This is a genomic window from Paenibacillus sp. GM1FR, assembly GCF_002803315.1.
GTDB classification, from domain to species: Bacteria; Bacillota; Bacilli; order Paenibacillales; family Paenibacillaceae; genus Paenibacillus; species Paenibacillus amylolyticus.
This window is the reverse complement of the sequence record NZ_MKZL01000001.1, coordinates 1-221,974: the sequence shown is the minus strand read 5'-3', so window position 1 is coordinate 221,974 and position 221,974 is coordinate 1. Positions and strand designations below refer to the sequence as shown.

The 221,974-nt window shown below is 43.9% G+C and carries 188 protein-coding genes and 1 pseudogene; 47 read left to right on the top strand and 142 right to left on the bottom strand.

The features are described from left to right. Nucleotides 1-480 precede the first annotated feature (480 nt). Nucleotides 481-1,053, bottom strand: coding sequence for a hypothetical protein (locus PAEAM_RS00950; RefSeq protein ID WP_100526300.1), 573 nt, complete (start codon nucleotides 1,051-1,053; stop codon nucleotides 481-483). A gap of 116 nt (nucleotides 1,054-1,169) precedes the next feature. Continuing rightward, a complete protein-coding gene (locus PAEAM_RS00945; protein WP_100526299.1) occupies nucleotides 1,170-2,084 on the bottom strand; it encodes a DsbA family oxidoreductase in 915 nt (304 codons plus the stop codon). Between the two features lie 134 nt (nucleotides 2,085-2,218). Between PAEAM_RS00945 and PAEAM_RS00940 the strand changes: the two genes are divergently transcribed. Beyond that, nucleotides 2,219-2,566: a winged helix-turn-helix transcriptional regulator gene (locus PAEAM_RS00940; protein WP_100526298.1), complete on the top strand. Its 348-nt coding sequence runs from the start codon at nucleotides 2,219-2,221 to the stop codon at nucleotides 2,564-2,566. Nucleotides 2,567-2,728: 162 nt separating this feature from the next. Here PAEAM_RS00940 and PAEAM_RS00935 read toward each other — a convergent pair whose 3' ends face one another. Together PAEAM_RS00935 and PAEAM_RS00930 are read right to left on the bottom strand one after the other, a co-directional pair. Beyond that, the gene (locus PAEAM_RS00935; protein ID WP_100526297.1) at nucleotides 2,729-3,193 is read right to left on the bottom strand and encodes an NUDIX domain-containing protein; all 465 of its coding nucleotides are present in this window, start codon (nucleotides 3,191-3,193) and stop codon (nucleotides 2,729-2,731) included. A 111-nt stretch (nucleotides 3,194-3,304) separates the two neighbouring features. Then, a complete protein-coding gene (locus PAEAM_RS00930; RefSeq protein ID WP_100526296.1) occupies nucleotides 3,305-4,189 on the bottom strand; it encodes a LysR family transcriptional regulator in 885 nt (294 codons plus the stop codon). 124 nt (nucleotides 4,190-4,313) lie between these two features. Here PAEAM_RS00930 and PAEAM_RS00925 point away from each other — a divergent pair, with 124 nt between their 5' ends. The 4 genes from PAEAM_RS00925 to PAEAM_RS00910 all read left to right on the top strand — a co-directional run bounded on the left by PAEAM_RS00925 (nucleotide 4,314) and on the right by PAEAM_RS00910 (nucleotide 9,005). Next, the gene (locus PAEAM_RS00925) at nucleotides 4,314-5,324 is read left to right on the top strand and encodes an alpha/beta fold hydrolase (RefSeq protein ID WP_100526295.1); all 1,011 of its coding nucleotides are present in this window, start codon (nucleotides 4,314-4,316) and stop codon (nucleotides 5,322-5,324) included. A 186-nt stretch (nucleotides 5,325-5,510) separates the two neighbouring features. Further along, nucleotides 5,511-7,115 (top strand): type 2 periplasmic-binding domain-containing protein, encoded by a 1,605-nt coding sequence (locus PAEAM_RS00920; RefSeq protein ID WP_100526294.1) that lies wholly within the window; start codon nucleotides 5,511-5,513, stop codon nucleotides 7,113-7,115. Nucleotides 7,116-7,205: 90 nt separating this feature from the next. Then, complete coding sequence (locus PAEAM_RS00915; protein ID WP_036615758.1) at nucleotides 7,206-8,096, top strand: ABC transporter permease; 891 nt, start codon at nucleotides 7,206-7,208, stop codon at nucleotides 8,094-8,096. An 18-nt stretch (nucleotides 8,097-8,114) separates the two neighbouring features. Further along, complete coding sequence (locus PAEAM_RS00910; RefSeq protein WP_100526293.1) at nucleotides 8,115-9,005, top strand: carbohydrate ABC transporter permease; 891 nt, start codon at nucleotides 8,115-8,117, stop codon at nucleotides 9,003-9,005. Nucleotides 9,006-9,110: 105 nt separating this feature from the next. Here PAEAM_RS00910 and PAEAM_RS00905 read toward each other — a convergent pair whose 3' ends face one another. Both PAEAM_RS00905 and PAEAM_RS00900 read right to left on the bottom strand, forming a co-directional pair. Continuing rightward, entirely contained in the window at nucleotides 9,111-10,856 is a 1,746-nt protein-coding gene (locus tag PAEAM_RS00905) for a cache domain-containing sensor histidine kinase (protein WP_100526292.1), read from the bottom strand. Between the two features lie 28 nt (nucleotides 10,857-10,884). Further along, the gene (locus PAEAM_RS00900) at nucleotides 10,885-12,501 is read right to left on the bottom strand and encodes a helix-turn-helix domain-containing protein (RefSeq protein ID WP_165789792.1); all 1,617 of its coding nucleotides are present in this window, start codon (nucleotides 12,499-12,501) and stop codon (nucleotides 10,885-10,887) included. A gap of 187 nt (nucleotides 12,502-12,688) precedes the next feature. Here PAEAM_RS00900 and PAEAM_RS00895 point away from each other — a divergent pair, with 187 nt between their 5' ends. Next, nucleotides 12,689-12,964 carry a hypothetical protein gene (locus tag PAEAM_RS00895; protein ID WP_100526290.1) on the top strand — a complete coding sequence of 92 codons (276 nt, stop codon included), beginning with the start codon at nucleotides 12,689-12,691 and terminating at the stop codon, nucleotides 12,962-12,964. 221 nt (nucleotides 12,965-13,185) lie between these two features. On the opposite strand, the gene PAEAM_RS00890 is transcribed toward PAEAM_RS00895, so the two are convergent. From PAEAM_RS00890 to PAEAM_RS00865, 6 genes are all read right to left on the bottom strand, one after another. Further along, entirely contained in the window at nucleotides 13,186-13,809 is a 624-nt protein-coding gene (locus tag PAEAM_RS00890; RefSeq protein WP_100526289.1) for a hypothetical protein, read from the bottom strand. Between the two features lie 166 nt (nucleotides 13,810-13,975). After that, nucleotides 13,976-15,703, bottom strand: a complete 1,728-nt coding sequence (gene cydC / locus PAEAM_RS00885) for a thiol reductant ABC exporter subunit CydC (protein ID WP_100526288.1) — start codon at nucleotides 15,701-15,703, stop codon at nucleotides 13,976-13,978. Next, nucleotides 15,700-17,523, bottom strand: coding sequence for a thiol reductant ABC exporter subunit CydD (gene cydD / locus PAEAM_RS00880; protein ID WP_100526287.1), 1,824 nt, complete (start codon nucleotides 17,521-17,523; stop codon nucleotides 15,700-15,702). Before cydD ends, cydC begins: the two co-directional genes overlap by 4 nt. Nucleotides 17,524-17,537: 14 nt before the next feature. Continuing rightward, entirely contained in the window at nucleotides 17,538-18,551 is a 1,014-nt protein-coding gene (locus PAEAM_RS00875) for a cytochrome d ubiquinol oxidase subunit II (RefSeq protein ID WP_179086461.1), read from the bottom strand. Then, complete coding sequence (locus PAEAM_RS00870; protein WP_036615789.1) at nucleotides 18,551-19,915, bottom strand: cytochrome ubiquinol oxidase subunit I; 1,365 nt, start codon at nucleotides 19,913-19,915, stop codon at nucleotides 18,551-18,553. Before PAEAM_RS00870 ends, PAEAM_RS00875 begins: the two co-directional genes overlap by 1 nt. 394 nt (nucleotides 19,916-20,309) lie before the next feature. Beyond that, nucleotides 20,310-21,701 (bottom strand): MFS transporter, encoded by a 1,392-nt coding sequence (locus tag PAEAM_RS00865; protein WP_100526286.1) that lies wholly within the window; start codon nucleotides 21,699-21,701, stop codon nucleotides 20,310-20,312. Nucleotides 21,702-21,810: 109 nt separating this feature from the next. On the opposite strand from PAEAM_RS00865, the gene PAEAM_RS00860 reads away from it, so the two are divergent. Together PAEAM_RS00860 and PAEAM_RS00855 are read left to right on the top strand one after the other, a co-directional pair. Continuing rightward, entirely contained in the window at nucleotides 21,811-22,686 is an 876-nt protein-coding gene (locus tag PAEAM_RS00860) for a LysR family transcriptional regulator (protein ID WP_100526306.1), read from the top strand. Nucleotides 22,687-22,716: 30 nt separating this feature from the next. Then, nucleotides 22,717-23,283 carry a GNAT family N-acetyltransferase gene (locus tag PAEAM_RS00855; protein WP_100526285.1) on the top strand — a complete coding sequence of 189 codons (567 nt, stop codon included), beginning with the start codon at nucleotides 22,717-22,719 and terminating at the stop codon, nucleotides 23,281-23,283. 59 nt (nucleotides 23,284-23,342) lie between these two features. Here PAEAM_RS00855 and PAEAM_RS00850 read toward each other — a convergent pair whose 3' ends face one another. From PAEAM_RS00850 to PAEAM_RS00810, 10 genes are all read right to left on the bottom strand, one after another. After that, complete coding sequence (locus PAEAM_RS00850) at nucleotides 23,343-24,647, bottom strand: MFS transporter (RefSeq protein WP_207765545.1); 1,305 nt, start codon at nucleotides 24,645-24,647, stop codon at nucleotides 23,343-23,345. Nucleotides 24,648-24,665: 18 nt separating this feature from the next. Beyond that, the gene (locus PAEAM_RS00845; RefSeq protein WP_100526284.1) at nucleotides 24,666-26,090 is read right to left on the bottom strand and encodes a 6-phospho-beta-glucosidase; all 1,425 of its coding nucleotides are present in this window, start codon (nucleotides 26,088-26,090) and stop codon (nucleotides 24,666-24,668) included. A 28-nt stretch (nucleotides 26,091-26,118) separates the two neighbouring features. Next, the gene (locus tag PAEAM_RS00840) at nucleotides 26,119-28,008 is read right to left on the bottom strand and encodes a beta-glucoside-specific PTS transporter subunit IIABC (RefSeq protein WP_100526283.1); all 1,890 of its coding nucleotides are present in this window, start codon (nucleotides 28,006-28,008) and stop codon (nucleotides 26,119-26,121) included. 178 nt (nucleotides 28,009-28,186) lie between these two features. Next, the gene (locus PAEAM_RS00835) at nucleotides 28,187-29,068 is read right to left on the bottom strand and encodes a LysR family transcriptional regulator (protein ID WP_100526282.1); all 882 of its coding nucleotides are present in this window, start codon (nucleotides 29,066-29,068) and stop codon (nucleotides 28,187-28,189) included. A gap of 128 nt (nucleotides 29,069-29,196) precedes the next feature. Beyond that, nucleotides 29,197-29,952, bottom strand: a complete 756-nt coding sequence (locus PAEAM_RS00830; protein ID WP_100526281.1) for a carboxymuconolactone decarboxylase family protein — start codon at nucleotides 29,950-29,952, stop codon at nucleotides 29,197-29,199. Nucleotides 29,953-30,150: 198 nt separating this feature from the next. Next, nucleotides 30,151-31,125, bottom strand: a complete 975-nt coding sequence (locus PAEAM_RS00825) for a hypothetical protein (protein ID WP_100526280.1) — start codon at nucleotides 31,123-31,125, stop codon at nucleotides 30,151-30,153. Next, entirely contained in the window at nucleotides 31,125-31,424 is a 300-nt protein-coding gene (locus tag PAEAM_RS32155; RefSeq protein WP_243391225.1) for a sigma-70 family RNA polymerase sigma factor, read from the bottom strand. Before PAEAM_RS32155 ends, PAEAM_RS00825 begins: the two co-directional genes overlap by 1 nt. Continuing rightward, a complete protein-coding gene (locus PAEAM_RS32150; protein ID WP_243391224.1) occupies nucleotides 31,421-31,615 on the bottom strand; it encodes an RNA polymerase sigma factor in 195 nt (64 codons plus the stop codon). The genes PAEAM_RS32155 and PAEAM_RS32150 overlap by 4 nt, the downstream gene beginning before the upstream one ends. Before the next feature lie 185 nt (nucleotides 31,616-31,800). Then, entirely contained in the window at nucleotides 31,801-33,381 is a 1,581-nt protein-coding gene (locus PAEAM_RS00815; protein ID WP_100526279.1) for a histidine-type phosphatase, read from the bottom strand. Between the two features lie 239 nt (nucleotides 33,382-33,620). Then, nucleotides 33,621-34,043, bottom strand: coding sequence for a DUF3237 domain-containing protein (locus tag PAEAM_RS00810; RefSeq protein WP_100526278.1), 423 nt, complete (start codon nucleotides 34,041-34,043; stop codon nucleotides 33,621-33,623). 149 nt (nucleotides 34,044-34,192) lie between these two features. Between PAEAM_RS00810 and PAEAM_RS00805 the strand changes: the two genes are divergently transcribed. Both PAEAM_RS00805 and PAEAM_RS00800 read left to right on the top strand, forming a co-directional pair. Further along, complete coding sequence (locus PAEAM_RS00805; RefSeq protein ID WP_036615811.1) at nucleotides 34,193-35,395, top strand: MFS transporter; 1,203 nt, start codon at nucleotides 34,193-34,195, stop codon at nucleotides 35,393-35,395. Nucleotides 35,396-35,411: 16 nt separating this feature from the next. Further along, nucleotides 35,412-36,032 carry a TetR/AcrR family transcriptional regulator gene (locus PAEAM_RS00800; RefSeq protein ID WP_243391223.1) on the top strand — a complete coding sequence of 207 codons (621 nt, stop codon included), beginning with the start codon at nucleotides 35,412-35,414 and terminating at the stop codon, nucleotides 36,030-36,032. 91 nt (nucleotides 36,033-36,123) lie between these two features. Here the strand turns inward: PAEAM_RS00800 and PAEAM_RS00795 are convergent, their stop codons facing one another. From PAEAM_RS00795 to PAEAM_RS00760, 8 genes are all read right to left on the bottom strand, one after another. Then, entirely contained in the window at nucleotides 36,124-38,385 is a 2,262-nt protein-coding gene (locus PAEAM_RS00795) for a glycoside hydrolase family 3 N-terminal domain-containing protein (protein ID WP_100526277.1), read from the bottom strand. Between the two features lie 98 nt (nucleotides 38,386-38,483). After that, nucleotides 38,484-39,404, bottom strand: coding sequence for a carbohydrate ABC transporter permease (locus PAEAM_RS00790; protein WP_100526276.1), 921 nt, complete (start codon nucleotides 39,402-39,404; stop codon nucleotides 38,484-38,486). Nucleotides 39,405-39,419: 15 nt separating this feature from the next. Further along, nucleotides 39,420-40,361 (bottom strand): ABC transporter permease, encoded by a 942-nt coding sequence (locus PAEAM_RS00785; protein WP_047844314.1) that lies wholly within the window; start codon nucleotides 40,359-40,361, stop codon nucleotides 39,420-39,422. A gap of 321 nt (nucleotides 40,362-40,682) precedes the next feature. After that, entirely contained in the window at nucleotides 40,683-42,359 is a 1,677-nt protein-coding gene (locus tag PAEAM_RS00780) for an ABC transporter substrate-binding protein (protein ID WP_100526275.1), read from the bottom strand. 42 nt (nucleotides 42,360-42,401) lie between these two features. Further along, the gene (locus tag PAEAM_RS00775; protein WP_100526274.1) at nucleotides 42,402-44,063 is read right to left on the bottom strand and encodes an ABC transporter substrate-binding protein; all 1,662 of its coding nucleotides are present in this window, start codon (nucleotides 44,061-44,063) and stop codon (nucleotides 42,402-42,404) included. 121 nt (nucleotides 44,064-44,184) lie between these two features. Next, on the bottom strand, nucleotides 44,185-45,897 hold the full coding sequence (locus PAEAM_RS00770; RefSeq protein WP_243391222.1) for a sensor histidine kinase: 1,713 nt from the start codon (nucleotides 45,895-45,897) through the stop codon (nucleotides 44,185-44,187). Between the two features lie 5 nt (nucleotides 45,898-45,902). After that, entirely contained in the window at nucleotides 45,903-47,489 is a 1,587-nt protein-coding gene (locus PAEAM_RS00765) for a response regulator transcription factor (RefSeq protein ID WP_100526273.1), read from the bottom strand. A gap of 105 nt (nucleotides 47,490-47,594) precedes the next feature. Then, on the bottom strand, nucleotides 47,595-49,577 hold the full coding sequence (locus PAEAM_RS00760) for a hypothetical protein (protein WP_100526272.1): 1,983 nt from the start codon (nucleotides 49,575-49,577) through the stop codon (nucleotides 47,595-47,597). 159 nt (nucleotides 49,578-49,736) lie between these two features. On the opposite strand from PAEAM_RS00760, the gene PAEAM_RS00755 reads away from it, so the two are divergent. Beyond that, on the top strand, nucleotides 49,737-50,588 hold the full coding sequence (locus PAEAM_RS00755; RefSeq protein ID WP_100526271.1) for an AraC family transcriptional regulator: 852 nt from the start codon (nucleotides 49,737-49,739) through the stop codon (nucleotides 50,586-50,588). A 119-nt stretch (nucleotides 50,589-50,707) separates the two neighbouring features. Here PAEAM_RS00755 and PAEAM_RS00750 read toward each other — a convergent pair whose 3' ends face one another. Beyond that, a complete protein-coding gene (locus tag PAEAM_RS00750; RefSeq protein ID WP_100526270.1) occupies nucleotides 50,708-53,026 on the bottom strand; it encodes a glycoside hydrolase family 95 protein in 2,319 nt (772 codons plus the stop codon). Nucleotides 53,027-53,289: 263 nt separating this feature from the next. On the opposite strand from PAEAM_RS00750, the gene PAEAM_RS00745 reads away from it, so the two are divergent. The 3 genes from PAEAM_RS00745 to PAEAM_RS00735 all read left to right on the top strand — a co-directional run bounded on the left by PAEAM_RS00745 (nucleotide 53,290) and on the right by PAEAM_RS00735 (nucleotide 56,410). Further along, the gene (locus tag PAEAM_RS00745; RefSeq protein ID WP_100526269.1) at nucleotides 53,290-53,733 is read left to right on the top strand and encodes a MarR family winged helix-turn-helix transcriptional regulator; all 444 of its coding nucleotides are present in this window, start codon (nucleotides 53,290-53,292) and stop codon (nucleotides 53,731-53,733) included. A 320-nt stretch (nucleotides 53,734-54,053) separates the two neighbouring features. Continuing rightward, complete coding sequence (locus PAEAM_RS00740; RefSeq protein WP_100526268.1) at nucleotides 54,054-55,262, top strand: MFS transporter; 1,209 nt, start codon at nucleotides 54,054-54,056, stop codon at nucleotides 55,260-55,262. A 20-nt stretch (nucleotides 55,263-55,282) separates the two neighbouring features. Further along, nucleotides 55,283-56,410, top strand: coding sequence for an NtaA/DmoA family FMN-dependent monooxygenase (locus PAEAM_RS00735; protein ID WP_100526267.1), 1,128 nt, complete (start codon nucleotides 55,283-55,285; stop codon nucleotides 56,408-56,410). Between the two features lie 234 nt (nucleotides 56,411-56,644). Here PAEAM_RS00735 and PAEAM_RS00730 read toward each other — a convergent pair whose 3' ends face one another. The 4 genes and pseudogenes from PAEAM_RS00730 to PAEAM_RS00715 all read right to left on the bottom strand — a co-directional run bounded on the left by PAEAM_RS00730 (nucleotide 56,645) and on the right by PAEAM_RS00715 (nucleotide 58,517). Continuing rightward, nucleotides 56,645-56,866 carry an RNA chaperone Hfq gene (locus PAEAM_RS00730; RefSeq protein ID WP_165789791.1) on the bottom strand — a complete coding sequence of 74 codons (222 nt, stop codon included), beginning with the start codon at nucleotides 56,864-56,866 and terminating at the stop codon, nucleotides 56,645-56,647. A 4-nt stretch (nucleotides 56,867-56,870) separates the two neighbouring features. Beyond that, nucleotides 56,871-57,062 (bottom strand): annotated as a pseudogene (locus PAEAM_RS32145) (DUF896 domain-containing protein); the annotation flags it as partial. A gap of 151 nt (nucleotides 57,063-57,213) precedes the next feature. Then, nucleotides 57,214-57,639, bottom strand: coding sequence for a MarR family winged helix-turn-helix transcriptional regulator (locus PAEAM_RS00720; RefSeq protein ID WP_100526265.1), 426 nt, complete (start codon nucleotides 57,637-57,639; stop codon nucleotides 57,214-57,216). Between the two features lie 116 nt (nucleotides 57,640-57,755). After that, on the bottom strand, nucleotides 57,756-58,517 hold the full coding sequence (locus PAEAM_RS00715; protein ID WP_100526264.1) for an SDR family oxidoreductase: 762 nt from the start codon (nucleotides 58,515-58,517) through the stop codon (nucleotides 57,756-57,758). 244 nt (nucleotides 58,518-58,761) lie between these two features. Between PAEAM_RS00715 and PAEAM_RS00710 the strand changes: the two genes are divergently transcribed. Continuing rightward, nucleotides 58,762-59,307: a TetR/AcrR family transcriptional regulator gene (locus PAEAM_RS00710; RefSeq protein WP_100526263.1), complete on the top strand. Its 546-nt coding sequence runs from the start codon at nucleotides 58,762-58,764 to the stop codon at nucleotides 59,305-59,307. Between the two features lie 228 nt (nucleotides 59,308-59,535). Here PAEAM_RS00710 and nfsA read toward each other — a convergent pair whose 3' ends face one another. The 4 genes from nfsA to PAEAM_RS00690 all read right to left on the bottom strand — a co-directional run bounded on the left by nfsA (nucleotide 59,536) and on the right by PAEAM_RS00690 (nucleotide 63,684). Further along, entirely contained in the window at nucleotides 59,536-60,276 is a 741-nt protein-coding gene (nfsA, locus tag PAEAM_RS00705) for an oxygen-insensitive NADPH nitroreductase (protein WP_100526262.1), read from the bottom strand. 73 nt (nucleotides 60,277-60,349) lie between these two features. Further along, the gene (locus PAEAM_RS00700; RefSeq protein ID WP_100526261.1) at nucleotides 60,350-61,453 is read right to left on the bottom strand and encodes a Gfo/Idh/MocA family protein; all 1,104 of its coding nucleotides are present in this window, start codon (nucleotides 61,451-61,453) and stop codon (nucleotides 60,350-60,352) included. Between the two features lie 42 nt (nucleotides 61,454-61,495). Then, complete coding sequence (locus tag PAEAM_RS00695) at nucleotides 61,496-62,623, bottom strand: NtaA/DmoA family FMN-dependent monooxygenase (RefSeq protein ID WP_100526260.1); 1,128 nt, start codon at nucleotides 62,621-62,623, stop codon at nucleotides 61,496-61,498. A gap of 26 nt (nucleotides 62,624-62,649) precedes the next feature. Further along, nucleotides 62,650-63,684: an LLM class flavin-dependent oxidoreductase gene (locus PAEAM_RS00690; RefSeq protein ID WP_100526259.1), complete on the bottom strand. Its 1,035-nt coding sequence runs from the start codon at nucleotides 63,682-63,684 to the stop codon at nucleotides 62,650-62,652. Between the two features lie 247 nt (nucleotides 63,685-63,931). Here PAEAM_RS00690 and PAEAM_RS00685 point away from each other — a divergent pair, with 247 nt between their 5' ends. Continuing rightward, nucleotides 63,932-64,276, top strand: a complete 345-nt coding sequence (locus PAEAM_RS00685; protein ID WP_074095086.1) for a winged helix-turn-helix transcriptional regulator — start codon at nucleotides 63,932-63,934, stop codon at nucleotides 64,274-64,276. Nucleotides 64,277-64,349: 73 nt separating this feature from the next. Here the strand turns inward: PAEAM_RS00685 and PAEAM_RS00680 are convergent, their stop codons facing one another. The 14 genes from PAEAM_RS00680 to PAEAM_RS00605 all read right to left on the bottom strand — a co-directional run bounded on the left by PAEAM_RS00680 (nucleotide 64,350) and on the right by PAEAM_RS00605 (nucleotide 80,996). Then, a complete protein-coding gene (locus tag PAEAM_RS00680; RefSeq protein WP_036615847.1) occupies nucleotides 64,350-65,147 on the bottom strand; it encodes a hypothetical protein in 798 nt (265 codons plus the stop codon). 1,241 nt (nucleotides 65,148-66,388) lie between these two features. After that, nucleotides 66,389-67,351, bottom strand: coding sequence for a sensor domain-containing diguanylate cyclase (locus PAEAM_RS00665; RefSeq protein WP_100526257.1), 963 nt, complete (start codon nucleotides 67,349-67,351; stop codon nucleotides 66,389-66,391). After that, entirely contained in the window at nucleotides 67,344-67,979 is a 636-nt protein-coding gene (locus PAEAM_RS00660) for a hypothetical protein (protein ID WP_017688455.1), read from the bottom strand. Before PAEAM_RS00660 ends, PAEAM_RS00665 begins: the two co-directional genes overlap by 8 nt. Beyond that, nucleotides 67,972-68,343, bottom strand: a complete 372-nt coding sequence (locus PAEAM_RS00655; RefSeq protein ID WP_100526256.1) for a response regulator transcription factor — start codon at nucleotides 68,341-68,343, stop codon at nucleotides 67,972-67,974. The genes PAEAM_RS00660 and PAEAM_RS00655 overlap by 8 nt, the downstream gene beginning before the upstream one ends. A 281-nt stretch (nucleotides 68,344-68,624) precedes the next feature. After that, nucleotides 68,625-69,527, bottom strand: coding sequence for a carbohydrate ABC transporter permease (locus PAEAM_RS00650; protein WP_017688457.1), 903 nt, complete (start codon nucleotides 69,525-69,527; stop codon nucleotides 68,625-68,627). A 12-nt stretch (nucleotides 69,528-69,539) separates the two neighbouring features. Continuing rightward, complete coding sequence (locus PAEAM_RS00645) at nucleotides 69,540-70,505, bottom strand: ABC transporter permease (RefSeq protein WP_100526255.1); 966 nt, start codon at nucleotides 70,503-70,505, stop codon at nucleotides 69,540-69,542. 112 nt (nucleotides 70,506-70,617) lie between these two features. Then, nucleotides 70,618-72,273, bottom strand: a complete 1,656-nt coding sequence (locus PAEAM_RS00640) for a type 2 periplasmic-binding domain-containing protein (RefSeq protein ID WP_036615864.1) — start codon at nucleotides 72,271-72,273, stop codon at nucleotides 70,618-70,620. Nucleotides 72,274-72,412: 139 nt separating this feature from the next. Further along, on the bottom strand, nucleotides 72,413-73,954 hold the full coding sequence (locus PAEAM_RS00635; protein ID WP_100526254.1) for a response regulator: 1,542 nt from the start codon (nucleotides 73,952-73,954) through the stop codon (nucleotides 72,413-72,415). Nucleotides 73,955-73,967: 13 nt separating this feature from the next. Next, nucleotides 73,968-75,749, bottom strand: a complete 1,782-nt coding sequence (locus tag PAEAM_RS00630; protein WP_076253048.1) for a sensor histidine kinase — start codon at nucleotides 75,747-75,749, stop codon at nucleotides 73,968-73,970. Between the two features lie 4 nt (nucleotides 75,750-75,753). Then, entirely contained in the window at nucleotides 75,754-76,869 is a 1,116-nt protein-coding gene (locus PAEAM_RS00625; protein ID WP_100526253.1) for a response regulator transcription factor, read from the bottom strand. A 348-nt stretch (nucleotides 76,870-77,217) separates the two neighbouring features. Next, on the bottom strand, nucleotides 77,218-78,057 hold the full coding sequence (locus PAEAM_RS00620) for a formylglycine-generating enzyme family protein (RefSeq protein WP_100526252.1): 840 nt from the start codon (nucleotides 78,055-78,057) through the stop codon (nucleotides 77,218-77,220). Nucleotides 78,058-78,190: 133 nt separating this feature from the next. Further along, nucleotides 78,191-78,826 (bottom strand): glycoside hydrolase family 11 protein, encoded by a 636-nt coding sequence (locus PAEAM_RS00615; RefSeq protein ID WP_100526251.1) that lies wholly within the window; start codon nucleotides 78,824-78,826, stop codon nucleotides 78,191-78,193. A 71-nt stretch (nucleotides 78,827-78,897) separates the two neighbouring features. Then, complete coding sequence (locus PAEAM_RS00610) at nucleotides 78,898-79,671, bottom strand: alpha/beta hydrolase (protein WP_074095076.1); 774 nt, start codon at nucleotides 79,669-79,671, stop codon at nucleotides 78,898-78,900. A 41-nt stretch (nucleotides 79,672-79,712) separates the two neighbouring features. After that, nucleotides 79,713-80,996 (bottom strand): SGNH/GDSL hydrolase family protein, encoded by a 1,284-nt coding sequence (locus tag PAEAM_RS00605; protein ID WP_100526250.1) that lies wholly within the window; start codon nucleotides 80,994-80,996, stop codon nucleotides 79,713-79,715. Between the two features lie 288 nt (nucleotides 80,997-81,284). Between PAEAM_RS00605 and PAEAM_RS00600 the strand changes: the two genes are divergently transcribed. Beyond that, on the top strand, nucleotides 81,285-82,427 hold the full coding sequence (locus tag PAEAM_RS00600; RefSeq protein WP_100526249.1) for a family 8 glycosyl hydrolase: 1,143 nt from the start codon (nucleotides 81,285-81,287) through the stop codon (nucleotides 82,425-82,427). 224 nt (nucleotides 82,428-82,651) lie between these two features. Here PAEAM_RS00600 and PAEAM_RS00595 read toward each other — a convergent pair whose 3' ends face one another. The 15 genes from PAEAM_RS00595 to PAEAM_RS00530 all read right to left on the bottom strand — a co-directional run bounded on the left by PAEAM_RS00595 (nucleotide 82,652) and on the right by PAEAM_RS00530 (nucleotide 103,810). Continuing rightward, nucleotides 82,652-84,310 carry an ABC transporter substrate-binding protein gene (locus PAEAM_RS00595; RefSeq protein ID WP_100526248.1) on the bottom strand — a complete coding sequence of 553 codons (1,659 nt, stop codon included), beginning with the start codon at nucleotides 84,308-84,310 and terminating at the stop codon, nucleotides 82,652-82,654. Between the two features lie 20 nt (nucleotides 84,311-84,330). Beyond that, nucleotides 84,331-85,260 carry a carbohydrate ABC transporter permease gene (locus PAEAM_RS00590; RefSeq protein WP_036615892.1) on the bottom strand — a complete coding sequence of 310 codons (930 nt, stop codon included), beginning with the start codon at nucleotides 85,258-85,260 and terminating at the stop codon, nucleotides 84,331-84,333. Between the two features lie 27 nt (nucleotides 85,261-85,287). Then, a complete protein-coding gene (locus PAEAM_RS00585; RefSeq protein WP_100526304.1) occupies nucleotides 85,288-86,142 on the bottom strand; it encodes an ABC transporter permease subunit in 855 nt (284 codons plus the stop codon). Between the two features lie 275 nt (nucleotides 86,143-86,417). Further along, nucleotides 86,418-88,769 (bottom strand): helix-turn-helix domain-containing protein, encoded by a 2,352-nt coding sequence (locus PAEAM_RS00580; protein ID WP_100526247.1) that lies wholly within the window; start codon nucleotides 88,767-88,769, stop codon nucleotides 86,418-86,420. A gap of 294 nt (nucleotides 88,770-89,063) precedes the next feature. After that, complete coding sequence (locus PAEAM_RS00575) at nucleotides 89,064-90,767, bottom strand: RICIN domain-containing protein (protein WP_100526246.1); 1,704 nt, start codon at nucleotides 90,765-90,767, stop codon at nucleotides 89,064-89,066. An 81-nt stretch (nucleotides 90,768-90,848) separates the two neighbouring features. Continuing rightward, entirely contained in the window at nucleotides 90,849-90,983 is a 135-nt protein-coding gene (locus PAEAM_RS32445; RefSeq protein ID WP_256704251.1) for a hypothetical protein, read from the bottom strand. A gap of 58 nt (nucleotides 90,984-91,041) precedes the next feature. Next, nucleotides 91,042-91,989: a carbohydrate ABC transporter permease gene (locus tag PAEAM_RS00570; RefSeq protein WP_036615897.1), complete on the bottom strand. Its 948-nt coding sequence runs from the start codon at nucleotides 91,987-91,989 to the stop codon at nucleotides 91,042-91,044. 17 nt (nucleotides 91,990-92,006) lie between these two features. Further along, nucleotides 92,007-92,852: a carbohydrate ABC transporter permease gene (locus PAEAM_RS00565; RefSeq protein WP_082219083.1), complete on the bottom strand. Its 846-nt coding sequence runs from the start codon at nucleotides 92,850-92,852 to the stop codon at nucleotides 92,007-92,009. A 53-nt stretch (nucleotides 92,853-92,905) separates the two neighbouring features. Then, the gene (locus tag PAEAM_RS00560; protein ID WP_100526245.1) at nucleotides 92,906-95,482 is read right to left on the bottom strand and encodes a DUF5696 domain-containing protein; all 2,577 of its coding nucleotides are present in this window, start codon (nucleotides 95,480-95,482) and stop codon (nucleotides 92,906-92,908) included. Between the two features lie 17 nt (nucleotides 95,483-95,499). Beyond that, a complete protein-coding gene (locus PAEAM_RS00555) occupies nucleotides 95,500-96,135 on the bottom strand; it encodes a YIP1 family protein (RefSeq protein WP_036670948.1) in 636 nt (211 codons plus the stop codon). Beyond that, entirely contained in the window at nucleotides 96,119-97,582 is a 1,464-nt protein-coding gene (locus PAEAM_RS00550; RefSeq protein WP_076317895.1) for an NHL repeat-containing protein, read from the bottom strand. The genes PAEAM_RS00555 and PAEAM_RS00550 overlap by 17 nt, the downstream gene beginning before the upstream one ends. Nucleotides 97,583-97,597: 15 nt before the next feature. Then, nucleotides 97,598-98,473: a carbohydrate ABC transporter permease gene (locus tag PAEAM_RS00545; RefSeq protein WP_026081082.1), complete on the bottom strand. Its 876-nt coding sequence runs from the start codon at nucleotides 98,471-98,473 to the stop codon at nucleotides 97,598-97,600. Nucleotides 98,474-98,475: 2 nt separating this feature from the next. Further along, complete coding sequence (locus PAEAM_RS00540; RefSeq protein WP_076317896.1) at nucleotides 98,476-99,432, bottom strand: carbohydrate ABC transporter permease; 957 nt, start codon at nucleotides 99,430-99,432, stop codon at nucleotides 98,476-98,478. A 19-nt stretch (nucleotides 99,433-99,451) separates the two neighbouring features. Continuing rightward, entirely contained in the window at nucleotides 99,452-102,349 is a 2,898-nt protein-coding gene (locus PAEAM_RS00535; protein WP_100526244.1) for an extracellular solute-binding protein, read from the bottom strand. A 105-nt stretch (nucleotides 102,350-102,454) separates the two neighbouring features. Continuing rightward, complete coding sequence (locus tag PAEAM_RS00530) at nucleotides 102,455-103,810, bottom strand: extracellular solute-binding protein (protein WP_036615912.1); 1,356 nt, start codon at nucleotides 103,808-103,810, stop codon at nucleotides 102,455-102,457. A 274-nt stretch (nucleotides 103,811-104,084) separates the two neighbouring features. Between PAEAM_RS00530 and PAEAM_RS00525 the strand changes: the two genes are divergently transcribed. Then, on the top strand, nucleotides 104,085-104,852 hold the full coding sequence (locus tag PAEAM_RS00525; protein ID WP_047842955.1) for a helix-turn-helix domain-containing protein: 768 nt from the start codon (nucleotides 104,085-104,087) through the stop codon (nucleotides 104,850-104,852). Nucleotides 104,853-104,976: 124 nt separating this feature from the next. Here the strand turns inward: PAEAM_RS00525 and PAEAM_RS00520 are convergent, their stop codons facing one another. From PAEAM_RS00520 to PAEAM_RS00500, 5 genes are all read right to left on the bottom strand, one after another. Beyond that, nucleotides 104,977-106,602 carry a response regulator gene (locus PAEAM_RS00520; RefSeq protein WP_100526243.1) on the bottom strand — a complete coding sequence of 542 codons (1,626 nt, stop codon included), beginning with the start codon at nucleotides 106,600-106,602 and terminating at the stop codon, nucleotides 104,977-104,979. Continuing rightward, nucleotides 106,587-108,353, bottom strand: a complete 1,767-nt coding sequence (locus PAEAM_RS00515; protein WP_481856101.1) for a sensor histidine kinase — start codon at nucleotides 108,351-108,353, stop codon at nucleotides 106,587-106,589. The genes PAEAM_RS00520 and PAEAM_RS00515 overlap by 16 nt, the downstream gene beginning before the upstream one ends. 48 nt (nucleotides 108,354-108,401) lie before the next feature. Further along, nucleotides 108,402-110,087, bottom strand: a complete 1,686-nt coding sequence (locus tag PAEAM_RS00510; RefSeq protein ID WP_100526241.1) for an extracellular solute-binding protein — start codon at nucleotides 110,085-110,087, stop codon at nucleotides 108,402-108,404. A gap of 125 nt (nucleotides 110,088-110,212) precedes the next feature. Then, a complete protein-coding gene (locus tag PAEAM_RS00505; protein ID WP_100526240.1) occupies nucleotides 110,213-111,763 on the bottom strand; it encodes a glycoside hydrolase family 43 protein in 1,551 nt (516 codons plus the stop codon). A gap of 7 nt (nucleotides 111,764-111,770) precedes the next feature. Then, nucleotides 111,771-113,288, bottom strand: a complete 1,518-nt coding sequence (locus tag PAEAM_RS00500) for a glycoside hydrolase family 43 protein (RefSeq protein ID WP_100526239.1) — start codon at nucleotides 113,286-113,288, stop codon at nucleotides 111,771-111,773. Between the two features lie 163 nt (nucleotides 113,289-113,451). On the opposite strand from PAEAM_RS00500, the gene PAEAM_RS00495 reads away from it, so the two are divergent. Next, a complete protein-coding gene (locus PAEAM_RS00495; protein WP_100526238.1) occupies nucleotides 113,452-114,321 on the top strand; it encodes an AraC family transcriptional regulator in 870 nt (289 codons plus the stop codon). A 118-nt stretch (nucleotides 114,322-114,439) separates the two neighbouring features. Here the strand turns inward: PAEAM_RS00495 and PAEAM_RS00490 are convergent, their stop codons facing one another. The 4 genes from PAEAM_RS00490 to PAEAM_RS00475 form a co-directional block, all read right to left on the bottom strand. After that, a complete protein-coding gene (locus PAEAM_RS00490) occupies nucleotides 114,440-116,134 on the bottom strand; it encodes an ABC transporter substrate-binding protein (RefSeq protein WP_100526237.1) in 1,695 nt (564 codons plus the stop codon). A gap of 275 nt (nucleotides 116,135-116,409) precedes the next feature. Continuing rightward, a complete protein-coding gene (locus tag PAEAM_RS00485; RefSeq protein ID WP_047842948.1) occupies nucleotides 116,410-116,685 on the bottom strand; it encodes a barstar family protein in 276 nt (91 codons plus the stop codon). 14 nt (nucleotides 116,686-116,699) lie between these two features. Beyond that, complete coding sequence (locus tag PAEAM_RS00480; RefSeq protein ID WP_036615937.1) at nucleotides 116,700-117,134, bottom strand: ribonuclease domain-containing protein; 435 nt, start codon at nucleotides 117,132-117,134, stop codon at nucleotides 116,700-116,702. A gap of 267 nt (nucleotides 117,135-117,401) precedes the next feature. Further along, nucleotides 117,402-118,163, bottom strand: a complete 762-nt coding sequence (locus tag PAEAM_RS00475) for an alpha/beta hydrolase (protein WP_100526236.1) — start codon at nucleotides 118,161-118,163, stop codon at nucleotides 117,402-117,404. Between the two features lie 138 nt (nucleotides 118,164-118,301). On the opposite strand from PAEAM_RS00475, the gene PAEAM_RS00470 reads away from it, so the two are divergent. From PAEAM_RS00470 to PAEAM_RS00460, 3 genes are all read left to right on the top strand, one after another. After that, the gene (locus tag PAEAM_RS00470) at nucleotides 118,302-118,913 is read left to right on the top strand and encodes a TetR/AcrR family transcriptional regulator (RefSeq protein WP_074095055.1); all 612 of its coding nucleotides are present in this window, start codon (nucleotides 118,302-118,304) and stop codon (nucleotides 118,911-118,913) included. Between the two features lie 27 nt (nucleotides 118,914-118,940). Then, nucleotides 118,941-119,822 carry an AraC family transcriptional regulator gene (locus PAEAM_RS00465; protein ID WP_100526235.1) on the top strand — a complete coding sequence of 294 codons (882 nt, stop codon included), beginning with the start codon at nucleotides 118,941-118,943 and terminating at the stop codon, nucleotides 119,820-119,822. Nucleotides 119,823-119,930: 108 nt separating this feature from the next. Beyond that, nucleotides 119,931-121,211 carry a glycoside hydrolase family 27 protein gene (locus PAEAM_RS00460; RefSeq protein ID WP_100526234.1) on the top strand — a complete coding sequence of 427 codons (1,281 nt, stop codon included), beginning with the start codon at nucleotides 119,931-119,933 and terminating at the stop codon, nucleotides 121,209-121,211. A 58-nt stretch (nucleotides 121,212-121,269) separates the two neighbouring features. On the opposite strand, the gene PAEAM_RS00455 is transcribed toward PAEAM_RS00460, so the two are convergent. The 3 genes from PAEAM_RS00455 to PAEAM_RS00445 form a co-directional block, all read right to left on the bottom strand. After that, the gene (locus PAEAM_RS00455) at nucleotides 121,270-121,626 is read right to left on the bottom strand and encodes a hypothetical protein (protein WP_100526233.1); all 357 of its coding nucleotides are present in this window, start codon (nucleotides 121,624-121,626) and stop codon (nucleotides 121,270-121,272) included. A 121-nt stretch (nucleotides 121,627-121,747) separates the two neighbouring features. Beyond that, nucleotides 121,748-122,476, bottom strand: a complete 729-nt coding sequence (locus PAEAM_RS00450) for an amino acid ABC transporter ATP-binding protein (RefSeq protein ID WP_100526232.1) — start codon at nucleotides 122,474-122,476, stop codon at nucleotides 121,748-121,750. Beyond that, the gene (locus PAEAM_RS00445) at nucleotides 122,469-123,914 is read right to left on the bottom strand and encodes an amino acid ABC transporter substrate-binding protein/permease (protein ID WP_100526231.1); all 1,446 of its coding nucleotides are present in this window, start codon (nucleotides 123,912-123,914) and stop codon (nucleotides 122,469-122,471) included. The genes PAEAM_RS00450 and PAEAM_RS00445 overlap by 8 nt, the downstream gene beginning before the upstream one ends. An 892-nt stretch (nucleotides 123,915-124,806) precedes the next feature. On the opposite strand from PAEAM_RS00445, the gene PAEAM_RS31650 reads away from it, so the two are divergent. After that, entirely contained in the window at nucleotides 124,807-125,187 is a 381-nt protein-coding gene (locus PAEAM_RS31650) for a hypothetical protein (RefSeq protein ID WP_100526230.1), read from the top strand. Nucleotides 125,188-125,626: 439 nt separating this feature from the next. On the opposite strand, the gene PAEAM_RS00435 is transcribed toward PAEAM_RS31650, so the two are convergent. Together PAEAM_RS00435 and PAEAM_RS00430 are read right to left on the bottom strand one after the other, a co-directional pair. Continuing rightward, nucleotides 125,627-126,427 carry a hypothetical protein gene (locus PAEAM_RS00435; RefSeq protein ID WP_100526229.1) on the bottom strand — a complete coding sequence of 267 codons (801 nt, stop codon included), beginning with the start codon at nucleotides 126,425-126,427 and terminating at the stop codon, nucleotides 125,627-125,629. 1,034 nt (nucleotides 126,428-127,461) lie between these two features. Continuing rightward, nucleotides 127,462-129,567 (bottom strand): serine hydrolase domain-containing protein, encoded by a 2,106-nt coding sequence (locus PAEAM_RS00430; protein ID WP_100526228.1) that lies wholly within the window; start codon nucleotides 129,565-129,567, stop codon nucleotides 127,462-127,464. 285 nt (nucleotides 129,568-129,852) lie between these two features. On the opposite strand from PAEAM_RS00430, the gene pdxR reads away from it, so the two are divergent. Together pdxR and PAEAM_RS00420 are read left to right on the top strand one after the other, a co-directional pair. Further along, nucleotides 129,853-131,283, top strand: coding sequence for a MocR-like pyridoxine biosynthesis transcription factor PdxR (gene pdxR / locus PAEAM_RS00425; protein WP_100526227.1), 1,431 nt, complete (start codon nucleotides 129,853-129,855; stop codon nucleotides 131,281-131,283). A 45-nt stretch (nucleotides 131,284-131,328) separates the two neighbouring features. Continuing rightward, a complete protein-coding gene (locus tag PAEAM_RS00420; RefSeq protein WP_100526226.1) occupies nucleotides 131,329-131,949 on the top strand; it encodes an NAD(P)-dependent oxidoreductase in 621 nt (206 codons plus the stop codon). 96 nt (nucleotides 131,950-132,045) lie between these two features. Here PAEAM_RS00420 and PAEAM_RS00415 read toward each other — a convergent pair whose 3' ends face one another. The 10 genes from PAEAM_RS00415 to PAEAM_RS00370 form a co-directional block, all read right to left on the bottom strand. Further along, nucleotides 132,046-133,290, bottom strand: coding sequence for a serine hydroxymethyltransferase (locus tag PAEAM_RS00415; protein ID WP_100526303.1), 1,245 nt, complete (start codon nucleotides 133,288-133,290; stop codon nucleotides 132,046-132,048). A 25-nt stretch (nucleotides 133,291-133,315) separates the two neighbouring features. After that, a complete protein-coding gene (locus PAEAM_RS00410) occupies nucleotides 133,316-134,521 on the bottom strand; it encodes a benzoate/H(+) symporter BenE family transporter (RefSeq protein WP_100526225.1) in 1,206 nt (401 codons plus the stop codon). Nucleotides 134,522-134,540: 19 nt separating this feature from the next. Next, nucleotides 134,541-135,284: a YggS family pyridoxal phosphate-dependent enzyme gene (locus PAEAM_RS00405; protein ID WP_100526224.1), complete on the bottom strand. Its 744-nt coding sequence runs from the start codon at nucleotides 135,282-135,284 to the stop codon at nucleotides 134,541-134,543. A gap of 324 nt (nucleotides 135,285-135,608) precedes the next feature. Beyond that, nucleotides 135,609-136,541: a ribose ABC transporter substrate-binding protein RbsB gene (gene rbsB / locus PAEAM_RS00400; RefSeq protein ID WP_036615972.1), complete on the bottom strand. Its 933-nt coding sequence runs from the start codon at nucleotides 136,539-136,541 to the stop codon at nucleotides 135,609-135,611. Nucleotides 136,542-136,555: 14 nt separating this feature from the next. After that, on the bottom strand, nucleotides 136,556-137,518 hold the full coding sequence (locus PAEAM_RS00395; RefSeq protein WP_370511443.1) for an ABC transporter permease subunit: 963 nt from the start codon (nucleotides 137,516-137,518) through the stop codon (nucleotides 136,556-136,558). Nucleotides 137,519-137,528: 10 nt separating this feature from the next. Further along, a complete protein-coding gene (locus PAEAM_RS00390) occupies nucleotides 137,529-139,010 on the bottom strand; it encodes a sugar ABC transporter ATP-binding protein (protein WP_036615975.1) in 1,482 nt (493 codons plus the stop codon). A gap of 14 nt (nucleotides 139,011-139,024) precedes the next feature. Continuing rightward, nucleotides 139,025-139,426 (bottom strand): D-ribose pyranase, encoded by a 402-nt coding sequence (gene rbsD, locus PAEAM_RS00385; RefSeq protein WP_017688515.1) that lies wholly within the window; start codon nucleotides 139,424-139,426, stop codon nucleotides 139,025-139,027. Further along, on the bottom strand, nucleotides 139,426-140,304 hold the full coding sequence (rbsK, locus tag PAEAM_RS00380; protein ID WP_074095043.1) for a ribokinase: 879 nt from the start codon (nucleotides 140,302-140,304) through the stop codon (nucleotides 139,426-139,428). Before rbsK ends, rbsD begins: the two co-directional genes overlap by 1 nt. Beyond that, on the bottom strand, nucleotides 140,297-141,286 hold the full coding sequence (locus PAEAM_RS00375) for a LacI family DNA-binding transcriptional regulator (protein ID WP_100526223.1): 990 nt from the start codon (nucleotides 141,284-141,286) through the stop codon (nucleotides 140,297-140,299). The genes rbsK and PAEAM_RS00375 overlap by 8 nt, the downstream gene beginning before the upstream one ends. Nucleotides 141,287-141,597: 311 nt before the next feature. Continuing rightward, nucleotides 141,598-142,005 (bottom strand): cupin domain-containing protein, encoded by a 408-nt coding sequence (locus PAEAM_RS00370; protein WP_100526222.1) that lies wholly within the window; start codon nucleotides 142,003-142,005, stop codon nucleotides 141,598-141,600. A 281-nt stretch (nucleotides 142,006-142,286) separates the two neighbouring features. Between PAEAM_RS00370 and PAEAM_RS00365 the strand changes: the two genes are divergently transcribed. Both PAEAM_RS00365 and PAEAM_RS00360 read left to right on the top strand, forming a co-directional pair. Next, nucleotides 142,287-142,766, top strand: a complete 480-nt coding sequence (locus PAEAM_RS00365) for a TetR/AcrR family transcriptional regulator (protein WP_477533951.1) — start codon at nucleotides 142,287-142,289, stop codon at nucleotides 142,764-142,766. Between the two features lie 159 nt (nucleotides 142,767-142,925). Further along, nucleotides 142,926-143,894 (top strand): DMT family transporter, encoded by a 969-nt coding sequence (locus PAEAM_RS00360; protein ID WP_100526220.1) that lies wholly within the window; start codon nucleotides 142,926-142,928, stop codon nucleotides 143,892-143,894. A gap of 104 nt (nucleotides 143,895-143,998) precedes the next feature. Here the strand turns inward: PAEAM_RS00360 and PAEAM_RS00355 are convergent, their stop codons facing one another. The 9 genes from PAEAM_RS00355 to PAEAM_RS00315 all read right to left on the bottom strand — a co-directional run bounded on the left by PAEAM_RS00355 (nucleotide 143,999) and on the right by PAEAM_RS00315 (nucleotide 152,233). After that, nucleotides 143,999-145,141, bottom strand: a complete 1,143-nt coding sequence (locus tag PAEAM_RS00355) for a DUF4309 domain-containing protein (protein WP_100526219.1) — start codon at nucleotides 145,139-145,141, stop codon at nucleotides 143,999-144,001. Between the two features lie 294 nt (nucleotides 145,142-145,435). Further along, a complete protein-coding gene (locus tag PAEAM_RS00350) occupies nucleotides 145,436-146,569 on the bottom strand; it encodes a serine hydrolase domain-containing protein (RefSeq protein ID WP_100526218.1) in 1,134 nt (377 codons plus the stop codon). Nucleotides 146,570-146,900: 331 nt separating this feature from the next. Further along, nucleotides 146,901-147,485 carry a nitroreductase family protein gene (locus PAEAM_RS00345; RefSeq protein ID WP_047842928.1) on the bottom strand — a complete coding sequence of 195 codons (585 nt, stop codon included), beginning with the start codon at nucleotides 147,483-147,485 and terminating at the stop codon, nucleotides 146,901-146,903. A gap of 31 nt (nucleotides 147,486-147,516) precedes the next feature. Continuing rightward, a complete protein-coding gene (locus tag PAEAM_RS00340; protein WP_100526217.1) occupies nucleotides 147,517-149,487 on the bottom strand; it encodes an AraC family transcriptional regulator in 1,971 nt (656 codons plus the stop codon). A 181-nt stretch (nucleotides 149,488-149,668) separates the two neighbouring features. Then, nucleotides 149,669-149,863, bottom strand: coding sequence for a hypothetical protein (locus PAEAM_RS00335; protein WP_017688524.1), 195 nt, complete (start codon nucleotides 149,861-149,863; stop codon nucleotides 149,669-149,671). Between the two features lie 138 nt (nucleotides 149,864-150,001). Continuing rightward, the gene (locus PAEAM_RS00330) at nucleotides 150,002-150,316 is read right to left on the bottom strand and encodes a DMT family transporter (protein WP_100526216.1); all 315 of its coding nucleotides are present in this window, start codon (nucleotides 150,314-150,316) and stop codon (nucleotides 150,002-150,004) included. A 3-nt stretch (nucleotides 150,317-150,319) separates the two neighbouring features. Next, nucleotides 150,320-150,661 (bottom strand): DMT family transporter, encoded by a 342-nt coding sequence (locus tag PAEAM_RS00325; protein WP_076327622.1) that lies wholly within the window; start codon nucleotides 150,659-150,661, stop codon nucleotides 150,320-150,322. A 252-nt stretch (nucleotides 150,662-150,913) separates the two neighbouring features. Continuing rightward, entirely contained in the window at nucleotides 150,914-151,786 is an 873-nt protein-coding gene (locus PAEAM_RS00320) for a YitT family protein (RefSeq protein ID WP_100526215.1), read from the bottom strand. A gap of 90 nt (nucleotides 151,787-151,876) precedes the next feature. After that, nucleotides 151,877-152,233: a MerR family transcriptional regulator gene (locus PAEAM_RS00315; RefSeq protein ID WP_076327623.1), complete on the bottom strand. Its 357-nt coding sequence runs from the start codon at nucleotides 152,231-152,233 to the stop codon at nucleotides 151,877-151,879. A 111-nt stretch (nucleotides 152,234-152,344) separates the two neighbouring features. On the opposite strand from PAEAM_RS00315, the gene PAEAM_RS00310 reads away from it, so the two are divergent. Further along, nucleotides 152,345-153,118, top strand: a complete 774-nt coding sequence (locus PAEAM_RS00310) for an SDR family NAD(P)-dependent oxidoreductase (protein WP_100526214.1) — start codon at nucleotides 152,345-152,347, stop codon at nucleotides 153,116-153,118. A gap of 185 nt (nucleotides 153,119-153,303) precedes the next feature. Here the strand turns inward: PAEAM_RS00310 and nspC are convergent, their stop codons facing one another. From nspC to PAEAM_RS00285, 4 genes are all read right to left on the bottom strand, one after another. Beyond that, nucleotides 153,304-154,431 carry a carboxynorspermidine decarboxylase gene (gene nspC / locus PAEAM_RS00305; protein WP_100526213.1) on the bottom strand — a complete coding sequence of 376 codons (1,128 nt, stop codon included), beginning with the start codon at nucleotides 154,429-154,431 and terminating at the stop codon, nucleotides 153,304-153,306. 1 nt (nucleotide 154,432) lies between these two features. Further along, complete coding sequence (locus PAEAM_RS00300; RefSeq protein ID WP_036616010.1) at nucleotides 154,433-155,671, bottom strand: saccharopine dehydrogenase family protein; 1,239 nt, start codon at nucleotides 155,669-155,671, stop codon at nucleotides 154,433-154,435. A gap of 855 nt (nucleotides 155,672-156,526) precedes the next feature. Continuing rightward, a complete protein-coding gene (locus PAEAM_RS00290; RefSeq protein ID WP_243391219.1) occupies nucleotides 156,527-157,780 on the bottom strand; it encodes a cytochrome P450 family protein in 1,254 nt (417 codons plus the stop codon). A 217-nt stretch (nucleotides 157,781-157,997) separates the two neighbouring features. After that, entirely contained in the window at nucleotides 157,998-158,891 is an 894-nt protein-coding gene (locus PAEAM_RS00285) for a TetR/AcrR family transcriptional regulator (protein ID WP_100526211.1), read from the bottom strand. Between the two features lie 260 nt (nucleotides 158,892-159,151). On the opposite strand from PAEAM_RS00285, the gene PAEAM_RS00280 reads away from it, so the two are divergent. Both PAEAM_RS00280 and PAEAM_RS00275 read left to right on the top strand, forming a co-directional pair. Continuing rightward, nucleotides 159,152-159,775, top strand: a complete 624-nt coding sequence (locus tag PAEAM_RS00280) for a TetR/AcrR family transcriptional regulator (RefSeq protein WP_243391218.1) — start codon at nucleotides 159,152-159,154, stop codon at nucleotides 159,773-159,775. Nucleotides 159,776-159,794: 19 nt separating this feature from the next. After that, on the top strand, nucleotides 159,795-162,119 hold the full coding sequence (locus PAEAM_RS00275) for an MMPL family transporter (protein WP_100526210.1): 2,325 nt from the start codon (nucleotides 159,795-159,797) through the stop codon (nucleotides 162,117-162,119). A 107-nt stretch (nucleotides 162,120-162,226) separates the two neighbouring features. Here the strand turns inward: PAEAM_RS00275 and PAEAM_RS00270 are convergent, their stop codons facing one another. Together PAEAM_RS00270 and PAEAM_RS00265 are read right to left on the bottom strand one after the other, a co-directional pair. After that, nucleotides 162,227-162,982, bottom strand: a complete 756-nt coding sequence (locus tag PAEAM_RS00270) for a gamma-glutamyl-gamma-aminobutyrate hydrolase family protein (protein ID WP_100526302.1) — start codon at nucleotides 162,980-162,982, stop codon at nucleotides 162,227-162,229. Nucleotides 162,983-163,198: 216 nt separating this feature from the next. Further along, complete coding sequence (locus tag PAEAM_RS00265) at nucleotides 163,199-164,398, bottom strand: MFS transporter (RefSeq protein ID WP_100526209.1); 1,200 nt, start codon at nucleotides 164,396-164,398, stop codon at nucleotides 163,199-163,201. Between the two features lie 244 nt (nucleotides 164,399-164,642). Here PAEAM_RS00265 and PAEAM_RS00260 point away from each other — a divergent pair, with 244 nt between their 5' ends. Further along, on the top strand, nucleotides 164,643-165,515 hold the full coding sequence (locus PAEAM_RS00260; RefSeq protein WP_100526208.1) for an AraC family transcriptional regulator: 873 nt from the start codon (nucleotides 164,643-164,645) through the stop codon (nucleotides 165,513-165,515). Between the two features lie 94 nt (nucleotides 165,516-165,609). On the opposite strand, the gene PAEAM_RS00255 is transcribed toward PAEAM_RS00260, so the two are convergent. The 3 genes from PAEAM_RS00255 to PAEAM_RS00245 form a co-directional block, all read right to left on the bottom strand. Continuing rightward, the gene (locus tag PAEAM_RS00255; protein WP_165789790.1) at nucleotides 165,610-167,595 is read right to left on the bottom strand and encodes a methyl-accepting chemotaxis protein; all 1,986 of its coding nucleotides are present in this window, start codon (nucleotides 167,593-167,595) and stop codon (nucleotides 165,610-165,612) included. Between the two features lie 243 nt (nucleotides 167,596-167,838). After that, nucleotides 167,839-169,365, bottom strand: a complete 1,527-nt coding sequence (locus PAEAM_RS00250) for a response regulator (protein WP_100526206.1) — start codon at nucleotides 169,363-169,365, stop codon at nucleotides 167,839-167,841. Between the two features lie 16 nt (nucleotides 169,366-169,381). Beyond that, on the bottom strand, nucleotides 169,382-171,145 hold the full coding sequence (locus PAEAM_RS00245) for a sensor histidine kinase (RefSeq protein WP_100526205.1): 1,764 nt from the start codon (nucleotides 171,143-171,145) through the stop codon (nucleotides 169,382-169,384). Between the two features lie 206 nt (nucleotides 171,146-171,351). On the opposite strand from PAEAM_RS00245, the gene PAEAM_RS00240 reads away from it, so the two are divergent. From PAEAM_RS00240 to PAEAM_RS00230, 3 genes are all read left to right on the top strand, one after another. Next, nucleotides 171,352-172,665 carry an ABC transporter substrate-binding protein gene (locus tag PAEAM_RS00240; RefSeq protein ID WP_076253011.1) on the top strand — a complete coding sequence of 438 codons (1,314 nt, stop codon included), beginning with the start codon at nucleotides 171,352-171,354 and terminating at the stop codon, nucleotides 172,663-172,665. Between the two features lie 68 nt (nucleotides 172,666-172,733). Further along, the gene (locus tag PAEAM_RS00235) at nucleotides 172,734-173,606 is read left to right on the top strand and encodes a carbohydrate ABC transporter permease (RefSeq protein ID WP_036670879.1); all 873 of its coding nucleotides are present in this window, start codon (nucleotides 172,734-172,736) and stop codon (nucleotides 173,604-173,606) included. A gap of 1 nt (nucleotide 173,607) precedes the next feature. Further along, complete coding sequence (locus PAEAM_RS00230; RefSeq protein ID WP_017688542.1) at nucleotides 173,608-174,438, top strand: carbohydrate ABC transporter permease; 831 nt, start codon at nucleotides 173,608-173,610, stop codon at nucleotides 174,436-174,438. Between the two features lie 116 nt (nucleotides 174,439-174,554). Here the strand turns inward: PAEAM_RS00230 and PAEAM_RS00225 are convergent, their stop codons facing one another. Both PAEAM_RS00225 and helD read right to left on the bottom strand, forming a co-directional pair. Next, a complete protein-coding gene (locus PAEAM_RS00225; RefSeq protein WP_047842912.1) occupies nucleotides 174,555-175,259 on the bottom strand; it encodes an SDR family oxidoreductase in 705 nt (234 codons plus the stop codon). A 220-nt stretch (nucleotides 175,260-175,479) separates the two neighbouring features. Continuing rightward, complete coding sequence (helD, locus tag PAEAM_RS00220; RefSeq protein ID WP_100526204.1) at nucleotides 175,480-177,894, bottom strand: RNA polymerase recycling motor HelD; 2,415 nt, start codon at nucleotides 177,892-177,894, stop codon at nucleotides 175,480-175,482. Nucleotides 177,895-178,263: 369 nt separating this feature from the next. On the opposite strand from helD, the gene PAEAM_RS00215 reads away from it, so the two are divergent. The 3 genes from PAEAM_RS00215 (at nucleotide 178,264) to PAEAM_RS00205 (ending at nucleotide 180,819) form a co-directional block, all read left to right on the top strand. Next, complete coding sequence (locus tag PAEAM_RS00215; RefSeq protein WP_017688544.1) at nucleotides 178,264-178,581, top strand: winged helix-turn-helix transcriptional regulator; 318 nt, start codon at nucleotides 178,264-178,266, stop codon at nucleotides 178,579-178,581. Nucleotides 178,582-178,727: 146 nt separating this feature from the next. Continuing rightward, nucleotides 178,728-179,606: an SDR family oxidoreductase gene (locus PAEAM_RS00210; protein ID WP_100526203.1), complete on the top strand. Its 879-nt coding sequence runs from the start codon at nucleotides 178,728-178,730 to the stop codon at nucleotides 179,604-179,606. 232 nt (nucleotides 179,607-179,838) lie between these two features. Further along, nucleotides 179,839-180,819 (top strand): aldo/keto reductase, encoded by a 981-nt coding sequence (locus tag PAEAM_RS00205; protein WP_076327636.1) that lies wholly within the window; start codon nucleotides 179,839-179,841, stop codon nucleotides 180,817-180,819. Between the two features lie 75 nt (nucleotides 180,820-180,894). Here PAEAM_RS00205 and PAEAM_RS00200 read toward each other — a convergent pair whose 3' ends face one another. The 3 genes from PAEAM_RS00200 to PAEAM_RS00190 all read right to left on the bottom strand — a co-directional run bounded on the left by PAEAM_RS00200 (nucleotide 180,895) and on the right by PAEAM_RS00190 (nucleotide 183,095). Further along, nucleotides 180,895-181,266 carry an iron chaperone gene (locus PAEAM_RS00200; protein ID WP_100526202.1) on the bottom strand — a complete coding sequence of 124 codons (372 nt, stop codon included), beginning with the start codon at nucleotides 181,264-181,266 and terminating at the stop codon, nucleotides 180,895-180,897. 128 nt (nucleotides 181,267-181,394) lie between these two features. Beyond that, on the bottom strand, nucleotides 181,395-181,868 hold the full coding sequence (locus PAEAM_RS00195) for an HIT family protein (protein ID WP_100526201.1): 474 nt from the start codon (nucleotides 181,866-181,868) through the stop codon (nucleotides 181,395-181,397). A 186-nt stretch (nucleotides 181,869-182,054) separates the two neighbouring features. Then, nucleotides 182,055-183,095 (bottom strand): NAD(P)-dependent alcohol dehydrogenase, encoded by a 1,041-nt coding sequence (locus PAEAM_RS00190; RefSeq protein ID WP_100526200.1) that lies wholly within the window; start codon nucleotides 183,093-183,095, stop codon nucleotides 182,055-182,057. Nucleotides 183,096-183,286: 191 nt separating this feature from the next. Here PAEAM_RS00190 and PAEAM_RS00185 point away from each other — a divergent pair, with 191 nt between their 5' ends. Further along, the gene (locus PAEAM_RS00185) at nucleotides 183,287-183,700 is read left to right on the top strand and encodes a MerR family transcriptional regulator (protein ID WP_100526199.1); all 414 of its coding nucleotides are present in this window, start codon (nucleotides 183,287-183,289) and stop codon (nucleotides 183,698-183,700) included. 99 nt (nucleotides 183,701-183,799) lie between these two features. Here the strand turns inward: PAEAM_RS00185 and PAEAM_RS00180 are convergent, their stop codons facing one another. Then, nucleotides 183,800-184,378: a TetR/AcrR family transcriptional regulator gene (locus PAEAM_RS00180; protein WP_100526198.1), complete on the bottom strand. Its 579-nt coding sequence runs from the start codon at nucleotides 184,376-184,378 to the stop codon at nucleotides 183,800-183,802. Between the two features lie 289 nt (nucleotides 184,379-184,667). On the opposite strand from PAEAM_RS00180, the gene PAEAM_RS00175 reads away from it, so the two are divergent. Further along, a complete protein-coding gene (locus PAEAM_RS00175) occupies nucleotides 184,668-185,591 on the top strand; it encodes an AraC family transcriptional regulator (RefSeq protein WP_100526197.1) in 924 nt (307 codons plus the stop codon). A 133-nt stretch (nucleotides 185,592-185,724) separates the two neighbouring features. Here the strand turns inward: PAEAM_RS00175 and PAEAM_RS00170 are convergent, their stop codons facing one another. From PAEAM_RS00170 to PAEAM_RS00150, 5 genes are all read right to left on the bottom strand, one after another. Next, complete coding sequence (locus tag PAEAM_RS00170) at nucleotides 185,725-186,747, bottom strand: NADH:flavin oxidoreductase/NADH oxidase (protein ID WP_100526196.1); 1,023 nt, start codon at nucleotides 186,745-186,747, stop codon at nucleotides 185,725-185,727. Between the two features lie 121 nt (nucleotides 186,748-186,868). Further along, on the bottom strand, nucleotides 186,869-187,213 hold the full coding sequence (locus PAEAM_RS00165) for a rhodanese-like domain-containing protein (RefSeq protein WP_100526195.1): 345 nt from the start codon (nucleotides 187,211-187,213) through the stop codon (nucleotides 186,869-186,871). A 51-nt stretch (nucleotides 187,214-187,264) separates the two neighbouring features. Further along, complete coding sequence (locus tag PAEAM_RS00160) at nucleotides 187,265-187,909, bottom strand: SDR family oxidoreductase (protein ID WP_100526194.1); 645 nt, start codon at nucleotides 187,907-187,909, stop codon at nucleotides 187,265-187,267. Nucleotides 187,910-188,046: 137 nt separating this feature from the next. Beyond that, nucleotides 188,047-188,472, bottom strand: coding sequence for a MarR family winged helix-turn-helix transcriptional regulator (locus PAEAM_RS00155; RefSeq protein ID WP_017688556.1), 426 nt, complete (start codon nucleotides 188,470-188,472; stop codon nucleotides 188,047-188,049). Between the two features lie 186 nt (nucleotides 188,473-188,658). Continuing rightward, nucleotides 188,659-189,687 (bottom strand): ABC transporter substrate-binding protein, encoded by a 1,029-nt coding sequence (locus tag PAEAM_RS00150; protein ID WP_100526193.1) that lies wholly within the window; start codon nucleotides 189,685-189,687, stop codon nucleotides 188,659-188,661. A 210-nt stretch (nucleotides 189,688-189,897) separates the two neighbouring features. Here PAEAM_RS00150 and PAEAM_RS00145 point away from each other — a divergent pair, with 210 nt between their 5' ends. Next, entirely contained in the window at nucleotides 189,898-190,710 is an 813-nt protein-coding gene (locus tag PAEAM_RS00145; protein WP_036608062.1) for an undecaprenyl-diphosphate phosphatase, read from the top strand. Nucleotides 190,711-190,797: 87 nt separating this feature from the next. On the opposite strand, the gene PAEAM_RS00140 is transcribed toward PAEAM_RS00145, so the two are convergent. Together PAEAM_RS00140 and PAEAM_RS00135 are read right to left on the bottom strand one after the other, a co-directional pair. After that, entirely contained in the window at nucleotides 190,798-191,976 is a 1,179-nt protein-coding gene (locus tag PAEAM_RS00140) for an MFS transporter (protein WP_100526192.1), read from the bottom strand. A 144-nt stretch (nucleotides 191,977-192,120) separates the two neighbouring features. Further along, on the bottom strand, nucleotides 192,121-192,978 hold the full coding sequence (locus tag PAEAM_RS00135; protein ID WP_100526191.1) for an arginase family protein: 858 nt from the start codon (nucleotides 192,976-192,978) through the stop codon (nucleotides 192,121-192,123). A gap of 105 nt (nucleotides 192,979-193,083) precedes the next feature. On the opposite strand from PAEAM_RS00135, the gene PAEAM_RS00130 reads away from it, so the two are divergent. Next, complete coding sequence (locus tag PAEAM_RS00130; protein WP_036608870.1) at nucleotides 193,084-193,449, top strand: winged helix-turn-helix transcriptional regulator; 366 nt, start codon at nucleotides 193,084-193,086, stop codon at nucleotides 193,447-193,449. 141 nt (nucleotides 193,450-193,590) lie between these two features. Here the strand turns inward: PAEAM_RS00130 and PAEAM_RS00125 are convergent, their stop codons facing one another. After that, a complete protein-coding gene (locus tag PAEAM_RS00125) occupies nucleotides 193,591-194,061 on the bottom strand; it encodes a GNAT family N-acetyltransferase (protein WP_100526190.1) in 471 nt (156 codons plus the stop codon). Between the two features lie 205 nt (nucleotides 194,062-194,266). Between PAEAM_RS00125 and PAEAM_RS00120 the strand changes: the two genes are divergently transcribed. Then, entirely contained in the window at nucleotides 194,267-194,932 is a 666-nt protein-coding gene (locus PAEAM_RS00120; RefSeq protein ID WP_100526189.1) for an MBL fold metallo-hydrolase, read from the top strand. Between the two features lie 151 nt (nucleotides 194,933-195,083). Here the strand turns inward: PAEAM_RS00120 and PAEAM_RS00115 are convergent, their stop codons facing one another. Further along, nucleotides 195,084-195,707: a hypothetical protein gene (locus PAEAM_RS00115; protein ID WP_100526188.1), complete on the bottom strand. Its 624-nt coding sequence runs from the start codon at nucleotides 195,705-195,707 to the stop codon at nucleotides 195,084-195,086. Nucleotides 195,708-195,931: 224 nt separating this feature from the next. On the opposite strand from PAEAM_RS00115, the gene metE reads away from it, so the two are divergent. Beyond that, nucleotides 195,932-198,226, top strand: a complete 2,295-nt coding sequence (metE, locus tag PAEAM_RS00110) for a 5-methyltetrahydropteroyltriglutamate--homocysteine S-methyltransferase (protein WP_100526187.1) — start codon at nucleotides 195,932-195,934, stop codon at nucleotides 198,224-198,226. 174 nt (nucleotides 198,227-198,400) lie between these two features. On the opposite strand, the gene PAEAM_RS00105 is transcribed toward metE, so the two are convergent. From PAEAM_RS00105 to PAEAM_RS00075, 7 genes are all read right to left on the bottom strand, one after another. After that, nucleotides 198,401-198,952, bottom strand: a complete 552-nt coding sequence (locus PAEAM_RS00105; protein ID WP_243391226.1) for a TlpA family protein disulfide reductase — start codon at nucleotides 198,950-198,952, stop codon at nucleotides 198,401-198,403. Nucleotides 198,953-198,954: 2 nt separating this feature from the next. Beyond that, on the bottom strand, nucleotides 198,955-199,668 hold the full coding sequence (locus PAEAM_RS00100; RefSeq protein WP_036608081.1) for an ABC transporter ATP-binding protein: 714 nt from the start codon (nucleotides 199,666-199,668) through the stop codon (nucleotides 198,955-198,957). Continuing rightward, complete coding sequence (locus PAEAM_RS00095) at nucleotides 199,661-200,482, bottom strand: ABC transporter permease (protein WP_036608083.1); 822 nt, start codon at nucleotides 200,480-200,482, stop codon at nucleotides 199,661-199,663. Before PAEAM_RS00095 ends, PAEAM_RS00100 begins: the two co-directional genes overlap by 8 nt. A 28-nt stretch (nucleotides 200,483-200,510) precedes the next feature. Further along, nucleotides 200,511-201,077 carry a nitrous oxide reductase accessory protein NosL gene (locus tag PAEAM_RS00090; protein WP_100526185.1) on the bottom strand — a complete coding sequence of 189 codons (567 nt, stop codon included), beginning with the start codon at nucleotides 201,075-201,077 and terminating at the stop codon, nucleotides 200,511-200,513. Continuing rightward, nucleotides 201,074-202,462, bottom strand: coding sequence for a right-handed parallel beta-helix repeat-containing protein (locus tag PAEAM_RS00085; RefSeq protein WP_243391217.1), 1,389 nt, complete (start codon nucleotides 202,460-202,462; stop codon nucleotides 201,074-201,076). The genes PAEAM_RS00090 and PAEAM_RS00085 overlap by 4 nt, the downstream gene beginning before the upstream one ends. A gap of 317 nt (nucleotides 202,463-202,779) precedes the next feature. Then, a complete protein-coding gene (bshB2, locus tag PAEAM_RS00080) occupies nucleotides 202,780-203,454 on the bottom strand; it encodes a bacillithiol biosynthesis deacetylase BshB2 (RefSeq protein WP_036670850.1) in 675 nt (224 codons plus the stop codon). Between the two features lie 23 nt (nucleotides 203,455-203,477). Beyond that, nucleotides 203,478-203,822 (bottom strand): YojF family protein, encoded by a 345-nt coding sequence (locus PAEAM_RS00075; RefSeq protein ID WP_017688572.1) that lies wholly within the window; start codon nucleotides 203,820-203,822, stop codon nucleotides 203,478-203,480. 266 nt (nucleotides 203,823-204,088) lie between these two features. On the opposite strand from PAEAM_RS00075, the gene PAEAM_RS00070 reads away from it, so the two are divergent. Next, nucleotides 204,089-204,874 (top strand): DUF817 domain-containing protein, encoded by a 786-nt coding sequence (locus tag PAEAM_RS00070; RefSeq protein ID WP_100526184.1) that lies wholly within the window; start codon nucleotides 204,089-204,091, stop codon nucleotides 204,872-204,874. 93 nt (nucleotides 204,875-204,967) lie between these two features. Here PAEAM_RS00070 and PAEAM_RS00065 read toward each other — a convergent pair whose 3' ends face one another. From PAEAM_RS00065 to PAEAM_RS00050, 4 genes are all read right to left on the bottom strand, one after another. Then, entirely contained in the window at nucleotides 204,968-205,576 is a 609-nt protein-coding gene (locus PAEAM_RS00065; protein WP_133120397.1) for a hypothetical protein, read from the bottom strand. Between the two features lie 230 nt (nucleotides 205,577-205,806). Then, on the bottom strand, nucleotides 205,807-206,715 hold the full coding sequence (gene murB / locus PAEAM_RS00060; protein ID WP_370511408.1) for a UDP-N-acetylmuramate dehydrogenase: 909 nt from the start codon (nucleotides 206,713-206,715) through the stop codon (nucleotides 205,807-205,809). Nucleotides 206,716-206,905: 190 nt separating this feature from the next. Continuing rightward, nucleotides 206,906-207,886, bottom strand: a complete 981-nt coding sequence (locus PAEAM_RS00055; protein ID WP_036670846.1) for an SDR family NAD(P)-dependent oxidoreductase — start codon at nucleotides 207,884-207,886, stop codon at nucleotides 206,906-206,908. 168 nt (nucleotides 207,887-208,054) lie between these two features. Further along, nucleotides 208,055-208,708 (bottom strand): hypothetical protein, encoded by a 654-nt coding sequence (locus PAEAM_RS00050; protein ID WP_084650171.1) that lies wholly within the window; start codon nucleotides 208,706-208,708, stop codon nucleotides 208,055-208,057. 161 nt (nucleotides 208,709-208,869) lie between these two features. Here PAEAM_RS00050 and PAEAM_RS00045 point away from each other — a divergent pair, with 161 nt between their 5' ends. Next, the gene (locus tag PAEAM_RS00045; RefSeq protein ID WP_243391216.1) at nucleotides 208,870-209,466 is read left to right on the top strand and encodes a class I SAM-dependent methyltransferase; all 597 of its coding nucleotides are present in this window, start codon (nucleotides 208,870-208,872) and stop codon (nucleotides 209,464-209,466) included. Between the two features lie 160 nt (nucleotides 209,467-209,626). On the opposite strand, the gene PAEAM_RS00040 is transcribed toward PAEAM_RS00045, so the two are convergent. The 5 genes from PAEAM_RS00040 to PAEAM_RS00020 form a co-directional block, all read right to left on the bottom strand. Further along, nucleotides 209,627-211,006: an outer membrane protein assembly factor BamB family protein gene (locus PAEAM_RS00040; RefSeq protein WP_243391215.1), complete on the bottom strand. Its 1,380-nt coding sequence runs from the start codon at nucleotides 211,004-211,006 to the stop codon at nucleotides 209,627-209,629. Between the two features lie 219 nt (nucleotides 211,007-211,225). Then, nucleotides 211,226-213,277 (bottom strand): serine hydrolase domain-containing protein, encoded by a 2,052-nt coding sequence (locus PAEAM_RS00035; RefSeq protein ID WP_100526181.1) that lies wholly within the window; start codon nucleotides 213,275-213,277, stop codon nucleotides 211,226-211,228. Nucleotides 213,278-213,387: 110 nt separating this feature from the next. Continuing rightward, on the bottom strand, nucleotides 213,388-214,686 hold the full coding sequence (locus PAEAM_RS00030) for a GHKL domain-containing protein (RefSeq protein ID WP_100526180.1): 1,299 nt from the start codon (nucleotides 214,684-214,686) through the stop codon (nucleotides 213,388-213,390). Nucleotide 214,687: 1 nt separating this feature from the next. Further along, the gene (locus tag PAEAM_RS00025; protein ID WP_091030735.1) at nucleotides 214,688-215,428 is read right to left on the bottom strand and encodes a LytR/AlgR family response regulator transcription factor; all 741 of its coding nucleotides are present in this window, start codon (nucleotides 215,426-215,428) and stop codon (nucleotides 214,688-214,690) included. A gap of 197 nt (nucleotides 215,429-215,625) precedes the next feature. After that, nucleotides 215,626-216,390 (bottom strand): YheC/YheD family protein, encoded by a 765-nt coding sequence (locus PAEAM_RS00020; RefSeq protein WP_076249384.1) that lies wholly within the window; start codon nucleotides 216,388-216,390, stop codon nucleotides 215,626-215,628. A gap of 202 nt (nucleotides 216,391-216,592) precedes the next feature. Between PAEAM_RS00020 and PAEAM_RS00015 the strand changes: the two genes are divergently transcribed. Further along, nucleotides 216,593-217,402, top strand: coding sequence for a DUF6492 family protein (locus PAEAM_RS00015; protein WP_047842887.1), 810 nt, complete (start codon nucleotides 216,593-216,595; stop codon nucleotides 217,400-217,402). 17 nt (nucleotides 217,403-217,419) lie between these two features. Continuing rightward, on the top strand, nucleotides 217,420-218,793 hold the full coding sequence (locus PAEAM_RS00010; RefSeq protein ID WP_100526179.1) for a sugar phosphate nucleotidyltransferase: 1,374 nt from the start codon (nucleotides 217,420-217,422) through the stop codon (nucleotides 218,791-218,793). Nucleotides 218,794-218,899: 106 nt separating this feature from the next. Here the strand turns inward: PAEAM_RS00010 and PAEAM_RS00005 are convergent, their stop codons facing one another. Next, the gene (locus PAEAM_RS00005) at nucleotides 218,900-221,719 is read right to left on the bottom strand and encodes a glycoside hydrolase family 2 TIM barrel-domain containing protein (RefSeq protein ID WP_100526178.1); all 2,820 of its coding nucleotides are present in this window, start codon (nucleotides 221,717-221,719) and stop codon (nucleotides 218,900-218,902) included. Between the last annotated feature and the right edge of the window lie 255 nt (nucleotides 221,720-221,974).

Genomic DNA, 221,974 nt, shown 5'->3' with positions numbered 1-221,974 from the left:
TGAATTTGACCGTTTGTTTCTTGAATTCTTCGTTATATCGTTGCCGCTGTTCTCCCATGTGGACACCTCCGTTAGTCTTATTATCCTTCCGTCCGTTAACGGGTGTCCACTTTTTATTCTAGCTCCAATGTTGCAGAATCAGCCCCCTTTTTCATACTATCTCCTACACTTTGCAGCAAATAGGGTTTGTCATATTCGTTAGAATTTTAATGGCTTGATATTGACCCGAATAAGGTTTCTGAGGTTCGTTAGCGCTGAGCAAGCATGCGAAATCGAGCTGGTTTGAACCTCATATACAGTATAAGCAAATAAGCCACCCTCCGTTTGACGTACGGAGAGCAGCTTGCAGTTAAGCATCTAGCGGGGAAGATAAGGCATAGAACAGATCAGAAAGAGATCAGATCACCCCACACACTAGCAATGCTTCCTTCCCAAATGCAACGAAGGTTGTGTTCTAATTCACGATTTTCATTTCAAGTATTATCCTTGTTGTGCTTCCTCTTCACCTTCGGTTTCAGCCTGAGCTGCTTGGCTTGCTGGAGTCATCAGCCCTTGAACTGCCCCCATAAATGGCTGAATCTGCTTAATCATGCCATACCCCATTTTGACCACAGGTGTAAACCGCTGGATCATGCCAAACAACCGCATACCCCCGCCTAACATACCTCCAATCGAGCCTGCACCGCCAAAGCCACCTAACAATGAGCCTAGCATAGGCATGAAAGAGGATACCTGGGCTTGCCTAGACGTTGAGCGAGACATCGACCGGGATCGTACTTTCGACTTACGTGTGCTGTTCACCCGTTTACGGTTTCGAGAGGATGTTGTTTTTCTCGTAGCCCCTGCTTTAGGTTTGGTTTTGCGAGCACTGCCTTCAGATGAGGGTGCTGTGATTGCCGCCTGTGTAAGCTTTCCGCCCCCGGTAAGCACTACGCCTTCGCTGTTAACGCCAGAGATGTACCCGACATACGTCTCGCCATTATGAAGAGTCACGCAGACTGGGCGATCCTTGAGCCGTTTCACCCGGACGTGTATTTCATTGGTTTTAGCCATGGAATTCACCTCACTTGACTTGATCTACTTCAGTCTACGCAATGGGTGGACGACTTGCCTGTGCGAATAACACATCCGTGTGCCAAAAGCAGGAAGATTCTGACATGGCTCCTGCCTCAGATATGCTCAATATACATCTCATTCAAAATATGACCCATACGATATGTGTGCTCTGCCAATTCAGATTTCACATATGATTCAATATCACTCTTTTCGATATCGTACAAGACCTCCATTTCTTTAGAAAAAAGAAGGTGTCCCTCATTGATTTTCTGCTCCAACGAGGTTATCTGTTTGGGTTTCAGATCACCACCAAGCACCTCCTGAAGTGCTTGCACATATGTTTCAAGAGAACGCGCTCCGACAATTTTCATACCCTGGTTCTCTTCATTCACAATGATAATGGATGGGAAACCTCTAACTCCCAAACTAGCCACACTCTCAAAGTCTTCCTCTAATAACTCTTGTGCAGATTGCTGTGCAGCCGCCTCAACCACTTCTTTACCATTTAAACCCAGTTGATTGACGATATCCGTCAGCACATCATCTTCTCCAATATTTCGATTAAATACAAATACGGCTTCACGCGCACGTCTTAAAAAGTCCTGCTCTTTCCCAGGGTGTGTACTCTGAATGACCTTAAATACGCGAGATGGCGGATAGGAAGAAAGTATTGGATTATCATGCCATAAGGAACCGTCGATGGGCATGCGTGAATGTTCACCCACTTCCTTCCAATGCGCTGCAACGTCCGAAGGTTTCTGAATCCCGTTAGCGCCATCCGAGAAACCATTCCAGTTAGCCAGTAGCCCACCCATTTTGATTTGTAGCGTAAAATAATGGCCGTATTCCTCAATAAACCGATGAAGCACAGGCTCAAGCGCCCAGCAGTGAGAGCAGATCGGATCTGTTGCGTAATATAGAGTTATCCTTTTCTCAACATGATTCAGATTGATTTCTTGCATCGCCTCTTCCTCATTCACACCACATACGCCTGTTTCCAGATCACACATCATTGATTCGTTACTCACGTTTATCCCGCCTTTATATTGTCTTATGAATTGATTTTCTTGTGTTAGTTTGATTATAATGTCTACAATCTTCTGAACAAGTACGATTCTTTTTCTGACTTAGTATCAAAAAGTATACTATTGGAGGGTATCAAGTGAAATACGACTTTAATTTCGATCAGTTATGTCCAGCGACTTATGCATTTCAGGTCATTGGAGGCAAGTGGAATCTTCCGATCCTGGCAATCCTCAGTGAAAATGACTGTATACGTTACAATGAATTAAAAAGAAGACTGCCTGGCATTACCGGAACGATGTTAACGAACTGTTTGAAGGATTTGATTCATTCCGGCATCGTGCATCGGGAGCAATATAACGAGGTGCCACCGAGAGTGGAGTATTCGCTCACAGAATCAGGCAAGGAATTGGTTCCTTTAATTGAATCCATGGTAATGTGGGGTCAGAAAAATATGACAGCAGGCGTGAAGCAACAAGAACTATAACTCCTGGCCTAGTGTAACCCCTTATCATAGATGTTCATTTTTGAATCGCTCTGTACACTTTGTTCAACGGCAAAAAGGCTATTTCACTGGACCATCATGTCCTTTGAAACAGCCTTTCCTTTATAAATACAAGACGGTCGCTTGTTTACGACGTGTACACATCTAACTATTCAGGTCGTCATCTTCCTCATTTCCTAAATACATAACCGTTTTTTCTCCATCAACCAATCTAATGATCTGCTTTCGTAATTTTGCAGGAAATAAAGGTAGTTCGTATATATTTTTAATTTCGAGCCATTCATATTCCACCTGATTTTCGTCATTTGGCAGAATAGAACTATCTTGGTCCATCAAACCTATGTACTCGCATAAAAAAACAAAATCTACACGATGAAGAGCCTCACCGTATACCCCTTCAATTACGAATTCCAGTGATAACGGTTCTACATCTATTCCGATTTCTTCCGCAACTTCACGCTTCACCGCATCCGTCAGGGTTTCACCTGCATTCTGGCTCCCACCAGGCAGAATGTAGATGACTTCATCATTATCATCCTGCTTCATTGCAAGCATTCTCCCGTCTTTAATGATCAATGCTTTTGCAGAATTTCTAATCTTTCTCTCCATTGCTAATCCCCCATATATATCTGTATCATGTTGTTAAAGGTTGATTCCATTTAACCTCACGATCTCCATGAAGAGTATTTTAACACATACATCTAAACAAATTCTGAACAATCAAATCAACTCACTCTTGGCGACCTCCATGAAAGCAGCCATGGACGGAGAGATCCATTTTTCCCGATGCCAGAGCATTTGCGCAGAAAAGGATATATCTGATAAATCCCACGGCAGAGCAACCACTTCCCCATCGCTCAACTCTTTCTTCAAAGCCATTTCAGGTAATAAAGCGATCCCTAGACCAGCCGCAACACATTGTTTAATGGCTTCTACACTATGAAACTCCAGCTCTGTCAGAGCATCTGCACCTTTCTTCGTTATGGATTGGTCAAAATAAGTGCGATACGAACAGTTCTTTTCGGTCAGCAAAAAATGCTGTTTGTGGAAGTCATCAATGACCAACTCGGAACGCGATGCTAACATATGATCGGGAGAAACCACCATTTGAAAGGTCTCATCCTTTAAAAACTCTGAATGAAGGTCTCTGGAATTAATAGGCTCATCCAATACAAAAACGACATCGGCATGCCCTTCTCTCAGACTTGTTTTAAGCTCTTGCCCAGACAAGGGGCGGAACAATAACCGCACACCAGGATAGTCTGCTCGGAAGCGTTTGAACAAGGCTGGAAGAAGATATGCACACAGCACTTCGTCTGCTCCGATCACAACCGTTCCCGCCAATTCTCCGTGCTGACTGGATATACACTTTGCTTCCTCTACATCGTTTAATATCTTAGTGGCGTACGGCAGAAACTGTTGGCCAGCATCTGTTAACACAACCTTTTTGCCTAATCGATCCAGCAATTTCACCCCGAGCTCTTCTTCCAGCGATTTGATTTGCATGGTTATGGTAGACGGTACATAGCTCAATAATTCAGCAGTTTGACTAAAGCTGCAGGTCGATGCAAGTGTCCAAAAGGTTTTTAGCTGGCGTATTTCCATGAGTCAGGCACCTCCTAAGTTCAAAATAAATGAATGATATGTTCGATAACGTTTCGTTGAATTGATAATAGACGTAATGTAGAGTGAAATCAAGTTATTACTATTTTATAAGGAGAATCAATCTATGAACAATTATGAAACATATAACCTAGGAGATACATTACTTCAATCGGGGCAACAGCTCCCTCAAGCCTTTATCGCTTACAAGACCTATGGAAACTTAAACGCGGCAAAGGACAATGTTATTGTTGTCCCAACATGGTTTGCTGGAATTCACACAGATAATGAATGGTTAATTGGAACGGACAAAGCGCTGGACCCCAGTCGTTATTTTATCGTTGTGCCCAATATGTTAGGTAACGGGTTATCGTCTTCTCCAAGTAATACCCCTGCCCCATATGATAAGAACAACTTCCCTATGATCTCCATGTATGACAATGTACATGCCCAACATCAACTCATCACTCAAAAATTCGGTATCTCCAAAATCAAACTTGTTGTGGGCTGGTCTCTGGGAGCCATGCAGGTTTATCAATGGGGAACCAGTTATCCTGAGATGGTTGAGCGTATTGCCCCCTTTGGCGGAACGGCAAAGAGCAGACCCCATACACAGTTGGTATTCGAAGCAATGATCGCGGCATTACAGGCAGATTCGAATTATAAAAATGGTAGATATGAGCGCCCTCCGGTTGCCGGTCTCGCAGCGATGGGAAGAGCTTATGCTCCATGGGGGTTCTCGCAGGCATACTATTTGGAGAAATTGTACCAATCTGAGGGGTACGACTCCTTAAAATCTTATGTAGAAGATTACTGGGATCAGGTATTTCTTCCCTTCGATGCTAACGACTTGATTACCATGCTACGTACAGGAATCTATGGAGACATTAGCGATAATCCCGTAGATGACGGCAACTTCGAACAGGCGTTAAGCAAGATCACTGCTCCTGCACTCGTTATGCCAGGATCAAGTGACTTGTTTTTCACGCCAGAAGACAGTTCGTATGATGCTCAGCATATGCCAAACGCGGTGTATCAACCTGTAGAGTCCAAGTGGGGACACTGCTTTGGAATCGGAGCAAACGAAGAGGATTCACTCGTTATCGATCGTCATCTAAAGCAATTTTTGGAGACATGAGTAAAAAAAGAAGGAGCACAAAGTAAAAAAAGTGCACAAAGCTCATTATTCTTTTCTCCGCTACAACTCAAAAGTAAAAAAAGATACCAGTTCTCGTCAATAACCTTTATATCACGTTCCCCCTTTCTCGTTTAGAATATTTTCAAGTAAGCGTTATTGAAATATGACTGATAAGGGGGAAAAGAAATGAACAAGAAAACGAAAGCCTTAGTCTTGTCTGTGTGCATGTCAGCCTTATTACTCGCAGCCTGTAGCAATGGAAGCGGTGCTGATAAAGGTTCAACGACGGACACGGATTCCAACGAGGCTGGAACGACAACCATTCATACCGTAACCTCAGAATACACTTCAGCAAAATATCCAAAGGGCGACGATATCACCAACAATGTATGGATTAAGCGATACAAAGAGAAGTTTAATATCAATGTCAAAACAGACTGGGTCAGCGATGAGTACGATACAAAACTCAATTTGGCTATCGCATCGAACGATCTTCCTGACGTATTCAGAGTTAATCCATCACAACTGAGACAGTTAGTCGAAGCAGATATGGTCATGGACCTTTCCGAGGTCTTTGATCAATACGCTTCAGATCGTCTCAAAGGTTACATGGAAGCAGATGCAGACAGTTACGAATCTGGAAAGAAGGACGGTAAGCTATACGGGATACCACAGATGCACTGGGGATTAATTGAACAACCAGACTTCATCTGGATCCGGAACGACTGGAAAGAAGAATTGGGTGTCCAAGATCCGAAATCTGTGGAAGACATCAAAAATATCGCACTCAAATTCATGGAAAAGCACGGTGGTTATGGTATAGCGGTAGACCAATCGTTGGATTACCTCAACCTGCTGGCCATTGCATGGAATGCGCATCCGGATATGTGGATGGAGGATAGCACTGGAAAACTTGTGTACGGCTCCGTGCAGCCTGAGATGAAAAATGCGCTGGCTGAGTGGTCAGAATGGTACAAGCGAGGCATCATTGATCCGGAATTTGCAATCAAAGACTTTAATGCGATGAACGCGGATATCGTAGCCGGCAAAGTGGGAATGCAACCTTATTACCAATGGTGGGGTTATAATCCGGGTGTCGACACAGTATCCAATCTGGGTAAGGACGCTATCTTCTACCCTTATATCATCCCTACCGTTGATGGAAAAGAAGCCAAACAATCCATTTTCTTCGCCAACAACAATTATATCGTTATGAAAAAGGGATTTAAGAGCCCAGAAGAAGTGATCAAAATTTTGAACGACTACGCTTATATTGTGGACGAAGGCAATGGCAAGGAATCCACAGAAACGTTATCCGCCTTGCTGGACAACGATATTGCCCATGTTGTTGGAGCGTTCCGTGTACTTAATCCGAATTCCGATTACGAGCAATTTGAGGCGGTCTCCGCTGCCCTTCAATCCAAGGATACCAGTGGACTCACAACTTCGGGGATGTGGCAAAAATATAACAACAGTGTGGAATTCATCGAGAATGCAACCCCAGGAGCAGTTGGTGATTATTTGCAACAAGGGGCTCCAAAGAATGCGTATGGTCTTGCCAAGAAAGTACTGGACAGCGAGAACTATACAAAGACGGCCTTATGGGGTGTTACGCCAGAAATACTTTCAAGCTACGGAACAACCTTGGATGATATCCTGACCGAAGGCTTCACCAAGATCATTATGGGTAGCGAAAGTATCGATTATTTCGATGTTATTGTCCAGAATTGGCGTGCAGCCGGGGGCGATGACGCAACTCAGGCAGTTAATGAAGCCTACGGGAAGAAATAATCTCGTTTGTCACAAAGAGGGGATGAGGGTCATCCCTCCCCTTTATTTGATAGCGATTACATTTGGCGTACGATGAACGGAGGAATATGAATGTTGAGAAAATGGAAGCAGCAGAGTCCTTACCATCTCATGTTGATTCCAAGCCTGGTCTTGGTCTTCATCTTTTGTTACATCCCTTTCTATGGACTTATTATTGCGTTTCAGAAGTACAATCCGGGCCTCGGCTTCAACTCGCCATGGGTAGGATGGGATAATTTTACCCACATATTTAATCAGCCGAACTTTGTAAGAACGATCTGGAATACATTGTACATGTCTGTCTTTAAGATTATCGGTGGTATAATCGTACCCGTAATTTTTGCATTACTGCTTAATGAGGTACTACACAGTGGAATTAAACGTACATTTCAAACCCTTGTCTACATTCCGAACTTCCTCTCTTGGGTCATTATGGCTGGTATCATGCTGGATATCCTTAGCTCCGACGGCATTATCAATACATTTCTAAGTGTATTTGGGATTGCACCGATCTCCTTTCTTGGCACACCTTCTATTTTTCCTTGGACGATGATTGTGAGTGACATATGGAAAGGTTTCGGGTTTGGCACGGTTGTTTATTTGGCAGCCCTGACCAGTATTGATCCGGGACTTTACGAAGCCGCGGTGATCGACGGAGCGAAACGGTGGAAACAAACCATCTACATTACGTTGCCTCTACTCATGCCAACCATTGTTTTAATGACCGTACTTTCACTTGGAAACGTACTCAATGCTGGCTTTGACCAAATCTATAATCTCTACTCCCCTGTTGTCTATCAGACGGGTGATATTATTGATACCTATGTCTACCGTTTAGGAATTCAACAAGCACAGTATTCAATTGGTACCGCCGTCGGGTTATTCAAATCGATCATTTCCAGTGTTCTCGTTGCTGTATCGTACATCCTGGCTTACAGAGTGGCTGGCTATCGTATCTTCTAAGAAGGAGGAACTTACATTATGATCTATGATAAAAGTATGAGCAGACGTGTATTTCTTATCATAAACTACACCATATTGCTTCTAATCTCTCTCCTATGTATCCTGCCGTTTATCAACCTGCTGGCTGTTTCATTCAGCAGCAGCGCGGCTGTATCTGCGGGGAGTGTTACGTTCTGGCCTGTGGAATTTACGACAAAAGCCTATGAATTTGCATTAACTGGAGGATCATTTTTCTCCTCTCTCTGGGTAGCCATTCAACGAACCGTTATCGGAACGGTGGTGAATCTGGTTCTGATCGTACTCACGGCTTATCCCCTCTCCAAATCCAAACAAAAATTAATGGGGCGTAATATCTATATGGGATTTTTCATAATAACCATGTTATTCAGCGGAGGACTAATTCCAACCTATCTCGTGGTTGTCAAAATGGGACTAATCGATTCCATCTGGTCTCTGATCCTGCCTGGGGCCCTCCCCGTATTCAGTATGATTATCCTCATGAATTTCATTCGGGGGCTGCCCGAGGAGATTGAAGAATCAGCCATTATCGATGGTGCTGGGCCTGTACAGGTATTGCTTCGTATTCTACTCCCACTTCTCAAGCCCGCTCTCGCTACGGTTGGTTTGTTCAGTATCGTTGCCCACTGGAATTCGTGGTTCGATGGCATTATCTATATGAACAATCCAGACAATTATCCATTACAAAGCTACCTGCAGACCCTTCTGCAAAGTTTTGAGCAAATCATGTTAAAATCTGGGTCAGATTATACGCAGCTGTTGTCCATGATGAACGCCAGAACGGGGCGCGCCGCTCAGATGTTCCTGGGTGCGATTCCGATTTTACTCGTGTACCCATTCTTGCAGAAATATTTCACCAAAGGTTTGGTGCTAGGTAGCGTCAAAGGGTGAACAAAAGGGCTCGCAGTTCATACTGCGAGCCCTTTGTTTATATCTAAACTTATGTTTATGATCGCTGTACCGCATTATGAGATGCATAAATGAAAGCATGTATGACTATTTGGTTTCTAGGATGGCAGGCAGCAGAATGGAGAAAATGGTACCTTCACCTATTTTACTCTCCACCTGTATTCCATAGGGTTTCCCAAAATGAAGTTGAATCCGCCGCTGCACATTATGCAATCCAATCCCATTCGTTCCCGTACTTGCACCGGACTTTTCTTCCAATAGATTCTGCATCGTATGATGATCCATACCGACGCCATTATCGCAGACTTGGATCACAACTTCATCCAGCTGTGATTGAATACGAATGGTGATGATTCCGTCTTCTTCCAGTTCGGCCAGACCATGAAAAATCGCATTCTCCACAATCGGCTGCAGGATCATTTTAGGCATGCGATAATTTAGCAGTCTATCCTCAATCTCATATCTCATCTGAATACAATCGTAGTACCTGACATTCTGGATCGTTACGTAATTCGTTATATTATCAAGTTCCTCACGAATGGTTACGAGGGTTCCATCGGATTTTGTTGCATAGCGGAGCATCGAGATTAGTGCATCGGTCATTTCCACGATTTTATCAGCCTGCTGCATTGAGGCAATCCATTTCACCGACCCAAGGGTATTATACAGAAAATGAGGCTTGATCTGTTCATGGAGCGCACGCATCTCGGCCTTGGCTTTCTCTATTTCTTCCTGCTGCATCCGTTCGACCAACCGCTTCAATTCGTGTGACATTCTGTTAAATCGAATGGATAAATGACCAATCTCGTCTCTTGAGCCAATAGGTTCAACTTGTTCAAACTGACCTTTTTCGACCAGAGCGATATTCCGGAGCAGCGTCTTAATCGGAGTTGTGATGACATGAGATAGAAAGATGGATATGACGGCAGCAAAAAGAACAATGACTATGGCAAGCGTCACCAGATTACGGCCCAATATTTTGCCATCAGCAGTCAGCTCATCCAAAGGCATATATAAGTAAGTTGTCCATTTTTGCTGACTAAGGGGACTGGTCACCACGACATTTAGTGCTTCGGGCGGGCGAACGTTGTCCCGGAACAGTGTCCCGATTAATCGTTCGTTCACGTTATATACGATCTTGTCATCCTCATCAACGATCATGAATCTGGAGCGCAGCCCTTCCTGCAAGTTGCGGTTGACGATTTCAATGAATTTGATATCAATGCTGACAACAATCACGCCAAGCAGTTTTCCACTAGTCACATCATGAATTTTGCGAGCGTGTGACACAGCCAGTATTTTATTCTCCAATTGCTCGTCGATTCGTGTTGTGAGTGTAATGGTTCGATCCTTATCATGCATGAACTTTTTAAACCATAATTCGTTCGCTACTTTGAAGTTTGAATCAATGGGTTGATGTGGACTGACAAAAAGGTCTTGCCCCCCGTTCATATTGTAGAGGTAAATGGAGAATACGCGATCTTTCATCATGATATAATTCATCAGAATATTGTATGCGGCAATCTCATGTTGTTTATCACCCTCTCGCAGGAAATCCTGGATCGGAAAACTCCCTTCATGAGTCGCAGACAGATTGTCACTAAGCCCATTGCTGGCTAGCAGCGAAATTTTCTCAATCTCCTTGAGGAACTCATCAATGCGAATATTCGTCTGTTTGGCCAGATCGTTTAGCAACGTTGTATAGTTCTGTGCCAACAACCGCTCTGAGGAGTAATACGAATTGATTGTCATCACCAATACCGGAAGGATAATGACCGTCATACAGATCACCATAATTTTGTACTTGATTCGGAAGGGCCGAACATGCTTCATATGCTGCACCTCTATTCACCGATTACATTCATCCCTGCTGTAATTCTCGATATTCCTCAGGAGTGACCCCTACCGATTTTTTGAAAATCTTACTGAAGTACGTGTAATTATGGTAGCCCACCTTTTCTGCGATTTCATACACTCTCATTCCTCTGCTCAATAGATACGCCTTGGCATGTTCAATTCGAACTCGGGTCAAATACGTAATAAAGTTCTCTCCTCGTTCCTGTTTGAACACACGGCTGAGATACGACGGATTCACACTAATTTGGCTAGCGATACTTTGCAGTGAGATATCTTCCGCATAATACTTGTCGATCAATTCAGTGGCGAGATCGGTGTAAGTGCTTTCCTGTTTGATTTGGGAATCGGTTTGGAAGTAATATGCAATGTGAGCAAGCATTTCTTGGTGGATATCCTCCCAATACTCCCCCTTTAGAACGATTTCATAGGGTGATTTTTCTGTTAAAGAAGGTGCACCTCTTTCCGTAGCTCGGGATAGATGGGAATGTATCGTTTCCATTACCATGATATATTGCTTGCGAATGCTATTCTCATCCGCTCGTAGCTGTTCCAGATTGAATCGGATTCCTTCAAGGAACTTTTCCGCCTTTTGGTTGTCTTTGCTTACCCACAACTTCAACAAATCTCGTTCTTGTTGCGGGCTTAAAGCCCCCTTAACTTCATGTCGATCTGGGGATTGAACCATATCATCGTAATACAACACCTGGTTGCTTCCTGTGAAGAAACTCTGTTGTAGAGCCGTTTCTGCCTCTTGGCAGGCCTTCCTGATGTGAAGGAAACCGGAAGTCATTCTACTTACCCCAGCCGTGAGCGATAGATTCATAAAATCCTTGATTGAAGACAGCAATTTATTACATAGTTTATTCAAGTCGGCGTGTACAGATTGGCTCTCAGGAAGTACATTGACGATCACCCAATATTCTGAGGAACTTTCAACAAAAATCTCTTTCTCCCACTTCGATGGAATGATCTCTTCCATAATATTAAGAATCGAAAATCGGAGCAGCTTTTCCCCTTTCTCTACATATTTCCGCTTTGCATCCTCGTAATAGTTCACGATGAACTTCATGACAACCAACTGGTCCGAACGTATACGAAAATGTAGTTCTTCCGCTTTGGTGACGATATCCTCCTCACTAATGAATCCGCTTACAATATCTTGGAAGAAACTATCCTTTAGATATCTTAGGCTCTTGGAATAGTCCTGTGTTATAGAGGGTGTGTTGGTTGGGTGAACATGTTCACTTTGCAGTTTCTGTCCAACAGTGCTCAGGAGGTCAATAAGGGAGGATTCGGTGATCTCACTTTTAATCAAGTAATCTGAAGCGCCAAGTTTTAGCGCCTCTTTCACATAATGAAATTCGTCAAAATTACTCAGGATGACATACTTACAGGTTTTCAGTACGCAGGAGGCCTCTTGTATAAGCTGTAGCCCATCCATAATCGGCATCTTAATATCTGTAATAATTAGATCAGGCATCACTTCAAGCGCAAGGCTTAATGCCTCTTTTCCATTTCCCGCCTCACCAACAACATAGAAATTGTACTCTTCCCAATTCAGCATGGAACGAATTCCAACCCGCATGAGCAATTCATCATCTACGATCATCAGTTTATACATGCGTATCCCCCAACATGAACCATTTTTAGATATTTTACCATTAAACGAACCGTTGCAAAGATGTCTAGCGAACCTTATTGAATTGCGGGTATCATAAATAACACTTTTACAGAACATACGTTCCTGTTATAATCAGATTATCGTATTTGGTGTAACATAACATGCCCGTCTGGAAAGGATACATATCATGAATTTATACAAGTTTGAATTAACGGTGAACGGATATCTACTACGTGTTCATTTCAGTGCATCTGAAGAAAGTGGATTGAAATGGTGCAAACGAGTTGCTTCTGAATTCCAGAATAACGTTGCCAATCTGGAGATCAAGGTTGATATACATAAAAAGCAGAAACAAAAGCATGCACGGGATTATCACGGAAAACCGTATCTGTATGATAGGACACTAAGGAAAAAGCCGCTTGCGAAGAAAAATAAAACGGCTGAATCATCTGCTGTTATGTAAAAGCGTTTAAAAGACTTTAAGATTTTCCTCATATAGGCTAACTGGTTGGAAAGCATTTTAATTCGGGTGTTCTCCGCTATGCCGAACATTTTAGCGCCTCAGTATACTCTTGTCCTTCCTGTCCTTCCTTTAAGACAAAAGATAAAAGCTTGCTCCTATGTGGAACAAGCTTTTATCCGTGTCAGTTGTACTATATGCCAAGAAAGATTGTTGTTCACCGTTTAGTATCTCTCTGATTCCTTAAATATCATATAACGATGGACACCTCTGACAGCCTGCATTGCTTCCTGTAATAGCTGAATCGCAGTTTCGCGTTGTCCCGCTTTTAGTTCGATCGCTGCAAGAAGCGAAGATCTCATCCAGACCTTGTTAATGGATTTCAAGTGTTCCCTCGCCTGCTCACTTCTTCCTTCTTCCATAAGCAAATACGTTTCATAATATGTACGATAATCCGATCTACGCATATTCTGCACCGCAGTACGAACAGCTACCAAGTCGTTGCGATAGGAGCCGTAAGCTGCATTATATACTGCTTGTGTCCTTTTATTGGTGTCCTCATTTCTGATGCGCTCTATTGTGTGTTCCAATTCATCATCAAGTCTGTTTGCAAGAGCGTAATAGATATAAATCTTTGGGTTATTCTCCTGTCTGCGTAGAAAAGCCTCCACGCGCTCCATGCGTGTTTCCCAACCCAGAGGATAAAAAATACGAATGGTAAACATGATCAGAGTAGCGGTGAGAACAACTCCAAGTATCCAAAACAGAGATTGGTCATTCATCTTCATGTACACAACAAATAAAAATACGGCCAAATAAAAAACAATATCCCACTTATATTTTCCCATCTTCCATCTCCTTTATAGACATAAAAAAACTATTATATCAAAACAAACCCCAAGGAGTATATCCACCGCATCCTTTGGGGTTTAGTTAAATTTATAAAAATTGATTTATTGAAGTTTTCTTCATTAACGACAATCGACAGTATTGTCTACTCAATAGACTAGATTCTTACGCCCGGGCGTCTCCAATCATTTGTCGTTCAATTTGTTTCATTTCATAAAAATAGCCTTTTTGCTCCATCAGCTCGGAGAAAGAACCTGATTCTACAATCTTGCCTTGGTCCATGACCACAATCCGATCCATCTCTTCCAATCCCGTCAGCCGATGGCAGATCAGGAGAAGTGTATCTTCGGCAGCTTGTGCAAGAAGATGCTGCAATACACGTTGTTCTGTGACGTAATCCAGTGAAGACGTCGGTTCGTCCAGAAGCCATAACCGTCCTTTGCGCAGCATGGCCCGTGCGAGAGCCAGCCGCTGCTTCTCACCATCCGACAGGTTCTCCCCTTTTTCATAGACCATGTCGGTCAACAACTTATTCGGCAGTTGGACTTTATCCAGCACAGCCGACAGTTGTTCATCCGAATGTTCTTCTCCATTCAGCAACAGGTTGTCCCGGATGGTTCCCCGGAAGAAGTGGCTTTGCTGCAACACGACATTCGTCCCTTGCCAAATGCTCTCTTCATTCAGTTCCTTCACCGAAACATCGTTTAATCGTATATCGCCAGACGTTGGTGCGCGCAACTTGAGTAACAAATCAATAATCGTTGACTTGCCTGACCCGCTCGGCCCGACAATCGCTGTTTTGGAGCCTGCTGCAAGTTGTAGAGATAGCTCCCTCAGCGCCGGTCTCCATTCCCCTTCATATTGGAAGTTAACACCGGATAGGTCAATCGAAACCGCCTGATCGGCTGAAATTTCACCGCTTGGCTGTACAGGTTGCACATCGGAGGTTGGCACCGTTTCCGCCAGTCGCTGAGCGGCGTGTTCGCTGTCCTGCTTATATAGAGGCAATATAGCCATTGCGGCAGCTTCTTCGAACACGGTCTGCGTGGCCAGGATCAGCATGGCGAGGAATACACCTGCAAACGCTCCATTCACAATTAAAAAGGCGCTCAGTGCCAGCACTCCCCATGTAACAAGATACGTCACAAAAACGTGCATAGACTGCCCGCGCAACAGGTGCGAAGCGGCTTGTTTCTGCTCCGTTGCCAATGCAGCGGAAGCCTGCTGAAGCTGTTGCTCACGCTGTTCCAATTGGCCGTATACTTTCAAATCCCTGAAACCATACAACACTTCGGTCACTTCCGTGGACAGCAAGGCCCGTTGCTGGCGGACACGTCCGTGTATTTTTCGCTGACCTAACAAGACAATACCTGGTACAACAAATGCCGTAATCAGCATACCTAGTACTAACAAACACGCAATCCAGATCGAAAAGGCCGAAGTGAACAGCATGGTAGCCAAAAACACCATAACGACCATGATGGGTGGATACGCGACCCGCAAAAAGTAATTTTGCAAGCTTTCCACATCACCCACGATCCGCGCAAGCAGATCCCCGCTTCGGTTTTTGTTCAATATACCTGGCGTTACCGGGATCAGTTTGGCAAAAAAGGACGTCCGCAAACGGCTCAGCATGGAGAATGTTGCCCTGTGCGAATACAAGCGTTCCCCGTAGCGACTTGCCGCTCGAAGGAAACCAAGCAGTTTGACCATGGAAGTGAGTACAATTAAGGTGTACAGCGGTGGCGCAAATACCGTTTGCGATATCATATAACCACTCGCGGAAAAGAGAGCTACCCCTGCTATGCCGGCGATAAATCCGCCCAATATCGAAAGCAAGATATCCTTGCGCTCCTGAATCATCGCTTTTGACAGAATCGTCAGCTCATTCATGCTAACCCTCCTTTCCGTTGTACATCAACCATCTCCGCATATTGAGGCAGACGCGCCAGAAGTGCTTCATGGTGTCCTGAATCCACCAATACCCCACTATCCATAAACAAAATGTTGTCCGCATGTTGAATTGTATATAAACGGTGTGCCACCGTAATCATCGTTGCCGTTTTCGCTAATGCCGCAATGGATTGTTGCAATACCCGCTCGGTGTGTAGATCCAGTCCTACGGTGGGTTCATCGAACAAAATAACAGCTGGTCGCTTCAGAAAAGCACGTGCCAAAGCAAGTCGCTGCTTTTCCCCACCAGACAGCCCCCGGCCACCTTCACCAACAAATGTGTCCAAGCCCTGCTCCAATTGAGCAACAACGCCAGCAAGTCCTGCTTCCTCTGCCGCCTGCTCAATTTCAGCTCTGGAGACGTTCCGACCCGCGCCAATCGCTATATTTTCGGCAAATGTACCTGCAAAAATATACGGATGCTGTGTAATATAGCTAACACGTTCAAACCATGCAGCCTCATCATGTTGCGAAAGCTGGCTTCCGTTAACCAGAACCGCTCCCGAATCTGGTTTCAGTAAACCGGCAATGAGATGAAGCAACGTGGTTTTACCTGAGCCGCTTTTGCCTACAATAGCAATCTGTTCTCCCGGTCCAATCGAGATCTGTCCTGTCTCAAGTCCAAAGGAATCAGGTGTGTACTGGAATCGGACATCGTTCAGTTCAATGGTTGGTGGCATTGTTATCAACTCGGCACGAGCTGTACGAAGCTCTTCCGTCTTTGTAATTGCATCGACATCGGTTAATTCGCTTTGATCCGGTCCTTCTTCAGGCTTCGTTTGTGTGCTCTTGACACTAGTGTCCGCGAGCATCTGTTCCACCTTGCGAATGGCCCCCATACTGGTTCGCCCGCTGTGAAAAGCCGTTCCTGTATTCTTCAACAGACTGTAAAACTCGGGAACGAGTAACAACACAAGAAAGGCCGTGTGGAAGCTCATCGATTTGAAAACCAGTAATTGAATAGCCAGTTCAAGCGCGACAATACCAATGCTTAACATCACGATCGATTCCAGCATAAACGTATTTGTAAATGCAATTTTCAAAATGCCCATGGTGGCATCACGATATCCCAGACTGCTACGTTCAATTTCCTGCTGCTGACGTTTAGCCCGTCCGAATATTTTTAACGTAACCAGCCCTTGAAGCGAATCCAGAAACGTACCGGAAAACTCAGCCAGTTGCGCGTATTTTTCTTCTGATTTGTTCTTTGTCTTGAGCCCAACCAAGATCATGAACAGCGGGATAAACGGTGCCGTAAACAGCATAATCCAGCCTGTGTTAGAGTGCTGCGTAAACGTAACAACCAGAATCAGAATCGGGATCATCGCAGCTTCCATCATACGCGGCATGTACTGACTGAAATAACTGTCGGCCTCATCCACAGCATCCAAAGCAACACTGACCTTTCCTCCCGTCTGTCCACTCAGGGTTGAAGGCATGGAAGCGCGGGTCAGGTTCTGCAACACAGATGCTCGCATATTTGTCTTGGCGCGTGCTGCCATATGCAAGCCCACTTTCCCATTACCATACGACAACAGTGAACGTGCGGCCATAACAGCCAATAATAGGACAAGTAACAGGATCACTGATGAAAAGGAAGCTTTCTCTACAAAGATTCGCTGGACTGCTTCAGCCACCAAGGTGGCCTGGCTTATAATAGCTACACCAAGGGCCAGCGAAATGATGGCAAGGAGAAGTCTGTTTTTTCGTTGTAAAGACATTTGCTGCGAGATCAGATTGGACTTGCCTCTCCTCTTCATTGAACGCTCCTCCTTTATTTTTTCCCTTTCACATAATCCGCATCAAACAGGAACAGTTTGAAGACCAGGATTAGAGAAGGAATTAACAAGCACAGACCACCGATAAACACAACGACGAGTGCAAAGCCCATTGCAGGTGATGTGGCGCTACTCTGAATGGTGATGTATGGATCGAGAATGTAAGGATATTGCCCAATCCCGTAAGCGAAAAAGGCTGTGAGAAATTGCAGCATGATGCATATAAAAGCTAAACCATAACGCCGTCCGTTATATAACAGCCACATGGCAATCATGAAAAACGCAACAGAAAGCGCCAGCAGCCACCATAAATCCATCATATTTTGAAAATGACGCTCATTGTGTTGACCCAAATATATAAATGCAGTCAGCGCGAGAATAATGGTCGGTGTGCTCCAGAACAAAGCATAGTTCCGCATGAGCTTCAATGCCGAATGATCCTCTGCCCGAGAAGCGTAAAATGTGAGAAATGACCCGCTAATGAACAATACCGACACGATGGCCAGTCCAACGATGCTCCACGATAATGGATTCGTAAATAGTGCCCAGTAATCCAGGGAAACGGTATCTCCCTGCTTCAAAATAAAGCCACCTTCAGAAAGGGTCAGTGCCACTGACAATGACGCTGGAATAAGCAACCCTGTAGCTCCATATAAGAACAAATACACGATACTTTTTTTGGAACCATAATTTTCGAAAGCATAGAACGACCCACGAATGGCAAGTAAAATGACGGCAATACTTCCTGGAACAAGCAGCGCTGAGCCATAATAATAGGCCGTGTCCGGGAAAAATCCAACGATGCCAATATAGAAAAAGACAAAGAATACATTGGTGATCTCCCAGACAGGTGATAGATAACGGGAGATCAGACGATTAATCAGATGATCCTGCTTTGTCAGGCGTGCATAAAAGGCAAAGAAACCTGCTCCAAAATCAATGGAAGCTACAATAAGATAGCCGTACAAGAACAGCCAGAGTACCGAAATACCAATTAATTCATAACTCATCAGGCCTGATCCCCTTTCTTGGCTGATTGATCATGCTTCTCCTTCAACCATTTCTCCATCTCGAGTTCAGCAGGATTGTTATTGAACAACCGTCTCAGTACGACGACACACATAACGCCTAGCAGGATGTAGAGAAGCAAGAAGACGAAAAATAAAATTCTCACACTTGGTGAAGAAGTAGCGGCCTCTTCTACCCGCATATAACCTCGGATGATCCATGGTTGCCGCCCGATCTCTGCATAGAACCAACCCATCTCAACGGCCAGAAAAGCAAGCGGTGCACTCAGTGCAACCATACGAAGCATCCACTTGTTAAACTGATTACGTTTCTTCCAGAATACAAACAGGAAGTACAGACTTGATATAGCAAGCAGAGCGAATCCAATACCAGCCATTAGATCAAACAAATAATGCACAAGTAAGGGCGGGTGTTCATCTGGTGGAAATTCGTTCAGCCCGGTTACCTCGGCGTTAAAGTCTCCAAAGGCAAGGAAACTGAGCAGTTTCGGCAAATGAAGAGCGCCTATAATTTCATGTTCTGCATTCAGCCATCCCAAAAAAATCAAATCCGCGCCGCTTTCCGTCTCGAAATGCCACTCGGCAGCTGCGAGCTTCTCCGGCTGATGCTCAGCCAAAAACTTGGCAGACACATCTCCAGCTAAAGAATTTAACAAACTGAATACCAGCACAACGGCCATCATGAGATTCAAGCCTTTTTTGTGGTAGGCCGACACTCCTTTTCTCAGCATCGCAAAGGCTGCTATTCCTGCTAACAGAGCAGCTCCTGTCAGATAAGCCGAGCTTAATACATGGAACACTTTGGAGAACGTCGCTGTATTCAGCATCGCTTGCACGGGGTTCACTGCCATGAATTGACCTGCTTCCATGACAAAACCTTCAGGCTGGTTCATGAATCCGTTCACTGTTGTAATAAAAACAGCAGACATGCCTGCCCCGGCGACAATCGGAATAGTCAGCAACCAGTGGATATACGGATTTTTGAACCGATCCCACGTGTACAGATAAATGCCCAGGAATATTGCTTCAAAAAAGAATGCAAATACTTCCATAAATAGTGGCAGTGCAATGACATTCCCGGCCAGCTTCATAAAATTCGGCCATACCAGGGCCAACTGCAGTGATATCGCTGTACCTGTCACAACACCAACAGCCACAGAAATGACAAACCCTCTGGACCACCTCTTTGCCATAAGTATGTAATGGTGATCCTTCTTCCGAATGCCGATGAACTCTGCAATAGCAATCATCAAAGGTACGCCGACACCAAGCGTTGCAAAAATCACGTGGAACCCGAGCGTCAAACCAGTCACTAGCCTGCTCCATAAAACCGTATCAATAGCCATTCTTTGTGTTGCCTCCTTTCAAACTCTGTTCAATTTAGAAACATTCAATATCAGATTTGGCCAAGCTCAATGCAGAGTTGCGAAAAATTTCACAAAGTTAGGTATGACGATATCTTGCCACACCTATAATGCGTTTACTCCTGTAGGCCCCCGATAATAACAAGCATTGGATGCCTATTAAAATCTGATATTAATGCACTTAAAGTACTAACCAAGCCTATTAATCAAAATTATTATATCTTTATTTTTACCTAATTCAATCAAAGACACGTGTTCTACCCTAAACGTTCAAGAAAGGATCAACTCTTTCTGACAACTTGGTGAAAATCAAAAAATACACCCAATGGAGCTATTGATTCATTGGGTGTAAACGTGTTATTGCACAGAAGATTCTCTATTTTACTTTCTCCGGACTCACCGCACCTGCCTCGCGACGTACGCTCATGATGATCAGTGATGCAGCTAATACCGTAAGGATGATTCCAAGCTTCTGAAATCCTGTCACATTGAATGTATCCCCCATAACAATTCCAATCAATAACGACGATAAAATGGTCCCCAGGTAGCGTGATGTATTAAAAATACCCGATGCCACTCCGATCATTTCTTTCGGTGTGCTTTTAAACAGTGCTGCTTGCATGCCGACCGCGTTTAAGCCATTACTTATTCCAAATAAAGCTAAAGCAACAATGATTATGAAGATTGGAGAAGTTTCATTCATAACAACGATCAATATAGATCCAAATGTCATTAAAGAAGCGGATACGATCAGAGCTGGCCGTGATCCTGATCTGTCAATCCAGCGTCCTGCGATCGGAGCAATAATGACTGAACATAACCCCAAAGCTAGCATGCTCATTCCTGTATGAACTTCGTTGAGATGACGTACCTGCTTCAAATACGTAGGAACTCCAAAAAAAAGTGCGTAAAACAGGATGTTCACCAGCATGTATTGCACATTCACCCAAGTCATCTCCGGATATGAGGCAAACGTTCGCAGAGGGATAAAAGGCGTGGCTGCTTTTAATTCATGTCGGAAGAACATGACGAGTGCGATTAACCCGATCCCCCCTGTCAGCAGATGCCATGTTGAAATATCTCCTCTGGAATTTACTGAAAGTAAACCGATGAGCAGAGTCACCAAAGCTACCGTAAACATCAGGATACCTGGTGCGTCAATTAACGCAAGCCATTGCCGAATGGACATGTGACCAGAGATAGACGGAGATTGCTCGTCCTTCGGGATTGTTTTCCAGGCGAACCAAAAACTCGCCAAGACAAACGGAATATTAACGAAGAATATGCTGTGCCAGTCCCACCAATGAATCAATACTCCACCAATAAAAGGTCCAATTGCAGCCGCTCCAGAAAGGAATATAGCCAAGGTGGACAAGGCGGAGGCTTGTTTTTCAGTCACGTTCATTCTGACAATCGCCATTCCGACGGCCACCATCATGCTTGTGCCAATTGATTGAACAATCCGGAATACGATGAGCCACGAAAAACTGGGAGACCACGGAGCTAACATGGACGATACAAAAACAATAACAAGACCCATGAGGAAGATCTTCCTGCGGCCAAACAAATCACTACACTTGCCCATGACGGGTTGAGCGACTGCACTGGCAATGTAAAATGATAAAATAATCCACGAAACGGCTGTAAAATTAAGTTGATACACTTGTTGTAGCCTGGAGATTGCCACCGAAATCATGGAGGAATTCAACGGATTCAACATAATTCCGAGTCCAACAGCTAACATCAATCCTTTATTTCGAACGTTCATTGGTGCACCTCTCTCTCTTCTGCTGTTATCTTACTTGAACGTATTCATTTATTCCAACGCATTATATGTTATGATTTGATGAACTAGAAGGAATGAAGGGATGGTGCAAATGGAGCTTCTTCAACTAAAATATTTCCTGACGGTGGCCCGATGCGAACATGTTACGGAAGCTGCGGGAAAGCTGCATGTCACGCAATCCTCCCTGAGCAAAACGATACAACGATTAGAGGACGACCTTGGAGTCCCTTTATTTGATCGAATCGGGAGAAAGCTGCGACTAAACGACTTTGGAAGAACATTTCTTCAGCGAACTGAAAAAGCCTTATTTGAATTGGAACAAGGAAAGCGGGAAATCGCTGACCTCTCCAACCCGGATCAGGGTACACTGCAATTGGCGGTGACTACGGCGAGCACATTGCCAGGTATACTGCGGGAATTCCGGAAAAACAAGCCGGATATTCAGTTCCATGTGCAAATGGTCTCGTTAGAAAACATGTCCAGACTTCTGCATCGGGGCGAGGTGGACTTTTGTCTCTCCTCCCCTCCGATTGAAGGTGACGATATCAAATGTCAGATACTATATGACGATCCGATTGTAGTCGCTGTTCCTATGGGTCATCGATATGCAGACCGAAGCAGCATTCAATTAACAGAGCTTAAGGACGAGTGGTTTGTTGGGGTGAAGCAAGGGTATGGGGTTCGTGATATGGTAGATTCCGTATGTCAATCCGCTGGTTTCCTACCGAAGTATGTATATGAAGGTGATGAGCCTGCAAGATTAACCGCCCTTGTGGAGGCGGAGATCGGTCTCGCGTTTATACCTAGCACAGCCAGAAACCCGCATGAGCGCATTAGATATCTTCAGGTAGAGGAACACCAGCTCGTTCGGGAAATCGCTCTACTTTCGCATAAAAACAGGTATATTTCCAAAGCCGCTTTAGAGTTTCGCAGCGTGGTTATGGACTATTTCAGTGCTATGCCATGAGCATAAATTCAATCCAAAGGAGATGTCATTTTGATATTAAAACCAGAAAAATTTGATCATACTTCAGAGACAGAACGGCTAGTCATCCGACCATTACAGAAAGACGACTATGAAAATTGGTTATATGAGTTTGAAAACCGCCATCCCTCCCAACACCGCCATGATAAAGGGAAAATGGATATGAGTGAATGTACACTGGATTGGTTTCATGATCTGGTAGATCGACACCAGGAGTTAGCGCGTACAGATGCGGTTTATGTTTTTGGAGTATTTAGAAAGCAAGATGGTACACATCTGGGTATGATTGATATTGCTACCTTGGCAAGGGATCATTTTCAATGGGGAAGTTTCGGATACACGATCCATAATCAGTATTGGCGAAAAGGTTATGGGAAAGAAGCAGTGAACGGAGCTCTTCATATTGCATTCGAACATCTGAAATTTCACCGCATAGAAGCTCATATTAATGTGGATAACACCCCTTCCATGAAACTGGCAAAGAGTGTTGGTATGGAATTTGAATGTCTACGTAAAGGGTTTATACACGAAAATAATGAATGGACCGATCACTTGGTGTATTACAAAAATTATAATTAAACGGTTCATACAACTCATTCTAAAACAAGGGAACTCCATATCAAGAAGTTCCCTGTTTTCTATGTTTGTTGAATATTCTTCTTTTTGCGATGAAGGGTTACTACTCCCAAACTAACTGCCGAAATCCATAATAGAATCATTGCATTACTTGAGACTAATGATTGCACTGTATCTAGTTGTAATAATTGCGTAATTAACCTTCCTTCATACGGTGAAAGTGTGGCTCCCAAGTTATACGCGATCAGAACAATGGTCGTACCCAGCTTTGCCATTTTGGCTATTTGTTGTGCAAAAGTATGCAATAAATAGGGCATTACACAGCGGAATGAAAACCCGATGATCATTGAGCAAATGGTAGTAAGCATGATACTTTGAGAGATGGTCGTAACGAACATGGCTCCGCCAAGTAACAGAATCGATAATGGAACGATATAGTTACCGAGTGTTTTGTATACTTTCCCAAAAGAAAAGCCGGCAACAAAAGCTCCCAAACCTATAAATGCAATCATGTTGCTTCCATTTGTCACAGTTCCGATATTTTTTTCCAAAATCAAAGGAGTAATCTGTAAATTATAATTGATGAAAATAGCTACTATTACAAATAATAAGAGACCATAGCCAATCATGACTTGAAGGGCTTTTTTATTATTTGTGTGGCTTGGATTCGTGGTGACCTCTTCTCTTCTATTAAGCTCTTTTTTATCAGAAGGAACGAAAATCAGGAATGCAATGAAAATAGGAAGTGCCAGGGCGTAGACATAAAATGATGTGTGCCAGCCCATTTTCAATAGTTGACCAACGAGTAGTGTCAGACAAATGCCTCCTAATCCCTCAAAGGCACTTTCTAAGCCAATTACGGTTGCTTGTTTACCTTGATTTTTATGATACATATCACTGATCATCTGAATGATGAGCCGGTTAAATAAACCTACACCTAACCCAAACAAACAGCGAGAAATGAACAGCAACGAAAAAAGGTCATGATACAATGCAGGGAATACTCCCGCAATGAGAACAAGTCCTAATCCAGTTAGTATAGTTGCTTTCTTCCCAATAAGAAGTTCAAGTCGATTAGCAATTAACACACCAAGAATGACAAATAATGAAGGTATGGTCGTTAATAATCCTACATGTGTTACCGATATCTCTGGAAAATCATTGGCTATCGCAGGAATGTTAGCGGCAATCACTGGACCTGAAGAAATTAATAACGCAACGGACAATAACGAATATGTTCTAAGCTGCTCAATGGATATTATAAAAAACCAACTCCTAACTGTTTGTTTTTGCTCCATATGGCCAGTAGTTAGCCTTGATGTTGCGATAAATGGATAAAGCAGTAACGCATAAGTCGATGACTTCATACGTTACTGCTCAGTCGATTAGAGTTCTTTGCCGTTACTTTGAATAACTTTTTTGAACCATTCAAAGGATTTTTTCTTGCTGCGTTTCAACGTACCATTTCCAGCGTCATCTTTGTCGACATGTATGAAACCGTATCGTTTACTCATCTCTCCAGAACTTGAGCTTACTAGATCAATGCAACCCCAGGACGTGTAACCCAACAACTCTACGCCATCTTCTTCCACTGCTGTTATGAAAGCTTGGATGTGTTGACGCAGATACTCGATTCTATAATCATCAGCAACATATCCCGTCTCATCAGGAGTATCTATCGCTCCTAAACCATTTTCAACGATGAATAGTGGCTTTTGATATCGGTCATACAAGGAGTTCATTGTAATTCTGAGACCTTCAGGATCGATTTGCCATCCCCATTCACTTGTTTTCAAATGAGGATTGCGCAGTGTCGGAAACAGGTTAGCTGCCGTTTGTGTGTTTACTTCCGGGTCTGCACTGGTTAATCGTGAACCATAATAACTGAACGAAACGAAATCAACCGTATTATTTTTCAAACATTCCTCGTCCCCGTCTTCCATGGCTAAATGAATATTCATTCGTTCTAACATTTTCTTGGCATAGTTTGGGTATTCTCCTCGGGATTGTACATCGACGAAGAAGTAGTGCTCGCGATCCCTTGTCATGGCTTTCCAGACATCATCTGGTGCACATGTATACGGGTAAGTGTTGGCACCTGCTAACATACAGCCAATCTTAATTTCCGGGTTAATTCTACGCGCAATTTCAGTTGCTTTTGCACTTGCGATCAATTGATGATGAGCCGCCTGATACTTCACAGCATCCTCATTCTCACCTTCTTCAAACACTAGGCCTGAGCTACCAAAAGGTAGATGCAACAGCATGTTAATTTCATTAAAGGTAAGCCAATACTTCACTTTATCTTTATAACGGGTGAAGATCGTTTCACACAGTCTCTCATAATAATCCACCATTTTTCGACTTCTCCACGATCCAATAGTTTTCACCAAATGAATAGGGACATCAAAATGGGTAATGGTGACTAACGGCTCAATGCCATACTTCAAACATTCATCAAATACATTTTCATAGAATTTCAAACCCTCTTCGTTGGGTAACTCGTCATCTCCATTAGGGTAGATCCGAGTCCATGCCAAAGATAAACGGAAACACGTAAAGCCCATTTCTGCAAATAAAGCAATGTCTTGTTTATACCGATGATAAAAATCAATAGCCTCATGACTCGGATAAAAATGTTCTTGATCACACTCCAACATTTTTAACTGTCCTCGCATGACAGGAACACGATCTTTCCCTGCCGGGATTACATCAACTGTGGATAGTCCCTTGTTGCCTTCGGCATATCCACCTTCACATTGGTTAGCAGCAACTGCCCCACCCCACAAAAAGTCTTTTCTTAAAGTCATTAAAACACACTCCTAACCTGTAGTTTTGTTAAGCTTTGACAACCAACAATGTATTGTTAAAATCAATATTTTGGGGACTAGTCTCTGCGATCACATCCGAGTAACTATACGAATTGGTTACAATAACGGGCGTTTGAGTGACATATCCTTCTTGTCTGATTTTGTCCAGATCAAAAGTCAGCAAGGTCTGTCCTTTTGTGATTCTCTGACCTTCTTCCACGAAAGCCTCAAAATATTTTCCGTTCAACTTTACCGTATTTAAGCCGACATGAATAAGAATTTCGACTCCTTCATCGGATAATAGTCCAATAGCATGTTTCTTAGGAAATAGGGACACAATCATGCCATCAAATGGAGCAATGACTTTCCCCTCGCTAGGTTCAATAGCAATTCCTTTACCCATTGCCTCTGAGGCAAACGCTGCATCTTGTACATCCTGAAGTTGAATAAGCTGACCTTTAAGCGGAGTTGCAATAACAGAATCTTTAATTGTAATGACTTCATCCGCAACCCCACTCCCTTCGTTCGCATTTGAAACAGTGTTCTGTGAAGGTGCATCTTTTTCATATTTCAAACTGAGCAAATAGGTAAGTACAGCAGTTACGACAGTTGTTATAACAAGTGCGATCAAAATGTTATATAGATTCCAGATATTTTCACCAATGTACAGAGGAATCGCCGGGATTCCTGAAGCGCCTGTTGCGTAACGAGAAACATCCATTAGCCCTGCAAAGAGTCCCCCACTAGCAGCTCCAATCATACCCGCGACAAGTGGGTATCTCTTCGGTAAATTTACGCCGTAAAGAGCTGGTTCCGTGATTCCCATCAACGCGGTGATCCCACTGGAAGCAGAAATTTGTTTTAATGCTTTATCCTTGGTTCTCATCCCTACAACTAATGCCGCAACACCTTGACCTATACAATTGATCATCGCTCCAGGACCGAGGATATTCTCATAACCTGATGTGGTGATTTGAGCAATGGATAGAGGAACAATATTATGGTGCAGCCCAAACATAACCAGTATTGGCCAGAAGGTTGCAACCAGGAAAATAACCAGCCAGCTACCATGTGCGGCCAAGAAGTCAAAGCCCATCGCTAAATACGTTCCGAAAAATGACCCCAGTGGTCCCAATACGGTTAAGGCCAAAATTCCCGTTACTAAAATAGTGCACATGGGAACAAAAATAACTTTCACTGCATTCGAAATGATCCTTTTAAACAACGATTCAATATATGATTGTGACCAAACGATTAAGAGAATTGGAACTACAGAAGAACTATAAGATACAAGAGTTAGCGGGATTCCAAAAACACTTACGTCAGTCCCATCCAAACGCAATTGTGTCAAGTTGGGATGGAGTAAAACACCGGCTAAAACGAGCGCTAAGACGGGACTACATTTTAGTTTGTTTGCAGCTGAGAACGCTAACAAGAATGGTAAAAAGTAGAAAATAGCATCTGACATAAGACTTACGACATAGTAGGTTTGTGAATCTTTTGAAATCCAGTTGAACAAAATAAGTAGAGCGAGTAATGCCTTGATCATACCAGCCCCAGCTATAGCAGGAACAATCGGACTAAATGTCCCCGAGACGAAATCGATTAATTTCCCCAAAATACTAACTTTCCTAGCTTGAGTTGGTTCACCCGATGAACTCGCGTTAGGTTGAAGATACTTGATCACTTCTTTGTAAACGTCTTCAACATGTGTGCCGATGACGACTTGAAATTGTCCGCCGCTCTCAACCGCATCAATAACACCGTCCAACGATTTAAGCGCTTTTTGATCTGCTTTATTAGTATCATTCAGTGCAAATCTAAGCCTAGTCATACAGTGAGTCAGAGTGGATACATTCTCACTACCGCCCACTTTCTCTACAATATCTTGAGCCAACTTCTCGTATTTCTTGCTCATCCAATAATGCCCCCTCTTGTTGTTGCCATCTAAATGAATGAGACCAAAAGCGCTCTAAATAACTTCTCTTTGCAATAAAAAAAGCTATTTATCTGAAATACATAAAGGCTGCATTCATTACACCTTTAAAATATCATCTGATAAACAGCTATAGCCAATACCTATAATTCATACTTTATTATGCCTGAAAGGCATGCCTGATATGTTCCAAAAAACGTACCTCCGTTTGACTGAATACCTTATGTTTTTTCCAGACAATCACTGTTGGAAACTGAAGTTCCGGTTGAAAAGGTCTAAAGCATAATGTGTCAGACTGCTTCATTGCAAGCGCACCCTCAATACAGATGGCCGTCCCTAACCCCTCCTCTACGAGGTTAAGTATGTTAGATATTAAATTATAGGTCGCAACAAAGTTTAAATGTGCATACTCATCGGCAAACCAGCTTGCAATCTCATTCTGTACGACAGATCGGCTGGATATGAGCAGAGGCACTCCGGCTAAATCGGTTGAAGTGACATATTCTTTCTGGGCAAGAGGTGATGAGGTCTTCATAAGGACTCCCCAGCGTTCCTTCTGGGGCAGTCTGATGAAATCGTATTTCTCAATGTGAATGGGCTCTAACAAAATGCCCACATCGAGCAGTCCTTTATCGATTCGCTCCTTTATGTCATCCCCCGTTCCACTATAGATGTGATATTTAACCTGCGGATACTCTATATTGAAGTCTTTTAATAATTGTAAAATAACATTGGACGTTAATGATTCAACACTCCCGATCGATATGGTTCCTCCGACCAGATTGTTCTGATCTTTAAACTCTTTCTCTGTTTTATCCGCAAGAGTGAGAATTTCTTCTGCTCTTTGACGTAAAAGCATGCCTGCTTCTGTCAGTGTTATTTTACTTTTACCGCGTATAAACAATTGAGTTTCTAAATTTTTTTCCAGATCAGCCAACTGCCTGCTTAACGTTGGCTGTGTCACATGTAAGATCGTTGCAGCATGTGTGATATTTTCTACTCGAGCTACTGTCAAAAAATATCGAAGTACTCTTAACTCCATAATTCCTCCTGATTTACATTCATTTAAGTATCTACTGAATCATTCATTTCTTTACTATACCTTCCTGTTAACCAGAAGAAGACAGTTGATTGGGATAATCAACTGTCTGTTGTTTCAAATAAAGAAGATTATTTCTCTGGAATGATCTCATTAACGCAGGCTAAAGCATTTAGTGTTCTAGGAAATCCCATGTAGGGAAGGCAGTGAGTTAGAGCGGTGATCATGGTTTCTTTATTATTGCCAACATTGATGTTACCCTGAACGTGTGCTTTGACTTGACTATCCGCACCTCCGAGTGCACTTAGTATACAAAGGGTAAGAAGTTCTCGTGTTTTCAGATCCAGACCTCCGCGGGTATAGAAGTCACCAAAACAAAATGCTGAAAGATAGTCCTGTATATGCTTCTGATTTGACGGGGCATTTTCCCGGTTTTTCTCAATAATATCGCCAAAAATCTCTTTTTGAATACCAAGTCCTTTGTCAAAGCGATTATCTTCTTCAACCCGTTTTTGACTTTCAAGAGGCAGTGCAACATTTCGCTCTTTGAACACTTCATTCATTTCCGATATGGCATTTAAGGTTTTGGGGAATCCCAAATAAGGTGCGCATTGATAGATTGCTTCTTGGATCTCCGTTGGAGTCAACCCAACATTTAGCGCTGCACGAGTATGTGCTTTGAGCTGTGGCAACGTTTGATTAGTAGCCAGTACGACCAAAGTAATAAGCTCACGTTGCTTATCGTCAAGAGTACCTTGATCAAAAATTTCACCAAATATGAAGCGACTTAATATGTCCTGTAACTCAGGATCAGTAGCATATGCCGCTGGAACTCCCTCGCCGAATAGTCTTTTATATGTTTCCTGGCTCTTTTCGATTCGATTCATATTCATCTAACCTCCTGTTTCTTTTTAGTTAAAACTAGGTGTACCCATTTTACATTGAAAGAGGAAAGAATCCATATCCTATTCATATCATTTTATTGCCTAATCCTATCAAGTGATTGTTTGTTGATGAAAAAAGCGAACAAAGCACTTGCGTGCCCTGTTCGCTCTTCTTGGTGCAGCCATATTACTGTGTTCGCCTTACTCGCCCAAGCTGTCCCAGAATGATTGAAACGCACCTTTCTCCACTTCCAGGAATGCCGGAACATTACCATAACGAACCAGACCTTCTTCACCAAACAGAACCAGTGGGACCTGCGTTTTGTCTTCCAGCGTGAGATAGATGATCTTGCGATCTTCCTTGCCGTAGAGGTTCTCTTCCAACTCCGGGCTCGTTGCAATCGGTTTGGCAGCATTTAGCGATGAGATAAAGCTGTCCAGTGCTTCATCCGCTGCTAACGGTTGAAGCTGCTGCAATCCATTGTTCCAGCTATTAAACGTCTCCCATTGCGCCGAGGCGATGTTGCCTTCGAGATGAAGCTTGCCGATCAGGTCGGCACCAGTACCAATAGTGATCCCGTTGTTCTTGTCGAATAACTGAGCATACACCTGACCATCGATCTCGGTGTAAGACATGATGCGGAAGTCCTTATCGTAGCCATTAACAGCATAGATGTCAGCTTCGCCAATGTTGGAAGCAAGCTCCGTATATTTATCTTGGCCGCTCAGCTCATCAATGCCGCCAGTGGTGGTACCCAGTTTATCCCCCCGCAGGTTGAGTGCATTTGCGCCTTCAAGCAATGTTGGGGACTGCGTATATACGTTTCCTCCATAAACAACCAGTTGCATCATATCAGCCATCGCGCCTTTGCCCTGTGAACTCGGCAACTCCATCTTCGGAATCACGATCGGGTCAAACGACGCGCCTGGAGTCACCGCTGCCACCTGTGGTGTTGGTGTGGCTGGTCCATTGAATTGTTGCCATACACTTGGCGCAGCCAATCCAATGCTGGCAGCGATAACAACACTTGCTGCAATGTATAGTGGTTTACGTTGACGTTTTGGTCCCTGATGTTGCGTGTTTAAGGATTGCTCTACCCGTTTTTTCATTTGCTCGTTTGTTTTCATATGATCCACCGCTTTCTTGTAGTTTTGTTTGAATTGTTCTTCGTTCATTACAGTCCCTCTCCTTCCAGCTCCAGTTTTAATAGCTGTCTTCCTCGTTTTAATCTCATTTTCACTGCTGATTCGCTAATCTCCAGGATCTCGCTGATTTCTCGGATCGGATAATCTTCGTAATAATACAGATGAACCACCGATCTATACTTGACGGGCAGTGACAGCACAAGTTCGATCAGCGCGTGATCTTCAGGGTTGTCTGTTGTAAGAGGATCGACTCCCTCCAGCTTGACCTCCCGTTTGCGCCAGCCTCTGCCTAATAAGGATTTGCAATGATTGGTGATGACCCGAATCAACCATGCTTTTGATGCTCCGCATCGTTGAACGTAGGGGCTTTTTCTATTAGTTTGATGAAGGTATCCTGAGTGGCTTCCTCCGCGTCTTCTCGTCTGCCGAGGTGCACCATGGCAATCCGGAACAGCGTATCCGCGTATGTCTCATAGACTTTCATCACATGATCGCCCAGCTGGGGCACTGATCGCTGCATGGTTGTTATGCCCTCCTTTATACCTCTAACACTCTTACGGACGGCATTTGGTCACATTTTGTTTTAGGATTTTTTTATTGGTCCATTTCATTCAAAATGCAAAAAAAGAAAGCAGCCCCATGGAGAGGAGTTGCTTTCTTCATCTTCGTCTTTATTTTCATATAAAATGCATATCGTTTCACCGATTAGAATTTCTTCTGTAAAAGCTCAATGTTGTCTTCCAAACTGCTGTCCAAGCTTACGCCTACCTTCTGCAGTTTGTTTTGGTAATATGCTTTTACATCTTCCCATTTATAGTACGGATAGGTCTTTGTTTCGATCGGGAACGCGATCTCTTCTTCATTTCTAAGCATTTTCACGAGAACATCCTTACCATTGGAATACAGAATCCATTGAATATTTGCTCCCATTGGTGAGATAACCGAGCCATTCCAGTTTTGGGTCACGTCCTGCGGTTTGTCGATACTCACATTAGCTCCGGCGATATCCAGGAATGAAGATAGTGGAATGATGGTTTCTGCGTGAGCAAAACGAAATATACCAGCCGTGTCTTTTTGCTGAATCGACTGGTCGGTAGACACGATCAATTCTTTGACCAGAGGTGCAATGATATTCTGCGGCAAATCCGTTGACGTTAAAGATGGACCTTTTTCATAGAAATCATTGATATTGTCAATACTTTCGTACCATTTCAACTGATTAGCCGTGAAATACCGCCCGAATTCGAAGTCACCTTCTCCTTTTATATTCGAAGATATGATATAGAGTTCATATAGATTAGAAGCAGCCTCGGTTGGGTTGCTGAGCTTCACTTTTCCCTTCTCATCTTTCAGTTCAAACTCTCCAGCGTTCAGCCGTTGATAGAAGTCTTCAGAGAAAAATTGCAGAAGGACCTCTTTTGCATAACGCGTTCCAGTGCTCTGTGTGACATAATCCTCGTATAACTTAACCCAGTCTCCATCTTCTACATACTCGTTATACTTCGTAGCCAAGTCGTAGGGCCGTAGATAGGGGTCTTTCCCTTCTTCAAAAGCTGAAGCCAGAATGTCTACCTTGTTATCTCCCAAGCTTTCCTTTAACCCGTCAATAAACTGATCTCTGCTCTGCGGCGTTCGATCTTTGATGGTTGCTTGTGCAATCACTTTTTTATCCGATGTAAATAGTTCTTTGAAATTCTGCCCAACTCTGGCCCCTATTCCTTTCAATTCTTCTCCACCCGTAGTGGATAACAATCCATAATGATCTTTTTCAACCTTCATCAGATTGCCAATTTCCTTCTTCAGCTCTTTACCCAGATTAGTGATCTGCCCGTCCTTTTCAGCGATGTCGAGTAGTTCAAATAACGTCTTGTCGTACTTGGAACTGGATAGATGTCTGGAACCATGTCTCCCTATGTAGTTAATAAATATGGGTTCATATCCAATAGGAGCTTTTGTATAACTTGTTTCCTTAAAAGGATATGGCGTTTTGGTACCGCGGTATCCCTGCTGATCGTTAATTTTAGCTCCAACAAATACCGATTGGGTGTTGTTATCCCAGTCTACCTCTTGCCCCAAGGCTTCACCAATCGCTCTTGCAGGTACATAAGTAACCCCATTGTAGAGAAATGATTCGCCTTCCACCCTTTGACCGTTCACAACCACATTAGCCGATTGTTCAGAAACTTCGATCATGCGTTTGGAGCCTGCACCATATGCGTCAAATACACTTACAGACGTTAAGATGGCGAGTGATGCTACTGAAATCCCGATTTTTTTGATCATCATAATGAATAGTTTTCTCCTTATTCCGCCTGATATTGGTTTATTTTCGCTCATCATACTATAGGTGTGAAGTGTCTGCGCCGTATCCATCCTATGTTAATTAATTGTAAAAGAGTACATATAAATATTGACGTAAAGTCTCATACAACAAAAAGAGCCGCTCCTTAGCGACTCTGACTTTTCATTATAAAAAGCTATCTTCTCTGCCATACAATAAAAAGATAATTGCTATTTGCCCCGCATTACAGCGGTTTTCTATATATTTTTATATCAATCCCTGACTCCGTCGGATGACCTTCTCCAACAAGTGTCTCACGGTTCAAGAAGGATAAGGCTTTGCTGTCTGTAATCATTTTGGGGGAAGTACGAAATAAAGCAGTTTTCAGCGTTTTATCAATATTTCCGTTATTTTCGATATAAATTTTGCAGGAATGACCTGTGTTGTCGGTCCCTTGGAGCATGTATCTTGCCGATAGCGTATGCGGGTCACCATTCTTCCCTATGATCTGCGTATCCACTCCTCCACCCAGCACAATTCCCTCAAAGTACTTTCCGGTTACGCTGCCTGTAAAAGTAATCATGACAACCGAATCATCTTCGCTATTCTGTAAATCAAATGATTCTTCGATTTTCACATGTACTGTGAACAATTCTTCTAATTTCAAGTGTTCCCACCTCCATATGGGTTCAATTATAACTCTACTCACTAGACTGCTTCACTAAAAAAAGATTTACATATTTCCTTCAAATCATTTAAAATAGTTTACACAATGTAAAGGTTAACATGTTGTAAACGAAGGAGTTAATGACGTACATGAGTACATTACCAAAATCAGTTCGCTTTCCACTGTTCATTCTGATGTTAAATCTGTTTATCGCTTTATTGGGGCAAGGGATGATCATCCCCATATTGCCGGAGTATTTGAAGCTTTTTCATGCGGGAGGCACAGTAGCAGGATTTTTAGTTGCCGCCTTTGGTGCTGCTCAATTCTTCTTTTCACCTCTCGGGGGACAACTGTCTGATCGATTTGGACGCAAAAAGTTGATCATCGCAGGTATGTTTCTGTCTGTCATTTCAGATATCATATTTGCGCTGTCGACGTCATTGCCGTTCCTCTATGTCGCACGGTTTATCGGTGGAATCAGTCTTGGTTTAATGGTTCCTGCCAACCTCGCATATGTCGCCGATATTACAACGCCAGAGACACGTGCAAAAGGTATGGGCTATTTCGGCGCAGCTATGAATTTGGGGATGGTTCTCGGACCTGGTCTGGGCGGTCTCATCGCCGAGATGGGCATTCGCATGCCCTATTTCTTCGCAGCGGGTCTGGGACTGATTGCGGCCCTGATGACGCTGCTATTGCCTGAGACACTTCCCCCCGAGAAAAGAACGGTCTCCATCCGTCTTCAAAAAGGAGATCACTTGGGCAAGAAAATCTGGAGTTCTTTTAAAGTCCCCTATTTCAAATACTTGATTGTGTTGCTTGTCATGACCTTTGGTCTCATGAGTTATGAGACAGTATTCGCTCTTTTTGCAGAGCAAAAATACGGATTCGACGCTGCAACAATCTCCATCATTATTACTTTGGGCGCGATTATCGGTATCGTTGTGCAGATCTGGCTTTTGGATTGGTTCGTACAGAGAATCGGTGAAGTTAAGTTGATCCGTCTATCTTTAATAGTCACACCCATAGCTCTATTGTTAATGTTAATTAAGGTCAACCTTGTGTTTCTGTTGTTCGCTTCTGCGTTATTCTTTGCCTTTAATTCGTTTTTGCGACCTTCGGTCAGCACGTTAATATCCAAAAATGCAGGAGATCGGCAAGGTTATGCATCGGGTCTGAATACTACATTTTCCAGTCTCGGCACGGTGATTGGGCCGCTGATCGCAGGACTATTGTTTGACAAAAACATAAACTTCCCGTATATTTTTGGTGCAATTATGCTACTCGCTTCACTCGGACTGACCTTGAACGCATTTCGTTCGAAGAAAGGACAATTGTATACAAGTGAATGAAAACTGGCATCAACAATTGGGAAATAAACATCGTGATGATTTGATTGCAGCAGGTAAGGAGCTTTTTTTGAAATATGGATTGCTCCAGGTGAAGATTAAGGATGTATGTACGAAAGCTGAACTTAGTAGAGTGACCTTTTATAAACATTTCCAGTCAATGGATGAACTTCTTCTAGCCATTCAGATGCAACTGATCGAACATTTAACGGATGAGGTTAGCCGTGCTTCAACGAAGGACTTAAACGGGCGGGAACAACTCACGGTTATGTTGAATGCATGGGTTGTTTATGCCGAGAATCATCCAGACTACATCCGGTTTATTCAATTGTTTGATATCAACTATGAGATGTATGATTTTAGCCCTGAATTAAGAGAAGAGTATGATAAGTTCAACCAGAACGGGAAAGAAAATCATTTCCTGATGGACGCTTTATCCCAAGGTGTTGTTGACGGCAGTATTAAGAATCCGTCCCCTCCGCTGGATCTGGCTCAGTTTATCTTCACAACGATGATGGGCATGCTCCAGCGCATGGTAACTATTCGTGGTGCTCATGATAATTCATTGGATATGCGGATGACGGAGCAATTTGTGAAGATGCTGCTTCATTTTGTTTGTAGCGAAGAAATACCCGAGTGATGGCATGGTAGATGGATCGATAAAACAAAAGTTTGAAATAAAAAACGGATTCCGTATGCTGGAATCCGTTTTTTTCTTCATTAATTAAGCGTTAATCCGTTAACACGGGCAACTGTCCTCCAGCTTTTAGTTGACCAAGCAATACTTTGATCCCGGCAGACGTATTTGGCTCCTGCTTTCCATACACAGCAATTCCTGAGCGCACGTTTTGCAAATAGATCATCTCGTATGGGTTACCGAGTGAGAACACCGTGTATCGCTGATTACTCTCGTTCATCGCATTAATCAAGGTTTGATAATCACTCCACCCGAACTGGCTGGCCACATTGCGGAATTGGTAAGAAGCAAGAATCACATAATTGGCTTTGCTAATCGCCTGAAGTGTTTCATTCATGTTGCCTTGACCAACAAGTGATATTTCAGTCTTTAACGACAGGTTGTTAGCGGCTTGCAACAGTTGCTTTTCAAGCTGTTTCGCCTGTTCCTGCTCGGCTGCGACAATAACAACCCGGTCGCCTTGCTTCATTGGATCAGGAAGCACACCTTCGCGACTGCTGAGTACAGTGACCGCTCGCTCTGCGATTGTCTGCTCCACTGCTCGGTGCGCCTTCGATCCGATGATACCGTTAAGCTGAGTTAGCTTTTGCGCAAGAGTTTGACTGCGTTCAAATAAACCATATTTCGCTTTCATCTCCAAGATTCGTTTCACAGATGCATGTATGGTTTCATCCTTGATCGTTCCATTGTTCACCGCGTTTACCAGCGTTTGATGGGCCGCTACTGAATTTTTTGGCATAAGGATGATATCAACACCTGCGGAAACGGCGCGTTCTACCGATTGATTCTCCCCAAAATGTTCTGCAATTGCATTCATGGTAAAGGCATCAGACACAATGAGACCTTCGTATCCAAGCTCTCCGCGAAGAAGTCCTGTCAGTACCTTTTTCGATAAGGTGGCAGGAATCGGCACACGTTCACCGTCTTTGAGCGAAGTGACATGTTCGTTGTCTATGGCAGGGAAAGCAATATGTGCGGTCATAATCATCTCCACATCATTTTTGATTGCAGCCCGAAACGGTTTTAATTCTACCGCATCAAGCCGTTCTCGGTTATGGGCAAGCACAGGCATACCAAGATGGGAATCTACCGTTGTATCTCCATGTCCCGGAAAATGCTTAACTGCCGCCATCACCCCTGATTGCTGTAGCCCTTTTATCGTTGCCAGACCAAGCCGTGTCACCATATCCGCATCCGAGCCAAACGACCGTATACCAATGATGGGGTTATCTGGATTGCTGTTGATGTCCAGCACTGGCGCAAAATTAATCTGCAATCCCAGTGCCTTCAGCTCCTCTCCTGTCAGCTGACCAGCTGCTTCGGCTAGTGTTGCATCTCCAGTTGCCCCAAGCGCCATCTGACCGGGAAGGTTCGTACCTCCTGGTATTCGTTTAATAACGCCTCCTTCTTGGTCGATGCTAAGAAATAGAGGAATGTCACCTGCTTCTCTTTGTATATCATGTGTGAACGTTGTAAGCTGCGTCACGTCTACAATATTTTTGTCAAAAAGAATAAGTCCGCCCAAGTCCTGATCATGGATCGTGCGTTTCAGCCCCTCATTAACGGTCGTTGTCGCTTTACCATTCCATTGCCTAATGTCAGGCATAAGCATCTGACCAACTTGCTCGCTCACCGTCATATAGGATATCAGTTTGTCCCAATCTTGTGTCCGAATGGCCACTTCACGTTCGAAGCGAATTACTCTCGCCATAAATACGGCATATTCAGCGCGCGTGACAGCTTGATTCGGACGGAAGGTGGCATCTGAATAACCGCCGACCAAGCCATTTGAACTCATAATAAGAATGGGTGCTGCTGCCCAATGCCTGTCCGTGTCTGTCCATTTTGCGGCGTTCTTACCTTCCACGAGTGCATATGCCCGTGTAAGGAAGGCCGCAGTCTCTGCGCGGCTAAGTGGTGCATCCGGACGGAAAGTTCCGTTAGGAAAACCACTTGCAAGTCCATTTTTAGCAGCTATCATGATTTCTCGATGGAAAGGATGTGTAGTTGGAACATCGGAATAAGTTGTGCCTTCCACTGCTCTTTGAAGCTGATCTGGATAAAGCTCCCGCACCATAAAAGTGACAGCTTGTGCCCTTGTCACAAGTGCCTCTGGCTTGAAGATCCCATTGCCGTATCCGGCTACTGTTCCCCGTTTCGCCATATACGTGATGCCATCCTCTGCCCACTTTGAATACTTTAGATCAACAAACGTTTCTTCCGCAGCTGCCGTTCCCACCCCTATAAGCATAGAGCCAACAACGGCACCAATAATCGTCATCCATTTTACATGCATTTGTTTCACTCCTGTTGTATTCTATGGATGAATAGACGTTACTACGGTATAGTTTGTTGCGTTTTCATAAGTTCAATGAAATTATATTCAGGTCATGACTATCCCTTCACGCCACCAATCGTCATACCCTGGACAAAGTATTTCTGTAAGAACGGATACACCATCAGAATAGGAACACTTGCAATAATGGTCATGGTCGCTCGAATCGAGGTTGGTGTGACCGCCGTTGCATTGCTTTCGGCAGACTGATAAGCATCACTTGCTGATGAAGTCGCTGAGGTTGTCGAAGTTTGCAGAATCTTCATCAACTCATATTGCAATGTGCTTAATTCTTTATTGGAAGAGTTGTACAGGAATACATCGAACCAGGAATTCCATTGTCCCACAGCTACAAAGAGTGATACGGTTGCCATTGCGGGAATCGTTAGCGGCAGGACAACGCGGATAAATGTCGTGAACTCCCCTGCCCCGTCAGTACGGGCTGACTCCAGAATGCCTTCAGGAAGACCTTCAATAAATGAACGGATGACAATCATATTGAAGACACCAATTACACCCGGAATGATATATACCCAGAAGGAACCGATCAATCCAAGGTCTCGAATCAGCAGATAACCGGGGATCAACCCCCCGCTGAAATACATGGTGAATACAAAAAACATCGTAACAAACTTGCGTAGCACAAATTCCTGACGACTAACCGTATACGCGAGCATGGCTGTACAGAAGACGGACACCACGGTTCCAATGATCGTACGCAACGCCGAGATCAGAGTTGCGTGATAAATATCGGATTCGCCAAAAATGTATTTGTAGTTGTCCAGTGTCCATACACGAGGCCATAGATATATTCCACCCCGAATGGCATCATTTGCATTATTGAAAGATACGGCAATCATATTAACAAAGGGATAGATCGTCACAATCATCAGACATACCATGAAGATGATGTTAAAGGTGTCAAACGCTCGATCCCCGGTGCTGCTATTCCGCAAGCGGGATGTGTTTCCTTTACGCATGGCATAGGCCTCCTTTTAGAATAGTCTGCTCTCTCCCATTTTTTTCGCTATATAGTTCGCCGAGAAAAGGAAGATGAAGCTGACCACAGTTTTGAATATGCCAGCTGCTGTACCTAAGGAAAAGTTCCCCATCCCTAATCCATATTTCAGTACAAAGATGTCCAGATTCTCCGAATAGTCCATATTCATCCCGTTACCCAGCAGATATTGCGGTTCGAATCCGGATTCAAGAATACTTCCCATGTTCATGATCAACAAGATCACAATAACCGGTTTCAAGCCAGGCAGGGTGATATATAACATCCGTTTGAAGCGACTGGCTCCATCAATCTCGGCAGCCTCATATTGCGCCGGATCAATTGCCGTAATTGCTGCCAGATAGATAATGGTGTTCCAACCGACATCTTTCCAGACCTCAGTTGCCCCCAGAATACCCCAGAAGTATTCTCCTTTCCCCATCCATAGTACCGGACTGTCAATCAGGTGAAGCTTCATCAGCAGCAGATTGATAATTCCGTCTGGTGACAGGACTGTTAATACAATGCTGGAAGCAACAACCCACGAGATAAAGTGAGGCAGATAACTGACGGTTTGCACAAAACGTTTAAATATGACATTTTTCAGCTCATTCAACAAGAGAGCCAGCGTAATTGCTGTCACAAATCCCAACACCAGTTTAATGGAACTCATAACGAGTGTATTTCGCAGCACCCGGTAGAAGGTATTGTCTTCAAATAACGTACTAAAATGTTGCCAACCTACCCATTGCTGATCCGAGAAGGACCTTGCCGGTTTGAAATTCTGAAAAGCCATGGTCCATCCCCATAAAGGCAGGTACTTGAAGATAAAAGCCCAGATGACAAAAGGAATACACATCCAGGCAAGCGTTCGTTGCTGCACAAGTCGCTTAAAGAACGAGTGTGCTCTGGTTCCCTTCGGACTCGAGGCTGGAGGCATTGAGTTAAGGGAGACATTAGGTTTCTCCACGGTGAACCTGCTCCTTTCCTGTGCTGTTATTCATGCGAGGAGAAGCCGGAGTTTATGCTCTTTCGTCTTCTCCTGCGCATGTAACAGTTTGTTTTAAAGAGGTTGTTCAAAAAGTCCGCTTTTGATTACGAAAGACGCCTTGCGGCATCATCAGCATCGAATATGGAATTCAGCCGAAATGTCCGTTGCTCACGTAGTTTTCCCTACGCTCCGCTACTCCATTTCTAGCTTCATCCCATCTTCTTGGTACTGAAAACCGGTCTTATTGAACACGCACTTAAAGTGTTCGTATTACCATTTTCCTGCAACACGATCCTTCACAACTTTGGTAATGGTCGCTTCATAACCAGCTTTATCCAATTTGTTCAGTTCAGCCATGTAGGCATCCCACAATTTATCAAAATTCGATGGCGCTCCCAAGATCATCTCCGGCAAGTATTTACGTTGCAAATCATCCGATTTGGTCGTGAAGATCTGTTCAGGTGATCCTTGCTCCAATGCGATGGACCATGCCGGGAACCAAGGCCGCTCTTCCGGTTTGTTAAACAATTCACTAAAGGTTTGGATACCGTAGGCTTCAAGGAATTTCTTATCTCCCTCGGTGTAAGATGCAGCGGCCACTTCCGGCTGGTTGCCAGGGCTATAAGCGTTACCATCGGTTAGTGTAGATTCACCGCCATATTTCGGCCAGTCTGTCCCAAAGTAGGTGAACCCGAATTTACGGCTGAGCTCCAGATCATCATGAGCCTTGCGTTGATCTTCATTTGCATAATAGAATCGGCCCTTTTCATCCACACTGTACGTCTCATCCTTGATTCCCCATTGCACCAGAACCTGATTCTCTTCCTTCAGCAAATTATCGAAATATTTGATGATACGAACAGGGTCTTTGGCATTCACCGAGATACCTGTTGCATAGTTGTTGACAAAGCCCGGAGGATCAACATACTGATCCTTAATTCCTTCATCAAACACAATCGGAAGTGGTGCATAACGTTTCTCATCAATGCCTGCCGAGAGCAGGTTTTTCGACGCATCTCCAACCTGCCAGCCATAATTGAAGTATCCTAACACACGACCCGAAGTCAGCTTGGCCAAATACTGGTCTTTGTTCATCGTAAAGGATTCCGGATCAAGCATGCCTTGAGCATTGATTTCATTCAACTTCTGAATCCATTTTTTCTGAGCATCTGTTCCGGCGACAACTTTTGCCTCATGGGTAGTCATGTCCACCATGACACTGCCATCGTTCGGATAACCGGCAAGATGCATCGCTGGATTTTGCAGTGTGAAGAAGTTATTAGCCACACCCGCAAGTGACACAAATCCGATTGTGTCTGCACCGTCGACAGTTGGATGTTTTTCCTTATAATCCTGAATTAGATCAAAATATTCATCCAGTGTAGTGATCTTGGGATAATCAAACTCTTTGAGCACAGATCGTTGAATCCAGAAAGCTCCTCCGCCCACATTTGGACTACCTGAATACTCACCCTGATTAGCCGTATAAGGCAGGGCATAGATTTTACCGTCTTCGGCATTTTTCATTTTATCGAAATATGGTCCATACACCCTTTTGATATTAGGACCGTATTCCTCAATCAGATCATCCAGCGGAATATAGGCACCTGCATCCAGTAACTTGGACATCTCACCACTGGAGCTAATGACATCAGGATAGTCTCCACTGGCAATCATGACACCGGCTTTTGTAGCACTATCACCTACCAGATATTCCATCTTCCAGTCCACACCCGTCTGCTCTTGCAACGCTTTACCGATGGTAGTTTCGCTTGCCAGAACATCCTTCTTGCCTGGAGAGAACATGTAATACGAGAACGTGACTGGACTGTTCTCATCATCACCTGTGGCTGAAGGCGCTGATGACGAACTGTTTTGACTGCACCCAGCCAGCAAAGCTGTTAGTAATACAGCTAAACCCGCTGTTCTAAATTTTGGTTTTAACATGTGAATATTCCCCCGTTCCGTGTTTTCTCTCGTGGATTACACTCACCATTTGCCAGCTACACGATCCTTAACTGCCTGTGTTATCGTAGCTTCGTATGTTTTTTTGTCGAGTTGATTCAATTGACTCATATATTCATTCCATGTGTTCTCGAAAGTGGAAGGCGAATCCATAATCATTTTGGGTAAATATTTCTTCTGGAGGTCTTCTGCCTTGGTGATAAAAATCTGTTCAGGAGAGCCCTGCTCCAGTGCAATAGACCAAGCAGGAGACCAAGGACGCTCATCCGGTGTGCTGAATAGTTCTGTGAATGTCTCCACACCATATTTCTCTAACAACAGCTTGTCACCGTCCGTGTAACTAAAGGTAGCCACTTCTGGTTGGTTGCCCGGTCCATAGGCGTTGCCATCCTCCAGCACGGAGTTATTCCCGTAACGAGGCCAGCTGTAATTAAAATAGTCAAAGCCGAATTTACGACTTAATTCTGGATCTTCATGTGCCTTGCGTTGGTCATCATTTTCAAAGTAAAAGCGACCCTCATCATTCACACTATACGTCTCGTTCTCAACACCCCATTGAACCAGAATCTGGTTTTCTTCCTTGAGCAAATTATCAAAATATTTAATAATTCGCACGGGATCTTTAGCATTTACGGTAATTCCGACACCGTAGTTGTTCACAAAACCTGGCGGGTCCACATACTGGTCTTTGACACTGTCATCAAATACGATCGGGAGAGATACGTATCGTTTATCGTCAATACCAGCCTTCTTGAGGTTGTTCGTTGCGTCTCCAACCTGCCAGGAGTAACTGAAATATCCCAGCACCCGACCGGATGTCAACTTGGCGAGATACTGATCCTGGTTCATTGTGAAGGATTCTGGATCAAACATCCCCTGTGCGTTAACCTCGCTCAGCTTCTGAATCCATTGTTTTTGATAATCAGATCCGGCTACCAGTTTGGCTTCATGACTCTGCATATCCACCATCACACTGCCATCGTTTGGATAACCTGCCAGATGCATAGCTGGATTTAGCAGGGTGAAAAAGCTGCCCGATTCACCCGCAAGTGTAGCGAAGCCGATAGTTTCTTTTCCATCGATCTGCGGATGCTTTTGCTTGTATTGCTCAATCAAGTCAAAATATTCGTCCAGCGTTTTGATCTTGGGATAGTTAAACTCTTTTAACACAGCACGCTGAATATAAAAGCCGGTCTGAAAATTAGGCTCTGACACATAACCGATGTTGGCAGTGTATGGCAAGAAATAGATCTTTCCATCCTCCTGTCTGAATTTGTCCATATAAGACCCGTATACTCGCTTGATGTTAGGCCCGTATTGATCGATCAGTTCATCCAGCGAGATAAAAGATCCTGCATCCATCAATTTGGCCATTTCACCACTGGAGTCGATGATATCGGGGTAATCACCACTCGCAATCATTACACCTGCTTTGGTTGCACCGTCACCGACCAGATATTCCATCTTCCAGTCAACGCCTGTTTGTTCCTGTAGCTTCTTGCCAATGGTCGTGTTGCTTGCCAGAATGTCCTTCTTGCCACCGCCAAACGTGAAATATTTAAAGGTGACCGGGGTGTTGTCATTACTGTCAGGATAAGAGGCTTCCGGGCTGGCTTTATTACAACCTGCCAGGGTTACAGCCAGTAAAATGGCCAGACCTGTTATAATGTTTTTTTTTCTAAACATGTAGCAAATGCCCCCTTAACGTATTGTTTGTGTCTTTAAGCCTTCTCAATATATCAAGATAGCGCTTTCAAAGTTACCCATGAAAGTGTACCTCCTACTTTGAAAAGTATATCCCTCGTATTTAGTCGCCTGGCATGGCTGATGGATCAAGTGGAAGCTTAATTTGGATACGCGTACCTTCTCCTTCCCATGTCTGGATGTCGAATGTAAAGTGATTTTTATAACAAAGTTTTAAGCGACTATACGCATTTTTCATGCCAACATGCTCTCCCATATCGGTGTTTTGATCCAGGTAACTTAACAACTCTTCTAATTTTGCTTGTGACATCCCTATACCGTTATCCGTTAGTCTGATATGGAGCTGGTCATTTTCCATTGAAACAAAGAGTTGAATGATGCCTACACCCGGAGATGACTCAATTCCATGAATACTTGCATTCTCAACAAAGGGAAGGATAACCATCTTGGGGATTCGGTACATCAGTACCGCAGGATCTGCTTCAATGGTATATTGGAGTTTTTCTCCAAAGCGGTATTTCTGAATTTGCAAAAAACTCTCGATGAGTTCCAATTCTTCCTTCACTGTCACATCATTCTGATTCCAACTAATCGACTTGCGAAACATCTTGGCCATGTTATGCACGATTTTGGCAGTCTCTTTCTCACCTTTGATGAGGCTCCGCATACGTACCGACTCCAGCGTATTAAACAAAAAATGTGGGTTGATCTGACTATGGAGCGCATGAAGTTGTGCTTCCTGCTGCTTCAACTCCAGGTCTTTCTTTTGGATGTCGGCGAGATATACCTCATGAATCAGGTTATGGATCGTCTCGGTCATTCGATTAAATTCCATCGTGAGTTGACCTATTTCATCTCTTGCATCTTCAGGCGGAATCGTCTGGAAATTCTGTGTTTTTACTTTTTTCATATGTTTTAGAATACGCACCAGCCTGACATGGATGGATCTGGACATCGCCGCGATGATAATAGAAGGCAGGACAAAATTAATGCAAGCCAGCCATACGACGAAGGAACGGGACTTCCGCACCTCCTTCAACACAATTTCTTCATCCATCACTCCATGCAGGGACCACCCTTCCAGATAGTTAATACCTGTATACGTAATCTCAAAGGGAATCATTTTGTTTGGAAACTGGATCTCGCTGTAACGTTTCCCTATCTGAGCTTCTGCTGTAGGATCATTTGAAAATTGGATGTGTCCTCCCGGATCAAGAAGATACACTTTTCCATCAAATCCGCTGTTGTGGAAATACTGCTTGATCATATCCATATTCAGGTCAATTTTAAGTAACTGCTCTCTCCCCCCAGTGTCCAGATTGTCGAGCCTTTGAACCAGACTTAACATCTGATCCGATGAGATCAATGCCGGATAAGGGGCGGAGTATGCCTGAAATTGAACGTACCAGTCCGAGTTGCGGACATCGTCAGTTAAACGATCAATATAACCGGAAGATAAAATGGTAGAATTATCGGTATACACTTGATACCAGCGAATCCCCTGATTCATTTGCCCGGAGAATTGCCCTTTTAGATAGGAATTATAAGCGTCAATGTACTCAAAATGACTTTGAAATGAACGGGAGATGGTGTCGTTGAATACAGGGTCAGTATATAACGAATAAGAGAGGCCGACGCCCTGATCAATGGTTACCCGCAGGTCATTCTTCAGATTGTTCAGTGCCATGCCGGCATCACGAGTTTTCTGACTGCGAATATTGGCAGATGTGACATTGTAGAACACCACATTGGTAACAACGATGGGAATAAACACAGATAAGACATACATAAGCAGTAGCTTATCTCGAAGCTTCATGTAATTCAGATTCCATCTTGGCATTGTGCACCTCGCTGCTCATTTCCCATAAGGAGATTGCGATACTCTGTAGGTGATAACTTAACCAATTTCTCAAACTGAGTTACAAAATAATCCGCATTCTGAAATCCTACACGTGCAGCAACCTCGTACATTCTCAGATCCGTCTGGCGCAATAACTTCTTCGCTTCATGAATCCGCAGGTTGAGCAGATAGTCATTAAAGTATTGATTGTAACTTTTGCGGAATAATCGCCCAAGATAAACGGGGTTCATGTAGAAGAGCGCAGCAATGCTTTTGAGATTGATGTTCTCGGTATAATTTGCATCAATATATCGTTTGATCTTGCTGATATCACCTTTGGATCGCTCCATCCGCAGATGAGAGACATAATCCTCGGCTTCCTCCAACGCGATGAGAAAAGCATCTTTCAATAGTCGTAAATTCCAACCTTCATGACTTTGTTGTGCCAGCTCCTTCAGTTGTTGCAACCCTTCATCATTACCACCCATTTCGTGGACCACAGCGAGAATACCCGTTATATAACGCAAAAGAGAACCTGATACAGCCTGAGAAGAAAATCGATTCATATGAAACAATTTGAATTTCTCTTCTACAATCTCGTGATAAGCTGACCTATTCCCCTCTTCCAGGCTCAGAATTAATTGATCCACCTCGTCTTGGTATACATTAAAAACAAACAGCCGTTTGTCCTTGATCTCCGTATAACGTACGACACCACCAGTTTCAGCATATTTATGCTTGGCTGCTTCTTCAGCCGCCATAAGGGATTGTGGGACATCACCAATTTCTTTGACAAGTGTTCCTGCGTAAAGACCGATATCCAGGTTAAACCTTTTGCTCAGTGTTATATGAATATTATGCAGTTTATCCTGCAACGCCGGACCCCCTTGATGATGATCAGGCCACGACAGTAATAAAGCAAACGTGCCGCGTTGTTGCTCACTGATGAACATTTTACATAAATTACTCTCCAGAGAATGTACTGCTTCACGTAGCTGTTCAATGGTAATTTTAATTGCATCTAATCCGGTCTGAAGTTCAATCAAAGTCATGAGCAGACTGGAGTTACGATTGATCCCAAGCATCTCGGCATATCGATGTTCATCCTCCTTCTGTACATGGCCTTTGATCACATCCTCCAGCATGATGTTACTGGCCTGTCCCTCAGCCAAAAGAATATGTTTTCTTTTATTGCAAATCAGATTAGCTGACTTCTGCAACGTCGCCGTCAGTTCTTCATCATCAATAGGCTTCAGGATATAGTCATGAACACCGTACCTGATTGCCTGCTGTGCATATTTGAAGTCATGATAACCACTGATGATAATGAACACAGGTTCCAGATGTGGCATTTTCTCTACGGCACGTATCAGTTCCAGTCCATCCAGGATTGGCATGCGGATATCTGTTATAATCACGTCTGGTTGCAGGCTTTCAATCAGATTTAATGCCTCTGCACCGTTCTCTGCCTCTCCGATAATCTCCATGTTAAGATCCATCCAATTAATGAGTTCATACAGCCCTTTTCGTACATACATCTCGTCATCTACCAGTAATACTTTTAACATCCGTGTGTCCCCTTTCCTCCAACGAAAATAAACCGCCGGTAGCGTCTCTCCCTATCGGCGGAATGAATCTAATATGGTGACTGTTGTAGTTATTGCATAATACATTCATTCATGTCGTGCATAATCCCAATAGTCGCCAACGAGGCCTTCAATGATCGATCCACTGGCCCATGGCATCAGGCAAAACCAGGTGCTGGCTGGCGTACCATCCGCATATTTTTCAGTGACCAATCCTTCCGAATGACAGAAGCGTTCAGACATCCATCCTTTTTTGCCATAGCCGAATTCTTGATCATAGCGATTATAGGTCTGACACCCCCACCCGATGGTATCCATCATACGTTGGCGAATATAAATGTCTTCCCGTTGTCCAACATAATACAACAGCTCATCCACCAGATTGCTGGACATGGGGTGAATATGTGGATTAGCTACTGAAGTAACACTTCCCCCGGAACTGGACCAGCCTAATGTACTGAGTGGAGGAATCTTAATAGGTGAGTTGTAACAAAATTTGAAGCTGAATTCATAACTGATCGCATCTCTCATGTGATCTAGATACAGCTCGTCACCGGTCAACGCGTGCAGAAACCGAACAGCTTTGATGTAAGCCAGAATACCTTCCGAATCAACTGCCTTGTCCGCATCCAGCGGAGCGCCGTAACATTCCATGTGTTGCACATAGGTGTTGTAATAGTGGGCTTCACTTCGTCTGAGCTCTTCCAGAGAAGATTCATCATGGGTTAACCAACAGTGATATGCCTTGGCAGCAAGACACCAGACTCCACTAAAAGCATCATATTCAAGACCTGCTCCGGTCCGCTCTGACAAAATGGTGGGATATTCTCCATCCGTGTTTTTCGTGCACTCCAGACGATCAAGTACTTGCTTGACGTAAGCAAGCCAATCATCGTGTCTCACATTTCGAATGCGCTTCTCATAATCGTAGCTTTTCAGAATGTAGAACATCGCTTGAGCTACAAGGTAAGAGGAATGTCCAGGGGTGCGCATGCCGTCGAACCACCAGCCTTTAACACTCCAGATCCCATCCTGATAAGCATCATACGGAAGTCCGGATTCGGGATTCATGGCATTCTCGATAATATTGGTAATACAGGATAACGCCTGCTGTCGCATGGGCTCATTATTCTGGCGCAGTGCGGCCATAAGCATTGGTGCAGCGATGGTCATACCATTTGTCCAACTGATTGAGATAATTTTGTTGTATCGGTAGCCACCGGTTTCAGCAGCATCTTCATATACAAATGTAGAATAATGACGATCCTCCGGAAGCCAGGCATACTCATAGATGGCATTGGACAAATCCGTTACCGTTGTCTGAATGTCACTTCCTTCTCTTGGTTTTTCGCGATACCTCCTGTAGATTTTTTCCAGTGCTGGATTGATGCCCAGTTCTGATTCAGACTCGTAGTTATATAGTTCAAGAGTGAGCCCAACCGATTCACCTGCCGCAAGTTCAAAACAGTTTTCTCCAAGGGCAGCTCGCTCATGGACAAGTCTGGATTTGATAAATAGCAACGGAGCATTCTCATATCCCAACGTATATCCGACCGTACCCTTTTCAATAGAACATGTGAATCCACCATATTGCACAAACGTTCCTTCCATTCCTGGATACCATTGCTGCTTCTGGCTTCCAGTATTGATCCAGTAGGGACTTGCGCTTAGACCAAAAATCCGACCTTCATCGTAGATAAGTGCAGCCGGATGAGACAGACGATCACTTCGGACCATCCACCAGGGTGATGAAGGGCGAGAAGGACTGCCCTCCCTTAGTCTGGGGAACTCATTTGGGACATTCTGTGGTGCTTCGCCCCGGTTGCGGCCATACATAAATGCAGGCAAAAAAAACCTCGGATTCTTTTTGTCCAACGGCATTTCCACATGAATAACCCCTACCCAGGCATTCTGGCCCTCGTTGTAAATCTGAATGTCGGCTTGCCATGGGTCTTCTGCACTGCCGTTCCCGCTTGTTACTTTTACGTCAGCCTTGAGAGCATGCTTATTCAATGCCGTGTACTCTACGTTGTCCTGCGCTCTACTTCTAGCCGTGAAAATCAGATCCATCTTTTCCTCCAATCGCGTTGTACACACCTGAGTGGAAACGCTTGCAATTATGTATCCATCATGCTAGGATGGTTACATTTTATAGGTTCACGTCTGCAATTTCATTGCACAAACGGCTATATTTATTGCGCGAAACGACAAGGAGGTCATATATCTGATATGAATGAGACTTCAGAATACCTGTTTGATCCAATCCAGAATGAGCTGTTGTACCTTCATCGCACCACCACGTATAATATGGGAACGTTTTATCATCGACATAATGCATATGAACTCTACTTGTTTCTTCGTGGCAATGTGAATTTCTATATTGAGAACCGTTGTTACCATTTGCAACGTGGAGATCTGCTCGTTCTTAACCCGGAGGAGATGCACCGTTCCTTTGCCTTGGACAAAAACGAATATGAGAGAATTACCATAAATCTGAAAAAGTCATATCTGAACCGCTTGTCTACTTCAAGCACCAACTTATCCGCATGTTTCGACTACCGTCCCAAGGGTAAGGGTAACATCGTACATCTTGAAGAGGACGAACTTCAACGAGTGCTACAATTAGCTGACGAGCTTGAACAGTATCTCTCATCAAGTGACTATGGAGCGGATATTCTGGGGAATATTTTGATTACACAGTTACTCCTTCTAACAAATCTAACTTTTCAAAATACGGATTTTGTTGCAACGGATATTATGCCTGAACTAGTTCGAAACACGATGGATTACATTGAATGTAATCTGACGAGGCAACTGACGCTCGAACAATTGTCAGAGGCTATGTTCACGAATAGCAGCTATATTAGTCGGCAATTCAAAAAGCATACCGGACTCACGATTCGAGCATACATTCTTAGTCGCCGTATAGAGCTGTCGAAATCTTATTTAATCGAAGGTTTAAGTATTACAGAGGCCTGTTATCAATCCGGTTTTGGAGATTATGCCAATTTTATTCGCAGCTTCACCAAGCAGGTAGGCACTTCACCTGGTAAATTTGTTAAATATGGAAGTCTTCTTTAAACATTGCATTAAGCAAAACACGCCAACTCTTGCCTATATCTTATATTATCTCAGCCAAAAAAAAGAGCGAAGACCGGCAGTTTTGTCAGCCGGCATTCGCTCAGGTAATCAGTAAGTTCTTATTTGTTATTCCAGTCGTATCCTCTTAGTTCAATTATTGAATTGGGGCCAGGAAAGGTTAATTCTATCTTTTGGTCCAGATAGGATACGGTTACTCTTGATTCTGCAATAGAGCGAATTCTGGTATTGAATAGACGACCATTATTCCATTCCAGATCTATTTCAAATCCGCCACGAGCCCGAATACCACGAATATATCCTTTTGGCCAAGCTGATGGCAAAGCAGGTAACAATCTGATTACTTCGTTATGACTCTGAAGAAGCATCTCTGCTATCCCTGCAGTACCTCCAAAGTTCCCATCAATTTGAAATGGAGGATGGTCACAAAACAGATTGGGTAACGTGGAGGAACGTAGAAGTTCCACGATGTTATCGTGTGCAAGTTCCGACTCCTCTAATCGTGCCCACATGTTGAGAATCCACGCCCGGCTCCATCCTGTGTGTCCACCACCGTGTTCCAGTCTTCTGTCGAGTGTTACACGAGCTGCCTTGGCCAGGTCAGGTGTTGATTGCAACGTAATTTGCGTTCCAGGATGCAAAGCGAATAAATGGGAAATATGTCTGTGACCAGGTTCCAATTCATCATAATCGTTACTCCACTCTTGGATCTGGCCATGTTTGCCAATGGAGGTCTCCGGTATTTTGGTTAAAGCACCACGGAGTAATTCTCCAAATTCCTGATCCTCTTGCAATATTCGGGTACTTTCAATGCAACGCGTGAAGATTTCTCTAATAATCTGATTGTCCATTGAAGCACCAAAACATAAAGCCCCCGACTCTCCATTATCTAATATATAGCGATTTTCCGGTGAGGACGAAGGACATATCACCCAATTGCCGGTAGGATCCTCTATTAGATAATCCAGAATAAACATAGCCGCATCTTTCATCGTGGCGTAAACTTTTTTGAGAAATTGAACATCCTTATTGTATTCGTAGTGGTCCCATAGATGTAATGAAAGCCATGCTCCTCCCATAGTCCAAAAGGTCGATGTCATGCATACATCCTGCGGAGCAGCGTCTGCCCAGATATCCGAATTGTGATGAGCAACGAACCCTTTGCATCCATACATGGTTCTAGCGGTTTCCTTTCCCCGGACTTGCAGTCGATCTATAAAATCAAATAATGGAACGTGACATTCAGACAGATTGCAGCTTTCTGCAGGCCAGTAGTTCATCTGTGTATTAATATTAATCGTATATTTGCTATCCCATACAGGAAGCATGTCTTTATTCCATATCCCTTGAAGATTTGCCGGTAAAGAACCTGGACGACTACTTGAGATAAGCAGATAGCGACCAAATTGAAAGTATAGACTCAGCAGTTCCGGATCATGCTGACCAGCTCTAAGCCGCTCAAGGCGCTGATCGATTGGAAGTTCGGAACATATCACATCTTTATTTTCATCTTCGAGATGTATATCCATCTTTTCGAATAAGGTATGATAGTCCGAGACATGATCGGCGAGCAGTTCGCTATATGGCTTTGTTGAAGCGGCCTCAATTCTTCGGAGGCACTCCGCTTCAAGTTGTTCCTTAGGTACTCGGAAATCCGTGCAAGCCGTGATTAGAATAGTCGCTGAATTACCATCCTTCAGAGAAAGCTGGCCGCTTGAATAATGAACCTGCCCTCCTTCAGATATAAGGCGAATCGCACAACAAAATCGGATTCCGTCTTCTCCCCCACTTCTTCCCCGGATGATCAAGTCATTCGTTCCACGCTTCTCGATCCGGTCCAGATAGGATTGGAAACCAACAGGATGCTTAAGAATATCTGAATAGGATGTTGGTTGCAGAACGGTTCCCCTGCCAAAAATAGTGGAGAAAGATAACTTTCCAGGTACGCTAGATTTGAGATGAACAACGAGTACTTGATCCGGGTAGCTGGCAAAATAATCACGGCTGTAAATGGATTGATCTGCGGTATAATTCACGTTTACCTTGCCTTGTTCCAGATCGAGATGTCTTTGATATTCATTTGGTTCATGTTCACTGTGGTCCATAGCGATATAGAAGTCCCCTAATGGCTCATAATGCCTTTGCCCGTCAGGAACACCTACCAAAGTATCTGCTGCGAGTTCTTCTGCTTCCCTAATCTTACCGTCAAAAATCAGGCTTCTGATCTGAGATAAAGATTCAAGTGCTTGAGGATTATTCCGCTGCATCGGACCACCATACCACAGACTATCTTCATTAAGCTGAATTCTCTCGATCTGTGTTTTCCCAAAAATCATGCCACCAAGAGTTCCATTTCCGATAGGTAATGCCTCTTCCCATGTTCCAGCAGGTTGATTAAACCAGATATTTTTGGTCTTCACGTTAAAACCTCCAACGAATTATAATTCCTCACATTTTTCATGTTAAGTGTGTTCCGTTTGTATGTTCTTTCAGTGTACTGTAATCTCTTCAACATCTAAATGAACAAAATTAACTTGAATTATCACAATCTTATCCCAGCATTAGAGGTATAATCGTAAATTCGGAAACGGACAGTATAGGTAATACATTGATGATCCTGATGTGTACAAGGTTGACATTCAGTCCACGAAGTTTCAAAATAAAGTTTAGGGAGGTTAAATAAATGGATGATAAAATGAATGATCAAGGTGGTACCTTTTTTTCGATTAAGCGGATTTCTCGTGACTTAACCCATCTCACCAACCAAATGTGTGCTAAATTAGAAGACGGACTCTCTTCTGCTCAGATAGATGTATTACGCTGTTTATGGAAAACAGGAGATGGACTTACTCAAAAAGAGATATTGGAAAAGTTAAATATCCGTCCTGCATCATTATCAAATCTTATTGACTGCTTGGTTGCAGGGGGCTGGGTGACCCGAAAGGTTGATTCAAAAGATGCACGTGTAAAAAGAATATTTCTCACAGAGACAGGCAAAGCGCAAGAGGAAAAGAATTTGCATACAATTGATGTTATTGAACAGAAGATGCAAGAAGGATTTACAAATGAAGAAATATCCTTAATGCGAGTCTGGCTAAAACGAATGGAAAAAAATATAAAAAGATAAGCTATTGACAGAACTCTTAACTTCACTTTATTATTTAGTTTACCTAAATAAATATTATAAAGAGTGAGATTGAGGTGATAAGACTTTAAAAAATTGAAATACTTGATATGTTACACTGTTATATTATTTAGTTTACCTAAACAGTTATTTATGTAGTAGCACTTGGCAGTAAAGCTGTTACAAAGCGTCATTGTATTAACAACGCTCCCAATCATCTTGAAATAAGCATACTGCCCTTCTCGCTGGAGTATTCAAAGTTGTGTTTTATTGTCCAACATTTTCAGAATTACAAATTATCGATTACAAGGTGGAGTACTAAAATGAGTAAAACATGGAAACTACAAATATACTTGCTGACCCTGATCAGTCTTTTAGTTGGCACTTCGCAAAATGTCTTTGTGGGCATTTTGGACAAAGTTGCTGATTATGCTGGTGTAACCGTCTCTGCTGCGGGTCAGCTTGTTACCCTATTTGCATTAGCCAATGCAATAGGCACGCCTATCATTATATTAGCAACAGCAAAGTTAGACCAACGTAAACAGTTGATATTGGCTCTCGCATTAACTGTTCTCGGAAGTGCTATGACGGTCATTTTTTCTGGTTTCGGATTTTTGATGCTGTCACGCATTGTACTCGGAGTTGGAATGGGAGTCTTTATTGTCACTGCTTTTTCCCTCGCAGCAAAATTATCACCACGAGGTCATCAGGCGAGTGCCCTGGCTACTGTGACAATGGGATTTAGTGCTTCTCTTGTCATTGGAGTCCCCATAGGCCGTTTCATTGCTGCATCATTCGATTGGAAGATAATTTATTGGGGCATCGGTCTCTTATGTCTTCTAGCAATTTTTGCCGTCGCTAAAATGATTCCTGCAACAAAAAACGAAGCGCCAGTTCCTCTCGGCAAACAACTCGCACTTTTGAAGAATTCAAAGATTACTTTCTCTCTCTGCGTGACATTCTTTTTATTTATTGGATACGCAGTGTTTTATACGTATATTACGCCTTTCCTGAATACCGTCTCACCGATGAGCGAACGAGCATTAAGTCTTACTTTACTTGTTCTCGGGATTGCTACATTAATTGGCTCCAAGCTCGGTGGATTTATGACGGATCGTTTAGGCTTCGCCCGTACACTATTTTTCGGTATGTCTGTTAATGCTCTTGCTCTTATAATGCTCTCTACCATAGCAGGGTCGTATATTGTCACTTTTGTTTTGCTTATGGTTTGGGCAATTGCTGCTTGGACATCAGGGCCAACCCTGCAGTACAACCTCGTCTCAATTGCTCCAGAAGCGTCTGGAATTATACTTAGCTTAAACAGCTCCGTCCTGCAACTTGGGATGGCTACGGGCGCAGCTTTCGGAGGGCTGGTCACTGCTGGATTATCCATTCAATCAGTCAGTTTGGTAGCCGCTACTTCAGTTGTCGTTGCAATTAGTATTTTTGCAATTTCATTCGCTTTGTTCCGTTCCAATGCCAAGACCAGATTAACGGATAATACCCATGTTTCAACAAACGAAACAAGTTAAAATGAAAGGGGAAGATATACATGAAAGAGAAAAGACAACTTAAAATCGGTGGTACCATAGATGGAGTTGGCTGGAACTATATAGGTTGGCGTCACCCAGATATGCCCGCTAATGCTAGTGAGAGCATAGAATACTATGTACAAAAAGCTAAAAGATTAGAAGAAGGAAAGTTTGACACCATCTTTTTAACTGACGTCAGCCATATAGGACCGAATATGATCCCGCATTATCTAAGTATGTTCGAAGGTGTTACTATTCTCTCTGCATTAAGCATGGTGACTCATTCAATCGGGCTAACTGCAACAATTGCCACTTCCTATGCAGATCCATTTACCGTTGCCCGACAGATGGCTTCTTTAGATAAAATTAGTAATGGACGTGCAGGCTGGAATGCCATAACTTCAAATCCGGGTGGATTAGCAAATTATAGCCGGACCCATCTTTCAAAAGCAGATTTGTATCCTATGAAAAAAGAGTTCTTAGAGATTGTTGAAGGCCTGTGGGACTCCTATGAGGATGACGCTTTTATTCGGGATAAACAAAGAGGTATATTCTTTAATTCGAAAAAAATGCACGCTCTAAACTTTAAAGGGAATTATTTTTCAGTGGATGGTCCGTTAAATATTAGCCGTTCGAGACAAGGAAGACCCGTGATTTTCCAAGCTGGCTCCTCTTCAGATTTCATGAATATTGCTGCAAAGCATGCTGACGGAGTATTTCTCCCTTCTGATGACTTAGAAGATGCTAAAGCATTCAGTAATGAGGTAAAAAGAAGGGTCGCATTAGAAGGCCGATCGCCTGATGATTTCATAATTACACTCTCGCATAATCCGATTGTAGGACGCACAGAAACAGAAGCTGAAGAAAAATTTCAAGAATTAGAAAGTTTAATGCCTGGGTACAGAATACCTAAACCTAAATTTTTTGGTTCTGCAGAAAAAGTAGCGGATCAAATTCAACAATGGTATGAGGCAGGTGCGATGGACTTATTGAAGATCAGACAGGAGCATCCTTCAGGATTCGATGACTTCATCAAATTTGTTATTCCTATTTTGCAAGAAAAGGGAATTTTCCGTACGGAATACGAATCAAACACTTTACGTGGTAATTTAGGTTTGCCCTATCCAGAAAATAGATATTCAGTTTGAAAAAGAATAGTTGCAACTGATGTGAACTCGTTTATATCATGATTAATTACTAAATAATCAGTCGAAGCGTTTTTTGAAACCCGTTAATCTGTGATGTGATGATTAACGGTTTTTTTGTTGCGGAATATCAATAAGGATCTGTATTGAAGGATTGACCTGTCAAGTTCGAAAACTTCACGAAAAACATAGATTCTGGTGCAAGGATGGATACAAACTCATCCCCAGAAATACTTATCATTCTTCTGTAATAATGGTAGATATTGCTTTTTTACTCAACAAACTTTTTCTCCCTGCTGTTGAAATTATAATAATATCATACCTATCAAAACCTTCGATTATGCCTTTAAGATGAACACCATTAGTCGTTATAACAGTACACATCTTGCGGTAATTCTGGAAATTTTGCAATAGATTATCTTGTGTATTGTCTTCTAACTCAAATTGTTTATTAGACATTCCGTTATCCCTCTCTCTCACTGGTATTGGAATGGATTTTCTTTTCATCAACCAATCTGGATGGCGTGGAATCATTACCTTCAGGATCAACCACAGATACTGCAAGCATTGTAGTTAGAAGTCGTCCTCGGATCATTTTCAAGTAATTTTGCCGAAGTTCCAACTGTTCTGATTTCTCCTGGTCGGTCAGTTCACTATTCCTTTGTTTTCAGCTTAATTCATTAGTTCTGTCCAGATATGGGATCAGCATGTTCATACGATCCTCTATTTTTAGTTTGTGGAACCAAGCTTGACTACACTCGGGAATTATATTTAGCAAGCTAAGTATTTATCGAAAAAATAGAGAGTCACACTATATTCCTCTCCATTTGTTGCATGAATTGCCTCAATATCAGCCGATCTTCCGAAGAAATGGATTGAAGTAGTTTCTCTTGCTGCTCTCTCCATTTATGCTCAACCGGTTTTTCTAATTCTTTGCCCTTATCGGTTAGAAAGATACGCATGATCCTTGCATCCTGTACATCACGTTTGCGATATATAAATCCATTCTGCTCCAGTGATTTGACCATGTTTGTAACCGTTGGTGGTTCGCATTTCATATGTTCACTTAGTTGCATCTGTGTTACCCCATCACCCAACCACAGCCGATACAACAAATTATCTTGTCCTACATATAAATTAAGTTCCCGAAGAGATTCACTATAGTTTCGACGCATTTGGGAGGAAATTCGATCTAAAGACTGTCGAATTTCACAATCTACTATATTTGTCATGAACGATTCCTCCCTAACATCCGAATTATATTTAGCAGACTAAATGTATCATGGAGATATACAGGTGTCAATTCACCTCTGGTAACAATGAAACTAATAGTCTTGGAAGGATGAAATTAATGGTCTGTTGTTGCTTGGCTCGCAATATCGTTAAGTTGCGTTACAAAAGCTCCTTCATTCGGACCTTGATTATCACGAATCATTTTCGCTTGTTCCACGAGAACTTCTTCAGCATCCGTACCGAGTAATCTTATGGTTTCTTTAATGAATGCTTCAAGTGGCATCGCATGTGGATCGTCACTAAGATCTGCCATGAGTTCTGTTTGAACCCCAGGTGGTATAATTTCTAATACTTTTACTGTTGTATTTTTAAGCAAATAACGTTGTGATAAGGTATAAGAATGGAGCGCTGCTTTGGTCGCGGAATACACTGCAGTCGCTGCGTACGGAATAAACCCGATTGAAGAAGTCGTATTAATGATCACAGCTTCTTCTTTAGACTTCAAATGTTCAATTAATGAAGATGTCATTCGAATGGGTCCAAGCAAGTTTGTTGAGACCGTTGAAACCAGAACCTCTTCGTCAATCACACCTGCAGCCTCATCGAAAAGCATGATGCCGGCGTTATTAAATAAGACATTCAACTCAGGGAAGTCCCGAATAAGTTGCTTAGCCGTTGCCTCAATACTGGAAAGATCCTGTATGTCCAGTTCAACTGCAGACATTCCGGGATTAGCACTAAGTACTTCCTCCAGACGCTCTTTTCTTCTACCCGAGATGATTACTTTATTTCCAAGCTTGTGTAAAGCTTCTGCCAATGCACGTCCAATTCCTGAGCCGCCACCTGTAATGAAGATCGTGTTTCCTGTAAGTTTCATTTTAAAATCCCTCCAATATTTAGTTTTCTTAATCACTTTGTAGTTTTATTATTTACACTGTTAGATGAAATCGTTACTTACTATTAACCTTGCACTTTAAAGTTTCTGAATGGACTAACCACCTTCTTAGTATTATACTATTACAACAATAGTTGCTTTAGTAGTTCAATTGTATCCGGAATATCATTGAGGAACAACCAACAATGCGAGTCTTTTGTTGGTTTAAAAAAAGGGAGATAGATTCATGGGACTTAAAGTAAGAAATATTCGTACAACTCGAACAAGAGAATCCATTTTCGAGGCGCTTTTCGAACTGATGGAAGAAAAAGATTTTGATAAAATCACCATACAAAACTTAACGGAACGGGCCCAAATCAATAGGGCAACATTCTATGCTCATTTCCAGGATAAATATGAATTGTTGGATGAGATTATAAAAAAATCAGCAGAAGAACTTATTCAACAACATACTAATGGTGTGTGTGCATTTACCAAAGACAATATGATGCACTTGGTATTCGCAGCATTTGAGTATCATCAACAAGTCAAAAAGAAATGTCGAAGAAACTATAATAAAATTATTCCTCTTCTCTCTTCAAAATTAGTCATTGCACTTAAGCAGTATTTGGATCTTTGTATGCAGGACATAAACTCTGATGAACGTACTTTGTACGCACAAATCTATGCTAACATGATAAATGAAGCAGTTACTCTGCATACTGCGGAACAAACTAAACTAACAGAACGAAGTATAGCAGAGCATATTGTTCGAATGATGCACCAAAACTAAACGATAAAATGAGAGCAACATCAGTAGCCACTGTTACTAATGTTGCTCTCATTTTATCTCATAGTTTTGAAGAGGCATCAAACCAAGGAATTTTAGGTCTGCACGGTTTCAGCCTACAATAGCTTTTCGTCAAGTATTCACACTATAATTCTGACTCATATCGAGGAAAGCAGATCGAAAGAATGTGAACAACTCTAAAGTTCAGGAAGATTGGATTTATCGTTAAACTTATTTTTTGGCAAAACCTTGCTTGTTCAAATAGGCCATCATTTGCGGCTGAATACTTCTCTCGAGGTGATCCTGGATATGGTCACTCCATCCTTTTACTTTTTTCACAGTGAAAGGGGCTCTCGTCGGTCGATTTTCATAATACTTCAACATCGTTTCATCATAGATAGCTAATTTCTCTTGATCAAGAGATTGATACTGATTCTCAAGTAAAACCATGGATTGAGGCAGCCGAGGTTTAAGCTCAGGTTTATCTCCATCTGGATGACCGATGCACAGCCCCACTAAAGGAATCACATATTTCGGTAAACCTAATACATCAGATAGCTCGTTAATATTTGCTCTGACCGCACCAATATACACCCCGCCGAGCCCCATGGATTCGGCCGCGGTCAATGCATTTTGTGCCACCAGTCCTGCATCGAATGAACCGATTAGCAGAAATTCAATATATTCGATATCCACATCCGGAGCGATTTCATGATTTCGGTTGAAGTCTGCACAGAATATCCAAAATTCGGACGCTTCTTCAATATAAGGTTGATCAACACAGAGATGTCTGACTTTTTTTCGAAGCACTGGATCTGTGATTCGAATAATGGATACCGCCTGCAGAAGACTGAACGATGAAGTTTGATTCGCTGCCTGAAATATTGCATCTATTTGTTCCTCAGTTAGGGGTTGAGATGTGTAAGAACGAAACGATGTATGATTATGAAGCAATTCGAGTGTGTTATTCATTAAAAACCTCTCCTTTATTCTTTGATTCCATATTCTCTCGTAATATTTTCCTTCATATTCTTTTTGGTTAGGATTAGAAATATTGACGTTCACCTGTCTGTGCTGATTTTTCGACGGCATCCAGTAACTGATGAAGTTTCACCGCATCTGCAAAAGTAGGTGCTAAGGTCGTACCTTCCTGAATATCTTGGGCGAACTTACGATAAGCCTGAGCCATGTTCAGAACAAATCCGGAGTCGTTATATAGAGAATGTGGAGCCGAGTAATAGGCATCGGGAATGGTTAGTTCGCGAAGCTCGTTGTCCGTAGATCCTGCACCGCGTAATTGATGTGATCCGAATTGAATGGATGCAGGGGCGCTCAGAACAATCGTGCCGTTGTCTCCGAAGATTTCAAGTGTAAGTCCTGTCTGATGTTTAACTCCACCTTGAATATGGACACTGGCTGCTGCCCCATTAGTCAATTTCCCTGTAATCATGATCTGATCATCCGTTGTTTTCTTGATGACTTTCTGAATATCAACCAATTCAACTTCTGGAAACTGTTGAGCTGTGGTAGCAGACAATTCTGTAAAGTCCCCAAGCATGTAAGTGAAGGCATCCAGATTATGGCCCCCTACAATGGTCAGCAAGTTCCCTCCAACTTTTCGGTCATACAAATACGCAGTCGACTTGTCACCAACGCCACCCATGCCATCTATAGCGATCTTCAGGTTGGCAGATAACACTTTACCGATATAACCTTCTGTCAATAAATCTTTTACATATTGAATGGCCGGGGCTTGTCTAGCCTGTAATCCAATCGCATTTGGCAGTTGGGTAGATGATACCCATTCCTGCATTTCAAGCGCTTCCTCTGTATTCGAACCCAAAGGCCATTCACAATAGATTGGTTTGCCAGCAGGCACGACGGCTTTAACGGCGTTATAATGTTCCTTGACATTAATACTTACAACAACCATATCCACATCAGGGTGCTGAGCCAACTCCTCCATATTATCAAAGCCATGATCTGCCCGGAAAGCTTCTGCGCTTTTCTTCGCACTAGCCATATTGCTTGTCCCCACTGCTGTAAGCTCAAACTCATCCAAATGCTCAATAGCTGGAATGTGTGTACCACTCGCCCACCCATTATTAATGGAAGCCCCTATGATTCCTGTACGAATTTTCTTACTCAATGTATAACATCTCCTTTATTTTAAATAACAAATTTCTGATTGTTACTTCGTGTATTGATTTTCAGGGTAAGGTAGACCTAAATTCCCCCGAAGTGTGTCATCCTCATATTCCTTGCGGAATATGCCTTTATCTTGCAAGATGGGAACAACCAATTTAATAAAGTCTTTAAATCCTGCTGGATGATCTTGTCTAATGAGCAAGATATCCATGACGCCTGCTCTATACCAATGTTCGATTTGTTCGGCAACGTGCTCCGCCGATCCTATTAACCCAGGTTTCGGCATTCGATAACCTTGTGGCATCCATGATTCGATTTCCCTTAGCTTTTCGAGAGCCTCTTTCTCCGTTTTACCAACGATCGGGTTGTGAGAAGGCATCATCAACAGATCATGTGGTGAACGCCCTTGATTTTGAACTTTACGTGTCAGTTCAGCAGTGAATGCCTTGAGGTATTCCAGATCATGTCCAGGTGCCATGATGACTTCAGCATGCTGTGCAGCAATATCCATGAACTCCGGGGAAGTGCCGGCTTGAAAGACCACCGGTCTGCCTTGCTTCGATCGACTGATATTTAAAGGACCCTCCACGGAGAAGTAATTCCCGTTATAATGTAGAGGATGCATCTTACGCGGATCATAAAATACCCCACGTTCCTTATCACGTATAAAGGCATCGTCTTCATACGAATCCCAAAGGCCTTCAACAATTTCCAAAAACTCTTTTTTCATGGGATAAAGATCTGCTTTTCTTAAATGGGACCGACTGTAATTGGCTAACCCTCCCGGATTCGAGGTGATCGCATTCCACCCTGCTCTGCCCTTGCTAATCTTGTCGAGTGAGGCGATTTGCCTGGCAACTGTAAAGGGATCAGCATATGAAGTCGCTATGGTTGCAGCCAAGCCAATGGAATGTGTTACCATACTTAGTGCAGACAAAATGGATACGCCCTCAAACATACTTAGATAGTGTGGGATCATGCCAGGTCCAATATGACTTACGTCTGCCAAAAAGATGAGATCGAACTTTGCCTGTTCAAGTTGTATGGCTTTCTGTACGTAATACTCAATATTTTCACTGGCATCTGCTGGAATAGCGGGGTGTCTCCAACCCGTGTGATTCCAACCCACGCCATCAATAATTCCTCCTAATTTAAGCTTTCTTTCTTCCATAGTTGAATGATCTCCTTTTCACGAGTTCACTTATTCCCCTGTGATAAACCTAATTCTTTTGCCAATAATTCATGGCCTTTCTTGCGGCTCTCTTGATTCGGATAAAAGTCTGCAATCATAATTTCGTCCACTAAACTTGCTTTCGCAAGCTGCCAAAGGTGCTCCGCAACTTGTTCGACACTTCCAATCACAAAGCGATCTTTATTACGTTCCCTGGCCAGCTCTTCATGAGGCGTATAGGTGTGATTTTTGGCTTCTTCCGGTGTAGGGAAAGTAAGGTTTCTCGTCCCCGTACTCATCTGTGCCCACATTAACTCAGCTGGTCCTGCGATATATTTAGCCTCTTCTTCCGTTTCGGCTGTAATAACGATTGTCGCTAACATACTTTGAGGTTCCGTAAAATAAGACGAAGGCTTAAAATTCGCATGATAAGCTCTCAACACAGGAATAGCCAGTTGCGGTGCCAAATGTGCAGCAAATACAAACCCTAATCCTTTTTCCAAGGCAAAATGTAATCCACCCTCGCTAGATCCTAGCATAAACAGATCTGGAACCATGGAATGATCTCCCGGAGGATGGATGGAACTAAACGGGTGGTTTTCTTTGAAGTCACGGGCAAAGAAAGAAAGCAGGTTATCTAATTGCTCTGGAAAATCATTCACTTCCATTAATTCTTGAGACCTCAACAATGCCAACATGGTTCTGCCATCCGTGCCTGAAGCTCGTCCAATCCCGAGGTCAATCCGCCCTGGATATAATCCTTCGAGGAGCGTAAAGTTTTCCATCACTTTCAAGGCACTGTGATTCGGCAACATGATGCCACCTGAGCCTACTCGAATGCTTTTGGTATGAGCTGCCGCATGCAAGCTCAGTAAATCTGGTGAGGTACTCATCAAGTTTTTGGTGTTATGGTGTTCTGTAAACCAATATCTGTTAAACCCCCACTGTTCTGCGAATTGAACCATTTCTGTCACGTTCTGAAGGCTTTCTGAAGCCTCAGATCCTGCATAGATATGAACAAATTCCAAAATCGAAAGTTTTAGTCCATTTGCTGTATTCACATCGGATACACCTTTCTGAGTTATATTTATTATTTAGCTTGCTAACTATAGGATTAAAAAATATAATAATTACTTAGCCTACTAACTATAAAACCAAATGAGTTTATATTTTTACACTTTAGTCAAACTAAAATGGTTTTGTTTTGATTCTTGAACCAATCATAAGTGTATTCGTTTCGTTTGCAAAGAAGGCAATTTAAATGAACATAGTACATCTTTTTGTACCTTTGGATCAGGAGTGATATGAATGAGAGTTTGCAACGAAGGATTTGAACAAGAGTTTATAGATGGAAAAAGTGACATGTACGCCATAGCTTTTACTCAGAATGTCCTTTCTGGGCGTTGGAAATATTTTATCTTATGGTACCTAAAAGACGAAACACGGAGATATACGGATATCAAAAAATTCCTTGGAGATCTGTCTCAAGGCTCCCTTACAAAGCAGCTTAAAGAGTTGGAGAATGATGGTGTTATTCAACGTGATGTATATCCGGAAGTTCCTCCACGAGTTGAGTATTCGTTAACAGACAAGGGAATGAAGTTATTACCGATCCTTGAAAAGATGGAGGACTTCGGCAAAGAATACGGCTAGGCAACTTATTTGAAATGGATAGCTTAACCCAAAAAAGCCGCAAATTTAGCGGCTCTTTTACTCTGAAAAATTTCTATTCTACTTTATAATCAGTAACTACATCAAATTCTCCAATAATATTGTCTCCTTCTACATCATACAAATGAATCGTTCGAACAGTACCATTCACTTGTGTTTGTGCCAAGGCTTCTTCGATGGTAGTGATTTTAGGTGTAAGATCTTCAGCTTTTAGATAACCCTCGATTCCATTGGTGCCAATTGCAGCAATCAAATCGGGTTCAACCCCAATGATTGGTTCAGATAATGCTGAGCCATAGGTATCGCCCTGTGAATTGACATCATATTTAGTTTGAAGCAATAATTCGTGAATCGTTTCCGATGTTTCAGTGTTGTTTTCAAATAAAACATTTGATGAATTTACGTTCGATAACTTTAAGTTTGGCGATTTGTATCCAGTATACCGTGTGTATCCATTCCCATTATAGAATTCACCAACGTTCTGAGCATAATACGTCGTTTTAGTCGTTATTCTTGGAGAGTAGACAAAAAAACTAGAGGTTTTCGACGTATTATATGTCATGGAACTTGAAGCTGTTAAGCTTCCGCCAGATGTGTACAATCTAGCCATAGCTCCCATATATCCATTTGGAACACTTGCTGAAGCCTTCACTGATGCAACGGCTTCAGCAGTCGTACCTGTAGTGAAATTTCGAGTCCATACTTCAGATGTGAAAGTGTACGTGTGTCCCTTAATTTTGGGTGTACTATACGGTGAAGATGCAGTATTAGCCAGGACTGTTGAAGATGCCAAAAATAACGATAGAATACAAATCATTACCGTACTAACTTTCTTCGTTTTTCTCTTATTCATAGTTTATCCTCCTCATAATAAAAAATATTTGGATTATAGTTTCAATCTTTAATCCCTCTCTGTAAATATATTAAATTTATTGTAATAATTAGATTTATTTCCCTTTTATCATAGCACTGTTCCAGTTTTTTTGAAATAGATTCGCTAGTTTTCTTGCCTTAACATCAAAGACATACTTTTGACACCTTGCTCCGGAATTCACGAATCGCTCCTTTTCAGCTCTGCCATTCGATGTGGGTCTCTTCCTTATGGCTGGATGTCTTATGATATATTATATTAACAGGCATCGAGCACATCCATGTTTAGTAGCAGTTGTATCACCTCTCATATTGACTATTGTAGAGTGGATCGCCAAAGATTACTGAAAAGTGTGGTATTTTAATGGGAGGAACATCATCTGGTCTTATGCTTCGTATTTTAATCCCTATGGTGATGGCTTATGTATACAGTTTGATCTTCAACAAAATGTTCAAACCAGGTAACCCTTCATAAAGTATGTATTCTCAGCAAGCATAGGCAAATCAATAGATCAATAGGGTTCCATATTACTTATCTTTGTTAAAGGGTGGATGATATGTTTTTCTTCTTTTTCTTTCTGTTACTTGGAATGATTGGTTTATTCTTTGGAGTTAGAGCAATGAGACGACCCAATTCATGGCCTTTTAATCGTACGAAGGATGAACTTCATGAATACGATATGATGGGCATCAAGTTTAGAGGCGTTTTTCTCCTTGCTTTTGGTACTGTTCTGACTATCGCCTCTTTCAGACTTCTTCTTATTTAAAATCCAAAAAAGCCGCTAATATAGCGGCTCTCAATCGGGCCTTACTCTGGTCCCGCTCAATATCGTGGTATCAACCATTAATCTATGGTTTAATATTAGCTTGCTGACCATCAGGAGCCACCGACTTATCGTTCGTCTTCACACCCCTGCGCTTTTTGTACCCTTTAAATATGAAATACCCCACTATGATTAAGATAATCGGCATTCCGTACAGTAATAGAATATAGAAACTGAACAGCAAAAGTACGATTATCGACCCATCTATTACATTCAATATGCACACTCCTTTATAAGTATTACTGGCTGAATGATTACTACATTACTCAATAACTACTCTCTCATCTTCATATGTAAAAAAATATTATTCATAGAAAAAACATATTTTTTCTTATGTTAATTGTATAGACAAATAAAGTTGCTATTATAGCAACTTTATTAAATGACATTCTTAGATTTCTTAAGCATTTTCAGGTTCATAGATTCCATAACCATTCTTGCCATTCTTTTTAATCTTGTACATGGCTCCATCCGCATGTCTCAGAAGTTCGGAAGGCTCCTGTCCATGCTTGGGAAATAGGCTGATACCAATACTCATCGAAAGGTTGATATAGTTTCCGGCAATTTTGAAATGGGTACTGAATGCAGCTTCCAATCTTTTGGCGATGACTTCAGCATCGTGATCATCTTTCAGATGGCTTAAAATGATGAATTCGTCCCCGCCAAGCCGAGCTACAGTGTCCGCACCTGGAATTGTTTCGCTTAATCGCTTTGCCATTTCCAACAACACTTGATCGCCAACATGGTGTCCATATGTATCATTCACTTGTTTAAACCCATCAGCATCCACAAACATGACGGCTAGTTTGTTATGGTTTCTTTTGGCATTACTGATGGCCCAGGCAAGACGGTCATTATAAGCAAGACGATTAGGCAGACCGGTAAGTGGATCATGCAAAGACAAGTGCTTGCTGATTTTCTCGGAGATTTTGATTTTGGCGTACTCCGTCTCCAGTTCTTTGATCAGATTTTTAAGTTTATATACCCTGGTATTGGTGTGTGTCATGTCAGTAATCTGAATAAGGACATAACTCCGATCTTCATGATAGAGCGGTTCAACATGCATATTTTGTCTGAATAATTGTTCATCCTCTCCTTCAGTAGGAAGAATGAACGCCTTATGTAAAGCGCTTGAGCAAAACCTGCTCTGTCCATGATACAGCGCATTTTGCAAAATATTTAAATATATGTTCGACTTAAACCGTGGGCAGACCTCAAGCAGATTTAAGCCAACTACCTCTTCTACATTCTTGCCAGTAAAGCGCTCCAACCAGGCATTCCACACAACAATTTTTAAATGCCTGTCCACGATCATTATTCCCATATGGGCTTTGTTCAAAGCTTGTGAAATAAGATTATCCATTGTCCGCCTCCAACAAAGCGTCCATTTTGGCCAGCAGGCTCGATATGGAGTTCATACTCAGTGCTATGACAATGATACCTGTCACATCCGTATCGGCAAGTAAAAACGAGGTATGTAAAACCAGGACATAAACTTCATTCTGAAGCAATATTTGTTGATCGGAATTGGTGACATAGATCAGTTCAATATCAGGCAGGACGTATTCCAGTTTGATCTCCAGGAAGTTACCGAATTCTCCAATAATGGCGTTAAGCAGGACATTGCTAACTTCCTTCAAAACGTCCAAATCCGTGTCCATCAGGTTCGGATCGTTCGGTATAACGCTCTCACCCAGTTCTCCAAGACAGATGTTTGCCAATACTTTAGCCTGCTCAACAGGAAACATCAGAAATGCTTTTCCCTGAAATTCGTATCCAAACTGTAAGGATGACCTAAACAGGTGACCTTCACTAAAGAAAATGTTGTATCTTCGATCTCCAGGATCAACATCGGATATGGAGATTAGTTCCACTTCCGGAATATTCAAAACGATACGCTTGTCTACAATCTCTGACAACATGTTAGCCGCTTGTCCCACGTAAACGTTCACTAGTTCAGTAAGCAAATCCTTCTGTAAATCATTAAGCATGATAGGCCGCCTGAATCAGTTGAATCATAGTAGTTGCCTTCTCGGCGGTTAAAGGTTTATTCAAAAAACCAGAAATGCCTAACATTTCAACTTCATCCCTAGTTGTCTTCTGAATATCTGCAGATAAGATAATAATTTTGACATTGCTATCCGTTTCTCGAATCATTCGAAGCATTTCTTGTCCGTTCAAACCAGGCATCAGCAGGTCAGTGGTTATAAAATCAGGTTGAAATTCCTTAAATAGGTTGTATCCTTGCTCTCCATTGTTAGCAATCTGAATCTCGCATTCTGGAATATGATCAACAATCAGCTTTGTAAGCAATTTCTGTACGAAAATGGAGTCTTCCACGATTAATACTTTCATTTCTCTTCAGTCTCCTTGATAAAATGGTAAGAGCTCGGGATGGTCAGGCGCTGTGGACAGTTCTTGATATAGGGCTTTCGCGCGCAGTGGCACCCTGAAAAGAGACTGACTGGTGAATCAAGTAAATATAAATTATAGTAACTTTAATTTAATTGTCAACAACATTATTGAATAAGTTCGATTCGTGTGCAATTGACATACTAAGGTCTGCCGTTTAAAAAACATAAAAAAACGGTCACCTAGTGACCGTTTTTGATCGGTTATCTGGAACTGCATTAAGTTTACTCTTTTACCCCTCCAAGCTGCAAGCCATGAACGAAATACTTCTGCAAAAATGGATATACGACTAAGATGGGTAATGCCGCAACAATCGTAATCGCTGCCCGAATAGATACAGGTGTGACCATGTTACGCGCCGCACCAAGATCTGCACCATTGGCAACGGCTGCACTGCTGTTGGAATTCATAGAAGATGATAATAGTTTCATCAACTCATATTGCAACGTGCTTAGGTTTTGTTTGGAAGATGCATACAGAAACGTATCAAACCAAGAATTCCATTGACCGACTGCAATGAACAGTGCAACAGTAGCAAGAACCGGTTGGCACAGCGGTAGAATAATGGAAATGAATGTTCTGAAATCTCCAGCACCATCGATTTTGGCGGATTCGATCAATCCCTCGGGTAGTGTCTGGATATAAGTTCGAATAACAATCATATTAAAGGCACTGATCAGCCCAGGAATAATGTACACCAGGAAGTTGTTTAACAAATGCAAATCTTTCATTAGGAAGTAAGTTGGAATAAGACCTGCACTAAAATACATCGTAAGAACAACTGTAATGGTAATGGGCTTTCGTAATATATAATCTTTTCGGCTTAGTGTGTAAGCCAGCATGGAGGTTAAGAATAGACTTAAAACTGTCCCCAAAACCGTTCTCGCCACAGATATACCAAAGGCGCTGAAGATGGTCCCTCCTGCAAATACTGCTCTGTAGTTTTGATCTGTCCATACCCGAGGCCACAGATAAATCCCACCCCGGATGGTGTCATTACCGGCATTGAATGATACGGCGAGTGTATTCACAAACGGATACAGGGTAACAATCGCGATTGCGATCATCAGTATACCATTTAACGTATGGAAGACAATCGGTTCAAGCCGAGATTTATTGATTCCCATCTCTAGTCCCCCTTATATTAATCGGTCTTCCCCGAGCCGTTTGGAAATTGAATTCGCCGCAAAGATCAGCGTGATACTAACTACTGTTTTGAAGATACCTGCCGCAGTAGCCAAAGAATAATTCCCGATCTGTAGTCCGTACTTCAGGACAAATATATCTATCGTCTGTGACCAGTCGACAACCACACCATTACCTAACAGATACTGAACCTCGAATCCAGCTTCCAAAATCCAGCCCATATTCATGATCAGCAAAATGATAACAATGGATTTGATTCCGGGTAAGGTCACATACAGCATTTTCTTATATCGGTTCGCACCATCAATCTCTGCCGCTTCATAGAGGGAAGGATCGATAGACGTGATGGCCGCCAAATAAATAATGGCATTCCAGCCAACTTCTTTCCATACATGGGATGCGCCTACAATGCCCCAGAAGTATTCCGGAACGCTAAGCCACATGATAGGTTCTTGAATGATATGCAGCTTCATGAGTACCACATTCACAATCCCACCATCTACAGATAGTGAACTTGCTACGATACCTGTCACAATAATCCATGAGAGAAAGTGAGGTAAATACGATATTGTTTGAATGGTTCGTTTATATAACTTATGTTTGATCTCATTAAGTAAAATGGCAAATATAATTGCTGTCGCAAATCCGAGCACCATATTGATGACGCTCATCGCAATGGTATTACGAAGCACGTTAAGAAATGCATCGTCTGTTAGCAAAAACTTAAAGTGTTTGAGCCCGACCCATTCCTGCTGCGTGAAACTCTTCGCAGGACTGTAATTCTGAAAGGCCATAACCCAGCCCCAAATGGGATAATACGAGAATACGAGAATGTACGCAACGATGGGCAATGACATGAACATGAGTTGTCTTTGTCCGCGCAATCGTTTTAACAGTGGTGCTTTGGGAACGACTGTACCGGTGGTTTGCTCTGGTATGGCTCCAGGCGTGTTCGCCATCTTTCACTCCTCCTATTGGCTTGCAGCGACTTTAAGCATGATGTCCCCGGAAGGCACTCGCCTGAGTAATCCTTTGGTTGATACCTTCCGAGAGAATCATTGCCGCATTTTTTTATTTAACAGACCAGTTCTCGATTCTCCATTTCAGTTGATCATTAATTCGATCTTCATAGGATTTGACATCGATCTTCTTGTAAGCGTCTACATATTCAGTCCAAATGTTATCGAACTCATTCGGTTTTGACATGATTGCTTTAGGCAAGAATTTCAATGAAGTGTCTGTCATTTGTTTGTTCGCTACCGCAGCATCAGAGCCTTCTTTCAGATCGACCTGCCATGCTGGATAGTACACTGGATTTTCTGGTGCAGGAGAGAAGAAGTCACTCCACGTTTTGAAGCCGTATGCATCCAGAAGTTCTTTATCTTCCGGTTTGAGGTTGTCATAGAATTCCTCAGGTTGGTTGATCGCTCCAATTGCATTGCCATCTTCAAATGTTCCTTCAAGCTTCGGTGCAGCAGCGTAGAAACCTTCAGCTTTGTTAACCAATCTCCATGCTGGATCATCCTGCTCTGTCCGTTGCTCTGGTGTACGATAGAATCTTCCCTCTTCATTCACTTGATAGTCTACACCCTCTTCACCCCATGACAAGAGCTTCTGGTACTTCTCGTCCATAAGCTTATCGAGGAATTTGATGAGTGCGACAGGGTCTTCGGCATCTTTACTGATACCAAAACCATTGTTCAAGTTAATGACCGGACGATCCAGATAATGATCTGTGATACTTGTATCATAGACAAGCGGGAAGCCTACGTATGTCTGGCCAATTTTCCCCTGTGCTACGAGTGGGTCTTCGCCGGCTTGGAAATTCCAGTGCTGGTCGAACATACTAAGCACACGTCCCGAAGAAATTTTGGCCAGATATTGATCGTAGTTCTGAACAAAGGCTTCTTTATCCAGCAATCCCTCGTTGTACAGATTGTTTAGTTCCTTATAATACCGTTTGGAGATATCTTTGTCGGCAAAAACGGTTGCGACTCCACTATCATCTACGACTACGCCCCCGTCGTTGGGGTGACCCGTAAGATGTTCAGGTGGGTTAAGCAAAGGGAACGTCCGCCAGTCTGAAGCCAATGTAGTGAAACCAATCGTTGGTTGACCATCAATAGTTGGATTCTTGGCTGCATAATCACGGACCAACTTTGTGAAATCATCCAACGTTTTTGGAGTTGGGTACCCGGCATCCTTCAGTATGGACTTTTGGATCCAGAATGCAGGACCAGAATAATAGTTACTAATGAACTCTCCTGTATACACTCCATAGTTAGGCAACCAGTAAATATGTCCGTCACTGGAATCCTTCATCCGGTTCCAGTCTTTACCGAAATGTTTCTTCAGATTAGGTGCATGCTCTTCAATGAGATCTTCGAGCGCAATAACCGCACCCGCTGAGACCAACTTGGTGTCTGCTGTGATCAGATCCGGGAAATCGCCCCCGGCAATCATAACGCCCAACTTCTGTTGAAGATCACCTACTAGAAACTCCATCTCAAGATTAACGCCGAGTTCATCCTGAATCTTCTTGTAGATTCGGTTATCTTTAGCTGGCGCCTGATTTGGCGTTCCGATAAAGGCCGAGATGTTCAGTACCTCTTTCCCATCCTTTGTAGTCGCTTTCTCATTGTCACCGCTGCATCCTGCCAGTGCCAAACTCAAAGCCAGAACGAGTGATACGGAACCCCAAAGCTTCTTTTTCTTAAGTCCCCCCATGTACTTGCCCTCCTTGGAAGTGGTATGTCTTACTGTTTTTAGTATGAAGAAATGTATGCGGTTACAAAATATATACATTTAAGGTCTACCCCCCTGTAATTGTAGGTCTTATTCAGGAGGGATTCTTCTTTTTCATGGATCAATTCGCATACTTTTGCCTGTATTCTACTGGTTTCATGGCTGTTCGTTTTTCGAAGTGTCTGAGAAAATGCTGGTAACTGCGGTACCCTACTTGCTCCGCAATCGCACTGGATGTTTGATTCGTCTGCTGGAGCAGACGCTTCGCTTCCTCCATTCTTAAATCATGTACTACCTCGATTACACCCTTACCATACTTTCGCAAAAAGGATTGCCCTAAATGGACAGGATTCACGTAGAATCGTTCTGCGAGCTCCTGGATCGTAAATGTCTCCCTGTAATGCATCTGCACATATTCAGCAACCGTCGCCTGGATGCCACCCATTTGCCTCTCCCGGAAAATTGCCAGTGCTGACTTGCATTGCAAACAGAAATGTTCCAGATTGTTAGCAACCTCTTCTATATTTCGATGGCCCTTCTCCAGAATTCCACTCGCCAATTCGTTCATTAGAGAATTAGGTTCTCCTCCTAATTCTCTGCACAGGGACAATCCGCGGAATATAATATGGGTAGAGAAAATATGTACAATCTCTGGCGCAGCCTTCATCTGTACAAACAGTTCAAAAGCACTCCGAATCGCAGACGAGAGTTCCTCTACAGAACCGTTTTCAAGCAAATCGCAAATATGGTCCACCTCTGACAGCGTTTCTGGATCAAACTGCCAATTCTCCAGCTGAATATCTTCGGCAAACAAAAGACGCTCTTGATTAAAAAACAAATAACGCCCAACTTCCTGTGCGGAGCGGAAGGATTCAGATAAATGCTCCAGATTGTTGACCGTTAATCCAACCGCGATATGAATATCTCCGTAGCCGTTATGTTGCATATTGTTCATCAAACGCTGTGTAAAAGCTTTAATTGCTTCAAACGTCTCATTTCTATTATTCGTTTCCTCCCCCCATACAAGCCCCAATGAGTCTCTTGTTCTGTCTATCACATAACAGCAAGTTGTTTCTTCAGCCGTTTGTTCGACTACTGAACAGACTTCCTGAATATCTCCCTGAAAGGCTATCCGCAGGTATGCCCAATGGGACTTGTTTAAACGAGGACGTATCTCTGACATCTCCTCCTCCGATATATTTTGCTTATCCTTAATCAGTGCGGACAAAAACGCTTTGATCCTTTGCTCGTTTGCATGTTCCCTTATACGCTCCTGGGTTTCACGCTCCTGCAATTGCATACGGAGACGGACCAACATATCCTCTGCTTCTGTACTGTCAACCGGTTTGGTTAAATAGTTGGAGACACCTAATCGAATAGCTTGTCTGGCATAATTAAAGTCACTGTATCCACTCGTGATGACAAACAGCACAGACTCATGTTCCAATCGTCGTGCTTCTTCTACAAGTTCCAGCCCATTCATCACAGGCATACGAATGTCTGTCACCACGAGATCAGGTCGATCTTGTTCCATCATCCGAATGGCTTCCTCACCGTTGGCGCACACACCTCTGATTTCGAAACCATACTTTTCCCAATTGATCAGAAGCTGTAACCCTTCAATGGCATAAGGTTCATCATCGACTAACAATACTTTATACATGAGAGTTTACCTCCTATTTCCTCTGTTCCAGCTTGGAGATCGGTATACGGTACCCTGCAATGGTTTCCTTTCCAGGTACACTGCTTAGATCAAATATCGCATTTCCTTCATAAAAGAGTTCCAACCTGCGGTAGACATTGCGGAGTCCTACATGCTCGCCGTTCCTGGGTCTTTCAGAACGAATATCTCGCAGGAGCTCGGTTAATCTCCCTGCATCCATACCGATTCCATTATCGATCACCTGAATAACCAGTTCAGAAGCGTTTCGACTCGCCGTTATCTTGATCTGTCTTCCATTTTTTCGCGCCTGCAAGCCGTGTTTGCAGGCATTTTCGACGAGCGGTTGAATACTCATTCTGGGAATGAGCAACGAAGCTGCATCAGGATCAACCTCGAAGGTGTAATCAAACAGCTCTCCAAAGCGAAACTTCTCAATCTGGAGATAAAGATTCGTAAATTGCAGCTCTTCTTGCAAAGGAATCAGATTGTCAGAATGACTGAGCAACTGTCTCATCAGCTTGGACAGACTTTTAATAATCTCAATTACTTCCGTATATCCATTCTTTGTACTAACGACTAGCAAGGCATTCAATGTGTTAAATAAAAAATGGGGATTCATCTGACTCTGGAGCATGGACAATTCAGTCCTCACTTGATCCAGCTCCAGATCTTTTTGGCGGATTTCCAGTTTATATACGTCATTAATCAGCGTATGAATTTTACCAATCATGATGTTAAATGTACGAATAAGCCCGCCAATTTCGTCGCGGCCTTCGTGAATTTCAATCAGATCGAATCGTTCGTTACGAACCTTCTCCATATGTCTGGATAACTTGCGAATCCGATAGTGGTAGGAACGCAAAATAATGTAGATCAATACAGAGGGGACCACGATACTTAATGCGAGCAACCCCAGAATTGATTTAAAGGCTTCTTGCAAAAGGTGGTCAAGGTGACGCGTATCGGCAACTCCAATCAATTTCCAACCCTTTAGGTAGGCTAGATTCCCCAACGATTTTTCGAGCGTGTAAGCAGAATCTCCAGATTCCTTGAGCATTGATTCATTATCAAGGGGGGATAAGTCGGTTTCGCTGAACTCCCCACTTGAAACGACAGTTCGATTGTTGCTGTCCACCAGTCGCAGCTGAAGACTGTCTGATTCACGATTTAAAATGCTGTACACCCGGCTAAGTTCCAGATCAATCTTGGAATACTTGTTGTAATTAGCATAGGAAGTATAGGTATCCATTTTGCCAATCACACTGATTCTTCTTCCCGCGTTAAATCCGGATGGCTCAATATAATCAACGACAAGAATGCCTCCACTGGTGGATTTCAGCTGTTTCAATCCAGGGAGTACATTCTTGTCTTTCATCACGATATAATGACTACCCGTCTGAATGGTGTCGTTATCCGTATAGATACGCACCTCCAGAATATTCGCTGACATGTACCGTGTTAATTTATCTCGCAGGAATGCATGGTAGACGTTGTAATAATCCACGGGGGAGTGATAGGTCCGATCCAGTGCCTCATAGAGCGAATCGTCTGCTGCAATAATTCGGCTCAGGGCAACGCTCTCATCAATCATGCCTAGCAGTTCCCCCGCAGCCCTGTCGATGGATTTACGCAGATTTTCCTGTTCTCTAATCTTGATATCCGCAGAGGTTCGTTCATAAAAGAAGATATTAATCGTTATTACAGGAAGGAGAATACTAAGTACATAAATAAGCAGAAATTTGGATCGGAGAGGAATATCATTAACCTTACTGAACATCCAGAATTTATGACGCATATAATCACCCTTGGTTTTTGTTTTTATAGACTGACGGAAGCTCCCCTGTATGCGCTCTGAACTTTTGGGTGAAATATTCAGCATCATGATATCCTAGCCTGAATGCAATGTCAGTGATCTTCATATTGGTACGTCGCAGGAGTTTACGGGCCTCCTCAACACGAAGCTGGTGCACATAGTCACTGAAACTGACCCCCATCTCCCGCTTGAACTGTTGACCCAGGTAGGCAGAATTCACGTGAATACGATTAGCTACATCTTGTAATTTAACTTTACTTCGATAGTGCTGCTTCAATTCATTCACTGCTTCTGCAACAAGCCCTCCCGTACCCGTCTTTTGGTTCAATTCAGACTGGGAAAGTTGCTTGGACAGTCGAACACACAGGTCTTGCAATGTGCCGGAAGACCAACTCGCAGCCTCATGCCAATCTTTTTCACATAGTATTTCTCTGCAACCCTCTCTTTTTCCATATTTTCGTAGCAACTCCCCATGGATATATCGGATGACATGATGTATCCATTCCAACGAAACCTCTGCTTTCTCACTTTTCTCTAACAGTGCACTCACTGCAATATCGATGGAATACGTGTTTTCTGCTTCAATCAAGGCCAAGATCTCTTTGGAGATATTCATCATTTGCTCTAAATCATATTCTTCGTTTATTCGATATTCATTAAGATGATTTTCATAGGCTTCATCTGTAACTGTGACTCCATTTTTCTGTTTTTGCTCATTTCTGCGTTTGTCCAGAGGTTCAATCATTTCCATAAGGATTTGATGAATCTCCTCGGGAACAAGAGGTTTAAGCACGTACTGATCGACCTGATACCGTATGGCTTGCTTCGCGTAATTAAAATCGGAGTATCCTGTAACGATAACAATTTTAGAGGTATAGGCGAGATCTTCTCGCAAGGTGTGAATCAAACCAAGACCATCCATAACAGGCATTTGAATATCCGTGACGACAAGATCCGGTTCAACCGAGTTGAATAAAGCAAGTGCTTCCTCCCCATCTGTTGCCGTTCCGCAGAGTTCATATCCACAAGCTCGCCAGTCAATCATTGTTCTCCATCCTTCTAGCATAAACGGCTCATCATCCGCGACAATGACCTTGTACATTAGCTCACCTCACTTTTATCCTTGATCAGCTGCATGTATTTTATCTATATCAATAGGTAGATTCCAGTTGTTCTGAAAACGCTAAACAGCAGAACAACAGCAGGATTGTTGTCTGCTCGCACAACTTGGAGAACAAAATTTCTACCAGTCTCATCGTCATTAATCAATAACATAGAAATGGTTCCATCGGACCGTACTATAAGAACGCTCCGATTGTAGCGAAGCGCCGGGTTAACAATTCAAGTGTAACGCTTACATTTTGGTACAACAACCTGTTAAACTATAGGTTTTCACCCGACAAAGTATAGGTTTAGCTCAGAAGTAATCTATTGCCAGAAAAAAGAGTTTTCATTCTCCACGCACAATACGGAATCCTTGATCGGGACCAAAACCATTTGCATCAAATTTGCCTCGAAATGATATTTCATTGTTATTGACACCGCCGATCCAGCCTCCGCCTTTCACAACTCGCCAAGTTTGATTTGGACTCTCCGAATCGCTGTACCAGTCCCAGCACCATTCTCTCACATTCCCAGACATATCATAGATTCCTAACTCATTCGCCTTCTGAGTTCCGACTTTTTTGGTTTGATTACGATTGCTCTCAATAGCGGGCCAGCTCCAGTCACCCGTCAGAATGTTCTCGCCGGCATTTACCCAGTACCAAGCAACTTCATCAGGATTGTTACTTCCGCTGTATGTGTAATTTAAGCTCTTTTGACCTCCGCTTGCAGCGTATTCCCATTCTGCCTCTGTGGGTAAACGGTAACCGTTGGCGTCCTCGTTGATCGTTACATTCCATTTTATAGTGTCATTTTCATTGTGATTATTCGTGTCCTGGTTGTCTTTATCTATATTGTAATAAGGTTTCAGGTTTTCTTTTATACTTTTTTGAATACAGTATTCCACTGCGTCATACCAACTGACCATTTCAACAGGCAGGTCATCTCCCTTGAAGCCAGAAGGGTTTTCCCCCATAACCTCCATCCATTCTTTTTGAGTTACTTCGTATTTGCCAATATAGAAGGAATCCAGCGTTTCATTCCTATCGATCTGACTCGGCTTACTGCTCTTGAAGGCTCCTCCTTCGACGAATACCAAGTCATCGCTTAATTTCGTATTACTTGCTGAACAAGCACTTAGACTAACAACTATAGCGATTAAAGTTAACCATACCAGCTTCTTCATTCAATTATTCTCCTTTACTAGCTTAAATCCGGCAACGTCGAGGTCCGTTAGTCTGGAGAATAACGTTACTCAACGCTACCGGAAAATTGAATTTCAAATGCAGGTGCAGAAGTTGAACTGCATCACATCATTTTTACCAAACCGTCACGTTTGCGCTTCCGCTACTTTGATAACCTTCCGTTGCCATCACCTGATAGGACCAGCTGTTGCCTAAGTACATCCCTTTGCTCGCCCATGCATTCACATGATTACTGAACGTGATGGTAGAATTGACTCCGATTGGTTTCTTGGTCTGTCTAACACTCCAATACTGAGGGAAAGTCTGAGTACCATCAATGGAAGGTGCATTGTATCTCATCGTTGTATAGATGTCATATGTGCCGCCATCACTAGTCATCGAGCCCTTATACGTTCCGGTAGGACGATACGTTCCCCAGCTATCCACCACGTAATATTCAATTAGAGCGTTTCTAGTCCAACCATAGAAGGTGAGATAGCCGTTACCTGAAGGAGAGAATACGCCGGCATTATAATTGACCACTCGATTAGGCGTACCGTATGTCCACCCTTTCCCGACAACAAAGTTCCCGGTATTTTGCCAATTCACGCTGTAATTCCCGCCCGATCCATTCACGGCGTTGACCGTTCCTCCACCATCTGTCCAATTTTGCCAATAATCTGTTGCTGCGCTCGATGTGGCTGCGAAGACACCAAAACTCATGGAAGCTGCGAGAACAACGGTCATTAATTTTTTTCCGAATTTGAACATGGATGATACCTCCTGATATTTTAATAGATTTGGTTGATGCTACAATTCGATATGAATGTTCTTCAGCAAATTCACTTGAAAAGACGTTGCGAAAACAGATACAGATCGTTCTTCCACACGGGCCAATCATGTCCTCCACTTTCCTCATGCCAAATATGAGGTACTCCGTGTTGCGCCAAATATTGGTGAACCCCAAGACTAATCTCTATAAGATTGTCCTGTTCACCGCAAGAGATCCATAACAGCGAGAGTAATGAAGGCGCTTTCGAAAGATCAGGGACAAGCAGCTCCGGACTTCTGGTATTTGGGGCTGCGGAGAAAGCACCAATCCATGCAAAATGGTCTAGATTACTTAATCCGATATTTAAGGATTGACCTCCACCCATGGATAAACCAGCAATCGCCCTTTTATCCCGGCTTTTATGCAAAGGGTAGTTCGACTCCATGTAAGGTATCAAATCGTTGAGCAGATCGGATTCAAACCGTTTAAATGCTTTGATTTTCTCAGGTTCAAACAGGTCTCCTTCGGCTCGGTCATTCGACATTGCGCGACCGTTGGGGAAAACAATAACCATCGGCTCAAGCAAATTATCGTTGTACAGATTATCGAGAATAATTTGCGGAGAACCATGAGTATGCCATTCGGTTTCGTCTCCGCCAATACCATGCAAAAGAAAAAGTACAGGATACATCGTTGTCGAAGAAAATTCTGGTGGGGTGTACACCATCGCTTTACGGGAATTGCCAACCGTGGTGGAAGGATACTCTACCGTCTCCATGACTCCACGTGGTATATTCTCCCGATACTGGTCATATCCCGTTACTGCTGGTGAGATCAATTCCATTCTCTTTTCCTCCGAACATATGAGTGACTATCAGTCTTCAGTTAATCCACATAGCCAAAACCCAGAATGGTGAAGCATTTATGTTCATGACCTTCCGCCATTTCGATCTCGATGGAGTGCTCCCCCACATGCTCTTCGTTAAGCAGAAGTGTGGCATGGCAATGGGTCCAGTTCACTTGACGCGGATCGACTTTTTGGACAAATACCCCATCTACCTTGATATGTGCAGTTCCGAATTCATCGTTACCAGAATCCTTGAAGATCAGAATGAGGCGTTTGCACTGCAAACTTATCCGAAAGCTACTCTGATCCTCTTTTCCCTCTCCTGTACGCATCCAGTTGTTGGGGAACTGAGGTGTACCATAGTCATGAGCATCCATCTCAGCCATCTGCAGATCCGTGTCCGTTTTACAAAAAGAGCCTGCATCGATTCGGGCAATATGATTGCCGTTTTTCCGATCCAACAGCTTCACATTAACAAATTCATTTCCAATTAGCGGAGCTTTTTCAATATCATGATCTTTCTCATCCCACTCAGAACGATTCGTCACGTCGAACAAATATTCCAAACAATCGGCCATAATTCGATGCCCTATGTTAGTTGGATGATATATATCATGGAAAAATTGCTTTTTGGAAATAACGTTGCCTTCACCTTTTGTCTTGCTGAACTGATCTACGACAGCATCTTTCACACTTACCATTGGCAGATCATAATGCCAGCCTACCGGAGCGAGACGATCCTGTAGATTCCAGTCATTTTCGAATACACTGAATAACAAGATGACCGCTGGCTTGTTATCGGCAGTAAGTGCTTTGAGTACCAAACTCTCGTAACATTTACCTTGGGTTTCATCATCTGCGTCATTGACTGCGAATTCAATTATGACAATATCCGGCTGAACGGCACCTCCCCTCAGCACATCACGATCATAACGTACAATCCCCAGTTCTGAAGGAGTTCCACCCACACCTGCTTTAATCAGATGAATCGGACTATCTTTTGAAAGCGCAAACATAAACTTGAACGACTCATACGACCGATAAGCGTAACTTTGGAGATAGATAGGTACTGCACCAGCACCATGGGTAATGGAGCCTCCAATATAAGCGATAACGACAGGTTCGCCGTTTTTTGCCTTCTCAATGGCTCGTTTTAATCTGACATTATTTCCTTTGTTCAGAAGAGATCGGCCAATCATGTCGCGATATCTATGTGACTCAAAATCAATTGCGGGCTTGACTGCCGACGCTGTCACTCCAACTGGATCGCGCGGTGCAGTGAATTCCGTGTTTTCACCTGCATCTCCTGAATCCTGGAGCATAAATCATCATCACATCCTTCCGGTTTAGATTCTGACCATCCTCAAACAACTTTTAAAGAATCACAGCTTGTATTATTAGATCAGATGTGATCCTTCTCCCAAAGTGTATCCCTTACATAATTTTACAACAACCTGACAAAGTATAGGATTTTAACCAATATATCATTTTAATTTGAGTACAATGACATGCAGATATGAACACCTATAATTTTTCATGTAAACGCTTTAATTTGTATACTATTTCCATGTTATAATTTTGAAAAACCGCATTGATGAAGGAGGATACTCATGAATATCACGGGTCAAGGCGCGTGGGATACGGGTACATATACAAATCTGTTCTTGAAGCTAGGCTACGATGAGAATGAGATCACGAACAGATTGGAAGAAACATGGAACGAGCTGTTTTACGGCGATGATAATACTCGAATATATTACCCCATGGGTGAGGATAAGGGTTATTTGCTGGACACTGGTAATCTCGATGTTCGCTCCGAGGGCATGTCCTATGGCATGATGATGGCTGTTCAGATGGACAAAAAAGAGGAATTTGATCGACTCTGGAATTTCTCACACTCGTTTATGCAACATAAAGCGGGTCGTTATAAAGATTATTTTGCCTGGCATTGCAAGCCTGACGGAACCCGACTCTCGCAAGGTCCTGCTCCTGATGGTGAGGAGTTTTTTGCCATGGCGCTTTTTTTTGCCTCCAATCGCTGGGGCGATGGCGCTGAACCTTATGATTACAAGGCACAAGCCCGCAAAATCCTTCGTGCATGTATACATCAAGGCGAAGACGGCGAAGGCGAGCCCATGTGGGACCCGGAAACAAAACTGATCAAATTCATACCAGAAACACCGTTTAGCGACCCATCCTACCATCTGCCTCATTTTTATGAGCTATTCGCGAAATATGCGGATGAAGAAGATCAGCGCTTCTGGAAAGAAGCGGCGGCCGCTAGTAGAGCTTACCTTCATACAGCCTGCCATCCCGTAACCGGACTATCACCTGAATATGCGAACTATGACGGCTCTCCGGCTCCAATACAGCCGTATGGTGATTTCAGACATTTTTACAGTGATGCCTACCGTGTTGCTGCAAATATAGCGTTGGACTGGGAATGGTTCCGCAAGGATCACTGGCAGATCGAACAATCCAATCGGATTCAATCCTTCTTCAGTGATATTGAAATGTCCGATTATCGTCGTTATACAATAGAAGGTGAACCTTTCGACGAACCTTCACTGCATCCTGTAGGTTTGCTGGCTACCAATGCCATGGCTTCACTGGCTGCGGAAGGTCCACATGCTGACACATTCGTTCGCAAGTTCTGGAACACACCTTTGCGTCAGGGAGAGCGACGTTATTACGACAATTGCCTGTATTTTTTCAGCATGCTCGCTCTAAGCGGAAGATATCGCATGTACTAAACTAAGAGAATGTGCACGAGCCGTTGAACCTGCCCTGTGAACGTTTGGCTTGCAGGACAGGTCCAATCACTGAATTTTAAGAAGGATGCAATGATATTACGATTTAATCTATATCAATAAAAAACGTTCCCGGCTCGCATATGTTGACTGCGAACCGGGAACGCGTGTGGGTGTGCAAATACAGGCAGTAACTTTTCCCGCTCTGTATGATTCAGATACTTTAATTATTTGGAAACGGAAGAAGTATCATAGGAAGACTGCATAATCTCCAGATATCGATTAATGTTCAATCCCTCCAGGCCTTTCACATATTCATCCCAATCCTTATCCAGACTTTTGGCGCCAGTAATAAATTGCAGGGCGTTCTGATCGATGTAATCCTTGAGATTGGTCTGCATCATGCTGGCTTCATCAGCTTGGGACGGATCTACCCACAATGCCCAATGAGGGAAAATCTCTTTTGGTTCCTTGCCCTCCATTAACAATGTCGCCTCATAGAGACGTCGCTCACCACCATCATTGGCATAGATGTCTGTCCCCTGTACTTCGGAGTCCCGATATGCCTGATAATGATTGTACTGACTTAATGCAGCCCAACTGTCATTACGAGGTTCTTCTCCAGAAGGAAGCGGAATGGCTTTATATAACGGCTCAATCTGATCATTGAGCGCCACTTCTCCTTCTTGTGGTTTGCGCCAGCTTACGCCCTCTTCTCCGAGATATGATGCCATGGTTCCTTCCTGGGTATAGAGATAATCCAGCAGCTTTATGGCCGCGATCTGTGTTTCCTCACTGGCTTTGTTTGTCAGTACAAAAGACGCTCCGGGATCAATCGGATAGTTGTACGTAGCATAAGCAGCATGGGGTCCCTTCAATGGAGGGATGGGATTGTAATCATTCCCGTAAGGAGAACCTTCGGCAGTGGTTACGAATAATGATGGATGCATCGCTGCTCCCGCACCGAGAAGCTGTGCATCAGCGTTATCTCCAATTTTTTTGAAGGCCCCGACGTTTTGGGTAAATGCCCCTGGATCAATCAACCCTTCATCGTACAGGGATTTAATATAGGCAAGCCCTTCTTTCCACTCCGGTTTGTTCACTACGGTCTCCACTTTCCCCTGATTGACAATGAGATAATTCCGATCGTCGTCATAGATAAAACCGTTCATCAAGTACGGAATAATGTGCACACCGAAATTTTCAGTCGAACCGCTTAGCGGTACTTCGTCGGCTTTACCGTTCCCGTTCGGGTCTTTCGTTTTAAATGCCCGAAGCATTTCCTTAAATTCTTCTGTCGTCGTGGGTTCGGTCAGGCCCAGTTGTTCCATCCATTTGGTGTTGACCCACATCTTGTTTGGGTATGAACAGTGAAAACATTCATTCAGACCCGTCAGACCATAGATATTTCCGTCAGGAGCAGTGTTCATGGCCCGATAATAGTCATTGCTCTCAAGCACTTTTTTAATATTGGGAGCATGCTCCTCAATCAGATCATTCAGCGGCAAAATAACCCCCTGCTGACCAAACTTCAACAAGTCTGTCTGGGAGAAACGATCTACCCAAGGGATGAGCAGATACAAGTCCGGATAATCACCGGAAGCCAGTGAAATCTGTCTTTTCTCCGCTGCACCGTCGAATGGAACCGTAGTCCAGTTGAACTGAATATCAAACTTCTCTTCCATTTTCTTCGTGAATTTGTTAGTGGACAGGTTGGTATCCGAACCCTGGTGAGCAAACACATTAATGGCCGTCTTGCCTGACGGATCGCTGCCTTCGCCGTTCCCCTTATCAGAGCTTGAACATCCGGCAAGTACCAACGAGGTAAACAGCATACAGGCAAGAATGATGAATCCCGCTTTTTTCAATATAATCCTCTCCTTCATGAATAATAGAAAAAATGAACTTATCCTTTAACTGAGCCAATCAGCATACCTTGCACGAAATACCGTTGAACAAAAGGATAGATGATTAGCACCGGCAAGCTGGCCATCACAATTAACGAGTACTTCATGAGTTCAGCCATCTGCTGCTGTTTGATCATTTCCGATGCATCCATGCTCCCCGTACTGCTGTTCAGAATAAGAATGCTGCGTAATATCAGCTGTAGCGGATAGAGCGACTGTGATTTCAGATAGATGAGGGCGTCAAAGTATGCATTCCACTGACCGACAGCGTACATAAGTGACAACACGGCGATAATCGGTTTGGCGAGTGGCAGGATAATACTGAAGATAAACCGGATGTCACTGCAGCCATCGATGTCTGCTGCTTCGGACAATTCTTCCGGTATCGAATTCTGAAAAAAGGTACGGGCAATGATGACTTGCCATACCCAGACGGCATTGGGAATCAGCAACGCCCAGCGGGTATCTATCAGTCCCATGGTTTTGACCACCAGATAGGTAGGGATCAAACCGCCTGAGAACAACATGGTGAAGGTAATAAACATCATTAACGAGCTACGGCCAACAAACGTTTTTTTGGATAATGGATAAGCAATCATAATGGTCAGTGCCACGCTGATGAAGGTGCCGCAGGCTGTATAAAAAAGGGAATTGGCATAACCGGTAAGGACTTGATCATTCCGCAATACAGACTTGTAACCGTCAAACGTCAGGTCAATGGGCCACAACCAGACTTTTCCCGAGGAGACGGCAGCAGGGCTGCTGAGCGAAGAACTCACAATATATATCAAGGGATACAGCACGGCAATCAGCACCACTGTCAACATGAAGTAAACAACCGTTATAAATACGCGGTCTCCCCAGGATTCACGAATCGTACTGCTGCTCTTGATCCGCGAACGACCTGCATTTGTCTGTGTGTTAGGCATGGGTTGATTCTCCTCCTTTCGCTCCCGTTACCATAAACTTGTATTGGACAGTCGCTTGGCAACCGCGTTTACAATTAATAGCAGAATCAGGTTAATCACCGAGTTGAACAGGCCAACCGCAGTAGCGAAGCTATAATTGGCATTCAGCAATCCTATTTTATAGACATAGGTGGAGATAATCTCCGAAGCAGACAGGTTGAGCGGATTTTGCAGCAAATATATTTTTTCGAACCCAACAGCCATGATATTCCCTACACTCAGGATCAGAATGATGACGGCTGCCGGAAGTAGTCCAGGCAGATCAACATTGATGATTTTCTGTATTCGGTTGGCTCCGTCCACTTTGGCGGCTTCATACAGGGATGGATCAACACCTGCCAGAGCAGCCAGATATATCACAGCGGAGTACCCCATTCCCTGCCACACATCGGAGAATACGTAGATGGATCGAAACAGTCCAGGCTCACCGAGAAAATTCACCGCTCCGAAACCAAGGGCGCCTGCAATCGTGTTGACAATACCCAGCCTAGGAGACAGAAAGAGCATAATGATGGAGACCATAACAACGGTAGAGATGAAATATGGAGCATACGTCACCATTTGTACTGTTTTTTTGAATCGTATGTTTTTGATTTCGTTCAGCGCGAGCGCCAGTAATATAGGAATCGGGAAACCAACGATCAGGCTGTAAAACGAAATGTAGAGTGTGTTCTTGATCAGCATAACAAACGCCGGATTTTTAAAAAGTAATTCGAAATACTTGGTTCCGGCCCACGGACTGCCCCAGATCCCCTTGATGACGTTGTAATCTTTAAATGCCAGGATCGCATTCACCATAGGTACATACTTGAAAATAATAAAGTAAGCAATCGGTGGCAGGATCAGCAGATATAGCTGCCAATGTCGCCTCCAACTTCTGGATAATGCTTGCTTCAAGGCAAACGGTTTACTTGGTTTCTCCACGGACTTTGATTCACTGGTCATTGTGGTTCTCAGAATCATCCCCCCATTCTTGGCTTCCAATCGTGCTGAACTTCAGCTCAACTTGGTAGCGCTTACTTTTTGAGTAATCATAAGATTGCGCTGGGGATGCGTAAAGGTACAGTTACGCTGAGAAAGTACAAATAGCGAATATAGTTCCCGAGAAACAGCCTACATTAACCGCTATGAACGTCCATTTTCCGAAATACACTCGGAGAAATGCCGCGTACCCGCTTGAAAGCTCGGCGGAATGAATGTGCACTATTATACCCGGTGGCCTCCGCTATCTCGTCAATGGTCTGACCGGTGGAGTGCAACAAGTTCGAGGCAGCATCGATGCGTACCCGTTCTACATAATCGGAAAGATTCTCTCCCGTATGTTCTTTGAATAGTTGGGATATAAACTTCTCGGACTTGCTCATGTGCTCGGCAATCCGATAGATCGTCAAGTTTGCATCCCCATAATGTTGTTGGATAAAACAAATCATTTCGCTTACAGTATCCGCATGTGCTCCTGCTCTTCTTCTCTGGAAATCACCGCAGATGTCTTCCGTTAACCGTTTGAACTTTGCACGCAGCGAAGTAATCGTTTCTGTCATCTGAATGGATGTCACCCGGGTTTTATATTCCTCCAGCAGGGAGGCATCCAACTTGAATTTGGGTTCGTCCAGCTTCAGAAAAGTCCCCTTCAGCTCCATGATGAACTGCTGTGTCATCTCGTAGGACAGTTCCCGCTCTTCTAAATTACGAAGAAACAATTGCTCCAGAATACGTATCGCCTCTTCAGGCTCACCGACTTTGATTGTGTTCAGCAGGCGCTGTTCAGACTCAATCGGATAATAGAACATTTCATTTTCCTTCATCGTATCTTCAAATCTCACCAGATGATCTGTTCCCATATGAATGGCATAATCCAGAGCTTGTTTGGCTTCGTCAAAGGAACGCCCTGCATCATTCCAGACCTCGTAAGCTGCACCTGTGCCAATTGTTGTGGATATCCGATGCTCCCGGTAGATCACTTCCATCAAGGTGTTCAGCTCTTTTTCACATCTCCCTATAGCTTCATTCAGTGAGTTCTCATCCAATGGACAGGCAAAAGCGATCTGGTCTGTTCCCCAATCCGTGATCAGCAGCTGCGCATTCCACTCTGTAAGTACCTGTTTGATGAGCAGCCTTGCGACACCCAGTTCATGGATCGTTTCTTCACTGTCCGGATTGGCATATCCGTTTACCTTCACTAAGCCTGCCAAGCCCTTGCTGCTATGAAGAGAAATGTGCGCCTGGGATGAGATAACCTCCAACTCAAGTGAGGTATAGACTTCTCCCGTTAACAAACGTTTGATAAAACCGTCTCTCAATAACGGAATCTGCTCATTCATGGCGTTTTTAAGTGAGTCATTATTAGCAATGAGATTGTTAATATGGCTTGCCAAAAAATCATATTCATTGCCCCGTCTGCCTGGGGAATCGGTGATTTGTTCCCTAAAAGAGGCCAACAATCTGTAAACGGGTGCACTATTCCGATAGGCCAGAACCAGCCCGAATAACAGTCCCAAGGCAATGGTTGCCAAAGTAAAGACCAGCGTGACTTGTTTGATTTGGTCCGCTTTTGTCATGAGTGCTTTTTCCGGAATCCCTGCCATGTAATTCCATCCATTTTGACTGGACTGCATCGATATCAGCAGCCGACCATCATTTCCAGGCTGTACATTCTGCACGTTCAGCTCCGTTTCCGCAGCGTTATCTTCTCTCTGGCGACTCTGTGCCATTTGCTCGGCTTCGGCTTGTTCAATGCCATGGGAGAAAATGATCTGTCCTTCCGCATCAGTGACGAGAGTCCAGCCGCCATATTGATCCACAATATTTTGAGTAAGGCTGGCCATCTGATCCTGATCAATCATGACACCAATCGTCGCTTGCGGTTTGTTGAAGCTGTTCAAAGGCAGAGATTGCAGAAACGTAATGGCGGGAACGTCTGCAAGCACAGTGCCGAGTATTTCACGTTTATAGTTTCGAAGCGGTATGATTTCATTAAAGTGTGGTTGTTTAAGAATTTGGTCATGCCATTGTTCAAACGACATACCGTCCAGCTGATTGGCAGCATAATAATGCTCTGGACGATAATACACAGTTCTTGGTGTGATGATGGCATTGTAGTTCGGAATGTGAATGAAGAAATGGGACAAGTAATCATTGGTACTGCTGTACATGGAGAGGCTCCGCTGCATACGGTTCATACCGTAGACATTGTAGAGATCATGCGGCTTTGGCCCAGCAATTAAATTTTGCAAATCGGGATTGACGGCAAGCTGTCTGGTAAAAGCTTCGACTTGAAGAAGATTTCGCTCAATGATCTCTTTCCCGAGACTCAGCGACTTCAAGCTGTTTTCAATGGAACTGGAACGGGCCGCTTCAATAGAAGCTCGGTAAGAGGCATATCCCGCAATTTGAGGAATCATCAGAATGACAAGATACGAAATGAGGAATCGGCGGAACACGGGTGAAAATTTGGACCATAGGAGCTGCATATGTACCCTCCCTTTTTTTATCGAGCGCTTACATTTCTCTGTGTTAAGGTAGCTGTTCAATGATACACCGGGCATTTCTTCCTGGTGAAGGTACAACTTCTTCCTTATGGTACATTTACATACTGTAGCGTACAATGCTTGCATGAAAATAATTGTTGGTCTGCGGGTTAGCGCACAAATATAGTTGTATTTTACCTTCGCATGACATCCATCCCAAAGTATCAAAAATAAACGCAAAAAACCTCCCCAAGACATGGAATGACTTGGGGAGGTTTTTGTTTAACGTTGTGCTTATTAATTGCTAACGGCAACAAATTTCCATTGTTGGTTTGTAGCACCTGTGTAGGTGCTCTGCTGCAGCAAGGCTCCATCCGAAGTGGAAGCGTTTGCCACTTCAATCGCTTTATTGCTGTTCACGTTGATGATACTCCAGTACCCGTTACCAAGATCGTTGACCTTAAAATGCTGAGCGGTTGTGTTCAGATTGCTCATGAGTTGAACCGCTTCCCCATTGGTGAGGGTACCGTTGCGAATATCGATGACTTTGTCCGGTGAGTTCACACTTGTCAGTGTATAGTTGCCGCTACCGATCGAGGTCAGAACCCACTTCTGAGGGTTACCGCCCAGATCACTCCACTGCTGGAGCTGAAGATTATTTTCATTTTGACCACCAGGAACATCAACAACTTTGTTGGAATGCCGGGCTACGATTTTATAAGTTGCACCGGATACAAGACCCGTTGTCGGTCCACCTGTTCCACTGCCCGGGTAAGTCTGAGCACGTTCATGGTACCAGTTAAACAGGAATCGTCCCATGGCACTCCGTGAAGCATCACCGTCCCACTTCAGGCCTGCCGTAGGATCGGCAAAGGAGCTTCGTGGTCCTTCACTTAGAATGAATCCGTTCATATGAGCTGCAATGCTGACATTGCCTGATGCGTTGAAAATCGTTTTGGTATTGGTGCCAAAACCTTCATTGCTACCATTAAACAAGTTCCAATAGGCCGAATCGCCAGGTTTGTTTTTGAACCAGGTTACCTCGGTAATATTAATCGGATATTTGTCAGCAGCTGCCTTCACGTTGGTATTCCACTGGTCTTGCAGGATAGAGAAGTTGTCATATGCGCCATAACCAGGGTACCAGTGAACCGCATATCCATAGTTATTGAGCGGATCAGTCAATGGATGGCTTGCCGTCAAGCTGTAAAATTGGTTGTATCCCAGACCTGCCGCCCAGATGACGTTGTCCGCACCTTTGCTGCGAATTGTTGAAATCATGGAATTTTGGAAATTACGCAAGTCATTCCAGTGATCCACAAAGTCATTTTCCCCGTTGTATCCACCCCAATGTCCATTGGCATAGGATTTCACCGGTTCGTTGATCAGTTCGAAGTGAACGTTGTCTGCACTTTTGATCTCCGGGCGTGAAGCGAGATAACCCCAGATTTCGTTGAATTTTTGCAGGTTGGCAGGTGTTGTCGCCTGATCATCCTTCAATGTGAAGTCCAGTCCTAGGACAACATAGACACCTTTTGTTTTGGCATATTGAATATACGGAATAATTACATTTTGCGTAACGGTCTGCACACCGGCAAAGTTATATGTACCAGCAGCCACATCTCCCATGTCCTGACGATCGATGAACAGACGTACCTGATTCATATTCCAGCCATGATTGCTTCCGTACTTCGCGCTGGTGTCAGCAAAAGTATCGGTAATGTCTTTCAGATAAGCCAGTGTAGCTGCATGACGGTTATTGCCGTGCAAATTGAGGTAATAATTGCTGTCCTGATACGTCCAGTAGGCACCTGAGGGTTGATGCCAACCGTTCAGTAGCACAGGCTGGTTGTTGCTGTTCACCAGGTTTTTGCCGTTTACGTGCAGCTTGCCCATCGGCATGCCCACCCATGCTTCGGCACGGCTGCCTCCCCATGGAGCAATTGTGATCAATAAAGCCAGAATGAGTACAAGTTTACAAGATGTCATGAACTTCTTCACTTTAATTCCTCCTGATCTGATATATTGCCTTGCAATAACGCGAGTATGCTCCGTCAGAGTATCTCTGATCAAACAGATCGCTCAGGTCGGCGCCCGCTCCCGCAGCCCGTTCCACACCAGCAGGGGGATCCTGCGCAGGGAAGGATCGCGGTTCTGCTGTGAGCAGACGTTCATGAGATCGTTACATGCCCCCTTTTCACAGATGGAATGTTGCATGAAGTTCCTCCTCCCTCTTCCAGTCTGATCCCACTCCAAACGTACAGAAGAACTTAACTTAACCGACGATTCCCGTACGCTCTACACTCTCTACGAAATATCGTTGCACAAACAAATAGATGATGATCAAAGGCAGAATGGCAAGAAGAATTCCTGTATCCTGGATCATACTCAGATAGAACGGATCGGCTTGGGAAGCTGCACCGTCAGTAACCTGCTGGGCCAGATTATACGGAAGGGACGATAACTGAGTCGACATGACTTTACTTGAAGTCAGATAAGTCGTCGTATAAAAGCTGTCGTTCCACTGCCATACGAAGGAAAACAGCATGACTGTTACCATGGACGGAATGGCATTGGGCAGCATGATTCTTGAAAATGTTCGTCCGATGCCCGCGCCGTCCACATAGGCCGCCTCCTCCACTTCCTTCGGAATACCTCTGAAGAATTGCCGGAAGATAAAGATGTACAAACCGGCTTTAAGTGAATTGGCCGTAATCGCCGTCAGAATAAACGGCCAATAGGTATTAAGCAAATTAACAGGTTTGCCGGCTATAAGCGTCATAAGCCCCATCAGGTCAAAGCTTTTCAGATTCAGGTATACCGGAATGAGAATGGTCGTTGGCGGTACAAGAATCGTCAGAATTACACCGGCAAACAGCCAGTTGCTTCCCCTGAATTTCAGTCTGGCGAATCCGTATCCTGCAAGTGCACAAGATGCTGTAGTCAGCAGTGTAGTCGTTGCAGACAGGGCAAACGTATTAAACAGCGTTGCCCAGTAATCCATTACGCGTATCGCCTCTTTGAAATTGTCGATGGAGAAGTTCTGTGGAATCCACACCACCACTGCCGAATACAGATCACCTTTAGCTTTGATGGATGTGGAAACCTTCTGAAATATGGGAAACAGGATAACGAAGGAAAGCCCGGTAATCAGAACGAATCGGATCATGGCCCACAGCCAGCCTTTCCAATGCTCCAGCGATAATAATCGTGATGTTGTCACGTGGGACACCCTCCTTTCTAATCTTGATAGAAGACTCGCTTCGAGAAAATGATGTTTACGATAACCAGAATGATGGCAATGGCCAGAAAGTAGACCCATGCCATGGCAGAACTTAATCCAAAGTCAAATTTGACGAAGCCGGTATCCCGGATCAGTTCCGTCATGGCGTTATTGGCAAACGAATCAATGATTGTATAGATCGCATTGACAAAAATAAGCGGGCTGACCATTGGGAACGTAATTTTCCAAAAGGCTTCATAACCCGTTGCCCCTTCCATCTTCGAAGCCTCATACAGTTGAGGGGAAATCGTCTGGATCCCTGCCAAAAAGATCAAAATCTGTACACCGGATTGACTGACGATCTGATAGATCCGATCTACGGCGCTACTCAGATACGTGACGATCCAATCGCTCACTCCGGCGTTAACCATCAGATTTTCGAGTTCAAATGTCCCGAGTGAGCTTCCACCTGTGCTGCTCTGATTAACCGCTTCAATCAGGCTGGTACTCTCCAGTGTCATAATCACTCCCGATGCCAGAATAACGGGCAGGAAAAAGATCGACCGCGCTACAGCCCGGCCCCTGAACTTCTGATTCAGGATGACGGCAAGGAACAGACTGAATATAACGATAAGCGGTACGTTGATGAGCACGTCTGTGATCGCCTCAATTAACGCACGGTTAAAGCTTGTATTGACGGTCAGCGCCTGAATATAATTGGCAACACCGTTGAACTGAATTGCTATGCCTTCCGCGTTAGCCTGAATTGTACTCATGCTGTATCGCAGAGAGGCTAACAGCGGAATGAAGAAAAACAACACAAAACCAATGAGCCAGGGAAGCACGTAGATTACGCCCCACATGGCTTTCTGCTGAGCATACGTACGACTTCCCCATTTCCATTTCAGGAGCGTCTTCAGAGCTGCTCACCACCAGTCACATAGCTTTGGGCTTCCACTGTATCGTTGTCAACTTTTACAGGGAAGTCGTTATAATTGACGATTACGAACCCGCCACCTTCATATGTTGTCCGGAAGACGCCCTCCTCCAGGGATTCATGGGACATCATGGAACGTCCGGCAAACGGCTGGTTCACCTGGTTCACCTCGTTGTAGATCTCGGCAGCCAGATCGATCCATTGTTCATAATTCGCCGCGTAGAGATCATCATAATCCGTTTCTTTCACAACATGGTTTGGCGCATTGAACCATGCAAAGTAAGGACTGGCTCCATATTCAATCAGCTTCAGCACATATTGCCTTGCATTGGTATATGTGGAGAGATTGTATGGCGTCCCCGTATAACCGATGCTGCCGTGTACAACGAGCTGATAGAACGGAATCTCTTCATCCTCCAGCTTGAAACGACTGCTGGTCATCGGCGCATCTGTCAGACCAGTTACATACGGCAGGGCATAACCATTCCCGCCTTCAGCAACAAGCGAGCCAGCCTGCTGCCCGATCTGTTCAAGTACCTTCTTCACGGAGCCAAGCGCTTGTGTTCGGTCCACCAGCTTTTTCGGATTCATATCGCTGTTTAACTGAGCTGCCAGATCATTCAGGCTCAGCGACAGTCCATCCTTTTGAAGGGACCTCAGCTCATCTAACATGTCTGCCGTCACGTCCTCGAGCATGTTGGGCGAAAGCACATAGGATGGTGAACGATCCCGGTCCCGCCGCTGGATGGCCTGGTTCATCGGATATAAGACCGCCGGTTCCTGAGTTAATGTGCGTGAAGCTTCTTTGGACGGTTTAAACCCTTTTTTGGATTGCACATTCAGCAGAGCGATATCGGGATAGAAACCGATGCCCGCTTCTTGTGTGTATGCGCTGAAATCCCGCAATCCCTTTTTCCCGCCTACCGCGCCGTCTACTTGGATGGAATCCGGCAGTCGATGATGAAGCCCGCCGTTAAGCCATCCTGCATAGCGCACCTGAATATTGGATACCTTCTTCTCCGTCAAGGCGGAGAGAATTTTTTTGGCTTCATCAAACGTGGTCAAAGCCTCCGTTGAATCATACGGTATGCCCAGCATATGCTGTCTTGTTGTCATGCCACCGAACAGTTGCAGATAAAAGGGAACGTTACTCTGCTCCTTGCTGGCGTTCAACTCGGGAAGTCCGCCGTTTTGCATCAGATAATCCCGATAGAGTGATGCAAGCCCTGAGTACGAGGCCTTATCCGCCCCCACAAAAGCATATCGAACGACGAAATCAGACACAGTCGGTTTCTTCTGGAATTTCGGAAGTGTACGAACCATATCACTTGCCTGAAGTGTCACATCGCTCTTGTTCACCACATAGAAGCTGGGATATACGTTGTTGTAGCTGTTCAGTTTGCCGCTGATATCGGCATTCACAACGGCAACGGCATCCCCTTGTTCAATAATGCCGAGGAAAGCCCCCTCTTTTCGAATCAGTCCAAATACCGGCAACCTGGCTCTGGCTTCATTCGAACTTGCTTCGCGCAGTTTCATGGTCATATCCGGTCCGTATATATCTTGTTGGTAGGCAGGATACTGCAGCTTGCCATTGTTAAAATGGATCAGCGCTCCCGAACCGTCCGGCACCAGTATGGAGCCCTCTTCTTCTGAACCCCCGGCCCCGAAATAATCCATTACAGATATGCTGTTGATCGGATATTCCTCCGGAAAATGAATGCCTGAGGACGGAACACGTACAAGCAGATCCTCTCCATCCAGCTCATATTCCATCGTAAGCATAAACAGCCGTGGTCCACTTCGTTCCTCTTCAATGCCAAACTCGGCATGATCCTGAGCCAGATCCTCCGATGTGTAACCGGCTGTGTCAAAAGCCTTCAAGGCCCGGGACAATTGCAATCCTTGCATCGCCTTATCAATCCGGACGTAAGCGCCTTCATCCTTGTCTTCCGCATAGCCGACCTTCAAGGCCCGTTGCCCGGCCTTGTCTAGCTGTGCAAGCAGCCTTTGTTCGAATCGCTCCTTGCTGATCTTCATCGGCAAGTCTTCTATGGATCGCTCAGTGCTTCCAAACTGGTAGTGGACCCGCACGCCGCTTGGCAGCACCTCGTAGCTTATCTGCTTGTGTGCAACACTATCCGTGAAGGAATTCACGGTGCTGCTCTGTCCGAGGCTGTTGAAGAAGCTGAGCTTCGTTTGTGATGACAATAGGTCTTTATTTATCCCGGCTGCAACCCCATCCTGCTCACGATCTGCAGGATTGCTGCGCCAGATCTGGCCGCTCTGCGTGTGAATCACTGCAATCTCGGCAGTCTCTTCGTTAATGAACAATTGCAGCACAGCATTCTGCGCAATGCCTACCATGCCGGGAAGGCGGACATCGCTGAACGATGATTTCAGTTTCTCTCCGGGAGGCAGGGAGGGAAAGTCCGTCGAATCTGCGGCAGTCACTGTCTCGTGAGCGAGCGGTGTTGGCGAGAATTGACAACCGCCCAGAAGCAGACTGCCCGCGAGCAGCATTCCTGTTATTTTTTTGGCTACGGTATAATTCATAACAAATTCCTCCTCCCTTAGCCCCGAAGCACTAATTCCTGATAGATGGTTACGACAAACGATACAATCTGCTGTACAAGACTGAAGAATAACAGGCACAGAAATGCCATAAACGCCATCGCTACAAGTGTCAGCAGCATCGTGAGCACCGTTTTGGCTGGTGTGTACTGATGAACCGTCATATTCCCCACAAATAACAGATATACCGTCCACGCAACGGCGAGTGCATTGGAGAAATAATAAAAGGCAGTTTCCTGCGCAGAGATCACAAGACTCAGCCAGATCCATGGAAAATGAATGAGTAACAACGGTACCAGTGCAAAGCACGTTGACATGAAAATCTCGGAGAACTTGCCTTCCCCGTCCATCAATGTGGTTAACGACCAGTTAGCCACACACCAAAACAGTACCGGTATAATGACATATAACATTTCGAGCAGACTGTTCAGGTACTTTGGATTACTGAGATTAATGAGAAAACCGCTGTACTGGGCATGCAAAATTTTGGTGATGACCAGAAGCACCAGGATCATGAAAGCAATCAGCAGTGAGTTTCTCTGGTTCCGTTCATACTTCAATTCCCAGTATCCGTCAAACGGATGAAAAATCAGATGCAGCGGGTACTGGTATAGTTGCTTACTTGATGCCTGCATTCGTAGTCCTCCTTTTCTGCCTGCGAACGATGATGACGGTGACAATCGCAGCGACAGCCAGGAATATACCGGACATCATCCATGAAAAATGCTCACGCATCAGCTCTTTGCGGTACAAAAGAAAAGCTTTGGAATACCCTTTGGGCTCCATGCTGCGCTTGAAATATTTCGCAGACTCGGCGTATTCCTTCTGACGAAGCAATGCTTTGCCAATTCCCGCATACGCATATTCCAAGTTAGCGTTCATCTCGGCAGCTTGGGCAAACAGCACCGAAGATTGATCTTCATCACCGTTATAGTAGCTGCGCACCGCTTCGTGGAGTGTACGTCCGTATTCAGTTGTTTGAAAGACGGTGATTTCACCCAGCGCTTTATCCAGAACTAACATCCGGTCTCCCGCACGTTCCAGGGCAACAGGTGTATTAAACTGGCCCAGCCGGTTTCCGATGCCCCCATAAATATGGAGCAGATATCCGTCTCCATTGTAGGTAAAGATTCGGCCCTTGCTGGAATCCAGTACGGAATACATGTCACTGTCACCCACATCCACATCAATCAGGCGGGATGGCCCTGCTTCCTGGGTATACAGCAAATCACCCTGCGGAGTCTGATAGCCTTCTCTGCGCAAAATGTCTGTACCCTGGGCATTCAGCTTCTTGACCGGATCTTTGCCGCGATCCCCGCTAGTGGCGTAGATGAAGCCCTCTTCATCCATATCCAGATTGGTAAATTCCGTTGGAGTGAACATCACCATCTGGCTCCGCTGCTCCCGTGTTGCAAACCGTTTCCACAGATACTCCACCGGGTCCACCTGAACTCTGTTCGCTCCAATGAAGGAAGAGAACGTACCATCGGCGCTGAACTCCATGAATCCATCAAATACGCCTTCGGCCATGACGTAGATACGCTCCCCTTTGTCCATAACAATCCGCATCGGTTTAAACTGGAAGTCTGCTTTTAACAGATCCGATTTTGGTTCAGACACGATCTTGACCAGCTTCCCCTGTTCATCCAGATGCACCACCCGGTGATTATCCGAATCAGCGACCAGCAGATGGCCTTTTTCCGTGACGTACAATCCCTGTGGATTTTTAAAATGATCTTCCTTGCCTTCCTGCTCAAATGAATCAATCGTCCGTACCAGCTTGAAGTTGCGATCCATCTCAATGATGCGGCCATTGCCCGAATCGAGCACAAAGACGTGCTGATTGGCGGTAACATGCATGTCGCTTGGCTCTTTCATAGGAGTTGTGTTCAACTTCTTGCCGGTGATAATGGTTGTTGCCTCATATGCCGCGGGTGAAGGAACTGCGTCACCCCAGAAGGAATAATGATACGCATCCGTTTTACCGTCTGCACTCACATAGGGCGCCTCTTGAACGAACAACAGGAGGCAGATCATGCCCATGATGATCGATTTACGTTTTTTCCATGTGCTTCTCCGCACCTCGCTGCCTCCTTTCTATTCTTTCATGCCCGAAGTGGCCATCGTCTGCATAACACTGCTCTGAGAGATGATAAACAGAGTGATCGGTACAATCATCAGCAGCAAGGCAACAGCCGCACCTACACCGGCCCTTGCAATCCCTCCCTGCACAATCTGACTGAGCGCATAATGCAGCGTTTTGAGATTTTCACTGTAGATGAAACTCCCGCCATCCGTTCCCCATAACGCTGGAAACTGCAGGATCATGAGCGTGAGCCATGCCGGCTTCACATTGGGCATCACGATGCTCCAGAATATCCGGTATTCATTGGCTCCATCGATTTTGGCTGCCTCCAGCAAAGCATCGGGAATCTGCTCCATGAACTGTTTCATCAGGAAAAGTCCCAGCGAGAACGCAAGTGATGGCACAATAATGGACGCATGAGTGTTAATCCAGCCAAGCCAGGACATGACCATGTAGTTCGGAATCGCCGTAACATGCGGCGAGAACATCAGGGACAGAATGACAATGGTGAACAACACTTTGGAACCCGGAAAACGATACTTCGCCAGCGGATAAGCCGCTGCAGATGCAAGAAGAATATGTCCCGCTGTGCCAAGTATCGTAATGAGCAATGTGTTGGCAATATAGCGGGATAACGGCACCCACGAATTGCCCATGAGATTGATCAGATCGGCAAAATTCTCCGTTGTCGGATTGTTCACCCAGAAGCGCGGCGGGAAAATAAACAGCTCATCCAGCGGCTTGAATGCATTGTTGACAGCATAGATGAGCGGAAGCACCATAAAAGAGCCGAACACGCCCAGCAATGCAAATAACATCAGGCTGACGGTAAATGACCGATTAAGCCTTTTGGGCATGCCAAACACGGCACGTACTTTGCTGGTCATCGTCATTCACCTATCTTTCTAAGCATTTTTTGCGTGAAAACGTTTGTACCCAGCATCAGGGCAAACAGAACCGTTGCGATGGCCGAGGCATAGCCCATCTCGAAACGAATGGTTCCGAAGTCCATCAGATGTGTGACAACTGTGTGTGCCGCATAGTTTACGCTCGGGAAACCTGCCAGTGCGATGGAGATCTCAGCTACGGCGAAGGAAGCGGTAATCTGCATTACCGCACCAAACATCAGCTGCGGTCTCATCGAAGGCAAGGTGATGTACCAGAGCTCCTGCCAGCGGTTTTTGATCCCGTCTACGGTTCCTGCTTCAACCAGAGAACGATCAATGGTTTGCAGTCCTGCAATAAAGGCCAGGAAGCTGGTTCCCAGGCTCAGCCACAGCTGTACAATAATGACGATTGCCAGTACATACTTCTCGTCTGCGAGCCATTGAATCGGTTCAAGGACGACGCCAAGGCGCATCAGGAAGCCGTTCATATACCCGTAGCTGTCACCCGAGAAGATGATCAGCCAGATGAAAAAGACGTTGCCCGATATGGATGGGGCATAGAAAACCAGCGTCATGACCGCCCGAATTTTAGGAGACAGCTCATTGATGATCCACGCAAACAAAAAGCAGGCTACATAACTGAGAGGCCCTGTAATTACGGCAAAAAGCAGCGTGTTTTTGAGCGCGATCAGAAATACGTCATCGTTCAGGAAAAGCCGGGAATAGTTCTGCCAGCCGACAAATCGCGGCAGCTCCAGCATATTGAAGTGAAAAAAGCTGAGCCCAAGTGAAATGCCGACCGGAATGACAGTAAACATGAAAAAAATCAGCATAAACGGTGCCATCAATACATAATAATGCCTGCTGAGATACAGATCCCGCTTCAATAGGGACCACCAGCCGACCTGGCGGGTATGGACGGCAGGAGCGGCGGCTGTCTTGGTAGTTTTAGCTTGCAACCGTTACCCTCCCTTTCCTCTATTTCAGATTAAATTCCTTGCGTTTCAACTCAATTTCATCATCAATGTACAATACATAGTCCGATAAGGCTTCACGCGGATTTTCATTTGCATTGACCACCTTACGGAAGGCGTTGTCCAGATGTCGTCCCGTGAAATAACCTCCAGGAAGCTGCGGGATTCCCTGTACCCATTCCCATTGTTTCTCGAGATTTTGATAATCCTTCACAGGCCAAGGCAATTGCTTCAAGGCTTCGATATTGGCCGTTGGGTAACGGGCAGCCGCTCCCATAAGACCTTCCATTTCTCTCCCGTATTCAATCTGGGTCTGATCATCAGTCCACCACTTCATGAACTTCCACGCCGCTTCCTTGTTGTCGGCATTTTCGAGCATCATCACCGCGCTCGTAGCGCTGGCCACTTCATGCCGTATGGACCCATCCGGAAGCTGTGTACCCGGAACAATCGTAAAGTCCCAGAGATTGCGGATTTCCGGAGCCATAACCGTCAGCATGTTATACGTGGTGTAATCAGCAATCCCGATCGGCATTTCCCCTGTACGGAACCGGTTCGGAAAATCGGCTTTGAGCGGAAACTTGTAATTGGTATAAAATTGCGTCCAACGTTTGAACGCGTCCATTGAAATCTCCGAATCCAGTGCACTTTTCTTCTGGTCTTCGGTGTAGAACGTTCCGTCATTCTGATATAACAACATCGCAAAGGTTGAATTCGGAACCAGGTTGGCATTGTTCAGCGTATCCTCTATAGGCAGATAAAACTCCATGTTATGCTTCTGCAGCACGGCGATGGCGTTATATACGTCTTGCCACGTTTTTGGCGGCTCGAGGCCCAGTTCATTCAGAATATCTTTGCGGTAAAAGAGCATTGGAAAATGCTGCTGCTCCGGAAGGGCATATACCCCGTCGTTGTAGCGGTAAGGCGTCAATCCGCTTTCACGGAACCTGCCCGAAATTTCCTCGAAATCGGGGAACTGGCTCAGATCCGCTGTAGCATTCCTCATCGCATAGTTCACCGGAATGTCTTCGCCCATCTGCATGGCAACATCCGGTCCTTCTCCCGAGAGTGTTGCGGGCAGCAAAATATTAGGCGGAACGAGACGTAACTGCACGGACACATCCGTATCCGGGGTAAACGAATCGTCGATCATGCCTTTCAGTACTTGGGCCTGATCTCGTCCGGTCGTGATCCATACGGTGATGGCATCCTTCTTTTGTTCCACGTTGCCAATGCTGTCGTAATCTTCGGTATACGACGCAACATATGCACCCAGTTCGTGCTTCACCTGCTGGACGGTGCTCGCTTCCGCTTTTGGCAACGATTCACCCGGCGGAGATACGACAAGGTAATCCAATGTAATCGGCTGTTCACGTACCGATAGAATCCATGTGCCGAGACCACCTACGTTAATTTTGAACGTATCCAGCCGTTTGGGAACCGTCTCTGGTCTGGCCGCCATATCTTCAAGCTGCAATACCATGGCGTGCAGTACGGCCACTTTGTCACTTTGCTCACCCGTGGCCTTTTCCAGGTAATCTGCAACGGAACGCAAGGTGTCAGCTTGTCGTTCAAACACCTCCGTCATCTCTGGAATACGCCGTTCCAGCTGGTAATCCCGCAGTGGGTCTGGACTGTTGGAGGTGATCATTAATATTTTGCGATACATCTCATTCAGTTCCAGCACGCTGGATTCCACGGTCCGAAGCAGCGGAGCGATGTCGCCAAGTGTAACTGTCATTCGGATTCGGTGTTTCCCTTTTTCAAGATGAAACTGATATGGCTTATCCTCTCCCGAACCCAAGACCTGAGTTTGCCAGGCCGGGCTGTAGTTAAATCGAATGCGTTTCAATTCCTTAAACGGAACTTCGCCGTTAATCGTCAGACTGCGGGTGGCATATATGCCACGCAATTGATCCTGTTTCACCTTAAGCGCCAGTTGATACAGTCCGTCTTCAGGCACGTCAATTTCCCATTCAATCCATTCGCCCGGCAGTTTCCAGTTAATGCCCCCGATGGCGTTCATCCGAATTTTCGATACATTATAAGGCTCGAGTGAAGGACTTGATCGGTCCGAGATTGGTGCCAGTGTAGGAGATGATTTGCTAACAGCTTCCTCCCCCTGAACTTTCAGCATGACAGGAGCCGATTGTTTCAAGCCGAGTGAGGCATAGGTTTGCTCCAGCTCTGCATAGGAAGGAACTTCGCTTTCTTGATATAGCTCAATATAATCGATCGCCATGCTTTCTCTTAATGAAGTAAGCGATAACTTCTGACTGCCTTTTTCAAAATAAAACTGAAACGGTTCCTCGAAGTACCCTGCGCTGTCCTTGAAGGAAGTCAGCTGCCATTCGGGCTGTTCCACTTGTCTTGGTCTAAGCTCGTTGCCACGATCGTCCTGCCGGACGTTGTCCTCGCGATTCCCCCATACCCTGTCAAACAGAAGAATATCGGCCCCTCTGAACGGGACCTTACCATTAAGCTCAAGCCTGCGTTCGATCCCGGAGCTTTTGCCTTCTACGGGATAATAGTGAATGCGAATGTTGTACAAACCGCTCACTTGAACGGGAACATCCCATCGAATGGTTCCAGTTTCCGGCGTAATTACGGCATTTCCGTCTAATCCGGCGTACCCTTGCACAACCTCAAATTCTCCATCCTCTGCCTGAACATAAGATTCGCCTTCGATGCGTACAATTTCATCCGGTTTGGCCGTATTGTCATGAGCAGTCAGATAATGCTCATAACTGAATGAATCCTCGGTTCCCGATACCGCCTCAAAGTCCTCAAGCGCATGTACCGTTCCCGGATTACGATCCCGCGATGGATATAGTGTCCATATGGAGAGCACCAAGGCCAGGACAAGCACCAGGATTAGTCCCTTTTTCTTACGTGACCGCATGTTTGAATGTATCCCCTTTCCTGTAAGCGTTGAGAGAACTGAACGATTGACTAACCCGGACAGACCGCACCTTCACTGGTGCGTTCTGCCCGTGTAACGTGATACTTATTTGTAAACCTCATCAATCGCAGCCTGGAAAGGAGCCTTGTATTTCTCGATCAGCGTAGATACGGATACCCCTTCTTTGAGTTCCCCATCAAAATCCCAGAACGGCAAGGACGGGAATGTGTTATGGTCGAGAACCAACATACCTTCCGCAACCTCTCTGGCGTTGTTGATATCTGCTTCATCGGTCAGATGTGTCTCCAGTGTGGATTGTCCCGGATACTCATAGATCGATTCGATCTCATTAATTTTCTCCCAGATGTACATCAGTTGTTCCGGATTCTCTACTGCTTTTGGAATCGTTATAGCTTGGTAACGTGACTCACCGGAGTGATACGCTGTTGCACTTGGACCTTTTGGAAACGGTACAAAACCAATATCGTAGTCCTTCATATCCGTCATAATACCTTCAACTTCGTACATGGCACCTGAATACATCAAGGTGTTGCCTTGACGGAAGAACGTGGATGGCTCTGTCCAATCGCCGCCCTCAGAAGCTCTACCGACCTTCTCGGTAGCCAGTTTGGACAGGAAGTTCAACGCTTCTTTCGTTTTTGGATCTTCCAGGTTCTGCTTATCCTCTTTGGTCAGAGAAGCCTCGTTGGAATACAGAATCGGTTCCAGCAAGCCCGTTTGAGCGAGTCCCCAAGTGTCTAGCTTGCCATCATTGTTTCGATCTTTGTTCGCTTGCTTGGCAACGCTGATAAACGTATCCCAGTTCCATTCATCGGCATCCACATACTCCTGAAGTGGCTTCAAGCCGAGCTCTTGCATGAGTGTGCGATTATAGAAAATTCCGTTGATAAACGAGGACTGGTCCTCGGTAAAGCCGTAACCTTTGCCTTCATACTGCATGTATTCCTTGGTTGTTTTCTGGTTGAATACCTTGTCGTTTTTAATATAATCATCCACCGGCCATAACAGATCCTGTTTGGTCAATGCCGGAATGGCATAGTTTTTGCCCAGTCTCACCAGATCGCCAAGCGGTTCACCGGCCATCAGGGAAGCAACTACTTTTTCCTGATATTCACCAAAATCGATGGAAACATATTCAATATTAAAGTTGTGTTTTTTCTTCAGCGCTTCGAGATTCTCAAGGCGTTGAATGTTGTCCGGGTTGTTCCCCTGTATTTCCATGTCCCACCAAGCAACAACCTTGATCGTTCTGCCACCCATGTCAAAGTCCATTTCTGGCGTGGAGTTTTCATTCTTTGGCTCGGTTTCCGCGGGTTTTTGTTCCTCCTGTGGTGTTGTCTTTTCCGGCTCGGGTTGAGCAGTAGGTGCAGAACTGCATGCAGCAATCACCAACAAGACCGCAAATACCAGGCTCAGTAGCATGAACTTGTGTTTTCTCATCGTCTTCCCCCCTGATTGTCGTTTGCTATCACAGTGTATCGTTCAAATGAAAGCGCAAACAACCTGCCGAAATACAGATGTTTACCCGGGCTGAATATAGATTTGCGTAATTTTGCACGAGCAAAGTGCATTATAGGTTTTAATTGGTAAAGAAATGCACTGTCTACAAAAATATGCACATTGTATGCGCTTTCTTTTATTACCATAATGAAATTAAGTCAAATTTCAGTTAATCTAGCGCATTACAATTCAGCAGAAGGTGAGGTATTGCTTCATGTATGATATTTTACTTGTGGATTTCAGCCGTCGTTTGTGCGGAGAGTTGCAACAGATGTTGCTACGGAGCAAAGCTCAATATACTATCGCAAATTGTGTGTTCTCATCGGCCGAGGCTTTGACCGCATTGTCAGAACGAGACTTTTCCCTTGTTATGGTACATACAGAGAGGTTTGATACCGCGGGGCTCTGGTTATGCAATGACATTCGAAAAAAAAGTCAGATACCTATCCTCCTGATGGGTGGAAGAGATCACTTCAGGTTTGTACGCAAAGCCCTGACGTATCAGGTAAATGATTATCTCCCGTATCCTGTTAGTCCTTCTTCTTTACTTAACAGTCTGCATGGACTTAGATCCCACCTTGAAACCGACCCGGCACACAAAACGTCGTCGTTCTTCAAAACACCCGTTCAAATGAACGGTAAACCCATGCACTCCAGTCATGTTATTCGTATCGTCAAGGCCTATGTACGGGATCATCTGAGTGATGAAATCACGCTGAAGAAGATCTCTGACATGCTTCATTTTAACTGTGCGTACCTTGGACAGAAGTTCAAGCTGGAAGAGAAGATGTCTTTCAATGATTATATGCTCCAGCAACGTATGGAAAAGGCACAGCAGTTGTTGTCTTCCACGAATCTGCGAATATATGAGATTGCTATTGAGGTAGGTTATAAGGATATTGATTGGTTCTATAAAAAGTTCAAAGCGTATGCCGGATCGAGTCCCAATGCTTATAGAAGACAAAAAATCCACACGGCCTAAAGGTGGATTGCCGAATTGGTTTGTTTATCAATTAGATAATAACCACAAAAAAACGCAGGATGTATTCTTCTTCCTGCGTTTTTCTGTGGTTGTTTGGGTTTGGTCAATTCCAGAGTATTTACCGTTAACGTACCAACAGGGATTCCCGGTATTCTTGGGGAGTCATTCCCGTTATTTTCTTAAAAAGTCGGGTAAATGAATGGGCAGCCTCGTACCCCACTTGAAGTGCGACCTCACGCACCATAAGATTTGTGTTCTGAAGCAATTCTTTGGCTTTCCGTATTCGGCAGTCGTCAATGAACTCTGACACGTTTATTCCCATTTCCTGCTTAAAGAATCGTGACAGATAGGATGGATTGAAATGATGGAGTTCTGCCAGTCTCACCAGAGAGAGATCTTTCTCCAGGTTCTCCTTGACGTAACTGCATAAGGAATGAATGACAACGTTAGCACGTTCCTGCTCATTTGATCTTTTGTAGCGGACTAATTCATCAGCAGCACGATATAGAAATTGTACTGCATCCTTCATGCATGTATACTCCCCTAAGTGCAGCAAGCTTCGTTGATCCGGGATTTTCTGTTGAAGACCCCAACGATTGATCGTTGAATGCAATAATAAGGCCAGATTGTAGTATGTCTCCATGGCACGTTCCATCGTAATTTCCTGTTGCAGCAGTTCTCCTGCAAGCTCCTCAAATATATCGTAAAATGGCTGAATTCTTCCCGTTTCCAAATATCCTGACATAATCTCGATCCGGTTTGAGATCCGCATGGATTCTTTGGGTACATCAGATGAGAGATCATTGCGATGATCCGTGAGTACCATGGATACACCATCCCCAATTTTCATCCACTGGAGTAATCTCAGACGTTCATATTGTTTGGTTAACTCGGACCAATTGCAGCTGCGACTACTTAATGAAAAAGCAATGGATACGCCGAGTGATACCATGCATGCTTCCTGTACCAGTTCCAGTGTACCTTCTAGAAATCGCACAAGTTTATCATTAGTCATCTCTTCCTCCTGCTTCGGCTGAAGCAGCCAGATCGTATCCCCATAATGGTCCGTTACACTTGCGCACACTGTACGCTCATTCATTAGAGAAGAGCCGATAATGCGCACAGATTCCTGAACTTGTGTGAGGTCCGAACCTTTTTCTGGCGGATTATTGAACCGACCCAGTATGAGATAAACAGGCGAGTTGTTCTGTAATCTTATATCTCGTTTGGATAATTCGTCCTGCATATCCATAGTAGAATCTATAACCGCCGTACAGTCTTGAAGTAACTTCCGTAAATACTCTTTTTGCTGTATCAGTGCAAGCTGCGAATTGACTTTATGAGAATGTTCCAACAACTCAACCATGCTGTGACTTTGCCGGATCTCTTCCATCACATCTTCTACAACAGACATCACCTTGTCATAACCTTCCGTTTTGAGCAAGTAACGCACATTAGCCATCTGAAAAGCTTGATATGCATAATCAAAATCGCTATGTCCTGTAAGAAAAATGACACGACAATTCGGCCAACTGGCTTGAATCCGCTCTGTCAGTTCCAACCCACTCATACCCGGCATACGGATGTCCGTTAGAACAATGTCAATTCTCGAACGTTGCATCCAGGACAATGCTTCTGTTGCAGAGTAGGCCTTACATACATCAAGCTGTTCGGGTATATGTCTGGCGAACGTTTCATAGAGACTATCCGTAATAATCTCCTCGTCATCTACAATCAAAAGTCGATACATTCGTTTCCCCCCTCTTTCCACTGGATTCGAATTGTGACTTTTAACCCTTGCAGTTCACTTCTGGATAGAAAAAGCCCACTTCCTTCTCCATACGTCAGGACCAGACGTCGATGAATATTTATTAACGCAGTCATTTCGTCTGTACCTCCGTCCTTATGCAAGCGTTGTTGAAGAGTTTGAATTTGTTGCTCTTCCAGCTCATTTCCATTATCCTCTACGGTGATCTCGGCATATGAACCTTCCATATTAAACCCAATAATTAGAAGACCGGAGTCCGTATTCTTTTCAAGGCTGTGTTCGTAGGCATTCTCAATAATAGGTTGAATAATGAGTCTGGGAACTTTAATATGTTCCATCTCAGCAGGTAGTGACCCAAAATCAACTTTGATTCGTCTGGAGAATCGTAATTGTTGAATCTCTGTATAGATCCGTGAATGCTCAACTTCCACTTTCAACTTCACATGATCTGTTTCATTCCGCGTAATGAACCTGAAATACTCTCCGAGCATGTTGGTGAATTGCTCAATACGTTCGGTTTCTCCTGTCCTTGCCAGTGAATTCAGAATAAAGAAGCTATTGTACAGAAAATGAGGATTAATCTGCGATTGAAGCTGTTTCAACTCGGCCCGCTGCATCATCAATGTTTTCTTAAAATCTCGATCGATAAGGGATTGAAGATTTTCAATCATTAGATTAAAACGGGTATAGAGGAAGCCAAATTCATCCTTTCGGTTATGCGCAATGGGGACATCGAGCATGCCTCCCTCCATTTTTTTGAATCTTTTCACCAACAACAGCAACGGGATATGAATCAACTTGTAACTTGAATAGAGATACGCCGTGATGGCAACAAATGATGTAATTGCAAACAGCCAAGCCCAATGATAGAACTTGCTAAGTGGCTTGGTAACAATTGCCTCGGGTAGATATGTAGCTACGGATAAGCCCAGGGAGTCCATATGCAACTGACTAACATGGTACATGGTGTCCCCCACCTTCATCCGAAAGCCATCAAGTGTACCCTTTACACTGTGCTCACGGTAATTCGCGAGAATAACACTAGCTTGATGTTTATCTGTGATGGCATGCCCCGTTTTGTCCTCAATCAGAAACGTTGAACTCTCCGGGTACAAATTAAGCCGTGTGAGTTCATTCTGAAAATGGTATGTATCTAACTCCACCTGAATGACAAAAAGCGGGGGTTCTCCTCTCGTGCCTGTCAGCCTGACGGCACTTAAGTTCAAGGCGTCCTCTTTCACCGTGAAACGTGTACCTTTTCCTTGCATGCCTGAACTGAAATATAGGTAAGAACTTTTATCGAAATCATCGATGCCTTGGATCGCGGATATACTTTTGCCAACAGAAGGGATATGTACATGAACGTTTTTGATATAAGCAGTGCTATTCTTGAATGAAGCGAGTCGTTCAGTCAGGTAATTTAATGTATCACGCCGCTCAACCTGATCCATCATGTCCCAGAGAATGGCTAGACGATTGAGTTTTCGATCCTCAACGATATCAAACTGCTGTAATTCCATCCATTCTATCTCTCTGTTCAATTCCACCACATATTGGTTCAACCGTCTTTCCGTTGACAACGATATTTCCTGACTTGCATTGTCATAACTCCAATGATACAGATACACGCCAAGAAGAATAAGGGGGAGTACAAATACCAGATAGGTGATTATTAATCGCGCAAATATACTGTTAAACCATGATTTAGCAGGGATCTTGATCAATGCATTCACCTCCAATGCCAAAGGCTGAGTGGGTTCCTTGTAAGAATAAAGTGAACATTAGCGCTCCTTTGGCTTGCTGGCGCGAAACCACGCGTTAACCTCCGATGTGATCTGATCTCCCCCCAGCTTGCGCCAGTTCTCAACGAATTGATCAAACTCATCTATCGACCTGCCTAGAATAATGTTCATATAGGCTTCAAGCTGAAGATCCCGAAGAATAATTTGTCGATCAACCATCGTGTCCGTAATTCCGCCCGTGAATTGATCATAGAGAAGTTGGCCGTTCTTCTCGTAAGAAGCTGCAATGCTAAAAGCACCCGAAGGCCCATAGGTTTGTTTCCAACCCCAGCCGCTCTCTACATCTTCCAATTCATAGGCCACAATGCGTTTGTGAATGGCGAGAGCTTCATTCTGCAGAGCCGAGAAGTCTCCTGTACTTCTGGCATCCCGAATTTGTTTGTATGCATCTATATTTTTATTACCGGGAAAAGGAGTTACCGGTGAAAGCATCCACACAGCTCGGGAGTCGTCATTGTAGTATGTTTCATACTGTGCCTGATCCCCCCAGTTGATGTCCAGATGCAGATTCATGAGCTTTACAACAACTTCCGGATTAGAGAATCCCTTTTTTACAGCAAAGTATTGCCCAGTGTTGGAACGTAGCGGTACGAACAGGTTCCGGTCCGACTTGGCAACAATGGGATATGCCTGCCATTCTACATCTATATCTGTATCTTTATCACGGGTGCTCTGAAGCATAAAGGATGTCCACTGTTCGCCGTAAAGCATCCCTATTTTTCCATCTTGAACTAGACGAAACGCCTTGTTTCCACTTTTATAACCAAAATCCGGATCAAGTTGGCCTTCACGATACAACGTTTGCAGTACTTTCAGAGCCTCCCGAACTTCAGGCTGTATACCTCCATAAGTGAGGTTTCCTTCTGCATCTTCAACCCATATATTAGGGTAGGCACCGTAGCCAGACATGAACCCTGCAGCTCCCATAACTGGATCCCATAGATGGTTTGTTAGCGCAAGTCCATACGTATCATGCTCTCCGTTCCCGTCGGGGTCCTCCTCTGTAAACGCTTTCGAAACCTGGAGAAGCTCTTCCATCGTTTCAGGCGGCCGTAGCCCCAGTTGCTCCAACCAATCGGTTCTAATCCACAGGTACTGCGCTGTCTCAATGGAGGAAGATGATTCGGGAATAGCCATGAGTTTGCCATCAATGGTTGCCGCATCAAATGCGCCTCTTCCCTCCGCCTCCAATATACTCTTTGTAAGTGGGGAAGCATACTCTTGGTACACATGGGTTAAATCTTCGATCATTCCAGCATTGCTCAGTTGTCTAAGTTGATATGGATTAACTTTCACCACATCTGGAAAACGTCCTGCAGCGAGGGATACACCCAACTTCTGATTGTATACATCTCCATTAGCAGTCCAGTCATAGTGAATTTGAATACCTAGCTCTTTCTCATACAAACGAGTCCATCGATTATCCAGTATCGTCTCACCAGGTAACTGACTAATCATGCGCTCAAGGTCATCTCCCGTTTCCCTGACAAAAGAGACCACGATGGGAGGAGAAGACCTCTCAAACGTAGCGGGAAGTTGAATCTGCTGCCCATCTTGCTGCGGATGATGTTGTTTGCTATTACCTTCGGTATGACCTGCTGGTATGGATACAGCAAGGAACAGAATGAAGGTCCATCTTGTTATGTCCAGACATCTCTTATACATGACGACATGCCCCCAGTTCGGTTTGAACAACTCTCTTCTCTCTGTCAACTTTAATCCATATCATTGTACAACAACTTGTACTCATTGAATACGAAAAGCCGCCGTTGGGCGGCTTTAACGTATTTTCATTGTTTCTCATCAGGATTAATCACGCGATATTCAAAATTCGAAAAGTCAGCTGTTCCTCCAGCTATTTCAGTTGAATATACAAACAACCCTGTTCGGCAACCCATAAAATGATCCAGTTTATATATCATTTTGTGGACAATCCCTATATCTCTCCATTCAGTTCCATCGAAATAGGCAAAAGAGCACTCATCCAGATTGTTCTCAAAATTTCCGAATGCTTTTAGTTTAACTACTGAATCTGATACCGGGATACGTTCATGTTCAGTGGCTGGCTTCTGGTCGATCAGATTACCAAATATGGTGGAATCCTCACTATCTCTGGCATGCATGACCAAGTAAAACTTGTTATCCTGCTTCGTGAGAGCGATCATACCGTACGAACCGATTAGAAAGCACAACCCGGCATAGTCCCCATCATTCAGACGACTGCCGTCAAGCGTAACTATTGCTTCGCAAGCGGGCCCCATTGAACGCTGGGTTAGTGTGTTGACCGCAAACGTCAGATTTGGGCTGATCTGTCCCGTTCGAACACGATACACCCCCGATTTCTCTGTAACGGACCAGAGTTCATGATTAGGTGTATGATTCCATTGCCAAAAATCACGGAGGCGGATGTTTCCATCTTCCTCGGGTTCATAATTGAAACTGTCGCTACCCACTAAGGGGTTATAACGGTGCTCTGGTCTCGTGCTCGGGATATCAATCTGCTTCGGCGCTTTGTTTGCAAAGATCGGTTGACCTTGATCAAAGTGTAGCGGAACCAAAACAGGAACCCGGCCAACAGCCCCATGATCCTGAAACAGCATTGCATACCAGTCTCCATCCGGCGTATCCACGATACCGCCCTGAGCAACACCTGAATTGAAATAATCCATATCGTCATTGAATACTTCTCCACCAGTGAAGATATCTTCCAGAGAGTCTGCCATATAAAACGCCTGTGTTCTCCGTCCGGAAGCTTTCGTGATATGAATCAGGAACACAATATATTTACCATTGATCTTGTAAAAATGTGCTCCTTCATAACCAAGGTGATGAGGCTGCTCGTCTTTTACAATCAAGCGATGCACTCCACCAGGTTTGGGCCCGGACAGATCAGAGCTTAATTCGGTCAGATAGATCTCGGTATTACCGTACACGAGATAGGCTCGTTCATCATCGTCAAAAAATAAGGAGCAATCATGGTAGAACCCTTCCACGATCTGTTTCTTCCACACTCCCGAGATGGAGGTCGACGTATACAAGTATGTCTTACGGGTATCATTCGCAACAAAGATCACATAGAACATTCCTTGATGATAGCGGAGCGATGCAGCCCACATGCCTTTACTATAAACGTGATGACCATCCACCAGCCGTTGGGCAGGTGTATCGTCCAATGTGTCGTATACATATGTGGCTACTTCCCAATGGATCAGATCATATGAACGCAGGATGACACATCCCGGCATCATATGCATGGTTGTACTGACCATATAATATGTGTCATCTACACGAATAACGTCAAGATCCGGGTAATCGGCCCAAATAATCGGATTCGGATACATGCTTCAATTACACCTCATTTTTTCTGTTAAACTTCCATTCTCTTAAAAGGATGGTTGGGCTGTCTGTTGAACCTTTAAGGTTAATATACAAGTCGTGCACACCTTTCGCACCCGTAACATTAGTTGTTAGTTCCATCCATTGAAGAGATTCGGTCGCAGGCGGAACAATGATTTCTCCAATTAACAGTCCGTCTGTACGATCAAGTCGAAGTTCTAACGTACCTTCGGTTCCTTGATTCGCAATCGTGGCTGTGAAGGTTGTGGGTCCTTCACTTTCAAAGTCCACCTTGGATATAGCTATCCAGCTGTCATTATGCAGTTTAGCGGAAATCATATTCGAATCTGATGCAGACATCTCACCAGAGTCAAGATATTGCTCTGTTGATACTCCGCTACTCCATCCAATCGTTGAACCGCTTACCCGCCCATAAGGATCGAAGCATTTGATTTGATCTACGCCCTGATAATCGGCATGTACCTTCTTGATCTTACCCGTGGCCTCATCATGTTCGACTCGATTCAGATGCGTTGAACGGTAACCTTCGGGAATATCCATGGCTTGGCATAATGTCTGGGCATGATAGGCAATGTACCATTGATCCGATAGTTGAAATATAGCATGGTGATTGTTGCCGCCAATATCAAAAAAGTGTCCTGGATTCTGGAGTAGCGTACCCTGATATGTCCATGGCCCCATTGGCTGAACACTGGTCATATATGCAATCTCACCAGGTGGTGGGCTGTCATCTGGCCGATCACCCTCAATAAAATTGGAACAATACGTAAAGTAGTAACTATTATTATATTTATGTATCCCTGAATCTTCAAACATATAAGGCGCCTGAATAACCTTCGCTTTGCCAACAACGCTGATCATATCGTCTCCCAATCGCATCACTCTTGCCGTATCCGGTCTTTCTGCTTTCCCCTGTGGAATACCACCACCGAAATAGATGTAGGCCTGATGATCATCATCTACAATGACAGCCGGATCGAATAACCAGGTTACTTCCTCTACTCCCGGAGTCTCTCTTGTAATAAGTGCTTTTCCTATAGGGTCTATCCATGGACCTACAGGTGTGGGCGCAGACAGTACACCTATTCCACTGGCATTGTTGGCGAAATAAAGAAAGAAACAGTCCTTGCCATCCAAGATTCGATGAGCAGCTGCCGGGGCCCAGGATTGTGAAGCCCATGTTGCTGCGCCTTGAGGTCCAGCCACTCTGATCTCTCCATGATCGGTCCAGTTGATTAAGTCATCCGAAGAAATGACCGTAATCCGGTTGATTGAACTGTAGCTGTTTTTCTGAGGAAGACCGTCCTTATCATATTCCAGCTTATCACTAGTCATATATAAGTAGACTCGATTGTTAAATACTAAAGCATAGGGATCGGCTCCAAATTTGTGGGCCACCAGAGGGTTACCGTTGGGACGAAGCTTTCCAATCTCCCCTGGAATGCTCTCCAGATTGGCAGCTTGGTCTTGCTTTTGCTCACCAGCTTGTGGTGTAGAATGATGATTCATCAAAAGAATCCCCCTATAATCGTTTTTAGTTGTGTCTTTTTACGAGAAAGCGTTTGCAATACAAAAGGTATCATGATAGGATGATTACATTTTAAGGTAAGCTGAGTACAATTTCATTGCGTTAACCGCTCTATTTATTGCGTGAAATGACGGGAGGTACTTCATGAGTGGATCCTCTGAGTGTTTTTATGATCCCATCCAGCCTGAGCTCTTATATCTACACAGCGTAACGAAGTATAAGCTGGAAACGATCTATCATCGCCATAATGCATACGAAATCTACCTGTTTCTTCGTGGCAACGTTCACTTTTATGTAGATAATCGATGTTACCATGTACAGCCTGGTGATCTGCTTGTGATGTCACCCGAGGAGATGCACCGAGCCTTTATTTTGGATGAATCTGAGTATGAACGAATTACAATCAATCTCAAAAAAACATATCTATTTCAGCTTTCCACACCATCAACCAATCTATCGTCATGTTTTGACCATCGCCCCAAAGGAACAGGCAACATCGTACATCTAGACGACGATAACTTGAAGCAGATGCTGCAATGTACAAACGAACTGGAAGGATTGCTTGCTTCCGATGCTTATGGCACCGATATCAAAATAAATGCAGCCGTAGCCCAATTGTTGGTCATGATTAACGTCTGGTTTCATAACAATTCCTTTGTTCCCAATGACATTATGCCTGAACTGGTTCGTGAAACCATGGATTATATTGAAACACATCTGAATCAAGACATAACACTTCGCAAACTTGCCGAAGTGTTCTACATGAACAGTACTTATATCAGCCGCCAGTTCAAAAAGCATACTGGATTGACCATCCGTTCCTACATTTTGGGTCGTCGTATTGAACGGGCCAAATTCCACCTGTCAGAAGGAATGAGTATTACGGATGCATGCTTTCAATCGGGCTTTAGTGACTATGCCAATTTTATTCGCAGTTTTACCAAAATGGTCGGCATCTCCCCCGGTAGATATATCAAACAAAGACGTGATGCAATGGAAGCACTGCCAAGATAATGATGAGCTCATTTAATGTAAACTAAAAGAACATCAAGCCATCCTGCATGGCTCGATGTTCTTTTAGTTCTTGATATACTTCGGATCTGCAAACAATTTTATTGTAATTATACGCCAGTTAATTGATCTCTTTACCCGTCCACAATCGAACGCGATCTTTAATCCACTCCGTATACTGCTGTTCCATGCCTACTGCACCTGCATTATCAAGTTCGGTAATCATATTGTCATATATGCCTTCAAAGGCACTTGGAGAGGATGTAATCGCTTCGGCGATCCGTTTCTGAATAATATCCTGCGTTTTCTGGTACACAACGTTATAATCCCCACTATCCGAAGGAATCGGCATATTGTAAGCAGCGCCCCACTCTTTCACCGGAAACTCCTCTTCGGAAGGGAACAAGTCCTTCCATGTAGTGATGCCATAACCTTTCAAAGCTTCTTTCTCCTCATCAGAATAACTTTGCTGTATCTGTTCAGGATAATTCGTTGTATAGTAGTTATCCGTTGAATCTTTAACGCCATCCCCGTAGTGAGCACCAAAAATGTAATACAAGCCTACTCCGGTTTCTTTGGTGAATGTGTTATTGTCTTTGTTTTTACGTTCCTGTACATCGGCCGGAATGGTGCGAACACCGTCTTCCACGTTATATTGCTCACCTTCAACGCCCCAGTTTCTCAATACTTGGCCTTCTTCAGAAGACATCCAATCCAAAAATTTGATGGCACGGACAGGATCTTCACAATCAACTGTTATGCCAATGCCATAACCATCAAAGCCGATATTTTGGAAATCTTTACGCTGAAAGTTGTCATCTAGCGTGACCGGATAGAATCCGTAGGTCATGTCGTCTTTCCCTGCACTTTTCAAAGCATTTTCCGCATCACTGAATCCCCAGCTTGGATCAAGCAAGGATAACACGCGACCACTGGCGATTTTGGACTTATACTGGTCATCCTTCTGAACAAAACTGTCCTTGTCCAGCAAGCCTTCATTGTACATCTTGTTCAACCACCGGAAATATTCCTTCTCCTCGGGACGTTTGTAATGCAGAACGGCTTCGTAGGTGTCCGGATTGATGAAATACTCACCATCTCCAGGTCCTCCAGTAGACATGACAGCGGGATCAGTAACAGTGATCATTCGTCGCCATCCATCTGCACTAAGCGTCAACGGAATTGTGGGTTGGCCATCATCTGTGGTCGGATGTTTCTCGTAATATTCACGTAGCACATTTTCGAAATCGTTTAAGGTTTTGATCTCAGGATACCCGAGTTCCTTGACTACACGATGTTGAATGGCAGTACCATTCGTCGCATCAAAGCTGACCTGATCGATCGCACCATTCGTTGGAATCCAATAGATTGAAGGATCGTCATTGCTGTATTTCAACCGATTGAAGTGCTCACCGTAGATCTTTTTCAAGTTGGGGGCGTGTTCTTCGATCAGATCCGTCAGATCAATCATTGCCCCGGCATCAACGAGTCTGGTCAAGTTACCTTTGGGGAAAATCAAATCCGGATAATCACCGCTTGCAGCCATCAAGGAAATACGGTCGTTTCCGCCTCCGCTCGAAATATCGAATTCAGCATCAATGCTTACACCGGTTTCTTCTGTGATTTTCTTCCCTACCGCATCCTGCATTTTGTTCCAGTTGGGACTTGCATCTGCGCCGAAGAAGGTAAATGTGATCGGGCTGTTGGGGTCACTCGTATTTGATTCGGAATTCTCTCCAGCATTTCCGCAACTGGCGGAAACTAACACAACACTTGTTACGAGACATGCTCCTAGCACTTTTGATACGGCTCTCATTATTTTTCTGCCCCCTAAATGATGTTAGTCGTAATAACCAATCCAGACATTACGATGGTTCACTTTGAGATAGTATACGCTTACATATTCAACCGTTAGTAAACGACTACAACCCTGCCTACCCTATTCCATGTTTAAAGTATAAGGAAGTCTAATAACCCCAACCTTGATTATTAAGCCATGAAAATAGCATGATCTAGACATGAGTCTCAGTAAAAATGTAAAGACCAAAAAAGCGATGGTTGCCCATCGCCACATAAAGCCAAGGCTAATTTTCAATAATATAATTCCAACGTAAATCCTTGGATCTCCCCTTCAACTTCCCGCAACAATTCCATTAGTTGGTCAGCGTAATCTCCAAGAATCTCTTTGCTTTTCTCAAAACCAATCCATTGAACAGTAAGCGGCATGCTTACAGCCCCAGTTAAGACATCCCATAGTGCGTCCAAATTGCCTCCATAGCTCTCGTCTAACTCAAGCTGGTTCTGCAAAATTTGATGAAGCTCTTCCTTGCTGTGAAAGTCGTTTCCGTTAATCTGAATGATGCTCATATCATTTCCTCCGTTTATTTTAACTGTTCAAATGACTTATAATGATCTGTCGTCTGGTAGATTAGACCGTCATTCGAGTATAGAATTCGGTCGCTTCCGCGCCGTCCTCCTGAGTAATTTATATCGGCTTCGTACCAGATCCGGCCTTTTTTGTTGGGGAGTAATCCTTCCCGGTTCCTGAACACGTCGCCGCCGATGCTTTTGCCTGGAGCAACTTCTCGCAGGTTACCTTCGCTTGGTTCCCATCCCAGATCTCTTGCCTCTTTCTTGGTAATATAATTTGGCGGGAGTTCATTGTGCTCCGAGATATAGTCGGCAACCTCATCAAATCCCATATCCTCCGAAACTTGAGGTGATCCAAGATCACGCAAAGACTCTGACGTACAACCTGAGAACAATAATGCAGCGAGGATGATCACTAACGTGTAAGCAAATTTTCTGAAAAACATAATCTTTTCTCCTTTTGATGTTCTTGCTCTTGCTGTCTTCCGTTTTGGTGCTATTTCGATGACAATGCTTCTAATGTTAACGATTTGTGGTAATTAAAGCAATTCTGTAAGCCTATTATGGAGTTGAAATTCAATCAATTAAAGCTGTTGCCTTGCTCCATTGAAGCATTATTTTTATTCTACAACAAAAAAAGCCGCTAAAATAGCGACTTTAATCGTACGACGATCATTACCATTCAACACATTCATTTCATTTAATAGTTTAATTTAATGTAATGTATCCATCCAGTTCTCCAGTGCTACAACAACCTCTTCCAACTGCTTTTCTTCTGTAATTGCAGGTTGATTATCTCCTTTTTGCATGCCGTATGAGCCAAATTGACCGTGATTTCCACCCTCAATACTCACATATGTCGTGTCTTCCGGAAGATTTGCTTTGGAGTTCTCCCAGTCTTCCCTGTTAAGCACTCCGTCATCCGAGCCTGTAATCTGTAAGATAGACAAGTCCGTATTCTTTACGCTCCCCCCTTCATCTGCATAAGAAGCCAAGAAAAAGACACCTTCCAACTTCTCATTGTGCTCCGCAGCATACCGTGAGGCAAATGACCCTCCCAAAGAATGGCCACCAATAACAAACGCTTCGTCAGGATGTTCCTCGATAAAGGAATCAGCCTTGTTTTGACCGAAAATCGCCAAGTTTATTGGCATGTTCGTGATATATACGCGGTGACCCTGTTCTGCCATTTCTCTGGCAAGTGGAGAATAACTTTCAGGTTCAACCAGACCACCTGGATAAAAAATAATATTCGGTTTGGTTATCTCTGTACCCACCGGTTCAAATCGGTAACCGTCCTTAATCTTGGCGACAATAACCTGAGCATCACTTGTCATCGCCGTTTCAGCTCGCTCAGTCGGACTATACGTAACCGAATTGAGATATACGTAAACGCCGGCCACGATGATAACAATGGACAAGATGGTCCACATAATTATTTTCTTCCATTTGTTAGTACGTTGTGCTGTTTTCAACCTTAAAACCACCTTAGTATGAGGATAATGATATGCCTTTTTTAACTCTTCATAATTATACTTACCGGTAAGTATAATTACAAGATGATTTTGCTTACTATCGTTATTTGTCATAAAATATTCATGGAGGGAAGTCCAATGACAGAAAAATCACCCAAACGATTGCCTGGAAGACCCAAACATGGCAACGATGATATCTCAATTCAGCAAACCATTATTCAAACCGCTTCACAGTTATTCATGGAGTATGGCTACGAAACAGTCACGCTTCAGCAGATTGGCAAAACATGTAGCGTGTCAAAACCAACCATTTATTATCATTTCACCAGCAAACCCGAGCTTTTTAAGGTTGCCTTTACAACGATGTTACAGAATGTGAGCCGGTTAACCTCGCATATCCTTGATCAAGCCGAGAATCTGGAGTCGGGGCTTGTTCGTCTGGCAGAGGCCAGACTGGGTAATCCACATGCGGAGATTGAAACCATGCTGAGAGAAGCTGAGCCTTTTCTTGAACCAGCTCAAATTCAGGATATACGCAACGCGGAGCATCAGATTCACGAAGTGTTAGCTTCCCATTTCCAACGGGCAATGGATGAAAACAGACTACGAACGGACGATCCATTTTTCCTGGCAGAGACCTTCTCGACATTGATGTTAATGGGAAATCGGGAAGATAACCTGCATAAATATGGTTCCAACTTTTCTCTAGGCCAGAAGCTAGTAGATATTTTCATTCGCGGAGCACAGTAAAAATTCAGGGCAACAAGGAGAGCTGACATGAATATCCCTAGAGGAACCTATGGGTTTCGATTCGCGGAAGACAAGGAGCTCCAATTGTGTGTACTGTATGCGGCTGGATGTGATTCAATAACCGATCCTTCTTATCATTGGGATGGACTCGAACGTTCGGACGGGCCTCTTCTGTTATTCCAATATACAGTCTCGGGTGAAGGTGTATTTGAGTCGAATAATCGCATTCATCATGTTACCGCAGGACAAGCTTTTTTGGCAGAAATTCCAGGGCCACATCGCTATTACTACCATTCAGCATCAAAAGAACCTTGGGAGTTTCTGTTCCTGCTGTTCAGGCCCACTCTTATTCTGCCCCATTGGAGAAAATTTCTTCGTGAAGCGGGAGAAGTTCCCTATCTTCCCGCTGATTGTACACCCATCCGACTGTTGCGGATGATTGTAACTGATGCGGCGGCAGGCAGAATCACTGATCCTCTGATCGCATCATCCAGCGTATATCAGTTCATGACAGAATTAACGCGATTACAGAAAACAACATTACGCAACAGGGAGAATTGGTCTGAAAACATTCAAATAGCCGTTGAATACATAGAAAACAACTACTCCAAGATGATCAGTATCGATCACCTAGCGGAGCATGTTTCCCTTTCCAAATATCACTTTATACGTCGCTTTTCCTCCAGTACGGGCTTGACGCCTGGTGCTTATCTAACCCGTGTACGTACCGAGAAAGCAATGGAACTGCTGCGCGGAACTTCTCTTAGCATTGAAGTCATCGCCGAGCAAGTCGGGTATTCCAGCGGAAGTTATTTTATCAAAGCCTTTCGCAGCATAACCGGCGTTACGCCAGGTGAATTTCGTAGTGGCGGAGAAAGCCTTGTGTACCGTAAATTGTTCTTCGATTAACCGCAATATTTTGCTATTCGACACTCAACATTACTGTAGATATTAATAAATTCCTTTATTATGATGAATTGAGCGAGAGCAATAATTAATCCATAAAGGAGCATTCCCATGAATCATACACTTGCAGCATCAACTCCACCGCTTGGCTGGAACAGCTGGGATTGTTACGGCGCAGCCGTTACGGAAGACGAAATTCGTGGCAACGCCGAGTACATGGCAGAACATCTTAAAGACTTCGGCTGGAGCTATATTACGGTCGACATTCAATGGTACGAGCCTTTGGCCAATTCTTCGCAATATCGTCCGTTCGTTCCACTCATCATGGATGAATATTCGCGACTTATGCCTGCCGAGAATCGGTTTCCCTCCGCTGCAGGTGGACAGGGATTCAAGCCATTAGCCGACTACGTTCATAGTCTGGGGCTGCAATTCGGCATTCACATCATGCGTGGTATTCCACGTCAAGCTGCACATGCGGCTACTCCGATTCTGGGAACAACCGCCACTGCGCGCGATATTGCTCATCCGAACTCCATCTGTCCGTGGAATACAGATATGTATGGTGTTGATAGCTCAAAAGAAGGCGCACAAGCCTACTACGATTCGCTTTTTGAACTGTATGCACAATGGGGCGTTGACTTGGTGAAGGTTGACGATATTGCTGCTTCAAGGCTCTATGACACCCATCAGCCTGAGATCGAAATGATATCCAAAGCGATTGAGCGCTCCGGTCGGCCCATGGTACTAAGTCTCTCTCCTGGCCCTGCTCCAGTAGAATACTCAGAATTCTTGGCTGATCATGCCAACATGTGGCGTGTCACGGACGACTTCTGGGACCTCTGGCCACTGTTATTGAATATGTTCGACCGCTGCCGGACGTGGCAGAGCGTTCCCCAAGCAGGCTGCTGGCCAGACTGTGATATGTTGCCTTTGGGTCATATCGGTATCCGTTCTGTAGACGGTGGTGGAGCAGATCGCTGGACTCGGTTCACACCTGACGAGCAGTTGACGATGATGTCACTGTGGAGCATCTTCCGTTCCCCGCTCATCTTTGGTGGTGAACTGCGAGATAACGATGACTGGACACTATCCCTGCTAACTAATCGTGAGGTTCTGCGAATGCATCGCGAGAGTTACGGAGCCAGAGAATCCTTACGCAAAGAAGATCTTATTGTGTGGACTGCCCAGCATACGGATGGTTCCTCTTACGTCGCTGTGTTCAACATCGGCGAGAATGCTCTACCTGTGTATCTGTCCATTGATGAGGTCGGACTGTCCGGCATTACCGAAGGTACCGAATTGTGGAGCCAAGAAGCAGCTCAATTAACAGAGAATTCCTTAGTTACTACTGTACCTGCGCACGGTGTGCGTCTCTATCGGTTTTCCTAAGCTTGCAAAAGAAAAAGAGAGGTCTGTCGTTCATTAGACAGACCTCTCTCTCATTTCATCAGTATGTATCCATGGCTTGAACGGCCAGATGAAATGCTTTAATCCTTCTTTCTAGAAGAGTCTTTTGCGGGCTACCTTCTTTGGAATTGGCATACGTGCTCTCTAGAGATGGGAACAATCCCATCAAGACAAGACGAGCTTCTGCGATATCTTCCTCCGTGTAGGGATGAGATTTCTGATTCCATACCTTTTCCAACAGTGCTAGGCCGATGTATAAAGCTTGGAGACGTTTCTGTAACAATGTTGTGTTATTCCTTTTCTCAGTCATATTCACTATGGCATTTTCCGATTTGCGGATCGTTGATTGAAAGGCTTTGATGGATTGCAGTTGATCTTCTTGTGACACGTTTTCCATAGAGTACTGACCTCTCTTTCTTGGCTTAGTTTGATCGGTCTTTCTATTAAATCACCTCATAAATATAACAAAAAAAGCCGCTAAAATAGCGACTTTCAATGTATTCATTCTCGATTCAGTGCTAGAGTACCTTTTCCAAAAAGCTGATCGTCCGTTCATTCTTCGGATTTCCAAATATCTCTTCAGGAGTGCCCTGCTCGACAATATAACCACCGTCCATGAAGATCACACGATCAGCTACTTCACGGGCAAAACCCATCTCATGGGTAACAATCATCATCGTCATGCCTTCGCTCGCGAGGTCCTTCATAACACCAAGAACTTCTCCTACCATTTCAGGGTCCAGAGCTGAAGTCGGTTCATCGAATAACATAACATCCGGATTCATAGCAAGCGCACGAGCGATAGCTACACGTTGCTTTTGTCCACCTGACAGTTGTGTTGGGAAGCTGTCTGCTTTATCAGACAAGCCCACACGCTCAAGTAATTTGAGTGCTGTATCACGAGCCTGCTGTGCATTTAATATCCCGAGTTCTCTGGGCGCAAACATGATGTTTTTAAGCACACTAAAATGAGGGAACAAGTTAAAATGTTGAAATACCATTCCAATATTTTCGCGAGCTTTGTTCAGGTTGGTTTTAGGGTCATTCAGGTCCTGATCATCCACGATAACCCGGCCTGCCGTAATCACATCTAATTGGTTAATGCAGCGCAAGAAGGTACTTTTTCCCGAACCGGAAGGCCCGATGACACAGACAACTTCTCCTTCGCTGACCGCCACATCAATTCCCTTGAGGACCTGATTCGAGCCGAAACTTTTTTTCAAACCTTCAACTTTTATTTTAGCCACGACGAACCTTCACCTCCAGATAATCAGCAATTTTGGTCAATGTGATAATGACAATCAGGTACATAACCGCAACCGTTAACCATATGTCAAAAGAGGAGAACGTTCTTGCAATAACGATTTTACCCGATTGTGTCAACTCTACGAGACCAATAACGGACAAGATTGACGTATCCTTCAACGTGATAACCATCTGGTTAATGAAGGAAGGAATCATAACCCGCACTGCCTGCGGAATGACAATCTTTATCATCGCTTTGCGATAAGGAAGTCCCAATGAACGAGCTGCCTCCATCTGACCACGATCAATCGATTGAATCCCGCCTCGGATAATCTCGGTTACGTACGCCCCTGCATTCAGACTAAGTGTCAGAATAGCCGCCAGGAACAATGGCATCGTGAAGCCCATCGCCTGTGGAATCCCGAAATAAATAAAGAATGCCAGGACAATCAGCGGAATGCCGCGGAAGATATCTACAAATACAGTGGCAACACCACGAAGGAATTTGTTCTGTCCCACCTTCATAAATCCGAAAATCAGACCGATGATAAACGCAAAGAAAAGGGACACAATCGTGTATAAAAGTGTTTTTCCCAGACCTTTAAAAAGTGAGGGAAGGGATTTCTGAATTAGCTCCCAACGCCCCAGGTTTGCGACTTGGGCATTCTCTCCAACATATTCTTCGATAATGCGCTTGTACTCACCGTTAGCTTTGATATTAACAAGACCCGCATTGAACATCTCCAGAAGTTCCTGATTTTTACCCTTACTTACCGCAAATCCGTAGGAAGCCCCGTCCTCTTTGTCGGTAACGATTTTCAATCCGTTATTTTGTTTTACCCCATATCTTAGAACGGGTTCATCTTCAAAACAGGCCACCGAATTACCGGTCATTACATCATCATACATTTGATATGATTCGTCGAATGGAACAATCGTAAACCCATATTTTGAGGCGATGGATTCAGCAAAGCTGTACCCTTCTGTTCCCGTTTTTACAGCGACCTTTTTACCACGAAGATCTTCGTAACTTTTAACGGTATCATTATTTGCGCTAATTCCCATAACTACGCCTGAATCATAATATGGCTCTGAAAAATCAAATTTTGCTTTTCTCTCATCCGTAATACTCATCCCTGCGATTACACCATCGACCTGATTAGCCTCAAGTGCCTGTACAGCCGCGTTAAATCCCAGAGCTTTGATTTGATACTTGAAATTTTGATCTTTGGCGATGGCATCTAGCAAATCTATATCGATTCCTACATAATTACCATTCTCATCTTCATATTCAAATGGAGCGAATACGATATCGGTTCCGATAACATAGGTTTTACCGGAATCGGATGCTGCAGCGGCATTCCCCGCCCATCCTGAAAGACCGCTCACCAGGAGCAGCATCAGTGAAAGTATAAAAAATGAGATCTTCGTTGTTTTCATGTGTCCTCCCCGTCTCGGTGTTGTCCGAATAATCATTATTTTCTTTGGAATCGGTATTACGGTTATACTTTTTGTCGATCTTTTGCCCACTTGATTGTTATTATTTACTGTATATTAACAATCAATGCTTTGCCTTTCCACTTGCAACATTTTCCTCCATCATTTTTTTCCAATAAGTAAATGTCCTTTTATACTTACCCCTTAGGTAGGCTTTACGAAACCCAATATTACATTTTGAATTAATTAGCGTTGCATAAAATTATTAATCACAAATATATATTGTTCGATAATTGTTAAAAAACAAGACTTTACTCCATAAAAAATCTCCATAATTAGGGGATCAGGTAATCCTGTCCAAATTCCTAGCTATAGGAGATCTCGCATCGACAAGGATACACTTTTTTCGTCATTTGGTAAATGGGTAGCTTCCTTAAATCAAAGAATAATTTTGCATTCGACACTTCAATGTGGTGACGATATATATGTCAAGAAGCTTAGCTCCTTAGCCTATCTTCTCATTTTATCGATGCTCAGCTTCGGGCTTTACGATATATTGTGACCAATATTCAGCATCATAAAAGTTCCACAGTGAACTTAGCATTGATTCCATAAGCACCTCCCAGCTTTCTCGAAAAACAATAAGGTTTCGCTAGAACTTCTTTAGCAATTGTTCTGTGATCTCGTCAGTCAGATCTTGAATCAGAGTTAGCCGGATTTTTCTAAGATTAGGAATGTAGAACTGTTCGATCCACAACGGTGAGCCTTGTTTAAGCAATAGAAGTGGCCGGAGTAACGAAAAAAAGCTGCATTTACGTTTTTCCTTTTGTGATCCAGTTACCTTCAATCCAGAGACGCCGTCCTGGTTTCAGCCAAACCGGTCGATCGTACAGAAATGGATTCGCTTAACGATGAAACGCATGTAACTTACCTCTTCGATCGCGGATATTTAGAATACGCCAAGTACAGTCAATACAGCCTGGATTTCATTTTCGATGTTGCCTTCTTCAAGGATAACGCCATCATCGATTCTTTGGGTGTGTTTTACATGCTAGAATCAATACTTATGACAAGAGACCACATAGTGAAACTTGGTCAAGAAAAGAAGCAGACCACGATGGTGTTTAGACTCATTCAAACGGCAGATTTAACTGGAAAAACTGTTCGTATTCTAACCCATCCCTTTGACTTGACGGAGGAAGAAACAGGGCCTTGTATCGTACGTTGGAATCTCGAGACATTTTACGTTGGATCAAGCAGAACGGTTCTATGGTGAACAAGAACATACGGTCTGAAATCAAGTTTGGATTTGCTTAAGTGCTTGTACCCTACAAAATGGAGTTCGTCAACTCAAGTCACTACGGGAAATCGGGCGATTTCTCAAGGTCATGAGGTTTCGATAATGGGTTACAATTAAGTACGAAATTAACTTAATTACTTGCTCTTAAGAACCTGTGGTTTTACTCGTTTCGAGCATCAAAATAATATTAATAATTTATTATATAAAGTTTATGCAACATACTGTTTTTGAATCTAAAAAATACATATGTAGTTTTAAAATGGGCTCAACTCCAAAATTAGTGATTGAAAATTTTATCGCCTACACGATACTGGTTACATTTGAAACCAAATACCCGCATCGTACAGTGACAATTAATGATCTTATAAAATTATAAAAATGGTGAGCAGGGACTTATCCTTGCTCACCATAATAACTAAGGCGTTATTCTTCCTTGAATCAATGTATTTAAATTTAGATTGAACAAAAGGTTGGTGTTGTGATCATACCATCTGGATTGCGTTTTAACTCCCATTTCCATAAACAACCCACCTACAAGAACTTCATCCACATTTGGAAATGGCTGTCTCAGATAAGTCTTGCCCAAGGTAATTTTCTCAATAACATGAATGAGTGCGTCTCTTTCGTTTACTGCACGACCATTAATCCCAGGTCCAGTTTGAACCAATTCACCACCAAATTGATTACCATAAAAAACTTTAGAGCTATCGTATTTGTTTCCTTTATCATATCTATAATAAACTTTATCTAAACCTACAAAAGTTTGCAGACCTTTTGTAACTTCATGATAAAATGTGGTAACCGTAACTTTTACTAATTGATTTGCGTCAGAAACATTACCTCCCATTTGGCGATTAACTGCAGCTAAAGTGACATCAGTTCTGTACTGTGATAGTGTATCGTTTGTTTTGAAGTTTATTGAATCTTGATAATGCTGAGTTGTGCTTTCTATTATTTTATAATCATAGTCTTCTGCTACAGTAGATTGAATTCCGAAGTTCATTGGTGATGCAGAGACTTCAGCTTCAATCTTTAGGTTGCCATCTCCACTTTCCTGTTTTGGTTTGAAATCTTGAATAATTTCATATCCTTCTGGCACTGGTAGTTTATCTGGAATCGATTGTACTTCAGAAGTTGAAGCAAATGCCCCAGTGACTGAACTGAAAAAAATAAGTGTTGTCAAAGAAAAACTGAAGAGTACTTTACCTTTTCTCATTGTTTTATCGTCCTCCTAGAATTTGGTTTTTTATTTCCAACTTTATGGTAACACAATTATAAATGGGTTAATATAGTAAAAATTTATTAATTAAAGTGTTTGTTAATAAGGAATTTCATGAAAAAATTACAATCCAGAACTTTTGTCCTACTACTTTTCCCCTAGTAACTTGTGCTGTAATGAAACTTCAGAAAACTGCAGTATTGTATACTCTCACGTATATAGGTTACTGGACAGTCATAAGGTCTTGTCTGAAAATTGGATTCAACACAAAAAAAATTCTGTAAAAAAAAGGGGATAGAGGAATATAAACAAAATAAAAAATTTACATATACTGTAATGTTGTAAATCCTACACTCAACCACATGAAATGAAAAGGATATGTAGATGCCCACCAGTATATCAATCAACTGCACGGATTATCAGAGATACAACTTCATAAGGTTCTCTCACTGACAGAATCCGTGGTCCACTTGGAGGCCTCTCTTTTGGAAGCAAGCTTTAATCCGGGGGTACGAATGTAAAAAACGGCAGGAGTAGTTTCCAGTTACTCACAACTGAATACATAGGTTGTGCAGAGGCATACCAGGGACTGAAACATCTAGTACCCTGAACCACTAAACAACATTGCCCGGTTTGCAGCTGTGAAGTGGGACCGCCGCAATAAGCCGCGTACGATTTGTCATATCAGCGTCTTTTACAAGATGTGTTTTTGAGTACTCGCCAAATTTTCAGGTGGCTAAGCTTGGGTTTATCATAAGTTGTCAGTAGGGGAGGGGATCGCGCACTTGGCCGTGAGAAGAAGCGCTTTAAAAACAATGCGAAATTGGGAAGAAGAAATCATCAATTAGCACCGCTGCCGCTAGAGCAATGTTACGGTCGAAGGACGTCATAATCGATTAAAGCCTAAATCGTTTAGCCCGTTAAAGTTTCAACCGCTAGTTTTGGAGTTGATCTTTAAACATATAGTTTGCATTGTTTAACAAAAAGCCGCGATTTCCGCGACTTTTTATTGTACAGTTTTTTATAATCTATTAATTTGCTCTGGTTGTCAATACAATCTCGAACTTCGAACCAGCTTCACCCGCGAATACAATAGTTCCGTTCTCAGGCAACACAATTTCGTTTTGTCCACTGACCACTGTATGATTAATGCCTATGCCAGCTTGGTTATATACAGCAAATGCGCTGTTTGCAGACATCTTGACCTTCATTTCTTTACCTGCAGCTGATGCTGGAATCGAATACCATGTGGCATGACCATTCGCCTGAATCGTTGTCTTTGATTGTTTTCCTGCATAGATCGGTTTGATGATGTCTTGAGCAGCATAAACGTTGCCTCCAGCTGTAACATATTCCACGCCATTTTCCTCATAGAAATTAAACTCCATCGTGTCACGGCCCGCCAATCCAGGAATTTGCAATTGGTTCACAGCTTGGTTAGCTCCAACGATTTTATTCGTGTAGACATAACCAGGTAGCTCATTAAAAGTATGAATGGGAATCATCGGCATTGCTGCGTTGTAGAGTGTTGATGTGTATTTTTCATTGACCAAGACGTAGGCTTTGCCTTCCCGTTTCTGCCATGCGGCCTTTACTTCTTCCGATAATTCATTGGTTTCAAGCTTTTCTGCCTTATATTCAGAGGAAGCAACTTGCCCAAGCCCAGGAACAGACTGATACGAGCGAGACCACAAATATGTGTTCCCGTTGACTTCCTGAACGAACTTCAGCTTTTCCGTAGCCGCATCATTAACAAATGAGCCATCAGGGGTGTACGTATAGGTCTGATCAGGACTGTTAGGAGTCGACAGATTAGATAGCGTTAATTGCCCATCATCTTTTACGTCCATCTTCATTAACATGTTTGCCCCACCCGCGTACATGCCTGTGTGCTGTGTAAGTTCCTTCGGCATGTTTGTTTTCACCGGTGCATCATGTGACTTCTCCGGCTTACGCTCTGGAATGATATTCTTCTCCTCAAGCGCGCCAAGCAACAGCTCAGTTGCCAGCAATTGATCCGTTGAACTATGACCACCCGAAGAGGTTACGGCAGCAGCCATATTATACTCCGGAAGTACAATCAATGAGGAATGATAGGTTATTGTATTGCCACCTTTGCTTACTGCCTGGATGCCGTAATCATTAAAAGGAAACAGGTTCACGCTGTCCCAGCCCAGGCCATAACCAATGGAAGAATCGCCTTCTTCTGGCCACATGCCTCTCTTGTATTCTTCTTGCTCCATGGCCTCTACGGATTCCTCCGAAAGAACACCTTCAACCTCACCTGTAAAGATTTTCGAGAACTGAATCAGATCTTCAGCGGTGGAATAGATGCCTCCCGAGGCAATCATATTTGTAGTCTCTAATGGGAGTTGCTCCTCATCCGAAGGGGCATATGTTGCTGCCATCTGGCTGAAGTCCACAATATCCTGCGGTGTTTTGGTATGCTCCATACCAAGGGGTTCAGTTATGTACCGGTGCATGAAAGTTGTGAAGTCCATGCCGCTGACCCGCTCAACCAGAATTTCAGCTAATGTAAAACCGTCATTACTATACACCGAGTATGCGCCAGGATCGGCCTTCAGATGTTGCGTCACCAATTGTTCCAGTAACGTATCATGGGCATAGGTATCATTATCTCCAAACAGTATTGCACTGTTACTTGACGTTCCTAGAAGTCCGGATGAATGATTCAGTAACATGCGTGGTGTAATCTGTTGGTAACGCTTGTCTTTCATTTTAAAGTCCGGAATATACTTCACGACAGGCTCATCAAGATCGATCTTGCCCTGGTCCACTAGCTTCATTACGGCGGTTGTGAGCATCATTTTGCTGGTTGAACCAATGCCATACATGGTATCTGAAGAAAGCGGGATGTTGTTTTTCAGGTCGCTTTTGCCTGCCTGACCGGAGATCACAATCTCACCCTCATCCATCAGTGCGTACTGCACACTTGTCGTAGCGTATGATTCAGTGAGTACCTTGGCCTTTGCACTTACTGCCTTTTTAGTTAGATCATACGTAGAGCTACTACCGTTACTGGTAGCGGGTGTGGCCATGGCCGACATTGGGGACATCATTGCAAACACCAAAGTTATGGCGGCGATAGACGTTCGTTTCTTTCGTGTCAATCTCATCTTCTCCTGTCTAGTCTATGGATTGGGAATCTCTGTGTTTGTACTCCCGTAGTGTAACCGAAGAAGATGAACTGTCTGTGGCTTGAATATGAATCGAGTATGAACCAAGCAGGACCGACCGAAATAAGTTAGACACACGGTAAAAATCGCTTTAGTCCAGCTTTGTTTTGTTTGCAAATTAAACTTTTGCTATAATGGTATATCAATCAATGGAGTGCCAATAAAATGGCTAAGTTCATAAATAAATGCAGTCCATAATTCAGCATGAGTAATGGAGTTGAAGCAATGCTAAAAGTTAATCGGAATGACCAACGCCCGATCTGGCAGCAACTTTTGGATCAAGCGATTCATAATATCACAACCGGGAAATGGCAACCAGGCGAATTGCTACTCCCCTCACGTGAACTTGCTCAATTAATTGGTGTTTCACGCTCAACCATACAGATTGTTTACGAGGAATTATTCAGCCGAGGGTATACGGTAACTTCCCGTCGGGCCGGAACAAGGGTTAGTGATTGGACATATGCACCTCGTTCATCAGAAGGCATCACGATGCAAGGGCCTATTCCGCCCGATCTGCCTACACTAAACGAATCGATTGGTCATCTGCATAGTTGGTTTGGCAATAGAGACAATCGCAAAATAGAAATTGATTTTAATCCCCACGAGCCTTATCTGGATGAAAGTTTCACAAAAGCCTGGAGGCAATCCTTTTTACAAGCTTCTACTGAACCCAATCTGGATCTTTGGGCTTATGGCGATGCCAGAGGGTTATTGGCGTTAAGAGAGCAGATTCAACGTTACTTGTCACTTGAACGAGGCATTCATATCGATGTTGATCAAATCTTGTTAACCTCAGGTGCACAACATAGCATCGATTTAATTGCCCAGGCTCTCTTAAGTGAGGGAGACAGAGTTTCGGTTGAAGATCCCGGCTTCCCTGCCGCTTGGATGGCGATGAAATACCGCCGGATGCAAGTCGATCCCGTTCCGGTTGATGAGTATGGATTATGTGTAGATCATATTCACCCACAGACGAAACTCGTATTTGTCACACCTTCTCATCAATGCGCCGTTGGTGTTATTATGTCGGAGCCACGCAGGCAACAATTGATGCACTTGGCAGCTCATCATCGATATTGGATTGTTGAGGATGACTACGATAGCGAATTTAGGTACCGTGGAGATCCACTTCCAACTATATTTAGTCAGCAACCTCAGAATACGCTTTATATGATGAGTTTTTCCAAAATGGTTGCACCTGGCATTCGACTATCCGCTATCATCGGCCCCAAAATAGCCATCGATCGCCTTACCCAAGTTCATGAATTAACCTATCGTCATCTGCCGATTATGGAACAATTAACGCTAACTCATTTTATTGAGCGTGGTCATTTTATGCGCCATATGAGAAGAGTTCGGAACATATATCGACGCAGACACGAAGTTATGACCAAAGCCATTGTTGCTTCTGGGTTAGGCTCACGATTTACATTAAGTGGCGTGGAAACGGGATTACATATGCTTCTAGAATCTGAAACGTCATTTGACGAAGAAGCGCTGACAAATGCTGCCCTTGATCAAGGTGTACGCGTGTATCCGCTTAGTAGATATTGCTTGGAGAGTCATCGAAAAGGATGGATATTAGGTTTTGCAAAAGTGGATGAGGAGCAGATTGAGGAAGGCATACATCGGCTTGCAAAGATTGTATTATGATGGAGAACATGCTCTCCAATCGGATTCGAAAGGATGTTTTTTGTAATGAAAATTTTAGTGTTAGGAGCCACCGGACGGGTTGGAAGTCATTTCGTCTCTAATGCCCTACGTTCTAATCATCATGTAACTGCACTGGTTAGAAGCCCGGAAAAGGTACAAATCAACGATGACAATTTCGTTCTACATCAAGGAAACGCTTTAGTCAAAGAGGATATTCATCACGCCATACAGGGTGTGGATCTCGTTGTTAGTTCCTTAAGTACCGATGGAACAACTACATTATCGCAATCCATGGGACATATTGTTGAGGCTATGGCTCAGGAGCGTATCAAAAGAATCATTACCGTTGGTACAGCAGGAATATTGGAAAGTCGAACGGATCCTGGCTTGCTTCGTTTTCAATCCCCTGAGTCCAAACGTAAGTCCACGCGAGCAGCTGAAGAGCATCTGGAGATGTACAACATTCTGAAGGCTTCAGAGTTAGAATGGACCATCGTGTGTCCTACCTACTTATTTGATGGAGAATCTCTCGGTAAGTACCGGGTTGAGCGCGACTATTTGCCTGACGGTGGAACTTCTATATCTGTAGTCGATACTGCGGAGTTTGCTTATCAGCAATTAATGTCTGATGAGTATGTACAGTCTCGTGTAGGTATAGCCTACTAGGGCTGTCTTAAGTTTCAATATAAACAAGCACATTACGAGCCTGCAATTGTTATCCATTAGGAACAATTGCAGGCTCTATTTGTGTCTGCTGTTGAGCTATTTAAGCCCTTCATATAGAGGAAATTGCGAAGTGATTTCACGGACACTACCTAATATTTGATTTTTCACATCCGAGTTCTTTGGATTTTTAAAAGCAAGCCCTATCAGCTGAGCAATTTCTTTCATTTCCCTGGCTCCAAGCCCTCTTGAAGTCATAGCCGGAGTTCCAAAACGAATACCGCTTGTAACCAAAGGACTTGCCGTATCGTGAGGAATTGCATTTTTATTCGCCGTAATCCCTACTTCATCCAGTAAAGCTTCGGCTTCTTTGCCTGTAAGGCCCATAGTTCGTAAGTCAACCAACACGATATGATTATCTGTTCCTCCCGATACAAGGGTAAGTCCTTCATTCATTAAAGTTTCTGCCAATACGTTGGCGTTATTCAGAACACCTTCAATATATGTTGTGAACTCGGACTGCAATGCCTCGCCTAATGCCACCGCTTTCCCCGCGATAACGTGCATGAATGGCCCGCCCTGAGTCCCCGGGAATACAGCTTTGTCTATCGCCTTTGCCCAGGACTCCCGGCACAAAATGGCTCCCCCTCGTGGTCCTCGTAAGGTCTTGTGTGTGGTGGTTGAAACAAAATGGGCATGTGGTACCGGGTTAGGATGCAAACCTGCCGCAACAATTCCTGCTATATGCGCCATATCTACAAAGAAAAGAGCTCCCACTTCGGCGGCAATCTGGGCAAATAATTCAAACTCAATGGTCCGCGGGTATGCACTTCCACCTGCAACAATCATGCGTGGACGATACTTATAAGCAAGTTTACGTACTTCGTCAAAGTCAATGCGGCTCGTCTGTGCATCGACACCATATGAAACAAAATTGTAAAACCTACCTGAAAAATTAACAGTACTTCCGTGTGTTAGATGACCACCCTGGGATAGATTCATGCCAAGTATTGTGTCCCCAATCTCAACCGAGGCAAAATATACTGCCATGTTGGCCTGAGAACCGGAGTGAGGCTGCACATTCGCATGTTCAGCACCAAAAAGTGCTTTAAGGCGGTTATTTGCTATCTCTTCGACTGTATCGACATGCTCACACCCGCCATAATATCTTCTGCCCGGATATCCCTCCGCATATTTATTGGTCAATACCGAACCTGTTGCTTCCATCACAGCTTGACTTACAAAATTCTCTGATGCAATCAGTTCTATCTTATCCCGCTGCCTTCCAAGCTCTTGCTGGACAGCCATTCCTATTACTTTATCTTGCTTCTCCAAATGTTTCATGAACATCTTCCTCTCCATATTACGGTTATTTATTCGTTCCAAGTTGTTTTTTGGGAAATTTACTATTCATCAGTAGATGTGCCATCATTCCTGCAAACAGTCCCCAAAATGCACCACCCACACCAAGCAAAGTCACATTCGCTGCTGTCGCCAAAAACGTAATCAATGCAGTTTCACGTCCCTTAGGGTCCGTTAATGCATTGGCAAGACTGCCACCGATCGTTCCAAGTAAGGCTAATCCCGCTAATGTTGCAATAAAGGTAGCAGGAAGAATCAAAAACAGAGCAGCCAATGTTACGCCAAAAATGCCGACAAAAATATAAAAAACACCACAAGCAATACCTGCAATATAACGTTTGGTTGAATCCTCATGTGCATCCTTTCCTGTACAAATCGCTGCTGTAATAGCTGCCACATTAAAAGCATGTGATCCGAATGGGGCTGCAAGAAGCGAACCCAAACCTGTTACAGCTAAAATAGGATTGGCACTTGTCTTGAATCCATCATTACGCAGAACAAGCATTCCGGGCATATACTGCCCTGTCAAGGTAATAATGAACAGCGGTAGTGCAACGCCAAGTAAGGCGTTTAACGAAAACGCTGGAACAACAAATACAGGCGATGCTACAGCCAATTGGATTGTACTGAAGTCTGTTTTCCCCATGCATATCAAATAAATCAAACCGATTGCCAATATGCCAACAATGGCGTAACGGGAAGTAAACCTTCTTAGCACGATATAGCCTGCAAACAGTACAATCACAAGCAAAGGATCTACCTTCGCCCCTCCAAAGGCCGAAATACCAAACTGTAGCAAAATACCTGCTAACAATCCGGAGGCGATGCCTGGGGGAATAAGTCGAACGAAACGTTCAAACATGCCTGACAAACCTAAAATAATAAATCCGACTGCTGAAATCATGTAAGCGCCAATAGCTTCTGGATAAGGGGTTAGCGCTAATGCTGAAACGAGAAACGCCACACCCGGTGTAGACCAGGCTGTAATAATCGGTTCCTTATATCGATAACTGAGCCAAATTCCTGTTACTCCTACCCCAATCGAGATGGACCAAATCCAGGAAGAGGTCATTTCCGGGCTTAAACCAGCCACTTTTGCAGCTTGAAAAACAAGGATAAACGTACCCCCGTAATTAACAATTACGGATATTAAAGCGGCGATCACCGGAGATATCAAATTACGGCCGCGTAGCGAAGGGGATGCTGTCTTCATATTTAACACTACCTCTCACTTAATCATCGATGCGTGTGTTTTCATTCCAGTAATACTCGTCCGGTAAATAGCGTTGACCAAATACACTTGTCCCTACACGTATCATTGTAGCTCCTTCTTCAATGGCGACTTGGAAGTCACTAGACATACCCATCGATAAAATATCCATTTCTACGCGTGGAATATTTTTCTCTTTAATCTGTGTACGGATCTGGTTTAACAATCGAAAACAATGTCGTGTTTCTTCGTTTGTCGCATTCAGTTTTCCAATGGTCATTAAACCTTTCACGTTTAATGTCTCGAATTGAGCCAACTGTTCTACAAGCTCAACGGCTGTTTCTGGAGAGGCACCAAATTTACTTTCTTCGTAGGACGTATTAATTTGCACAAGAATGTCTAAGGTCTTATTCTCTTTGAGAAGCTGGTTATGTAACGCTTGACCCAGTTTCAGACGATCTACGGAATGGATGAGAGTAACATATTTAACTACGTCCTTTACTTTATTTGTTTGCAGATGTCCGATAAAATGCCATTCAACCTGCTTGCTTTGTTCCATGAGTGGGAATTTGTCTCGGAGTTCTTGAGCTTTGTTTTCTCCAAACAGGACCTCACCTGCTTGAATAGCTATTTGTAATTTCTCTAGCGGTACCGTTTTGGTCGCGAGCAACAACTTGATGTCCTCTATGTTGCGACCTGAAGCCTGGCAGGCCAATGCCATTTGCTGTCTTACAGCTTGAAGATTTTCTTCTACTAGATGTTTCATGTCAGCCACCTTCTTTCTATTCCGAACAGGAATGAATCAATGAGATTAGCTCCTCCTTATGTATTGTGAAGACTGTGTAGAACGTCATGCTAGTATAGCAACGCATGGATTGGATATACATATCCAAAAATGCTCTTTTGGAACAGTCCAAAACGACAAATTGGACATTAATTCAATTGGGGTTCCTTTAATATGCTTTTAAAAAGTCAATAATCTGATTGATGTGATGCCCCCACGCTTCTTCCAAAATGAAAAAAGCCGCTAAATTAGCGGCTTGGTTTAGTTCTATGTTCATGTCCAAGAAGATACATGTTTTATGATGATTTACTCATTCACATTTTCCTTCGTTACCAGCTTCAATTCAGCGGGAATCGATGACTCCACCTGCTTGCCACTGAGCACATCCAGAGCTGCTTGCAGCGCCAGTTGGCCAATCAGTATAGGCTGCTGAGCGACTGTTGCCGTCAATTTCCCATCCTGAATGGATTTGATTGCATCATCATTGCCGTCGAATCCGATGACCGGAATGTCTTTACCTGAGCTTTGAATCGCTTCAATCGCACCAAGTGCCATCTCGTCATTATGGGCAAATACTGCCTGCACGTCAGGATTACCTTGTAGCAAGTTCTCCATGACATTTAACCCTTTGGACCGATCGAAATCAGCAGATTGTTTGGAAACCACATCAAGTTGCTTGTCAGCCACTTCATGGAAGCCTTTACCCCGTTCTCTTGTTGCGGAAGCGCCAGGCACACCCTCAAGTTCTATGACTTTTGCTCCCTCACCCAGTTGTTCCACAAAATATTCAGCTGCCATGCGTCCACCTTTAACGTTATCAGATGCCACTAGTGCCGCCACTTCGCCTTTATCTGCGGAGCGATCCAGCGTGATCACAGGAATGCCCACACTATTAGCGGATTGAACCGCTGTGGAGATCGCTGCAGAGTCCGCGGGGTTAATCAGAAGTGCACTAACACCTTGCTGAATGAGATCATCCACATCATTGGTTTGTTTGGCCGAATCGTTCTGCGCATCCACCACGATGACCTGTATTCCCTGTTTTTTGGCTTCAGCCATTACCCCGTCCTTCAGTGATACAAAGAATGGATTGTTTAGTGTAGATATAGACAAACCTATTTTCTTCTGTCCGTTACTTTTGTTTGGGTTAGGTTTCGCCCATTCCGGTGGCTCCAGAGAGCACCCGGCCAGAACGATGATCATCAGCATACTTATGAGTGTTACAGTCCACTTTTTCATATTCGCTTCTCTCCTTATGCTGTTTTCTTGCGGTCCAGCAGGACGGCAATGGCAATGACGATACCTTTTACAACCATTTGATAAAATGAGTTTACTTCAAGCAAGTTCAATCCATTATTCAACACGCCGATAATCAGAACACCGATCAGTGTACCAACGATGCGTCCGCGTCCTCCAGCAAGACTTGTACCACCCAATACAACTGCTGCGATTGCATCCAGCTCGTAGGATGTACCTGCCGTTGGTTGCGCTGAATTCAAACGCGATGTCAGAATTGCACCTGCCAGAGCAGCGAGCATACCCGTCAGGGAGTAGATCATAATTTTCACGCGATTAACTTTGATACCCGAGATAATGGAAGCTTTCTCATTACCGCCGATGGCGTACGTTTTACGACCAAAAGCCGTTTTATGCAAAACAATCCACAGAATCATGAAGGTAATCAGCATCGTGATTGCAGGTACCGGAATGCCCAGCAGGTAACCGCGGCCAAACAGTTGGAACAACAGGTTATCCCCGAGCCCTGTAATTGGATTACCATTGGTGTACACCAATGTCAGTCCTCTGAATATCGTCATGGTTGCCAATGTAGCGATAAACGGAGCCATTTTACCTTTGGTAATCATTAGTCCGTTCACCATACCCATGACACCACCGAGTGCTACACCAATAATGATGGACAAGATCGGATCGAGACCAGACAACATCATATTTGCTACAAAAGCACTGGATAAAGCCAGGATTGAGCCGACCGACAGATCAATTCCACCCGTCAGGATAACAAACGTCATACCAAAGGCAATCAGCGCATTAATCGAGACTTGACGCAATAAATTCAAGATATTAAGCGGTTCCAAGAAACTTGGATTCAACACCGATACGATGAGAATAAGAATGATTAAGCCAAGCAGCGGTCCCAATTTTTGTATCACGTTTGAGAAACGGAATCCGCTTTTAGCCGTTTTGTTTTCCTGCATTGTTGTCATATCACTGTCCCCCTGTGGCCAATGTCATAATGTGTTCTTGTGTTGCTACTTCCCTTGCAACCTCGCCACTGATGTGTCCCTCATGCACAACCGCGATCCGGTCGCTCATGCCAAGCACTTCAGGCAGCTCCGACGATACCATGATGATTGCAACGCCGCGGTCAGTCAGTTCATTCATCAATTCATAGATTTCGCGCTTCGCCCCGACATCCACTCCGCGGGTAGGTTCATCCAGGATAAGTACGCTTGGTCCGATACCAACCCATTTCGCGATAACCACCTTCTGCTGGTTACCCCCGGATAGATTCCTTGCCGCCGTCTCGGAGGATTGCGTTTTGATCTGTAGACGTTTGATCAATGTATCTACGAAGTCTTGTTCTTTTGAAGTTGAGATGAAACCTTTGCTTGAGAAACTGAACAGATTTGGCAACGCCATATTCTCGCGAATAGAGAAGTCTAATACCAGCCCTTCATCCTTGCGGTCTTCTGTAATAAACCCGATTCCATGTTTCACTGCATCTGCCGGTTTACGAATGTTCGCTTTTTTGCCGCGGATGAAGATTTCACCGCTATCCAACGTATCCAAACCAAAGATGGTTCTCATGATCTCTGTTCGTCCAGAACCCATGAGTCCTGAAAAACCGAGTATTTCCCCCGCTCTCACGGTGAAGTTAATATTCTCGAATAGACCTTTGCTACTTGCATTCCTTACTTCGAGGACAACTTCACCATAAGAAGGATTCCGGACAGGATAACGCTCGGTAAGTTCACGACCTACCATTTTCCGCACCACTTCATCAAAGCTTGTCTGCGGAATAGCTTGTGTGTCTACCGTTCTTCCGTCACGCATGATGGTAATCCGGTCACAGATCGTGAATATCTCCTCCATTCGGTGAGAAATATAGACGATGGATACGCCTTCCTTCTTCAGCGAGCTGATTACACCAAACAGCTTCTGGATCTCACGCTCCGTAAGTGCTGCTGTTGGCTCATCCATAATGATGACCTTGGCATCTGTCATTAGCGCTTTGGCAATCTCGATCATCTGTTGCTGCCCGACAGAGCACTCTCCCGCAGGACGTTCCAGTGGTATGTCTACGGAAAGCTTGGCGAACTGTTCTTTGGCAAGCGCTTTCATTTGTCTTGTATTGAGCAATCCGAACGATGATGTCAGTTCTTTACCAATAAAGAGATTATCCAGCACCGTCATTTCAGGCCATACATTCAGCTCCTGATGTATGAATGTGAGACCCAGTTTCTCGGCTTCCTTCGGACTTGCAAAATAGTTTTCTTCTCCGTCTATGGTAATGGTTCCCTGATCACGCTGATGAAGACCAATCAGAATATTCATCAGTGTGGATTTGCCGGCTCCATTCTCCCCCATCAGGGCATGAACTTCACCATCCTTTAGTTCAAAATCCACTCCGCTCAGCACCTGATTCGTTCCAAACGCTTTATGAATGTCTTGCATCTGAATGTGCATTACGCAACCTCCTTTTAACCGAAATGGACTCCCGATTGTAAAATGCAATTGGCATAGGGTGTGGCTTCACCTGTGCGGATGACCGCTTTCACCTGCCGAGTTAATGCTTTGAATTGTTCATGGCTGACGGAAGCATCAATTGCTTCTACCCCGAATTTCTCTGTGATGAATTGCATAGCTACGGGATTGCCTTCGCAAATCTCTTCAGCCACAATGACTTTCTCAATGACCATATCTTCTGCGATCGCTTCCACCACTTCGCGAAAACTTGGTGTTCCCAGTTTGAGGGCCAGATCAATTTTGAGTACCCCGTCCGGTACCGGCAGACCTGCATCCGCAATCGCAATCATGTCCGTATGGCCCAGATCAGACAAAATCTTGGAAATGTGACTATTCAACATGCCATTTCTTTTCATTACAAGCTCTCCTCTACTTCATCACGCGTCGGCATGCCGCCCTGCGCTCCGAACTTGGTGACGGACAACGATGCAGCCCGATTGGCGAAGCGTATACTCTCTTGTAACGCTTTTCCTTCAGCCAAAGCAACTGCAAATGCGGCGTTGAACGTATCCCCTGCCCCCGTAGTATCAACAGCCTCAACTTTATAAGTTGGGACTAGAATTTCCTCAGTGCCATCAAAGTACCGTACACCTTTACTGCCCTCCGTAATGAACAACTTGTTAGGATACTGACGTAATGCCTGTGCAGGACTCATGCCCTGAAACAAAATCTCGGCTTCATGCTCGTTTGGCGTGATATATGCGGCATTGTCGATCACTTCTTGCGGCAATGTTCTCGCCGGAGCGGGATTAAGCAGCAGCGGTGTTCCGAGTTCTGCACACAATGCACTCACATGCACAACCGTTTCCTCCGGAATTTCCTGCTGAATTAATACGATATCTGCATCGCGGATCACTTCAGCTGCTTCATCGACATATGCAGGAGTGACTTCCCGATTCGCCGCTTCAACCACTACGATACTATTATCACCTTCTGCCAGAATGATATGAGCCGTACCACTTTCTAAATGTGTAACCGGTTTCACATTTTGCGTATTTACAGCATTTGCTCTAAAGTTCTCTAAAATATCTTTGCCAAAAGCATCGTCGCCTACCCGGCCGATCATCGCAACCTCGGCGCCCAGTCGTGCAGCGGCAACAGCCTGATTGGCTCCTTTGCCACCTGGAACCGTTTTGAAGCTATCGCCAAGAACGGTTTCCCCCGCTCCCGGCCGTCTTGACGAAGTAACAACCAGATCCATTGAACTGCTTCCAATTACACATATTTTAGCCATCTGATCTCACCTTTCTCGTAGTGCCCCGTTCGATGAAACTTACGGGCAACTGTATGTTTTTATTCTCTATTGCAGCTTGTTCCACAAGCTGGATAAGTAATCCCGCCGCTTCTCTTCCCATCTCGTATGCTGGTTGACGGATGGTGGACAATGCCGGCGATAACAGGCTGCTCATCGGAATATCATCGAAACCAATCACTTGTACGTCATCAGGAACCTTTTTTCCGATTCGTGATGCCTCATGCAGTACTGCCATGGCTGCGATGTCATTGCTGGCAATGACCCCGTCTGTGTCCGCATATTTCCTGAATAATTCTTCAGCCCATACACCTGCCTCGTTAATTGAAAATGAGGTCGTCTGGATCACCCGGTAGTCTAACCCAGCATCACGGATGATTTCAATCGCCCCTTCAAAACGATCTTGAGCGGGTCTGATCTGTGACGGTCCCTGCATAACTGTGATCCGGCGACTGCCGCGTTTGATAATCTCCCTTGCAGCTAGTCTTCCACCTTCCCTACCATCCGCATACACGGATGGACGATCCAGTGAAGTTCTGTCCAGAAACACGACGGGAATCTTCAGTTTTTCATATATTGAAGAATGAGGATAGTTCGTTGAAGAGATCACACCGACTACGTTGTTCTGGATAAACGTCTGGATGTAATCCTGCTCCTTCTGTTCATCCTCATCACTATTTCCAAATATCAGTCTATAATCCTGCTCCTGCATCCGGTCCTCTACGCCGCGGGCCAACTGCGGGAAGTAAGGGTTCGTAATATCCGGCAACAACAGGCCAATCAGTTTGGACTTGCGTTTATATAATGAGCGAGCCACTTCATTTGGCGAAAAGTTAAGCGCCTTCACAGCATCTTCCACTTTTTTGCGTGTGTCCGCATGAACATAACCTCTATCATTAATGACTCTGGATACGGTGGCAACAGATACGCCAGCCAGTTGAGCTACGTCTTTAATTGTTGTCATAAGTTGCTCTCCTCTATGTGTAACCGGTTACAGACATTAAATTATCATATTATTTTCAATTTGACAAGCGTTTTCATTCTGGAAATTTCTCCAAGTATACATAAATGTGCACTGGAATCCATCTATATCATGGTTTTCTCCTGTCAGGGAGATCGTTACTTCATAGACGTAAAGAGGCCATCACTCGATTAAAACTCAGAATGATGGCACCCAGATCAACATAAGAATCAGCAATCTCCTGAACTTAATTAGCCTTTAATTAACAAATTAGATAGTACCATTTTCGAATAAATCAATTCATAGCGTTTATTTTATAACTCCCCATAAACTTCATCTGTAACAGGTTCCAACCATTCCGGTGTACCTGCAGTGATCGCAATGTGTTCAAACCAACTATCTTTAGCGGCCCCATGCCAGTGTTTCACACCATCATGAGTCACAATAACATCGCCGGCTTTGAGGAATTGAGCAGGTTTTCCTTCTTCCTGATACCAACCTTCCCCACCAGTCACTAACAACAGCTGAAATCCACCGCGATGGATATGCCAGTTATTTCTGCATCCCGGTTCAAACGTAACATTCCCAACACCCACATTCACTTTGGGATCAGCAACCAAGGATTGGAGATAACTTTGCCCTATGAAATATTGCGAAAATGCTTCGTTTTTTTCTCCTACCGGGAATATCACTCCACCTTTAACTTCTTCATGTTTAGCCATTTCATTTCCTCCAATGTGATCTTATTTATTAATCCGTCCTGCTCCTATGTTGACCTAAATATGATTACACACTTAAGTGCGATATCGCACATTCGTGTATAATATAAAATAATTGCACTGCCTCTGCAAGGATCAAATGAACTCGATCTGTGTCTTATGGCGCAAGAAGACAACATTTGTGCAATTACTCTCTGGAAAGAATGGTGATTACTATCGTTTCTATCACAGATCGAAGAATACTTAAGTCTCAGGAAGCGATCAAATCCGCTTTTATCAAACTCATGAACGAGAAACCTTTTGATACCATTACGATGCAAGATATCTCTGATCATGCAAATGTCGGCCGCAGAACGATATACCATCACTATTCGGACAAATTTGACTTGCTGGATAAATTAATTGAAGAACATATTGATGAACTAAGGAGATTGTGCAAGGAAGCATCCGATCTGGATTTTATAGAAAGCAATGTACTTTGGTTCGATTATTTTGAAGTTCACTATTCATTTTTCTCGGCTATGTTACTGAGTAAAGGAGCCCCTTTTTTCCGCAATCGCTTCCTGGCTCTCGTCATTGAAGAACTGGAGGATGAGGTGAATGTAACGGAGGGGAAAAATAAAGGACTAACAAAAGAAGTGATTCTCACGTTCTTTGGTACAGCAATCGTTGGTATCGTGGAATCCTATTTCACGAATGGATTACCCCGGCAACCTCACATTGTCGCAGAACAAGTTGGGATTTTATTAGAAAGGAATCTATAACATAGACTCCTCATGAACCGTTCCTTCTTTTAATCAGACCACCTGAGGAGCGGATTATTAATTATCATTACAAAGATTAGCGATATGTGATATGGTCAGTGAGGATATTAATAGATTCATACATACATATGTACATGAAATGTGAGGAGAAGATCGAAAGTGATAGAGAGAAATACCCTTGAGAAACCGAGTAAATTTAGTGATCCCATTTTTGTCATGCTCGTGGCAAGCCTGTGTTGCTTGTTATGGGGAAGTGCGTACCCATCCATCAAACTTGGATATATCGCGTTTAACATTCTGCCGGAAGATATTGCTTCCAAGTATGTATTTGCAGGATACCGGTTTACACTGGCGGGTATGCTGCTCTTGCTCCTGTCTCGTATCGTTAGAAAACAGAAGCTCCAATTAACCAAGCCTCAGTGGACAGGCCTCATCATGTTAGGTATATTGCAAACCGGTTTGCAATATATGTTTTTCTACGTTGGCGTAGCCAATACGACAGGTGTCAAAGGCTCCATTATGAATGCAACGACGACCTTTTTCAGTGTTGTTCTGGCCCATTTCATCTATAAAAACGACAAATTAAGCAGAAATAAAATCGTTGGTTGCTTGCTCGGATTCGTTGGCGTAATCATCGTAAACTTCCATACGGATCTGCTTGCTTTTTCCTTTTCATTCACAGGGGAAGGCTTCGTTATTATAGCAGCACTTGTTTTTTCCGTTACGGCCCTTTACGCAAAACGTCTCACCGCCACCATCGATGTTCTGATCATAACAGGTGTCAGCTTATTCGTCGGAGGACTGGTACTTACGCTGTTAGGTCTATCACTCGGCGGTCGGGTCACCCATTTCACCCTGGAATCCACCAGTAACTTAATCTACCTGGCTTTGCTGTCATCTGTCGCATTTTGTCTATGGAATATGCTTCTCAAGTACAACAAGGTCGGAAGAGTGTCTGTCTATAACTTCCTAATCCCTGTATTTGGAGCTTTATTATCAGCGTTATTCCTGGGGGAAACGATTCTGGAACTGAAAAATCTGGCTGCATTACTGTTCGTGTCAGTCGGCATTTATTTAGTCAATCGTGTGCGTTCTGTGCAAAGCTCTAATAACATTTCAATGAAATAGACTACGCGTCCCACTTTCATGGATAACAAAAAAAGCCGCTAATCAGCGGCTTTTTTTTGTAAATGTGATTAAGCTATGCTTTCATTTCTTTACGATGCTACACCTTAATATATACTCGTAAAGTCAATCAAGTCCTCTTCTTCCTCATAGTTGAATACAATTGCGTGATTACCTAATTGGTATACCATCTCATAACCACCAACGACTTCATTGTAGTATTCTGAGGAGGGTTTCCCCATCCATATTTTCACATTCCATGGTGAAAGATTCTGCTTTTCATTGTACAAATCAAAAACGGCAATACGTGATTTGTTGGTAAGCTCGTGCATGTATGAATCAAACCCGACACCGAATTTAGAATAATAATAGTACGCTCCCCATTCCTCGTTTGAACGAGAGGTTGGTTTCCCAAGTTTTTTTTGAGCATTTTGAAGCGTCATGCCAATCTTAACGTCCGTCCGCCCTGGCAATACACCCTTTAAAGCGGCTTCCTTCAGGCTTTTCAGGTAAGCGCGATCGCCAACACCCGAGTTTGGCCAATCTCTTGCACGAAGGTTACGCGTATCTTCCAACCGCATTTCCAATTTATTCACATTCAACTTAAATGTATCGAATTCATAGACAAAATGAACATTGTTGTAATTTTTAAATTGTACTCTAGCACCTGAAAGAGTACGTATCCCACCATCCCTGATGGCGTAGAACGAGTCTCCCATTTTTTTCCCATTGTTCTCTACATACGTTACACGACGCAGTTCACCGGAACGAACAATATACGTTTTGACTTCATTCATATTTGAAGTTCCCCAATCGGTGATCATCAGCATGTCTGGTGTACTAGCCTCTTTGCTTTTCACAACGAAGTTCCAGGTTTGAGGCAAAATAATCGTACTCAGATCCAGTTTTGCCGCCTGAACAGTTCCGTATGCTGCACCTTTTTTCAGCAAGGCTGCACGATACGTGCCTGAATAACTCTTGTCGCCTTTTTTATTGTTGGTCCAACCATTTTCTTCGGTCAGCGTGCTCTTCTGTTCATCATAAGCGAAAATATAAACGGTGTAAGCCGTTTGCTTGGCATCACGAAGCGTAAATGAAAGCCGGCTCATACTTTCGAGCTGTTTGGCGGAGATTTGCTCTCCTTTGGCAGCAGCATTGGGTGGTAGCAGGAGCAATGCGCTCAGAACGTAGACGAATAAGGTAAGTAAGGCCAGAGAAGCCCATTTTGCGTTGTGTTTAGGGTGTATCATCGATGAATCTCCTTTGAGTAAAAAAATAAAATCTAACAGCTTTTTCTAATTAAGAATTGTTCACAATCTCAACATTCAAACAGGTACTTGCTAGCGTGTAATCTTGATCAAACTATGTAATGAATTTAAGTTCATGTTCAATAAGCATATCCTCCTACTAGTACTATTTTCCTAAGAATGATAACATACCCTTTCTAATAAAGAAATAACAATCTAATTAATAGATTTCGATCCATATAACATAAAAAAGCCGCTATTTAGCGGCTCTTCAAGTAACTTCGAATACGATATGATTTATAGACAGGAGTAAACCACATTACGTAAGCGTCGTTGAACGTATGGCTCCTGACTGTTCAGCAGGTGCTGTCCATACATAACTGTAAGCTCTGAATCCGGATCAATAATAGCCATACAACCAGCAGCGCCGCTCCATCCAAATTCGCCAATTGGACTCAGTGAGCCACTTGCTGCTTTGGAGATATGTGTGCGAACACCCAGTCCATAGCCGTATCCATACATATGATCCCAGGAATAATCAGCACGAGTCATCTCGTTCAGGTGGTCCGTTCGCATCAGTTCCACTGAAGCTTGTGACAGAATGCGCACGCCTTGTGGACTCGTACCATGCCCAGTAAGCGCGTTCAGAAAACGTGCATAATCGCTAACGGTTGATAGCAACCCTGCACCGCCGCTTTCCAGCTCCGTACCCACACGGAATCCATTACCGTCAAAACGTACAGCCTTTTCAAGCTCATCATTATAAGCATACTGTGGAATCAGGCGTGTCTGCTGTTCATCGTTCAGATTAAACGCTGTATCGTTCATGCCAAGGGGTCCGGTGATTTCGTCCCGCAGATACGTACCAAAGCGTTTGCCACTTACCACTTCCACCAAGGCTCCTAGCACATCATGGCACATGCTGTAATTCCAGTGTGTCCCTGGTTCAAACAGCAACGGTTCTTTCGCAAGCGCTCTCGCGAAGTCGCGTGTTGGCAATGTTCCATCGGTGCTTTTTACAGCTTCTTGAATACTTGGACAACCCACGTCATACGAGAACCCGGCAGTCATGGTGAACAAATCACGTACTGTAATGGCTCTTGTTGCCTTTTCCAGTCGGATCTCCCCGTTCGGCATCGTTTTCTTAACCGTCATCTCAGCGTACTCTGGCAGATAATCAGATAAGGGATCGCTTAACAGCATTGCCCCTTTCTCCACCAGTTGCAGCCCTGCCACGCAAGTCATAATTTTGGTCATGGAGTATAGATTGAAGATCGCTCCATCACCGATAGGTGTTTTCTCTTCCAGATTGGCGTATCCATTACGATAATGGAAAACGGTATCATTTCGATGCATCACCAGCACCTCTGCCCACGGTACACGCCAGGATGTAATGCGGTCAATAAATGAAGCAAGCGGTTTAAAGTCCATTTTTTCCCGTCCTTCTATGTAAAATCGTTTATCATTTTGCGATGTGGTACACGTTCACCCCCACAATCGACATATTATTAATATACGATCTTTTACAACGATTGACTACCACCTATATGGCCTCAACCATCCATTTATTGACCGCCGAATTTGTATTTCATTTCGTTCATGATTTGGCAGGCAGTGTGAGATAACGTTAATCAGAAACAGTTTGAACTCCTCAATGTCTGACATCCAATCAACATCGATATTCAATTATGCAAAAAAGCCGCTATGTTCGCGGCTTACAATGAGTTCGTTTCACAGCTCGGAACCGTATGAAGTATCACTACTACTGTACTTCTGCTCTTGCCGTGGAGACAAAGGTCATCAATTCTTCTACGGGTGTGCGAGGACGAGGTTTGGGAACCTTGTTTGTATCAAAATACCCCAGATGAAGTGTGCCAACAATTCTCTCCCCTGGTCTCACACCGGTCTTGAAGTAGAAATCAGGATCGAAATTATATTCATTCGTCTTCCACACTACGCCGATATCCTGCTCCCATGCCAGGAGTTGAATATTTTGAATAAGGGCAGCACTAGCCCCCACAGCATCTTCCCATACCCGTTGTCTCGGATCAGCCTCAATCACAACCAGCAGATGGGCTTGGATAGATTCGCAATAGTCCTTTTGCAACTTCTCTGTCCAGCGCTCCCGCTCATCTTTGGAAAACGTATGCAGCACCGCATCAGCAAATTGCTTCCGACCTTCTTCTACAAATAATATGAAGCGCCATGGCTCTTTACGGGAATGAACAGGTGCCCACACGGCCGCTTCCAGCAAGTGCATGATCGTTTCTTTCGCCAGCGGTTTGCCATTGAACTGACGAATGGTTCTTCGTTCACGAATGAGCTTCTCTACGACGGACGTTTCCATATGCATTAATCCTCCTGTCTAGTTTCCTTATTTATTGGGTAAGGAAATTTACCGCTTCGTCGATAATCTTGCTCTGTCCAATGGGTCCTCCCGGACCTTGGAACCACAAGCCGTAGTCAACGATGTAGACATTGTTGTTTTTAACAGCATTCAGGCTTTTCCACACTGCTGTTTTTTGCAATTCTGTCGTTTCATTCTCGTCTGATGACAACAGGAAAATATGATCCGGGTTAATCGATGGTAACGACTCCATGGAGATTACTTTCATTGAATCTGTCGGGTCAGGTATGGATACAGGAGGTGTCAAGCCTAGATCGTCGTAAAGAACCTCGTAGTTTCTTTTACTGTAATAACGCACTTCTTTATCGGATAAACGCAGGAACATCACGGTCTCGTCTCCGATGGATTGCTTGATTTTCTCACGGGCTTCTGCAGCCTTCTTTTCGTATTCTTCAATGACCTGTTTGGCCTGATCCGTCTTCCCTAACATATCTCCCATATGTAACAGGCTTGTCTTCATACGAATAATACCTTGCTCGTCCTGCAGCTTCTCTGCCAGCAAGGTAGGCGCAATTTTGCTGAGGCTGTCATAGGCGTCACTCATGAAATCCTGTCCGATAATCAGGTCTGGCTCTGCCGCCAATATGCTTTCGTAGTTGGGATCAACCTGCCAGCCCAGATTTTCTTTTCCTTGTAGTTGATCGGACAGGTAGGTAGGAAACTGATCACTCCCCTCCTCATTACTGGATGCTGCCTGGGGTACAATACCGAGTGCTAACAAATAGTCAGTTGCAGCCGGGAACAACGAAATAATATGCTGAGGATCACCTTTGATGACAGTTTCTCCCCAAGGATGTTTAACAACACGCTCCTGTACTGCTGATTCGGTGGATTGCGCGACTTCGGTGGTTGGAGCATTGTTACCGCTTGTTCCATTACTGCTTGTTGCCGGACTGCCCTGAGAAGGGGAACAGGCTGATATTAATAATGTAAGGCTGAGCATCAAAAGCAATGCAACGGGTTTTCTCGATCTCATAGATGTAAGTGATTCTCCTTTTGAGTTGTATTGATAATAATTATCATCATCAATAGGATCATAACCGCGATGCATAGGACTGACAATGGACAATTCTGATTCATGGATAGCATTATTCTGACCGGTTGGCAGGGCGATACATTTTTGTTTGAACCGACCTGGTGAAAGGCCAACATACTTTTTAAATAAACGATTAAAATAGATCACATCCGGAATGCCGATTGCCTCGGCAATCTTCTGAAGAGATGCATCTGTGTGCAACAGCAGCTCCTTGGCTTTGTAAATCCGTATCCGAGTTAAATAGGTAATCAGACTGCTGCCTGTCTCTTTCTTGAACGTTCTCGACAGATGCCCTGCACTGCAATCCAGAAGTTCTGCGAGCGGATCGACCATAACGGGCAACATGTAGTTCTCTTGAAGATAACGAACGGCTTGAGCTACCAGATCGGGCTTGGCAGTCTCAATTCCTTGTGCACTTAACTGCCTCATTAATTCATTAATAAATTGATAAAATAACGTCTTTACCTGAAATTTCGAGAACGCATCCGTCCGTTCCCAATGTTGCTCTATTCTTTGGACTTTATCATATAAGTCAATGGGATAGCTTGGGGCGAAAGCATATTGCACATGAAACGGGACATGTTGCCTGAGCAGAGCTTGATTCTCACGAGTATTGGATAACGACAAATTAGCGCGATAAAACATCAAATAAAATTCGAATGAATCCTCGTTCAGGGAGATATTCATCCATACCCCCTTGCCTCCATGTAAGACTTGCATCTGATCGATCGCGTACATCGTGTCATCCAGCGTAATCGTTGCATTGCCGCGAACTGTATATATAAAACCGCTAATTGGAAATCGATAGGCATGGATGGGTTCGCCAGCGCGCACGACGACGTGACGCACTTCCCATATTTTAATTGAGGCCAGATTCCATAACTTCACATGCTCTTCTACGTGCATCTCTTCCTTCACCTTCCACAACCCATTAAGTTAGCAAAACATCAGCAAAATCAGCGGATATTTTCACTTTTCTCCATTCTATCGATAATCATTCTCAACTACAACATATATCTTCCTATTCGATAAAATGCTACGCACGAATAAGCCGATCCATGAAAGGATCGGCTTATGTTGTAACGTTTTAGACTTCGCCGCGTCTGTTCTCAACCGATTTCATACGGTTTTGGTCATCTGGTACCCGGTCAACACTGAACTCTTGACCAGCTTCAACCTCACCATGACCTGAAATATTTCGGGAAAAATTAGTGAACTGTCTTTTTTGCTCATCCAGTTCATGTTTTTGCTTCAAAAGCTCTTGCGGGTCCTGCTTTGTCACTATGCTAACCTCCCATACATACTTGAAGTCATGCAATTTAATTCGTACTACAGAAGTTTTCCATAAGAGAGCTGTACTTATGCATGAATATAGATGAGATGGATATCGTTCCGTTGTTAGTACAGCTAATTTATCCAGTTAAGAGACTAGTTTCAATCCCACAATACTGACGATAATTCCACTAACGATAGCCAATTTCTTTGCATTTTTGGGCTCTTTGAATACATACATCCCTAATAGTACACTGCCCGATGCCCCAATACCTGTCCAGATTCCATAACCAATGCTGATTGGTATCTCTCTCAAAGACAGGGAAAGAAAAATGAAACTTAATCCCAGAAACATAGCGAACATCAATGTATGTTTCAATTTGGTAAATCCATCTGAAAGTTTCAGAAATATTACACCGCCAACTTCAAATAAACCAGCTAAGATCAAGAAAAACCAACTCATATTCTATACACCTGCCTTTGGTTTAGGTTCATTGGATACAAATTTCAGACCGATGATGCAACTGATTAATATCATGACCAGCACGATTTTGATTGCACTTACGGAGTCCCCCAAAAAAATCATTCCCACAATTGCGGTTCCAAATGAACCAAGTCCGGTAAACACCGCATAAGCCGTTGATACAGGAAGTACTTTAGTGGATTTTGCAAAGAAGTAGAAGCTGCCAATCATTAAAATAACCGTGGGGATTACGATCTCGATTTTCGAAAAACCATCGGAGAATGACAAACCTAATGCCCAACCCACCTCTAAAATCCCTCCAAGAATAAGGAATAACCACGCCATAAAACATTCTCCTCTTCTGCATTCATGTTGTTGTTTTGTAATCACAACATTCACATTCAATAATGATAGTAATTTGTATCATTTGATATAATATTAAACCATCTTTATTTTATTTGCAAATTTAAATATCGTATCAAACTAATAAGAAAATCCGCCTGTTAAAACTCCAAGTTACGCTGTGGACATACAAAAAAAGCCAACCAGAAGTTCCTGGTTGACCAACTACGTATAAGTTAATTTTGTTTTTCGGAATCAGTGAATATCTTTCTTTTTGAAATTACCACCTCTGACTTCAGCTACATCGTATACGACTACAAAAGCAGTTGGGTCAATTTCGTGAATGATATCTTTAATTTTACTCTCTTCCATCCGGTTAATGACACAAGTAATTTCCTTGAATTGCTCATTAGAGTAGCCACCGTAAGCCTCGGTATACGTTGCTCCACGGCCTAAACGGTCCCGAATGGTTTCAACCATAATCTCAGGTTGATTCGTAATAATTTTAAACGTTTTGGAGCCGCTCAAGCCCTCTTCAACAATATGTATTACTTTAGAAGCAATAAAATACGCAAGTCCTGACAAGATCGCGCCTTGCAGACCAAACACGGTAGAAACGACAATAAATACAAACATGTTGAGGAACAGGATGAGATCACTGGTTCCAAAAGGTACTTTTCGCGAAAGGAGTACAGCCAGCATATCTATGCCATCCAATGCCCCGCCATTACGTAATGCAAGTCCCATACCAAAACCGATGATAATCCCGCCGACAACCGTAACAAGCAAGGTATCACCTTCAATGATGGTTGGTATATGGTGCATCAGACTGGTGCTGATTGCGAGTGAAGAAATACCGATGATCGAATATAACGCAAAGCTTTTTCCGATTTGCTTGTACCCGAGCCACACAAATGGAATGTTAATAATCCCGATGAGCATCCCCAGTGGTAATCCGAACAGCTGTGATCCTACGATACTCAGACCTGTGACACCACCATCTGAGACATTATTCGGGATCAATATGGCTTCGAGGCCATATGCCGTTATAAATCCCCCAATGATAATCAATAATACTTTGGAGAGGATCTTTAACTTGTTTGACTTTTGTTTTCTGTTTTGATGCATTGCATTTCCCCCTTGATGAACAACCGATAAAAAACAGTCTATAATAAAAATCACTGTTTTGGCAATAGATCGTCATTTGTGTGTGTTAGTTCATTGTCCGATGAGCGTTCGATACGACGAAATTTTATGCTCAAGCATCTCATCTGCTGTGTGAAGTATGTGCATCTGTTTTTGAATCGACTCTTTATGCTCCTCCAGCAGCTTCAAACGATCCCCCGCCGTATGCTCCCCTTCCTGAAACAAGGACGCATATTTCTTAATAATAGCAATGGGCATTTGAGTCTCTTTTAATTTGATCACAAATTGCAGCCACTTCAGGTGTGACTCGTTGTATCGCCTGTCTCCACTGGCATCTCGGAGAGGAGTTACAATCTGTTCCTTCTCATAATAACGCAACGTATGTGCACTGATATGGAGTAATTCTGCCACTTCACCAATGGTATGCATGGTTAACCTCCCCTCCATTTTCCCGCTTGACTTAGAGTAAGCTCTAATCAGTATAATCAACTCGTGGTCACATCACAATAAAAAATGAAATCAGATCCAGGAGGAATTCCCATGAAATATACAGTGATTACCGGTGCCAGTTCAGGCATTGGATATGAAGCGGCTTTAGCTTTTGCAGCTCGTGGCAAAAATATGATTCTGGCAGCACGCAGAACCGATGAATTGGACAAGTTAAAAGCAAAAGTAGCTGAAATCAATCCTGATCTGGATGTTGTCATTCGTACAGTGGATCTGTCGATTGCCGCTAATGTGCATGGATTCTATGAGAGTCTTCAGGCTTACTCCATCGAGACGTGGATTAACAACGCCGGATTCGGAAATTTTGCTTCCGTTGGCGAACAACATTTGCCCAAGATCGAACAGATGCTTCATCTAAATATAGAAGCTCTTACGATTCTTTCTTCCCTGTATGTACGTGATTATGCAGATGTTGATGGCACACAGATCATTAATATCTCCTCTGGTGGTGGATATACGATTGTAGCCGATGCAGTAACCTACTGCGCAACCAAGTTCTATGTAAGTGCCTTTACGGAAGGACTTGCGCAAGAGTTAAAAGGTAAGAACGCAGCGATGCAAGCCAAGGTTCTCGCACCGGCTGCAACCGAGACAGAGTTTGCGAAACATTCCTTTAATGTAGACGAGTTTGAATATGAAGGCAGAGTTCCCAAGTTCCATACGGCGGAACAAATGGCTGGATTTTTGCTAGAGTTGTATGACAGTGAAAGTGTAGTCGGCATTGTGGATGGGTTGACGTATGATTTTGAACTAAGAGAACCGATCTTTCCATATGCTGCGAGAGCATCCTCGAAACCACAAAATTAACCCAAAAACTGAAGTCGAAGCTAAATCGGCTCAATACCGGTAAACATTCACCTAACCTCACTGATAAACATTATTAAATCTAATCGTTAAACTTCAGTTAACGTTAAAAAGGGAACCTGTCTCCAGGTTCCCTTCTTTGTATTTATTTTCAATTCTATATTAATACTTACTATATAATGAAGTAATTATGCCAGCCTCATTTTGAAATCCTGATACCCAAATTCACGAACAACTTCGCAATCGCCGTCTTTTCTTTTGACTGCAATCGCTGGAAGTGGCATGCCGTTGAACGTATTGGTTTTCACCATGGAGTAAATTGCCATGTCCTCGAATACCAGACGGTCGCCTTCTTGCAAAGGCTGATCGAATGAATAATCCCCAATTACGTCACCAGATAGACAGGTTTGTCCACCTAGGCGATACAGATGAGCCTTCTCGCCCACTTCTCCCGAACCGATCAGCGGCGGGCGATATGGCATTTCCAGCACATCCGGCATATGGCATGTAGCTGAAGTATCCAGAATAGCGATGTCCATACCGTTCTTATGGAAGTCCAGCACAGAAGTCACCAGATAACCCGCGTTCAGCGCAACAGCTTCTCCCGGCTCCAGATATACTTCCAGACCATAGTCGTTCTGCATACGCTTGATGCATGCTTCCAGTCTTGGAATATCATAATCTTCACGTGTGATATGGTGCCCACCACCGAAGTTGATCCATTCCATCTGCGGCAACCATTGTCCGAACTTCTCGACAACTGCATTCAGCGTAGTCTCCAGATCGTCGGAGTTTTGCTGACACAGTGTGTGGAAGTGCAGTCCGGAAACGCCTTCCAACAGGTCTGCATCGAAATCCTCAAGTTTCGCGCCAAAACGCGAACCCGGAGAACACGGATCGTAGATCTCATGTCCTTCTTGGGTAGAGCATTCAGGGTTGACGCGCAAGCCGACCTTACGGCCAGCTTGAAGCGCCTTATCCTTGAATTTTGCAAGCTGTGAAAATGAGTTGAAAATAATGTGGTCGCAGATAGAGATAATCTCGTCGATCTCTTCTGCACGATATGCTGGAGCAAAGACATGATTCTCTTTGCCCATTTCCTCATGGCCCAGACGCGCTTCATACAAACCGCTTGCCGTTGCACCGCTCAGGTATTCTCCAATCAGCGGATACATCGCAGTCATAGAGAATGCTTTTTGAGCCAGCACGATTTTGGCACCTGTACGCTGCATAACACCGTTCAGGATTTTCAGGTTTTTCTCAATAAGCGCCTCGTCAACAACAAAACATGGTGTCGGTAATTGCTCGAACCGCATTTTAGCGAACAAGCTCCGATTCTTTAACTTCTTCTGGCAGCTCATCAACGAGTACCGGGTTGAAGTCTTCTACCCATGGGAGGCCCCATTTGTTCAACTCTTCCATGAATGGATCTGGGTTGAACTCTTCTACATTATATACGCCTGGTTTGTTCCATTTACCTGTCATGACCATTGCTGCACCGATCATAGCTGGAACGCCTGTTGTGTACGAGATTGCTTGGGAACCAACTTCTTTGTAGCACTCTTGGTGATCACAGATATTGTATACATAATATGTTTTGTCTTTGCCGTCTTTTTTACCTTTGAAAATACAACCGATGTTTGTTTTACCTACAGTACGTGGTCCAAGGGATGCTGGATCCGGCAGTACTGCTTTCAGGAATTGCAGTGGAATAATTTGTTTACCTTCATATTCAATAGGCTCGATTGAAGTCATGCCTACATTTTCAAGAGCTTTCAAGTGAGTCAGGTAGCTTTGACCAAATGTCATGAAGAAACGGATACGTTTCAGACCTGGCATGTTTTTTGCCAAAGATTCCAGTTCCTCATGATACAACAGGTACATGTCTTTCTCGCCAACTTCTTTGAAGTCGTAGACACGTTTGATTTCCATCGGCTTCGTTTCGATCCATTCACCATTTTCCCAATATTTTCCGTTCGCAGATACTTCGCGAATGTTGATCTCAGGGTTGAAGTTGGTTGCGAACGGATAGCCATGGTCGCCGCCATTGCAGTCCAGAATGTCGATGTACTCAATTTCGTCAAAGTAGTGCTTCAGGGCATAAGCGGAGAATACGCCAGTCACACCTGGGTCAAATCCACTACCGAGCAATGCAGTGATGCCTGCTTGTTCAAAACGCTCTTTGTAATCCCATTGCCAGCTGTATTCAAACTTCGCTGTATCATGTGGCTCATAGTTCGCTGTGTCCATGTAATTTGTTTTAGTTGCAAGACAAGCATCCATGATTGTCAGATCTTGATACGGCAAAGCGAGGTTCATAACGATATCCGGTTTAACTTCGTTGATCAGAGCGATCAGTTCGTCAACATTGTCAGCATCAACTTGTGCTGTTGTAATTTTTGTTTTTCCGCCGTCCAGCTTGGCTTTGAGTTCATCACATTTGGATTTTGTACGACTCGCGATGCAGATTTCCTCAAAAACTTCGCTGTTTTGAACGCATTTGTGTACTGCCACGGAAGCAACGCCGCCGGCGCCGATGATTAGTGCTTTTCCCATTTTACATTCTCCTATCCCAATATGTATTTTTTTAAATTGATTTAATACGGTGACAACAAGACAACAAAAAAAGCAAGGTGAAAAATGCTCGCAATCGCGCATCATCACACTTGCTTATCGATATACATCATAAAAAAGACGTGAAGTCTCCATGACCAAAAAAGTTCACAAGAACTCCTTTGGCGGAAAGCTTCTTCATGTATATCAATATTGGATCAGAGTCTATATAGCAAATAATTCGCCTTTACCACTCTTATTGACCGTTTCACAAGTTGATGTGCAATTGCACTGGTTGTAAAGTAACCAACTTATAAAATTTGAGCTTTGAACTCAATCAATAAAGCAACATAAGTTGCCAATCGGCGTTTGACCCGGCTGTCCGTATGGCCTTAACTTCCTGGTGAAGTGGTCAAAATTATCTGCTGGAAAGCTCTAATTCATATTGATAAATAAACTTCCCAAAATCACAGGTCTTACACTATCAGACGTTGAAAAAAAAATCAAGCAATTATTTAAAAAAAATTTGTCCGGATGATGACTAGGCATGAAATTGATATCCTTCGAATACTTTTAACCCTTCTGCATTAAGTAATTCCCCAGTTACTTCAGGCTTTTGAGGACTTTTCTCAAATACTGCGAGCTTGCAGAGCAATCTCAATGACTTTATGCATAAATAATTCATCTTTATTCATAAGGTTTACCTCCACAACAAAATTATGTACTCAAATATAACTTTGCTTTTAAGCATTGATCAATGTCACAGCCAGCCTCTGTTCATTCCATTCTATCATCATTACAAATAAAGAGTATGACGAAAATTCGCCATACTCCAGTGAGCCATACTATGTTCATCTATTAAAATTTTACCGGCAATGATGCCAATCCCTCAGATAATAGTGAGTAGTGCCAATGAATTTCTTCGGGAGGAACACTAAGCTGAAGACCGGGAAGTCGACTTAATAGCGTAGTAAATGCTACGTCTCCCTCAACCCGGGCCAGTGGAGCGCCAAGACACATATGAATGCCGTGTCCAAAGGCCAAATGCCGTTTTATTTTGCGTTCAAGATCCAGTTCTTCAGGTTGGTCAAACTGTAACTCATCCCGATTCGCTGATTTCAAAAGAGGAATCACAACATCTCCTTTTTTAATCCGTTGTCCATCCAGCTCCGTGTCCTGCGTTGCATATCGAGGACCTGACGAAGTCGCGGGGCCGTTATATCGTAACAACTCCTCCACCGCAGAAGGAACCAGATTCAAATCTTGTTTAAGTTGTTCCAGTTGTTCGGGATGTGTCAGAAGTAGATAAGAGCCGGTCGCAATCAGATTCGACGTTGTCTCATGTCCAGCAAATATTAATAACGTGATCATGGATATTAATTCATCTTCATTCAGTCGATCCCCCTCCTCCTCGATCACAATTAATTGACTGATGAGGTCATCGGAAGGTTCCACTCGTTTGTTCGCCACAAGCTGAGCCGTGTATTCTGCGAATGATCGCAAATGCTGCGCTACTTCAGGATCTTGTTTACCGAAACCGAGACCTTTCGCAATGGCTTCAGACCATACATGGATCTGAGGTCGGTCTTCCTGAGGTACACCGAGCATTTCGGATATGACGTTAATTGGGAAAGGGTAGGCATAGTCTTTTACAAGATCCATCTCTCCTTTTCCTTCAAATTGATCAATTAATTCATCGGCAATTTCCTGGACACGCGGACGCAGGCTTTCCATATATCTTGGAGTGAATGCTTTGGACACCAGGCTACGCAGTCTTCGGTGATCCGGTTCATCAACAAAGAGCATCGACTTTCCGGTAAAAAAAGTCTGGGGTTCCGATGAACCAAGATCGTCTGAGAGATTCTTTCGAATATCATTGCCATTATCGATAGAGTTCATATCTACCGTAAATCGAGAGTGGTCTTTCAACACTTCCATGGCAACGTCCATCCGAGTTATAATCCAGGTTTGCTCTGCTCCACCCATTGGATTGGGAACAGGAACAACGGAGCCTCTGGATCGCATCTGTTTAAACATGGCAAATTGATCTTTAACATTTTCTTCACTAAACAAATTGAATTCTGATTTTTCCGATGTTTGGTTATTATTCATTGAAATCTTCCTTTCTTAGTGAAGTTATTGAAATCTATGGAAATATATGTTCATTTCGATTATATACTACTCGTATATTTAATTTCAAATTCCGTAGTTTAAACTGCAACATTCAACTGTTATAACAACAATTAATTAATGTACTAATAGTATATTAATAATAACTTCAAGCATAAAAAAAACAAAAAAAGAGGTCGGCTTTTGGCCAACCTCCAAATTAATTACGGTGCTTCACCAGTTCCAAATACCACCAACAGGCTTCGGTCAGTCTATTGGCTTCAGATTGAAACGCACTGGATTTGTACTCTTTGTGAAATGCTTGAAGTACCACTTCGATTACAGGAATATTTAAATCCTCTTGATCCTGTAATAGCGTTAAAAGCCCCTTCGAAAGTTGCTTGAATGATGCAGATTCCTTGGATTTTTGTACACGGTTGTTGAACTCATCAAATTCGATCAATATATTATCGATGTCCAGACCCATATCATGGTTACGCTCATCTGCATTCAGGAAATAGAGAGACTGAAAGTCGAAAATATGTTCATTTCTCTGATGCATTGTTCTTAGGATCACTTCAATGTACGTTAATACTTTGGGAACCACTTCGCTCCATACCGGTTTTTGCGTATTTAGACTTCTTGATGTGTTGGCAATCTGATGTAATATGCCGTAGCACAATATGGCCCCTTCGTTGGCATATAAGCTAATATCGTTCCCGTAAACCTGAATCAAGCGTGTGGACAGCCATTTTAGGTGAACTGTAGCCAGTTTGGCTGAGTTGATCTCCCCGGAATAAAAACCCGTCCAATATAATTCCCATACTCGCTCTTTATTAGGTACAGACATAGGAATCGCAATCTGATCTACGAGCAGGTCATAATCCGATGTATAGTGATTTTGTTCAAGCTCTTTACGAATGAAAACATCCTCTTGCATACGCTGATCAATAATAGAATATAAACAGTCTTCTTTGGAACTGAAGAATTTGTAGAATGTGCCTTTGGATACACCCGATTGATCCAAGATCATCTGGATTGTTGTATTTGCATAGCTGTGCTCTAAAAATAGTGCAAGTGCTGTTTCCAATAAACTTTGTTTACGACTACTCATATCTCGTTATCGCCCCAAGTTTTTCTATTGATTTTAACATTCATTCCTCAGGAGTTGAAGCATTGATTCGCAGTATAGCTGTCATATAAAATAATTGCACAATGAGTAAATTTGCACAATGGGCAACTTGTTTGTTATGATAAACCTCACAAAGTGCATATTAAGTAAGTGTGCTCTTCTTAAAAGAATTAAAACATAGTCATTGGTGTTGGAGGTGAACGCATAAGCGGAGAATAATGATCAAACGAAACTTGCGACATTTGAAGAAAGAAGCAACTGAAAAAGCACTTGCTAGTGCTGCATTTGAACTTACCCTTGAACATGGGCTTGATGGCTTTACGGTCGAAGATATCGTGCATCAGGTGGGTTGTTCCCGCAGAACATTTGCAAACTACTTCACATGTAAGGAAGAGGCAGTAGCCAGAGGCGCAATATCCGTTCAGAATACAACGGAACTCGAAGAGTTGCTCACCGAATTGCCCGACAACGTCTCCTTGCTTGACGTACTGTATAACCTGATCAAGATGCAGCTTACAACAGAACTAATAGGAAGACTTCATCAGCTACTATCGCTATCCCAGACCTATCCCGTGCTTGAACCGCATTACCTTGGAGCCATGCACCGGATGCAGACGCAGGCACAAGATACCTTATTAGACTTATCTAACGGGAAGTATGACGAGATCTATACTTATCTTTTGATCAACGCACTATATGGAACAATACTGCCATTAATTGATGGAAGACTCAATGTGTTACTGCCCGGACAAGTCATTACTGAAGATACCAAGCCCGGTGTTTTAACATTCGATCAATTTTTGGAAACCACGTTTAATCATTTACGGGCAGGATTTGAACATGCCAACCATCCACATTCATCATAGAGGAGTGTAAAATAGAGAAATGTCTACATTATTATACAGAGTGGGGAAAACCGCTTTTAGCAAACCTGCCTATTTCATCATTGGCTGGGTTTTAATTCTGGGAATTGTCATCTCCATGATCAGCATCAATGGTATTCACATCAGTTCCGAAATGAAGATTGAAGGCACAGAGTCACAGAAGGTTCTGGATCAATTGGCAAAAGAACTGCCTGCCGCCTCCGGCGGTCAAGGAAGTGTTGTCTTCAAAGCTCCAGACAACGAGCGTTTGGATACGCCTGAACGTTTGGCCGCCATGATGAAAGGTGTTAATGAAGTTTACGGATTAGACAAAGTCATTAACCCTGCGGACTATGCAGCTGAAGCGGGTAATTCGGGTGCTCAGGCGGAAATGGCTCAGAATGCTCAGGCTACTGATATGGCGCAATCCGCAACAACCACGCCTCCTCCCTATGGACCTTTGATGGTGGATGGTGTTCCTGTACCTGGAATGCTGATCTCTTCAGACGGCAGCATTGCACTGTTCCAGTTCCAATTTACAATTGAACAGTCTGCCATAACACAGGATGTATTTGATTCCGTTATTCAGTCCGTTATGACGGTAGAGCAAGGAACCAATATTAAGGTGCTGCCGGGCGAAACGCTCAAAACGGTATCGATTGGAGTCGGCTCGGCAGAGATTGTCGGACTGGTCATTGCTATCATTGTATTGCTGATCACCCTTGGCTCCGTTGTTGCAGCAGGTCTACCTCTGATCACTGCACTCCTCGGTGTTGCCATTGGAGTTGGTGGTGCGTTCTCCATCTCCAAATTCATTGAAATGCCTAGTGTCACTTCCGTTCTAGCTCTCATGGTTGGATTGGCTGTTGGAATCGACTATGCGCTCTTCATTGTTAATCGCCAGCGTCGAATGATCATTGATCAAGGCTTGAGCGCAAAAGAAGCAACGGCCAGAGCCATTGGTACATCGGGCAGCGCAGTATTTTTTGCCGGATTAACCGTCATTATTGCACTGTGCGGTATGCTTGTCATCGGTCTCACATTCTTGACTACGATGGCTTTGGTCGCAGCTGCCACCGTGCTCATCAACGTATTTGTTGCTTTAACCCTGTTGCCGGCTTTACTGGGATTGGTAGGAGAACGCATCTGTTCCGCCAAAGCTCGTGAGAAAAGCGCGAAACATCCTAAAGCCACTAACCACGGAGTCGCGAACAGATGGGTGAAATTCGTTATCAAAAATCGTTGGGCTACCATTATCGCCATCATCGTCATTCTTGGTTTTGCCGCGACGCCGATCACCAAAATGGAAATGGGTATCCCCGGCGCTTCCTCAGCCAATCTGGATACAACTGCAAGACAAAGTTATGATGCCATCTCCGAAGGCTTCGGAGAAGGATTCAACGGACCCCTTATTCTGGTCGCAGAGCCTAATCAGTCTTCCGCAAAAGTTACACCGGAACTCTTGGGTGGTCTGGTGATGGAACTTCAAGGTCAGAATAACGTTGCACAAGTCACACCGCTTGGGATGACAGAAGATTTAGCTATTTTCAGTCTCATTCCAAAAACGGGTCCTAACGATAATCTCACTAAAACACTGGTCACTGATCTGCGCTCGGCTGATTCCGGCATCGCACAGACCTATGATGTGAAACTCGGAGTTACTGGACTCACAGCTGTTAACATCGATATGTCTGCCAAACTGGCGCAGGTGTTCCCTATTTATGTAGGCATCATCATCCTGCTCTCGCTGATAATCCTGTTACTTGTATTCCGTTCGATCATCGTTCCCATCAAAGCAACGATTGGTTTCCTGCTTAGTATCCTGGCTACATTCGGGATCACCACTGCTGTATTCCAATGGGGCTGGCTGCATTCGCTCTTTGGTTTCGATACAGGCGGCCCGCTGCTGAGCTTTATGCCGATCATCGTGACAGGTATCCTGTATGGCCTCGCGATGGACTATCAAGTCTTCCTTGTGAGCTCCATGCGGGAATCCTATGTGCATGGTCATCGCGGGACCGAATCCGTTGTTCATGGGTACAATCAGGTAAGTCGCGTGGTTGTTGCCGCAGCAGTGATTATGGTCTCTGTATTTGCAGGATTTATATTCACTGACGATGTCATGATCAAACAGATTGGTTTCACTTTGGCGGTAGGCATTCTGATTGATGCTTTCATCATCCGTATGGGCTTGGTCCCTGCCATCATGGCTATTTTCGGAGACAAAGCTTGGGCACTTCCAAAATGGCTGGATCGCATTCTGCCAAACCTGGATGTTGAAGGCGAGAAGCTGATTGCTTCCCTGAATGCTGAAGAGCATGCCAACACGAAGTCTGGATTAAAATAATCCTGCCAATAGAACGGTGATACCATGATTACTATTACGACTAAATTCACCAATACAAAGACCTCCTCTGTTTTTATAAACAGGAGGTCTTTTTTCTTTTTCACATTTTATGCGGTGATGTCTTCAATAAGGATAGTATAGCGTGGGGATTTAGCAGCATTAACAAACGCCGCAAATAACTTCTGACTGTAGTCATCTACTTTATAGCTGTACTCTGGATGCCACTGCACAGCCAAAACAAACGAGCGGTTTGGCATGACCACGGATTCAACGAGTCCATCTTCAGCGACGGCCACAGCAGTTAACTTATCCGATAACATTTTGATTCCCTGATGGTGGTAGCTGTTCACTTTTACCGTATCGGTTTGCAAAATATCGTATAGGATATTATTTTTCTCAATATGTACATCCTGTACAAGATCCGTATACGGCGGACTTTGCTTATGATTAACGATCTTGTTCCCATGAAGTTGAAGGCTAGTGGGAATGTCTTGATATAACGTTCCACCCAACATAACGTTAAATAGCTGCAGTCCACGGCATATGCCAAAGGTAGGTTTATCAAGCTCAATTACCTTTTGTAATAATATCGACTCCATCATATCGCGTTCAATACACAACTCTCCACAGGTAACCTCTGCATGCTCATGATACAGCTCAGGATTGAGATCATGTCCCCCGGTGAACAGGAACCCATCGAACTGATTAGCCAGCGTTGCTATGATCTCGATATCCGTTGTCAAAGGTAGCATAAGTGGAATCCCACCTGCTCCTTCTATGGCGTTCATATAATCTGGAAGCATCCAGTAACTTTTTTTGTCTGTATCATACAAAGGCAGAACACCGATCATCGGCTTTTTCATGGCATTACCTCCAAGCTTTTCATTCATTTTATCAGATCTCTTCATATATAAATTCACTGAATTATTGCATTATCCTACCTCTATCATCTACGAACCCGTTACATCCGGAATGCTGGAAAACTAAAAAAACAAACAAAGCCGCTATAACAGCGACTTTGTTTGTAGTCCAAATACCACGGATATGGATTCATCCATTTAGTTTAAACATCATCTCATCTAAGCTGCTTTTGCAGTTGTTACTTCGTCTGAATTAACTTGGATGGAACGCTGGCATATCAGGGTAACGACAAAAGCCAGCAAGGCAAGCATCACAGCAACTGGAGGCACCCACTGGACACCACCCATATTGACGGCAATTCCCCCGACACCAGAGCCTAGCGCTATACCCACATTGGCCGCCACAGGCAACAGTGTAGATGCAAATGCTTTGGACCCTGGCGCGATCGATCCTGACACATCAAACAAATATAACTGAGATGCCGCGCTCATGGAGGATGACAGACATCCAATCAGGAACAGAAACGCCAAGCCGAGCCACACATTAGAAACGGTAAAACTCATGCCAAGGAACAGGATGGCTTGGATGACGAAAAGCCGCTTGAGCTTGGGCAGGAAGTCACCCTTGGCTATTTTGGCACCAATCCAGTTACTCAGGATGCTACAGGCTCCATAGATCAGGAGTATGGCACTAATCCATTGTACTGGCACACCCATCGTCTCACTCAGGAGTGGCGTAATGTACGTAAAAACGACGAAAATACAGCTGTTTCCCAGTACAGGGATCAGACAGGCCAGCAATATCCGTGGTTTTAAAAAGAGAGACATCTGATCACTGAACGAACCTGCAATCGTTGTTGTTTGGCGTGGCAGAATACGGAACATGAACACCAGCGGCACAACACCTATGCATGCCGTAACAACAAACGTCATGGACCAGCTCAGATGTTGTCCGATAAAAGTACCGAGCGGAACACCTAGCACATTAGCGATTGAAAATCCGCCCAAAATCCAGGCGATAGCTTCCCCTCTTCGCTCCCGGTTCACTGCGTCGCTTACGATCGAGATCGAAAGTGATATCGTAAGTCCACAAGCAACGGCTGATACAATGCGAATGGCCATCAGAGAAGAGAACGTTGTTGAGAACACGGTCAATAGATTTAATGCTAACACGATTGCAAATCCGATCAATATGGAACTTCTTCTGGATATTTTGGCCAAGAAAGCCACAGCAAATGGAGTACCCACTGCGTATGCAATCGCAAAACCGGAGACAAGCATACCTGCGGCAGCAAGTGATACTTTCATGTAACTTTCAATTTCCTTCAACACACCCACGATAACATACTCGGTTGTCCCCAGTACAAAGCTAACAAGCGTAAGCGTTAAAATAAGTAGGTTCTCTCTATTTCTAGTCATAAATCAATACTCACTAATCCTTTCTATTGTTGCAAGCGCTTCAATTCTGTCTACAATCATTAATTCATGTATTTTCTGCTTTCCCATCCCTTCACTTTCGATATATAGTACATTTTGGATAGTGAAATTGTACTGTCAGATATACCATGCCGACAATCAAGGTTGTTGTGGTTTTATTGCAAAACATTATATATGTTGTCATTTCAACACAGACTTCATTACTGATCCTGAAGGGAAGACATAGATGAATACACACCACGAATCCGGCCAACGGCATCCAAATCGAGATTGCACCATTATTTATGTAGGAAAACTGGCAGATAATCCCCATTGGAGTTTTCCGACGCATAAACATGACGATCTGCATGAGATTATCTACGTAACTGAAGGCAAAGGATTGTTCACCATTGACGGCACCAAACACTGGGCTCAAAAAGGGGACATGCTCATATATAACAAGGGTACTCTTCACGAGGAGAAGTCCAATCCTGAATTCCCGTTATCCACCTTTTATTGCGGCTTTCGTTTTACAGAAGGCACCCAGACCCTTGAGGATTGGGTCATCCCTCCCTCTAACAATCCGATCATTCGAGCCAACCGATATTCCGATGAGCTCCATTCGTTAATGCAGACTCTCTTCAATGAATTTTCAATCCGGGAACATGGATACGAGTCTATCTCTGGGCATGTCCTGAAAGCAATACTTCTGATCATCGATCGGCAGTCCCGTCAACAGCTTCCTAGTGGGGAGACAGTTGAGAGCAATACCCTTGCTGAGAGCATTAAAGACTATTTGGATACCAACTATCGGCAAAACATTAAGCTCAAAGAATTGGCAGATCAATTTCATATCGATTTTTATTACTTAATTCATATGTATAAAAATCACTATGGCACTTCTCCTTATCATTACCTGATTCAACGAAGATTGGGTGAAGCCACCCGATTATTAGTCTCAACCAACAAAAAAATATGGGAAATTGCCAAACTGGTCGGTTACGATAACCCCAATTACTTTACGATTTTATTTACCAAAACGGTTGGTGAATCACCACGAAGTTTCCGAAAAAAGAATCAAAAGGATATGTTCGGGGATGAGGTGTCACATTCTTACTAATCTTACTACATGCAAAAAGGCGCTCCATTGGGGGAGCGCCTGGTGCTTTACATATCTCTTTACATATTTCTTTACACATTTACTTACTTCTACTCTAGAGCTTAAAGCGGCGAACCAATTCTTGCATGTTCTCAGCTGTTTTGGATAGCTGTGCAGATGATGCCGATATCTCCTGCATCGCCGCCATTTGTTCTTGGGCTGCTGCTGAAGTTGTCTGAGCACTATCAGCCGACACTTTAGAGATATGACTCATCGCGGCAACGGTAGCCGAGACTTCTTCCGTACTGGCTGACAACTGTTCTGAGACAGCGGAAATATCCTGAATTTGATCCACGATATGCGTTGTATATTGTTCAATGTTCGATATGGTTGCAGAAGCTTCTTGGCTGATCCGCATTCCTTCACCGACTTGATTACGAACTTTATCATTCATAAGAGACGTGGATTTGGCAATCAGATCAAACATTTTGCCAATGGTAGCACCAATCTCGTCCGCACTTTGTTTGGATTGCATCGATAACGTTCGTACCTCGCCTGCAACGACAGCAAAACCTTTGCCGTGTTCTCCTGCTCTTGATGCTTCAATAGAGGCATTCAGTGATAGAAGATTGGTTTGCCGAGAGATATCCGCAATCGCTTCATTCATTCGATTGGCTTCGGCGGAGAGACTGGATAGCTCATTAATCAATGCCGAGGTTTCTTCAACAACTCCGAGAATATGTTCCATTTGTTCTCCGACCTGGTTTATCGTTTTCCCACCATTAGCAACAGCGCGCTCCGTCTCTTCAGCCGAATCCACAATCGCGCTCGCAGATTCTGCAATTGTACTGATGCCTCTCGCCATCTCTTCTACGGCATTCGCGGTTTGTTCCGAATTCTCCGCCCCAACGATAGCTGATTCCGCAGTCTGTTGCATGGTTTCAGCCACATGTTGAACCGATTGGGTGGTTTGCTCTGTACTTTCCTGAATCATCTGGGAAGAGTGGCTCAACAACGATGATGTCTGATGAAGTTCAGCAACCACCGATTGAAGGGAACTGGTCATTTGATCAAAATCATTTGCCAATATACCAAATTCGTTTTCGGTTTTAAGATTCACTCGTTCAGACAGATTCCCTTCGCTTACGCTACGGGTGGCCTTTCGCAGTTTTTGCATAGGTACAATAAAAGATCTCAGAATGAAGAAAATAATTACACCGGCAATCAATACAGATATAGCAATGACCGTTAGACTCGATACCATAATGGGTTTCGCTGCGGCGATAAAATCTTCATGGCCCATCAAAGCAATGACATTCCAACCCGTCAAAGCATTAACACCGTTATATACCTCCAGATCATACGCCAGATCCGTTCTGACAAATTGAGAAAATGTCATCGGTTCATCGGAATTTGAAGCCGTATTTGGATGGACTGGAATTCCCTCAATAAGTGCTCCGCCGAGCTCTCCTCCTCCACCTTTTGCAATCGCACCGGACCAAGCCGCAATCGTTCGATTGGAGTCCACCACAATCAGACTTCCATTGCCTCCTACATCAACATATGATAACGCTTTTGCTAATGGCTCCAGATCAAGTTTAATACTTGCTACACCTTGTTCATTTGACAGAGCTTTTGAAATCTCTACATAAATCTTCCCGGATACCGGATCTTTCATAATACTCGAAAAATAGAGTGATCCATTCTTACTTTCACCATTAGAATACCAATCTGTGCTGCGTGGATCATATGTTGCATCCTCAATTGCTGGAGAAGATATATTACTGCCTTGGTCGTTGCCTACGGTTATGGCAAGAATATCAGGATATGTATCAGCTAATTGGTCGATTCCTACTTGTACCGCTTCGTTGTTCGCCTGACTGGGAGCAGAACCATACATACTGTCGATATAACTCAATAATGCTGCTTTTTCCCCCACCAGATTGTTAATATGCTGTCCTGTCATCGTTAATATTGTATTGAGGGGATCTGTCATTTTTTGTTGTACCTGATCTTTGGCACTATCATATGAGAAATAACCGATAAGTGCAGTGGGGATAATAAGTACCGCAAGGAAAGCTGCAATGAGTCTGGTACTCATTAATCGTAAACCAGCTCCTCCTTTCTTATAAAATGACCTTTTTTTCTTTTCCTTTTTCAAGTTCAATCTTCCTCTCTTTATCCATTTTTGGTAGAATCAATCGGCCAGTAAACGCAAAAAAACCCATATATATGCACACCCAAAGAAACTTTGAGCATGTATATACATAGGTATTGCCTGAATGAATTCAGTAACAAGCCGTATTTGTTTAGTATTATAACATAATTAAAAAGGGTTTGTTAACTATGATTGGGTCTTTATACCAGACATCTGTTGTTTATAATCCGTAGGACATAGCCCCGTATACTCTTTGAACACCTTCGAGAAATAGTGCTGGTCACTAAATGACAGTACATCGGAAACCTCCTTAAACTTCATGCCGGGTTGACTTTCCATCAGTCTGCATGCCTCCTGAATGCGAAGCCGGGTGTAATACTGGACAAACGTAATTTGTGTTGCATTTTTGATCACTCTGCTGACGTACGACGGGCTAACGTGAAACTTCATGGCAATGTCGTTGATAGATAATTGAGAGTATTTATTTAATTTTACGTAATCGTCAATCTGTTCGAACAGGATCGCCTTGCTTTTTCGAACGTGGGATTGAAGCATATCGAAGCACTGTCCCGTCCATTCCGCCAGTTCCCGGCAAAAATCGGCATAGGACTGTGCCTGGGCGAATTGTCTTGACCGAAGCTCCAGACCCAACCTCATGCCCGACCCCTGTTCCTCGTACAGATGAGCAAACGTGTCTACAATCAATCCAATAAACCGCTCCACCTCGGTCATATGTACATTTTCCTCTGCCCATCGATTCAGCAATTCGGATAACTTAAAAGCAAACCGTTCTTTCTGCCGAGCCTGTATCATCTGTACAAAAGCAGATTCCTGCAGCGGATCCAGACAGCCTGTCTCAGATCTGGCCATCGACACCGGATTCCCGGTATCCAACACTATTCCTTGTTTCAACCGTTGCTGCTCAGACAAAATGGACGACATGCGGTGATAGAGCTCCGGCAGATTACCAGACTCAGCGAATAGAAGTTGTCCTCCAATGATCGCATCGATGTCATGCTCAACCAAATGCCGTCGCAACGATTCAAGAATTTCATGTACGGAAGAGTACACCTCAAGTGCACTCTTATTGACAAAAGCGACAAATTGATATGGGGTTTGACTAGTGTAAACACGACAAGAATGGAATGCAAAAAAATCCTGCAGTATACCCTCAAGTTCCATCTGCACCCATCGTTCATGCCCTGCGGTAAAAGGCTGTTTGCTCATAATGATCATCATCTGGCTGAATAAGGGCGGAAACTCCTCCCCCTGTTTCGGCGTAGTCTCACATTGGGGGTGAATGATTTCCTGCAAATCCAGCAGTTCCTTGGACATCTGTTGATCAAGTTGGTCAATTACCCGACCCATGACTTCTTCAAGCGCCTCTCGCTCGACAGGTTTTAACAAATAGTCAAATACTTTCAGGTTCAATGCTTTTCTTGTGTATTCAAAATCGCTATAACCGCTAATCAAGATGACCTTCAGATCCGGGTTGGCAATTTTGGCTTGCTCAATCAGGGACAAGCCATCCATTTTTGGCATTCGTATATCTGTCAACAGCAGATCAATCGATGACTGCTTTAACGCTGCCAAGGCTTCTTCTCCATTCGTTGCCGTAGCAGCTATACGAATCGGGAAGTTGAGCGTTTCCAAGAGCATTTTTATATTACGTAATATCGGTTTGCTATCCTCAACGATCATAACGTTATACATCGCCTATGCCTCCTAGTTAGTAAAAATCTCTCGTCAGTGAGCCGATGATTTGAATCGTTGCTCCATGTTGCTCTTCCGCATGATTGTTAAATATATTAATAAAGAGCCGGTTGTTATACATTAGTTTGAGTCGATCGACACTGTTAATAATCCCCATGTTACCAAGGGCTGTTCCACCATCGGCAGTCTGGTTCATTACGGAACCCGATGCCTGAATATTGGCTAAAATCTCCTGGATCTTATCCGGTGGAAAGCCCTCTCCGTTATCTTTGATCTCCAAAGCCCATAATCCGTTATATTGCATCACGGTAATCTGGATACGCCAAGGCGGCGCGGTGTTGGCAAAGGCATGTTCAATGCAATTTTCCACAAACGGCTGAATGACCAACCTCGGCAACCGGATATCGTTCGCCAGCTCGTCAGCACAGATGTCCCACTCCAGATCCTCTTCGTACTTTTGTTGTACAAGGGACAGATAATGTCTCGTATGTTGAAGCTCCTCAGCCAAAGTCACATGCGCGTATGGTGAAGAGACGATATAACGCAGACTGTCCGAGAGATGCTTGCACATATCCGATACGACTTTGGTCTTCCCCTCTTGCGCAGCAATACTGATCAGGTATAGAACATTATGAATAAAGTGAGGTGCAATCTGGGCTTGCAGCGCAGAATTACGCGCCTTTACTTCTTCATGAAGCGCCGATTTTTCCCGGTCAATGGATTGCTGCAGCCTATCCATCAGATCCTGAAAGGCTTCATTCAGCAATAAGAGATCGTTATTCTTCGGCGTTTCATCCACCTTCAGATTCATATTGCTGTAGTTCATGCGCCAGATCTGACCACGCAGCTTGCGGATGGGTAACAGCAGGTTACGTGTCGACAGGAAGATATACACAAACGAAACGAGCATCAGTGCTGTAATCAGCAGAATGGACATCGTCTGAACCGAATGGATCGAACCCAGGACAGATTTTTTGGGCGTTATGATATACGTGATCCAGCCTGTACTGGGTGAAGTGGAATGCGTGATATAATTGTCGTTTTTGTCCACATCCAGTCCCTCGTCTGATGCAGGCTTTGTCCAATTGGTAAATGTCGCACCCGCTTCCGAGCCCGTCATCTGCTCCCCTTGTTCATTCAGAATATAGACATCGCCAGCGGTAACTCCCTCCGTTAGGTTCTGTATATAGGCCTGTTCCATCTGGATGCTAAGATAACCGTACACCTTGCCGTTCTGATCATTGATCGTGCGCACAAAGGAGATCGTATCGTCTTGACGCAGCAGAACAAAACCACTTTCCGTCCAATCTCGTCCGACCTGACTACTCTCCATCATGGTGTTCAGGATTGCGGGAGGATTACCCGAACCCAGATATGATGTCAGGAGAACCCCGTGATTGTCGTAGATGGACATGTCCTTGATATTCATGCTCGGCCCGATGGCCTGAAACATGATGTCTTTGATGATCCGAATTTGCTTCAGTCTTTCATAGTTACTATGAGCTGAGGAGCTCTTGTCCATGGCTACAAATATATTTTTGCTGGATAATATTCGCTGCGACATCTGGTTCTGTTGTTCTACGTATAGATCAACTTGCTCTCTTACCTTCGTAGCTGTAACGAGCGTATCCTGCTCTGTTTTCAGTTTGAGCGGGCGGACAACGATCACATTTACATACACGATAAAACAGCCCAGCACAAACAAAAGCAGAGCCAGAAATGTCAAAAACACCTTTGTCTGCAAACTGAATTGAGTTGCTTTATGTATGAGCTTTGCCATTCTCAGAGATGCCCTCCTGTTCTGACATGATGTGAAATCCCTTATATTCATGTCTACTCTATCACGGTATTTCATGAAATGATAGCGATTTCAAGTTCAGGATTTTACACATCAACGTTCAAGCACAGACATGTACCGGGGCGAGAAAAGAATCTATAATCGGACTTGTAAACGGATTCACTACACGTTTCAGAGGGGGATTTGCATTGAAAACAATAAAAAGAAAAAAGGTGTTTTCCATTATTCTGGCCAGTTTATTATCGGTCTCATTAACGGCTTGTGGATCAGGAGGTACGGATTCCGGCACAGCTGCTGGCGGGGACAGCAAGAGTGGCAAAGTCACATTGGAGCTGGCAATCTCTAAAAGTTCTCAGGACTCTGCTTTCATCCAGCAGGACATTCTTGATGCATTCGAAAAACAAACGAACATTCGTGTCAATTTGCAGCTGATTCCAGCGGAACAAACGACAACTGTACTGCAAACCAAACTGGCTGTAGATGAAACGCCTGACATTATTCAGTACAATCTGGCGAGCGCAGTCACAGACCTGAACCTTGAACGTAACTTCGAGATTCTGGATAACGAGCCTTGGGCAAGCAGAATTGTGAACAAAGACGTCCTCTCTTCTGGTGGTCATCTCTACAGCTTCCATGTCAGCCAAGATACGGGGATGCAAGGGGTCGTTTATAACAAACAAATCTTTGAAGAACTCGGGTTGTCGCTTCCAACCAACTACGAAGAATTCCTGGCGATCTGTGAAAAAATCAAAGCAAGTGGCATTACACCTGTATTTATGCCGTACAAAGATGCCTGGGCTGCCAACATCTGGCCTGCTGCAGCTTTTGCCGATTTTGTAGCCAAAAATGAACCGACTTTTTTTGATGAGTTGAACAGCAACAAGAAAAAATGGTCTGATATCCCGGAATTCAAAACATTCCTGGAACAACAATATGAAATTTACACCAAAGGTTACACCAACACGGATGTGCTTAGCGACAGCTATGACATGGCCGTAGGTAAATTCCTGAACAAGGAAGTGGCCATGATGTTTATGGGCGATTGGTTAATTGAAGGCGTGGCCGAGCAAGATCCAAATATGGAACTGGGCGTATTCCCGATTCCATCGTCAGACAATGCCAGTCTGGGTGCAAGTCCACTCGGCGGACAACTGTTCATTCCGAAGAAATCCAAACATTTGGAAGAAGCTAAACAATTCTTGGACTACATCGCCTCCAAGGAAGTTGCACAACAGATCGTGGACTCCAAAGGGTACGTATCCAATTTCAGTGACGTCACCACACCAGAATTGCCGGCTTACAAGCAGGATATTGTAGACAACTATATTACGCCGAAGAAAACCGTGCTGACAACGGATGCATACATGCTGGTTGATCGCAGCGAACTGTATCGGTTGTTACAGGATCAATTCGCGGGTGGATTGTCACCGGAAGAAGTACTGAAATCCTGGGATGAGAAGTTCAGTCAGCTAATGCAGGATAAAGGTGTAGAAGGTTTCTAAAGAGTGAAATACAAGGCAGCATAACATGGACGATCGTTATGCTGCCTAGCTATAACGGAGTGTGAGACATGAAAAGGACTAAAAATTTGTATTCGTATTACATGATATTTCCCGCACTGATCATCTACTCCATCTTTTTCGTTGTGCCTGCTCTCGCCGCTTTCTATTATTCGTTCACGGATTGGCGGCTGGACCGGCTGGAGCTGAAGTTCATCGGGTGGGATAATTTCCAGAAAATTTTCTCGGACAAAACGCTGATTCTGGCGCTGAAAAACACGGCGATATTTGCAATCGTCACCGTCGTTGGCAAAAATGTCATCGGTCTATTGCTGGCCGTAGGACTTAACATGCGATTAAGAACAAAGAACCTGCTACGCGCGATCTTCTACTCCCCTTCTATTCTCAGCATCCTTGTGATCAGCATTCTGTTCACTCCCATGTTGCGTACCGAAGGTACAATCAACAATTTGTTGGAATCCGTAGGATTACATTCGTTAAGCCAAGCTTGGCTTACCAACCCATCGATTGTGATCTGGACGATTGCCATCGTCTCGATCTGGCAGAGTGCCGGGTTCCAGATGGCCATTTATCTGGCCGGCCTGCAGTCCATTTCTCAAGAGTATTACGAAGCAGCCAAGATTGATGGCGCAAGTTCGTGGAGAAGTTTTTTCAAGATCACACTACCACTCTTGCTGCCCGCAATTAACATTAACTTGATGTTGACATTGATCGGTGGACTCAAAGTATTCTCCGAAGTATATGTCATGACCGGTGGTGGCCCGGGTAACGCTTCACAGGTCGTAGGTACGATCATTCTGCGATCTTTCGGCGAAGGCAACTGGGGACTTGGTACCGCGGTCAACACACTTCTCTTCGTGGTCGTTACCATTATTGCTATACCGCTATTGATCTTCATGCGGCGTAAGGAGGTTACGGAATAACATGGGCTATACACGCAAACTCGCCATCCGCAACTATATCGTGGAAGGTTTCCTGATTCTGGCCTCTCTTATCGTTCTGTTGCCGCTTGTCATTCTGATCTTTGGTTCATTTAAAACCAGCGCCGAAGTGCTTAGTTTCTCCCTGAGTTTTCCGGAAACATGGCAGTTCTCGAACTATGTTCGTGTCTTCCAGGAAGGCGGACTGTCGCGAGCGTTCTTCAACAGCATTTTGATTACTGGCGTATCTTCCATCATTAATATCGTTGCCTCTTCTGCAGCGGCATTCATTCTGGCACGTCGGGAAACCAAACTATCCGGCACGATCTACATGTATTTCTTCATGGGACTGATTGCGCCAATGTCGATTATTACGACCATACGTGTTGTACAGGGATTGGGATTCTACGGCAGCATCACAAGTGTCATCCTGATCTACGCCGCGTTAAATACAGCCTTCAGTGTCTTCTTGTATAGTGGATTCATCAAAACCATTCCACGAGCGCTAGACGAAGTGGCATTTCTGGAAGGAGCAAGTGTGTTCGGGGTGTTCTTCCGCATCGTCACACCGCTCATCCTGCCCGTTAACGCAACGGTAGCGATCATGGTGTTCATGTCCGTTTGGAATGACATCACAATTCCGGTATACTTCCTGACAGACAGTTCCACATGGACGATGCCACTATCGATCTACAATTTCTACGGCAAATATAGCCGGGACTGGAACCTGATCTTCGCCAATCTCGTGCTCACTTCACTGCCTGTATTCATCCTGTATCTATTCGGGCAAAAATATATTGTCAGCGGCCTTACTGCCGGTGCAGTTAAAGGTTAAACCTTATATTCTCACGGTTCTCAAGGCATAGAATTGGATTATTCATGACAGACTTAACCCTCACCAGATCTGGCGGGGGTTGTTTTATTTATAGCGAGAAAATTTTCTACAACTCTCTACTTTTGAAACAATTGCGGGTAAAGGGCAGCAACACCACCAGCAAGACCCTGTTGTACATTCCGACTAGTATCATCAGCAATAATCTCGTAGAGATCCGCTTCAATGGAATCTATTGCAATTTTGGCAATATCCGTTGGGCTCGTTTTTGGTGCATCGATACCTGCCGTCATATCCGTATCCATGAACGCCACGTGCAATCCGGCAACGCTAACGTTCTTAGGGGCTAATTCGAGACGTAATGCATTCGTAATTCCCCACTGAGCGGATTTTGCAGCTGAATATGCACCTGAGTTACCAAGGCTCAGCCAAGATAGAGCGGACAGGATATTCAGTATCGAACCGCCCCCATTCTTCTCTATTACCGGTGCAAACGCACGAATCATTGAAAGCGTACCGAATACATGTGTATTGAACTCCAAGTGAATATCGTTCAGCTCACCTGTGAGCAGAGAAGCACCCGTAGCGGAACCAGCATTATTAATTAGAAGGGTTACATCACTAGCTATCTCAGCTGCAGCCATGACAGATTGTGGATCCGTAATATCGAGTTGCAGTGGAATAGCCCCGGGCAGATCAATGGATTCAGGGTTTCGCGCCCCAGCATACACTTTGGTTCCCCTCGCCAGCAGTTCAAGAGCAAGTTCCTTACCCAACCCTCGATTAGCCCCACTTACAATAGCAACTTGTTTGGAAATATTCATTTATTATTACTCCCTCTCATTGAGAATGTATTCATTTTCGAGATCTTCGGGAATGATCATTCTAATAACTCCCAATATCAATCTATCACATTGGGAACGATCAGTAAAGAATAACTTTTATGATCCATGTTTTTAGTAAAAGAAGATGCCCGATAACCTTTGAAAAAAGGCTCCGAGCATCTTTCTTTGGTCCTTCATTGAGAATGGATTTACATATGGATTATGATTTTATGTCATATAGATTCGCAGGTAACGCCTGCACAAATGGTGACCAGTCACTAACAGTATATAGATGAAGTCGGTGCATGGCCCGTGTGCATGCCGTATACAGAAGCTTACGATCATATTCCTGGCTGTAAGCAACGGGTGAAGCATCATAGACCAGGACAGCATCGAACTCAACGCCTTTGGCGAGATACACAGGAATAACCATGATTCCTTTTTCAAAAATCTGTGTATCCTTTGTTATGAGCTGCACCCCTTCGCTGCCTTGACTTTTCAACCTTTCATAGGCGTCACGGCTTTCAGCCGCGGTTTTCGTAATCACAGCGATGGAATCGAACCCCTCCGCCTTAAGCGCGGCGATGTCTGCGAGAATCTGCGCACCACGCAACTTTTCGTCCTTCAATCCTGTTAAAAGAGGCTTCTGATCTCCCCTTTCAAACGGTCTAATCTCTTCTCCCCCTGGTAGCATACATTTCGTGAATTCAACAATCTCTTTGGTTGAACGATAACTGCGTACGAGCCGTATCAATGTAGTTTCGCCTTCTCCGTAAAGGTGAACCAGTGGCGAGTTGGATGCTGCCAAATCCGTAGCCTGCATAAAGATCGCTTGCCCGAAATCCCCCAGCACCGTCATGCGGGCACGAGGAAACAGTTTCTTGAGATATTCGTATTGAAACGCCGAATAATCCTGGCCTTCATCGACAAAGACATAACGAATCTCTGTGTTCGTCCGTACGCCTTCGATCATCTCTTTTACATATAAATACGGAGTTGCATCCTCATGGAACAGATTGTTCTGAAGGATCATTGCCTTGGTCTGTTTACAAATCTCAGGCCAGTGCTGTGGGGGGATTGCCCCGTTCGTTTGTTCCCGATAAGCGGTCTCATCTACAAATAGTTGTTCGTATATCCCCTTCACATCCACGAACTGGAATTTCCGCACGCCCTTTCTTAAAGGTTTAAACATGTCTTTCACCAGTTTCTGACGAAGCAGCTCCTCTTCTCGCACTGCAAAGTTAAAGGCACCCTCATCTTGCACTGCGCTGTCATTACCGTTATCTCGTGCTGCGTATTTTTCCGCTACATCGAACACAGGCTTTTCTTTGTGCAACATGCGGAAAGCTTCCACATACTCATCCGTGTCCAGATAATTCAACTCCTCCAGAACCCAGTCTGCTTCCCGTTCCAGACGTTCCAGCGAAACAAGTTCTCTCAGCAACCATTCCTGCAAAAGAAGTATACGGTTGGACAAGGTAAGATTCTGATCCAAACTGTAAAATTGGGTCTTGATTTGGTCTGAACTGATGAATTCACGTCCCCGAAATTGAATGCCGTTAAACCGCATCCCCTCTCTTCCTAACCACTTACCGTAGTTTTGGAGCACTTGCAGGAATGTCTCGGAAGCTTTGTACTTGATCGCCTCCATACGAGCTTCATATCCCGGATCATTCTGAGCTGTCAGCACATATTCAATCTGATCAAAGGCATCCTCTGGTCGGATGGAGGAATCCAGCCAATAATTCAGATATTCCTGGAAAGTCGTCTGCTGCATATTCTCTTCGCCAAGTTCCGGGAGTACGGTCGAGATATAACTGGTAAACATCGGATTCGGCGAGAAAAGTACAATCTGATCTGCTTTAACTGTCTGGCGGTGTTTATATAGTAAGTAAGCGACTCGCTGTAACGCAGCCGACGTCTTGCCACTGCCAGCTGCCCCCTGAACGATAAGCATTCGGCTTCGGTCATCACGGATGATGGCGTTTTGTTCCTTCTGGATAGTTGCTACAATACTCTTCATTTGTGAGTCTGCACCCTTGGCGAGCACTTGCTGCAACAATTCGTCACCAATCGTCTCAGTTGAATCAAACATGCTATGAAGTTGCCCATGTTGAATCTGGAATTGACGCTTGAGCTCCATCTTTCCTTCGATTCGTCCTGAAGGTGTGTCATAACTTGCTGGCCCGGGAGAGTGATCATAGTACAGACTCGCAATTGGCGTACGCCAGTCATAGATTAGAAAGTTCAAACCATCTTCATCCATGAAGGATGATACGCCGATGTAGATCTGTTCAGTCAATGTCATGCCTTTTTCCTTATAGTCGAAACGGCCAAAATACGGCGTTGGAAGCAGTCTCTTTGTATTTTTCCATTGTTGTGTTAACAGCTTGTGCCCGCGCTCCCTCTCGGCCAACACTCTCGACTGCTGATTAATGGTATAGAATGCATCTTCAAAATCCGTGTACGAACCCGTATTAATCGTTACTTCTTCCCAGAACCGTTTACGAATTTCGGCAGCCTGTTCATGCAGTCCGGCAACCTTCGGTTCTAACTCGTCGAGTCGTGCCTGAAGTTTGTTCCTCACCTGCACTAGTCTTTCCTCTTCCAACTTCCATTCGTTTGTTTTATCCATGAATGAGTCCACTCCCTTTTCCATTTATTAGGACCAAAAAAAGAGCATTGACAAATCGGAATGTCGGATGTAAAATTAAATTAGGAGAAATAATGATTCAACCTTTACATTCAATATAAATGTCAATTGCGCTATAGATTATATCATGGCTTTTTTTCACGTTCAATGCTTTTTTCCGTTCTGTCTGAGTTGAACAATAATTTATATTATATAAGGTGTCCCTCGAGCTACACTGGGGGGCATCTTTTTTTGTGTCCTGGGCATGGTTCATACCCTGAATGCGCTGTAAGCTATACACCCCTTTATAAATTCGATAAAATGAACGAAACATGAAACATGAGTTGATGCTTTTGGGAGGGATACATAAACATGAATATAGAACCTGTGGAGGACCGGTGTCCTGTTGAGTTTGCAGTCAATATGATTGGTGGGAAATGGAAGTTATTAATTATAAATCGTCTCATCCGCCATTCAACAATTCGATTCAATGAATTACAGAAAATGCTTGACCCCATTACGCATCGAACGTTAACCAGGCAATTACGAGAACTTGAAGAAGCTGGTTTGATAAACCGTGTTACCCACCCTGTAGTTCCGCCTAAAGTCGAATATTCCCTTACAGAAAAAGGACAAAGCCTGACTTCGATCTTGTTTCAGTTAGGTGATTGGGGATCGAAACATATGTAAAACGCCTTCCCATAGTATCCCAAGGGATACTTTATATCATTAATGTGCGTACTTACGCTCCTATTCTAAATCCGTTATGCTGAGGTCAATGCTGAGTGTTAACTCATTCATTCCAATCACATATTGAAAGGAAGTTATTGACCACTATGACACAGAATGATCGATTTTTAGTATATGGGGCATCGGGCTCCCAAGGCGGCGCTGTCGCTCAATTACTCGTTCAACACGGTTGTGAGGTTCGCACGATTACTCGAAATGAGGCAACAGCCAACACACTGAAGGAACAAAACATTGAAGCTTTCATCGGGGATCTATCAGATGTGGAACAGCTCCATACGGCGCATGAAGGTGTAAGTAAAGTCTTCCTGAACCTGCCGGTGGAGTTCAATCCGGATAAGATCAGACAATATACCAAAAATGCAATTGATGCTGCTATACAGGCAAACGTTAAATTGATTGTAGTTAACACAGGTACCTATGTTCCTGACCCTATCACCCATTCCAAAGGAATTGAATTGAAACGTGAAGTTATCCACGAATTGCAGCAAAGTGGTCTTCCATATATCATTGTGGAACCCATTGTATACTTGGAAAACTTCCTGATTCCCGGAATACTGAACAATGGCGTTTTGGCCTACCCGGTACCAGCAGACAAGCCGATCTCCTGGATTAGCTTAAACGATGCAGCTCAATTCCACTATTATGCCTTGACTCATTCGGAATTGGCAGGAAGCATTATCCCAGCACCCGGATTAGAAGCCCTGACAGGTGCACAATTAGCGGAACAATTCAGTGCTGTATTAGGTGAAAAGATCAGCTTCATGTCTCTACCTTTTGATCATTTTGAAGCAGCGATTCAGCCTTTGTTGGGAAGTGAGACAGCAGCAGGTCTTAAAGGATTGTACCAATGGATTGATGGGCATACAGATCTTCTTCCACGGTATGAAGAGTTAGATGATAATATCAAAGCCAATCTTAAATTAACCAAAATAAGCGATTGGATTCATCAAACAATGATTAAATAATATTTTATGAACAAGCCATTTGAATCTCCAACCAGAGAAACGAATGGCTTGTTCTTTTTATATGAGAACTTTAATGGGCTCAACTGATTCAAATTCAGAGATTCTGATAGGATTAGGCAAAACTTTGATAGAAATGTGGTACAGGTTGTTCCCTTCGTTATGACATAATAATGTGTATATAGATCACCCTACAGGTGGCAATAATAAACATTAGAAAGGATTTGAACATGACATGGAATATACGAAACTTGGTAATACAGGCTTGGACGTATCTCGATTTTGCCTGGGATGTATGGGATTTGGGGATGCCAGTAAATGGGTTCATGAATGGGTACTGAATGAAGAAAATTCTCGCCCGGTGATAAAGAAAGCGCTGGATCTAGGCATTAATTTCTTCGATACAGCGAATGTATACTCTCTGGGTACAAGCGAGGAGTATCTTGGTCGGGCGTTAAAAGATTATGCAAATCGGGATGAGGTTGTCATTGCTACCAAAGTACACGGACAAATGCATCAAGGACCCAACGGTTCTGGTCTTTCCAGAAAAGCCATCCTGAGTGAGATTGATAAAAGCCTGAAACGATTGGAAACCGATTATGTGGATCTGTATATCATCCATCGTTGGGACTACAATACGCCTATTGAAGAAACCATGGAAGCCTTACATGATGTGGTGAAGTCCGGTAAAGTGAGATATATTGGCGCTTCGGCCATGTTTGCATGGCAGTTCCAAAAAGCATTACATGTAGCAGAGAAAAATGGTTGGACCAAGTTTGTCTCCATGCAAAACCACCTGAATCTCATCTACCGTGAAGAGGAACGAGAAATGTTGCCTTTATGCAAGGAAGAAAAGATTGGTGTGACTCCCTACAGTCCTCTTGCTTCAGGCAGGTTAACCCGTGACTGGTCCGTATCAACACTTCGATCCGAGACAGACAAAATTCAGAAATCCAAGTACAATGCGACAAGTGATGCGGATCGGCTTGTTGTTGAACGAGTTGCATCCATTGCAGAAAAATACGGTGTCCCTCGCACACACATTGCACTTGCCTGGTTGCTGCAAAAAGACACTGTAGCGGCACCAATTATCGGTGCCACCAAAATATCGCATCTGGAAGATGCGGTAGGTGCTCTTTCTGTTAAGTTGACCTCAGAAGACGTAACTTTCCTTGAAGAGCCTTATGTACCTCACCCCGTAGTAGGTGCTCAATAATCGCTTTTGCTTAAAATATAGAAGACCTCCTCTTTCCGTATCCGGAAGTTGGGGGTCTTCTTTTTATATCGCGATTTATTTTCGCCAGAATGTTGAACATTCTGCCTTATCCGCTATATTGAACTCAATCATTCTCTCAAGTAACGAAAAATCAATCTCCTGTTTCCACTTCATCCGCACCAACTCTTTGGTGTGATCATAACCCGCCTGTATGATCTCTTCCGAAAAACGATTAATTCCTGCCTTCTCGGGAGCAACAGCCAAGTGTTGCTTGGATACACTAAAGCCAATAATAAAGGTCTCATGGTCGGTAAACATCGGTTGATTCCAGGCTATTTTTTGTTTTAAATTCGGGAATTTTTCAGTGACCCGGTTCAAAACTTCTTCCGTTCGTGCCTGGTGTTCCGGGTTATCGATGCGTGCTATAAATTCTGCAAAGGTCTCCATTAGTTTCCCCCTATAACAAGAAATCTACTACTTATATTGTCCAATTCAATCTTATTCTATCATGAATATCAAATTCAAAAACCCTTATCTGCCGATAACTCAACAAAAAATGAGCAGCCTGCTAGACTTTAAATGTTTTCTTTTATCCAAGATCGCAACTTATCCGCATAGAGAGCGCGTTCATCTGTATCGGACTGCGAACCGTTTGTCAGATACAGTTGATCATTTACGTATCTAGGGTAAACATGGAGATGATAATGCCAGACGTCTTGATTTCCAGCAGGTTCATTATGTTGCCGTGTCGAAATCCCATCACATCCATATGTACTTTTCATTGCAAATGCTGTAAGCTGAGCCGCGCGGTGGATTTCAACAGCGTAATCCGCAGGGAGTTCAAAGATGTTCTCGAAATGTTGATTCGGAACAATAAGAACATGTCCTTTATTGTTTGGCCACCATTTGCCCGCTATAAATGCCGTTACCATTTCATTCTGATAGATGATATCCCTTTGTTTTGTTCCCTGATCAGGTCGCTCGATACCCCAAATACGACAAAATGGACATTCGTACCCTTCAGGCTGATGTGAAAATGATACTGTCATCTTTCTCATTCCACTCCTTTCATGTTTACTTCACTAGTTATTAGACGCAGGTATCTTCTGTTCGTTGCGAAAAGAGCACGGGTTGTAGAATGATCAGCAATTAACAAACTGAAAAGCAAAAAGCAGCTGACCTTGGCGGCAGCTGCTTTTTTCTATCTTTAACTATCACTATTGCGCAGTTCACAATTACATGGTGCTGATATCAATAACAAAGCGATATTTCACGTCGGAAGCCAATACACGTTTGTATGCTTCGTCAATCTGATCGGCGGAGATGACCTCAATGTTAGGTGCAATATCATGTTCTGCACAGAAATCAAGCATTTCCTGTGTCTCACGAATGCCACCAATCATGGAACCCGCGAATGAACGGCGATGGCCGATGAGTGAGAATACGTTAACAGCTAAAGGCTCTGCAGGAGCACCCACGTTCACGAGTGTACCATCCAGTGTGAGCAGTGAGAAATAAGCGTTAATGTCAATATTCGCACTTACCGTGTTAATCATCAGATCAAATGTGCCTGCAAGTTTCTCGAATGTTTCCGGCTCGCTTGTGGCAAAGTAGTGATCTGCACCAAATTGTAGTCCATCTTCTTTTTTGCTCAAGGATTGGGAGAGAACCGTTACTTCGGCACCCATCGCATGCGCAATTTTGACAGCCATATGACCTAGACCACCCATACCTACAACGGCAACCTTCTTACCTGGGCCAGCTCCCCAGTGATGAAGTGGTGAATACGTCGTAATACCGGCACACAGCAAAGGTGCAGCAGCATCAAGTGCAATGTTATCAGGGATGCGCACGATGAAATCCTCTACGACAACAATGTGAGTTGAATATCCACCTTGCGTAGGCTCACCGTATTTGTCTACACCAGCGTAAGTAGGAATATTTCCTTTGAGACAGTATTGCTCTTCACCTTTGCGGCAGTTATCACACTCGCCACAAGAGTCCACCATACATCCGACTCCTACTCGATCACCGACTTTGTATTTGGAGACCCCTGTTCCTACATCGGTTACAATCCCGGCAATCTCGTGTCCAGGAACGAGTGGATAATCCACAGGGCCCCATTCACCGTGGGCAGTATGGATGTCAGAATGGCAGATACCAGCATATTTAATCTCAATTAATACATCATTAGTATCCAGATCACGTCGTTTAATTTCAGCACTTCTGAATTGTTGGTCCGGTCCGTCAACGGCTCTGGCTTTAGCTATAATCAATGGGATAACCTCCTAGTAATTTAAAGTTCAAAATAATCTTACTCCCTCTAGTTAACTCTAGGTCAAATGTTTATCTTACTTTTTTTATCTCCAACGTACTTTGACATGTTGTATGCAGCATGGTAGAATTCACTCTGATCATCCTAGAGTTAACTCGAAGTCTAGCCCCAGTAGAAAGGAATTTTATGCAAATGACCTATTCAATCGGTGAAGTTGCCAAAAAATTAGACCTTACGGTATATACATTGCGTTACTACGACAAGGAAGGACTCATGCCTTTTGTGGAACGTACCACAAGTGGAACACGTTTGTTCAAAGACTCCGACATTGACTTTCTAAAGATCATCCAATGTCTGAAGCTGACCGGCATGCCTATTAAAGACATTAAGGACTTTATTGAATGGTGCTCTGAAGGGGACTCCTCGCTGAAGCAAAGATATGACATGTTTACGGAGCGAAAAGCTATTGTGGAAGCACAAATGGAGGAACTAAGAAGAACCATGGAAGTCATCGAGCACAAACGCTCCTACTACGAAACAGCTTTGAAGGCTGGGACCGAAGAGATTCATAAAATTAAACCGCTGGAAAATGCCATCACCAATTGATGGTTCATACTTTCTATTTTCTAAAATTAGCGCACAAAAAAAGTAGCTTGAAGTCCTCTAACGGATTTCAAGCTACTTTTTTGGGTATGTCTCTACTCATCATTTTTCCAAAAGTTTCATCGTTACATGGATAATCCGGTTTAATTTTTCCTTATCCGTCGAGGTTCTTGCCATGGCTCTGATGCCGACAGAAATATTGTGCAGGTACTCTGCCATTTCCTTCGCATCATGATCAGAAGAGAATTCTCCCTCCCGCTGCCCCCATTGAATAATCTGCTCGAACATTCGCTCAGCTTCGTTAAACGATTCAAGAGATCGGTTGTCCACTTCCTGATCACGTGTGCCTAGCTCCACGGCGGAGTTCACGATCAAGCATCCCGATGGCGTATCCTCTACTGCACTGATCATAACATCGAAAATTTTATGCAGTGCTTCCACTGCCGTCTTGGATGCCTTGATTTCTGCGAGTAATGTGGCGCTGATCTTGCCACTATAACGATCCATAGCCTTCAAAAACAGCGTATGTTTATCGTCGAACGTATCATATATACTTCTGCGATGAATGCCCATATGCTCAACCAGATCACTCATCGACGTTTTCTCGTAACCTTGTTCCCAGAAGATTTTCATTGCTTTATCCAATACTTCATTCACTTCAAACTCTTTACTTCTAGCCATTCAACTTCCCTCCCAAAATCAATCTAACACATCGGGAACGATCAGTAAATAAAAGATGCAGATACCCTTTTCATTCTCATCTTATCATGTATTAGCTGAACCGTAAGTGTATATCTTCTGTACTTGTTGTATATCATGACCTGTGTACTTGTGATTATGTAACCAGCAATCAGCATGTCTTATCCATTCACATCAAATGTTTGCCTATTCCTATCCGTTTTCTACCGCCTTCGGTCAATATACGATAGAATGTGATTATTATGTTGTGAGGAAAAAAGGAGAACTTTGCATGTCTGATCAAATACATGAACAACAGAACGAATTAGCCACACTCATTGATCGTTATTCTGACAAGGATGGGGTACATCCTACGGCAATCCCTTCATTATTTCTAATCCGTGAATCGGTCGTTACTGAACCTATATTTAGAGTGAATGAACCATCCTTTTGCATTATCGTTCAGGGTGAAAAAGAGGTCCTGCTGGGACAGGATCGTTTCCGGTATGGTCCGGGAAGTTATATCGTGGCAACCGTTGACTTGCCGGTTAGTGGACAAGTAATTCAAGCCTCGTCTGAGGCTCCCTATCTGGCCCTGAAACTTGAATTCACATCCAGTGAGATTCTGGAGGTATTGAACCATTCCGATTTCCCAGCAAGACCGCGGAAAACAACGAGACGTGCCATGTTTGTCAGCCAAGCTGAGCCGTCTCTGCTGGATGCAGTCTTCAGGTTAGCCCGTTTGTTGGAGGATCATTCAGAAGATATCCCGCTGCTCGCTCCTTTGTTCAAAAAGGAAATTCTCTATAAAGTTCTGAAAGGCCCACATGGGAATGCCCTGGAACAAGCTACCATGGAGGGCAGCCATACCTATCGAATCAGAGACGTTATTGAATATATTATGAATCATTCTGAGCGGAATTTTCGGGTTGAGGAATTGGCGGATTTGGCAAATATGAGTACTGCCTCGCTACACAGACACTTTAAAGAAGTGACTGCCATGAGTCCGATTCAGTTTCAAAAACAATTGAGGCTGCAAGAAGCGCGCCGCTTGTTATTATCCAAGTCCACCGATGCAGCAGATGTAGCATTTCAGGTAGGTTATGAGAGCCCTTCCCAATTCAGTCGTGAATATTCTCGCATGTTCGGATTCCCACCCAGAGAAGATATTAAACGCCTGCGAAGTAAAACCGATGAGACCAGTACCATCTCTTGACTGGTTACTGGCTAATATCGTTCCTTTACCTTGTATAGTTTAACCTCAAAAAGGACTCCTTCTGTTTTATTAGAGGAGTCCTTTCTTATTTCTGTATTAATGAAGATCATTTAATCCTTAAATTATTAATACATTAAAAACCATTCGTATATTGTTTTGGAACGTCCGTTGTCTTGCGCAAAGCAGACGCAGCTTCCAAGGCCCAGTAAGGATTTCTTAACAGCCCTCTTCCGACCGCAACGAGATCGGCTTCTTCATTTCCGATGACTGCATTTGCCAATTTCGGGTCGTCCAGCCTTCCAACAGCAATCACAGGCACATCAAGAGCTTCTTTGATTGCTTTAGCGAGAGGTACTTGATAAGCTGCGTGAGTTCCTGGTCTGCCCGATGCACCAATAGGTCCCTCGCCACCAGATGAGATGTCAAATACGTCAACACCTGCCTCTTTATAAGCCTTGGCAAACTCGGAACTTTCGTTAATGCCATAGCCACCTTCGACGTATTCTTTGGCTGAAATACGCATCATCAAGGGCATATCCTCGGGCATCTCTGCCTTTGCAGCCTGAATGATCTCCCGTCCAAATAACGTTAAATCTTGACCATATTCGTCTTCTCGCTTGTTTGTTAGTGGAGAATGGAACTGATGAATCAGATATCCATGTGCGCCATGAAGCTCAATCGCATCAAAACCAGCTTTCACAGCACGAGCTACAGCACTCCGGAATTTCTCAACCATTCCTTTAACTTCATCCGTTGTGAGCGCTCTAGGTTGCTTGGAATTCTCATCAAAGGCGATCGCGGATGGAGCAACTGGAACTTCGGCATCTTCTGCTTTGCGGCCCGCATGAGCAATCTGAATGCCAACCTTGGCCCCATAACTGTGACACGCATCTACGATCCGCTTCAGAGCTGGGATCTGTTCATCTGACCATAACCCAAGATCATAATCTGAGATCCGGCCATCCGGTTCCACATCTGTCATTTCAATGATAATGAGACCTGCTCCTCCTACAGCACGACTAACGTAATGCATATAATGCCAATCGGTTGCAATACCATCTTTTTGCTCAACTGAATATTGGCACATTGGAGCCATTACGACACGGTTTTTAAGCTCTAGGCTTTTAAAAGAATATGGACTAAACAAATCTGTCATCAAAATAAAACTCCCCTTTTCATGAATCATGAATAATAAAAATGCATGCGCAAGCATCGAATCAATACCTACAATTAATAACTCCGTATGATTTGGAACTCGCATGTATCTTTTAGTTCATTTACTTCATCACATAAACACATTCAAATCCATGCTTTCGCAAAATACGAACAGCCTTTTTGGATTGAAGCATACCAGGTGACATTATAATTACGTTATCTTCTCGAAGAAGGTATTTTTCCCATGTGAAAGCAAGGCGCCCCAATGAGATGTTAATCGTATCCGGAGTAGGATTAACCATATAATCCGTCGCATCTCGAATATCGATCACTTTATACTGCCGAAAATCACGCTCTTGTCTGAGAAATACTTGATAATCTATATATTCAAGATTGCGCACTGGCCAAAATTGACGTACAACGATGAAGATACCTAATATGAAGGTCAAAAGCATCAACATAATCATTGTATAGCCCTCTCTTAACTCATCTGATATCGTCGGAAATTTTGTTTTGGATCAGAGCCCACTCAATACCTCAGATATTGTATCCTCACCAGCGATTAGATCAAATGAACGCTTGTAGGTATTCTTCTCACTCAAACTGGCCAAAATCACATGAGCTACATCTTCACGAGCAATGTTACCGGTTGTGATATTCTCAGCAGCAGTAACTTTACCTGTTCCCGGTTCATTCATTAGAATCCCTGGACGTATAATGGTATATGTTAATCCACTGATCTCTAACAATCTATCAGCATAGTGTTTCGCTGCATAATATGGAAGGATGTTATCATGCCAGTTCTCACGATTATTGGCTTGGATCGCACTCACCATGATAAATCGATCAATACCCGCTTTTTGAGCCGCTTCAATGGTTTTCCCGGCACCATCCAGATCAATCAGGAGTGTTTTATCATATCCCGTTGTACCGCCAGAACCAGCCGCAAATACAATGGCATCACAACCCGTTGCAGCAGCTACAAGTGAGTCAACCGTACCTTCCAAGTCGGCAAGCACCGTTTCCACACCCTGTGCTGCAAATGAATCTACCTGTTCTTGTTTTCGTACCATGGCAAGAACGGTGTGTTCTTCACTATTCTTCAAAAGATGAATAAGTTGTTGACCAATCTGTCCATTTGATCCTACAACGAAGACCTTCATGTTCAATACCTCCTTTATACAAAATCACCGCACCCATATTAAATTCATGCGCATGCATTTAATTTAACGGATATATTAATGAGTGTCAAGTCTTCTTATAGGGTAAATGACTACATTACCCTATATTTCCCCTAGCCTTAGAACAATTCTTTAGTGAGGTTCTCTAATCGAGTCTCAAATCCATCCTGTTCCAATTCAGTTTGCAAGACCTGATTAAACGTTTGAAGTGCTTTCTTGTATTTATTCTCTCCAAGCTCCGTAATTCGAGTGTAAATGCCACGCCGGTCATCTTCACATGCATGTCTTTCCAGAGCCCCACAGTCTTTGGCTTCCATCCTAACGACGAGCCTGGAAGTAGCACTTTGGCTCAACCCTACTAGTTCTTGAAGTTGCTGTAGGCGTAATTCCTTACCCTCCGCATTATATATGAAGTTTAATACATAAAATTCCTTCAAAGATAAGTCATATTGTTGAAGCAGAGCTTGTTCCAGCTTCTCGTTCAGATGGGTATGAATGTTAGAGAAAGCCAACCAAACATTCAAACGTTCACTCTTTTGCTGCAATCTAGATCACCCCACTTGATATTTAATGTTCATCAGCTGTTATCCTATTGTATCAAGCTTAATTACATTGGTCAAAACCCATCCAAGTTCGACGTATATAACATTCTAAGCTCATAAGAAGAGCATTTCCCCGTCTTGTAACGACATTTGGAAATGCTCCAGTATTACCATTTATGCAGTCTAATCTTACTTCGCGGTAAGCAGGCTATCGGAAATAAATTGAAGCTGACCTTCCAACGTTAACGGATCGTTGTACGAGTCTGAAGTCGGATCAAGCTGGAACACATGATTTGCCTTCACCGCAGGCAAGTTCTTCCATAATGTATTGTCATATACGATCTTGGGATCGGTTGTATCTCCCGACCACGGGCTGGTGAAGATGATATCCCCCGCATACTCCGGTAATAGTTCCATGGAGATTGAAGCCCATCCAGTTCCGCTGTCAATCGCTTCAGCTTGGGCCTTGGCTGGCGCCTTGAGATCAAACTCCCCGTAAATAATTTCACCACCTCGACCATAGTTATGACCGAATACAAATAATCCTTTGGCGTATGGATTCAGTATGGAAACGGTACGATCGCCTACAGCTTCCTGAACCTTGGGCTTCAGTTCGTCGATCTTCGCTTCCCATTTAGCATTCCAAGCTTTCGCTGCGTCTTCTCTATTGGTGAGCTTACCCATTTCAAGCATTAGATCCTTGAAATTGCGCTTACCATATGCAATCTGTACAACAGGCGCAATCTGCTCCAGCTTGTCGATGCCCTCTGTTCCAGTGTACACGATAAATAAGTCAGGTTTTAAACTGATTAGTTTCTCTGGTGTAGGCTCTTGACCCAGATCACTGGTGCCCGCTGCTGCAAGTTGATCCTTGATATATTTGTTGTTCATCGCTCCTGATAAAGCGCCGACTACCGGTGCATCCAAGGCAACAAAGTAGCCTGTCGAAAATGATGTCAAATCAATAATACGCTTAGGATTCTTCGGTACCTGTACTTCGCCTGCATCCGATTGATATGTAACAAGTTCCTCTTCGGCAGTTGCCGTTGATTCAGCGGAAGAAGCTGAATCCGAGTCCGTCTTGGTTTCTGTCTCCGTAGCCACATTCGTGCTGTCCCCGTTTGTACTATTGGTCGTAGCAGACTGACCACATGCACTAAGTACAATCAGCAAGATAAGTGCCATCATGATCCATATTGATTTTATCTGTTTACGCAAAATAAACCCACCTTTTCGTTGATATTGATAATCGTTATCAACGATATCATGCTATGCAGGATTTGACAAGCTATGTTTACTTCACCCCCTCTATGAACTCTAACTTGCAAGTCACCAAGTTAAACAGCTATCATCAATAGAGTAAACCATTCACTTTTTTTAAAAAAGAGAGTTTTGAAAAGCCAATGAAACGTAATCAAGGAGGACAACATGGAAGAGATTATATTGTGGTTAAAGTATTTGTTTTTAGGTATTGTTCAAGGTGCGACGGAGCCAATCCCCGTCTCCTCAAGCGGTCATCTGATCATCGCCCAGAAACTTATGGGCATCAAGCAGAATGGATTGTCATTTGAGATTTTAACAAACACAGCATCACTTATCGCTATTATTTTTATTTTCCGGGAAGATATTAAAAAGTTGATTATTGGTGCATTAGGTTACCTGCGTACTCGTAAAGAAGAATATCGAGCAGACTTCATGTTTTGCTTATACATAATTATTGGTACGATCCCTGCTGCTGTCGTTGCAGTCCTGTTCAAGGACCGGATTGAAGAAATCTTCTCATCCGTATATACCGTTTCCATCGCGCTATTAATCACCGGGGTTGCCTTGTGGCTTATTCGTAATCTTCGTGGTCGCAAGCAAGACGGTGATCTGTCTACGAAAGATGCATTGTTGGTAGGTCTGGCTCAGGCGGTCGCTCTTATTCCGGGGATTAGCCGCTCAGGGGCAACTGTAATTGCGTCCATCGCTGTTGGCATGAAACAGGAAACAGCTTTGAAGTTCTCCTTTATGCTGTACATTCCCATCAGTATTGGCGGACTTATCATGGGGGTATCCGACATTGCCAATGATCCGAATCGATCACAACTGGCTATCCCTTATCTGATCGCATTCATCACGACACTCTTTGTCACGTATTTCTCCATGAGATGGTTTATGGGCATTATGGCCAAAGGCAATCTGAAATACTTTTCGTATTACTGTTTTGCTGCAGGAACATTGTTACTGATCTTCTTATAAAAAATAGTCCACACACCAAAAGGAACAACCAGCGATGGTTGTTCCTTTGTTGTATAGTGGCAGAACCTTAATGACCTATAGCAAGAGCTAGACGGTCAGACGCGTAGCCTTGTTGATTCTGTTAACCAGCTCTGTTGCCGTGTACATGACACTGAACAGAATCAGCAGGATCAGGGGTACCATTGACATTCCCCATTGGCTGGCTATAAGTCCCATACCTAACGGGATGAGTGTTGAACCTGTATAGGCACTGGCCATTTCAAGTCCAATTACACTTGGGGATGCCTTCTCACCGAAGCGTTCCGGTGTCGCATGAACAATACTCGGATAGATCGGTGCTCCGCCCAATCCCACGATGAATAATGCACCTGCGGCAATCCAATACGGAATCGGCATAACCAGGATAACCAGCCCGAAGCATCCAACGATTCCACCATACCTGATGAGAATTTTGCTGGATACATGAGTGGAAAGAAAACCTGAGATCACACGTCCCAAGATGATGCCAATAAAAAATAGGGAGGATAGTGCTGCGGCAGTACCTGGGGAAACTCCTTTGCTTCCGATGAAGAATGAAGCCATCCACAGACCGGCTGCAGTTTCGGAACCGTTGTAACAGAGCATCGCAAGCATCGACATTTTCACGCCGGGGATACGTAAGGCCTCACGGTTGCTTACGCGTTTCTTCTCATCACCTGAACCCTCTACTCTTCCCTTCTCAAAAATCTTCCATAGAGACAAAGTTGATAATAAGACCACCACGATCCCAAGCAAAATCAACCCCACAGTAACGTATCCTGCACGCCAGTTGTTTGCTTGATTCAGCCAATATGCCATAACGAGTGGGCCTGTCACTGCGCCAATTCCCCAGAAACAATGCAACCAGTTCATATGCTTGGCCTTGAAATGCAATGCTACATAATTACTTAGTGCCGCATCCACCGAACCTGCACCTAAGCCGAGAGGGATCGCCAGAATCAGTAAAAACACAAAATTCTCAGAAAATGAGAATCCCAACAGCGCGATCGTTGTTGAGAGGATACTGAATAACGTGACTTTACCCGTTCCGAACCGGTGTAACAATCGGCTGGCGGACAGACTGGACACTACTGTACTAAATGAAATGATTAGCGATATGTAACCAGCCATTTCTGTTGTCGCATGTATATCGTTTTTCATAACGGACCAGGCACTACCAAGTAAAGCATCAGGTAATCCCAGCCCTATAAATGCGAGATAAATAATGATTAACAATAACGTGACCATCTGGGTGTCTCTCCTCAGTTTGTTTAATTTCTGATTCTCGTCGAACCACCCATATAATAATATTGATATTTTTATCTGTAATCTTCCTATATTTTGACTCCTTATATCAGTATTCTGATATATTCTGGTGACTTATTACCTATATCACTGGTTCAGGATAGGTATTTCTCCAAGCAAATTCTTCAAGTTAATGGCATCCCACGGCATATGCTCAGTTATTCCTAATCCAACTACATCTGTTTCTTCAGACAGTTCTTTGATCAGATGAAGCAAGTGAGGTAATTGCATGGTTCCCGCTGGTGAAAACTCATAAGGTTCTCCTGGCTTGGCGAATAACAATGAACGGAACATGTTGGGATCAAGCACATCCAGATCAAGATGAATTGCCAGGTGTTTGAACCCAGTCTCTTTAATCCACTTCTTAATCGAATCCATGCCATGGGTTAATTCTTCAGTTCCAGCCGTTCGGATACCCAATCTTTGAATTACTTCGGTTTCCTGTTCCGTGGGGGTTGTCAACCCGGCCATGAAGACATGTTCGGGCTTCAAGGGGACACTCACATGTTTAGCAAACTCCGGATCGCCTTCCCCAAGAAGGTTCCCAAGCGGTAAAGTATGACCGTTGTCATAGCCCTCGTATCTAACCAGATCACCATGTGCATCAATCCATATCAAACCAAGTTCTCCGCCATATCGTTCATTTAAATAAGCAAACGGGGCTTGTTCAACCAAACAGTCACCGCCAAACATGACAATGCGATCGGGCTGGTGAGCTTGAATAATATGCTGGGCAGCCTGCAATTGCTGAAGTAGCTGTGCTCTGCCTTTTATCCCGTTCTCGCTTACCAGAGATGTTCCATCATAAGCGTCAACAGGAACATGAATGAGAGGTTGATCATTGTCAGGTGCAAGCCATGCAAGCAGCTCCGCTCCAAAAGAGTAGTTAGGATTATCTCCACCTTGCCATTGTGGCATAAGCAGACGTATTGTTTTTTGAGTCATCGTAAATCTCCTTTACTTCAAAGTAAGGTTAGTATAAACTGAGCCCAAACAAATAAATAGTACGGTCTTTTATGATAGGTACTACCCGGAAGGATAGTGTAAATGATGAGTATGGCTGAATACCACGGTAAAGTTAAAAACATTCAAGATACCCCTTTTGGATATACGTTGTCTGTCATTGGTGGTAAATGGAAAATGGTGATTTTGTATCTTCTGGCAGAAAACCCACCTGTCCGTTTCAATGAACTAAAAAGACAGATCGGCGCTATCACGTATAAAACGCTGAGTTCACAGCTCAAAGAATTAGAAGCAGATGGTATGGTCGAACGGAAAGAGTATCCCCAAGTCCCTCCTAAAGTCGAGTACCGTCTGACAGCCAAAGCTGAAACGTTATTGCCCGTTTTGGAAGGACTATGCGAATGGGGTGTCCAACATCAAGAACCTTCGATCAATAATAGCGCAACGGATTGAACGCTTTTGTCTATATTTTCAGATGAGATAATTGGAGTAAATTCAGTATGTTAAAATGCAAAAAGTCGCCAATAGGCGACTTTTTTACTTTTATCTTGTGTTCCTCTGTACGTTCAGCAAAAAAAGCTGTGATTCGTAGAATTATACTTTTTCGTGTACCAGATCTTTCTGATAGGCCAACACTCTGTCCCAATTGCCACTGAAAACAGGAATTCGATAATACCCTACACGCTCATACAGCGCTACAGCTTCTGGTTGCAATGGACCTGTTTGCAGTTTCAGATTGGTATAACCAAGTTCGTTCGCAAGACGCTCTGCCTCGGCCAATATAGCCTGGGCAATCCCCTTACGGCGGTAACCATTGCGTGTATACATGCGTTTAACTTCTACAGATGTTTCATCAAGGGGTCTAAGTGCTCCGCAACCAACCGGATACCCGTCGATCCTGGCAACGATAAAAGCCGCACGGGGCACCTCAACGTCTGACAGTTGAAATCCTGCAGTTCCATCACCACCATATAACAAACCGAGTTCTTCACTCAGTTCCTTGATCAATAGTAGCGAATCCTCGCTACGAATATCTTCAGCTGCTGCATGCACGATATGTGTCATCCCACATACCCCCTTTATCTTATTGGACTTATTGGTTTAAATGATATATCTAAATTATCATTCCCAACACCAAGCGTCAATTCCCCCATTCATTGAATATTTCTATAAGCAACCGAACGTATCTTTTTGCAGTCTTTATTCGTTTACATAAGAAATATAACGAGCAACGATGTATATGAAATTCAACTCTCGGAGGTCTGATATTATGGAAATTTCAAAGGGAATAACGATGCTTCAGCTTGATTTTGAGGGGAATATAATTCACCCTGTGCTGATATGGGATGAAGAAATGGTTGTGTTAATTGATACCGGATTCCCTGGACAATATGACGATTTGTGTATCGCACTCGAAAAGATTGGTGTGCCGATCAGCCGACTTAAAGCAGTGATTTTGACACATCAGGATATGGACCATATCGGGTGTCTTCCCGAGATTTTGCAGGAGTGTGGCTCACAAGTCAAGATATATGCGCATGAGCTGGATAAACCATATATTGAGGGGCAGCTCCCTCTTCTCAAAGATGGTCACCTTGAACATCCTCCAATGGGAAAAGTAGATGAAACGGTTACTGATGGTCAGGAACTGCCGTTTTGCGGTGGAATTCGCGTTATTCATACACCTGGTCATACGCCAGGTCATATCAGTCTATATTTGATGGACAGCAAGACGCTCATCGCCGGAGATTCAATGTACAGTGTAGACGGCATGCTTGGAGGCATTCATGAACCTACTACGCTGGATACAGAGACAGCTCGATTCTCTTTGAAAAAGTATATCGAACTCGACATTACATCTGTGGTTTGTTATCACGGTGGACTAAGTCATAGGAATATAAATGAACAGATCTCAGAGCTATATAAAATGAACTAACGAATATTTACACTGGACACTCCGATGACAGAACAACCTTCCGATGTAGCTTTCTTGCAGAAAGCTTGTAGGCGAACGCTCGGCTTCTTCAGGTTCTTTCTTTCCTCTCCGTTTTGTGTAAATGTTTCGTTCAATTTATATAGTTAAGGGTTTATGGTTTGGCATACTGCAAAATGGCTGTTGCCGCATGAATTCGCAGCTCTTCTTCCTCACTGTGTAACGCTTCTCTCAGCACCTGGAGAGCTGTCTGAATCGTGGCTTCATCTACCCCTGTTGAGAGTGAGTTCGTTGCTTCGGCTGTTATGCTGACTGCAAGACCTCGATCCAGCTGTGCTTGTGATATGGGATACTCAAACTTCGCAAGGATGGCTGAATCATTTTGCAGTGCCTGCACTTTGTCATTCAGCTCCGCGAGAGGAATACGACCCAACCATGTAACTCCCCGACGGTGACAGATCAAGTCGTTTTCTGTACCAGCGGAATCGTCATAATAATAATCCCCGATATCCCCAACATACGTCCATTCATCATCGCTAATTAATACATAATCTCCATCCTGCATGAGGTTAGCAAACATATGTAGTGTCGCGAGTGTGCTCGCCAATTCTGCTTCATCCAAGGGATAGTGTTGAACCAACAGTTCCTTCCATAGTTCCCGGGGCGTTTGCTCCAGATCCCCTGTACCTGACCAAGCAATACCAATATAATTGTCTTCCAAAAAGGATGTTACTCTGTTGATTCCGTGCACGGTGGACTGGATATGATACAGATTCATGCATACCGCCTTCCTTTCAATCATTCGTATGAACATAGCTCACCATTGTAACATTAGTGGGGCCTATTTCAAACGTAATGATCTCTTCAAGTTCTATACTTCATGCTGAACATACCTTTGGATATAGCCTCAGGCTATAACTAGGTATAATTTAATGGAATTACATTATAACTCCGGATCTGTGATAAATTTTGTGTAACATAAAAGCAGAGGGGTTTTAAACGATGACAAAAAGTAGTGTATTGGGATATCCGCGTATTGGTGCTGATCGGGAATGGAAGAAAGCGTTGGAAGCGTTCTGGGCAGGCAAGCTGGAGGAATCAGAATTTCACGCACGTTTGCAGGAGATTCGTATCGATCATTTGCGCAAGCAACAAGCAAAAGGCATCGACATCATTCCGGTGAATGACTTTAGCTATTATGATCATATCCTGGATACAGCTGTGATGTTTGGCATTATTCCTAAACGTTTTGCTTATGATGGTGGTTCCGTTCCGTTGTCCGTATATTATGGCATTGCACGGGGAACGAAAGATGCCGCAGCAAGTGAAATGACAAAATGGTTCAACACGAACTATCACTACATTGTACCTGAACTGGACGGGGCTTCCCCAACTCTGACGGAGAACAAACCACTTCTCGCTTATCGTGAAGCAAAAGAAAAACTCGGCATTGAAGGCAAGCCGGTTATCGTTGGACCGTTAACCTTCCTGAAGCTATCCAAAGGCTATGATAAATCCGAGACAGACGCTTGGTTGGACCGCTTGCTTCCACTCTATACTCAATTGCTTCAGGAACTTGCAAGTGAAGGCGTTCAGTGGGTGCAGGTCGACGAACCTATTCTGGTAACCAAATTAAGCGATGAAGACGTACAGCGTCTGAATAAAATATATAAAACATTTGCCACAGCCGTTCCAGGCCTGAATATCATGCTGCAAACGTACTTTGAATCTGTTGAAAACTACAACGATATTGTTGCACTGCCAGTTCAAGGTGTAGGACTTGATTTTGTACACGGACTCTCTGGTAACACACATTCTATTCGGACATCCGGTTTCCCGGCAGACAAAGTGCTCGGAGCAGGTATTATTGATGGACGTGGGATCTGGAAAGCTTCCCTTCAGACAAAACTGAATTTGCTGAATGAACTAACTGAGTTCGTGACGCCTGAACGTATCATCGTGCAATCATCTTGCAGCCTGCTGCATGTGCCAGTTACGACAGACCGTGAGGCAAAACTTACATCTGAACTGAAAAATGCTCTTGCATTTGCAGATGAAAAGCTGGATGAGATTGTTCTTTTGACTACAGCCTTATCTTCATCAAGTGCAGAGATTACTGCCAAAATAGACGAAGCAGAGCTTCCTCTTCTGGCGCTTCAGCAATCCGAAGATCGGAACCGTACCGCTGTACAGAAAGCCGTTGCTTCCATCAGTGTTCAACAGCCGGAGCGCTCCCGTCCTTTTGCAGAGCGTCATGAAGCTCAACAGGCCAAATGGCAATTGCCACTCTTCCCGACAACAACGATTGGTAGTTTCCCTCAATCTGCTGAAGTCAGAAAAGCACGTCAGTTGTGGCGCAAGGGTGAGTTGAACAACGAACAGTATGCTGCCTTCATCCGGGAGCAGATTGATATCTGGATTAAGATTCAGGAAGAGATCGGAATTGACGTATTGGTACATGGTGAGTTTGAGCGTACCGACATGGTTGAATTCTTTGGCGAGAAGCTGGCCGGCTTTGCCTTTACACAGTTTGGATGGGTACAATCATATGGTTCACGTTGCGTGAAGCCACCTATTATCTTCGGTGATGTTGCATTTACGGGTGAAATGACTGTCGAAGAAACGAAATATGCTCAATCGCAGACAGAGCGTCCTGTCAAAGGCATGCTGACTGGCCCGATTACCATCATGAACTGGTCATTCGTACGCGAAGACATTGCTCGTGAGCAGATTGCCTATCAATTGGCGTATGCGTTGAGACAGGAAGTCGAAGCACTTGAACAGGCAGGCATTGGTATGATCCAGGTTGACGAGCCAGCTGTTCGTGAAGGGCTTCCGCTGAAAGAAAATGAACAAGCCGATTACCTGGCTTGGGCAGTCAAAGCGTTCCGTATCTCCACGTGCACGGTGCATGAAACGACTCAAATCCATACGCATATGTGCTATTGCGAATTCCATGACATGATTGATTCCATTGAAGCTATGGATGCGGATGTTATCTCCATTGAGACATCCCGTAGTCACGGTGAACTGATTCATAGTTTTGAAGAAAATACGTATGAGCTCGGTATCGGTCTTGGCGTATATGATATCCATAGCCCAAGAGTTCCGAGTGTGGATGAAATGAGCAGCATGATTGAACGTGCCCTGCGTGTTCTTGATCCGAAGCTGTTCTGGATTAACCCGGACTGCGGATTAAAAACCCGTGGACAGGAAGAAACGGTAGCTTCTCTGCGTAACATGGTTGATGCAACCAGAATCGCTCGTAACAATCACGCTTCAGCTGCTGTATTGTAATCGGCTGCGAAGCAGCATAACTTCAAAAGTAAAGCCGGACACCCCTTCGTTAAATGGGTGTCCGGCTTTTTATCTGGTTACTTTTTGTAGTTACTTTTAACGCAAATTCATTTCACTTGTAACATGGCGATCTCTGGCGTTCCTGCCCCTTTTCTCACCATCCAACGCTTACAACTAGATACTATCTTTCAGCCATTGCTGCAATGGTGTATCTTCGGTCAGTTCACCGAGCAATATATGACGGAACTCTCCGTCCTTATCAATAACCATCGTTGCTGGTAAACCTGTAATCCGATACATGCCTGATATGTTGCCTGTCACGTCAATGATCACCGGGAAATCAAATGCCTGCTTATCCATAAACTCACGAATCGTGCCCTTCGATTCCCCCACGTTAACAAACAGGGTTTCCACGTCATTCTGATAGTCCTGAGCAATCTGGTGAACGAGCGGCATCTCCCTTACACAAGGTGTGCACCATGAAGCCCAAAAGTTAATCATCACGGCTTTGCCCCGATAATCGGACAGTCTGACTTGTTCGCCTGCTGAATTAATCGCTGTGAACTCAGGGGCCACGGCACCAGCTTCAATGGCGTTACCTCGCTGAGATTCGGGTGTCGATACATTTTCGAAAATAGCCCATGTACCAACTAACAATGCGATCACACCAATCAAAATTGTAAGTGTACGTCTACTTTTAAAACTCTTCTTCTGCAATAAACTCACCTTCACTTTAAACCAAGACTTTGATGAAATGCTGCATGGAGCGAACCGAATTGATCACAAAAGTCGTGAGTAGAGCCCTCTCCAACATTACGTCCATGGTTCATGAATATCACCTGATCCGCAATATCGTCTGCGATCTCCAGCTGATGGGTCGAGAACACGACCATGTGGCCTTCCTGTTTGATGCCCTTGAGCAGCTGAGTTAATTCCTGCATCCAGAATGGGTCCAATCCATTCGTTGGCTCATCCATGATGAGAAGTGGAGGTTTCGACAGCACAGCCTGGGCGAATAACACACGTTGGCGCATGCCTTTGGAGAAGGTCGTAACCCGGTTTTTCTTTTGATCCTCCAAACCTACCATGGTCAGTACTTCCTGTACTCTCTCCTTGGGAACTTTCCTCAGAGAAGCCCAGAACAGAAGCATTTCCTCCGCACTCAGTCCTTGATTAAATTGATAATCGTCCGGCATATATCCAATCTGCTCTGAATAACGTTTGCGCTCCTTCAACCATCGTACATTGTTCACTGCAACCTCACCGGAGGTAGGCCGTAGAATTCCTGCGATCATACGCAGCACCGTGCTCTTTCCTGCACCATTCCCTCCACAGAGGGCAAGCACTTGGCCTGAAGTAATGCGAAAGGAGATATCCTCAACAATCGGTTGCTTTTTAATGGATTTGCACAATCCCATCACTTCGAGTCCCATCTTATCCATGAGAACGCCCCCTCTCCCAGATCGCATATACCGCCAGGACAGAGAAGGCAATCCAGAATAGGCATATCCCGATGAAGATCCAACTGCCACTTGGTTGTTGCACCCACTCCACCCATCGATAATATTCTGGTCCAAGAATGGAGCCGCCTCCCAGTTTGATGACTACAAACAATCGCACCAGCTCGGCCGGATTGATGAGCGTTAGTATAATCAGCAGCGGTTTCACCCATAGATAAGGCATCAGTCCCAGCACAGAGAGCAATAAGGTCGGCCATCCAATGACTGCAAAAAACCATACGGTCACGGATATGGTTAACGCCTGCCACCGATTGCGCGACAACGAACCGATAAATAGCGCCAACGTCAGGAATAACAACACCAGTCCACAAGAAAATGCCAGAAAGAGAAGATATGTCACGGCATCCAGTGGATTCCCGATTACTCCGCTAATAACCCCCATCAGGCCGTATCCAAACGCAACAATGGTAATTAAAACAATCGACAGCCCAAGATACTTGCCCACAATAAAAGACATCGTGCCAATGGGATACGTGGACAGCAGTTGCCAGCTACCGTCTTCCTTTTCGGATGTTAGTGAGAAGGAACCGAGGAACAGCGTCATTAATGGTAAGAGGTAAAGAATGAGATTCAACATCGAACCTGTTGTGCCCGAGTATCCTTCAACCAGATTCTGCGAATTCAGAAGTAACAAGCTTAAGCTAAATGTGCAAAAAAGGATCAGAAACGAATACGCCCAAGGATTGCGAAACCCCATTTTCACTTCTCGTCTTGCAATCTGTATCATATCTGACATCATTGATCACCATTTTCTATTGTCATACTTAGTGGCCTGACTCTTCTTTCATCTCACCTTCCTGATGCATCTCATTACCGTCTCCTTCTTCACCATGCCCATGTTCACCCATCATGTCCATATTCTCTGTGTTCTGTTTCCAGTCATGAGAGGCAAGATCCTCAGCGGTCATAATGGTTCCAACACCTTGCTCTGCAATGAAAGCTTCAGCCGAGGGCTTGTCCTTAAAATTAAGAATTCCATAGGCCATAGGCGTACGCAATGAAGCGTCGTATACATACGTGGCTTTGCTGTATTCAATCCATTCCTTGTCATTATAGTCACGTACATAGTCCATGCCGATGTTATCTGTGCCATTTTCTGTTTTCCACTGGTTCATGCAGCCGATATCATCGAACTTGTAATTTTGGCCGTCTTTCGTAGTGAGCTGTGTTGCATATGCATCGTCCTTCACCTGCATTTTACAGATCGCACAGATATCCACGTCTTCATTGATCGGCAATGCCGCGTATTTTGTTCCGCAAGCGGTTAACAGCACCATGCCAAACATAAGTACCATGAGGAATGTCCATCTTCTGTTCAAGCTTTTGTTCATTTTCGTAATACCCCCATATAGATGATTATAAAAGTTGCCATACCCAACAGAATTAACCCGAACAACCACACCACATTGGAATCTGTAGCACTTTCTACTGACATGTGCAGATCAGATTCCGTATCCATGCTCATTCGTGGCGATTTGTCGGTAGTCCATTGTTCTCTGCCTTCTGTAAACAACTCACTCAGAAAGACCATACCCGGTGATTGGAAAAAGAGCTGATAGGCTGAATTTCGACTGACCAGTTGCTCATAAAAAGGATTGATGGCATAGGGTATTTCACTGATCCCATCCCGATTCAGATCGAGCCCCTGGAAGGAGTCCCAGTAGTTCTCCATCAGGACATTATTCGGGCTATCCAGCGCCGAAGCTTCAATGACATTAGACACCAATTGGTTACGTGTAAACTCATTAGCTTCTGCCAGAACAAGCTGTATGCCAACAAAATTCCGAAGCACCGCATTGTCATGGATCTCATTGCCCGATGACTCTGCAATATTCATGCCGACACGATTACCCTCCACCACATTGTTGTGAATTGAGGATTGATGCACGTCATACAACAAAATCCCTTGAGAATGAACATTAGTACTCTGTTTGCGAAAAGAATTGCCCGATATGACCGTATTCTTGACGCCCATAATCATGGCACCTGTCATGTTCTCCTCTCCGGTATTGTCCATGACAGAAGAGCCGTCAATATACATGCAATGGATGCCATACCTCGTATGTAACAGCCTGTTATTTTGCACGATAGACTTGCGACTGTTCTCCAGATAGATTCCATCCCTCATGCCGGTGATCTCATTGGCTTCAATGAAGCTATCATGGGAGTTGTACAGATCAATGCCATTGCCCTTCTGGCCACTGGAAGCAGAATCAGACCCGGCCCACGTAATGTTGTTCCGCTGAATCGTTGCCTGACTCGAATTCCGGATGATCATCCCATACCCCTGGGTCTGAATATGCAAATCCGTGATTTCACTGTTTTTCCCTTCAACCTGAATCGCTGCAGTCTGTTCATTCGTATCATGTTCAATTGTAAAACCGCTCAATTTCACCCCATCCGAGCGAATCATTATCGTAGAGGTGGCTTCCGCATTAACAACTATGACCGTAGGATCACCCTGAATGGTGATGTTTTTGTCAATCGTCACGGGTCCAGAATAACGACCTGATGCAAGTTCAATGACTTCTCCAGGTGCAGAACGGTCAATCATAGGCTGAAGGGGAATGAGCTCACGATGTCCGGAAGAGGCCATGACTGCACCGTGCGGAAGGGATAGCAGGAGCATCATCATTCCGATTAGAAAAATTAAACCCGTAACCCGACTCTTCTTACAACTGTTGAATGTACCCAAGCCTGCCCAAAGACTACTCATGATTCAAACCGCGCAATTCCGGCTTCTTGTTACAGTTGCTTATTGCTGTGGCAATGTATTCAACGGCTCTTACGTTAATCCAAAATATACGTTGGTTGTACACACCATCCCTCCACTCCACTTAAAATCAACTCTCCATGTTCCTCATCCATTGAAGCAACGTAATAAATGAAGCGTTATCACAATCCTGATCATAGTGTACTTAAAATGATATTTATTCCATATAGCTCAATTAGGCTATAGACGCTCCATTTTTGTGTCGATATTGTGATGTGAATCAAAAAAAGCCGCCATATAGGCGACTTCTAAGTAATATATTATTCAAATGGATAGGTCCAAAATGTTTCTCTGCCAAAACGTTTCTTGATTTCTTCATTATTCAGCTCACGATTTCCTACAAGCTCTGCTGCCTGGAATTGTGAACGGTGGGCACGAATGGACGCCATTTTTCGATCCAAAAATTCGGATACGTCAACAAATACATCCGGTTTGCCAATGTACTGTTCCTGATTATTAGCGAACGCAACGCAGTGAACAATCGGACGTTCATCCACAGGAAGTTTAGTGATTGTACGTATAACAGCGGCTCCCGTTGCATCATGATCGGGATGAACACTGTACCCCGGATAGAACGTTATGACCAGCGTGGGGTTCAACTCTTTAAGTAGCGACATGATGGTATCTTCCAGTAACTGTGGGTCTTCGAACTCCAGCATTTTATCGTGGAAACCCAGCATTCTCAGGTCCTGAATACCAATCGCTTCAGAAGCTTCGATGAGTTCCTGTTTACGGATGCCAGGCAACGTCACTCGGTTGGCAAATGGAGGAATCCCCATATTGCGCCCCATCTCGCCAAGTGTTAGACAAGCATAGGTTACATGGGCACCGCCATCTATGTATTTGGCTAACGTTCCCGATACAGAGAAAGCTTCATCATCTGGATGTGGATATACCACCAAGATGCGCTCATGCTCGTTGTGTGTAGTATTCATGGTTATTCAATCCTCCGCTTTCATCAGAACATTTCTCGGCTTAATTGTAACGCCACAACTAGTTTACCCTGGCTGTCGTGACCGGCGAGAATCAGTCTTTCTTGTTCCTGCTCATCAATATGTGTAAGTCCTTCAGCGTAAAGCCATCCCTGCGTTGTTTTCAGACCAACACGGTATGGACCTGTACCTGAAATGGACCCCTGCGTATATCGTATGGCCGCATTAGTAATGAATGCCGATGCTGGATGTTTTGTACTGTCCATGTGTTGTGCGTAAGCACCTGACGTAAGTTCTAGATGTACGTATAAGTCCTGATCAGCAAGATTATTGATCCGGAGCTGAATATCTTGAGGTTTAATTGGTTGCATAGCGGCCTCCTTGTCTAATGTAATTGTACGAACTTCATTTTAACATAACCAGAAGAGAATATACATGGAGTGACCCTGTCGCCTATTATAGAGCGTTCTCATGATGATTCAAGTTTGAAAACAAGAACAGATTTGCGTGGTTTTTTCTCTTTTTATTCATGGATCATATCTATATTATGAAGTGTAGGCAAAAACGCCCGTGATGAAGAACCTTAAATTTTAAATGAATCTTGCTCCAACATGTTTGGAAAGGAGTTTAACTCGACTTGAAATCTCTAATACAACTACTTCATTTTGGCTATCATCAGGCCATGAGCTGCATATTTCCCGTAGCGATCTTTGGAACACTGGCCCTGTCCAGCGTAATTCCTATTCCTTTCCTTCATCGATATGATGCCATTCTGCTCGTATTGCTTGCTGTGCAGTACCTGATGTATCGAAGCGGCTTGGAAACCAAGGATGAAATCAAGGTCATCTGTGTATTTCACATTATTGGCCTGGTGCTAGAAATCTATAAAGTATGGATGGGATCATGGTCATACCCTGAGCAAGCATACAGCAAAATCCTGGGTGTCCCTCTTTATAGTGGATTCATGTATGCAAGTGTAGCCAGTTTTATGTGTCAGGTGTGGCGAAGACTGCGGATGGACATGACCGGATGGCCTGGTTTTGCACCTTCGATGCTGCTCGGAGCAGCCATCTATATTAACTTTTTCACTCATCATTTTATGCCCGATTTTCGCTGGTGGCTGACGGCGCTTGTATTTATTGTCTTCTGGAAAACCTGGATTATTTACCGGGTACGAGCAACGACCTATCGAATGCCCTTATCGCTTGCTTTTATCATTGTCGGATTCTTCATTTGGACTGCTGAGAACGTCGCTACATTTTTCAATGCCTGGAAATATCCTGATCAGCATGATGCCTGGCAACTGGTTAGCTTTAGCAAAATTAGTTCGTGGTTCCTGCTGGTCATCATCAGTGTCATCATCGTTGCGCAGCTCAAATATGTGAAGGCCAATCGAACCGCAGATGATTCAAAGTCCAGGTAACTATTTATTCTCTAACCGTAAAACAGCAACAATCTTAGACTCGTACCTAAAGTCTTCGAATGCCGCTGTTTTTTACTGGAGTTCTATTTGAGATTATTCAATAAATAATGAGCCAAAGCCATCTGCCTCTTCAATGTCTTTGTTGATTAAGAGGCTCTCCTTTTCATCGTATGCTTTGATCGTATAAGGAGGATTCGCTGATGAAGGCAGGAATGCGTACCAGATTTGTTGGTTCTCACCTGCATCAACCAGCTTCACATCGAAAGTGGCGGGCTTTCCATTTTGCTTGATTTCAACAGTTACACGTTTGATAGTGGAGTCTATAATGTCACCAAATAACATCGGAAACGGGGCCGATATTTTTTCCAATTTCGGTATGCTCATATAATTCAACGCAAACTTGGATTCAACTGATTCATTAATGGAATATCCTCCACCCCATACCCATTTCCATCCGAAAATGTTCTTGCGGGTATACTCCATCTGAAGATTACTGTTGTTTTCCCGACCCTTTTTGTGCGTAAACAAAATCATGCCCCCGTCCACAGCCTCCTGATGAATGAATTGGGAGGTATAAGATTCACCTCTAAATTCTTGAACGGCCCCTTGAGGACTGTTCGCTATAGGAATATGTATAGGTTCATTCAATCCCCAAACTTTGGATATCCGTTGATCGGCTAGCCCGCCAGCTCGTTCATTCATATACATATATGCCAAGATTGACAGGGGCGATAGTAAAATTACCATTGCAGTGATTAGCAGAATTCTCCTGTTACGCTTGATTATCTCCATGTACACTCCTTATGATAACGATGAAATATTAAATATAATCACTCTTATATTACCATAATTAGCATATGAGTTCTTGTTAAGTATAATTCGGACAATCAAAAAAGGCCGCCATTGGCGACCTTTCAAGTCATTCATCGAACCTATTCTCCCAGAAAGATTACTTCGGTTTCCAATTCAACTTGGAACGTATCATATACTTTCTTCTGAATAAATTGGATCAGATCCATATAATCCTGGGCAGTAGCGTGATCCACATTTACGATAAAACCTGCATGCTTCATGGAGATTTCAGCACCTCCGATGCGAGTGCCCTGCAAGTTACAATCCTGGATCAGTTTACCGGCAAAATGTCCCTCGGGTCGTTTAAATACACTTCCACAAGAGGGGAATTCAAGCGGCTGCTTGGATTCTCTCAGGAACGTTAATTCCTTCATTTTGCTTGCAATATCTTCCTTGTTTCCTTTTTTGAGCCCGAATTCGGCCTCCAGTATGATATAGTGATCCATCTTGAAGAGACTATTTCGATAACCAAACTTCATCTCTTCTCGCGGGATTTCCAACACTGCGCCGTCTTTGGTGATCACAGTCGCACGTTCAACAACATCGGCGATCTGACCGCCATAAGCACCCGCATTCATGTAAAGTGCGCCCCCCGTGCTGCCGGGAATACCACAAGCAAACTCCAAACCGGTCAAGCTATGCTCCAAAGCAAGTCTGGATACATCAATGATATCTACGCCGCTTTGCGCAATCATGCTGTCCTCATTCACTTTAATTTGATCGAAGTGGCTAAGAGAAATCGTTACTCCCCGGATGCCCCCGTCTTTAATAATGACGTTTGAGCCTTTTCCAATGACCGTCAGAGGTAACTGATGTAAGTTGGCAATTTCCACGATTTTAGTGATTTCGTCTATCGTTGTTGGATGGATGAGAATATCTGCGTTGCCACCTATTTTAATAAACGTGTGATTTTTTAGTGGTTCATTGAATTTCACTTTTTCCAAAGGTATCTGATGCTCAAAAATATTCATGATTTTCTCTCCCTGAATTCATAAAGAAATGATTGCACCATCGCGAAAATGAGATGCTCCTTCTTTATTATATGCTAAATAGGAGATTTTGTTTGAAATTATGTTGTTTTCATTATAATTAATCACATTCTCTTTAGATTTTGAACTTTTCGTGAGTTCCTGCATGGAAGCGAGCTGTTGCTCTGTTGCCACAACTACATGATTATGATTATGAGAGTTCTATGTCTGTTTGAGTCAGCTTGGCTGATAGCTCCCATAAACGAATAGCTTGCTCAGGGTCGATGGCATACTTCTTGACCCCATAGAAACCTCCATCCTCTGGAGCCATTTCACTGATGTCACAATCCTCACAGTAGACACCGCCTTTTCCCTCAAGTTGAGGAGAAGTTGCTGCCCAGACTTGCGTCGCTGCCCCCTGCTCAGGTGTTTTGAACGCAGGGTTGGCCACTTGTCCAGATTCATCAATCCAGCCCAGAGCAATCATTTCCTCTTTTGGCATATGACGCTGTAGTGGTGTCATAATTCCGCCTGGATGAACTGAGAAAGCCCGTACGCCGTGCTCTGCACCTCGACGATCCAGCTCAACGCTGAATAAAATTGTTGCTGTTTTGGACTGTCCATATGCAGGGAATTTCTCATAGCCATGTTCAAATTGGATGTCATCCCAACGAATCGGTGAGAAATGATGTCCCGCTGATGCCAAGGAAACAACACGTGCTCCCCCCTGACTTGCGAGTGCAGGCCATAACAGATTAGTCAGGGCAAAGTGGCCCAGATGATTGGTTGCAAATTGAGCTTCCCAGCCAGGACCAACCCGCGTCTCCGGGCAAGCCATGATGCCCGCATTAAGAATCAGCATGTCAATGTTCCGATCACTCGCCAGAAACCGCTCGGCAAAAGCACGAACGCTGGATAAATCAGCAAGGTCCAATTCATCTATTTCAACACCTTCCAGACCCGAAAGTGCTTCCTTCGCAACCGCTGGACGACGCGCAGTCACCACTACACGGGCTCCCGCTTTCACAAGCGCACGTGTCGTCTCCAACCCCAGGCCGGAATATCCACCCGTTACAATAGCAAGCTGTCCTGACAAGTCCAGTTCCCTCAATACATCCTCCGCTGTACTATTATGGTTGAAGCCAGAGTCCATTTTATGTTGTAAAGTTCTAGTATTATTTTCCTGTGTCATTCTGTTCATCTCCTTAGTAATATTTCTACTTCTTCAAAGTCTACACCCTAGAGCGTACTCTAAGTCAAATGGAAGTGAATACATCACCTGCAACTTCTCCGTACAATCTGTAAACGTAAAAAAGCCGCCAGTTGGCGACTTTCGTTGAAATGATTATAGTCATCCACGTTACGAATCACCCTGAACGGTGGATAACGAAACAAGGACCGGACTGGCGAAATCAGAGGCCTCTTCTCCTTTTGGATTATGAAGACGGAATAGAAATGCTTCCTCTTCTTCTGATTTCCAGACCATATAATCGCTAATGCCTTCTTCACCAGAGGCCTGAAGATAAAGCTTGGCATGACCAAGCGGGTGTTCTACCAGTTCTCCACTATAATCAGATACCTTACCGGCTTTTACTAATTCTTCTTTACCTGCTGTCTCCAGTTCTGCCAGATTATAATCCGAAGGCAGTGGTTCAATATCCACATAATAGTCAGCGTTACTAGTCAGTGACAGACGGCCTTGAGCAGCATCAAATGTGAATTTCTCGAATACGTACAAGGAAAATCCTTCTCCTTGTTGCAAGGTCGCCTCTAGTGATTGATTGCCATCTGCGGTCAACATTTCAAAACTTGCGGTCAGTGGACGCTCCGTTTCATTTGCTTCTTCTGTTTCAGATGGTTGTTCATTTTCTGTTGAAGGTGCTGGAGCAGGTTCACCTACTGGCATTGATGGTTGAGGGCTAGGCAAAGGTTCATTACTACCAGAGCAAGCTGCAAGTGTTAGAACTATAACGATTAAGGAGATACTCATCATAATAAAACGTGGTTGAAACATCAGGTTCATTCCCCCTGTCTATATTCTGTGCTTACATGTTATTACCCATGGCTGAGACTCGAAATCCATAGGTCCAACCTATGAGTTTATCCATAATCAGTATTTCCCTTGATCCCTTCCAGTTTGTAAAATATGGAGAAAACCTAAGGAGTGATGAGCACATGGAATTCTCAGTAAAGCAGCTGTTTGATAAGGTAGCCCAAGATTATGATGTGCAGCGAAAGCAGCTTATCCCTTGTTTTGATGATTTTTATGGAATGGCTCTGGATCTAATGGAAAGCCCGCTCGATTCTCCACGTATTCTTGATCTGGGTGCAGGAACGGGACTGCTCTCCGGATTGGTCCTGCAAAAGTATCCCAACGCGCGATTAACCCTGATCGATATTAGTGATCAAATGCTCGAAGGAGCACGTCGAAGATTTGCTGATGCTACACAAGTGCAGTATGTGGTCGGGGATTACTCCAAGTACGATTTCACCAGTTCCTACGATATGATTATCTCCTCCCTGTCTATTCACCATCTGACCCACGCTGACAAGAAAAAGGTGTTTGACTCTGTACACAAGTTGTTAGAACCAGGTGGATGCTTCATCAACGCAGATCAAGTTCAGGGAAGAACCCCCGATACGGACTCCTATTACCACCAGTGCTGGTTAGAAGCGATTCATCAAAGTGGTTTGTCTGAGGAAGCCATCTCGGCTTCCATAGAAAGACGCAAGGTGGATATCAATGCCACGCTGGAGGATCAATTGATGTAGTTCGAGGAAGCGGGGGTTCGTGTGGCAGATTGCATGTAAAATACTTGGACTTTGCAGTGTTTTATGCGCAAAAATAAAAAAAGACCGGATTATGGGCAGCTATGCCATGATCCGGTCTTCTCACATGATTTTTGTTCAGCGGCATATGCAGGTAAATCACTTATTTCAGCGACGCTGGTAGCTTAACGCCGAGAAGTTTGCCTTCGGCTTGGATGATGATCATTCCGTTTGTCTTCAACGTCGTGTTGTGCAGATCTCCACCGGTGGAGATGCGGAAGACCGACTGACCCGACATCATGTTGAGGACAAGCAGGGTGCCGTTACGTTGCGCTCGATACATTCCTTTACCGTAAACATCGATCTGAGAAACGGGAGCATCACCATGCCACTGAACCTCCTGACCATTAGCCAGCTTGATGCCTGTAAGTTCTCCCGTGTTTCCGTTTTTGAAGATCAACCTTTCCTGTGTAACGCCAAGCCATACCATATTTTCGCCGTAAGGACGGTGAAAAGTTCGAAGTGGCGCGGGACCCGGCTTGGTTGAGGTCAACGAATACTCCGCTATCTTATCCCCTTGTAGAATGTATAGTTTGTCTTTATTGGAAAATATCCCTCCATACCCATTCACATACGGTGGATCCCCCGGCATGGTCCACTTATACTCCTGACTTCCTTTCAACACACCGGTCTTCAAGTTGTACGCATTCACTTTCCATTTGCGTTCTGGTGAAGACTCGTCATTTTCCAACATCGAAGAATAGTAGTCCGCTGAGTATACAAGACCGTCTTTGATCTGAATAGCTTCCCCCTGACCAAAATGACCCCATATCTTCTTGCCCGTTTTCTTGTCATATGCATTAAGCTGTAAGGATGTAAGTGCCCCTTGGACAAAAAAGGTTCTCAGCACCACACCATTAGATTCTCTCAGATACTCAGTACCATTACCTTCACCTAATGGTTCATCTGCTTCCCAGCGCAGTTTGCCTGACTGGATATCCAGTGCGAACGTTGTACTCCCCTTAACCACGTAGAGGGTATCCACCGTTGGAATCATAGCTTCCGTACGGTTATACGTATCAATCCAGGTGGATGTGCCTGACTGCCATTTTGCTTTGCCTGTCTTCGCATTCAAGGCATATGGCTTGTGATCAATGGTCAGTCCGTAGAGAATCCCGCTTTGATAGGTAATATAAGGAGTCAGGTCTTTGCCGTAAGTCCACAGCCGTTTACCTGTTGTCGCATCAAGTGCAATCAACTTCGATCCAGCAAACGTGAATACTTTGCCTTCTTCTGCGATGGCATTAACTCCAACATACGTCTCGTTCATATTCAGATAATTATCTACTTTTGCTGTCCAAGAAGGTTTCAGTTCAGGTACAGTGATTCGTTGATACGAATACCAGTTACGGATGGATACATCCGATGCTTCAGCATGTGCCTGCGATGGCAACACGCCGATAACGCCGTGAACCATCAGCATTCCGGCAGTAATGCCTGCAATGATGGGTCTTCCTGCTCTTCTTTTCCATTCCTTATTCATTTGACGTTTATGTATATTGACCATGGTAAATGAATTCCTCCTGTTATTAAAATCCTGAGATATAACTACATAAACATAACGTGTGATAGGTCCAAATAGTTACCGGATTGTTAAATTATTCAAAGAAAATATCAAAAAAGCCGCCACCAGGCGACTTCTTGATAACTGTATTTTTTCGGTGATAAGTTGCGAACGTGACTCATTAATGAAGTTTCTGCTTTACTTTAGTTGGATCTGGAAGACATCCCCCGCATCACCACCAAAAACGATAAAACCACTTTTCGGGAGTTTCGTCGATTCCTGATTGGTTGCTACAGAGAAGTCAACCATTTCCCCTTTATCATTATACACTGCATAACCTCCGGTCTTCGGAGAATCCACCGTGATGGATTTGTTACCCGAGCGTGCGTCGATCGCATACCACCGGGCTTGACCGTTTGCCGGAATAGTCGTAATTCCTTTTTTTCCACCAAAGATTGGAGTAATCGCCTCCTCGGCAATGTATTCCTGCCCATCCTGGAGCAAAATCTCGGCGCCATTCTTTGTGTAAAATTGCAGATCAAACGCGTCTCTTCCGTTCATTACAGGAATCTCGGCGATATTCTCTGCATGATTGGCATCCATGATTTGCGTGCCATTGGCGTAACCATGTTCGGCGTTGACAGACAGATTCTTGATCAGCATCGATGGAAGCAGATAAAAGATCGACGTTATTTTTTCATCCAACGCGTAATATTTCGAGCCGTCACGAGTTGTCCATTTCTCTTTCGTTGCTGCGTCCAGTGCGTTATGATCCAGTTTTTGATAATCATACGTGTTCATTACCGTTTGGCCTATGCCGGGTAACGTAATCATACCCTGAACTTTAACATATACCTTGTCATTACGTTCCTTCACAAAACTAGCTTTCACAGTGCCATCCGCACTTGTAAAATGTTCGTCGCCTGTGTACACATATTTCTGCTCTGGAATAATTCCACCCAACAAGGCTGGCAATTGCATCTCACCATCCTTAATCGTTATATCCAATGTCTCTCCTACCGTACCATAGAGACCGGAGTACGCGCTTAATTCTGTTGGCATCTTCACTTTGTCGGGTGACGAGAAGGTCTGATCGGGTTTAACCTTGTCGATGATGCCTTGATCCGCCAGAACTTCCAGCAGCACTTTGCTGGCAAACATCTGATTGTAGATGGAAGATCCGCCAGATGATAGAACCGCCATTGAAATATCATGTTCAGGTATAGTGATTAACACGGCATGGTACAACATGGTATCCCCGCCTTTGGCAAGCGCGGTAACCCCATAATCGCTGAAAGGTGCAAGGTCAACCGAATCCCATCCCAAGCCATAATTGATCGTATTTTGCTCATCAGATACCCATATGCCCTTACGATATTCATGAGATTGCATGGCCTTCACAGCAGATTCGGACAGAATATCCGGTCTGTTCCCCATTAAAACCTCTCCGAATTGACTCAATTCTTCTGCGGTAGAATACACTCCGCCTGTGCCGATAATGTTTGCATTTTCGGTAGGCATCTTCATCTCAAGTGTAGGCCAATAGGTTTCGGATAATTGCGCTCTGTCAAAGGAATCTAGTGGTGTCTTTGTTGATTCCAACTTCAACGGCTCGCTGATGAACTTGGCGATATATTCGCTGTAGCTTAATCCACTCACCCGTTCAACCAGGATTTCAAGCAATTGAAAACCGTCATTGGCGTAGACGGAGTATGCGCCAGGTTTGGATTTCAGTTTTTCGGACTGAAGTTTGAGCAATAACTCATCATGATTGCGGGTGTCATTATCTTCAAACAACATGCTGTTTCCATAATGTGTACCGTAAAGACCGGATGAATGATTCATCAACATGCGCGGTGTGATTTGAGTATAGCGCGCATCTGCCATTTTAAAGTCTTTGATATACGAAGTAAGCGGCTCATCCAGATCTATTTTACCGGAATCGACCAGCTTCATGGCGGCTGCCGTAACAACCATTTTGCTAACCGAGCCTATGCCATACATGCTATCCTTGTCTATTGGCTTCTGTGATGCCTTATCGTGCAGTCCGACACTATCTGATAAAATATATTCCCCTTCATCCATGATCGCATATTGCACACTGGTGACACCGTAGTTTTGCACCATCTCCTTGGCGATCTGCTCCGCCCGTGCCTCAATCGTACCGCTGTTATTCGCCTCTGCTCTGACATCTGCCAGCGGTGTAATTACAAGCACCGCTGTACATAAAAGACTAATTAGTTTCTTCATCATATGTCCTCCCTCAAATGTTCTTATGAATGAATTCATCATATCCGGGAAGAGACTGATCAAACGCAAACGGACCCTGAATGGAAAAAAACAACCCCTGAACGGCAGGTTCAGGGATTGTCGGTGTGGAACGGAAGCACGACCATGTTGTTAAATTTCCGATGCTGATGCTCAATACTCATATGTCCACCATATTTCTCGCACATTCGCGATATATTGGTTAGACCGATCCCATGGTACTCCGGATTGGGCTTGTCACTTTTCAAGTCAACGACCGGTTGCTCCACATGATTCATAATCTGGATGACCAGTGTAGATGATGTGGAGTGAATGGCAATCAGGATATATCGATCCTCGGCCTGTCTAACTTTCTTGGAGGCCTCAATTGCGTTATCAAGCATGTTACCAAGCACCACACACAGATCATATCGATCGATCTGGATATGCTGCGAGTGGAGCTGGATTTTGGTGTCGATTTTGATCCCGTTTGCCTGCCCCATAGCCAAGGTATTTGTAACGAGTGCATCAATGACAAGATTGCCAGAGTTCACCCGCTGATACGCACCTTCAATGGTATTTAATGTTGACTTGATATGGTCACCTGCCGCTGCCAGTTCGTTACGTTGGATACATTCATCAATATACAGAAACTGCTGATTGATATCATGGATGATGGATTTAATGTTTTTGAAACTGTGAACGGTCTTCTCATAGTTGGCATCCTGGTAGTCCATCTGACGCTGTAACTGGGTATTTTCATGCGCAAGCTGTACCTTTTCCACCATGTTATCGAATACATATACAATGAACACGTTGAGAAATAGCGAGCCTAGTACAGAAAAGACGTAGAATATGTTTTTTTCACTATATATGGAGGCCACATTGATCTGATAGATCGTAATAATGGGTACGATAAGAAACAGCAAATAATAACGATAATGCACGGCAAAACTTCTGCGTTTAGCCACTAAACGTACAATTTGAATAACAATAAACATGATACTGCAACCAACCAGCATTACCTTGGAAAGAATCCAGTGGTTTTCTCCGTTGAACTGTTCCCATGAGATGAATTCTGTGGATTCCAAGACTCCGAGAATATATACAGCTATCGTATTTGCCATTGTAATCAGAACCGCATACAGGATGGTAAAAACAAGCTTGATTTTAAACTCCACTTCATAGGACTGTGCCAGACTGAAGATTAACAGCAGAGCAACAGCAGTAGAAATGATATCAGAGAAGGAAGAGACCAAATAAAAATAACCCAACATGAGAAATACCATGAAATAGATCGCTCTGCGCGGCTTTCGTCTGGACTTGCCCAACACAGAATCAAAATAAAAATTCGCCTGAAATGCCATAAGTAAGGTCACAAAAATGATGGAAAAGATCATATAGGTACCCATATCATTGAATCCTCATGATCATATATTTGGTGTAAGCATCCTTGATTTCTTTGACCTTGGATCGACCTATGGGCAGTTCCGTTCCATTCAACATAACGACCTGGGTACCGGAAAACTTCTGAACATGCATCAGGTTGATGATAATCGAGCGATGAATCTGCAAGAAACCATGGTCTTTCAAACCGGTAGCATAACTGGATAAAATGCCTTTGGTCTCATGTACATTTTCCTGTGTCACAAAATTCAACTTGTTCTTGATCGTTAAACTTTTGACGACCTCAATCCAGAGAATATCATCATATTTCAGCAGCAATTCATCATAGTCTGATTTGATTAGTACATACTTTTTGTCCAATGCCTGAAAATACTGACACAGCTTAATCATCTTTTCCTCGAAAACTTGCGGCTGGATTGGCTTGATCAGATATTGAAAGGTGATGACATCAAAGCTCTCCACCATATATTCCGGGTAACTGGTCAGAAACATAATCTGTACATCCAGAAACTTCATGTTCCTGATCTCTTTAGCGGTCTGAATCCCGTTCATTCCGCCCATCTCCACATCCAAGATGAGAATATTGAATGTATCCCCAACCTCTCTGTAGTGTGAGAGCAGTTGTTCACCAGATGTGAATAGGCTAATTTGAAAATCAAAATTGGTTTTTAGAGATAAGGAGACCAGCATGGATTTCACACGTTCTCGTTGCTGCTCCTCATCATCACAGATTGCAATATTGAACATGGGGGAACATCCGCCTTTCATCGACATCGACTCTGAATTTCACTCTCGAATATACTATTTTAGCATAGGTTTCGGAGTCGAATGGGGATGAAATGCATTATTCCGACCCTAAAACGCAGATCAACAAAAAAAGTCGCCACATTGGCGACTCTTGAGCTTGTAACCTTCTCCAGCATTCCTATGAAAAGTCCAGTCTGTTATTTTGTTTTTTTGGGGAAAGCATGGCGGTAATACCGTATTACCTTGCGATACATCGTCTTGTCCTTTAATTGATTGAATATATATGGGTCAGGTTTGACATTCACTTCAATAATCCAGGGTTTCAGACTGTGGTCAAGGCCGATATCCACACCAATTTGCTTAAGATGCGGGTACTTTTTTTTCATATGACGAGCTATGCGCAGGCTAAGCTCATTCATCTCTTGAATCAGTTCATTTCTGCGTTTGGTGGATGCATGTGATTTTAGCAGCTTGTGAATATCCATCGGTGTACCACCACTATGATAATTGGTTACGATTTTCTTTGGATGACCCAGTCGACCGATGATTCCGGTAGCTTCCCAATGTTTGGTCGGGCTTAGCTGTATCATGACACGGATGTCAAAACGTCTGTTATTGTGCTTAAGCAGATGGATTCCTCTCTGAATCAGATAACTTCTTTTATTCACCAGACGAGTCAGACTGTTATAAAACGATTCAAAGCTGTCAAACGTCAGACGTTTTTGCTCGATCTGATAGACAAAATGTTGCTGACTTTCCATCTCCGCCTTAATAACACCCATCCCGAAAGTACCTCTCTCGGGTTTGACATAGACCATTCCATATTTGCTGATCATGGATTTCAGATTCGTTTTGTTATATTTCTGTGTGTCGGGGATAAACGGTTTAATTAATTCATTATTAATGATCAATTTTGTTTTTAACCACTTGCTTCTTAACGGCTGCAACTTATCAACTCCCATGTCGTAAACTCTCCCTTCAGCAACCGCATCAAAGCCTGCTGTTTGATCAAGATCCTGCAAGCATTATATGTAATACCGATAAAGGAACCCTCAACAAAAGCCCCTATTCGTAAAAATGTATATTTGCACATGCCCTGACCAAAACACTTTTGCACACATACCATATAATGAGTCATCACGATTTGTGCAAGGAGATGAGTAGATGTCCGTCCAGCCTGGAATCCGGTTGAACAATGCGCCTAAGATTGATGTTCTTATACCAGCGATCGAGAAAGATTTGGCTACCCTTCCCCTCGTCATCGATAACATTCGCCGTTATGTAAAACATCCCATTGGAAGCATATATATTGTTTCTCCGGTCAGCACCAAGATCAGAAAACTTTGTTCCCTTAAAAACTGCATTTTTGTTAATGAGCGATCCGTCCTGCCTATAACCAAAAACGACATACACTACCAGTCCTCCCGATGGAATCGGTCAGGCTGGTTATATCAGCAGCTGCTCAAAATGAACGGAGATTCCATTGTGAAGGCAAAGTACTTTCTAGTCATGGATGCAGATACCGTACTGATTAAACCTCATTCATTTCTTGTAGAAGGCAAAACAGTCTTTTACTGCCGTGACTGGAGCCAGCCGGAATATTTCAATACCTACCGCAAGTTGTTAGGCATGAAAGCTCCGCGTCCCCGCTCTTTTGTCACCCATTATATGCTGTTCGACAAATCGAAACTCGCTGCCTTAAAACAGAAAATTGAAGCGGTTCATAAGCTGCCATGGTACAAAGCGATCATATCTAATATCAATAAGAAGAAACAGTTTGGTTTCTCCGAGTATGAAACGTATGCCAATTTTATGTATACGAAAAACCCAGGCAGCATGGTCCTTAGAAGTTCCAAGAATAAAAGTCTGAATGTGAACGCTTCTTCGTTAAAAGAGCAACAAATCCGCAATCTGGCTCTTAAATATCGTTCTCTTTCCTTTCATAAACGGAAAATCTATAGTAAAGCTCCCTGAGCTTAAGGAGGAAGCCCATGCATATCGTACTGCTGTGCGGCGGCTCTGGCAAAAGGCTCTGGCCGTTATCCAATGAGCTTCGCTCCAAGCTGTTCATAGATATACTTCCATCACCCGCTGGAGGTAGGGAATCCATGATCAGCAGAGTATGCCGCCAGCTTGACAGTTCATCCCTAACGGATTCAACGCTCATTATTTCACATCAGGATCAGGCTAATATTACGGCACGACATACTCAAGGCAAAATACCAGTCATTGGGGAACCTTATAAACGAGGCACTTTTACTGCGGCGGCCTTAGCGACGTTATATCTGCAATCCTTCCGAATGGCCAAAGATGACGATGTGATCTGTATCGCGCCAGCTGATGTGTTCGCAGGTGAAGATTTTTTCAGCAACTTCCAATTACTGCCGGACATATTGAAACATTCTCAAGCCGAAATCGCTTTAATTGGGACAAGGCCTACACATGCTTCAGAACAGTATGGATACATCCTGCCGGGTGGGGAAGAACGTAATGCTTATGCGCCCATAACACAATTTATAGAAAAACCTGAAGCCTCCATTGCTGAAACGCTGCTACAACGTGGGGCACTATGGAACTGCGGTGTGTACGCGTTCACCGTCGCGTTTATGATATCCCATATTAAAAAAATGGGGCTTCCGGTTCATTATGATCAATTATCGTCCTTGTATGAAGCGTTGCCTGAACGCAGTTTTGACAAGCATGTTGCAGAAAAGGTACAGCGGGCCGTAGTCCTGCCTTATAAGGGAGTATGGCAGGATATCGGAAGCTGGGATACGCTGTGCGCACAGTTAGATACCCATGTAATCGGACACGGTGGAATCTCGGGTTCTTCCTCCGATTCCTATATTATTAACGAGCTTCCCTACCCCATCCAAGTCATTGGCGTGCCAGGTATTATCGCTGCCGCAAGTCCGGATGGCATTCTCATTGCCAACAAAAATAATTCAAATGAAATTAAAGCTCAATTGGGTAACTTGCCATTAAAACCGATGTATGGTGAAGCAACCTGGGGCAGTTATCGTGTCATTGAGAGTTCGTTAGACGATGAGAATACAACTGTAACCACATTAAACATAACGGTTCTACCGGGCAAACATATCGGGTTGAACTGGCATAGAACTGGGTGTAGAGCATGGACCGTGCTTGCAGGCAGTGGGCAAGTGCTTGTCAACGGAAAGGTCATGCAAGTGAGTATGGGCAATCAGTTCGTGATTACCAAGGAAAGTCTCTTTTCTATTCTGTCTGAAACCAGGATGGTGATCCTTGAGGTCCGGATCGGAGTAACAGAGGATAAAGACAACATACTTTTTGAAGAAGAAGATTGGAATGTAATCCTAAAAAGTGCAGGTTCATCTAACGTTTAATGGGAGAATGAACCGATTCAATCTGCATGTCTTATAGCCCCTTCCATTCGCGGAAGGGGCTCATTGGCATAATTAAGGGAAACCTGACACTTCTTCTCCCTACATCTTAGTTAAACAACTTGCGAAGTTCCTCTACTTCCAGACGTGCAACTGGCTGGTAAGCGGAACTTTGTACATAACGCTGGAAGCTGTATAACAACTGTCTGCCCTCCAATGTAGTCATCAGACGCTCCAGATTCAGTGCTCCCATCAGCACTCTCCCCTTCCGGACCCGACACTCCATCAACAGGCCGAGCTTGTGGTTTCGCTCAAGATTATCAATGGTCTGCACGATCGGATTCAAGTCTTTATCCAACTCATCCAAGATGATCGATGACGACTCGGACACGATGCTCCACCACGGATAAGTTGAGTGCTCCTCTGTGACAAAATGTTCGAAGGCCGGATGATCCTGTTGAATTAACAAGCCCATTGTGCCCACAGGAACTTCTCTTTTCATATTCTCCGAGATGGATCGGAACATAGGGTAAGACCAGAAATCGGTGCTATAGAAACCTTGGATCGCGTGTTGAAGCTGATTGGGATTCGGGAAAAGTAAAATATCCTCGCCCTGCTCAAGCAGCGCCAACGCCTGTTCCGAGAGTTCGGTAAATAGATTCAAACCGCTCAGGTCCACTTCCTCCTGACTCGGGTAGATCCACAGGTCGTAAGACTTACGGATATCCGTGCCCGGAATGGACAGTCTAAGCTCCACTTTGGTCATATTGGAGACTTCAGGAATGCGAATGCTGAGATCCGCGACATTCACATAATGTTCTCCATGGGTCGCTGGCAGGTCTGCTTTCCCTTCCAATAGGACGCTTCCTTCGATCTGCTCGCTTTGAATTTCCCACTTCAGATGACGTCCGTCCAATGCCTGTCTGCGGAAGTAACTTAGTTCAATGCGTGCTTCGAACAATTCACCCGCTTGATAATTATATTTGGGGAATCTCGCCAACAACACAGCGTCGGAACAAAACGTTCTCCACTCCTCCGGTGTAATCATGCCTTTGGAATCCATGAATGCGTCCAGTACACCCACCAGCGCTGTTCCCTGACCACTGAAATCCTGGAGATCCAGCAGCTGGAACCCGGCTAGTTGCTGCGAACGAAAAGCAGCTTCCAGTTCTTCCTTGTAACATGCGACCGCGAGTTTACCAGAAGCTCTGAAGTATGCTTCCGCCAGATGTCCCAGTCCTTTAGCATTCAGACGCTCTCGAAACACTTCGAAATTTTTGGCTTTGAGAGAACCCGTATACTTGTTGATCTCTTCGAAATTAGGAAACGTGGCGTACTGTCCAATTTCATGCGAGATGATTGGTACGTGTGAGACAAGTTGGTCACTTCCAGCTTCGGCCTGCACTGTTTTGGAACCTGTCCCATACTGAATCTGAATCTCTTTGTCCCCAGTCTGACCAGAAGGGTCAGCATCGCTGCCTTGCTCAGGTACAATGTTTGAATCGTAATCTTTCAATGTATTTGGCAGGTCGGTCTGCACGTGACCGAGCGGAGCATCACACATCGCATATGAACCTCTGAACAGGCGCTCTTTGGAGAAACGAACCCCGCAGAAGAATTCACTTTCCTCCAGAATGTCCGGCACAAACTGAAAGTTATTCGAACCTTCGGTGTATAGATGACGATGATCATATGCTTTGTATGCCTTCAGGATCGAATTCAATCTGTCCTTGCTTCCCCATAGTTCATTCCCCATGGACATCATGACAAACGAAGGATGATTACCAAAAGCACGCAGCATCGCAAATCCTTCGCTAATCAAGTAATCCTGCTCGGCTTGATTATGCCCATCCGAAGATTCATCCGTAATCGTTCCCCAGAACGGAAGCTCAGGCTCCATGTAGATGCCGAGCAGATCCGCTGCAATAAAAGCAGCCTCCGGAGGACAACAGGTATGGAAACGGTAGTGATTGATACCGTAGGACTTGGAGATAGCGAGAATACGAACCCATTCATCCACATCTGTTGGAGCGTATCCCGTGAGCGGAAAGATCAGCCCGTCATGTTTGCCTCGAAGAAACGTTTTGCGACCATTAATGGTGAATTTGTCTCCGGCAGCCCGGAATTCCCGTAATCCCGTCCATACTTCGGTGGAATCCAGCACTTCCCCGTCCTGATCTTGCAGATGAATATGAAGTTGGTACAGGTTAGGTTCATCATCACTCCATAACATCGCATCTTCACCAATCTTATACGTCAGCTGGATTTCCTGCGAATCCGGGGCGAAAATCTGTTCCTCGGTCGTATGAACTGGATCTGCACTGACAGTAACAGCTGATACCACGATTCGTACTCCTTGCAGGTCACCAACAAGTGCTGCCTTGATCTCGAAAGATCGAGTCGCAAGATCGGGATAGACCTGAACATTATCCAGGAAAACACGCTCGAAAAATTGAAGTTCCAATTTCCCGGTGATGCCGTTCCAATTCGTCTGTGTGTCTTCGGATGTAAGGTGACCCCCTTTGGTTGGATAATTGGTATTGTCCACACGAATGGTAATTGTATGAGTCCCAGCGGTTAGCCCTGCCTCAATCTCGTAACGGTGAGGTGTGTTCAGACTGTTTTGTGTTCCCCATTCCACCCCATCAATCCAGACTGTGGTAACTCTTGTTCGTTCCAGATGTAAGAAACAACGTTTGCCAGCCAAGTGTTCGGGAATTTCAATCTCTCGTGAAAACCAGGCACAACCCTCAAATAAGTACTCATCCGTCAGCGCACCGATTAACACATTCTCGTTTTTCTTGCCCTTGGCCGCATGAGATGTAGTATTTGGCAATGTAATAACGTCTGAGAAATTCAGACCACGTTCCACCTTATGTTCATCAAGTTGGAGTTTCCATATGCCTTCCAGATTTATTGCTTCTATCATGATAGTGTCCCCTTTTAGATTCATATAATCGATACAAGTAATCGCTTCCAAGTAACAGAAACCGTTTTCGGATAAAATCATACCTGTATTATAAACTTGATTGACGCCCCTCGCATAGATCATTTACAAATAAAAAAGTCGCCAATGCTGGCGACATCTTATGGATACATATCCTGTATCCTGAACAATTTTAAAATATGGTGGGAACCATGCCCCCGTCCATCCGGATGGGAGAGCCTCTGAAGGCTGAAGCAT

Excerpts from the sequence above, each read along its gene's own strand:
- PAEAM_RS00950 (WP_100526300.1), bottom strand. The coding sequence starts at position 1,053 with ATGGCTAAAACCAATGAAATACACGTCCGGGTGAAACGGCTCAAGGAT.
- PAEAM_RS00935 (WP_100526297.1), bottom strand. The coding sequence starts at position 3,193 with ATGGAGAGAAAGATTAGAAATTCTGCAAAAGCATTGATCATTAAAGAC.
- PAEAM_RS00930 (WP_100526296.1), bottom strand. The coding sequence starts at position 4,189 with ATGGAAATACGCCAGCTAAAAACCTTTTGGACACTTGCATCGACCTGC.
- PAEAM_RS00925 (WP_100526295.1), top strand. The coding sequence starts at position 4,314 with ATGAACAATTATGAAACATATAACCTAGGAGATACATTACTTCAATCG.
- PAEAM_RS00920 (WP_100526294.1), top strand. The coding sequence starts at position 5,511 with ATGAACAAGAAAACGAAAGCCTTAGTCTTGTCTGTGTGCATGTCAGCC.
- PAEAM_RS00915 (WP_036615758.1), top strand. The coding sequence starts at position 7,206 with ATGTTGAGAAAATGGAAGCAGCAGAGTCCTTACCATCTCATGTTGATT.
- PAEAM_RS00910 (WP_100526293.1), top strand. The coding sequence starts at position 8,115 with ATGATCTATGATAAAAGTATGAGCAGACGTGTATTTCTTATCATAAAC.
- PAEAM_RS00905 (WP_100526292.1), bottom strand. The coding sequence starts at position 10,856 with ATGAAGCATGTTCGGCCCTTCCGAATCAAGTACAAAATTATGGTGATC.
- PAEAM_RS00900 (WP_165789792.1), bottom strand. The coding sequence starts at position 12,501 with ATGTATAAACTGATGATCGTAGATGATGAATTGCTCATGCGGGTTGGA.
- PAEAM_RS00895 (WP_100526290.1), top strand. The coding sequence starts at position 12,689 with ATGAATTTATACAAGTTTGAATTAACGGTGAACGGATATCTACTACGT.
- PAEAM_RS00890 (WP_100526289.1), bottom strand. The coding sequence starts at position 13,809 with ATGGGAAAATATAAGTGGGATATTGTTTTTTATTTGGCCGTATTTTTA.
- cydC (WP_100526288.1), bottom strand. The coding sequence starts at position 15,703 with ATGAATGAGCTGACGATTCTGTCAAAAGCGATGATTCAGGAGCGCAAG.
- cydD (WP_100526287.1), bottom strand. The coding sequence starts at position 17,523 with ATGAAGAGGAGAGGCAAGTCCAATCTGATCTCGCAGCAAATGTCTTTA.
- PAEAM_RS00875 (WP_179086461.1), bottom strand. The coding sequence starts at position 18,551 with ATGAGTTATGAATTAATTGGTATTTCGGTACTCTGGCTGTTCTTGTAC.
- PAEAM_RS00870 (WP_036615789.1), bottom strand. The coding sequence starts at position 19,915 with ATGGCTATTGATACGGTTTTATGGAGCAGGCTAGTGACTGGTTTGACG.
- PAEAM_RS00865 (WP_100526286.1), bottom strand. The coding sequence starts at position 21,701 with ATGAACGTTCGAAATAAAGGATTGATGTTAGCTGTTGGACTCGGAATT.
- PAEAM_RS00860 (WP_100526306.1), top strand. The coding sequence starts at position 21,811 with ATGGAGCTTCTTCAACTAAAATATTTCCTGACGGTGGCCCGATGCGAA.
- PAEAM_RS00850 (WP_207765545.1), bottom strand. The coding sequence starts at position 24,647 with ATGAAGTCATCGACTTATGCGTTACTGCTTTATCCATTTATCGCAACA.
- PAEAM_RS00845 (WP_100526284.1), bottom strand. The coding sequence starts at position 26,090 with ATGACTTTAAGAAAAGACTTTTTGTGGGGTGGGGCAGTTGCTGCTAAC.
- PAEAM_RS00840 (WP_100526283.1), bottom strand. The coding sequence starts at position 28,008 with ATGAGCAAGAAATACGAGAAGTTGGCTCAAGATATTGTAGAGAAAGTG.
- PAEAM_RS00835 (WP_100526282.1), bottom strand. The coding sequence starts at position 29,068 with ATGGAGTTAAGAGTACTTCGATATTTTTTGACAGTAGCTCGAGTAGAA.
- PAEAM_RS00830 (WP_100526281.1), bottom strand. The coding sequence starts at position 29,952 with ATGAATCGAATCGAAAAGAGCCAGGAAACATATAAAAGACTATTCGGC.
- PAEAM_RS00825 (WP_100526280.1), bottom strand. The coding sequence starts at position 31,125 with ATGAACGAAGAACAATTCAAACAAAACTACAAGAAAGCGGTGGATCAT.
- PAEAM_RS32150 (WP_243391224.1), bottom strand. The coding sequence starts at position 31,615 with ATGCAGCGATCAGTGCCCCAGCTGGGCGATCATGTGATGAAAGTCTAT.
- PAEAM_RS00815 (WP_100526279.1), bottom strand. The coding sequence starts at position 33,381 with ATGATGATCAAAAAAATCGGGATTTCAGTAGCATCACTCGCCATCTTA.
- PAEAM_RS00805 (WP_036615811.1), top strand. The coding sequence starts at position 34,193 with ATGAGTACATTACCAAAATCAGTTCGCTTTCCACTGTTCATTCTGATG.
- PAEAM_RS00795 (WP_100526277.1), bottom strand. The coding sequence starts at position 38,385 with ATGCATGTAAAATGGATGACGATTATTGGTGCCGTTGTTGGCTCTATG.
- PAEAM_RS00790 (WP_100526276.1), bottom strand. The coding sequence starts at position 39,404 with ATGCGTAAAGGAAACACATCCCGCTTGCGGAATAGCAGCACCGGGGAT.
- PAEAM_RS00785 (WP_047844314.1), bottom strand. The coding sequence starts at position 40,361 with ATGCCTCCAGCCTCGAGTCCGAAGGGAACCAGAGCACACTCGTTCTTT.
- PAEAM_RS00780 (WP_100526275.1), bottom strand. The coding sequence starts at position 42,359 with ATGTTAAAACCAAAATTTAGAACAGCGGGTTTAGCTGTATTACTAACA.
- PAEAM_RS00775 (WP_100526274.1), bottom strand. The coding sequence starts at position 44,063 with ATGTTTAGAAAAAAAAACATTATAACAGGTCTGGCCATTTTACTGGCT.
- PAEAM_RS00770 (WP_243391222.1), bottom strand. The coding sequence starts at position 45,897 with ATGAAGCTTCGAGATAAGCTACTGCTTATGTATGTCTTATCTGTGTTT.
- PAEAM_RS00765 (WP_100526273.1), bottom strand. The coding sequence starts at position 47,489 with ATGTTAAAAGTATTACTGGTAGATGACGAGATGTATGTACGAAAAGGG.
- PAEAM_RS00760 (WP_100526272.1), bottom strand. The coding sequence starts at position 49,577 with ATGGATCTGATTTTCACGGCTAGAAGTAGAGCGCAGGACAACGTAGAG.
- PAEAM_RS00755 (WP_100526271.1), top strand. The coding sequence starts at position 49,737 with ATGAATGAGACTTCAGAATACCTGTTTGATCCAATCCAGAATGAGCTG.
- PAEAM_RS00745 (WP_100526269.1), top strand. The coding sequence starts at position 53,290 with ATGGATGATAAAATGAATGATCAAGGTGGTACCTTTTTTTCGATTAAG.
- PAEAM_RS00740 (WP_100526268.1), top strand. The coding sequence starts at position 54,054 with ATGAGTAAAACATGGAAACTACAAATATACTTGCTGACCCTGATCAGT.
- PAEAM_RS00735 (WP_100526267.1), top strand. The coding sequence starts at position 55,283 with ATGAAAGAGAAAAGACAACTTAAAATCGGTGGTACCATAGATGGAGTT.
- PAEAM_RS00730 (WP_165789791.1), bottom strand. The coding sequence starts at position 56,866 with ATGTCTAATAAACAATTTGAGTTAGAAGACAATACACAAGATAATCTA.
- PAEAM_RS00720 (WP_100526265.1), bottom strand. The coding sequence starts at position 57,639 with ATGACAAATATAGTAGATTGTGAAATTCGACAGTCTTTAGATCGAATT.
- PAEAM_RS00715 (WP_100526264.1), bottom strand. The coding sequence starts at position 58,517 with ATGAAACTTACAGGAAACACGATCTTCATTACAGGTGGCGGCTCAGGA.
- PAEAM_RS00710 (WP_100526263.1), top strand. The coding sequence starts at position 58,762 with ATGGGACTTAAAGTAAGAAATATTCGTACAACTCGAACAAGAGAATCC.
- nfsA (WP_100526262.1), bottom strand. The coding sequence starts at position 60,276 with ATGAATAACACACTCGAATTGCTTCATAATCATACATCGTTTCGTTCT.
- PAEAM_RS00695 (WP_100526260.1), bottom strand. The coding sequence starts at position 62,623 with ATGGAAGAAAGAAAGCTTAAATTAGGAGGAATTATTGATGGCGTGGGT.
- PAEAM_RS00685 (WP_074095086.1), top strand. The coding sequence starts at position 63,932 with ATGAGAGTTTGCAACGAAGGATTTGAACAAGAGTTTATAGATGGAAAA.
- PAEAM_RS00680 (WP_036615847.1), bottom strand. The coding sequence starts at position 65,147 with ATGAATAAGAGAAAAACGAAGAAAGTTAGTACGGTAATGATTTGTATT.
- PAEAM_RS00665 (WP_100526257.1), bottom strand. The coding sequence starts at position 67,351 with ATGGATAATCTTATTTCACAAGCTTTGAACAAAGCCCATATGGGAATA.
- PAEAM_RS00660 (WP_017688455.1), bottom strand. The coding sequence starts at position 67,979 with ATGCTTAATGATTTACAGAAGGATTTGCTTACTGAACTAGTGAACGTT.
- PAEAM_RS00655 (WP_100526256.1), bottom strand. The coding sequence starts at position 68,343 with ATGAAAGTATTAATCGTGGAAGACTCCATTTTCGTACAGAAATTGCTT.
- PAEAM_RS00650 (WP_017688457.1), bottom strand. The coding sequence starts at position 69,527 with ATGGGAATCAATAAATCTCGGCTTGAACCGATTGTCTTCCATACGTTA.
- PAEAM_RS00645 (WP_100526255.1), bottom strand. The coding sequence starts at position 70,505 with ATGGCGAACACGCCTGGAGCCATACCAGAGCAAACCACCGGTACAGTC.
- PAEAM_RS00640 (WP_036615864.1), bottom strand. The coding sequence starts at position 72,273 with ATGGGGGGACTTAAGAAAAAGAAGCTTTGGGGTTCCGTATCACTCGTT.
- PAEAM_RS00635 (WP_100526254.1), bottom strand. The coding sequence starts at position 73,954 with ATGTATAAAGTATTGTTAGTCGATGATGAACCTTATGCCATTGAAGGG.
- PAEAM_RS00630 (WP_076253048.1), bottom strand. The coding sequence starts at position 75,749 with ATGCGTCATAAATTCTGGATGTTCAGTAAGGTTAATGATATTCCTCTC.
- PAEAM_RS00625 (WP_100526253.1), bottom strand. The coding sequence starts at position 76,869 with ATGTACAAGGTCATTGTCGCGGATGATGAGCCGTTTATGCTAGAAGGA.
- PAEAM_RS00620 (WP_100526252.1), bottom strand. The coding sequence starts at position 78,057 with ATGAAGAAGCTGGTATGGTTAACTTTAATCGCTATAGTTGTTAGTCTA.
- PAEAM_RS00615 (WP_100526251.1), bottom strand. The coding sequence starts at position 78,826 with ATGTTCAAATTCGGAAAAAAATTAATGACCGTTGTTCTCGCAGCTTCC.
- PAEAM_RS00610 (WP_074095076.1), bottom strand. The coding sequence starts at position 79,671 with ATGGAATTGATCTCACCAGCAGTAACGGGATATGACCAGTATCGGGAG.
- PAEAM_RS00605 (WP_100526250.1), bottom strand. The coding sequence starts at position 80,996 with ATGCTCCAGGATTCAGGAGATGCAGGTGAAAACACGGAATTCACTGCA.
- PAEAM_RS00600 (WP_100526249.1), top strand. The coding sequence starts at position 81,285 with ATGAATATCACGGGTCAAGGCGCGTGGGATACGGGTACATATACAAAT.
- PAEAM_RS00595 (WP_100526248.1), bottom strand. The coding sequence starts at position 84,310 with ATGAAGGAGAGGATTATATTGAAAAAAGCGGGATTCATCATTCTTGCC.
- PAEAM_RS00590 (WP_036615892.1), bottom strand. The coding sequence starts at position 85,260 with ATGCCTAACACACAGACAAATGCAGGTCGTTCGCGGATCAAGAGCAGC.
- PAEAM_RS00580 (WP_100526247.1), bottom strand. The coding sequence starts at position 88,769 with ATGCAGCTCCTATGGTCCAAATTTTCACCCGTGTTCCGCCGATTCCTC.
- PAEAM_RS32445 (WP_256704251.1), bottom strand. The coding sequence starts at position 90,983 with ATGCAACATTCCATCTGTGAAAAGGGGGCATGTAACGATCTCATGAAC.
- PAEAM_RS00565 (WP_082219083.1), bottom strand. The coding sequence starts at position 92,852 with ATGTGGGGCGTAATCTACGTGCTTCCCTGGCTCATTGGTTTTGTGTTG.
- PAEAM_RS00560 (WP_100526245.1), bottom strand. The coding sequence starts at position 95,482 with ATGAATTATACCGTAGCCAAAAAAATAACAGGAATGCTGCTCGCGGGC.
- PAEAM_RS00555 (WP_036670948.1), bottom strand. The coding sequence starts at position 96,135 with ATGCAGGCATCAAGTAAGCAACTATACCAGTACCCGCTGCATCTGATT.
- PAEAM_RS00545 (WP_026081082.1), bottom strand. The coding sequence starts at position 98,473 with ATGACCAGCAAAGTACGTGCCGTGTTTGGCATGCCCAAAAGGCTTAAT.
- PAEAM_RS00535 (WP_100526244.1), bottom strand. The coding sequence starts at position 102,349 with ATGCGGTCACGTAAGAAAAAGGGACTAATCCTGGTGCTTGTCCTGGCC.
- PAEAM_RS00530 (WP_036615912.1), bottom strand. The coding sequence starts at position 103,810 with ATGAGAAAACACAAGTTCATGCTACTGAGCCTGGTATTTGCGGTCTTG.
- PAEAM_RS00525 (WP_047842955.1), top strand. The coding sequence starts at position 104,085 with ATGTATGATATTTTACTTGTGGATTTCAGCCGTCGTTTGTGCGGAGAG.
- PAEAM_RS00520 (WP_100526243.1), bottom strand. The coding sequence starts at position 106,602 with ATGTATCGACTTTTGATTGTAGATGACGAGGAGATTATTACGGATAGT.
- PAEAM_RS00510 (WP_100526241.1), bottom strand. The coding sequence starts at position 110,087 with ATGTATAAGAGATGTCTGGACATAACAAGATGGACCTTCATTCTGTTC.
- PAEAM_RS00505 (WP_100526240.1), bottom strand. The coding sequence starts at position 111,763 with ATGTATCCGAATCCGATTATTTGGGCCGATTACCCGGATCTTGACGTT.
- PAEAM_RS00500 (WP_100526239.1), bottom strand. The coding sequence starts at position 113,288 with ATGAATCATCATTCTACACCACAAGCTGGTGAGCAAAAGCAAGACCAA.
- PAEAM_RS00495 (WP_100526238.1), top strand. The coding sequence starts at position 113,452 with ATGAGTGGATCCTCTGAGTGTTTTTATGATCCCATCCAGCCTGAGCTC.
- PAEAM_RS00490 (WP_100526237.1), bottom strand. The coding sequence starts at position 116,134 with ATGAGAGCCGTATCAAAAGTGCTAGGAGCATGTCTCGTAACAAGTGTT.
- PAEAM_RS00485 (WP_047842948.1), bottom strand. The coding sequence starts at position 116,685 with ATGAGCATCATTCAGATTAACGGAAACGACTTTCACAGCAAGGAAGAG.
- PAEAM_RS00480 (WP_036615937.1), bottom strand. The coding sequence starts at position 117,134 with ATGTTTTTCAGAAAATTTGCTTACACGTTAGTGATCATCCTCGCTGCA.
- PAEAM_RS00470 (WP_074095055.1), top strand. The coding sequence starts at position 118,302 with ATGACAGAAAAATCACCCAAACGATTGCCTGGAAGACCCAAACATGGC.
- PAEAM_RS00465 (WP_100526235.1), top strand. The coding sequence starts at position 118,941 with ATGAATATCCCTAGAGGAACCTATGGGTTTCGATTCGCGGAAGACAAG.
- PAEAM_RS00460 (WP_100526234.1), top strand. The coding sequence starts at position 119,931 with ATGAATCATACACTTGCAGCATCAACTCCACCGCTTGGCTGGAACAGC.
- PAEAM_RS00455 (WP_100526233.1), bottom strand. The coding sequence starts at position 121,626 with ATGGAAAACGTGTCACAAGAAGATCAACTGCAATCCATCAAAGCCTTT.
- PAEAM_RS00445 (WP_100526231.1), bottom strand. The coding sequence starts at position 123,914 with ATGAAAACAACGAAGATCTCATTTTTTATACTTTCACTGATGCTGCTC.
- PAEAM_RS31650 (WP_100526230.1), top strand. The coding sequence starts at position 124,807 with ATGGATTCGCTTAACGATGAAACGCATGTAACTTACCTCTTCGATCGC.
- PAEAM_RS00435 (WP_100526229.1), bottom strand. The coding sequence starts at position 126,427 with ATGAGAAAAGGTAAAGTACTCTTCAGTTTTTCTTTGACAACACTTATT.
- PAEAM_RS00430 (WP_100526228.1), bottom strand. The coding sequence starts at position 129,567 with ATGAGATTGACACGAAAGAAACGAACGTCTATCGCCGCCATAACTTTG.
- pdxR (WP_100526227.1), top strand. The coding sequence starts at position 129,853 with ATGCTAAAAGTTAATCGGAATGACCAACGCCCGATCTGGCAGCAACTT.
- PAEAM_RS00420 (WP_100526226.1), top strand. The coding sequence starts at position 131,329 with ATGAAAATTTTAGTGTTAGGAGCCACCGGACGGGTTGGAAGTCATTTC.
- PAEAM_RS00415 (WP_100526303.1), bottom strand. The coding sequence starts at position 133,290 with ATGAAACATTTGGAGAAGCAAGATAAAGTAATAGGAATGGCTGTCCAG.
- PAEAM_RS00410 (WP_100526225.1), bottom strand. The coding sequence starts at position 134,521 with ATGAAGACAGCATCCCCTTCGCTACGCGGCCGTAATTTGATATCTCCG.
- PAEAM_RS00405 (WP_100526224.1), bottom strand. The coding sequence starts at position 135,284 with ATGAAACATCTAGTAGAAGAAAATCTTCAAGCTGTAAGACAGCAAATG.
- rbsB (WP_036615972.1), bottom strand. The coding sequence starts at position 136,541 with ATGAAAAAGTGGACTGTAACACTCATAAGTATGCTGATGATCATCGTT.
- PAEAM_RS00395 (WP_370511443.1), bottom strand. The coding sequence starts at position 137,518 with ATGCAGGAAAACAAAACGGCTAAAAGCGGATTCCGTTTCTCAAACGTG.
- PAEAM_RS00390 (WP_036615975.1), bottom strand. The coding sequence starts at position 139,010 with ATGCACATTCAGATGCAAGACATTCATAAAGCGTTTGGAACGAATCAG.
- rbsD (WP_017688515.1), bottom strand. The coding sequence starts at position 139,426 with ATGAAAAGAAATGGCATGTTGAATAGTCACATTTCCAAGATTTTGTCT.
- rbsK (WP_074095043.1), bottom strand. The coding sequence starts at position 140,304 with ATGGCTAAAATATGTGTAATTGGAAGCAGTTCAATGGATCTGGTTGTT.
- PAEAM_RS00375 (WP_100526223.1), bottom strand. The coding sequence starts at position 141,286 with ATGACAACAATTAAAGACGTAGCTCAACTGGCTGGCGTATCTGTTGCC.
- PAEAM_RS00370 (WP_100526222.1), bottom strand. The coding sequence starts at position 142,005 with ATGGCTAAACATGAAGAAGTTAAAGGTGGAGTGATATTCCCGGTAGGA.
- PAEAM_RS00365 (WP_477533951.1), top strand. The coding sequence starts at position 142,287 with ATGAACGAGAAACCTTTTGATACCATTACGATGCAAGATATCTCTGAT.
- PAEAM_RS00355 (WP_100526219.1), bottom strand. The coding sequence starts at position 145,141 with ATGATACACCCTAAACACAACGCAAAATGGGCTTCTCTGGCCTTACTT.
- PAEAM_RS00350 (WP_100526218.1), bottom strand. The coding sequence starts at position 146,569 with ATGGACTTTAAACCGCTTGCTTCATTTATTGACCGCATTACATCCTGG.
- PAEAM_RS00345 (WP_047842928.1), bottom strand. The coding sequence starts at position 147,485 with ATGGAAACGTCCGTCGTAGAGAAGCTCATTCGTGAACGAAGAACCATT.
- PAEAM_RS00340 (WP_100526217.1), bottom strand. The coding sequence starts at position 149,487 with ATGCACGTAGAAGAGCATGTGAAGTTATGGAATCTGGCCTCAATTAAA.
- PAEAM_RS00330 (WP_100526216.1), bottom strand. The coding sequence starts at position 150,316 with ATGAGTTGGTTTTTCTTGATCTTAGCTGGTTTATTTGAAGTTGGCGGT.
- PAEAM_RS00325 (WP_076327622.1), bottom strand. The coding sequence starts at position 150,661 with ATGGCGTGGTTATTCCTTATTCTTGGAGGGATTTTAGAGGTGGGTTGG.
- PAEAM_RS00320 (WP_100526215.1), bottom strand. The coding sequence starts at position 151,786 with ATGCATCAAAACAGAAAACAAAAGTCAAACAAGTTAAAGATCCTCTCC.
- PAEAM_RS00315 (WP_076327623.1), bottom strand. The coding sequence starts at position 152,233 with ATGCATACCATTGGTGAAGTGGCAGAATTACTCCATATCAGTGCACAT.
- PAEAM_RS00310 (WP_100526214.1), top strand. The coding sequence starts at position 152,345 with ATGAAATATACAGTGATTACCGGTGCCAGTTCAGGCATTGGATATGAA.
- nspC (WP_100526213.1), bottom strand. The coding sequence starts at position 154,431 with ATGCGGTTCGAGCAATTACCGACACCATGTTTTGTTGTTGACGAGGCG.
- PAEAM_RS00300 (WP_036616010.1), bottom strand. The coding sequence starts at position 155,671 with ATGGGAAAAGCACTAATCATCGGCGCCGGCGGCGTTGCTTCCGTGGCA.
- PAEAM_RS00290 (WP_243391219.1), bottom strand. The coding sequence starts at position 157,780 with ATGAATAATAACCAAACATCGGAAAAATCAGAATTCAATTTGTTTAGT.
- PAEAM_RS00285 (WP_100526211.1), bottom strand. The coding sequence starts at position 158,891 with ATGAGTAGTCGTAAACAAAGTTTATTGGAAACAGCACTTGCACTATTT.
- PAEAM_RS00275 (WP_100526210.1), top strand. The coding sequence starts at position 159,795 with ATGTCTACATTATTATACAGAGTGGGGAAAACCGCTTTTAGCAAACCT.
- PAEAM_RS00270 (WP_100526302.1), bottom strand. The coding sequence starts at position 162,982 with ATGAAAAAGCCGATGATCGGTGTTCTGCCTTTGTATGATACAGACAAA.
- PAEAM_RS00265 (WP_100526209.1), bottom strand. The coding sequence starts at position 164,398 with ATGACTAGAAATAGAGAGAACCTACTTATTTTAACGCTTACGCTTGTT.
- PAEAM_RS00260 (WP_100526208.1), top strand. The coding sequence starts at position 164,643 with ATGAATACACACCACGAATCCGGCCAACGGCATCCAAATCGAGATTGC.
- PAEAM_RS00255 (WP_165789790.1), bottom strand. The coding sequence starts at position 167,595 with ATGAGTACCAGACTCATTGCAGCTTTCCTTGCGGTACTTATTATCCCC.
- PAEAM_RS00250 (WP_100526206.1), bottom strand. The coding sequence starts at position 169,365 with ATGTATAACGTTATGATCGTTGAGGATAGCAAACCGATATTACGTAAT.
- PAEAM_RS00245 (WP_100526205.1), bottom strand. The coding sequence starts at position 171,145 with ATGGCAAAGCTCATACATAAAGCAACTCAATTCAGTTTGCAGACAAAG.
- PAEAM_RS00235 (WP_036670879.1), top strand. The coding sequence starts at position 172,734 with ATGAAAAGGACTAAAAATTTGTATTCGTATTACATGATATTTCCCGCA.
- PAEAM_RS00230 (WP_017688542.1), top strand. The coding sequence starts at position 173,608 with ATGGGCTATACACGCAAACTCGCCATCCGCAACTATATCGTGGAAGGT.
- PAEAM_RS00225 (WP_047842912.1), bottom strand. The coding sequence starts at position 175,259 with ATGAATATTTCCAAACAAGTTGCTATTGTAAGTGGGGCTAATCGAGGG.
- helD (WP_100526204.1), bottom strand. The coding sequence starts at position 177,894 with ATGGATAAAACAAACGAATGGAAGTTGGAAGAGGAAAGACTAGTGCAG.
- PAEAM_RS00215 (WP_017688544.1), top strand. The coding sequence starts at position 178,264 with ATGAATATAGAACCTGTGGAGGACCGGTGTCCTGTTGAGTTTGCAGTC.
- PAEAM_RS00210 (WP_100526203.1), top strand. The coding sequence starts at position 178,728 with ATGACACAGAATGATCGATTTTTAGTATATGGGGCATCGGGCTCCCAA.
- PAEAM_RS00205 (WP_076327636.1), top strand. The coding sequence starts at position 179,839 with ATGGAATATACGAAACTTGGTAATACAGGCTTGGACGTATCTCGATTT.
- PAEAM_RS00200 (WP_100526202.1), bottom strand. The coding sequence starts at position 181,266 with ATGGAGACCTTTGCAGAATTTATAGCACGCATCGATAACCCGGAACAC.
- PAEAM_RS00195 (WP_100526201.1), bottom strand. The coding sequence starts at position 181,868 with ATGACAGTATCATTTTCACATCAGCCTGAAGGGTACGAATGTCCATTT.
- PAEAM_RS00185 (WP_100526199.1), top strand. The coding sequence starts at position 183,287 with ATGACCTATTCAATCGGTGAAGTTGCCAAAAAATTAGACCTTACGGTA.
- PAEAM_RS00180 (WP_100526198.1), bottom strand. The coding sequence starts at position 184,378 with ATGGCTAGAAGTAAAGAGTTTGAAGTGAATGAAGTATTGGATAAAGCA.
- PAEAM_RS00175 (WP_100526197.1), top strand. The coding sequence starts at position 184,668 with ATGTCTGATCAAATACATGAACAACAGAACGAATTAGCCACACTCATT.
- PAEAM_RS00170 (WP_100526196.1), bottom strand. The coding sequence starts at position 186,747 with ATGACAGATTTGTTTAGTCCATATTCTTTTAAAAGCCTAGAGCTTAAA.
- PAEAM_RS00165 (WP_100526195.1), bottom strand. The coding sequence starts at position 187,213 with ATGATTATGTTGATGCTTTTGACCTTCATATTAGGTATCTTCATCGTT.
- PAEAM_RS00160 (WP_100526194.1), bottom strand. The coding sequence starts at position 187,909 with ATGAAGGTCTTCGTTGTAGGATCAAATGGACAGATTGGTCAACAACTT.
- PAEAM_RS00145 (WP_036608062.1), top strand. The coding sequence starts at position 189,898 with ATGGAAGAGATTATATTGTGGTTAAAGTATTTGTTTTTAGGTATTGTT.
- PAEAM_RS00140 (WP_100526192.1), bottom strand. The coding sequence starts at position 191,976 with ATGGTCACGTTATTGTTAATCATTATTTATCTCGCATTTATAGGGCTG.
- PAEAM_RS00135 (WP_100526191.1), bottom strand. The coding sequence starts at position 192,978 with ATGACTCAAAAAACAATACGTCTGCTTATGCCACAATGGCAAGGTGGA.
- PAEAM_RS00130 (WP_036608870.1), top strand. The coding sequence starts at position 193,084 with ATGAGTATGGCTGAATACCACGGTAAAGTTAAAAACATTCAAGATACC.
- PAEAM_RS00125 (WP_100526190.1), bottom strand. The coding sequence starts at position 194,061 with ATGACACATATCGTGCATGCAGCAGCTGAAGATATTCGTAGCGAGGAT.
- PAEAM_RS00120 (WP_100526189.1), top strand. The coding sequence starts at position 194,267 with ATGGAAATTTCAAAGGGAATAACGATGCTTCAGCTTGATTTTGAGGGG.
- PAEAM_RS00115 (WP_100526188.1), bottom strand. The coding sequence starts at position 195,707 with ATGAATCTGTATCATATCCAGTCCACCGTGCACGGAATCAACAGAGTA.
- metE (WP_100526187.1), top strand. The coding sequence starts at position 195,932 with ATGACAAAAAGTAGTGTATTGGGATATCCGCGTATTGGTGCTGATCGG.
- PAEAM_RS00100 (WP_036608081.1), bottom strand. The coding sequence starts at position 199,668 with ATGGATAAGATGGGACTCGAAGTGATGGGATTGTGCAAATCCATTAAA.
- PAEAM_RS00095 (WP_036608083.1), bottom strand. The coding sequence starts at position 200,482 with ATGTCAGATATGATACAGATTGCAAGACGAGAAGTGAAAATGGGGTTT.
- PAEAM_RS00090 (WP_100526185.1), bottom strand. The coding sequence starts at position 201,077 with ATGAACAAAAGCTTGAACAGAAGATGGACATTCCTCATGGTACTTATG.
- PAEAM_RS00085 (WP_243391217.1), bottom strand. The coding sequence starts at position 202,462 with ATGAGTAGTCTTTGGGCAGGCTTGGGTACATTCAACAGTTGTAAGAAG.
- bshB2 (WP_036670850.1), bottom strand. The coding sequence starts at position 203,454 with ATGAATACTACACACAACGAGCATGAGCGCATCTTGGTGGTATATCCA.
- PAEAM_RS00075 (WP_017688572.1), bottom strand. The coding sequence starts at position 203,822 with ATGCAACCAATTAAACCTCAAGATATTCAGCTCCGGATCAATAATCTT.
- PAEAM_RS00065 (WP_133120397.1), bottom strand. The coding sequence starts at position 205,576 with ATGAATGAACGAGCTGGCGGGCTAGCCGATCAACGGATATCCAAAGTT.
- PAEAM_RS00055 (WP_036670846.1), bottom strand. The coding sequence starts at position 207,886 with ATGACACAGGAAAATAATACTAGAACTTTACAACATAAAATGGACTCT.
- PAEAM_RS00050 (WP_084650171.1), bottom strand. The coding sequence starts at position 208,708 with ATGTTTCAACCACGTTTTATTATGATGAGTATCTCCTTAATCGTTATA.
- PAEAM_RS00045 (WP_243391216.1), top strand. The coding sequence starts at position 208,870 with ATGGAATTCTCAGTAAAGCAGCTGTTTGATAAGGTAGCCCAAGATTAT.
- PAEAM_RS00040 (WP_243391215.1), bottom strand. The coding sequence starts at position 211,006 with ATGAATAAGGAATGGAAAAGAAGAGCAGGAAGACCCATCATTGCAGGC.
- PAEAM_RS00035 (WP_100526181.1), bottom strand. The coding sequence starts at position 213,277 with ATGAAGAAACTAATTAGTCTTTTATGTACAGCGGTGCTTGTAATTACA.
- PAEAM_RS00030 (WP_100526180.1), bottom strand. The coding sequence starts at position 214,686 with ATGGGTACCTATATGATCTTTTCCATCATTTTTGTGACCTTACTTATG.
- PAEAM_RS00025 (WP_091030735.1), bottom strand. The coding sequence starts at position 215,428 with ATGTTCAATATTGCAATCTGTGATGATGAGGAGCAGCAACGAGAACGT.
- PAEAM_RS00020 (WP_076249384.1), bottom strand. The coding sequence starts at position 216,390 with ATGGGAGTTGATAAGTTGCAGCCGTTAAGAAGCAAGTGGTTAAAAACA.
- PAEAM_RS00015 (WP_047842887.1), top strand. The coding sequence starts at position 216,593 with ATGTCCGTCCAGCCTGGAATCCGGTTGAACAATGCGCCTAAGATTGAT.
- PAEAM_RS00010 (WP_100526179.1), top strand. The coding sequence starts at position 217,420 with ATGCATATCGTACTGCTGTGCGGCGGCTCTGGCAAAAGGCTCTGGCCG.
- PAEAM_RS00005 (WP_100526178.1), bottom strand. The coding sequence starts at position 221,719 with ATGATAGAAGCAATAAATCTGGAAGGCATATGGAAACTCCAACTTGAT.